The following is a 222602-nucleotide window of genomic DNA, read 5'->3' on the forward strand; positions in this document are numbered from 1 at the left end:
GCCAGACGCCGTAGGGACGCAGGAACTTGAGCAGGATCATTGCCCCGACCACGATCGTCCCGGCGATCAGATGCGCCTGCAGGCTGATCGGCAGCGTGATCAGGGCGACGACCACGGCGGTCGCGATAGCCCAGAAGATGACGTAGCTCGCGGTTCGCATCGGCTCGTGGGACGCTTCGTTACCTCAGGGCGCGGGTGGAGGCGGAACGGTGGGGTATCCTTCCAGCGGTCTGTCCGAGACCGGCTGTGTGTCACGGGGATCGTCGGCTTCGGCCTGCGGAGCGCGCACCGGCCGCGGCCGCGTGGCCCGTCGGGGCGCTGGCGCCTCCTGGGTCGAAACCTGCGGCAGCGGATAGATCGGCGCGCCGGCCTTGCCGAGCCCGGCTTCCGGCGCGGGCGCCTCTCCGATCGGATTCCAGCCGCTGCGCCGCAAGGAGGCGTTCAGCGAGTATTCGTAGGCCAGGCGCAGCAGCGAGGCCTCGGTTGCCTTGGGGTCGCAGATGCGCATGCGGACCGATACCGCCCCCGATCTCGGCCGGAAGATGCTGTCGCCATCGGCGATACGCTGCCAGGCATAGAGGCAGGCCTCGCCACCGGCGCCATGGCCGAAGGCGTAGCCGAACGGGCCGTATTTGTTCTGGACGAAGACGGCCGACAGCGCCATCGTGGTGCCCGGCAGGCGTTCTTCCAGGTCCCGCGTGACGGCGAAGTCGTCGATCCCCGGTAGTTTGAGCAGATTGCCCTCGACACCGGCACTGTCGGGCAGATCGGCCGAAGTGAAGAAGGCGACCTGGATCGTGTTCTCACCGGGCGTCCGGCCCCGCGTCGCCAATGAGATCGTCTGTGCGACGGCGTTTTCATAGCTGCGCTGGGTGACGCCGATCACGGGCGGGCCACCAGGCGGGAGCACGACGAGCGCCCGGCTGGGGTCCACAGAGAGCGACCGCGTCGCCGTCACCAGCTCGGCCTCGGCAAGTCTCTGTTCGCCGCAACCGGCGATGGCAAGGCTCAAGCAAAAAGCCACGACAGTTATCGCCGTCCGCCCAGCCGCCGTGCGACGCACCGTGAAACGTATGACCGGACACCGGCCCGGGGCGTTCATTGGCGCGCCGGTCGGTATTTGATCGGCATCGTCATGGCTCAACCATCGATTAACAGAGGTTAACGAGGGCTTATCCTCATCAACGCAATCACAACGCGATCAACGCGTCGGGGGACCATGTCCAATACAGATGATTCGCGCCCTCATTCCAAGAGCGGCGGTCGTTGATCGAGCCTCTGCGCCGCCACCGGGAAGCGTTTCAAACGGGCTCCGGTAGCCCGATCCGTTGGTCGCGGCCGGGTCTCTGGATTGTTCGAGGAACTGGAAAAGTCTTGGGGAAATCGGCGTTCGGGATCGACGGATTCGCGAAAGCCGAGGTCGGCCGGGAGGTGCTATGCGAGCTCAGCCAGGCCGCCCGGCCTTCTCGATCAGGCTCCGGTAGTGGCCGCCGCCAGTTGCGCCGAAACGACCCGCCGCTGGCGCAGCTCGGGATGCTCGTCGAAGGGCTGGAGCGGCGTCATCCAGCGCCGGAGCGTCCCGGCTGCGTCGATGCGGGCGGTGAAAGGGTCCTGGCCGTGCACCGTCCAGCCGATCGTGTCGCCGAGCTCGAGCAAAGCGAAGGCGCCGGCCGGTCCGGGCATGGTGGTGAAGCTCTCGGTCAGCGACTGCAGCGTCAGATGCGGGATGGCGTCGACGGTGGTCAGCGTGTTCCAGTGGACATGGCCGGCGATGCAGAGCATCGGCACCTTGGCCCGTGCCAGCACGGCACGGACGCGCTCGGCACCGGGATAGGTCGAGGACGCCGGGTTGCGCTCGAAATAGTAGTTGCCGACCTGGCCATGGCCGGAGACGGGGACGTGACTCATCACCACGAGCGGCCGGTCGGCCGCCTCGATCGTTGCGGCGAGCCAGATCAGGTCGGCCTCGCGCAGCACGAAGCCGCCCGGACGGTGGATGCGCGAGTCGGCGGCCCAGAGCACGAGGCGCCAATCGCCGAGATCGACGGTGCGATGGCCGAGGCCCTGGCCGAGGATCTCCTCGTTCTCGGCGACACTGAGATGGTCACGGTCATGGTTGCCGCAGAGATGGAAGCGCGGTGTCTCGATCGGCGCGAAGGCCTCCGCGACCTCCCGCTCCAGCCGGATATCGGTAGCGTGATCGACATCGGAGATGCGGTCGCCGAGGTCGATCACTGCGTCCGGCCTGGCGTCGGCGACGAAGCGGCGGAACTCGCCCATCAGCGGCAGTGCTGCGGTGCCGACCTTGGTGAAGCTGTTCTCACCATGGTGGATGTCGGCGACGAAGGCGAGGCGAAGGGAGCGGGTCATGGCGAGGCTCGTCGGGCAGGATCGGGAAAAGGGAGCGGGAGCCGGTGCTGCCGGCTCCCGCAATCGCATCAGCGCGCGGCGAGGGTCACGCGACCGGCGCGGAAATCGAGCACATAGGGGATGTGCCCCTGCAGCGGCCTCCAGGCGAGCGAGCGCTTCATGCCGTAGGACTCATAGGGCTGGTAGAGCGGCAGCACCGGCGGGTCGTTCTTGATCGCCTGCATCAGCGAAGCATAGGCCTGCTTGCGCTCGGCAAGATCGGTCGAGAAGCGGAACTTATCCCAGAGAGCGATATAGGCGTCGTCGGCCTTGAAGCGGCCTTCCGAGGCGGAGTTGCCGGTCGGTGCCCACATGATGCCGAAGGCGCCGGCGGGATCGGGGAAGTACATCGGGTTCGACCAGCCGCGGGCCATCATGGTTGGGTCGGAGCCGGTCCATTGCTCGGTGACGTTGAGCTGCATCTTGACACCGACGGCACCCCACATCTCCTGGATCGCCTGCGCGGCGAGCAGGCCGTTGGTGTAATAGGCCGCCTGGATGTCGTAGCGGATCGGCGAGCCGTCATAGCCGGCTTCCTTGAGCAGGGCCTTGGCCTTGACCGGGTCGTATTCGAAGGTGGTGAGCTCCGGCATGTAGAGCGGGCCGAACTGCGCGAAGCTGTGCGAGGTCGGGACCTTCGCCTTGCCGAACCAGAGCGCCTCGTTCAGCGTCTTGCGGTCGATCGCGTAGGACAGGGCCTGGCGCAGCTTGGGATTGGCCATCTTCGGGTTCTGGGTGTTGAAGATGACGACGTGGAAGAGCGGCGTCTGCATGCCCTCGACCTTGAGCTTCGCATCGGCGGCGATCGGCTCGAGCTGGTCCGGCGGGACGTTGGTGATGAGGTCGACCTCGGCGTTCTTCAACGCCGTCAGGCGGCCGGAGAGCTCGGGAATGCGCGTCACCGTCACCTTCTGGAACGGCGCCTTCTCGCCCCAGAAGCCGTCGAAGCGCTCATAGACCAGGCGCTGGTTCGGCACGAATTCGCTGATCTTGTAAGGGCCGGTGCCGACCGGCTTCAGCGCGAAGGCCTCGAAGTCGGACGCTTCGGCGACGTTCGGATCGCCGGTCAGAGCCATCACGTATTTCTTCGGGACGATCATGCCCTGCTGCACGTTGAGCAGCGTCTCGAACAGCGGTTCCGGCCGGGTCGCGGTGATGCGGATGGTCTCGGCATCCACGGCCTCGACCTTGGCCATGTTCGGCAGCGTGTCGCGCTTGCGCACGGTGTAGGGCGCGAAGGTCGAATTGATGATGCGGTCGAAGGAAAAGACGACGTCCTCGACCGTCATCGGGTCGCCATTGTGAAAGGTCACGCCCTGGCGGATCTTCAACTCGATCACGGTCGGCGAGATTTGCGTCCAGCTCGTGGCGATGCCCGGTTGCCAGACGCTCTCGGCGCGGGTGGCATCCTTGCCGATCAGCGGGTCGAAGGCGTTGAAGTAGAACTGCGAGCCGACATTGGAGAAGTCGCGGCCGGGATCGAGCCAAGGCGCCATGTTCTGGACGCCGACCTTCAGTTCCTGCGCCTGGACGAGGTTGATGAATGCGGTGGCCGAGAGCGCCGCGAGTGCCAGGGTCTTCAGGGTCTTGCGCATGAGGGTCTGTCCCTTGTTCGGGTGAACGGCATGAATGGTGGGCAGGCGGTTAGCGTCCGCGCAGGCGCGGATCGAGGCGGTCGCGCAGTGCATCCCCGAGCAGCATGGCGACGAGACTGACGAGCACGATGACGAGGGCCGGGACGGCGACGATCCAGGGCGCTGAGGCCATGTAGTCGCGCCCCTGTCCCACCATCGAGCCGAGCGTCGCCGTCGGCGGCTGGACGCCGAGGCCGAGGAAGGAGAGCGCCGATTCCAGCAGGATCAGGTTCGAGAAGTTGAGGCTCGCCATGACCACGACCGGCGAGATCAGGTTCGGGATCATGTGGACGGTGGCGATGCGCCAGGGGCCGGCGCCGGCGGCGCGGGCGGCCTCGACGAAGGGCATCTCGCGCAGGCTGAGCACTTGCGCCCGGATCAGCCGGGCGAAATGGGCCCAATAGGCGATGCCGAGGACGCAGATCAGTACCGCGACGTCGGTTCCGGCGAGTGCCACGACGAAGAGCGCGACCAGGGTGAAGGGCAGCGACATCATGATGTCGACGAGGCCCATGATCAACGCATCGGCCCAGCCGCGCAGCAGCCCGGCGGCCAGGCCGAGCGCCGCGCCCAGCGCAAGGCCGAGCAAGGTGCCGAACAGCGCGAGCGCGAGCGTCAGGCGCAGGCCATGGAGACAGCGCGAGAGCAGGTCACGCCCGAGCTGGTCGGTGCCGAGCCAGTGGAGAGGGTTGGCGGTTGCGAAGCGAATCGGAGGCTTCAGGCGCGCCAGCAGCCGCTGCTGATCGGGCTCGAAGGGCGAGACCAGCGGGGCGAGGATGGCGAGCGCGAGCAGCACCAGGCCGAGCAGCGCGGCAGCCGTGACCAGCAGGTTGGCTCCGCCCAGCGCGGGGAGCTTCAGCCGCGGCAGCCGGCGCGGCGGCAGCATCAACTTGGCGTCTGCGATCTCGGTCATGGCGTTCAGGCTCCGACCAGGCGCACGCGGGGATCCGACGCCGCATAGGCGAGGTCGATCGCGAAATTGACGAGGATCACGGCGCCGGCGACGACGAGGACGCCGAACTGCAGCACGGGATAGTCACGGCGGAGCGTCGCGCCGACGAGGAGGTCGCCGACCCCGTTCCAGGCGAAGACGGTCTCGACCACGACGGCGCCGGAGACGAGCGTGGTGATCTGCAGGCCGAGCACGGTGATGACCGGGATCAGCGCGTTGCGCAGGCCGTGCCGGAGGATGACGGCGCCTTCGGAGAGGCCCTTGGCGCGGGCGGTGCGCATATAGTCCTCGGAGAGGACGTCGAGCATGGCGTTGCGGGTGTAGCGGGTGAGTGCTGCGACGAAATAGGCGGCGAGCGCCACGGTCGGCATCGCATAGTGCAGCAGGGTCGCGGAGCCGGCGCTCGGCAGCCAGTGCAGCGTGTAGGAGAAGATCAGCAGCAGCAGGATGGCGAGAACGAAGTTCGGCACGGCGTAGCCGAGGAAGGCGACGAAGAGCACGCCCTGCCCGCGTGCCTGCCCGCGCCAGAGCGCGGCGAGGATGCCGAGGGGCACGCCGACGGCGACGGTCAGCGTCAGCGTCGCGAGGAGGAGCGAGGCGCTCTGCCAGAGCCGCTCGCCAAAGATGACGGCGACGGGCCGGCGTTCCATCAGGCCGAGGCCGAAATCGCCGGAGAGCAGCGACTTCCAGAACAGCAGGTATTGCTCGGCGACGGGGCGGTCGAGGCCCCAATAGGCGATCATCTCGGCGCGCGAGGCGGCATCGAGCCCCTCAGGCATCAGGAAGTCGATCGGATTGCCGGTCAGCCGCGTCGCCAGGAAGACGGCGGTGACGATCGCCCAGAGGGTGATCGTCATACGCAGGAGACGGCTGCCTAGGAATGCGAGCATGGCGTCCTCGGGGACGGGCTGCGGGTGGCGCTGCACGGCCGCATCAGCAGGCCGGGACGTGAGCCTTCTGGCAGTCTTCCATGACAGGTTTATGAATTTAACTCAGAATATATGGTATTTGACACTGAGATAATCTCAGTTCATGCAGATCGCGTTTCAATGCGGAGTTTGCAGTGCACGCAGCGGACGATATTCGTGGCTGGCTGATCGATCTCGACGGCACATTGGTGTGCGGCGGCCGGGCGATGCCAGGCGCGCATGCCTTTCTGGAAGCCTGCGCGGGCCGTTTCGTCGTGGTCTCCAACGACGCCGAGCACACCCCGGCCGAACTGGCAGGCGAGTTGCGGCAATTGGGTCTCGATGTTCCGGCGAGCCGCATCGTGCTGGCCGGCGCGGTCGCGCTCGACGAGATCGCAGCGCGGCAGCCGGGTGCGCGCGTGCTCGTGCTGGCGAGTGACAGCTTGGCGCGCCATGCCCGCGAGCGGGGCCTCGTGCCGGTCCGGACGCGGCCCGATATCGTCTTCCTCGGCCGCGACCGGCGTTTCAGCCACAAGCGGCTGGCGCTCGCCGCCAATGCCGTGCGGGCGGGCGCCGAGCTCGTCGTCGCCAACCCTGACCTCGTCCATCCCGGGCCGGACGGCGCGATCGTGCCGGAAACCGGTGCGCTGCTGGCAGCGCTGCTCGCCTGCACCGGGCCGGTCAATTATCGGCTCATCGGCAAGCCCGAACCCGCTCTGTTCGCCGCGGGTTTGGCCCTGCTCGGCCTGCCCAAGCGGTCAGTCGCGATGCTCGGCGACAATCCAAGGACCGATGGCGACGGCGCCCGTCGCTTCGGCCTGCGCTATGTCGAGATCGCCGGCGGGATTTTCCCGCAAGCGCATGGCGAGACGGCTTGCCCGCGGGAAGAAGCCGTGATGGCCTTGCCGGCATGACCAGGCCAGATAGCGACGCGATGCCCGAGAGCCTCGACCGGCCGCGCGCCGGTGCCCATGACGGCTTCGATGGCGTGATCGAACGATTGACGGCGCTGCGCCCGACGCTGCCGCCGACGGCCGCGCGCATCGCCGACGTCTTCCTCGCCCATGCGGCCGAGGTCGTGCACATGTCGGTGACGGAGGTGGCCGAACGGGCGGAGGCGAGCGAAGGCAGCGTGATCTCGCTCTGCCGCCAGCTCGGCGCGCGCGGCTTCCAGCAGGTCAAGATCGCGCTGGCGCGCGACCTGGTGCAGCCGGTGCAGTTCATCCACGAGGACCTCGCCCGCACCGACGATACCGGGACCGTGATCGAGAAGATCTTCCGCAGCGATCTGCAGGCGCTGCACGACACCATGAAGGTGCTCGACAAGAGCGCGATGGAGGGCGCGGTCGCCGCCATCCGTCGGGCGCGCCGGGTTGAGCTCTACGGTATCGGCAGCGCCGCCCCGATCGCGGAGGACGCCAATTACCGGCTGCTGCGCATCGGCGTCGAATCCAAGGTCGTGGTCGATTCGCACGTCCAGGCGATCAGCGCCTCATTGACCGGCCCCGACGTCGTCGCGATCACGATCTCGCATTCGGGCTCGACCCATGAGACCGTCACGGCGACGAGGCTGGCGCGCGAGGCGGGCGCGACCACGATCTGCATCACCAATTTCGGCAAGTCGCCGCTGCTCGCCTATGCCGATATCGTGCTCAACACCATGGCGCGCGAGACCCAGTTCCGCACAGAGGCGATGACGAGCCGCATCGCCCAGCTCGCCGTGATCGACGCGCTGATCGCCTGCCTGTCGCTGGCCGATTACGACAAGGCTGTGGCGACGATCGGCCGGACCTTCGACGTGCTCTCGACCAAGCGGTTCTAGCGGACTGCCGCGATCGGGCTGTGGCTGCTGCTCCTTCGCGCGACATGGCTTCGGGTAGAAAATTGTGGAATCCGGAATCGGCGCGCGACAGATTCCGCTTGGCCGGGATCGGCAGATATGTGACGCCGCAGCACGAGCGCCAGGAACAGGACGATGCGCCACGTGACCAGCCTGATCGATCGCATGCGGCATGAGGCGCCCGAGATGAACCGGGCCGAGCGTAGCGTCGCCGAGATCATCCTGGCCGATATCGACGGCGCGACCCGGATCAGCACCAAGGACCTCTCCACGCAGGCACAGGTCAGCGAGCCGACCGTGGTGCGTTTCGCCCGCCGGATGGGCTGCGACGGTTTCACTGATTTCAAGATTCGCCTGGCGCAGGAATATGCGATCGGCCGGATGTATATCGCCGCCGAACGCCAGCAGCCGGCTGACACCGGCAACGAGGTCGCCGAGCACGTCTACAACGCCACCATCCAGGCGCTGGCGATGGCTTTCAGTCAGCATGATCCGAAAGCGATCGAAGCGGCCGTCGACCGGCTCGACAAGGCGCGTCGCGTTTTCTGCTTCGGCGTGGGCGGCAGCTCGGCCAATGTCGCGACCGAGGCGGAGAACCGGCTCTTTCGCCTCGATGTCGCGGCCTCTTCGACGGCCGATCCCTATCAGCAGCGCGTCATGGCCGCGACCTGCGGCCCCGAGGATGTGCTGCTGATCTTCTCGGTCACCGGCAAGCCGCGCTCGCTGCTCGACAGCGCAGAGATCGCCCGCAGCCAGGGTGCCGGGGTCATCGCCGTCACCCATCCGCCGAGCCCGCTCGCCGAGCTCGCCAGCGTGCTGGTGCCGCTGCAGGCCTTCGACGAGGAAAAGTTCTTCTACATGCCCAATCGCGGCCGCTATGGGCAGCTCTTCCTGCTCGATTGCATGGCGACGCTGCTGGGGGCCCGCCGCATGAAGATCGTCTCGAAGAAGCTCTGGCGGGCGCGGGCGACGCTGATCGCCCTGCATGGCAGCACCGAAGGTCAGCCGATCGGCGACTGAGTCTACGATTTGGTAATTTTGCTACATTCTGGATTTCAACAGGCGCAGCGCCACGTCGGGCGCGGCCGATCGTCGCGATGGATTGCTGTAATTATCAATAATTTCAATGCGATGAATTGATTTTCATGATGGCGTGAGAACGCTTTTGTTCGCGACTCAATAGCTGCATCTTCAAGAGATCGGGTGAACGCGCCATGCGGATCACGTTAGCTCGATTGACAGTAAATGTAATCTAGCTACATTCCCGGCCCGTCGCGCCTTGCGCAATAACAAAAGACGAGCCGAGCCATGCAGCCAGCCGACGGGACGATCGTTTCCTTCCAGTTCGACGAGGTCGTCGTACCCGCCCATCCCGGCGTGATCAATTCGGACAGCCTGGCCAAGCCGCTGCACATGCTGCCGGTCGGCGGCAAGGCGAGCTGGAGCGTGCAGTTCGACGAATTGCCCAAACTCATTGTCCGGATGACGCTCAAGAACGGCGTCGTCGGCATCGGCGAGTTCTATCGCGACCATGAATGGCCGCGCATCGAGGCGATCTGCGCCAACCTGCTCGGCCAGTCGGTATTCGACCTCCCGCTCCAGAACCTGCCGCTGCCGCTTTGCCGCGAATATGACGGCTTCGAATGCGTGATCTGGGACGCCTACGCCAAGACGCTCGGCGTGCCGATGCACCGCCTACTCGGCGGCGCCATCCGCGACCACGTCAATGTCAGCGCCTGGTCGAGCCATCGCACCCAGGACGAGGTCGGCCCTTGGGTGAAGCGCTATTTCGAGCAGGGTTACAAGGTCATCAAGTTCAAATGCGACCTTGAGGACGACGTCGCCGGCTGGTGCGCGCGCATCAAGGAATACGCGCCCGGCATGAAGGTGATCTTCGATCCCAACCAACGCTGGGAGAATTCCGGCAATGCCCGCCCGATCATCCGGGAGCTGGAGAAGGTCGGCAACGTCCTGCTGCTGGAAGACCCGCTGCCGCGCTGGATGCTGCAGGACTTCGCGGAACTCCGCCGCTTCTCCTCGATCCCGATCGTGCTGCACGTCTCCCTGCCTTACGTCTATCAGGGCCAGCGTCCGCATGACGCGATCAACGCCATCGGCCATGGCGCGGTCGACGGCTTCAACTTCAATTGCGGCCTCGCCAAGTTCCAGACGCTCGACCACATCGCCTCGACCGCCGGCGTCTATTGCTGGCATGGCTCCGAGGTCGATCTCGGCATCCTCGAAGCGATGTATGTGCATCAGGCCGCGGCGGCGAAGAGCTGCGTCTGGCCGAGCGACATCTTCGGCCGGATGATCCGCAGCCACGATCTGCTCACCAAGCCGCTGACTTTCGAGCCGCCGCATGTGCGCATCCCCGATGAAGGGCCGGGCCTCGGCATCACCCTCGACGAGGCCGCGATCGCCCGCTTCCGCGTCGGCGGCCGCACGATCTCCTGAACAGCGAGTTCACACCATGCGTTGGGAAACCCTGACGACCAATGAGGTCGCCGCGCTCGATCGCGACATTCCGGTCGTGCTGAACGTCGCCGCGATCGAGCAGCACGGCCCGCATCTGCCGCTCGAGACCGACGCGGTCATCGGCGATCACTTCCTGCAGGCGCTGGAGCAGAAGCTTGGCGAGCGGGTGCTGATCCTGCCGCAGGTCAAGGTCTGCTGCTCCGAGCACCATATGGATTTCGCCGGTACGCTCAGCGTCCGCCACGAGACCTTCCTGGCCTATGTCGGTGACATTCTGGAGAGCGTCGCCCGCCACGGCTTCCGCAACATCGTCCTGTTCAACAGCCATGGCGGCAACCAGGCGATCGGCCAGGTCCTGCTTGAGACCTTCGGCACGAAGCACCGCGACTGCCGCGTCGCCTTCCTGACCTGGTGGCGCCTCGCCGCCAAGGAGCTTGGCGCGATCCGTCAGAGCGCCTTCGCCGGCGTCAACCATGCCTGCGAGTTCGAGACCTCGCTGATGTTGCTCGGTGCGCCGGCGAGCGTCCGCACCGCGCTGGTTTCCGGCATGAGCTATGTCGAGACCCATGACTGGGCCAATGCCGACATGATCCTGCCGGCCCGCGGCGCCCTCTTCCGCTCGATGCACGAGATGTCCGGCGGGACCGGGGTCGTCGGCGACCCGTCTCTGGCCACCCGCGAGAAGGGCCAGGCCATCACCGCCGCCGTGGTCGAGCAGCTGGCCCATGTGGTGGAGACGATCAGCCGACGCTGACAGACCACGCGCAATTTTCCGAAGACCAACAGCCAAGAAAACTGGGAGGACTTGAGATGTTGCAGAAATTGGCCCGAATTGGTGCAGCGGCGCTCGCCGTCGCCGGAGCACCGGCTCTCGCCCAGCAGAAGGGCGGCGCGATCAACGTCGCCACCATCGGCGAGCCCAACACGCTCGACCCGATGGTCGCCGCCGGCGACCTCTTGGGCATGATCACCCAGCACTTCTACGAGACGCTCTACACCTTCGACAAGAACTGGGCGCTGACGCCGCTGCTGGCCGAGACGCTTCCGCAGATCAGCGACAGCGGCAAGGTCTACACCATCCCGCTGCGCCAGGGCGTCACCTTCCACAACGGCAAGGCGATGACCGCGCAGGACGTCGTCGCCTCGCTGAAGCGCTGGACCGAGCTCGCCTCGCGCGGCAAGCTCGTCGCCGACAACATCGCTTCGATCGAGGCCTCGGACGAGAAGACGGTCAAGATCACGCTGAAGGCCCCGTTCGCGCCGCTGACCGCGCTGCTCGCCTTCAACAACTCGGCCGCGGTGATCATGCCGGCCGACAAGATGGAGAACCCGATCAAGGAGGTGATCGGCACCGGGCCCTACCAGCTCAAGGAGCGCAAGCCCGACCAGTACATTCAGCTCACCCGCTTCGACGGCTACAAGCAGCGCCAGGGCGAGCCCGACGGCTTCGGCGGCGCGCGCAAGCAATATCTCGACGAGATCCGCTTCGTGCCGGTGCCTGACGCCAACACCCGCGTCGAGGGGGCCCTCGCCGGCCAGTTCGACTTCGCCGACCTGATCCCGGTCGAGGCCTATGATCGGCTGAAGGGCCAGGCCAAGACTGAGCCGGTGCTGATGCAGGGCTTCGGCTGGCCGATGTTCATCATGAACAACAAGCAGGGCATGATGACGTCGAAGGACATGCGCAAGGCTGTCCAGACGGCGCTCAATGCCGAGGACATGCTGGTTGCGGCCTTCGGCAAGCCCGAATTCTACAAGCTCGACGGCGCCATGTACCCGGAGGGCTATGCCTGGCGCAGCGACGCCGGCATCAAGGCCTACAACCAGGGCGACGCCGACAAGGCCAAGGCCCTGGCCAAGACCGCCAAGTATGACGGCGCGCCGATCCGCATCCTGACCAGCCGGCAATACGAGTTCCACTACAAGATGGCGCAGGTTGCGGCCGAGTACTTGAAGGCCGCCGGCCTCAAGGTCGACCTGCAGGTCGTCGACTGGGCGACCCTGGTGCAGCGCCGGGCCGAGCCTGCGCTCTGGGATATCTTCATCACCCACAGCCCGTTCCTGGCCGAGCCGGCCCTGATCGCGCCGCTGCCGGACAGCTATCCCGGCTGGTGGGCGAGCGAGGCCAAGAACAAGCTGCTCTCGGCCCTCAACGCCGAGTCGGACGAGAAGAAGCGCGTCGCGATCTTCGCCGACCTACAGAAGTTGATCTTCGAGGAAGCGCCCTTCTACAAGGTCGGCGACTTCGCCGCCCTCAGCGCCAAGGCCCCGCGCCTGGCCGGCTACACGGCCTCGCCCTGGCCGTATTTCTGGAACGCCTCGCTCAAGCCGTGAGCGGCCGAAGGCGGCCTTCGGTCACCTCTGAGACGCCCGTGACCGCGCCTATCGTGCGGTCACGGGCCCGCGTCCATGACCGGGGCGAAACGCCCCGATGAAGCAAGGGAGCCGGCTCGCGATGACGCGATATGTGATGCAGCGCATCCTCGGCATGCTGGCGGTGATGTTCACCGTCGTGACGATCGTCTTCATCATCGTCCGCGTCGCGCCTGGCGATCCGGCCGCGGTGATGCTCGGCCCCGACGCGACTGCTGCCGACATCGCCGGCCTGCGTGCCCGGCTCGGGCTCGACCAGTCGCTGCCGACGCAATATGTGCTGTTCCTCGGCCAGCTTCTGCGCGGCGATCTCGGCCAGTCGATCTTCCTCAACATGCCCGTGCTCAGCGCCCTCGCCGAGCGGGCCGAGCCGACCTTCTTCCTGACCCTGTTCTCGATCCTGATCGCCAGCGCGATCGCGCTGCCGGTCGGCATCCTCTCGGCCTATAAGCGCGGCACCCTGTTCGACCAGGTCGCCACCACCTTCGCCATGTTCGCCGCGAGCATTCCGAGCTTCTGGCTCGGGCTGATCCTGATCCAGGTCTTCGCCGTCCGCTATGGCTGGATGCCGGCCTCCGGCTATGGCGGCCCGGACGCCTCCTTCCTCGAGCGGCTGCGCCATCTCGTCCTGCCGGCGCTGGCGCTCGGCATCGTCTCCTCAGCGCTGATCACCCGCTTCACCCGCGCCTCGATGCTCGACGTGCTGAACGACGACTATGTCCGCACCGCCCGCTCGAAGGGCATGGGCGAGTGGGGCGTGGTGATGAAGCACGCCTTCAAGAACGCGCTGATCCCGGTGCTGACCGTGGTCGGCCTGACTGCGGCGCTGCTGATCTCGGGCGCGGTGGTGACGGAGACCGTGTTCAGCCTGCCGGGCATCGGCAATCTCGTCGTCTCGGCGGTGCTGCGCCGCGACTACCCGGTGATCCAGGGTGCGCTCCTCGTCATCGCCGCCCTCTACGTGCTGATCAACTTCCTGATCGACATGCTCTATCTCGCGATCGATCCGAGGGTGCGTTACTGATGGCCGCCTCGTCCGCTCCCGCCGGCCGCCCGCGGCTCGCCAGCCTGATCCTGCAACGCAAGACGCTGCTGATCGGCCTCATCGTCCTCACCGTCATCGCGCTGCTGGCGATCCTGGCGCCGCTGATCGCGCCCTACTCACCGAGCCGGCTTTCGGTGGTCAATCGCCTGAAGCCGCCGAGCGAGCGCTGGTTCTTCGGCACAGACGAGTTCGGCCGCGACATCTTCAGCCGCACCATCTATGCCGGCCAGCTCTCGCTGCTGGTCGGCGCAGCGGCAACTGTGCTCGCCGCCGTGCTCGGCATCACGCTCGGCCTGGTCGCCGGCTTCTTCCGCAAGCTCGACGGCGTCATCGCCCGCATCATCGACGCGATGATGGCCTTCCCCGATATCCTGCTGGCGATCTCGCTGGTGGCGGCGCTCGGCCCCTCGCTCGCGACCGTGATCGTCGCGCTCGGCATCGTCTATGCGCCGCGCCTTGCCCGCATCGTGCGCGCCTCGACGCTGATCATCCGCGAATTGCCCTATGTCGAGGCAGCGCGGGCACTCGGCGTGCCGACCTGGCGGATCATGACCCGCCATGTCCTGCGCAACCTGGTCTCGCCGATCCTGGTCCAGGCCACGTTCATCTTCGCCTATGCCATGCTGGCCGAGGCGAGCCTGTCCTTTCTCGGCGTCGGCGTCAGCCCGGAGATCCCGACCTGGGGCACGATGATCGCCGGCGGGCGTCAGTATATCGGCCAGGCCGACTGGATGATGCTGTTTCCGGGCGCCGCGATCGTGCTGACCGTGCTGTCGCTGCAGTTGGTCGGTGACGGCCTGCGCGACCTGCTCGATCCGCGCCTGCGAAAGGATCTGTGACGATGGCGACCATGGAACCGGCCGTCGCCACCACGCTGCGTGCCGACGACGACATCCTGCTCAAGGTCGAGGACCTGCAGACCCACTTCCTGATCGGTTCGAGCGCGATCAAGTCGGTCGACGGCGTCAGCTTCTCGCTGCGCCGCGGCCAGACGCTCGCCGTGGTCGGCGAATCCGGCTCCGGCAAGTCGGTGACCAGCCTCACCATCATGCGGCTGCTCGCCCATCCCGGCCGCATCGTCGGCGGGCGCATCCTCTACCGTCTGCGCAGCGGCGAGACCGTCGACCTCGCTCAGTTGCCGGAGAAGCGCATGCGCGCCATCCGCGGCAGCGAGATCGCGATGATCTTCCAGGAGCCGATGACGAGCCTCAACCCGCTCTTCACTGTCGGCGACCAGATCATGGAGATGATCCTGCTGCACGAGAATATGTCGCGCAGCCAGGCGCGGGCGCGGGCCAGGCAGATGCTCGAATTGGTCGAGATCCCTGCCGCCGAGCGGCGCCTTGCGCAGTATCCGCACGAGATGTCGGGCGGCATGCGCCAGCGCGTGATGATCGCGCTCGCTCTGTCCTGCAATCCCTCGCTGCTGATCGCCGACGAGCCGACCACGGCGCTCGACGTCACCATCCAGGCGCAGATCCTCGACCTGTTGCGCCGGCTCCAGGCCGAGATCGGCATGAGCATCCTGTTCATCACCCATAATCTCGGCGTCGTCGCCGAGATCGCCCATGAGGTGGCGGTGATGTATGCGGGCCGCGTCGTCGAGCAGGGGCCGGTCGGTGGCCTGTTCGCTAGGCAGCGCCATCCCTATACGCGCGGCCTGCTCGCCTGCATCCCCGATGCCCGGCGCGATCGTATTCCCGGCCAGGGCCGGGCCCTGCTCAACGCCATTCCCGGCAATGTCCCGAGCCCGCTCGCGCTGCCGCCCGGATGCAGCTATGCGCCGCGCTGCCCGCTGGTCGAGGAGCGCTGCACTAAGGACGCACCACCGCTGATCGACGTCGCGGCCGCCCATCTCACCCGCTGCTGGAGGCATGACGCGCTGTGACCGCTGCAAGCAATGTCCCAACGGAAGCGCCGCTGCTCTCCGTCCGCAATCTCCAGAAGGTGTTCTCGACGCGCGGCGGCGAGGTCCGGGCCGTCTCGGACGTCTCCTTTGAGGTGCGCCGCGGCAGCATCGTCGGCATCGTCGGCGAATCCGGCTCGGGCAAGACCACGGTCGGGCGCTGCATATTGCGCCTGGTCGAGCCGTCAGGCGGCGAGGCGGTCTTCGACGGCACCGACCTGTTCGGCCTGCCGGAGAAGGCGCTGCGCGGCTATCGCCGCCGCCTGCAGATCATCTTCCAGGACCCCTATTCCAGCCTCAACCCGCGCATGCGCGTCGGCGAGATCATCGGCGAGGCGATCGACACGCATGGGCTAGCCAAGGGCAAGGCCCGCGAGGCGCGCATCGCCGAGCTGCTCGGCCGGGTCGGGCTCAACCCCGACCATGCCAGGCGCTACCCGCACGAGTTCTCCGGCGGCCAGCGCCAGCGCATCGGCATCGCCCGGGCGCTCGCGGTCGAGCCGGAACTGATCATCGCCGACGAGCCGGTCTCGGCGCTCGACGTTTCCGTGCAGGCGCAGGTGCTCAACCTGATCCAGGAGCTCCAGCGCGAACTCGGCCTGACCATGGTCTTCATCAGCCATGACCTGTCGGTGGTCGAATATCTCTGCGACGATATCGTCGTGCTCTATCTCGGCCGGATCATGGAGAAGGGGCCGGCGCAGGAGGTCTACGCCAATCCGCGCCATCCCTACACCAAGGTGCTGCTCTCGGCGGCGCCGGTGCCCGATCCGAGCGTCAAGCGTGAGCGCGTCATCCTCAAGGGCGACATTCCGAGCCCGCTGAACCCACCCTCGGGCTGCGTCTTCCGCACGCGTTGCCCGCATGTGATCGACGCCTGCGCCAGCGCGGTGCCTGACATCGAGGAGGTCGGCCCCGGCCACAGCGTCGCCTGCATCCGGCAGAAAGAACTCGCCGGCGCGGCTGGCTAGCGAGAATCGGCGCTCCTGAGCAGTGGCCGACTCAACGCTCGGAAGCGGGCGTGCCTGGCTGAGCTCGGGGCAAGACTCCCGTGTCACGAGCAATGGCAGCATGTGCTTTCGCGCGTTTTGCGAAGGCGATCTTGATTGCGACGAGGATTGGCGCTGCGACGACGAAGAGTAGGGCGACGGCGTTGAAGGCGGTGTCGAAGGCGATGACGGCGGATTGATTGGCGACGGCGCGGCCAAGGAGGCTGGCAGCGGCGCGGCCTGCGGCGACGGCGTCCATGCCCTTGGCGGTCAGAATCGTCGTCAGGGCAGAGAGGCGCTCGATGACGGCAGGCTTGCTGGCCGCGACATTGGCGCCGAGGACGGCGAGATTGTGGACGGTGTGGTGGTCGATCAGGGTCTGCAGCGCCGCAATCCCCATCAGGCCGCCGAGCTGGCGGCCGCTGTTGAACAGGCCGATGCCGCTGGCGAGCCGGCGCGCGTCGATCTGGCCGAAGGCGATCAGCGTGATCGACAGGAACAGGAAGCCGAGGCCGAGGCCACGCAGCAGCACGCCCGCCATCATGTCGTCGGCCCCGCTCTCGCTGGTCGAGCCGGAGAGCAGCCACATTCCGCTCATCAGGATCAGGATGCCGAAGGGCACGGTGGCGAAGGGCGGCAGGCGGCGGAACTGCACGAGCAGGGCGACGAGGAGAAGCGTGCCGATGAAAGGCGCGCCGCTCGGCAAAAGGAGCTCGCCGGCCTCGCTCGGGGTGAAGGCGAGGACGGAGGTGGCGAAGGCCGGGATCACGAAGGCGCTGCCGGACAAAGCCGCGCCGGCGACGAAGCTGACGATGAAGGCGAAGGTGAAGTCGTTCACGCCGAATAGGCTGAAGTCGATGAGCCCACGGCCCCTGGCCATCGCCTGCTGGGCGAGGAAGGCCACCAGCGCGGCGGCGCCGATCAGCGTCAGCCAGAGGATGCGCGGTTCCTCGAACCAGTCCCAGCGGCTGCCCTGCGTCAATACATAGGTGAGACAGAAGACGGTCAGCGAGAGCAGTGCAACGCCGAGCCAGTCGAACGGGCGGCGGGGGCTCTTTTCAGGCATCGGCCCATCGGCCAGCAGCAGGAGCCCGGCGGCAGCGAGCGCGAGCGGCACGAGACAAAAGAAGATCCAGGTCCAGGCCTGCGCGTCGAGCAGCCAGCCCTGAAGTGCCGGGGCGAGCGTTCCGGGCGCAACGACGGCGCCCATCGCGAAGAGCGCCTGAAGCAAAGGCTGCTGCGCGGGCGGGAAGCGCAGGAAGATCAGCGCCTGGCCGGCGACGAGCAGGGCGCCGCCGGAAAAACCCTGTGCGAGGCGTAAAAGCACCAGCACATCGAGCCGGGCGGTCATGGCGGCGATGCCCGAGGCCAGCCCCATGGCGAGGGTCGCGGCGACAAGCAGGCTGCGCGGATCGAAGCGGCTGATCAGCCAGGGCGCGGTCATGAAGCCGATCAGCTTCAGCGTGATGTAGCCGATATCGAGCCAGGCGAACTCGTCGGGCGTCGCTGCGGTGTCGCCGATGATGTCGCTGCGTCCGAGCGAGAGGACGGTGCCGGCGATCGCCTCGGTCAGCGCGGCAAGGACGATGCCGGAGAGAAGAAGGGTGCTGGCCGCAGTGCTGCTGCGGTCCGGCACGGCGGCTGCGACCAAGGTCATGAGCTGCCGCCCATCGCGATCTCGACGCGCGCCGACAGGCCGGGCACGAGACGGCCGGGCAAGGGATTGCCGGTGAAGCGGATCTTCACCGGGACGCGCTGGACGACGCGCACGAAATTGCCGGTCGCATTGTCGGCCGGGAGCAGGCTGAAGGCCGAGCCACTGCCGGGGGCGAAGCTGTCGACCACGCCCTGGAGCGCCTCGTTCGGATAGCCGTCGACGCTGATGCGGACGTGCTGGCCGGTCCGGATCTGCGCGAGCTGGGTCTCCTTGACGTTGGCGACGACCCAGACATCGTCGACCGGGACGATATCGAGCAGGGAGACGCCCGGCGCGACCAGCCGGCCGACCCGGACCTGGCGGTTGCCGACGACGCCGCCGACCGGTGCGCGCACAACGGTGCTGTCGAGATCGATCTGGGACAGATCACGCGCGGCCTGCGCCTGCGCCATCGCGGCGAGCGCCGCCTCGCGCTGCGTGGTCAGGACGGCGATGCGCTGCTGCTGAGCCTCGATCGTCGCCGAGGCCGCCGACAGGTTCGCTTCGGCGCGCGAGCGCGCGGCGTCGCTTTCATCGAGCAGGGCCTGGCTCACCGCATTGCTGCGGATCAGCTCGCGGCGCCGACCCTGCGAGCGCGTCGCCAAGGTGAGCTCGGCGCTGGCGGCCTGCTTCTGGGCTTCGGCCTGCTTGACCAACGCATGCTGGAGCTTGGTCTCAGCATCGACATTGGTGACGCGCGCCTGCGCCGCCTCGACGTTCGCCACGGCCTGCGCAAGCCTGGCGCGATAGTCGGCATCGTCGATCCGGAACAGAATGTCGCCGGCCTTGACCGCCTGGTTGTCTTCGACCTCGACGGCGGTGACGTAGCCGGCGATCTTCGGCGCCAACGCGGTCAGGTCGCCGCGGAGATAGGCGTTGTCGGTCGCCTCGCCGCCCGAACGGGCCTTGGCCCAGCCGGCGGCGCCCGCCGCGACCGCGCCGAGGCAGAGCGGCAGGCCGATGACCTTCTTCTTACCCGGCCGCGCGGCGGGGCCGGCGCTCGCAGCGCCCGCGCCGGTGAGGACGGCGCTCTTCTCATCGAGGGGATCCATGGTCCTGTTCCCGTTGAATACCGAAGGCTGCGACTGGCTCACTTCTTGACGAACCGGGTCAGCTCGGTCTCGGCGGTGTCGACGACGAAGACGGCCAGGATGCGTGCCGGCTGCGTATCGCTGGCGTTGGCGCTCATGCCGTGGAAGGCACCGGGCTCCTCGACCCAGTTCTCGCCGGCCTTGTAGACCTTCTCCGGCGAGCCGTTGACGCTACTGCGGACCGCGCCTTCGAGGACGGTCGCATAGATGAAGGCGGACTTCGCATGGGTGTGGGCGGGCGACCCGGCGCCTGGCCCGTATTCGACCAGCACGCCCCTCAAGCTCTTGCCGGGGACATGCGGAAGTGGGCGATCGAACACTGTCATTATCTTGCCGGCGGGTCGTTCCTGGGCCGGAACCGCGGTGGCCGCGAGCACGGTCAGGGCGAGGGCCGAGACAAATCGTGTGAACATGATGGCTCTCCTTGATGATCGGGATGTCGTTCGCCACAGGGGATAGGAGGCGGGCCTTCACTCAGCGGGTCGCCGCCTGCGCCCTCGGCTGGGCGAGCCAGTCCTCGAAGCGGATCGCGCCGATGCGCGCGTTTTCGCCTGGCGTCAGCGAACGGTCGGAGAGGATGCCGCCGTAGTAGCGGGCATGGATATCCGGCACGACCTTGCGCGGATCCTGCGTTGCCTTCAGGAAGCGCCGGGCCAATTCGTCGAGCGGCATCGCTTCCGGGCCGGCGACCTCGATCGTGCCGTTGACTGGCGCAGTGACAGCGACATCGGCGAGTGCTGCCGCGACATCGGTCGAGGCCATCGGCTGGATCAGAGCCGGAGACAGGTGAATCTCCTCTCCGACGACGCCCGACTGAACGATGGCGCCGACGAATTCGAAGAACTGTGTGGCGCGCAGGATGGTGTAGGGGATGCCGGACGCCTTGATCAGGTTTTCCTGAGCGACTTTGGCCCGGAAGTAACCGTTTTCGGGCAGCCGCTCGCTGCCGACGATCGAGAGAGCGACATGGTGGCGCACGCCGGCGGCCGCTTCCGCGGCGAGCAGGTTGCGGCCCGAGGTCTCGAAGAAATCGAGGACGGCCTGATCCTCCCAGACGGGCGCATTCGCCACGTCGACGACGACGTCGGCGCCGTCGAGCGCTTCGGCCAGCCCCTCGCGGGTGATGGTGTTCACGCCGGTGTTGGGGGCGGCTGCGAGCGCGTCATGGCCGCGCGCTTTGAGATTCTGCACGAGCTTCGACCCGATGAGGCCGGTGCCGCCGATGACGACGATCTTCATGGGCTTTCTCCGTTTCACTCGACAGCAACCATCGCCGTCGACATGGCCGGAGAGTGCCCGCACGGTTGCGGGAAGTCCTTGCGGCGGGCTTGAATTGCCCTTCAACGACGCTTGGTTTCTTGTCCAAGACGGCGCCTTGCGGCAGAGATGCGGGCGAGGGGGCTTTTGCTGTCGGGTTGTGCTCGAGCAGCTGCCCTGATCAAGGAGCCGAAGGCGTTCGGCCAAGGGACGATCGGCGTGACATTCGCGTTTGGCGATTACCTGCTCGACCCCGAGCGCCGGGAGCTCACCTTTCGCGCGCAGGTCGTGGCCATCGGGCCTCAGGTCTTCGACCTGCTGCTGCATCTCATCCGGAATCGCGACCGGGTCGTCAGCAAGGACGAATTGCTGCAGGCGGTGTGGAGTGGCCGGACCGTCTCGGAATCGACGATCACCAGCCATATCAACGCGGTCAGGAAGGCCGTCGGTGATAGCGGCGAGGATCAGCGCCTGGTCCGGACGATCGCCCGCAAGGGGTTCCGCTTCGTCGGCGAGATCGAGCGGGCCGGGCAAGCGAGCCAGCCGATCGGATCAGGCGTGACCGAACGGGTCATGAGTCAGACGGCGGAACTGCCATCAACGCCCCTGCCGCCGGACAAGCCCTCCATTACCGTCCTGCCTTTCCAGAACCTGAGCGGCGATCCCGAACAGGACTATTTCGCCGATGGTGTGGTGGAGGACATCATCGCCGCGCTGTCCCGCATCCGCTGGCTGTTCGTCATCGCCCGCAATTCGAGCTTCGCCTTCAAGGGCCGGGCAGTGGATGTGAAGGAGATCGGGCAGCAGCTCGGCGTGCGCTATGTCCTGGAAGGCAGCGTCCGCAAATCCGGGAACAAGGTGCGCATCACCGGACAGCTCATCGACGCGACGACGAGCGCGCATCTCTGGGCCGAGCGTTTCGAAGGTACGCTGGACGATATCTTTGAGCTGCAGGACCGGATCGCCGAAAGCGTCGTCGGTGCCGTCGCGCCACAGCTTGAACGGGCCGAGATCGAGCGCGCCAAGCGCAAGCCGACCGAGAGTCTGGACGCCTACGACTATTATTTGCGCGGCACGGCGAGGCTGCACACTGGAACCAGGGAGGCCATCGAGGCGGCGCTGCCGCTCTTCTACAAGGCTGTCGAACTCGATCCGGAGTTCGCATCGGCCTATGGCATGGCGGCCTGGTGCCATTTGTGGCGCAAGGTGAATGGCTGGATGGTCGATCGCCCGCGGGAGATCGCCGAGGGGCTGCGGCTGGCGCGGCTGGCGGTCGAGCTCGGCCGGGACGACGCGGTCGCGCTGACCCGGGCCGGCCATGCGCTCGGTCATTTTACCGGCGATCTCGATGGCGGCATCGCGCTGATCGACCGGGCGATGCTCCTCAATCCCAATCTCGCTTCCGCCTGGTTCCTCGGTGGCTTCCTGCGCGCCCTCAACGGTGAACCCGCTTCCGCTCTCGAGCATTTCGAGCACGCCGTTCGCCTGAGCCCGCTGGATCCCGAAATCTTCAGGATGCAGGTCGGCATGGCGCTGGCGCACTTCTTCGCAGGGCACTTCGACGCCGCCGTAGCCTGGGCCGAGAAGGCGGCGGGAAACCTACCCAGCCTGCTCGTTGCGGCCGCCGTGATGGCGGCGAGCAGCGCGCTCGCCGGACACAACCAGGATGCGCGGCAGGCCATGGAACGTCTGCATGCGCTCGATCCTTCCATGCGTATCGCCAAGCTCCGGGACTGGCTTCCGATCCATCGCCCTGAAGATCTCGCGCGGTTCGCGGAGGGATTGCGGCTGGCGGGGCTGCCCGAATAACGCGACAGGGTGCTGCCCGGCAGCCTTATCGTTTGGAGTGCCGATCCGGCCAGGTCAGTTCCGATGGGAACGTCGTGATCAATCCGAGGCTCCTGCCGGCGGCGTGCCGTGGGTGTGAAAGCTCTCGATCGTCTTCAGCCCCCAAGCCTGGCCCTTCTTCCGCTCCTCTTCGGTCCAGATCACCGTCTGCCAGTCGGGATCGAGGATCAGGCGCGCGCCGGCATTGGCGATCTCGACGCGGTTTCCGGCGGGTTCGTAGACATAGAGGAAGAAGGTCTGCTGCACCGCGTGCTTGTGCGGCCCGGTCTCTATGAAGACGCCGTTCTCGAGGAAGAGATCGGCCGCCTCCAATATGTGCTCGCGCTGGTCGACGGCATAGGTGACATGGTGGAAGCGCCCACGTGCCGGGGTGTGGTCGCGGGTATAGGCGATGTCGTAGCTCTTGTTGTTGACGGTGAACCAGCAGCCGCCGACCTCGCCGGAATCGAGCACGATCTGCTCGGTGACGCGGCTGCCCAGCGCCTTCGGCATGAAATCGCGGATCGCCGCGACGTCCTGCGCCAGCAGGTTGAGATGGTCGAGCCGGCGCACGGCGCAGCCGCGGCCATGGTTGCGCTGCGCCTGGTTCTTCAGGGCAGGCCGCTCCCTCTCGGGAGCGACGTATTTGTTGGTCTCGAAATAGATCTCGAAGACATGCTCGTCAGGATCGCGGAAGCGATAGGCGCGGCCATGGCCGAGATCGCCCTCGCTCCAGCCAATGCCGCAGCCCATCGCCTCGATCGCCGCGACGCGGCGCATGAGCGCCGCCTCGCTTGAGGCACGGTAGCCGATATGGCCGACGCCGGTCGTCTTGGCCGCGGTGAGCTTCAGCGTGTGGAACTCGTAATCGTCCCAGGCACGCAGATAGACGCTATCGCCCTCGCGTCCGCTCTCCGTCAGCCCGAAGATATCGACGAAGAAGTCGAGGCTCTCCTGCGGCTTGTTGGTGAAGAGCTCGACATGGCCGAGATGGGCGATGTCGAAGCAGGGCTCGGTGCTCATCCCCAGACTTCCTTGGCGACTTCGAGGATGCGCGAGAGCTTGGCCCATTGCTCGTCCTCGGCGAGGACATTGCCTTCCTCGGTCGAGGCGAAGCCACATTGCGGCGACAGGCAGAGCTGCTCCAGCGGCGCGTACTTGGACGCTTCCTCGATCCGGCGCTTGAGATTGTCCTTGCTCTCGATCTCGCCGAATTTCGAGGTCACCAGCCCGAGCACGACCTGCTTGTCGCCCTTGGGCAGGAAGCGCAGCGGCTCGAAGCCGCCGGAGCGGTCGTCGTCCCATTCCATGAAATAGCCGTCGACATTGATCTCGTTAAAGACCATCTCGGCGACCGGCTCGTAGCCGCCCGAGGCGATGAAGGTCGACTTGAAATTGCCGCGGCAGGTATGGGTGGTGATCTGCATGTCGGCGGGCTTCGCCTTCAGCGCCGCGTTGAGCACGTCGCGATAGATGAAGACCAGCTGCTCGGGATCGTCGCCGCGCTCGGCCAGCATCTTGCGCTGCTCGGGATCGCAGAAATAGGACAGGCTGGTGTCGTCGAGCTGCAGATAGCGGCAGCCGGCATCGTAGAAGGCCTTGATCGCCTTGGCGTAGACCTTGCCGAGATCCTCGTAGTAGTCCTCGATCCTGAGATAGGCGCTCGGATCGATCGCTTTGCGGCCGCCGCGGTAATGCAGCATGGACGGGCTCGGAATCGTCATCTTCGGCGCGCGGCTGGTTGTCGAGGCCAGGAACTTGAAATGCGCGAGATGCGGGTGGTCGTCCGGGAAGTCGAGCTTGCCGGTGACGCGGACCGCATGGCCCTTGGTGGTGACGCCCTTGAACTGGATGCCTGAATCGGTCTCGAAGCTGGTGACACCGGAGAGGCCGTCGAGGAAGTCGAAATGCCAGAAGGCGCGGCGGAACTCGCCATCGGTCACCGCCTGCAGGCCGACCTCTTCCTGCTTGCGGACGAGCTTCCTGATCTCCTCGTCCTCGATCGCCGTCAGCTCGGCCTGACCGATCTCACCGGCCGTGTGCTTGGCGCGGGCGTCCTTCACCGGCGCACTGCGCAGCAGGCTGCCGACCATGTCGCCCCGGAACGGCGGCTTCTGTCTCTGGCTCATGGCGTTTCCTTTCCTCGGTTCTGTCGTTGGCTCAGGCGGCGGCGAGGCCGAGATGGCGCTCCAGCCGCGATGGGTCGGCTAGGAGATCGGCGCTCCCCGCGGCGAGGACGACGCGGCCGCGCTCGAGCACGATCGCCTCGTCGGTGAGTTCCAGTATCTTGCGAGCGTGCTGCTCGATCACGATCGCCGACAGCCCCTCCTCGCGGACGAGGCGCTTCAGGGCGCGCAGCAACTCCTCGACGATGATCGGCGCGAGGCCCTCGGTCGGTTCATCCAGGAGCAGCAGCTTCGGATTGAGCATCAGCGCCCGGCCGATCGCCAGCATCTGCTGCTCGCCGCCGGAAAGCTGGTTGCCGAGATTGGCCTTGCGCTCGGCGAGGCGCGGGAACATCGAAAAGACGCGCTCGGTCGTCCACGCGCCCGGCGTCGCCACCGCGGTCAGGTTCTCCAGCACAGTCAGCGACTTGAAGATGTTGCGCTCCTGCGGCACCCAACCGATGCCGGCATGGGCGCGCTGCTCGGGCGAAGCCGTGGTGAGGTCGCGCCCGGCAAGCACGATCCGACCGCCGCGGCGGCGGGTGACGCCGATGATGCTGTTGACCAATGTCGTCTTGCCGACGCCGTTGCGGCCGAGCAGCGCGAGCGAACGGCCTTCGGCGAGCGAGAAATCGATGTCGAACAGCACCTGGGCTTCGCCATAACCGGCGCTGAGGCGTTCGATTGTGAGGAGCTCAGCCATGGCCATGCTTCCCGAGATAGGCGGCGCGAACGGCCGGATCATTGGCGATCTCGGCCGGCGTCCCGTCGGCGAGCAGCCGGCCATTGACCAGCACGGTGATCCGCGTCGCGAAGCGGAAGACGAGGTCCATGTCGTGCTCGATCAGCAGGACCGAGACATCCTCCGGCAGTTCGGCGACCGTCGCCATCAAATCGCGCCGCTCGGCCTCCGGCACGCCCGCCGCCGGCTCGTCGAGCAGAAGCACGCTCGGCTTGGCGGCGAAGGCGGCGGCGATCTCGATCTGCCGCTGCTTGCCATAGGGCAAGGTCGCGATGCGCTCGTCCATGATGTCGTCGAGCTTGAAGCGGGCGAGGATCTCGGCCGTCTCGGCGACGAGTTCGGCATCGCGGTCGAGCGCACGCAAGGGCTGCCGGCCGCGACCGAGGCGTTCGGAGGTCACCAGCGCGATCATCTCGACCGGCGTCATCGTCGCGAAGAGCTGGTTGATCTGGAAGGTCCGCGCCAGCCCGCGCCCGACACGCGTCTCGCGCGGCAGAGCAGTGATATCCTCGCCCATCAGCTCGACCCGGCCGGAGCTCGGGCGCAGCACGCCGGTCAATTGGTTGACGAAGGTGGTCTTGCCGGCGCCGTTCGGGCCGATCAGCGCGTGCCGTGCGCCTCTCGCCAGCGTGAAGTCGACATGGTCGGTCGCGGTGATACCGCCGAAGCTCTTGCACAGGTCGAAGGTCTGGAGCGCGGCGTTCATGTCGGCGCCCTCCGGGCAAGGCGCGCGAAACGGCTAACCACCGCCTTGATACCGCCATGGATCAGTTCGCGGCCGCCGAGTACGAACAGGACGAGGAACAGCCCGATCCAGAACATCCAGTACTGCGGCGTGAAGCTCGCGATCACGTCCTGCAGCAGCTTGAAGGCGACAGCACCGATCAGGCCGCCATAGAGATAGCCAGCGCCGCCGATGATCAGCACCAGCATCAGATCGGCCGAGCGATGGAAGGCGAGCACGTCGAGCGAGACGAACTGCGTGGTCTGGGCGAGCAGCGCCCCCGCCGCCCCTGCATAGGCCGCCGCCAATGTATAGACCGCGACCAGCCGCCAGTGCAGCGGCACGCCGGAGGCCGAGGCACGTAATGGGTTGTCGCGTATCGCCCGCAGCGACAGGCCGAAGGGCGAGCCGGTGATGCGCCGCGCCAGCACGAACAGCACGAACAGCACGGCGAGCGAATAGAGATAGGCGACCTTGCCGAAGATATCGAACTCGAACAACCCCAGCACAGACCCCATCACGATGCCCTGCAGGCCATCGGCGCCGCCGGTGAGCCAGCCGAGCGAGTTTGCCAGCTCCCCCAGGATCAGCGCGACGCCGAGCGTCACCATCAGGCGCGTCAGGTCGCTGCCGCGCAGGATCAGCGGGCTGGTCAGCAGGCCGAGCAACCCGGCAGCGCCCATGCCGACAGCCAGTCCCGCCAGCGGATCGGCGCTGGCATGCTTGGCGAAGAGCCCGGCGGCATAGGCGCCGAAACCGAAGAAGGCGGCATGCCCGAGCGAGACGATGCCGGCATAGCCGAGGATCAGGTCGAGCGAGAGGGCGAACAGCCCGAGGATCGCGATCTCGTTGAGGATCAACAGCTGGCGCGGCAGCAGGAAGAAGGCCGCCAGCGCCAGGACCCAGAACACGATCTCGGCCGGGTGCCAGCGGCGTGCGCCATAAAGCGAGCGCCGGACGCGCGCCTCGATGCCCTCCGCGCTCATGCCCGCCCCCTGGCGAAGAGGCCATGCGGCCTTGTGATCAGCAGGACGACCATCAGCGCGTAGATGATGAAGGCGCCGAGCTGCGGCACCAGGTACTTGCCGGCGACATCGGCGACCCCGAGCAGCATCGCCGCGAAGAACGGGCCGGAGATGGTCGAGGTGCCGCCGACCGTCACGACGATCAGGAAGTAGATCATGAACTTCAGCGGGAAGGTCGGATCGAGCCCCATCAATTCGATGCCGAGCGCGCCACCGAGGCCGGCAAGGCCCGAGCCGAAGGCGAAGGTCAGCGCGAACAGCCGGTTGACGGGGATGCCGAGCCCGCGCGCCACCCTGGCATCGTCGACCGAGGCACGCAGCCGGCTGCCGAAGCGCGTGCGGGTGAAGCCCCATTGCATCGCAAAGGCCAGGGCACCGCAGAGCAGGATGATGAAGAGCCGGTAGCGGCCGACGCCGATCCCCGCGACATCGAAGCGCCCGCTCAGCCAGGCCGGCAACTGCACGAATTGCTGGGTCGAGCCCATCAGGTAGTCGGCGCCGGCGACGGCCATGAACACCAGCCCGATCGAGAACATCACCTGGTCGAGATGGCTCTTGGCGTACATCGGCCGGTAGACCAGCCGCTCCAGCACCAGCCCGGCGAGCGCGGCCGCAAGGAAGGCCACCGGCAGCGCCCACAGGAACGGCAAGCCGAGCCGCTGCATCGCCAGCACGGTGACATAGCCGCCGAACATGGCGAAGGCGCCGTGGGCGAGGTTGATGAAGTTCATCAACCCCATGGTCACGGACAGCCCGCAGGCCAGCACGAACAGGATCATGCCGTAGGCGACGCCGTCGAACAGGATGGTGAGCACGTCGGGTCCGCCCTGGCCGGCTTACTTCTTGGCCTTGGTCGGGTCCTTGACGTTCGGGATCGTCTCGAACTCCTGATTCCAGAGCTCGCCGTTCACCCGCTCGACCTTGCGGATATAGACGTTCTGGATGATGTCGCGCGTCTCGGGATCGATCGAGATCGGCCCGCGCGGGCTGGTCCAGCTCATTCCCTTCATCGCGGTGACCAGCGCCTCGCCGCCCTCCCCCTTGGTCTTCTTCAGGCCCTCATAGAGCGCGTGCATGCCGTCATAGCCACCGACCGCCATGAAGTTGGGGCGCAGGCCGGGATTGGCCTTCTTGAAGCCCTCGACGAAGGCCTTGTTCTCCGGGCTGTCATGCGAGGCCGAATAGTGCTGGGCGGTGATGACGCCGAGCGCGATGTCGCCCATGCCGTTGAGGATGTCGTCATCGGTCAGGTCGCCGGTGCCGATCAGCTTGATGCCGCTCTTGTCGAGGCCGCGCTCGACGAACTGCTTCATGAACTGGGCGCCGACGCCGGACGGCACGAACACCAGCAGCGCCTCCGGCTTGGCATCGGCGACGCGCTGCAGGAAGGGCGAGAAGTCGGGGTTCTGCAGGGGCACGCGGATGTTCTCGACCTGGCCGCCGCCGGCCTTGAACGCCTCGGAGAACGAGCTTTCGACGTCATGGCCCGGGCCGTAATCCGAGACGATGGTGATGACGCGCTTGGTACCCTGCTTGGCGATCCAGGTTCCGAACGGCGCGCCGATCTGCGGCACGACCTGGCTGGTGCGCACGATGAAGGGCGAGCGCTCGGTGATGATCCCGGTCGCGGCCGCCATCACCACCATCGGCGTCTTGGCTTGCGTCGCCAGCGGGGCGGTGGCGAGCGCCAGCGGCGTCAGGCCGAAGCCGGCGATGGCAGTGACCTTGTCGTTGACGATCAGTTCCTGCGCGATGCGGCGGGTGACGTCGGCGGTACCGGTGTCGTCCTTGACGATCAACTCGACCTTCTTGCCGGCGACGGTCGCGCCCTTCTCCTGGATATAGAGATTGGCGGCCGCGGCGATCTGCCGACCGGTCGAGGCGAAGGGGCCGGTCATCGGCAGGATCAGGCCGATCTTGACCGCATCCTGCGCCAGAGCCGCACCGCTGACCGAGGCGGTCAGAGCGAGGCCGAGCATTCCTTTGAGAACCGTCCTGCGAATGATCATGTCGTTCCTCCCGAGTGTTTGGCCGAGCCCCTTTCCGGGGCTTTCGTTGGATTATTCGTCTTCGTCATCGCGATAGACGAGGCCCGCTTTGGCGAGGCCGTCGCGCATAGCGTACATGTCCAGCCCGAGTTCGCCAGCAGCCAGACGTCTACGCTTTTCGTCTTCATTGGCTTCGCGCTTGCGGCCGGCGGCAGCGACCGCCTTGGCATCGCGCCGCGGCACCACCACCACCCCGTCATCGTCGGCGACGATCACATCGCCGGGATGGATGAGCGCCCCGGCGCAGACCACCGGCACGTTGACCGAGCCGAGCGTGGCCTTGACCGTGCCCTTGGCCGAGATCGCCCGCGACCAGACCGGAAAGCCCATTTCGGTCAGCGTGCGGACATCACGGACGCCGGCATCGATGACGAGGCCGATGCCGCCGCGCGCCTTGAGCGAGGTCGCCAGCAGATCGCCGAACATGCCGTCGGTGTTGTCGGTCGTGCAGGCGACGACGAGCACGTCGCCCGGCTGCACCTGCTCGATCGCGACATGGATCATCCAGTTGTCGCCGGGCTGGGCCAGCACCGTCACCGCCCCGCCGGCAATCTGCGCGCCGGCATAGATCGGCCGCATGTAGGGCTTCAGCAGGCCGCTCCGCCCCATCGCCTCATGTGTGGTGGAGACGCCCAATTCGGCGAGATCGGCCATCGTGGCGGCCGGGGCACGCTTCCTGGTGCGAATGACGACGGGATTCATGCCAGCGTCTCGAGCGCTTCCGGGAAGAGGCGCTGATAGGCCTCGCCATAGGTCATCGCCTTGCCGGAGTTGCGGCCGCCCTGCATGCCGCGATTGAGCGCGACGCGGGTGTAGTATTCCCAGAGATGCTTCTGCGCCGCGAGGATCTCGAACGCCCGACGCTTCTGCTCCCAGACCTCGTCGATGTTGAGGATCACATTCGGCTTGAAATTGCATTGCTCCGGCTGGTGCGGCTCGAACAGGAAGACCGGCGGGGCGGCATAGGCGCGGCTGGGATCGGGCTTGTGGCCGGCCGCCTGCGCGATGATGCGGGCCTCCTGCGCGAAGCGCGTCGCCTCGGGATGGTCGACATTATAGGGATCTTCGAGCGCATGGGTCAGCACGAAGCTCGGGTTGAGCTCGTGGAAGATGTCGATGGCGCGCTCCAGCATCGGCTCGGTGGTACGCAGCGGATAGTCGCCGGCATCCATGAACTCGATCTCGGCTCCGAGCGCCGCTGCAGCCGCTTCCGCCTCCTCGCGGCGCTGCGCCTTGACCTCCGCCATCTGCACACCCGCCTTCTTCCAGGCGAATTGGCTCTCGCCGCGCTCGCCATAGGACAGGCAGAGGATCTTGACGCGCATGCCGCGCCTGGCGTGCAGCGCAATCGCGCCGCCGGCGCGCCAGACGAAATCGCCGGGATGGGCGGTGATCACCAGGCCTGTCTTCTGGGCGCTCATCGCGTGCGCTCCTCTCTCATAATCTTCCAGCCGGCACGAAGGCCTGCCCTGCCATCAGGATACGGGCGGTGCGCAGCAGGCCGGCCCGCTCGACCACCGGCTGCTCCGCGGTGCCGCCGATTGTCAGCGTCACCGTGAACTCGCCGGTCGGGTGCTCCACCGAAAGCGTCCGCTCGCGTCCCTCCGGCATCACAACCACGGAGGCTGCAGGCGAGCCCGGCAAGACCGCAGCGGTCGCGACCGTCACCGCTGCGAAGACGCCGATCGAGGCGTGGCATTCATGCGGGATGAAGCTGCGCGTGCAGATCGCCCCGCCGGCCTGCGGCGGTGCGACCAATGCGATCTTCGGCACGACCTTGTTCGCGACATCGCCGAGATTCATCAGCGGCCCCGCCGCGAGACGGATGGTCTCGATCCGCGCCTTGAGCTCAGCATCCTCGTTGAGTTCATCGCGCGGCTCGTAGCCGGTCCGCCCGACATCGGCGGCGCGCAGCACGATCACCGGCATGCCGTTGTCGATCAGCGTGCAGGGCACGCCTTCGATCACATCGACGACATTGCCGGTCGGCAATAGCGATCCGCAGACCGAGCCTTCGGCATCGAGGAAACCGACATCGATCGGCGCCGACGTCCCCGGCACGCCGTCGATGCGCGCAATCCCCTCGGCGCTCGCCTCTCCGTCCGGCGTATCCATGGTGAGATCGGCGATCGTGCCGGTGTTGATCGTGCGGACCCGTACCGTGGTGCGCGGCCCTCTCGCCCTCACCAGCCCACGCGAGAGCGCGAACGGCCCGATCCCGGCAAGGATGTTGCCGCAGTTCGGGGTGGTATCGACCGAAGCCGTCTCGATCCCGACCTGCGCGAACAGGAAGTCGATATCGCAGCCGGGTTCGCTGGAGGCCGAGACGATCGCGACCTTGCTGGTGAGAGGATGGGCGCCGCCGAGCCCATCGACCTGGCGCTTGTCGGGCGAGCCCATCACCGCAAGCAGGAAGGCATCGCGCGCGGCCGTGTCCGCCGGCAGGTCGTCGCGCAGGAAATAGGCGCCCTTGGAGGTGCCGCCGCGGATCAGCATGCAGGGGATGGCGAGCTGGCCCATTACTTCACTCCGCCGCCTTGATGCCGGCACGGGTGATGACGTCGCGCCAGAGCACGAGTTCCGAGCCGATCAGCTTGCCGAAGCCCTCGGGCGTTTCCGGCCGGGCGATGGCGCCGTCCTTCGCCAAGGCCGACGCGAAATCGGGCTGGCTGAGCAGCACATTGATCTCGCGGTTGAGCCGCTCGACGATTCGTGGCGGCGTACGCGCCGGCGCGACCATCCCGTACCACTGCACCGCCTCGAAATCCGGCAGGCCGCTCTCGGACAGCGTCGGCAAATCGGGCGCAAAGCCGACGCGCTCGCGCGCGGCGACGCCGAGCACTCGGAGTTGCCCGCCTTCCGCCAAGGGCAGCACGGCCGGCCCGCCCGTCAGCGTGAACTGGATATTGCCGGCGACGAGATCGTTCACCGACGGCGCCGTGCCGCGATAGGGCACATGCGTCGCCTCGATGCCGGCGCGATGGCAGAAATAGGCGGTGGCGATATGGGCGGCGCTGCCCTGCCCGCCCGACGAGTAGTTCAGCTTGCCCGGGTTCGCCTTGGCATAGGCGATGAACTCGCCGAGGGTCTTGGCCGGCAGCTTCGGATTGATCGCCAGGATGTTCGGCAGCATGGCGACGAGCGCGACCGGCTGGAAATCCTTGACCGGGTCATAGGGCACGTTCGGATAGAGCGAGGGCGCGAAGGCGAGCGTGCCGATATGGCCCATCATCAGCGTGTGCCCGTCGGGCTCGGACTTGGCGACCTGCCCCGAGGCCGTCATGCCGCCGGCACCCGGGCGGTTCTCGATGACGAAACCCTTGCCGGGAATGCTCCGTTCGAGCTTGCTGGCGATCAACCGCGCCAGCACGTCGGTGCTGCCGCCGGGCGTGAACGGCACAACGATCCGGATCAACTGGCTCGGCCAGTCCGGCTGGGCCCGCGCCGGCGCAAGCCCGGCGAAACCGGCGAGCCCGAGGCCGGCGAGGACGGAGCGGCGATCCAGCATCACCGGGCTCCTTCCTTGCGGCGCGCCCCGCGCAACTGGGCGTCGGCGATCGCCTGGGCGAGGCCTGGGTGAAGATTGGCGACGCCAAGCATCTCGGCTGCCTCGCGCATCTCGGCCGACCGGCGCACGCCATGGGTCGCGACGCGCTCGCGCATATCGGCGGCGAGCGCGTGGAAGTCGATCGACGGGAAGGTCGCATGCAGGCTGGCGAAGACCGGATCCTTGACGTCCCACGCCTCGCAAGCGGCGGCGCAATCGACCATCAGAGCCTCCAGCCCCTTGATCACGATCGAGCGGCAGAGCTTCATCGCCGAGGCCCGGCCATAGACCTCGGAGACCGGTGTCAGATTCATCCCGAGCCCGTTGAGCACCTCGGATGCGGCTTGCGCCTTCGGGCCCCCGCTGAGAATCGCGACCTTGAGGCCGGGCTTCAGCACCGGCGCCATCACCGCGGCCTCGACATAGTCGGCACCGCCTGCGGTCACCGCCTCAGCCGCCCGCTGCTTGGTCGAGGGTGCGGCCGAGTTGACATCGACGAAGACCTGTCCCGGCTTCAGCCAGGAGGCTGCTTCGGTAGCTACCGCCTCGGCGTGATCGGCGGTAACCGCCGAGAAGACGAAGGCCGCGCCCGCGCAGGCTTCCTGCGCGGAGGTTGCACGAGCGACGCCGAGCTCCTCCGCAGCGGCTTCCAGACGGCCGCCGGCCGCGCTGCCGAACAGCAGATCATAGGCGCGGATGGCGACGCCCTCATTGGCCAAGAGGCCGCGCGAAAAGGTCTGGCCGACCTCGCCGAAGCCGATAAAGGCGATCGCTGCCGTGTTGGCGCCTGCCATTGCCGGCTTCTCCCCGCGCGTTTCGTCCCGCCGCGAGGTTCGGCCAAAGCCATTCTGCCAGCAAATGATAAGAATGCAGCGATTGATTACTTTTCTTCATCTCGCCGTGGCGCAACGCTGCGCTTCAGCGCCTGGCTCAGCAGCGCCATCAGATCGCGCGTCACCGGCCGGACCGGCACCGACTTGCGGGTGATGATGCCGAGCGTGCGGGTCACCGCCGGCGAGCGCAATGGCACGGCAACCAGTTCGCCGGCATCGACGACGTCGAGCGCGAGTTGCGGCACCACGGCATAGCCGATACGCGAGCGCACCAGGCTGACCGCGGTGACGACGCGCTGGACCTCGTAGCGCCAGGTCAGGCTCTCGCGCCGCGCGCCAAGCGCGTCGTCGATCAGGATGCGGTTGCCGGTCTCGGCGCTGATCCGCACCAGCGGCTCGTCCTGCAATTGCGCCCAGGTCAGCGAGCTCGCCCGTGCCAGCGGCATCGAGCGATGGCTGACCAGTACGAAGGGCTCCTTGACGACCGGCTTCAGCTCGAGGTCCCAGCGATTGGCGGCGACGATGGTGACGCCGAACTCGGCCTCGCCCGACTGGACCTTGTCGGCGATCTCGGAGGCGGAGTTGTCATGGATCCTGACGCCGACACCGGGATGGCGCACGGCAAAGGCGGCGATCACTGCCGGCATGCAATGCGCCGCCACCGTCGGCAGGCAGCCGAGCGAGACCTGTTCGTCGCCCTCGTGCAGGTCGACCCGGACCTCATTGATGGCGAAGCCCAGGTCCTCGAAGATGCGCCGCGCCCGCGGCAACAAAGTCGTGCCGGCCGCGGTCAGTGAGACCTGCCGCGTCGTGCGCAGGAAGAGCGGCGTTCCCAGCGACTCCTCGAGCTTGCGGATGCGGTGGCTGAGCGCCGTCTGCGACAGGTTGAGATGCGAAGCGGCGGCGCGGAAGCTGCCACGCTCGGCGATGCTGACGAAGGCCTGAAGTCCGAGAACATCGACGCGCATGCAGCTAGTTAATGCCCGCTCGTGCAGAAGGCGAGCCGCTGGGCGGCGAGGTCACCCGATTTCAAGATCCGGGCGAGTGGTCATTCAGATCCGTTTGTTACCCTGGTGCATCCGCATCCGGACCGTTTGGTCCCGCTGATGGGGCGCGAGCTCGTCAACCCGGCTTGATGCCGGCCTCCTCGACCACGCGGTTGGCGCGCTGGATTTCGGCCTCGATGAACTTGGCAAAGCTCGCCGGATCCTCCGTCACGGCCTCCGCCCCGAGCGCAGTCAGCTTCTCGACGATCTCGCGGTCCTTCGAGGCTGCCTGCACTGTCGCATTGACCCGCTGCACCGTCTCGGCCGGCAGGCCCTTCGGCCCCCAGAGGCCGTACCAGAGGGTGAAGTTGAGGTCCGCCAGCCCCTGCTCGCCAGCGGTCGGCACGCTCGGCAGGAGCCCACTGCGCTGCGCGCCCATGATCGCGAAGGCGCGGACCTTGCCGTCGGTGATGAACGATAGCGCCGAGCCGAGCGGAGCGACCATCAGCGGCACCTGACCGGCGACGACATCAGTGATCGCCGGGGCGGTACCGCGGTAATTGACCAGTTCAGCGGTCGTGCCAGTCCGGCGCTTGAAGCTCTCGGTGGCGAGGTGGCCCATGCTGCCCAGCGCCGAGTTGGCGAAGGTGTACTCGCCGGACTTGGCCTTCATGTCGGCGATCAGCGCCGGCATGGTCGCGGGCGTCTTCATCGAGCCGATCAGCACCATCGGCGAGGTCGCGAAACGCGAGATCGGCGTGAAATCCGCCAGCGGGTCGTAGGACACGCTGCGCATCACGTGCTTGGCCATGATGTGGATGTCGGCATTGGTCAGATAGGTCGTGCCGTCGGGCGTCGCCCGTGCGACCTCGGCCGCGCCGAGCGTGTTGCTGGCGCCAGCCTTGTTCTCGACCACCCAGGATTCGTCGAGCGCAGGTGCGATGCGCTGGGCGTAGAGGCGGCCGATGACGTCGATGGCGCCGCCCGCTGCTGCGGGCACGATGAGTCGTACGATCTTGCGTTGGGCCAGAGCAGCATGGGGCGCAAGCGCGGTGCCAGCGAGCCCGATCAGGGCCGCACGTCGTGAGATGATCACCAGATTTTCCTCCAGATGCGGCCGCGTGATCGCGGTTCTCGTTCGCTGCGAAAGGGCCGTCTGTGGTCTGGATCTCGACTTGGCGGGGCCGGCGCGATGACGCTCGCCGGTTCAGGTCGCGAGATAAGACCGCATACTTATTATCAGTATGCACCGTATCTTTGACCTGTCAAACGGCCGACCCGCACGAGCTCCGACGCATCGGAGCCTGTGAAGCTGCTTCGATCGCAATCTCGAATTCGGGGAAGGTGCGCCCTCAGGCAGCCTCGGACGAGCGCCCCGCGGCAAGTCGCAGCGGCACGCGCGAGGCCTCGTTGTTGAGCTCGACGAGCTGCCCGAGCATGCGCATGAAGATCTCGCGATCCTCCGGCGCCAACGGCGCGAGGATGCGCTCCTGGGCTCGCTGCGCCAACGGCCCGGCTTCCTGGAGGATGCGCTCGCCCTTGGGAGAGAGATGCAGAACCTTGACGCGCTTATCGTCCTTGCTGCCCGAGCGCTGGATCAATTCCTTCGCTTCCATCCGCTCAAGGACATTGCCGAGCGTCGAGCGGTCGAAGGCGACGAGGGCCGACAGGCGCGTCGCATCGATGCCGGGATTGTCGCGCACCGTGACCAGCGCCGCGAACTGGACAGGGGTGAGGTCGACCGGCGCACATTCTTCGAGAAAGAGCGAGACGGCGATCTGTTGCGCACGCCGAATGAGATGGCCGGGCATATGGTAGATATCGTCCATCGACATCATCGCTTTGCCTTGATGTTATGGCGCGCTGGCCTCGCCACTTGAGCAGAGGTGCAGCCCATTCTTCATCCGCCGGCAGGGCTGAATACTACCAGCCCAGCGCAGTCGCTCTTCTACTATGGATCGTATACTTTCATTCTGTGGACTGTCAAATTACTCCAGTCCCTGCCTGGCGTTGCCGAGGCCTTTGCCAAGATTGCTTGCGGCGTCGTCCATCGTCACTCTGGGCCGGGTAGCAACTGGCTCCGCCTCTTCCAATCTCCCCGCTTCCGTTCTGGCGAAGCATCGCCACGGCCAAGCATTTCGCCGTCGGGTTGACAGCCCAAAATCTGCGGGTATCCTGTTAATCAGTATACGGACGATCTATCAGAGATCGCCGGATGGGAGGTTGGCCTCAGCGGTTTCCAGCTGCGAGGAGCCGGGCCCTGCTCGGGTGGTCGCAAGCGGGCCCTCACGCACTCATCTGCCACTCTGATCCACTGCACGGTTCGGCGGCCCGGCCGCTCTACCGGCAGGGCTTGGCCTGCAAAATTTCGATCAAGGCGATTTGGAGAGACCGACCAATGTGCACGTCTGACCATGGCAATCACCCGATCGCCGTCGACCTGGCCGACACGGCCGCGGCCTCGGTGGCGCCCTCGCCGGAGATCGTCGAGGAGCTCGTCGCCGCCAACCACATCCTGTTCGACCAAGGCGTCGTCGACGCGTTCGGGCATATCAGCGTACGCCATGACAAACGGCCCGACCGCTTCCTGCTGGCCCGCAACATGGCGCCCAGCCGGGTCGCGGCCGAGGACATCGTGGAGTTCACACTCGACGGCGAGGCGGTGAACGCCAATGGCCGCAAGGTCTATCTCGAGCGCTTCATCCACGCCGAGATCTTCCGCAGGCGTCCCGACGTGATGGCCGTCATTCACAGCCACTCGCACTCGATCGTGCCGCTCAGCGTGGTCAAGGGCACGCGGCTCAGGGCGATGTTCCATATGGCTGGTTTCGTCGGCCAGGGCGCACCGGTCTTCGAAATCCGCGAGGCCGGAGGCGATGCGACCGACCTCCTGATCAGCAACAACCATCTTGGCCGCGCCCTTGCCGAGCATTTCGACGGGCACGACATCGTGCTGATGCGCGGCCATGGCTCGACCGTGGTCGGCTATTCGATCAAGCAGGCGGTCTATCGCGCCGTCTATGCCGAGCTCAACGCGCGCTACCAGCTCCAGGCGATGCAGCTCGGCGAGGTCACCTATCTCACCGAGGGCGAGAGCCGCGCCTGCGTCGCCAGCATCGAGGCGCAGGTCCATCGTCCCTGGGAGATGTGGCTCGAACAGGCTCGCGTCCGCCGGCGCTGAGACGCTGCGCGCAGCCAGATCACCTCAATCCGTCCTGCCTCGCAGAAGGTGGCCTCATGCAATTCCATCTCAACGGTTTTCGGACCGGCGATCCCGGCGTTTCCGAGCCTGCCACTGATCTCGCCGCTTCCTCGACCGGCGCCTCCCTGCCGCAAAACGTCGATGTCCTCATCGTCGGCTGCGGCCCGGCCGGCCTGACGCTGGCGGCGCAATTGGCCGCCTTTCCCGAGATCACGACGCGGATCGTCGAGCAGAAGCCAGGACCTCTGGAGCTCGGGCAGGCTGACGGCATCGCCTGCCGCACCATCGAGATGTTCGACGCCTTCGGCTTCTCCGAGCGGGTGCTCAAGGAGAGCTACTGGGTCAACGAGACGGTGTTCTGGAAGCCCGACGCGGCACGGCCGGAGGCGATCACCCGCAGCGGCCGGATCCAGGATGTCGAGGACGGGCTCTCCGAATTCCCGCATGTGATTCTCAATCAGGCACGGATCCACGACTTCTTCCTTGACGTCATGCGGCGCTCGCCGAGCCGGCTGGAGCCGGACTATTCCCGGCGCCTCATCGATCTCCAGATCGACAACGGGTCATCGCATCCGGTTACCGTGCAGCTGGAGCGGCTCGATCCCGCGCATGAGGGAAAGATCGAGACCGTCAAAGCGCGCTATGTCGTCGGCTGTGACGGCGCCCGCAGCGTCGTGCGCAAATCGATCGGGCGCACTTTGCAGGGCGATTCCGCCAACCAGGCCTGGGGTGTCATGGATGTCCTGGCCGTCACTGACTTCCCGGACGTCCGGCTGAAGGCGCTGATCCAGTCCGCCGGCGAAGGCACGATCATCATCATCCCGCGCGAAGGCGGCTATCTGATCCGCATCTATGTCGAGCTCGACAAGCTCGCCACGAACGAGCGGGTCGCGAGCCGCAATATCGGCGTGGAGCATCTCATCGCTGCGGCGCAGCGCATCCTGCGCCCCTATACCTTCGAGGTGAAGGAGGTCGCCTGGTGGTCGGTCTACGAGATCGGCCAGCGCCTTTGCGACAAGTTCGACGACGTGCCTGCGGATAAGGCCGGGCGGCGCCTGCCGTCGGTCTTCATCGCCGGCGATGCCTGTCATACCCACAGCCCGAAGGCCGGCCAGGGCATGAACGTCTCGATGCAGGACGCCTTCAATCTCGGCTGGAAGCTGGCCGCGGTCCTGCGCGGGCACTGCCCGCCGGAGCTCCTGCACAGCTACTCCGCTGAACGTCAGGCGATCGCCAAGGAGTTGATCGATTTCGATCGCGAATGGGCGAAGATGCTCAGTGCCCCCCTGAAGACTACCGAGACCGGCGACGGCGTCGATCCCAAGGAGGTCGAGGCCTATTTCGTCAGGCATGGCCGCTACACCGCGGGAACCGCGACCCGCTACGCACCCTCGACCCTGACGGGCGAGCCAACCCATGCCGGCCTCGCGACAGGATTGCCGATCGGCGCGCGCTTCCAGTCTGCGCCGGTGATCCGACTCGGCGACGCCAAGCCGGTCGAGCTCGGCCATGTCGCGCAGGCCGATGGCCGCTGGCGTCTCTACGCTTTCGCCGACCGCACCGATCCCTCTTCGGGCACGTCGCGCCTGCGTGCCCTGTGCGACTTCCTCGCGGATTCGCCCTTGTCACCCCTGCGGCGACACACGCGGCCCGGTGACGATGTCGATGCGGTCATCGACCTGCGCGCGATCCTTCAGCAGGCCCATCGCGACGTCGCCGTCGATGCCTTGCCGAGCTTGCTCCTGCCCCACAAGGGCCGGCTCGGCCTGATCGACTATGAGAAGGTCTTCTGTCCTGCCCTGCACGGCCGCCAGGACATCTTCGACCTGCGCGGCATCGACCGCGAGCGTGGCTGCCTGGTGGTCGTGCGCCCTGATCAGTATGTCGCCAATGTATTACCGCTCGATGATCACGCGGCTCTTGCAACGTACTTCGGAGCGTTCATGGCAGCGCAAAACCCCATCGGCTGATGGGCAAAGATCATCGCGGTGGACGCGTGCAGTCGGCGCTGAAAGGCTGATCGCCCGCCCTTGATCCTAGCGGGCCGAGCCTGAAGCGGGCGTTCGAATCCGCCCGGCGCCGGGAGCGGAACCTCATCAAGCTGGGAACCCGTGCGCGATTGTGTTGCGCGGTTTCTGTCAGTGAAAGGAGGCCGGGATCAGCGGCTTAGAAGGCCCGCTGGCGGAGATGCGCGGCGGATGATGCTCAGATCATTTGCCGGCAGTTTTCTCGTCTGGTCGAGAAGAATGGCGCGCCCGAAAGGATTCGAACCTCTGACCCTCAGATTCGTAGTCTGATGCTCTATCCAGCTGAGCTACGGGCGCATGTCAGCGAAGCGGTTTTGAAGGCCGCCTGCGGCTGACGAAAGCCGACTTAAAGGCTCGCGCCGCGCTTGGCAAGCCCCGTCTGCCGACTTCCTTCGCTTTCTTGTCGGCCCCTGAACAGGGCGGCTACGAGGAGGCCGTCAGCCATGCTTGCCGTGCAGCAGGAGCGGCTGCAAGGCGTCCTGCCGCGAGCTGTCCTCGGCCGTCCGGCTGTCCGATGCGGCCGTGCGCTGGCCGCGCTGCCTGGATTTCGGCAGCTTTTCGGCGATGCCGTAGAGCTCCTCGCGCCGGTCCATCTCACGCCAGATCTCTCCGGGCGTGATGCCGAGCTCGCTCCACAGCACGACGAGGTTGTAGATGAGATCGGCGCTTTCGCGGACCACCGCCGGGCGGTTGTTCTGCACCGCCTCGATGCCGACCTCGACCGCCTCCTCGCCGAGCTTCTTGGCCATTTTCGGAGCGCCTTCGCGGATCAGCTTGGCGGTTCGTGACAGGGCGGGATCGCGGCTGCGAGCCGAGAGGACGGCGGCGTAGAGTCTCTGCACCGAATCGGTCATCGGCACAGAATCGGGGCGCCATGTAAGGGTTTCGTGACGGTCCCGCCGCCGGCGCCGGGTGCTCATCGTGCGGTTACTCCTGCGAACAGGCGCGCGACCTCGCGATAGACATCGCGCTTGAACGGGATGATCAGCTCCGGCGTCTCCGCCAGCGGAACCCAGCGCCAGGCGTCGAACTCCGGCTTGTGGCCACCGGCAGGGTTGAGAATATTGATCTCGCTCTCATCGCCGTCGAAGCGGAAGGCGAACCATTTCTGCGACTGGCCGCGATAGCGGCCGCGCCAGGCCTCCTTGCCGATCTCGTGCGGCAGGTCGTAGCTCAGCCAGTCCGGCGCCTCGGCAAGCAGCGAAACCGAAGCGACATTGGTCTCCTCGCGCAGTTCGCGATAGGCGGCCTCGATCGGCTGCTCGCCGGCATCGATGCCGCCCTGAGGCATCTGCCATTCATGGCCCGGCGCGACATGCTCGCGCTGGCTGCGATTGGCGCGGCGGCCGATGAAGACGAGGCCCTGGGGGTTGAACAGGGCAAGGCCGACGCAGGGACGGTAGCCAGCGGGAGGTTTCGTCATCGCAGCGAGCCGGTGGTGGAGGGATTGCGGAAGCCGCGGGCGGCGCTGACCGGAACGATCACGAGGTTCTTCGCCTCGAGCGTGCGAGCCCAGCGCGTGATGCGCTCGACAGTGACGGGCAGGGCGCTGGCAATGGCGACGGCGGCGCCCTGATCGCGGGCGAGGGTCTCGAGGCGCTGCAGTTCCTTGTCGATTGTCTCGGCGCGCGGGACGGTATCGAGGGCAAGATCGGCCTTGAGCGCCGGAATCTGGGCCCTGGATGCTGCCGAGGCGAGCAGGCTGCGCGGCGAGGACCCGTCGTCGACCACCATCAATCCGCGCCCGGCGAGCTCGCGCAGCAGCGGGGTCAGGGCCATGTCGTCCGAGGTCAGCCGGCCGCCGAGGAAGTTGACGACGCCGACATAGCCGGAGAAGCGGCCGAGCACCCATTGCAGCCGGTCGAGATTGTCGGTGCCCTTCGGCCCGGTGAGCAGGGTGTGCGGGCCGGGATCGTTGTCGGGATAGTCGAACGGCTCCATCGGCACCTGCAGGAAGACCTCATGGCCTTCGCTGCGGGCGCGCTGCACGGTCTTCTCGAGCTCGGCGCCATAGGGGGCGAAGGCGAGCGAGACCGGCCCCGGCAGGCGCGCGATCGCCTCGCTGGTCGAGCTCTGGCTGATGCCGAGGCCGCCGACGAGGATGGCGATCCGGCCGGCCGGCTTGGTGGCAGGAGCAGGCCCGAGCGGGCGGGCATAGACCTGTGCCGGCGTCGCGCCGTCAGGGCCGATCTTCGGCAGTAGACCATGCCGGGTGCGCTCGACCAGGCGCTTGTCGGGCGCTGGCGCCAGTTTGATCGTGCCGTCATCGGGGACGGTGATGATGATCGCGCCGGGGGCCTCGGAGCCCGGTCGGACCACGGTGACGCCGGATTCGGTCTCGAGCTGGCTGGCGCTGGCAGGGCCGCGCCTGTCGTCGCGTGTGGCGGGTTCAGGCGGAGCCTTGGCGATATCGGGAGCAGGAGTGCGCTCGCGGATCACGGCGATCGCGATCGGCTCGCCACCATTGGGGTCGCGTCGGAGCGCCGCATAGAGCGCAAGCCCCGCAAAGATGACGAGCAGTGCGCTGGTCAGGCCGCGCCACAGCCAGCGCCCATAAGGCTTTTGCGCGCGCGCGCGCTTCGCCTGCCCGAGCGGCTGGTCGAGTTCGCTGAGCGGCAATCCGGCCAAGAAGCGCCGTCCTCTTCGACGTCATCACAGATGCGAATCAGTTCGCAGTGCTAGAGTCGGATGATTCGGGCCGGAATCAATCGTCAATCGGCCGCAGGGAAAACAATCTCCTGCGGCCGTTGCACAAGTGCCGAGCTGTTGGGCAGAAAAGCCCCTGGCTCAGTTGGACTTCCCGGCTTCCGGAGCGGGTGCCGGGGCAGGCGCCGGAGTGGCAGGCAAGGCCACGTCCTTCTTGCCGCGCAGCAGGTTGAGCGCCGCGGTGAGCTGGGTGTCCTTGGTCGGATCAATGGGGACATAGGACGGCGAGCCGGCCTGTTCCTCCTTGCCGTCGCCATTGCGCAGATGGCCCTTGAGCGAAGCCTCGCCCTTGTTCTCGACCTTGTCCTTCAGCTCGGCCGGCACGTCCTGGATGATCTCGATATCGGGCGTGATGCCCTTGGCCTGGATCGAGTTGCCGGACGGGGTGTAGTAGCGCGCCGTGGTCAAACGCAGGCCGCCATTATCACCGAGGCGGATGACGGTCTGGACCGAACCCTTGCCGAAGGAGCGCGAGCCCATGACGGTGGCGCGCTTATGGTCCTGCAGGGCGCCGGCGACGATCTCGGCGGCGGAGGCCGAGGAACCGTTGATCAGCACGACGACGGGCTTGCCCTTGGTCAGGTCGCCCGACTTGGCGTTGAAGACCTGGGTCTCCTCGGCATTGCGGCCGCGGGTCGAGACGATCTTGCCGCGCTCGAGGAAGGCGTCCGAGACCAGCACGGACTGGTCGAGGCGCCCGCCGCGGTTGTTGCGCAGGTCGATGATGTAGCCCTTGACCTTGTCGAAACCGATCTCGGCATTGATCTTGTCGAGCGCCTTGCGCAGGCCCTCATAGGTCTGCTCGCTGAAGGTGCCGATGCGGATATAGCCGACATCGCCCTCGACGCGTTCCTCCACCGCCGGAACGACGATGTTGGACCGGGTCAGGGTGAACTCCAGCGGCTCGGTCTTGCCGGCGCGCTCGATCTTGAGCCTCACCTGCGTGTTGATGATGCCGCGCATCTTCTCGACGGCCTGGTTGAGGCTGAGGCCCTTGACCTCGTCGCCGTCGATCTGGCGGATGATGTCGCCGGCCAGGATGCCGGCCTTGGACGCTGGCGTGTCGCGGATCGGCTTGGCGACCTTGAGGACACCGTCCTCCATCGTCACCTCGATGCCGAGCCCGCCGAACTGGCCGCGCATGTCGATGTCCATGTCGCGGAAGCTCTTGGCGTCGAGATAGGCCGAGTGCGGATCGAGCGACGAGACCATGCCGTTGATCGCGGCCTCGATCAGCTTCTGCTCGTCGGGCTTCTCGACATAGTCGGTGCGGATCTTCTCGAAGATGTCGCCGAAGAGATTGAGGCTGCGATAAACCTCGGCCGAAGCCGCGACCGCGCTGGTCGAGGAGAGCAGCTTGGTCTGGGTCACCACACCGGTGAGCCCCGCGCCGGCGATGGCGCCGACCAGAACGAGAGAAACCTTGCGCATCATCCGCGAACCTTTTCGCCTTGCGATTTCGTCCACCACGGCGTCGGATCGATCGAGACGCCGTCTTTCCTGAACTCGACATAGAGGACCGGCTCGCCGGTCCCCGCTCCCACATTCGTCGCGGCCGCTTCCGCGGTCTCGCCCATCACCGCAACCGGCTCTCCGGCCAGCACAAACTGGTTCAACGACACATCGATGCGCTGCATGCCCGCCAGAAGAACATAGTAACCATTGCCGGCATTGAGGATCAAGAGTTGGCCAAAGGAGCGGAACGGCCCCGCATAGACCACCCAGCCATCGGAAGGTGACGAAACCACGGCGCCGGGGCGGGTGGAAAGCGAAATTCCACGGGTTGCGGCGCCAACTTCGTCAGCCGCGCCAAATCCACGCAATTGTGAACCGGCGACCGGCAGAGGCAGCATGCCGCGCAGTTCCTGGAAGGCCGCCTTGGGCGCGAGCCGGGCCGGATCGCGGAAGGCGAGCTGGGCCATGCGCTGGCGCTGCTCCTGTGTTTCGGCTTCAAGCGCGCGACGGGCAGCCTCGGCGGCACGGGTGGTGGCGGAGATGTCCTTCTCGATGCGCTCGACGAGGTCGCGCAGGGACTTGGCCTGCGCGGCGAGCTCGCTGCCGGCGGCGCGCTGCGTCTCGATGTCCTGGGCGGCGCTGGTCTCGCGGCTGCGCCTGGCCTCGATCAGCGAGGCGAGGCGCTGGCGTTCGCCGGCCAGCCCTTCCATTTCGCCGGCGATGGCCTTCCGCTCATCGGCGATGCGCTCGCGCAGGCGCACGAGTTCGGCAAGATCGGTGCCGAGGATGGCGATCTCCTGACGCAGGTCGGGCACGACCGCGCCGAGCAGCATCGAGGCGCGCACGGCCTCGAGGATGTCCTCCGGCCGGACCAGCACTGCCGGCGGAGGCCGGCGGCCGATGCGCTGCAGCGCGGCCAGCACCTCGCCGATCAGGCCGCGCCGGCTCTCCAGCGAGCGCCGGATCGCGGTCTCGCTCGTCTGCAGCAGGGAAAGCCGCTGCTCGATCCCGGCGACGCGGCCTTCGGCGGCTTGCGTGCGAGCGGTCGTATCGAGCAGGGCCTGGTTGAGCTTGGTCCGATCGGCGCGGATGCCGGCGATCTCGGCTTCGAGCTTCACGCGGGCATCGGCATTGCCGGCGAGCCGCTCCTCGATCGCCTTGAGCTCGGCCTCGCGGGCGCGCTTTTCCTCACGCTTCTGCTCGGTGTCGCGGGTGGCTTGCTCCGATTCGGGGGAAGGAGCGTTCTGGGCGACAGTTAGGCTGGCCGGCAGGCAGGCGCAGAGCAGCGCCAGCCAGAGCCGGAGTGGAGGAGCGTGTCGAATCAGCCGGGAGCGGCGGGTCATGCGCGATGATAGGGATGTCCGGCCATGATCGTCATCGCTCGATAGAGCTGTTCGAGCACGAGCGCACGCACGATCTGATGCGGCATCGTCAGGGCGCCGAAGGACAGCACCAGCGCGGCGCGCTCGCGCAGTTCGGCGTCGAGCCCGTCGGCGCCGCCGATCAGCAGCGTCGCGGCGGGCGTTCCAGCATCGCGTGCGGCGGCGAGGCGGTTCGCGAAGGCGTCGCTGTCGAGGCTTTTGCCACGCTCGTCCAGGGCGATGAGGAGGCCGGAGGGCGGCAGGCGCTCGCCGATCAGCTTCGCTTCCTCGCGGCGGCGCTCCTCGGTGCGGCGGCCACGGCCTTCGGCAAGCTCGATGACCTCAGGACCGCTCAGGCCGAGCCCGCGGGCAAGCCCTTGCGCCCGCTCCTGATAGCGGGCGCAAAGATCGCGCTCCGGCCCGTCCTTGAGGCGGCCGACCGCGATGACCGACAAACGCATGAGGGGCGGATCTTAGCCGACGAGGCGCTCGCGCGGCCGGTCGGCGCCCCACATCTTCTCGAGATTGTAGAATTGGCGCACTTCCGGCCGGAAAATGTGGATGATCAGGTCGCCGGTGTCGATCAGCACCCAGTCGCAGGCGGGAAAGCCCTCGACCTTGGGGGTCTCATGGCCGGCCTTCTTGAAGGCTTCGACCAGGCTGTCGGCGATCGAGGCGACGTGACGGTTGACCCGGCCGGAGGCGATGATCATGGCGTCTGCCAGTGAGGTCTTGCCGACGAGGTCGATCACGGTGGCGTCCTCGGCCTTCATGTCGTCCAGGACCTTGAGGGCGAGCGCGATGCTGTTCGCGGCGGGGTTCTCGGTCATGGCGGCCGGGGGAAGCGGCTCGGTGCCGGCTTCGCCGATGGATTGACGGTTCAGAGCCGTATCCTCACGTGACGACGCGCTCAGGACGCGACATGCCCAATTTAAGCGCCGGAGGGGTCGAATTCAATTGGTTTCGGCAAGTTCGCGCAGATAGGTCGAGGACAAGTCGGAACGCCGGCCGTGCAGGAAGATCCAGGCCGGCGGGGTTCGCACCGGCAGAGCCGCGCTCTGATTCTCCGACAATCGCCAGCGCGCCATCCAGTTGGCGGCGGGGGACGCAATCGAACGATGCGTCGAGCCGGGGCGATCGATCACGGCGATCGGCATCATCCGGGCGATCGTGCGCCATTCGTTCCAGCGGTGGAAATTCGCCAGATTGTCCGAGCCCATGATCCAGACGAAGCGCACACCTGGGCAGCGGCGCATCAGCTGGCGCAGCGTGTCGGCGGTGTAGCGGGTGCGTAAGGTCGCCTCGATGCCGGTGACATTGATGTGGCCGTGATCGGCGAGGGCGCGGGCCTGGGCGATGCGCTGCGCCAGCGGTGGCAAGGCGTGATTGTCCTTCAGTGGGTTGCCCGGCGTGACCAGCCACCAGACACGGTCGAGCTGGAGCCGGCGCAGCGCCGTCAGGCTCGCCATGCGATGGCCATCATGGGCCGGGTTGAAGGTGCCGCCGAACAGTCCGATGCGCAGACCGGGGGCGTGCGGCGGCAGGCGCAGCTCTTCGGCGCTCACGGGCGTACCTGACCCTGGCCGTGAACCCGGTACTTGAAGGAGCAGAGCTGCTCGACGCCGACAGGGCCGCGCGCATGCATGCGGCCGGTGGCGATACCGATTTCCGCACCGAAGCCGAATTCGCCGCCATCGGCGAACTGGGTCGAGGCGTTGTGCAGGACGATCGCTGAATCGACCTCGGCGAGGAAGCGGACGGCGGCGGTCTCGTCCGCCGTCACGATCGCATCGGTATGGTGCGAGCCATAGGTCTCGATATGGGCGATGGCGGCATCGAGACCGGGCACGAGCTTCACCGCGATGATGCGGTCGAGATACTCGGTGCGCCAGTCCTCCTCGCTTGCCGGCGTGATGCGCTGATCGAGGGGGAGCGTCGCCTCGTCGCCGCGCACGGCGCAGCCTTCGTCGAGCAAGGCGGTAACCAGCGGCCGCAGATGTGTCGCGGCGCAGGCCTCGTCGACCAGCAGCGTCTCGGCGGCGCCGCAGACGCCGGTGCGGCGCAATTTGGCGTTGAGCAGGATCGCGCGGGCCATGGCGAGATCGGCTTGCCCGTGGACGTAGACATGGTTGTTGCCGTCGAGATGGGCGAAGACCGGCACGCGCGCCTCTTGCTGCACGCGTGCGACCAGGCTTTTGCCGCCACGCGGCACGACCACGTCAACAGTGCCGCCAAGCCCCTTGAGGATCTCGCCGACAGCGGCGCGGTCGCGGCTCGGCACCAGCTGGATCGCCTCGCGCGGCAGGCCGGCCGCGGCGAGTCCATCCTGCATGGCGGCGGCGATCTCGCTGGAGCTGCGGAAGCTGTCAGAGCCGGCACGCAGGATCGCGACATTGCCGCTCTTCAGGCAGAGCGCGCCGGCGTCCGCCGTGACGTTGGGGCGGCTCTCGAAGATCACGGCGACGACGCCGAGCGGGGTGGCGATGCGCTCGAAGAGCAAGCCGTTGGGCTGCGTCCAGCTCGCCAGTACGCGGCCGACCGGATCGGGCAGGCCGGCGATGCCGGCGACGGCCTCGGCGACCGCTTCGAGGCGGGCCTCGTCGAGAGTGAGGCGATCGATGAAGGAGGCGATGAGGCCAGCGGAGCGGGCGTCGGCCAGGTCCTGGCGGTTGGCGGCAAGGATCGCCGGCGCGCGTTCGCGCAGTGCCACCGCCATCGCCGCGAGCGCGTGGTTGCGCTGCTGCGTCGGTGCGGTTCCGACTCGGCGCGCCGCGGAGCGAGCGGCCCGGCCGAGTCCGCGCATCAGCGCGGCGACGTCGCCGTTCTCATTGTCGGGCGCGGGGACGCGCCTTGCGTTCTCTTGGGTCATCGCCGCCCTGAACTTTGCTTACGCATCGGGATCGTAGCCGAGGCGCAGCGCCATGTCGTCCCGGTGAATCATCTCGGCGCGGCCGGGGTAGCCGAGCACCGCCTCGATCTCGCGCGAGGCCTTGCCGAGCACGCGCGCCGCCTCGTCCGCGTCATAGGCGACGAGGCCGCGACCGAGCTCGCTGCCGTCACCGGCGCGGATCATCACCGCGTCGCCGCGGCTGAAGGCGCCCTCGACCCGGGTGACGCCGACCGGCAGCAGGCTCGCCCCGCCGCGCAGTGCCCGGGCGGCGCCGTCGTCGACATGGAGCGTGCCGCGCGGTTCGAGCGAGCCGGCGATCCAGGTCTTGCGCGCCGTGGCGGGTGTCGAGGCGCTGAGGAACCAGGAACAGCGCGCACCCTCACTGACGGCGCGCAGCGGGTTCTTGGCGCGGCCATCGGCGATCAGCATATGGGCGCCGCCGGCGGTCGCGATCTTGCCGGCCTCGATCTTGGTACGCATGCCGCCGCGCGAGAGTTCGGAGGCGGCGCCGCCGGCCATCGCCTCGATCGCGGGCGAAATCGCCGGTATGACCGGGATATGCTGCGCGTCCGGGCTGGACAAAGGCGGGGCGGTGTAGAGGCCGTCGATGTCGGAGAACAGCACCAGGAGATCGGCGCCGGCCATGGTGGCGACCCGGGCGGCCAGCCGGTCATTGTCGCCATAGCGGATCTCGGAGGTGGCGACGGTGTCGTTCTCGTTGATGACGGGGACGGCACGCAGGTCGAGCAGCCGGCCGAGCGTTGCGCGGGCGTTGAGGTAGCGCCGGCGCTCTTCGGTATCGGCGAGCGTCAGCAGGATCTGGCCGGCGTTGAGGCCGTGATGGCCGAGCGCTTCCGACCAGTTGCGCGCGAGCGCGATCTGGCCGACCGCGGCGGAGGCCTGACTTTCCTCGAGCCTGAGCGGGCCGGCCGGCAGTTTCAGCACGGTGCGGCCGAGCGCGATCGCACCGGAGGAGACGACGAGCACATCGGCGCCGCGGCCATGCAATTCGGCGAGGTCCTCGGCGAGCGCGGCGAGCCAGGCATGACGCAGGCGACCCTGCGCCCGGTCGACGAGCAGGGAGGAGCCGACCTTGACGACGATGCGGCGGAACTGATCGAGGACAGGCAGGTTCACGAGCGGGACCGGGCTTCAAGGCGGCACGACGACGCCCGGCGCCGTTCCTTGGCCAAATCGCCGGCGTTGTAAAGCAGCACAGGTGCAATCCTGCTGCGCCTGCGGCTGCATGGGCTGGTTTAAACCGGTGCGTTGAGCACGCGGACGATCCAGTAGGCCTGGTAGGCAATGTGCAGCAGCGCCGTCCCGAGCTGCAGGCGCTTGTTCGCCCAGAGCGAGGCGGCCAGGCAGAGGCCGAGGCCGAGTGGGACCTGGACGAGGTAGTCGGCGCTGTAATGGCTCCAGCGTGCCGGGCCCTTCAGGGCGGTGTCGACGACATCGAGAACGAAGGTCAGCGCGAACAATCCGAAGAACCAGCGCCGACGATTGAGGAAGTAGTCCTCGTAATCGGCATACTCGTCGAGATCGTCCGGGAACAGCAGCGCGCAGAGCAGGAAGAGCGTCAGCGCATAGCCGATCAGGAAGAGGAAGGTGCCGAAGGTCAGGCTCGGCAGTCGGGACAGCGCAAACTCCCACCACCAGAACAGGGCGAGCTCGACCAGCAGGGAAAAAACCCAGAGCAGGTGGATCGCCGACAGGCGGTAGCGCTTGGGATGCTGGATCAGCCGGGCAACGCCGGTGAGCAGCCGGGTGATACCCAGACCGACCACCATGCCGATGACGATGCGGATATGGGGGAAGAGTTCGTTGGCGGCTTGCGGATCCATGGCGTCCGATGCGATCGAAGGCGGCTCAAGGGTGCATGGCGGAGTGCCCCCTGCCAAGGAGCGCAAGGCGATGCGGGTTCGCCATGCGCGTGGTGGGACGCGATAGGGGGTGGCGCTGGCCGCCGATTTCTGTTACCGGGGGCGCGAATTCATCAAGGGTCGGGCTCAGCCTGGCCCTTTTTCCTTCCCAACGATTCGATCTGGAGCATCGGATGCAGGTTCTCGTGCGCGACAACAATGTCGATCAGGCCATTCGCGTTCTGAAGAAGAAATTGCAGCGCGAAGGCGTGTTTCGTGAGATGAAGCGTCGCGCTTCCTACGAGAAGCCGTCCGAGCAGCGCGCCCGCGAGAAGGCCGAGGCCGTGCGCCGCGCCCGCAAGCTCGCCCGCAAGCAGGCCCAGCGCGAAGGCCTGATCGCTGCGCCGAAGCCGAAGGTGCTGAAGCCCCGCGCTGCCGGCGCAGCGGCCCCGCGCTGATTTCACTACAAAACTCCCGCGCACTGCCCTATTTGCAGCGCGCGGGCGGCATTCTCGCCCGAGCAACTCCTGAAGGCCAACCTTGAAGAATCCGAACGACCGCCATTTCACCGACCGCCAGGCCAACTCCGCCAATGCGAAGAAGGCCCTGCTCGAGCGCTTCAAGAAGCGCCCCGGGCCGGATGATCCGGTGATGGTGCAGCGTCGGGCCGAGCGCGAGGCGATCGCCGCCGCGCGGGCCGAGCGCGATGCCAAGAAGGAAGCGGAGCGCCTGGAAGCCGAGCGTATCGCCGCCATCGAGCGCGCCGCGCGTGAGGAAGCTGAGCGTCAGGCCGAGATCGAACGCGAGGTGCAGCGCAAGGCCGAGCAGGCCAAGCGCGATGCCGAGCGGCCGCGCCGCGTCCTGCTCGAAGCCGTGCAGTACATGGAGATGCGGGTCGCCGGTAAGCGCCGCTGACCACGAATTCGCGATCGAAATTGGTCGATCGATGACGGCGTCGCACCTCGTGCGGCGCCGTTTTCTTTGGTGCAGTGGCGCACGGCGCCCGTTGTTTCCGCAAGGGAATAGCACTCGTTCCATATGGGAACAGCACGCGCTTCGCGTGCAACTAAAGTGCTACAACCTTCCGACTTGCCATCTCCCCGCGTCGCCGAAACGTTGAAGGCTGGCGGCCGATAGAGCCGCAAACAATGCTCGCCGGCCTCAACGGCGCCATTTCTCTGGGGAGAGAACCATGACGTCCGAAGCGACGAAGACGCGCGCCAACAGGCGCAATTTCCTGAAAGTGGCCGGACTTGCAGGCGCCGCCGCCATTGCGATGCCGCAGGTCAGCCGGGCGCAGACCGTGACCTGGAAGTTTCAGTCGACCTGGCCGACCAAAGACATCTTCCATGAGTTCGCCGGCGATTTCGCCAAACGCATCAACGACATGTCCGGCGGACGGTTGAAGATCGACGTGCTCGCTGCCGGCGCGGTGGTGCCGGCCTTCCAGATGCAGGACGCGGTCGCGGCCGGCATCCTCGACGGCGGCCACGGCGTCTCGGCCTATTGGTACGGCAAGAACAAGGCGTTCTCGCTGTTCGGCACGCCGCCGGCCCTGGGCTGGGACGCCACCAACTTCCTCGGCTGGATGAACCATGGCGGCGGCTACGATCTCTACAACGACCTCGTCCAGAACCAGCTCAAGCTCAATCTGGTCGGCTTCTTTTCCGGGCCGATGCCGTGCCAGCCGCTCGGCTGGTTCAAGAAGGAGCTGAAGACCGCCGATGACTTCAAGGGCCTGAAATACCGCACTGTCGGCCTCGCCGCCGATCTGATGCGCGAGATGGGCGCGGCGGTCACCATCCTCGCCGGCGGCGAAATCGTGCCGGCGCTGGAGCGCGGCGTCATCGACGGCGCCGAGTTCAACAATCCGTCCTCGGATTCGATCCTCGGCTTCCAGGACGTTGCCAAGGTCTACATGCTGCAGAGCTACCACCAGGCGGCGGAGAGCTTCGAATTGCTCTTCAACAAGACCAAGTTCGACGCGCTCTCGCCCGAGCAGAAGGCGATCGTGAAGTACGCAGCCGAGTCCGCCTCCTCCGACATGATCTGGAAGGCGCTCGATCGCTATTCCAAGGATCTCGAGATGCTGCGGGGCAAGGGCGTCAATGTGGTCGCGACGCCCGAAGCGATCCTGAAGGCGCAGCTCGCCGCCTGGGACAAGGTGCTGGAGAAGCTCGGCGCCGAGAACGCCTTCTTCAAGAAGGTGGTCGACAGCCAGAAGGACTGGGTCAAGCGCACCGTGTCCTATCAGCGCGTCAACGAGCCTTCGCGCGATCTCGCCTTCAACCACTTCTTCAAGACCTAAGGACCGCCGCCTTTGTGGAGTCGCGCCCGCCATCCCCCGGGATGGCGGGCGTTCCTTGCCAATCTCGGAACAGCAGGCAGCGGACGCGGATGAAACTGATCCTCGCGATCGACAAGCTCAACACCGCCATCGGCAAGCTCGCCGGCTGGACGATCCTGATCCTGACGCTGGCGATCAGCTACGAGGTCTTCTCGCGCTATGCGCTGCGGGCGCCGACCGAATGGGCCTTCGACGTCAGCTATATCCTCTACGGCACGCTGTTCATGCTGGCCGGGCCTTACGCGCTCGCCCGCAATGCGCATGTGCGCGGCGATTTCCTCTACCGTGAATGGAGCCCGCGCACGCAAGCCAAGCTCGATCTTGCGCTCTACTTCCTGTTCTTCTTCCCCGGCATCATTGCGCTCGCCTGGGCTGGCTACAAATTCGCGGCCTTCTCCTGGATGATCAAGGAGCACTCCTCGAACTCGCCGAGCGGCCCGCCGCTCTACCATTTCAAGACGCTGATTCCGATCGCCGGCGTGCTGATGACGGTGCAGGGACTGGCCGAGGTAGCGCGCTGCGCCGTCTGCCTACGCACCGGCGAATGGCCGCCGCGGCTGCACGATGTCGAGGAAACCGAGAAGCTCATTCTCGAACAGGCTGCCGCCCAAGGCGCGCCGGATGCGGGGAAGACGGTCTGATGCTGGGCATGGGCAATCCGGAACTGGGCGTGGTGATGCTCGTCCTGTTCATCTTCTTCATTATGCTCGGCTTCCCGATCGCCTTCACGCTGATGGCGCTGGGCGTCGGCTTCGGCTACTGGGCGATGGGCGACACCGTGTTCAGCCTCGTGGTCCAGCGCACCTATTCGGTGATGGCCAACGACGTCCTGGTCTCGATCCCGCTCTTCATCTTCATGGGCTACATCATCGAGCGGGCGAACATCCTCGACAGGCTGTTCCACTCGATCCAGCTCGCGCTCGGTAACGTTCCAGGCTCTCTCGCCATTGCCACATTGGCGACCTGCGCGATCTTCGCGACGGCGACCGGAATCGTCGGGGCGGTGGTAACGCTGATGGGGCTGCTCGCCTTCCCGGCGATGCTGCGGGCCGGCTACGACGTCAAGCTCTCGGCCGGCGTGGTCTGTGCCGGTGGCTGCCTCGGCATCCTGATTCCGCCTTCGGTGATGCTGATCCTCTACGGCGCGACCGCCGGCGTCTCGGTGCCGAAGCTCTATGCCGGCGCGCTCTTCCCCGGCCTGCTGCTGGCGGGGCTTTACATGCTCTATGTGCTGATCCGCTGCTGGCTCAACCCGGCATTGGCGCCGAAGCTGCCGAAGGAGCAGACCGACGTTCCGTGGACGAGCGTGCTCTGGGCGCTCGTCACCAGCTTCTTCCCGCTCACCATCCTGATCATGTCGGTGCTGGGCTGCATCTTCTTCGGCCTGGCGACACCGACCGAGGCGGCCGCCGTCGGCTCGCTCGGCAGCCTGATCCTCGCCGCCGCCTATCGCTCGCTCTCCTTCGGCAAGGTCAAGGAATCGGTGATCCTGACGGCGCGGACCTCGGCCATGGTGTGCTGGCTCTTCGTCGGCTCGTTCATCTTCTCGTCGATCTTCGCCATCCTTGGCGGTCACGAGCCGATCAAGAACCTGGTCACGGCGCTCAACCTGTCGCCGACCATGTTCCTGATCGTGGCGCAGCTGATCATCTTCGTGCTCGGCTGGCCGCTGGAATGGACCGAGATCATCGTGATCTTCGTGCCGATCTTCCTGCCGCTGCTCGAGTTCTTCAAGATCGATCCGCTGTTCTTCGGCATTCTGATTGCCCTGAACATCCAGACCTCGTTCCTGTCGCCGCCGGTGGCGATGGCGCCGTTCTACCTGAAGGGCATCGCGCCGCCGCATGTCACCATCAACCAGATCTTCTCGGGCGTGATGCCGTTCCTCTGGATCGTGCTGGTGGCGATGGTCGTGGTCTACGTTTTCCCCGGCATCGCGCTCTGGCTGCCCAAATATCTCTACGGTTGAGGCCTCAATCCTCGGTGCGGGCGTCCTGGCCGCAACGGAAGCCCGCTGCCTTCTCGTCGGCGAGGCGACGGGCCGTCGCATTGGCGTCCGGCTTGCGGGCGTCGACACTGCCGATGATGCAGGAGGCAGCATCGGGCGCGAGCCGGTAGACGACGAGCCGGCTGCCGTCCAGCTTGCCGACGCTTGCGCCAGTAGCGTAGCGCACGATCGCCGCCTGCGGTCGCGCAGCTTTCGGTCCGCGCCATTCGATCGTCCTGCCAACCTCGAAGAAGGCGGCCTTGTCCGAGATCGTCTCCTGCAGCGCCTTGGCACCGAACTCGACCGCGGATGAATCGTCACCAGCAGTCCAGATCACCGTGAAGCCCGGCTTGCCCGGGCAGCGATGGATCGCGACCGGATCGCCATTGCCCTTGTCCTTGCGGCATTTGGCGTAGTCATGAGTCGTATAGCTGCTCGTCCACTGCTCGGCGTGCAGGGGCGCTGCGAGCAGGGTCGCAAAGCCGGTGGCCAGGGCTAGCCGTGCGATCGTCATGACGGGCCTTCTCCGTTGAGACAGGGTTGATCCGACGACATCCGGCACCTGCCGACAAGAGCTGCGAGCCAGCGCGGACACGGAACCTGACGGCATTTCGGGAATTTTTTATGCGAACCGCGCGATTCCGGCCCTGCGGCCGACAAGCCTGGTGCATGGCGAACCGTTCGCCACCCGGCTATCCAATCGGAGAACGAACATGACCCGTACCAAGAAGAGCTTCGCCGCCGCCCTTGCCGCCCTTGCGATCGGCGCTTCCGTTTTCGCCGCCTCTGATGCCGAGGCGCGCCCGCGCTATTATCGTGGCGCTGCGATCGGCGCCGGCGTCGTCGGTGCGCTTGCCCTCGGCGCCCTTGCCGCCGGCGCTGCCAGCGGTCCCGCCTACGGCTATTACGACGATGGCTACGCACCGGCCTATGCTCCGGTTCGCCGCTGCCACTTCGTCGATCGCGTCAACTATTACGGCGAGGTCATCGGCACCCGCCGCGTCTGCCGCACTTACGACTGAGCTTCTCCCAGGGCCTTCCTCCCCGGCCCGACATCCTGGCCCGCCGGTTCGCCCGGCGGGCTTTTTTGACGTCCGAGGGCTCCTCAGCCGCCGGTCGACATGGTCAGCGGGGGCTTCACCTCGGCGGGAACCGGCGAGGTATAGCCGCCATCGGCCGCGACGCGCTTCTGGAAATCGGCCTTGGCAGCGGCCATCAGCGCCGGGTCGGTCAGCACGGCAGCGCCGGTCGCCGCCATCGCCTTGGCGACCTGGACCATCGCCTTGTGCGCCGCCGGCATCTTGCCCTGTGCCACCACCTGCCAGGTGTGGAAGGGCGTGCCGATCGCGACGGTCGGCGCATGCGCCTGCACGGTCGGGACGACCCAGCTGACGTCGCCGACATCGGTCGAGCCGATCGCCGGGTTGCGCGGGGAGTCGAGCGGCACGGTGAAATCGGCGAGCTCGGCATCGGTCTTCTGCACGCCGATCGCGCGCCAGACAGCGGCGATGTCCTTCTGCGACAGGGTTGCGCGGATCTGGCGGGCGAATTCCTTGTCGGCGTCGTCGAAATGCGGCGGGCCGAGATCTTCCATGATGCCCTGCAGCGCCTGCTCCAGCGGGCCGTTGCCGACGACGTTGGAGACGGCGGAGACGATCTTCATCTCCATCGTGGTCTCGGTCATCAGCGCGGCGCCTTCGGCGATCTTCTTGACGCGGCCGACCAGCTCCAGCATCCCCGGCAGGTCGCGGGCGCGGATCGAATAGCGCACGCGGGCATGGGCCTGGACGACGTTGGGGGCGATGCCGCCGGTGTCGAGCAAGGCGTAATGGACGCGGGCGTCGCTCGGCATGTGCTCGCGCATATAGTTGACGCCGACGCTCATCAATTCGACGGCGTCGAGGGCGCTGCGGCCGAGCTCGGGCGAGGCGGCAGCATGTGAGGCGCGGCCGGTGAAGATGAAATCGGCGCGAGTATTGGCCAGCGAAAGCGGCGGGGTGACCTCCCAGAAGCTGCTCGGGTGCCAGGAGATGGCGATGTCGGCATCCTTGAAGGCGCCGGCGCGGACCATGAAGGCCTTGGCGGCGCCGCCTTCCTCGGCCGGGCAGCCATAATAGCGGACGCGGCCGGGCAGCTTGTTCTCGGCGAGCCAGTTCTTCATCGCGGTCGCAGCCAGCAGAGCGGCCGAGCCGAGCAGGTTGTGGCCGCAGCCATGGCCGTGGCCGCCGGTCTCGATCTCGCTGTGCTTGGCGACACCGGATTCCTGGCTGAGGCCGGGCAGGGCGTCATATTCGCCGAGGAAGGCGATGACCGGGCCGCCTTCGCCGGCCTCGCCGATCACCGCTGTCGGGATATCGGCGACGTTTTCGGTGATCCGGAAGCCCTGGTGCTGGAGCTCGGCGACATGCTCGGCGACCGAGCGCTTCTCGGTGTAGCAGACCTCGGGAATGGCCCAGACCCGGTCGCTGAGTTCGATGAAGCGCTCTTTGCTGGCGTCGACGTGACGCCAGAGGTCATTGCGATTGTCCATGTCTTGTCTCGCTGGAGAGGGAAGCCTCGCCTCCTTTTCGCAAGCGCATGGTCATGCGTCCAGCAACCGCAGGGCATGGCGGCCCTGCCTCATGGCTTTCTTATGCGCTTGCTTTTCGACGCGGCATCGGCCTGATGCGCGCCATGGCCCGCCATAAGCTGTTGTTCGTCGCCACCGAGGACTGGTTCTTCGCCTCGCATTTCCTGCCGATGGCGCGCGCCGCGGCGGAGATGGGGCTCGACGTCGCCGTGATTGCCAGGGAGCGCAATCATCGCAAGGCAATCGAGGCGACAGGCGCAAGGCTGATCGCGCTCGAGGCGGAGCGGCGCTCGCTCTCTCCGGTGGCGCTGGTCAAGCAGATCATCGCCCTGAAGCGCCTGATCGAGCGAGAGAAGCCCGACATCCTGCATTGCATCGCGCTGAAGCCGATCGCGCTCGCCGGTCTCGCCGGGCGCCTCGCCGGGGTCGAGCGGCGGGTTTATGCCCTGACCGGGCTCGGCTTCCTCGGCGCGCGCGAGGGCGCAGCTGCCGATGCGGTGCGGCTGGCGACGAAGCTTTGGCTGCGTGAAGCGATCGACGGGCCAAATGTCCGCTTCCTGTTCGAAAACCCCGACGATCCGCTGACGCTCGGGCTCGATCCTGCCGATGCCGGCAAGGTCGCGATCGTCGGCGGCGCCGGGGTCGATCCGCTGATCCTGATGCCCGAGCCGATGCTGCTGCAGCCGCCGCTCAAGGTCGCGCTCGTCGCCCGCATGCTCTGGTCGAAAGGCGTCGACCTTGCCGTCGAGGCGGTGACGCTGGCGCGCAAGCAGGGCGCGCGCGTCGAGCTCACCCTGCACGGTGCGCCGGACCCGTCCAACCCCAAGGCGGTGCCGGAGGCGACCTTGCGGGAATGGTCGGCGCGACCGGGTATCAACTGGGCCGGGCCGACGCGCGACATCGAGGATGTCTGGCGCAAGCACCATGTCTGCTGCCTGCCCTCGCGCGGTGGCGAGGGTCTGCCGCGGACCTTGCTGGAAGGCGCCGCCTGCGGGCGGGCGCTGCTGACCACCGACGTGCCAGGTTGCCGCTCCTTCGTCCGCACCGGCCAGGACGGATTCGTCGTGCCCGCCAACGACATCGCCGCGCTGGCGCAGGCACTGGTGACGCTGGCAGCCTCGCCCGGGCAGGTCGAGCGCATGGGGACGAGCGCCCGCGAGCGCCTGCTCGCGGGCTACACCGAGCGTGACGTGATGGACGGCGTCAAGGCGCTCTACCGCGCCCTGCTCGGCCAGCGGCAGGCGGATCTGGTCGCGTGAACGAGGCGGATGCGACGCTGGATCGGCTCGCCTTCATCCGGGCCCATACGCGGCTGTTGCCGGTGCCGCATGCGCCTGAGATTGCGCTCCATGTCGCTGAGGAGGCGACCGAGCTCTGGCAGAAGACCGAGGACGAGCTGGCGACGATCGGCCTGCCGCCGCCGTTCTGGGCCTTCGCCTGGGCCGGCGGGCAGGCGCTGGCGCGCTATATCCTCGACCATCCGGAGGTCGTGCGCGGTCGGCGTGTGCTCGATTTCGCCAGCGGCTCCGGCCTCGTCGCAATTGCCGCGGCCAAGGCAGGCGCGGCAGAGGTGATCGCAGCCGATATCGACGCCTTCGCCGCGGCCGCGATCGGGCTCAATGCGCAGGCGAATGGCGTCTCGATTGAAGCCTGGCTCGACGATCTGCTCGGCCTCGACCAGGGCTGGGACGTCATTCTCGCCGGCGACATCTGCTATGAGCGCGAATTGGCGGCGCAGGTGATCGGCTGGCTCTCAAGCCTGTCGCAGCGTGGCGCGACCGTGCTGATCGGCGATCCCGGCCGCAGCTATCTGCCGAAGGACCGGCTCGTCGAGGTGGTGACCTATCAGGTGCCGGTGACGCGCGCGCTGGAGGATGCCGAGATCAAGAAGAGCTCGGTCTGGAGATTGGCAGGCTAGGGGCGGTAGGCGGCGAAAGCTCCCGCTCAGGCGGCCCGGCTTGGCGCTGTCTCCGGGGGCATGCCGTCTTTGATGACGCTCCTGAGCATATCCCGCAATTCGGGCGTATCCTGATGCCCGTGAACCTTGACGGCATGCTGGACGGCCGCTTCCAGCAGTTCGCCCTCGGTATCGGCGCCGATCGCGATCGAGCAGTTCATCTCGCTCGGGAATTCACGGCAGTCGATGAATTTGCGTCCCATGGCATCCTCCCGATTGGAAGATCAGGTGCCCCTCACATCGAAGGGCTGCATGGCTTACAATACGCCCAGGCGCGGTTGCCGCAAAAGCGCTATGCAGCCGACAATGGCGGTGAGCGTGACTATTCGGTCTACTGGCGCCGTGATGTGGCGCGGGGAGGATGCCGGGATCAAGAAGAGATCGGTGTGGCGGCTGGCGAAAAGGGCGGCCGGCGGACAGCTTCTTTTATACGATGGATCGCAATGGGTCGGAAGCTGACTTTCTGAGTGATGGAGAAGACCTTGGTCAGCTTCTGGATGTAGCAGCCATTTCTCGACATTCTTGGAGAAACGCGATCATATCGTCCAATTTCTCTGACGGTAAAATGATCGGTGTGCCGTCCAAATTACCACCGCTGGAGTCGGAGGGCGAAGGCATCATAAAGACGACTTTCAATTCTCCCTTCAAGTGGACCATCAGAACCTGTAACCCCTGAGACACGCCAGGGCTGTGAAAGTATCGCTTGGCAATTGTTTCTGCGCTGTGGAGCGGGTTTAGAAGTTCCAATAAACGGCTGAACATTGTTTGGCTCCGCAACATGTGAGCCAGATTGTCACAATGTGCGGTGTTGTAAAACATGCCGCGTCGGCATCGGTAATAGGTCGGAAGCAGTCTCGTTTTTGTCCCCCTACGAAATCGCCTCCTTCAGATCCAACGTCCCCTGAGTCCCGATCGCATCGTAATTCCGCTTCAGCCAGCGCTTCGCCGCCGTGCGGCCGAGGTCGCGCAGGCTGAGCAGGAAATTCCATTCGGAGTTGAGGCGCGACGAGGAGGTCAGCTGCGCCAATGGCAGGCCGCCATCGATCCGGTGCATCAGCACGCGCTTGTAGTCGCCGGTCGAGAGCTTGCCGTCGTCGAGCAGGCGGTTGACGAAGTCGATGGCGCGCAGTTCGCGCAGGAGCGAGGCGTTGAAGGTGATCTCGTTGAGCCGGTCCTGGATGGCGCGGGCATTGGTCGGCAATTCGCGGCGTTCGAGCGGATTGATCTGGACCAAAAGAATGTCGTCGCCGGCCGCTTCGTAGAACAGCGGGAAGAGCGGTGGATTGCCCATATAGCCGCCGTCCCAATAGGGCTCGCCGCCGATCTCGACTGCCTGGAACAGCATCGGCAGGCAGGCGGACGCCATCAGATGGTCGGCGGTCAGCTCCTGGCGGGTGAAGATCTTGATCTTGCCGGTGCGGACATTAGTCGCCGAGATGAAGAGATTGACGTCGGCGCAGCCCTGGACCTTGTCGAAGTCGATCAGGTCGGCAATGACCCCGCGCAGCGGATTGATGTTGAGCGGGTTGACGTCATAGGGGCTCGCCACCTTCGAGAGCAGCTCGAACCAGATCAGCCCCGGCGGGCGCCCATCCGTCCAGGCGCCGAGCATGGTGTCGAGCAGCGAGCGCTCCGAGCCGCCATATTTGCCGTCGACGCTGATCCGGCGCCAGAAATTCTCCAGCGCGGTGCGGGCGCCGTCGATGCCGCCGTCGAGCCAGCCCTCGGTCAGCACCACCGCGTTCATCGCGCCGGCGCTGGCACCGGTGATCGCCTCGATGGCGATGCGGCCATCGGCCAGGATGGCGTCGAGCACGCCCCAGGTGAAAGCGCCATGCGCGCCGCCGCCCTGGAGCGCGAGGTTGACCGATTTCTCGGCCTTCGGCCCCGCCAGGCCCTTGACCTGCGGGACGCGGCTGCGCTTGCGGCCGGTCACGCGGCGGTCCAGCCGCCATCCATCGGCAGGGTCGTGCCGGTGATCGATTTCGCCGCATCGGTGCAGAGGAAGACCGCGAGCGCCGCGACCTGCTCGACGGTGACGAACTCCTTGGTCGGCTGGGCCAGCAGCAGCACGTCGTTGATGACCTGCTCCTTGGTCAGGCCGCGCGCCTTCATCGTGTCTGGGATCTGCTTTTCGACCAGCGGCGTCCAGACATAGCCCGGCGCGATCGCGTTGACGGTGATGCCGTTGGTCGCGACCTCCAGTGCCACCGTCTTGGTGAAGCCGGCGATGCCGTGCTTGGCCGAGACATAGGCCGACTTGAATGGCGAGGCGACGAAGGCGTGGGCGGATGCGGTGTTGATGATCCGACCCCAGCCCTTCGCCTTCATTTTCGGCAGGGCGGCGCGGGTGGTGTGGAAGGCCGAAGACAGGTTGATCGCGATGATCTGGTCCCATTTCTCGATCGGGAACTCGTCGACCGGCGCGACATGCTGGATGCCGGCATTGTTGACGAGGATGTCGATGGCGCCGAATTCCTTCTCGGCTTCGGCGACCATGGCGGCGATCTCGTCGGGCTTCATCATGTTGGCGGCGGAGTAGCGCGCCTTGACCTTGAAGTCCTTTTCGATGCCGGCGCGCTCCTTCTCGATCGCGTCTGCTTCGCCGAAGCCGTTGATCACGACATTGGCACCTTCGGCAGCGAGGGCGCGGGCGTAGGCGAGGCCGATGCCGGAGGTGGAGCCGGTGATAAGGGCGGTACGATCTTTGAGGAACATGCTGGCTCCTGACATTTGGCCTGAGAACGCTTAGCTTACCGGCGGAGGCTGGCATCGCGCCAGCGAGGGAGCGTCGGTCACCAGGACGGTGCCCGATGTGCTATTGCAACGCAACATGACGAAAATGCAGCCTGAAGGTCACGATCACGCTGATGGTCACGAGCATGGTCTCTGCCAGCATGCCCACGATCATTCGCGCCATGCCGCCGCCGGCCTCGCCCGTGCCGAGGCGGTCTGCCGCGAGCGCGGCCTGCGCCTGACGCCGATCCGGCGCAAGGCGCTGGAGGCACTCTACGCCGACCACAAGCCCGTCGGCGCCTATGATCTGGCCGACCGGATCTCGCCGCCGGGCGGGCGCCGGCTCGCGCCGATCTCGATCTACCGCGCGCTCGACTTCCTGGTCGAGCAGGGCTTCGTGCACCGCCTCAGCTCGCGCAACGCCTTCATCGCCTGCCCGCATGGCCATGGCGCCAACGAGGCGGTCGCCTTCCTGATCTGCGAAATCTGCGGCGGCGTCGACGAGGATGCCTCGCCAGCGATGCGGGCCGCGATCAAGGGCATGGCCGAGGGACTCCGCTTCCAGACCTCCTATCAGGTGGTCGAGATCGTCGGCCGCTGCGAGCATTGCCGCGGCGCCGGGACAGCTTGACGACCACCGGGCAACGGCGCAGTGCAGCCATGACGAGCCGTTGCCGGCGAAGGATCCGGATCATTCCATGAGCGAACAGCCGCTGACCTGCCTGCCCGAAGGGCCTGAAGCTGCGCCGGCACCGCGCAAGCGCACCGTGCCGGTGATGGTCGGCCATGTGCAGGTCGGAGGCGGCGCGCCGATCGTGGTGCAGTCGATGACCAATACCGACACCGCCGACATTCCGGCGACGGTCGGGCAGGTCGCTGCGCTGGCGCGGGCCGGTTCGGAGCTGGTGCGCATCACCGTCGACCGCGACGAGGCCGCCGCCGCCGTGCCGCATATCCGCGAGCGGCTCGACATCCTCGGCATCGACGTGCCGTTGATCGGCGATTTCCATTATATCGGCCACAAGCTGCTGAGCGACCATCCGGCTTGTGCGCAGGCGCTGGCGAAATACCGGATCAATCCCGGCAATGTCGGCTTCAAGGACAAGAAGGACAGACAGTTCGGCCAGATCGTCGAGCTTGCGATCAGGCACGGCAAGAGCGTGCGGATCGGCGCCAACTGGGGCTCGCTCGACCAGGAATTGCTGACCTCGCTGATGGACATCAACGCCGCTGCCCCGAAGCCGCTCGATGCGCGCGCGGTGATGCGCGAGGCGATGGTGCAGTCGGCCCTGCTCTCGGCCGAGCGCGCCGAGGAGATCGGCCTCGCCAAGGACAAGATCATCCTCTCGGCCAAGGTCTCCGGCGTGCAGGACCTGATTGCGGTCTACCGCATGCTCGCCGAGCGCGGCGACTATGCCATCCACCTCGGCCTGACCGAGGCCGGCATGGGCTCGAAGGGGCTCGTGGCGTCCTCGGCGGCGCTCGGCGTGCTGCTGCAGGACGGGATCGGTGACACCATCCGCTTCTCGCTGACGCCGGAGCCGGGCGGCGACCGCACGCTCGAGGTGAAAGCCTCGCAGGAATTGCTGCAGACCATGGGCTTCAGGGCCTTCGTGCCGCTGGTCGCGGCCTGCCCGGGCTGCGGACGGACGACCTCGACGGTGTTCCAGGAGCTGGCAATGGACATCCAGAGCTGGATCTCCACCTCCATGCCGGAGTGGAAGACGCGCTATCCCGGCATCGAGGCGCTCAACGTCGCGGTGATGGGCTGCATCGTCAACGGACCCGGCGAGTCCAAGCATGCCGATATCGGCATCTCGCTGCCGGGAACGGGCGAGGCGCCGACCGCGCCGGTCTTCGTCGACGGCAAGAAGGTGGCGACCCTGCGCGGGCCATCGATCGCGGCCGAGTTCAAGACGATGGTCGAGACTTACGTCGAGCGACGCTACGGCGCCCACGCTGCCGCTGCAGAATAGGCATGGGCGATTCAATCGTTTGAAGCGATTCACGGCACGCGTGGCGCGAAAGTGGCTGCCGCCAGCGTGGAACTGCTCTAGCGTCTTTGCCTGGACAGACATGCCGTGCTAGAGGCCCCGGCCTTTCGCTGCATTGCAGCACCCGCGGAGCGCCCTGATGGGTCATGACCAGCAGCACCCGCCGGCCTCCAAGCCGGATGGGGATCGCTTCGGGCTCGAAGAGCCGGCCGGCAACGGCCACTCCACGCAGAGTTACGCAGCATTGGCGCTTGGGGCGCTCGGCGTCGTCTATGGCGATATCGGCACCAGCCCGCTCTATGCGCTGCGCGAGACGATCCTGGCCGCGACCGGCGCGGCCGCTGGCGGGCATGGCGGCGGCGCCGAAGTCGTTCTGGCCGGCCCGCTGCCGCGCGCGGCGGTGATCGGTGTGCTCTCGCTGATCCTGTGGTCGCTCGTCTTCGTGGTGACGCTGAAATATGTCGTGCTGCTGCTGCGGGCCGACAACAATGGCGAGGGCGGCACGCTGACCCTGGTGGCGCTGGCGCAGCGGGCGCTCGGGCGCACCCGCGGCGGGATCGTACTCTTTCTCGGCATGGCCGGCGCAGCGCTGTTCTATGGCGACGCGGTGATCACGCCGGCGATCTCGGTGCTCTCCGCGGTCGAGGGACTGAAGCTGGTGACGCCGGTGTTCGACGACTACGTCATCACCATCGCCTCGGCGATCCTGATCGCGCTGTTCCTGGTGCAGAGCCGCGGCACCGGCAAGGTCGCCAATTTCTTCGGCCCGATCATGACGATCTGGTTCCTGACGCTGGCGGCCCTCGGCATCTACCATATCGCCGACGATCTCGGCGTCTTCGCCTCGATCAACCCCTATTACGGCGTCCGCTTCTTCATCGACCATCCTGGCCTTTCGCTGGCGGTGCTGGGCAGCGTTTGTCTCGCCGTGACCGGCGCCGAGGCCCTTTACGCCGATATGGGCCATTTCGGCCGTGGGCCGATCCGCAGCGCCTGGATCTTCCTGGTCTTCCCGGCGCTCTGGCTGAACTATCTCGGACAGGGTGCTCTGATCCTGTCCGATCCGACCACGATCGACAATCCGTTCTACAAGCTGGCGCCGCCGGCGCTGATCCTGCCGCTGGTGATCATGGCGACGCTCGCCACGATCATCGCCAGCCAGGCGGTGATCACCGGGGCCTATTCGCTGACCCGGCAGGCGATCCAGCTCGGCCTGCTGCCGCGCCTGGAAATCCGTCACACCTCCGAGCACACCTCAGGGCAGATCTACATCCCGCGCATCAACGTGCTGCTGCTGTTCACGGTGCTGCTGCTGGTCTGGACCTTCAAGACCTCGTCCAACCTGTCGCACGCCTATGGCATCTCGGTGTTCGGCGCGATGCTGGTCGATTCCTTGCTCGCCTTCATCGTGATCTGGAAAGGCTGGCGCTGGGGGGCGGTGGCCGCGGCGGCCGTGATTCTGCCCTTCCTGATCATCGACGTCGCCTTCTTCTCGGCGAACATGCTGAAGCTGCTCAGTGGCGGCTATGTGCCGGTGCTGTTCGCCTTCGCGCTGATCGTGCTGATGTGGACCTGGGTGCGCGGCACCAAGATTCTGTTCGACAAGACCCGCAAGACCGACGTGCCGTTGCTCGAGCTGGTCGGCATGCTGACCAAGAGCCCGCCTTATCGCGTCAAGGGCATGGCGGTGTTCCTGACCAGCGATCCGGAGACGGCGCCGGCCTCGCTGCTGCACAACCTCAAGCACAACAAGGTGCTGCACGAGCGCAATGTGATCCTGACCGTGCGTTCGGCCGATACGCCGCGCGTCGCCGAGAGCGAGCGCGTCCGGCTCTCGCGCATCACCGACGATTTCTGGCGTGTCGAGATGGTCTATGGCTACATGGAGAGCCCGAACGTGCCGAAGGGGCTGGCCATTCTGCGCAAGCAGGGCTTCAAGTTCGACATCATGTCGACCTCGTTCTTCCTGTCGCGCCGCTCGATCAAGGCCTCGCCGCAATCGGGCATGCCGATCTGGCAGGACAACCTCTATATCGGCCTGACCAAGAGCGCGACCGACGCCACCAACTTCTTCCAGATCCCGACCGGCCGCGTCGTCGAGGTTGGCACGCAGGTCACGGTCTGACGCGTCAACTCTTGCGCTGGGCGGTGAACTCGGCCGCCGCGCGCAGCATCGCCGCTTCCGGCCCCAAACCGACGAGCGCCGCGATCGCCTCGCCGCTAAGCCGATCGCGCTCGTGCTTGGCCGCGTCGAGCCCGAGCGTCGCGACGAGCGTCGCCTTGCCCTTGGCATCGTCCTTCGCCGTCGCCTTGCCCATCTGCTCGGGGCTCGCCTCGATGTCGAGGATATCGTCGGCGACCTGGAAGGCGGCGCCCAGCGCCTTGCCGTAGCGCTCCAGCGCGGCCATCCGCGTGGCATCCGCCTGGCCGAGGCGGCCGCCGATCAGGACGCTGCCGACGAGCAGCGCGCCGGTCTTCATCGCCTGCATCCGCCGGATCTGCACCTCGCTGAGCCTGCTGGGGGCGCCGTCGCCAGCGAAGCGCCCTTCGGCGGCAAGATCGAGCATCTGGCCGCCGACCATGCCGCCGAGCCCGAGCGCGCGGGCGAACAGCAGGATGATCGCGGCCCGCGTCTCGCCATCCGGATGCGTCCTTGGATCGGCGATCACGTCGAAGGCGAGCGTCAGCAGGCCGTCGCCGGCCAGGATCGCGGTGGCCTCGTCGAAGGCCCTGTGCACGGTCGGGCGGCCGCGGCGGGTGTCGTCGTCGTCCATGGCCGGCAGGTCGTCATGGACAAGGGAATAGCAATGCGCGAGCTCGACGGCGGCGCCGGCGCGCAATGCTTGCTTCACGGGGACGCCGAAGAGTTTCGCTGTCTCGACGACGAGGAAAGGGCGAAGGCGCTTGCCGCCACCGAGCGCGCCATGGCGCATCGCTGCGAGCAGGCGGTCGGGGCGATGGATTTCGCCGGCCTCGGATTTGTCCTGCAGCAGCGCCTCCAGCAGCGCCTCGATCGCCGCCGCCGTCTCGGACAGGGTGCTGGCCAGAGCCGCGGCGGGGGCAGTCCGTTCCACGGAACTCATCATCATTTCTCGCGTTGGCTGGCCGAAGTTTGGCGCGCGGGGCTTGCCGGAGGCGGCTGCGATCGTCAAGCGTGGGGGAATGACGCGCATGGCTGACAATCCGGCTCCGCGACGCGGAAGTCTCGCGGGACGGATCGTTCGTGCCCTGATCCGGTTGACGCTGGCGCTGATGCTCGTCTTCCTGGCCCTGCTGTTGCTCTATCGTTTCGTGCCGGCGCCTTCGACGTTGATGCTGGGGCGCTGGCTGACCTTTCGTACGGTCGAGCGCGACTGGGTGCCGCTGGCGCAGATCTCGCCGCACCTGATCCGCGCCGTGATCGCCTCGGAGGACCAGCGCTTCTGCTCGCATGCCGGCGTCGACTGGGGCGAGCTCAACGCCGTGCTGCAGGACGAGGACGGGCCGAGCCGCGGCGCTTCGACGCTGACCATGCAGACGGCCAAGAACCTCTTCCTCTGGCCGGGCCGCTCCTATCTGCGCAAGGGAATGGAGCTGCCGATGGCGCTGGCGATCGATCTCGCCTGGCCGAAGCGTCGCGTGATCGAGGTCTATCTCAACATCGCCGAATGGGGCGACGGCATATTCGGCGCGGAAGCCGCAGCCCAGCGCCATTTCGGCAAGCCGGCCTCGCGCTTGACGCCGGCGGAAGCCGCGCGCCTCGCCGGAGCGCTGCCGAACCCGATCCTGCGCAATCCGTCGCGGCCGAGCCGGGCCCTGCAAGCCGCCGCCGGGCGAGTTCAGCGGCGGATGAACCAGCTTGGGCCGCTTGGAAACTGTGCGCTTCCGACCGGTGCGAGCGCGCAGGCGCCATTTTTTCCGCAGCATGGTCTAGCCAGAGCGCGCATGAGCGTGTAAAGGCCAGCCCTCATCACGAATGTGACGTCGTCGCGACAGTGGTGCGGGTGAAATGCCCCGCCTCGCGCGAAGGCATGATGGAGAGTACCGATGGCCGTTCCGAAGAGAAAGACTTCGCCGTCGAAGCGCGGCATGCGCCGCTCGGCCGACGCGCTGAAGCAGCCGACCTATATCGAAGACAAGAACTCGGGCGAGCTGCGCCGTCCGCACCATATCGACCTGAAGTCCGGCATGTACCGCGGCCGTCAGGTGCTGAAGGCCAAGACCGAGGCCTGATGCTACGGGGCCCGTTCGGGCCTTCAAGTCTTCAAGACCGAAGAGCGCCGGCCGCAAGGCCGGCCTTTTTCGTTTGTGGGTCAGGCCGAACGCAGGAGTCTTCGGGGCAGGCCGCGGCTCGCGAGCCCTTCATAATAGCGGCGGGCACCGATGAATGGCGTTTCGCGGTCGCGGCGAGCGAAGGGGCCGATGCCGGCATGGCTGGCGGCGAGCTGGACAAGGAAGGCGGCGGAGACGCAGGTGCTGCGGTCCTCCTGGCGATCGAAGGCTGCCTCGGGCCGTTCTGGGTCGACCATCGTGCTGCTCCGGAACATCTGGGGGTTCGGGAGCCAATTCCTGCAATCCGGGCGCCGGCTTTAACCGGCCATTAATGCAAGTTCATGCATCGTTTCGGGACAATTTCCTGTGATCCCGCAACCAGAACGGGGCGGTTTGTCCACCCGTCGCCCGAGGCAGTCGCAAAATGCCTGCGCCGTCCCTGTTCGGTTCCCGCGACGAGAGGATCGTCGAGCCGCGCAGCCTGCTCTCCTCGATCGGTGAAGTCGCTTACAGCTGGGATATCGGCAGCGATACGCTGAGCTGGGGCCCGAATGCGGCCGAGGTGCTGGGACCGGTGCCGGTGGGAGTGCTGGAACGGGGCCTGTCCTTTGCCGGACTGGTCGAGCCCGGCAGCGGTCGCAGCCGCTATGATGCGATCTTCTCCTCGGGTGGCCACGATCTCGGTGACGGGGCGATCTATCGCACGCGCTACGCTGCTGATCTCGCGGGCCGCAAGATGTGGATCGAGGACGCCGGGCGCTGGTTCGCCGGCATCGATGGCCGCCCGGCGCGGGCGCGTGGCGTGCTCAGGCTCGAGCGCGCGGTGCGGCCTGACGAGCTCGCTTCGGCCGATACCGATCTCTGCGACCGCGATGTCCTGGTCGAGCGCGTCGACGAGGCTCTGGCTGAGCATCTGCCGGCGGAACGCCCCGTGGCCGTGCTGGTCGCGGCGATCGGCGAGCTTTCGCGCCTCAACGCCGATTTCGGTCACGAAGGCACTGAAGAAATCATCGAAGAGGTGCGGCAGCGCCTGCATTCGGTGATGCGCCGCCGTGACCAGTTGATGCACTATGCCGGCAATCGTTTCGCCATCCTGCTCGGCGGCTGCCCGGCGAACCAGATCGAGGCCGCGGCGCAACGCTTCATCAAGGCGGTAGCGCGCTCGGCGGTCGAGACCTCGCGCGGGATCGCGCTGACGCGCTTGCGCGTCGGCGCCGCCATCGCCCCGGATCTGTCCCGCCACGGCTCGGTGCTGGTCAAAGCCGCTGAGAACGCGCTCGCCGGAGCCGAGGCGAGAGCGCTCGACACGGCGGTGATCGCGCGCCGGCCAGCCGTCGCTGAAGCCGGCGGAGCTGTGCAGCGGCTCGATCTCGAAGCGGTTGCCGCGCTCAACGAGCGCAAGGTGAGGCTGGCCTTCCAGCCGGTGGTGACGGCGAAGGGCCGCGCGCTCGCCTTCAATGAGGCGCTGCTGCGGGTCGAGCGTCCGCAAGGCGGCTTCCTGGCGGCTGCAGAGCTGGTGCCCCTGCTCGAAAGACGAGGCCTGGTGAGCCTGTTCGATCATCGCGTGCTGGAGCTCGCGATGACGTATCTGGCGGACCAGCCGGAGGCCGTGCTCTCGATCAACGTATCGCCTCGCACATTGGCGGAGGCGGACTGGATCGACGGTTTCGAAGCCAGCGCCGGGGCACAGCCTGCCGCCGCGAAGCGCCTGATCGTTGAAGTCACCGAGACCGCGACGATCGAGGACCCGGCCCGAATGGCAAAACTGCTGACGCGGATCAAACAGCGGGGCGCTCGGGTCGCGATCGACGATTTCGGAGCGGGGCACACCTCGCTCAGGCACTTGCGCGCCTTCCCGATCGACATCCTCAAACTGGATGGCGCGTTCACGCAGAATCTGCGGCGCTCGACCGACGACCGCTTCTTCGTGCGCACCTTGCTGGAACTGGCCCATCATCTCGGGGTCGAGACAGTCGCCGAATGGGTTGACGACGAGCTGCAGGCCTCCATGCTCTGTGACTGGGGCGTCACCTATCTGCAGGGGCATCTGGTCGGCAAGGCCGAGCTATGGCTCACAGATGCCGCGGCACCTCTGCAGGCAACAGGCTGACGTCTTCTCGTCAGCCTGCCGCACCGCTGGCTGGTCGGCGCGGGCTGCGCCGCGTCACTTGTCCTTGGCCAGCCTGTCGAGCCGCTCGCGCATCTCGTTGAGCTCACGCTTGAGGTTGCTGAGCTCGCCGCTCTCGCCCTGAGCTGGAGCCGAAGCTTCGCCGCGGGCTTTCGTCGCGGCTGCCGCCGCGAACGGATTGAACAGCCGGAACGCCTCGGTGAACATCGCCATATTGGCGCGTGTCTGAGCCTGGAGTGCGTCGATGGCGCCGGTACCGAAGGCCTTGCTCATCTGCTCGCGGATCTTGTTCTGGTCCTGCGTCAGATTATCCATTGAGAATTCGAGGTAGCGCGGCACCAGGGCCTGCATGCTGTCGCCGTAGAAGCGGATCAGCTGGCGCAGGAAGGTGATCGGCAGGAGGTTCTGCCCGTCCTTGCTCTCTTCCTCGAAGATGATCTGGGCCAGCACCGAGCGGGTGATGTCCTCGCCGCTCTTGGCGTCGTAGACGACGAAATCCTCGCCCTTGCGTACCAGGCCGGCCAGATCCTCCAGCGTGACGTAGGAGCTCGTACCCGTGTGGTATAGCCGGCGGTTGGCGTACTTCTTGATGACAGTCGGTTCTTTGTCGCTGGCCATCGACACCCACGCGGCTTGTTGCGGCCATAACCCAGGGATCGGGCAAGGCCGGAGAACGGTCCCGAAAGGAACGATAACTCTTCGGCGGCCCGCTGCAAGTTTTTTGAGCGCAAGACGGGACTGCGCCGAGTTTGCCTCGAAGATGAGCTTGGTCGCTTAGCCGTCTTGACGGCGTCGTTTTGCGCTTCGAAGGTGGGCTGGACAAGCCGCCCGGCCGTGTGGCCGGCGGGAATGAACCGGAGGACGAGCCCCATGGCTGAGAATGACATCGTGATCGTCGGCGCCGCGCGCACGGCGGTCGGCGCCTTCAACGGGGCCTTCGCCAACACGCCGGCTCACGATCTCGGCGCGGCCGTGATCAAGGACGTCCTGAAGCGCGCCAAGGTCGAGGCCGGCGAGGTCGACGAGGTCATCCTCGGCCAGGTGCTGACCGCGGCGCAGGGCCAGAACCCGGCCCGCAAGGCCGCGGTCGACGCCGGCGTGCCGCAGGGCGCGACCGCCTGGGGCCTCAATCAGGTCTGCGGTTCCGGCCTGCGCGCGGTCGCGATCGGCATGCAGCAGATCGCCAATGGCGATGCCAACATCATCGTCGCTGGCGGCCAGGAATCGATGTCGCTCTCGGCCCATGCCGCCCATATGCGCGCGGGTACCAAGATGGGCGACGTCAAGTTCATCGACACGATGATCAAGGACGGTCTCTGGGACATCTTCCACGGCTACCATATGGGCACCACGGCCGAGAACGTCGCGACCAAATGGCAGATCAGCCGCGAAGAGCAGGACCGCTTCGCCGTCGGCTCGCAGAACAAGGCCGAGGCGGCCAGGAAGGCCGGCCGCTTCAAGGACGAGATCGCGCCGATCACGATCTCGACGCGCAAGGGCGACATCGTCGTCGACACCGACGAATACATCCGCGACGGCGCGACGCTGGAGGCGATGGCCAAGCTCAGGCCCGCCTTCTCGAAGGACGGCACCGTGACCGCCGGCAACGCCTCGGGCATCAATGATGGCGCCGCCGCGCTCGTGCTGATGACGGCAAAGGAAGCCAGCAAGCGCGGCCTGACCCCGCTCGCCCGCATCGCCTCCTGGGCGACGGCCGGCGTCGATCCGGCGATCATGGGCTCGGGCCCGATCCCGGCGACGCGCAAGGCGCTGGAGAAGGCCGGCTGGAAGGTCGGTGATCTCCAGCTCGTCGAGGCCAACGAGGCCTTCGCGGCGCAGGCGCTGGCGGTGAACAAGGATCTCGGCTGGGATCCCGAGATCGTCAACGTCAATGGCGGCGCGATCGCAATCGGCCATCCGATCGGGGCGTCCGGTGCGCGCGTGCTGGTGACATTGCTGCACGAAATGGCCAAGCGCGACGCCAAGAAGGGTCTCGCGACGCTCTGCATCGGCGGCGGCATGGGTATCGCTCTCGCCGTGGAACGCTGAGCCGCTTTCCGCCATGCCGAAACAGACCACGCTCTACCGCTATCTCACCGGCCCCGATGACGCCTCGTTCTGTCATCGGGTCTCGGAAGCGTTGAGCCGGGGCTGGATCCTCTATGGCCACCCAACGCTGACCTATGACGAGAAGGCCGGTCGCGTGATCTGTGGGCAGGCGATTATCAAGGATGTCGACCGGGCTTACGAGCCCGGTCTCGATCTCAGCAAAGAATAACGCGGCCTTCATAGCCGCGTCTAAGAGGGAGAAGACGACGATGGCTAAGGTTGCATTGGTGACGGGTGGTTCCCGCGGCATTGGGGAGGCGATCTCGAAAGGGTTGAAGGCCGCCGGCTACAACGTCGCGGCGAGCTATGCCGGCAATGACGAGGCTGCGGCCAAGTTCACCCAGGAGACCGGCATCAAGACCTATAAATGGGACGTCTCGAACTATGAGGCTTGCGTCGCCGGCATCGCCAAGGTCGAGGCCGAGCTCGGGCCGGTCGATGTGCTCGTCAACAATGCCGGCATCACCCGCGACGGCATGTTCCACAAGATGACCAAGGAACAGTGGGACGCCGTCATCAACACCAACCTCAACTCGCTCTTCAACATGACCCGTCCGGTCTGGGAAGGCATGCGTTCGCGTAAGTTCGGCCGCGTCATCTGCATCTCGTCGATCAATGGCCAGAAGGGCCAGATGGGCCAGGTCAACTACTCCGCCGCCAAGGCCGGCGACATCGGTTTCGTCAAGGCGCTCGCGCAGGAAGGCGCGCGGGCCGGCATCACGGTGAACGCGATCTGCCCCGGCTACATCGCGACCGAGATGGTCAAGGCGATCGACCCGGCGGTGATCGAGAAGTCGATCCTGCCGCACATTCCGGTCGGGCGCCTCGGTGAGCCCGAGGAGATCGCGCGGGCGGTGGTGTTCCTGGCCAGCGACGATGCCGGCTTTATCACCGGCTCGACGCTTTCCGCCAATGGCGGGCAGTTCATGGCCTGAAGCTATCAAGGCCGCCACGCCGCATGCGGCGTGGCGGCCAGCGCAATCTGGCTGTGCTTTTCCGGCTTCATATTTCAAATGCGTGCAATCCGGCTATGTGCCGGGCGCAATTCGAGTTAGGCCGAGCCAGGATTGAGGCAGGCTTAAAAATTTAAATATTCCAGAGTCTTCCCCGTATTGTGGGATCTCGTGCGGCCTGAGTCCGTTAATTCTCCTTTAATCATCTCGTCGAAACTTCGCTGGACCAAGAGTTGGGAATCGCTTCGACTATCGAGAAGCGATTGTCGATCGCCTTTCGTTTTATGCACGCGAGGTCCAGCAGGCTGCTCAACGCATGCGGCCAAGAAAAAGGGGGAAGCCATTGACGCCTGCAAGCGCGCGCTGTCTCGCATTGCTGTCGACCTCTTCACTGGTCGTCTTCGCATTCCACACAGATCTCGCCTTGGCCGGCTGCGGCGCGACCAGCGCCGGCAACGACGTTGTCGTCTGCGATGCCGGTACCGCGCCTGATCCGACCGTGGCCCCCGTCGATCTCCAGGCCGGCGACGATACGCTCACCGTCAACAGCGGTACCTACAGCGGCGGCATCACCGGCGGGGCCGGCACCAAGACGGTGACGCTCGGCGGCGGAACGATCGCGAACTACACTAACACGGTCGGCACCAGCCTGATCACATTGCCGGGTGGCAGCACTGTCACGGTAACCGGTGGCGTTACCACCGGAGCGGGCGCCGACCTCTTCGAGATCAATGCCGGAACGGTCACTGGTGCCGTCAGTCAGGGTTCTGGCATCGACAGCTTCATCATGAATGGTGGCACGATCGGGTCGCTGGCTCAGGGCGACCAGCGCGACACGTTCCTGATGACCGGGGGTACCATCGTCGGCGCCTTCGAGGATGGCGACGTCGCGACGATGACCGGCGGCACGATCGGCCGTGTCGACATGAAGCTGGACAACAACATCTTCAACATGTCGGGCGGCCGGATCATCGGCAATCTGGTGACCGCCTTCGGCAACGACACGATCACGGTCTCGGGAGGGTCGATCGGCGGCAATATCAGCGTCAGCGGCGGCACCGACAGCGTTACCGTGACCGGCGGCTCGATTGGCGGCGAGATCCGCATGAGCACCGGCAACGATACCTTCCTCTGGCAGGGCGGCGGCGCGATCAGCGGTTTGATCGACATGGGCGATGGCGACGATACGGCGACGCTGCGCAATCTCGGCGACGCCCACGTCTCGGCGACGCAGACGATCACTGGTGGCGGCGGCGCCGACCTCCTGGTGCTGGCCGGGAGCGGGCCGTCGGCGATGAACGCCAGCCTTGTCACCGGCTTCGAGCGGCTGAACAAGATCGAGCCTGGCACCTGGACACTGAGCGGTTCGCTGACCGACTTCCAGACAGTCAATGTCCAGCAGGGCACGCTGCGTCTGACCGGCGACAATTCCGCTTTTGCGGGACAGACGATCGTCGATCCAGCCGGCATTCTCGAGGGGCCGGCTCCGGGCATTACGCCCGCCGTCACCAATAACGGCCTGGTCCGCTTCACCCAGCCGGATGTCGGCACCTATGCCGGCACCATCAGCGGCACTGGCGCGGTCGAGAAGACCGGAGCGGGCACCACGATCCTCACGGGCACCAATACCTATACGGGCGGCACCACCATCACTCAGGGCAGGTTGCAGCTCGGTGCTGGCGGCACCAGCGGCAGCATCGTCGGCAATGTCGTGGACAACGGCACGCTCGCCTTCAACCGCTCTGATCTGGTGACCTTCGCCGGCACGATCTCCGGGGCTGGTGCAGTCACGCAGGACGGTTCCGGCACGACGGTGCTGACCAGCGTCAATACCTATACCGGCGCAACGAGCGTCACCGCGGGCACGCTAGCCATCGGCGATACGGCCAATCGCGGTGCGGCGCTGGCGGGTGGCGGCCCAGTCGCGGTCGCTGCCGGTGCGACCTTTGGCGGCTATGGCCGCGTCGCCGGCTCGGTGACGAACAATGGCACCATCGCGGTGGCTGACGCGGTCGCGGCCTTTGCGGGCGCTGGCAAGGGCAACTTCACGATCGCGGGCACTCTGACCAATGCCGGCCTTGCGAAGGTTGGCGGTGCCGGCATCGGCAATAGGCTGACCGTCTCCAGCTATGTCGGTCAGGGCGGTACCGTCGCGCTCAACACCTATCTTGGGGGCGACGGCTCGCCTTCGGATCTGCTGGTCATCAATGGCGGTACGGCGAGCGGAACCTCACGGCTCGCGATCAGCAATGTCGGCGGCCCCGGCGGCGCGACCATCGGTGACGGCATTCTGGTGGTCGAAGCGACCAATGGCGGGACGACAAGCGCGACCGCCTTCTCACTGGCAGGACCGGTCGCGGCCGGCGCCTACGAGTACGTCCTGTTCCATGGCAGCACGACCGGCGGATCGAGCGAGAACTGGTATCTGCGCAACACAGTGGTTGCCGAGACGGGAGGCTCGGACACGGAAGCGGCGCCCGGCTCGCCGGCCTTGCCCGATGTGCCCGCGGGCTCGGACCCCATTCCACTGTATCGGCCGGAGGTCGCCGCCTATGCCGCCGTTCCGGCGATGGCACGGCGCCTCGGCGTCGCGACGCTCGGCACCTTTCATCAGCGGCGCGGCGAGCAGGGCTTGCTGAACGCGCAAGGCAGTTTCGCTGCGGGTTGGGGGCGTGTCTTCGGTGAGCGGATGGAACAGCGCTGGTCTGGGGCGGTCGACCCGGAATTCGACGGTCGCATCTGGGGGCTCCAGACCGGCCTCGATATCTACGGGATCGATCGTCCGAGCGGTCATCGCGACCGGTTCGGCCTGTTCTTCGGCTATGGCCGCGCCGAGGGCGACATTCGCGGCTTTGCCATCGGCCAACAGCGCAGCCCGACCGGCAAGCTCAACCTCGATGCGAAGAGCCTCGGCGCCTACTGGACGCATCTGGGCCCGACGGGCTGGTATGTCGACGCCGTGGTGATGCACAGCTGGCATGATGGTGATGCGCGCTCCAGCCGCGGTGTGCGCGGCGATATCGGGGGCACGTCGGTGACGGCCTCGCTGGAAGGGGGCTACCCGATCGCGCTCGGAGCAGGGTTCACCCTCGAACCGCAGGCGCAACTGATCTGGCAGCATTTGTCGCTCGATCGGACGCAGGATCGCTTCTCGGCGGTCTCGTTCGACAATGGCGACAGCCTGACCGGCCGGGTCGGCGCTCGCCTGCAGACGAACGTCCTATGGGGTTCCGCCGAGCTCCAGCCGTATCTGACGGCGAACCTCTGGCACAATTTCAGCCGCACCGACAAAATCCTGTTCGATGCGACCGACGTGATCCCGACGCGGTTCAAGGGAAGCTCGCTGGAAGTCGGCGGCGGCGTGGTCGCCAAGCTCTCCGCCAATGTCAGCCTCTATGCGACGGGCGGCTATGTGACCGCACTCGGCGACGACAAGGGCCACAGCGTGCGCGGCAATCTCGGACTGCGCGTCACCTGGTGAGGTGCGCTGCACGTGATGCCGCGGCGTGGACCTGTCAGCTGCGCGCGCCTTTCGGCAGCAGGAAGGTGAGCAGGCCGAAGGCCGGCAGCCAGGCGCAGAGCGCGAAGACCTGGACGATGCCGATCTTGTCGGCCAGCGCACCAAGTGCAGCGGCCGCCAGGCCGCCGAGGCCGAAGGCGAGGCCGTAGAACAGCCCGCCGACCAGGCCGACGCGGTGCGGTACCAGGTCGATCGCGTAGATCAGGATCGCCGAGAAGGCGCTCGCCATGATGAAGCTGATGACGACGCTGAGGACCACGGTCCAGACGAGATCGGCATAGGGCAAAGCGAGCGCGAAGGGCAGGCAGCCCAGGATCGACAGCCAGATCACGCGGTGGCGCCCGATGCGGTCGCCGATCATGCCGCCGATGATCACGCCGACCGCACCGACGACGAGGTAAAGGAAGAGCAGGATCTGCGAGAGCTGCAGCGGCACCTGGAAGCGCTCGATCAGGTAGAAGGTGTAATAGGAGGTGAAAGAGGCCGTATAGGCGTTCTTCGAGAACAGGATGACGATCAGCACCGCCATGGCGAGCAGCACGCGGCCGCGCGGCATGCCATGCGAGGCGACGTCGTCTGCATGGGCTTTCGAAGCGACCTGCTCGCGGCGGAAAGCGGTGTAGCGCGAGCCGATCCAGGCCATCAGCAGCATGGCGACGAGCACGATGCCGGAGAACCAGGACAGGCTCTGCTGGCCGTTGGGCACGACGACGGCAGCGGCGAGCAGCGGGCCGGTCGCATAGCCGACATGGCCGCCGACCTGGAACACGCCCTGCGCCAGTCCCTGCCGTCCGGCAGCGGCATGGCGGGCCATGCGGGTCGCCTCGGGATGGAAGACGGCCGAGCCGGTGCCGACCAGCGCCGCGGCGATCAGCACCATGCCGTAGCTGTGGGCGAAGGCGAGCGAGAGCAGCCCGGCCAGCGTCGCGCCCATGCCGGCGACCATCGCATAGGGCCAGGGCTTCTTGTCGGTGACATAGCCGAGGAGCGGCTGCAGCAGCGAAGACGTGACCTGGAAGGCCAGGGTGATCAGGCCGATCTGCACGAAGTCGAGCTGATAGGTCTCCTTGATCAGCGGATAGACCGCCGGGATCATCGACTGGATCAGGTCATTGAGCAGATGGGCGACGCTGAGCGCCGCCAGGACCGGCATCAGCGGGCGGGCGGCGGTCGGCAAGGGGAGCGTGGTCATGGCGCACGCTTGCGCCTGCACGCGGGCGCGGTCAATCGCCGCACGACGCACAGGTTGCATGGCCGCTATCACACGCACGCGCGCCGAAGGTGCGTCAGGGCGATGCCAGCAGCTTCGCCGCCAGCGCTTCGCCGGCTGCGAGGATATGGGCTTCGAGCGCCTGGGCAGCGGGGTCGATCCGCCCTGCCGTCAGTTCGGCGAGGATGTGCCTGTGCTCGGCTTCCGAGCGTGGCTGCCAGTCGAGGCCCTGCCAGGTCGCGAACAGGAAGCGTGCGCTCGTCCGTTGCAGGTCCTCGATCGTCGCCAGCAGGCGCGGCAGGCCGCAAGGCGCGGTGATGGCGTGATGGAAGCGCCGATTGGCCGCCTCCCAGATCAGGGCCGCATCGCTGGCCTCTGCTTCGGCGATGGCCGCTGCGGCCGCCCCCAGATCGGCTGCGGCGAGCTTCGGGAAGCCGCGGCGTAGCGCGAGAGCCTCGAGTGCGGCGCGCATCGCCGTCACCTCGAGCACCAGCTCAGGCTCCAGCGGAGCGACACGCACGCCGCGCCGCGGTTCGCTGACGAGCAGGCCCTGTGCCTCCAGCGTGCGGAAGGCCTCGCGCACCGGCACATGGCTGGCGCCGAATTCGGCTGCGACATGGTCCTGTCGCACGGCAACTCCCGGCGCCAGCGCCCCGGTGAGAATGCGCTGCGCCAGGCTTCTGGCGATGCGGCTGGTCAGTGAGGCGCCTGCCTCGCTTTCGTCTTGAAAGCTCATGGCTCACATGCTTTCATAGATAATATATGAAATGAGATTTCACGATGACACGCTCTCGTCCAGCCCGCCTGCGCCATATCGCCGGAATCGGCGTCGACCGCATGGGATCAATCGCCGACGCCTCGGGCAAGGATTTCCTGCGGCTGGAGAATCTCGACACCGACATCCTTCCCGATCCCGCGGCGATCGCGCGCACGGTCAGGGCCGCCAGCGAGGATGCCGACAATAGTTATCTGCCCTTCGTCGGCCAGGCGCGTCTGCGCGAGGTTGCCGCGAACCATGTCTCGACCATCTCTGGGGTAAGCTACAGCGGTGAGCGCAACTGCGTGATTTCCGCCGGCGGCCTGTCCGGAATCCTCAACGTGCTGCTGGCGACGATCGAGGTCGGCGACGAGGTGATCGTCACCGATCCGACCTATGCCGGGCTGATCAACCGCATCAGGCTTGCTGGCGGCGTGCCGCGCTTCACGCCCTTTGTCTTTGAGCCGGGCGGCGAATGGCGTCTCGACCGCGAGGCGCTGCGTGCCAGCATCGGGCCGAAGACCACGGCGATGCTGCTGATGTCGCCCTCGATGCCCTCAGGCGGCTGCCTGGATGCCGGCGACTGGGCGCTCGTCGCCGAGCTCTGCATCGCGCACGACCTGCTGCTGATCGTCGACACCGCGATGGAACGGCTGGTCTTCGACGACCGGCCGGTGCTGCATCCCGCCGGGTTGCCGGGCATGGCGGAACGGACGATCACGGTCGGCTCATCGGCCAAGGAGTTGCGGATGATCGGCTGGCGCGTCGGCTGGGTCGTCGCTCCGGACGCCTTCATGCCCGATCTCGTTGCCGTGTCGCTCGCCAATGTTGTCGTGCCGGTCGGCATCGGGCAGGACGCGGTCGCGACTGCGCTCGAGACTTCCGCGACGACGCTCGCGGGTTATGTCGGCGAGTTGCAGGCACGGCGCGATTGTGTGCTCGAGGAGCTGCGTGGCCTGCCGGTTGGCGTCCCCGGCGGCGGCTGGTCGCTGCTGCTGAGGGTATCGGAGTTCGGGCTCGACGGCGCGGCGATGTCGGAGCGGCTGCTGGAGCAGGGCGTCTGCGCCACCGCCATGGCCGGCTGGGGCGAGACGCATGGCGCGCAATATATCCGCTTCGTCTATGCCAACGAACCGGTCGAACGCCTGCGCGGTCTTGGTGATCGCGTTCGCGCGACGCTCGGCCTGTAGCAGCTCGCTCTATCGGCGAGGTCGGCTGCCTGTTCAGGCGACGGCGACGCCGAAGCGGCGGCGGTAGTCGGCCGGGGCGAGCCCGGTGATGCGCTGGAACAGCTTGCGGAAGGCCGAGGCGTCCTCGTAGCCGACATCCCAGGCGATCTGCGCGACAGGGCGGCGGCTCAGTTCCAGCGCTTCGCGCGCCTTGGCGATGCGGATCTGCTGGGCGTATTCGGTCGGGCGCAGGCCGGTCGCCTTGCGAAAGCGGCGCAGGAAGGTGCGATCCTCCAGCCCAGCCCGCTTCGCCAGCGCCGGCACGTCGTGATCCCTGGCCCCGCTCGCCTGCAGCCAGTGCTGTACTTTGAGGATCGCCGCATCGCCATGGTCGAGCCGCGGCACGAAATGGCCATAGGGCTGCTGGCTGCGCCCGGGCGGGTCGATCAGCAGGAAGCGGGCCGTCTCCAGCATCGTACTCGGGCCGAGCAGACGCTCGACCAGCGTCAGGCCGAGATCGGTCCAGGCCAGGATGCCGCCGGCGGTGATGATGTCGCCATCGTCGATCACCATGCGGTCAGTATCGACCCGCGCGGCCGGAAAGCGCGCCGCCAGTTCCTTGGCGAAGGCCCAATGCGTCGTTGCCTCGCGGCCCTCGAGCAGCCCGGCCTCGCCGAGCAGGAAGGCGCCGGCGCAGACCGAGCACAGCGTCGTGCCCTCGCCATGGCGCTCGGCCAGCCAGGTGGAGAAACCGCTCATCGGCTGCATCTTCGCCGGCATGATCAGGCTCGGCGGCGCAATCAGATGGCTCGGATCGTGCGCAGGGCCGGGATGGCTGTCGAAGACGCATTCCACGCCGGCGCTGTCTGCGGCTTGGCGCCAATGGCTGACGCGGATCGCGGGCGCCTGCGGGCCGCCGCGCTCCCGGCTCATCTCGCCGGCGATCCGGAACAGATCGGTCAGGCCGTAGACGGCCGCGAGCTGCACATCCGGATAGAGCAGGAGCCCGATCTCTGCGACAATCTGCTTTCCTGTCGTCATGCTGTCAGTTTTGACCCGCTGATTGTCGGTTCCGCCAAGCGGCACCATGCAACGCTCCGCCTATAACCGTCCACATCGAAGGGCGACGATCCTGCCGCCCGGAAGCCGAAGGAAGCGACAGATGAGCACGATCACCACCAAGGACGGCACCGAGATCTTCTACAAGGACTGGGGGTCGAAGGACGCGCAGCCGATCGTCTTCCACCATGGCTGGCCGCTCAGCGCCGACGATTGGGACAACCAGATGCTGTTCTTCCTGCATCAGGGTTTCCGGGTGATTGCGCATGATCGCCGTGGCCATGGTCGCTCGAGCCAGACCGCGACCGGCAACGAGATGGACACCTACGCCGCTGATGTCGCCGAGCTCGTCGCCCATCTGAACCTGCGCAACGCCGTCCATATCGGCCATTCCACCGGCGGCGGCGAGGTCGCCCACTACGTCGCCCGCGCCGAACCCGGCCGCGTCGCCAAGGCAGTGCTGATCGGCGCGGTGCCGCCGATCATGGTCAAGTCCGACAAGAATCCGGGTGGCCTGCCGATCGAGGTCTTCGACGGCTTCCGTGCTGCGCTCGTTGCCAACCGCGCCCAGTTCTACATCGATGTCCCCGCCGGCCCGTTCTACGGCTTCAACCGCGAGGGCGCCAAGGTCTCGCAGGGCATCATCGACAATTGGTGGCGGCAGGGCATGATGGGCGGCACCAAAGCGCACTACGACTGCATCAAGGCCTTCTCGGAGACCGACTTCACCGAAGATCTCAAGGCGATCGAGGTGCCGGTGCTGGTGATGCATGGCGACGACGACCAGATCGTCCCCTATGCCGACTCCGCCCCGCTCGCGGTCAAGCTGCTCAAGAACGGCACGCTGAAGACCTATGCCGGCCTGCCGCACGGCATGTGCACCACCCATCCCGACGTGATCAACGCCGACCTGCTCGCTTTCATCAAGGGCTGAGGCGAGGTGGAGGCCGAGCCATTGGCCTCCACGCGTTCAGATAAGATTGCCGGCAGGGCCGCTACATTGGCCCTGCCGGCATTTTTTTGCGGGCTGCACCGGCCTCTCGCGGCGAATGGGCTGGCGACGGGGCGACGCAGCGCTTAACGGGTTTCCGGTCGTCACGCTGAAACTCGTTCCCATGACCTCCCGCACTGCCACCGCAACCGGCGCTATCGCGATCCTGCTCTGGTCGACGCTGGCGCTGTTCACCGCCATGTCCGGGCGGGTGCCGCCCTTCCAGCTCGTCGGCATGACCTTCGTCATCGGCGGCGTGCTGGTGCTGGCGATCGCGGCGATGCGGGGGCGGCTGCATCTGGCGCGGCCGACGCCGGCCTCCTTCCTGCTCGGGCTCTACGGGCCGTTCGGCGACACTGCGCTCTATTATGCCGCGGTGAAGACGGCGCCGGCGGCCGAGGCCAACCTGATCCATTATCTCTGGCCGCTGCTGATCGTGCTGTTCGCGGCGCTGCTGCCGGGCGGAGGGCTCAAAGCTCGCCATCTGGCCGGAGCACTGATCGGCCTCGTTGCGACGGCGATGCTGATCTCCGGCAGCCTCGGCTCGGGCGGCGCGGGCATCCAGCTTGGCCATGTGCTGGCGGCGCTCGGCGCCTTCGTCTGGGCGAGCTATTCGGTGCTGTCGCGGCGCTTCGCCGGGGTGCCGTCGGAGAGCCTCGCCATCACCATGCTGGGCTGCGCCATCCCGGCCTTCGCCTGCCATTTCGCCTTCGAGACGACCTTGTGGGCACCTAGCGCTGTCGAATGGGGCGGCGTGCTCGGCCTCGGCCTCGGCTCGATCGGGCTCGCCTTCATCTGCTGGGACATCGGCATGAAAAAGGGCGACGTCGCCTTTCTCGGCGTCGCATCCTATGCCGCGCCGGTGCTCTCGACCGTGATCCTGGTCATCGCTGGCTATGCGCCGGCGAGCTGGCTGCTCGCCGTGTCTTGCGTGCTGATCGTCGTCGGCGCGCTGGTCGCGAGCTTCGGTCCGGCAGGACGGAGCGCTGCGCCGAAGGCGGCCGGCAGCTAGGATCAGATGTCGAGAATTCGCGTCTCGTAGGCGTAAGCCGTGCGGAAGCCGAGCCGCTTGTACATCTCGAAGGCGAGGCCGTTGCTCTGGTCGACCTGGAGATAGGCGAGGCTGCAGCCCTGCGCCGCGGCCCAGCCCATCAGGCCGAGCATCAGCTGCTTGCCGAGGCCTTTGCCGCGCAAGGATTCGTCGACGATTACTGCGCCGATCTCGGCCATGCCGCGCTCGGCGACGCTCATCGCATAGGCCGCCGGGCGTCCCTCATGCAGCAGCGTCGCGAAAGCGGCGGGCAGGCGCACGCCGGTGACGATCGCCGCGAGATGATCGCGGTTGCGCTTGGTGCCGGTCTGGTGGCTGCAGACGCCGTCGATCCAGGCGTCGTCCGCCTGCGCGGTGGTGATCATGCCGGGGACGGGCGGATGCAAATCTGGATCGAGCTCGGCGACCATGCCGAAGGAGGCGGTCTCGACCCGGTACCCGCGCGCGGCGAAGCGCTTGCGGGCGCCCTCGGCGACCAGCGGGGTGAAGCGGATGCGCGGCGGCAGGCCAGCCTGGCGATAGAGGCCCTCGACGAAGGCCAGCGTCGCCTCGTCCATGTCGCCACCCTCGCGCAGGGACGAGGCCGAGTTGGCGCGGCCGGAATAGCCATTGGCGAAGCGGACCACCCATTGGTCGACGATGAGGGTGGTCGGCGCCGGCCAGGCGTTGACGATGCGGGTCTCACAAGCGCCGACCAGCGCCAAGTCAATCGCAAGGATGTCGGTGACGGGCTTGTCCATGCTCAGCCTCCGGCCGAACGCGGCGTCGGCCGCCAGTCGGGCGGGGCCATCTCGAAGCCGGAAAAGGCGAAGCCCGGCGCGACCGTGCAGCCGACCAGAGTCCAGGCGCCGAGCGAGGTCGCGCTCTGCCAGTGCCCGGCCGGCACGACGATCTGCGGGCGCTGGCCGGCGGAAAGGTCCTTGCCGAGATGGTGGGCCGAGGCGTCATGGCCGTTCGGCGAGAGCGTGATCACCAGCGGCGCGCCGGCGTAGTGGTGCCAGATCTCGGCGGCATCGACGCGATGCCATTCCGAGGTCTCGCCGACATCGAGCAGATAGTAGATCGCGGTCGAGAAGCCGCGCCCCTCCGGACCGGCGGGATCGCGGAAAGTCTCGCGATAATGCCCGCCCTCGGGATGGGGCTTCAGCTCCAGCAGGCGGATGACCTCGGCGGCGCTGAGGCCGCTCGGCGTGTTCATCGCGATTCAGAACCTGTTCTTGGCCTCGCGCAGCGCGGCGAAGACCTCGCCGGCCGGCTTGCCGACGATGCCGAGCGTCGCGGCGAGCGCGGGCTCCTCGGAGCGGAAAAAGGGGTTGGTCGCCTTCTCCTCGCCGACCGTGGTCACCGCCCAGAAGCGACCTTCAGCCTTGCCCGCCTCGGCTTCGCCGAGGCGGGCGGCGACGGCGGCGTTGCTCGGGTCCATGGCCGCGGCGAAGCGAGCGTTCGAGAGCGTGTAGTCGTGGCCAGTGATCAGCGTGGTCGCGTCCGGCAGCGCCATGATGCGCGACAGCGATGTCCACATCGCCTCCATCCGGCCGGGCATGACGCGGCCGCAGCCCATGACGAAGACGACGTCGCCGACCAGCGCGAGTTTCGCTTCTCGGCCGATGAGGCTGACATGGCCCTCGGCATGGCCGGGCGTCGCCCAGGTCTCGAAGTCGTAGCCGCCGACCGAGACGTGGTCGCCTTCAGCGAGGACGACGTCGACCGGGGCGCCGGCGCGTGCGGCCTCCGGCGCGAACACCTTGGCGCCGGTCGCCTGCTTCAGCGCGGCGATGCCCTGGACATGGTCGGCATGCTCATGCGTCACCAGCACCTGGCTGATCGTCCAGCCCTTGGCCTTGGCTGCGGCGAGGACCTCGTTCGCATCGGGAACGTCGACGGTGGCGCAGGCGCCGGTGGCGGGGTCGCGCAGCAGCGCGCCGGCATTGTCGCTGAGCGTGCGGAAGACATGGATGTCGAGCGGCATGACGAAACTCCGGCAGTCGGCAGTCGAGACGCCTGCTTGAAGCAAGCCGGCGTCGGTAGCAAGACACCTGGCTTCGCCTTGCGGCTTGCCCTTGCGCTCGCGCCGGCGCTGCGCCATCTCCGTCAGCATGGCCTTGGACGTCGTCGACCTGCGCAGCTTCTATGCCAGCCCGCTCGGGCATGTGGCGCGCCGGGTCGTCGGTAAGGTGATGTTGAAGTTCTGGCCTGATTGCCGGCGCCAGCGCCTGCTGGGCCTAGGCTTCGCGACGCCTTATCTGCCGCTGATCGGCGGCGAGGCGGAACGCGTCATCGCCTTCATGCCGGCAGCACAGGGCGTGGTGAACTGGCCCTTGCCGGGTCTCTCGGCTTCCGCTCTGGTCGAGCCGACCCTGCTGCCATTGCCGACAGCCTCGATCGACCGCGTGCTGATGGTGCACGCGCTGGAAGAGGCCGAAAGTCCGGAAGACCTGCTCGAGGAGATCTCGCGGGTGCTGAGCCCCGGCGGGCGCCTGATCGTCGTGGTGCCGAACCGGCGTGGCCTGTGGGCGCGGATGGATACGACGCCCTTCGGCCATGGCAGGCCGTTCAGCCGCTCGCAGATCGAGGCGCTGATGCGCCGGGCCATGTTCTCGCCCGAGCATTGGGCCGAGGCGCTCTATGTGCCGCCATTGCGCCGGCGCCTGTTCATGCGCTCTGCCATGGCCTGGGAGAAGGTCGGCGCCGGGTTGTCGCTGCCCTTCGCCGGCGTCTACGTCATCGACGCAACCAAGCAGTTCTACCGGCGCGCGCCCCTGCGGGCGACACGGCGCAGCTTCGCCTTCCGGCCGGTCCTGCTGCCGCAGGGCCACCCTTCAAGCCGATTACCGCGGCAGGACGAAGCGAAGATGCCGGCGGGTTGACAATTTCACCGGGGCGCGGCCAAGGTCCGCCGCCTTTTTTGACCGTTCCGTCACCGCGGCCTCGGGCCGGCGTGTTTTTCCCCTGGGAAGCGGGACCTGATCTGGATGTCGATGCGAAGCTATCTCGATTTCGAAAAGCCGGTTGCCGAATTGGAGGCGAAGGCGGATGAACTGCGCGCGCTCGACGGCAAGGGCGACGGCTACTCGCTCGCCGAGGAGATCGGCAAGCTCGAGGCCAAGGCCTCGCAGGCGCTGAAGGATCTCTACGGCGCCCTTACGCCCTGGCAGAAGACGCTGGTGGCACGTCATCCGCAGCGCCCGCATTTCCTCGATTATTGCTCGGCCCTGATCGACGAGTTCACTCCGCTCGCGGGTGATCGCGCCTTCGGCGAGGACGAGGCGATCGTCGGCGGCTTCGGCCGTTTCCGCGGCGAGCCGGTCTGCGTGATGGGCCAGGAGAAGGGTAACTCGACCGAGACCCGCATCCGGCACAATTTCGGCATGCCGAAGCCGGAGGGCTATCGCAAGGCGGTGCGCCTGATGGAACTGGCCGATCGCTTCGGTCTGCCGGTGCTGAGCTTCATCGACACCGCCGGCGCTTATCCCGGCATCGAGGCCGAGGAGCGCGGCCAGGCCGAGGCGATCGCGCGCTCGACCGAGACCTGCCTCGCCCTGCGCACGCCGAGCGTCGCGCTGGTGATTGGTGAGGGCGGTTCCGGCGGGGCCATCGCGATCGCCGCCGCCAGCAAGGTGCTGATGCTGGAGCACGCGATCTATTCGGTGATCTCGCCGGAAGGCGCGGCCTCGATCCTCTGGCGCGACACGACCCGGGCCCAGGATGCCGCGACCGGCATGAAGATCACTGCGCAGGATCTGCTGCGCTTCGGCGTGATCGACAGGATCGTCACCGAGCCGACCGGCGGCGCCCATCGCGATCCCCAGGCCGCGATCGAACGGGCCGGTGCGGCGATCGAGGCGGCGCTCTTGGACCTTGCCGGCCTCAGCGGCGACGAGATCATCGACCGGCGGGCGCAGAAGTATCTGGCGATCGGCCGGACGCTGTAGCCGGGTTCAAGTGTACGAAGCCGCGCAGATGGCTTGGCAGGGGCTTTACCGCAGCTTCACCATATGGCCATCTGCGGAGCCCCTGTGGTAAGGAACGGTCAAGGCTAACGGTCCTACAACCGGGCAACGGGCATAATTTGGCCTTGTTGCGTGGTGAATTGTCGGCTTGACGCGTCCGCGCGAGATGGGATTGACGACGTGGCTGTGAGACATTTCGCGCTGGCGGCGCTCCTTGGCCTCACTTTGGCAGCCTGCGAAGAGGAACGCTATCGCGGCTCCGCGCGCCATAACATCCCGATTCCGTCCGCGACCTACACGCTGATGTCCGAAAAGGGCATGAGCAAGAGCCAGCCCATCCTGATTCGCTCCTACAAGAAGGAGTCGGAGCTCGAAATCTGGAAGAAGCGCGCTGACGGCAAGTACGCCCTGCTCAAGACCTTCCCGATGTGCCGCTGGTCGGGCCAGCTCGGGCCGAAGGTGCGTGAGGGCGACCGCATGGCGCCGGAAGGCTTCTACGCCATCACCCCGGCGCAGATGAACCCGAACTCGTCCTATTACGTCTCGTTCAACATGGGCTATCCCAACGCCTATGATCGCTCGCATGGCCGCACCGGAGCGCATCTGATGGTGCACGGCGCCTGCTCCTCGGCCGGCTGCTACTCGATGACCGACGACCAGATCGGCGAACTCTATGCCCTGGTGCGCGAAGCCCAGAATGGTGGGCAGAAGGCCGTGCAGATGCAGGCTTTCCCCTTCCGGATGACGCCGGAGAATCTCGCCAAGCACCGGCTCGACCCGAACATCGCCTTCTGGAAGAACCTGAAGGAAGGCTCTGATTTCTTCGAGGTGGCCAAGGACGAGCCGTCGGTCTCCGTGGCCGGTGGGCGCTACGCCTTCAATCGCGATGGCGGCCAGGTCGACGCGTCGGTGACGCAGGCCGTGGCCGAGAAGCGCCAGCAGGACGATATCCAGGTTGCGGCGCTGGTCTCGAAGGGCACGCCGGCGATCAAGCTGATCTATGATGACGGCGACCAGCATTCCTCGTTCAAGCGCCTGCTGGCCCAGTCCGGCGCCGATTCGATGAACAGATCGGTGGCCTGGGGCTCGCGCGATGTCGGCATCAGCCGCGCCGATGCGCTGATCGGCCCGCGTGTCGTCGTGCTCGACGACAAGGGCCGCACCAAGGCGACCGTCAGGGCGGAATCGGCCGAGAACGAAGCCGTGCTCGCCGCGGTCAGCAGCGCGCAGGCGGAGGAGGCCAAGCCCGTGGTCGCCGCCGCACCGGCGAAGCCTGCCGCTGCCCAGCCTGCCGCCAAGCCGGCGGGCGATGCGGCGACGCAGGTCGCCAAGGCGACGGCTGGCGCCGCGACGCCCGCGCCGATCCAGACGGCCGCGGCCGAGCCGGCACAGCCTTCCTTCTACCAGAGGGCGCTGAGCTTCGTGCCGCTGCTCGGTGGTTCATCCGAGCCGAAGGAGCAGGCGCCGATCGCTTCGACCGTGCCGGAGAGCCCGCAGACGGTGACCGCGCCGCTGCCGCCGCGCCGTTCCTCGACCTTGCGGACCTCGCAGCTCCAGCAGCCCGACGCGGCCTATGCGAGTCAGCCGACGACCCGTTGAGCCGCTCGCCGATCCTCTGATGTAAAAAAGTCACGCCCGCGGCCAGCAATGGCCGCGGGCGCTTTTCTAGGCGCAAAGCCGGGCGAAACCGGCGTCTTTGCCTATTCGCGCAGCAAGCTGCAAAAAAGCTCGCCTTGCCGATATTGCGCCCGCGAACGCTTAATCATGGCGAATGCATGACGAGAATCGTGCAGGAACCTCGATGGAGTTCGCGATGGCCTTCAAGACCTCTGGCTTGCTGACGGGCTTTGCGCTTTCGATGGCGCTCACTGCTTCCGGCGCGGCGCTCGCCTCGGATTTGCCGAGCCGCAAAGGCGCGCCGCCTGTTCCCGCGCCGCCCAGCATCACTTGGTTCGACATCGCCGTCAGCGTGAAGGGCATGACGGACTATAATTTCCGCGGCATCTCGCAGACAGACCGCAAGCCGGCGATCCAGGGCGGCGCCGAGCTGCAGTTCTACGACAACCTGGTCTATGCCGGCGTCTACGCTTCGAATGTCGACCTGGCGACCAGCCCGCCGGCCGAGATCGATTTCTACGCCGGTATCCGGCCAAAGTTCGGCCCTGTCACCGTCGATGTCGGCGTCTGGCAGTATTATTATCCGAGCGAGAAGCAGTATATCGATCCGGCCGGCACCTACTGGACGCCGCGCAACACCGATTTCACCGAGGTCTACGGCAAGCTCAGCTATAATTTCGAGGACAAGCTGATCCTCGGCGCCAACCTCTTCTACGCCTGGGACTGGCTCGGCACCGGCGCCTCTGGCACCTATGCCTCGGTGACGGCGAAGTACAATCTGCCGTTCCTGGAAGGCCTCTCGGTCTCAGGCGAGTTCGGCCATTACTGGCTCGGCACCACCAATCTCGCGATCTGGTCGACCGTGCCGCCGACCAATCTGCCCGACTATGCCTATTGGAACGCCGGCATTTCCTACACCTGGAAGAATCTGACAGCGGATGTGCGCTATCACGACACCAACCTGTCGAAGAGCGATTGCTTCCTGCTGACGGCCGATCCGCGCGGCATCACCTCGGGCTCGGGCCGCTCGAAATGGTGCAATCCGACCGTGGTGGCGACGCTGTCCTTCGACATCACCGCCAGCAGCGTCGGCATCTTCGCGCCGAAGTAAGCGCTCCTGTTACAGCTGATCTGGAAAGGGCCGCTCGCGAGGGCGGCCCTTTCCTGTTGTCGCAATCGAGCTGCGGACATTACCGCGCCAGCGACGCCCTCATGTAGTTGCGCGGTGCGGTGCCCAGCCGGCGCCTGAACATGGTCGTGAACGCCGCGACATTGTCATAGCCCGCCAGCATGGCGACCTGGGTGACGGGCATGCCCTCGGCCAGGCGTGGAAGGCAGGCGAACAGGCTGGCCTGCTGGCGCCAGGCGACGAAGCTCAGCCCCGTCTCGCGCTGAAAAAACCGCGTGAAGGTCCGCCGGCTCATCGCCAGCTTCGCGGCCCAGTCGTCGAGGCGCTCGGTGACCGAGGGTGCGGCCATATAGGCGCGGCAGAGGGCGGCAAGGCGCCTGTCGGCAGGGAAGGGCAGGCCGAGCGGCCGGATCGGCAGCGCTGCGATCTCGGCCGTCAGCAATTCCAGGACGAGCTCGAGCTTGCGGGTGCCGGGCGGGGCGTCACTCAGGCCGATCGCCGCGGTGATCAGCGCATGTGCGAGATCGGTGACGCCGAGCACCTGCAGCATGCGCTGCGCCAGGTCGTCATCGCCGATGAGGAGGTAGACCGACTTGATGCTGACATCGCTCAGCATCTCGACCGAGTGCTGCAGCCGGGCGGGGATGAGGAGGGCATGCCCCGGCGGGATCATCCAGCAGCCGCGTTCGGTCTCGATCAGCACGACGCCGGAGAAGGCGCAGAGCAGCTGGATATGGCGATGGCTGTGCGGCGGGATCCTGTACCCGGCCGGATTGTCCGAGATGCGGACCAGAATATCGCCATCCGAGTCAGCAACCCGGCCGTGAAGGCGGTGATGGTCGGCATGGAGGGCATCGACCTGTTGCTGTCGCAGCTTTTTCATCGAATGGCCCAAACGCGAAATAAATCGACCGAAACACGAAAGAAGGTCACGAACAAGCCCTGTAGAAGGAGCGCCGCTACAGGTTTCGCCAAAGGACACCGCCATGGTTGCAACGATCGAGGGGAGCCGCCCCCGCTTCGAGAAGACGACGATCTCCGTCCTGCTGGCGGTCAGCTTCTGCCACCTGCTGAACGATGTCATGCAGTCGCTGCTGGCTTCGCTCTATCCGCTGTTCAAGGCCAACTACGCCCTGGATTTCGTCCAGATCGGCCTCTTGACCATGGCCTTCCAGGTCACGGCCTCACTGCTGCAGCCGGTCGTCGGCATGGTGACCGATCGCTGGCCGATGCCCTATTCGGCGCCCGCCGGCATGGCCTCGACCTTCGGCGGCCTGATCCTGCTGGGCAATGCCCATAATTTCGCGGTGCTGATCGTGGCCGCCTGCCTGATCGGCCTGGGCTCGGCGATCTTCCACCCGGAGGCGTCGCGGGTGGCGCGGCTCGCCTCGGGCGGACGGCACGGCCTGGCGCAGTCGCTGTTCCAGGTCGGCGGCAATCTCGGCTCGGCGCTGGGGCCGTTGCTGGCGGCCTTCATCGTCCTGCCCTTCGGCCAGGGCAGTGTCGCCTGGCTCTCGGTGATCGCGATGGCTGGCGTCGTCGTCCTGACGCGGGTCGGGTCCTGGTATGCTGCCCATCGCCGGGCGCAGGCCGGTCGTCCGCCGGCGAGCCGGACCCTGCCGCTGCCGGGCGGGCGCGTTGCCTTCGCGCTGTTCGTGCTGGTGCTGCTGACCGCGACCAAGAACGTCTACATGGCGAGCATCTCCAGCTACTTCACCTTCTACGTCATCGAGCAGTTCCAGCTCGGCTTCCGCGATGCGCAATTGATGCTGTTCCTGTTCCTTGGCGCGGCCGCGGTCGGCACCTTCGCCGGCGGGCCGATCGGCGACCGTTTCGGCGCGCGCTTCGTGATCTGGTTCTCGATCCTCGGCGTCATCCCGTTCGCGCTGCTCTTGCCCTATGCCAACCTGTTCTGGACTGGGGTCCTCAGCGTGATGATCGGGCTGATCTTCGCCTCGGCCTTCTCGGCGATCGTGGTGTTCGCGCAGGAGCTGGTGCCGGGCCGCGTCGGCCTGATCGCCGGCATGTTCTTCGGCTTCGCCTTCGGCGCGGGCGGGCTCGGCGCCGCCTTCCTCGGCGGCTTCGCCGACGCCTACGGCATCACCTTCGTCTACAAGGTCTGTTCCTACCTGCCGCTGCTGGGGCTGCTGACCATTCTGCTGCCAAGGCTGCCGCGGCGCAGCGCGGGCTGAGCCGCGTCCTTCAGGAAGGGGTGGAGAGGACGGCCGCCTCTCTAGCCTTGCCGACCAAGGCGACGAGCCGCGCCTGCTGCTCCGGTGTCAGCAGACGCAATGGCAGGCTGATCGGCGCTCCGGCCAGCGGCCATAGCGAGAGCAGGCCGTTGCCGAGCGTCGCGGAGCGGATGGCCGAGAACGGCATGAAGCCGCGCATGTTGCGGCTGCGCGTCCAGAGGCCGGTTTCCGTGACCAGGATACGGCAGCTCTGCCACTCGGCCATGAAATCGTCGAAGGCTGCCTGCTCGTGGCGCGCAGCGGAAGCGCGGGCGGTGAGGGAGGGCGCCCAGAGGCCAAGCCAGAAGGCGGCGAAGGCGAGTGCCGCGATCGTCCCGCCGGCGCGCAGCTCCGTAGCGCCGCCGGTGACCGCGAGGCTTGCGGCGAGCAGCGCCACAGCACAGCCGCAGGCGATCAGAACGCCCCAACCCTCCCAGAACGAGGGTTTCACCAGAGCCTGCCGTCTGCCGGCCTCGAGGGCCTGGTACTGCGCGAACTCCTCGGCGGTGTAATCGAGCCGTATCTCGAAAGCGGCCTGGCTCACGGACGGCTCCACGTCCTGTTACGTCTTACGTCGTCAGAATGCAGGCGCGCACGTCGGCGGCAAGAAAAAAGCTCCGGCGGTCTGCCGGAGCTTTTCGATCTGGTCAGAGGGTGCTGCAAGCCGGGTCAGACGAACTGGCCGTGGCAGTGCTTGAATTTCTTGCCGGAGCCGCAGGGGCAGAGCTCGTTGCGGCCGACCTTGCCCCAGGTCGCGGGATCGGTCGGGTTGCGCTCGGCGACGGCGAGATCGCCATCGGTCGCCGCGAATTGCGGCTGGCTGGCGAAGAAGCCGGCCGGCGGCGGTGGCAGGGCGTCGCCGCCGTTCTGGTCGATCAGCTGGCCCTCTTCCGACGGCTGCTCGAAGCGGACCTCGACGCGCATCAGATTGCCGGTGACCTGCTCGCGCAGACGCCCGATCAAACTGTCGAAGAGCTCGAAGGCCTCCTGCTTGTACTCGTTGAGCGGGTCACGCTGGGCATAGCCGCGCCAGCCGATGACCTGACGCAGATGATCCAGGGTGACGAGGTGTTCGCGCCAGAGATGGTCGAGCGTCTGCAGCAGCACCTGCTTCTCGATATAGGTCATCACCTCTTCGGTGTTGCGCTCGATGCGCGCCGCATAGTCGTCATCGGCGGTCTTGCGGATGCGCTCGCGCAGCTCGGCGTCGGCGATGCCTTCTTCCTTGGCCCAGTCCTCGATCGGCAGTTCGAGGTTGAGATAGGTCGCGACGTCCTCGCGCAAGCCCGCGGCATCCCACTGCTCGGGATAGGCGTCCTCCGGGATGCGCCGCGAGACGGTGTCCTCGACGACGCCGTGCCGCATGTCGTCGATGGTCTCGCGCACGCTCTCGGTGCGCATGAACTCGCGGCGCTGCTCGAACACGACTTTGCGCTGGTCGTTCATGACGTCGTCGTATTTCAGGATGTTCTTGCGGATGTCGAAGTTGCGCGCCTCGACCTTGCCCTGCGCCTTCTCGACCGCCTTGTTGATCCAGGGATGGACGATCGCCTCGTCCTCCTGCAGGCCGAGCTTCTGCAGCATGCCGTCCATCCGGTCGGAGCCGAAGATGCGCATCAGATCGTCCTGCAGCGACAGGAAGAACTTGGAGCGGCCGGGGTCGCCCTGGCGGCCGCCGCGGCCACGCAGCTGGTTGTCGATGCGCCGGCTCTCATGGCGCTCGGTGCCGATGATGTAGAGACCGCCGGGGCGAGTCATGGTCTTGGCCGGGCGCGAGCCCTTGGCGGGCTCGAGCTCAATGGTCTCGGAGGCGTTGAGGACGATCTCCTTGAAGCGCGCGACCTCGGCCTCGATCTCCTTGATCTTGGCGTCCTTCTCCGGCCCGTCTTCCATGCCCGCGGTCTCGATCGAGACACGCATCTCGACATTGCCGCCGAGTTTGATGTCGGTGCCGCGGCCGGCCATGTTGGTGGCGATGGTGATCGCGCCCGGCACGCCGGCCTCGGCGACGATGAAGGCTTCCTGCTCGTGGAAGCGGGCGTTCAGCACGGCGAACTGCTTGGTGCTCTTGCCGGTACGGGCAGCGGCATAGAGGCTGTCGAGCGCATTCGGCTGGCTGAAGTCGATCTGCTTGAAGCCGGCGGCGACCAGCATCTCGGCGATCTGCTCGGATTTCTCGATCGAGGCGGTGCCGACCAGGACCGGCTGCAGGCGCTCGCTGGCGCGCTCCAGTTCCTTGATGATCGCCTTCACCTTCTCCGGGAAGCTGCGATAGACCTCGTCGTCGTCGTCGATACGGGCGACCGGGACATTGGTCGGGATCTCGACCACTTCGAGCTTGTAGATCTGCTCGAACTCGTCGGCCTCGGTACCGGCCGTGCCGGTCATGCCGGCGAGCTTCTTGTAGAGGCGGAAATAGTTCTGGAAGGTGATCGAGGCGAGCGTCGCGTTCTCGGGCTGGACGGTGACATGCTCCTTGGCCTCGAGTGCCTGGTGCAGGCCTTCCGAATAGCGCCGGCCCGGCATCATGCGGCCGGTGAACTCGTCGATGATCACGACCTCGTCGTTGCGGACGATGTAGTCCTTGTCGCGCGTGAACAGCGAGTGGGCGCGCAGCGCCTGATTGACGTGGTGGACCAGGGTGACGTTGGCGGCGTCGTAGAGATCGCCCTCCTTGAGCAGGTCGGCCTCGCGCAGCAGCTCTTCGATATGCTCGTTGCCGGCCTCGGTCAGGGCGACAGTGCGCTGCTTCTCGTCGACGTCGTAATCGCTCTTGATCAGCTTGGGCAGGACCTTGTCGATCGCGACATAGAGGTCCGACTTGTCGTCGAGCGGGCCGGAGATGATCAGCGGCGTGCGGGCTTCGTCGATCAGGATCGAGTCGACCTCGTCGACGATCGCGAAATGGTGGCCGCGCTGGCTCATCTGCGCGACCTCGTACTTCATGTTGTCGCGCAGATAGTCGAAGCCGAACTCGTTATTGGTGCCATAGGTGATGTCGCTGGCGTAGGCGCGCTGGCGCTCCTCATCGTCGAGGCCATGGACGATGATGCCGAAGCTGAGCCCGAGAAAATTGTAGATCTTGCCCATCCACTCGGCGTCGCGGCGGGCGAGGTAGTCGTTGACGGTGACGACGTGGACGCCCTTGCCGGCGAGCGCGTTGAGATAGACCGGCAGGGTCGCGACCAGCGTCTTGCCTTCGCCGGTCTTCATCTCGGCGATCGAACCCTCGTGCAGCACCATGCCGCCGATCAGCTGGACGTCGAAATGGCGCTGGCCGAGCGTGCGCTTGGCCGCCTCGCGCACGGTAGCGAAGGCCGGGACGAGCAGGTCGTCGAGCTTGGCACCGTCGGCGAGCTGCTGCTTGAAGGTTTCGGTACGGGCGCGAAGAGCCTCGTCGGAGAGCTGGGACACCTCGGCTTCGAGCGCGTTGATCGCAGCGACGCGGGGTTGGTAGCCCTTCACCCGCCGATCATTCGACGAGCCGAAGAGTTTCTTTGCAAGCGCGCCAAGCATGTCTGGCCTTTCAATGGCGAATCCGGCCGGCATCGAGGGCGCGGCCGAAGCGATAACCTTCAGAATTTCACGCGCGTGTTTAGACGGGCGCAGGCGCGTGGTCCAGCACGCGCTCATCCGCGCGCATGTAAGGTCCGGCCAGGCCGGTTCCAAGAGGCTCGGACGGCGGCGAGGCCGGCTGTGGCGGATTGAACCGCGGCGACCGGCTCGCGTTGATGTGCGAGGCCCAGCCTTGCCAAGGCCGCGTTCTGCTGGCACTCAGCCGGCGAGATCGATTTTCGCGCCGTCCACTCGAAAGGCCGCACCGATGTTGTCCTCCCGTCTCGCCATGCTGTCGCTTGGCTTCGCGCTGGCCGCCGCGCCGGCACTTGCGCAGCAGGACAAGCCCGTCGCCAAGGTCGACGGCATCACCATCACCGAGGGCGACCTCAAGCTGGCCGAGGAAGACCTTGGCGAACGCACCGCGCAGATGCCGGAGGAGCGCAAGCGCGAGGAGGTGATCAACTATCTGGTCGACCTCAAGCTCGGCGCCAAGGCCGCAGCTGCCGCCAAGGTCGGCGACGGGCCGGAATTCGCCAAGCGCCTCGCCTATAACCGGGACAAGCTGCTGCTCGACGAGTACCTGACGGTCGAGGCCAAGAAGGCGGCGACGCCGGAGGCGGCGAAGAAGCTGTTCGACGACACCGTCAAGGCGATGAAGCCCGAGGAAGAGGTCCACGCCCGCCATATCCTGGTGCCGGAGGAGGCGCAGGCCAAGGCGGCGCTGGAGCGGGTGAAGAAGGGCGAGGATTTCGCCAAGGTCGCGGCTGAGCTCTCCAAGGATCCGGGTTCGGGCAAGGAGGGCGGCGATCTCGGCTGGTTCGCCAAGGACCGGATGGTGCCTGAGTTCGCCGAGGCGGCCTTCAAGCTGGACAAGGGTCAGCTCTCCGAGCCGGTGAAGAGCCAGTTCGGCTGGCACGTCATCAAGGTCGAGGACAAGCGCAGCAAGCCGCTGCCGAGCTTCGACGAGGTCAAGCCGCAGATCGACCAGTATCTCGTCCGCAAGGCGCAGCAGGACATCATCGTGGCGCTGCGCGACAAGGCCAAGGTCGAGCGCCTCGACAAGCCGGCCGCCCCGGCGACCCCGGCTCCGGCCGAGCCGAAGAAGCCCTGATCGGGCTGCTCCTTTCACAGGATCGTCGTGATGCGCCCGGGCCATGCCCGGGCGTTTGCTTTTGGAGGGGTTCGGACCCTTGTCTTCGTCCCGTCGCTGCGGCACATCGGGCCAACGTTACGAGGAGACGCATGATGGCCGGCAAGGATGTTCCCGTTTCTCCGCTCGCGCCGAAGCGCCAGCCCAAGGTGCCGGCCGTGCCGGGCGTGCGTTTCGCCACCGCCGAGGCTGGCATCCGCTACAAGGGCCGTACCGACGTGCTGCTCGTCCTGCTCGACGAGGGCTCGCAGGCCGCCGGCGTCTTCACCCGTTCGAAGTGCCCCTCGGCTCCGGTCGACTGGTGCCGGGAGAACCTGGCGCAGGGCAAGGCCCGCGCCATCGTCGTCAATTCCGGCAACGCCAATGCCTTCACCGGCCTCAAGGGCCGCGACTCGGTCGCGCTGACCGCGACGATCGCGGCCAAGGCGGCAGGCTGCAAGGCAGAAGAAGTCTTCATCGCCTCGACCGGTGTGATCGGCGAGCCGCTCGACGCGACCAAGTTCGAGGGCGTGCTGGCCGATTGCGCCAAGCGCGCCGCCGACGGCCCCTGGCTCGACGCCGCCAAGGCGATCATGACCACCGACACCTTCCCCAAGGCGGTCTCGCGCAAGGCCAAGATCGACGGGCATGAAGTCGCCATCGCCGGCATCGCCAAGGGCGCCGGCATGATCGCGCCTGACATGGCGACGATGCTCTCTTTCGTCTTCACCGATGCGCCGATCGCAGCCCCTGTCCTGCAGGCCCTGCTGTCGAAGGGCGTCAAGGGCTCGTTCAACGCGATCACGGTCGACAGCGACACCTCGACTTCCGACACGCTGATGCTGTTCTCGACCGGCAAGGCGAAGGCTCGCGGCGTGCCGGAGATCACCGATCCGGGTGATGCCCGGCTCTCCGGCTTCAAGCGGGCGCTGAACGCGCTGCTGCTCGAGCTCTCGCATCTGGTCTGCAAGGATGGCGAGGGCGCCCGCAAATTCGTCGAGGTCCGCGTCGTCGGGGCGCAGTCGGCGCGCTCGGCCAAGAAGGTCGCGCTCTCGATCGCCAATTCGCCGCTGGTCAAGACGGCGGTTGCCGGCGAGGACGCCAATTGGGGCCGCATCGTCATGGCGGTCGGCAAGGCCGGCGAGCCGGCCGATCGCGACAGGCTCGACATTTCCTTCGGCGCAATCAAGGTCGCGGAAGCGGGCGCGCGTGCCGGCTCCTATGATGAAACCGCCGTCTCCGACTACATGAAGGGCGAGCATATCGTCGTCACCGCCGATCTCGGCCTCGGCCGCGGCAAGTCCACCGTCTGGACCTGCGACCTGACCAAGGCCTATGTCGAGATCAACGGCGACTACCGCTCCTGAGCCGGCCGGCCCGGTAGGCCCCAGCAAGGCGTTCATCGTCGGCAACCTCGCCGCCTGCTCGTTCCTGTGGGGCTCGAGCTACCTGTTCATCAAGCTGATGGCCGGCGAGGTCACCCCCTGGGCGATCGCCGCCTGCCGCGGCCTGCTCGGCGCGGCGACGCTCGCGCTCTTCGTTATGGCACGCGGCCAGAGCCCGTTGCCGCGCCGCCACGAACTCCGTCATTGGCTCGTGCTCGGCACGTGCAATGGCTGGCTGCCGAACGTGCTCGTCGCCTATGCGCTGATCCAGCTCGCCAGCGGCCCGGCGGCGATGATCCAGGCGGCGGGGCCGCTGGTCACGGCGCTGTTCGCGCATTTCCTGTTCTCGGAAGAGCATCTGAGCCGGCGCCGCCTTGCCGGTATCCTGGTCGGCATGGCCGGCGTCGCCATCCTGATCGGGCCGCGCCTGGCCGAAGGCGGCGGCACGGTGCTCAGCCTGCTCGCCATGGTCGGTGCGACGCTGTCCTATGCCTGCGCCAATCTCTATACGCGCGCCGTGCCGCCGCGGGCGGGCGACCCGATCCGGCTCGCGCTCGGCCAGCAGATGGTCTCCGGTTCGAGCGCGCTGCTGCTGACGCTGGTCTTCTCGGGCGGAGCGGCGCTCGCGGCGCTGGTGCCGCATTGGCAGGCCGCGCTGGCGCTCGGTGTGCTCGCGACGGCGCTGCCGGTGACGTTCTTCATGCGGTTGATCCGCGCTGCCGGGCCGACGCGGGCGGCGATGACCGGTTATCTCGTTCCGGCGGTCGCTGCCGTCATGGGTGTGCTCGTCCTCGGCGAAACGCTGGAGTTGCGGCAGATTATCGGAGGTTGCATCATCCTCGCAGGCGTCTTCCTGGTATCGACGGCGCCTGCGGGGGGACGAGCCAGATGACGAGGATCGCATGCGTGCTGGGCCTTGCGGCCCTATTGGGTGCCTGTGTGCAGGGACCGGTGACGACGTCATCCTTCTCGGCAGAGGAAGCGGCCTTCATCCGAAAAGACGGAACCGGCATCATCGTCGGCCACGCCTTCCGGACGCGCTCGAAGGGGCAGGTCGTGAACGCCGCCGGCGAGGTCGTGAAGCTGATCCCCGCGACAGCCTATGCCCGCGAACGCTTCAATCGCGTCTTCGGCAAGACCAAGTTCCTGCCGCATTGGCGCTATCCGAACGACCAGGTCGATCCGCGCTATGCCGAGCTCACTCGCACGGCCAAGACCGCGGCCAATGGCCGCTTCAGCTTCGAGAAGGTCGCGCCCGGCACCTACTTCGTCTCGACGCAGGTGATCTGGGGCGAGGAGGACGCGGTTTTCCGCGAGGGCGGCACGGTCTATGACGAGGTCACGCTGACCGGCAAGGAAACCGAGCCGGTCGAGGTCATCCTCTCGGGACATTAGCCTCTATCGTGAAACTGCTGCTCGTCGTCGCCTGCGCGCTGGTCGATTCCGACAATCGCGTCCTCGTCACCCAACGTCCCGAAGGCAAGGCCCTGGCGGGCTTGTGGGAATTTCCCGGCGGCAAGCTGGAGGCCGGGGAGCGGCCGGAGCCAGCGCTGATCCGCGAACTTTCCGAGGAGCTCGGTATCGAGGTCAAGGAAGCCTGCCTGGCGCCGCTGACCTTTGCCAGCTACGCCTATCCGGATTTCCACCTGCTGATGCCGCTCTATATCTGCCGGCGCTGGGAGGGGACCGTGATGTCGCGCGAGGGGCAGGCGCTGAAATGGGTGCGCCCCGGCAAGCTGCGCGAGCTCGCCATGCCGCCGGCCGACGAGCCGCTGATCCCGCCGCTGGTCGATCTGCTCGGGGCGTGAGCCTCGGCGGCCATTGCCGTATGCGTCATGGTCGGGCTTGTCCCGACCATCCACGTCTTCCTTCAGGCAAGAGGTCCTCAAGACGTGGATGCTCGCCACAAGGGCGAGCATGACGTCGAGGTTCTCGTGAGGCCCGAAACTCCTGCCGCTCAGCGCGGCAGGATGGTCTCGCCCATCAGGTGCTTGTCGATCGAGTGCGCCATCTGGCGGCCCTCGCGGATCGCCCAGACCACCAGCGACTGGCCGCGGCGCATGTCGCCGGCGGCGAAGACCTTCTCGACCGAGGTCTTGTAGGCCGCCATGTTCGCCTCGACATTGCCGCGCCCGTCGATCTTGACGCCGAGCTTCTGCAGGAGCCCGTCATGCACCGGCGAGACGAAGCCCATGGCGAGCAGGACGAGATCGGCCTTCAGCTGGAACTCGCTGCCCTCGATCGGCTTGAAGCTGGCGTCGACCTTGGCGCAGTGCAGGGTCTTCACCTTGCCGTTCTCGCCGGTGAACTTGACGGTACCTACGGCGAAGTCGCGCTCGGCGCCTTCCTCGTGGCTGGAGGACGTCCGCAGCTTCAACGGCCAGTTCGGCCAGGTCAGCGCCTTGTTCTCCTTCTCCGGCGGCTGCGGCATGATCTCGAGCTGGGTGACCGAGAGCGCGCCCTGGCGCACCGACGTGCCGATGCAGTCCGAGCCGGTGTCGCCGCCGCCAATGACGACGACATGCTTGCCGCCGGCGAGGATCGGGCGGGCATTGCCCGTCGTATCTGGCTCGCCGCCATTGCGGCGGTTCTGCTGCGGCAGGAAGTCCATGGCGAACTGGACGCCGTCGAGATCGCGGCCCTCGATCGGCAGGTCGCGTGGCTTCTCGGCGCCGCCGGTCAGGCCGATGGCGTCGTACTGGGCGAGCAGCTCCTGCGGGTCGATGTCGATGCCGACATTGACGCCGTAGTGGAAGACGACGCCTTCGGCCTCCATCTGGGCGATGCGCCGATCGACATGCGACTTCTCCATCTTGAAGTCGGGAATGCCGTAGCGCAGCAGGCCTCCGGCGCGGCCCTGGCGCTCATAGACATGGACCTCGTGGCCGACGCGGGCGAGCTGCTGCGCGGCAGCGAGGCCAGCCGGGCCCGAGCCGATGATCGCGATCTTCTTGCCCGTCTTCGTGGAGGCCGGCTCGGGAACGATCCAGCCTTCTTCCCAGCCCTTGTCGACGATCGCGCATTCGATCGACTTGATGGTGACCGGGGTGTCCTCGAGGTTCAGCGTGCAGGATGCCTCGCACGGGGCAGGGCAGACGCGGCCGGTGAACTCCGGGAAATTGTTGGTCGAGTGCAGGTTGCCGAGCGCTTCCTGCCACTTGTCGTTGTAGACGAGATCGTTCCAGTCCGGGATCTGGTTGTTGACCGGGCAGCCATTGTGACAATACGGGATGCCGCAATTCATGCAGCGCGCCGCCTGGTCCCGGGTCGCCTCGGGACCGAGCGGGATGATGAATTCCTTGTAGTTGCGAATGCGATCCGAGGCCGGACGATACTTCCGGTCGCGGCGGTCGATCTCGAGGAAGCCGGTTACCTTGCCCATCGTCTCACTCCGCCGCGACCGAGACGCCGGCCTGTGCCCGCTCGATTTCCAGTAGTGCGCGCCGGTACTCGACCGGCATCACCTTGACGAATTTGGGCAGGTAGTCCGCCCAGTTCTCCAAAATGGCCTGCGCCCGCGCCGACCCGGTGTATTTCAGGTGGTTGGCGATGAGCTGATGCAGGCGCTCGGCGTCGTAGCCGGACATGTTGGCCATGACGTCGATGCGGCCCTTGAACTCAAGGTCGCCGCCATGGTGGTAGAGGCGCTGGGTCAGCTCCTCCTCCTCCGGCACCGGCTCGAGATCGACCATTGAGAGGTTGCAGCGCTTGGCGAAGCTCTTGTCCTCGTCGAGGACATAGGCGATGCCGCCCGACATGCCGGCCGCGAAATTGCGACCGGTCTGGCCGAGCACGACGACGACGCCGCCGGTCATGTATTCGCAGCCATGGTCGCCGGTGCCCTCGACCACCGCGACCGCACCGGAATTGCGCACGGCGAAGCGCTCGCCGGCGACGCCGCGGAAGTAGCATTCGCCGGAGATCGCGCCGTAGAGCACGGTGTTGCCGACGATGATCGCCTCCTCCGCGACGGCGCGCGACTTGGCATCGGGCCGGATGATCAGCTTGCCGCCCGACAGGCCTTTGCCGACATAGTCGTTGGCCTGGCCGGTGAGGTCGAGCGTCAGGCCGCCGGCGACCCAGGCGCCGAAGCTCTGGCCGGCGGTGCCGGTGAGCTTCACCGTGATGGTGTCCTCGGGCAGGCCGATCGAGCCGTGGCGCTTGGCGATCTCGCCCGAGATCATCGCGCCGGTCGAGCGGTCGACATTGCGGATCGCACTCTCGATCACCACCGGAGCAGCCGTATCGAGCGAGGCGCCGGCCTTGGCGATCAACGTGCGGTCGAGCACCGATTCGATCGGGTGAACCTGACGTTCGACATTGCGGATGGCGACGCCCTTGCCTGGCTCCGGCTTGTGGAAGATGCGGGCGAAGTCGAGCCCCTTGGCCTTCCAGTGGTCGATCGCCTCCTTCTTGTCGAGCCAGTCGGAGCGGCCGACGAGCTCGTCGAAGCTCTTCACGCCCATCTCGGCCATGATCTCGCGCACGTCCTCGGCGAGGAAGAAGAAGAAGTTGATGACGTGCTCGGGCGTGCCCTTGAAGCGCTTGCGCAGCACCGGGTCCTGGGTGGCGACGCCGACCGGGCAGGTGTTGAGATGGCACTTGCGCATCATGATGCAGCCGGCGGCGATCAGCGGCGCCGTTGCGAAGCCGAACTCGTCGGCGCCGAGCAGCGCGCCGACGATGATGTCGCGGCCGGTACGCAGGCCACCGTCAACCTGGAGCGCGATGCGGCCGCGCAGCTTGTTCATCACCAGGATCTGGTGGGTCTCGGCGAGGCCGATCTCCCAGGGCGAGCCGGCATGCTTGATCGAGGTCAGCGGCGAAGCGCCGGTGCCGCCCTCATAGCCGGCAATGGTGATGTGGTCGGCGCGCGCCTTGGCGACGCCGGCGGCGACGGTGCCGACGCCGAGCTCGGAGACGAGCTTGACCGAGACGTCCGCCGCCGGGTTGACGTTCTTCAGGTCGAAGATCAGCTGGGCGAGATCCTCGATCGAATAGATGTCGTGATGCGGCGGCGGCGAGATCAGGCCGACGCCCGGAGTCGAATGCCGGACCTTGGCGATGCGGGCATCGACCTTGTGGCCGGGCAGCTGGCCGCCCTCGCCGGGCTTGGCGCCCTGCGAGACCTTGATCTGCATCATCTGCGAGTTGACGAGATATTCGGTGGTGACGCCGAAGCGGCCCGACGCGACCTGCTTGATCGCCGAGCGCATCGAGCGGCCATCCGGCAGCGGCTTGAAGCGCTCGGGCTCCTCGCCGCCCTCGCCGGTGTTCGACTTGCCGCCGATCGCGTTCATGGCCAGCGCCAGCGTCGAATGGGCCTCATGGCTGATCGAGCCGAAGGACATGGCGCCGGTGGAGAAGCGCTTGACGATCGAGACCGCGCTCTCGACCTCGTCGAGCGGCACGGCCTTGCGGCCGAGCTCATCGGCCATCTTGACGTGGAACAGGCCGCGAATGGTCGAGAGCTTCTCGCTCTGGTCGTTGACCAGCTCGGAATAGGCCTTGAACTTGTCGCGGGCGTTGCCGCGCACGGCGTGCTGCAGCAGCGCGATGTTCTCCGGCGTCCAGGCATGCGCCTCGCCGCGCAGGCGGAAGGCATATTCGCCGCCGATGTCGAGCGTGTCGCGATAGACCGGGGAGTCGCCGAAGGCGTCGCGATGGCGGCGCACGCTCTCCTCGGCGATCTCGGCGAGGCCGACGCCCTCGATCGAGGAGATGGTGCCGGTGAAGTACTTGTCGATGAACTGCGTGCGCAGGCCGACGGCGTCGAAGATCTGGGCGCCGCAATAGGACTGGTAGGTCGAGATGCCCATCTTGGACATGACCTTGAGCAGGCCCTTGCCGACCGACTTGATGAAGCGCTTGACCACTTCGTAGCGGTCGACCTCCGGCGGGAACTCGCCGGCCTCGTACAGCGCCTCCAGCGTCTCGAAGGCGAGATAGGGGTTGATCGCCTCGGCGCCGAAGCCGGCGAGCAAAGCGAAATGGTGGATCTCGCGCGGCTCGCCCGATTCCAGCACGAGGCCGACCGAGGTGCGCAAGCCCTTGCGGATCAGGTGATGGTGGACGGCCGCCGTCGCCAGCAGCGCCGGGATCGGGATGCGGTCCGGCCCGACCTGCCGGTCAGAGAGGATGATGATGTTGTAGCCGCCATGGACGGCCGCTTCGGCGCGCTCGCACAGGCGCTCGATCGCGCCTTCCATGCCGGCCGCGCCCTCGCGCGTCGGATAGGTGATGTCGAGCGTCTTGGTGTCGAAGCGATCCTCGTAGTGACCGATACAGCGGATCTTCTCGAGATCGTCATTGGTCAGGATCGGCTGGCGCACTTCCAGGCGCTTGCGGCGCGAGGTGCCCTCGAGGTCGAGGATGTTCGGCCGCGGCCCGATGAAGGAGAGGAGGCTCATCACGAGCTCCTCGCGGATCGGGTCGATCGCCGGGTTGGTGACCTGGGCGAAGTTCTGCTTGAAATAGGTGTAGAGCAGCTTCGACTTCGAGGAGAGCGCCGAGATCGGCGTATCCGTGCCCATCGAGCCGACGGCTTCCTGGCCGGTCACCGCCATCGGCGCCATCAGGATCTTGGTGTCTTCCTGGCTGTAGCCGAAGGATTGCTGGCGATCGAGCAGGGCGACGTCGGTGCGCGAGGCGCGCGCTTCGACCGGCGGCAGCTCCTCGAGCACGATCTGGGTGCGCTTCAGCCAGTCCTTGTAGGGATTGGCGAGACAGAGGGTGCTCTTGATCTCGTCGTCGCCAATGATGCGGCCCTCTTCGAGGTCGATCAGCAGCATCTTGCCGGGCTGGAGCCGCCACTTCTGGACGATCTTCTCCTCCGGGATCGGCAGCACGCCGAATTCCGAGGCGAGCACGACCAGCCCGTCATCGGTGACGAGATAGCGCGCGGGGCGCAGGCCGTTGCGGTCGAGCGTCGCGCCGATCTGGCGGCCGTCGGTGAAGGCGATCGCGGCCGGGCCGTCCCAGGGCTCCATCAGCGCCGCGTGGTACTCGTAGAAGGCGCGCCGGCTCTCATCCATCAGCGGGTTGCCGGCCCAGGCCTCCGGCACCAGCATCATCATGGCGTGGGCGAGCGAATAGCCGCCCTGGACCAGGAATTCGAGAGCGTTGTCGAAGCAGGCGGTGTCGGACTGGCCCTCATAGGAGATCGGCCAGAGCTTGGAGATGTCGGCGCCGAAGAGCTCGGAATCGACCGAGGCCTGGCGGGCCGCCATCCAGTTGACGTTGCCGCGCAGCGTGTTGATCTCGCCGTTATGGGCGACCATCCGGTAGGGATGGGCGAGGCGCCAGGACGGGAAGGTGTTGGTGGCGAAGCGCTGGTGGACGAGGGCGAGCGCGCTCTCGAAGCGCTCGTCGGTCAGGTCCTTGAAATAGGCGCCGAGCTGGGTGACCAGCACCATGCCCTTGTAGACGATGGTCCGGCAGGAGAAGGAGACCGGGTAATAGGTCGCGGTCGCCCGGTCATGGCGCTTGTAGACCTTGTTCGAGACCGACTTTCTGAGGACATAGACCCGGCGCTCGAACTCGTCCTCGCTGACGAGCCCGGCGGGGCGGCCGACGAAGATCTGGCGATGGCAGGGCTCGGTCTCCTTGACGGCCTCGCCGAGGTCGCTGTTGTCGACCGGCACGTCGCGCCAGCCGAGGAAGATCAGGCCTTCCTCTTCGACCGTCTGGGCGACTATCTCCTCGCAGACGGCGCGGTTGTCGGCCTCCTGCGGCATGAAGAACTGGCCGATGGCGTAATGGCCGGGCTCGGGCAATTCGATGCCGATCGCCGCGCACTCTTCCTTGAAGAAGCGATGCGGGATCTGGGTGAGGATGCCGCAGCCGTCGCCGAGCTTGGGATCGGCGCCGACCGCGCCGCGATGGTCGATATTGTGCAGGATCTGCAGGCCCTGCGCGACGATCGCATGGCTCTTGCGGTTCTTCATGTCGGCGATGAAGCCGACGCCGCAGGAATCCTTCTCATAGGACGGATCGTAGAGGCCCTGGCGGGCCGGCATGGCCGGATCGCGCACCTCGGGGAAACGCTCGAAAGCGGTCGTCGTCGTGGTGGCAGCTTTAGCAGTAGTCTCGGCCATCGCGCTCGCCTTCCTGCTCTCGCTCATCGTCACCTCCGCCCGCATCGGCCCCGCAGCATCGGCTCGGGAGCCAGCCAAAGTCCACCGCCGCTCCGGCGTCCACCTTGTCGAGCAAGGATCGGGCCGGTTCGGCTTTATTCTCGGTTTGCGAAGGTTGCTTGCGCTGGTCTGGTCTTGCGCCCGCGTCCTCCGCAGGCGCCTCGGGCTTTGGTCAGCCCTGCCGCGCCTGGTTACGCCGCCGTTTTGCGGGCGGCGCGCGTCGTACGGTTGGCTTTGGCTTTGTTCGCCGTACCTCCCGTCATCGTCCGCTCCATCCGCCTGCGCCGGGGCCTCGGCGAGGCCCTCTGAAATGGGACAGCATCGCTGTCCTATTGCCTTGACCTTGCCAGAATTCCAATCTGGGCACAAGCGTCGATTTTGCACTGCGGCGACATTTTATTGCGATCTCTATCTTTGTCCGGACATTTTCACATCACGCCGGCCGGTGAGCCAAGCCGGAAGTTGTCGATCGACGGAATCGGGGCTGCCCTGCGTCGGCGCGGATTGCGCTGCGGCAGGAGGCTGCTTATCGGTCAGGACCCTCTCAGCGCTCGCCGGATGCCAGCTTCATGAATTTCGTCAGCGACAATCTGGCCGGGGCGAGCGCGCCGGTGATGCGGGCGATGGCGGCCGCCAATGACGGTTTTTCCGCCGCCTATGGCAACGATGCCTGGACGAAGCGGGTCGAGGCCCTGTTCGCGGAGCTGTTCGAGCGCGAGGTCGCGGTCTTCCTGGTCAGCACCGGCACGGCGGCGAATTCATTGGCGCTGGCGAGCCTGGTCCAGCCCTGGGGGGCGGTGCTCTGCCATCACGAGGCGCACATCGCCTCGGATGAATGCGGCGCGCCCGAATTCTTCACCGGCGGGGCGAAGATCGTCGGCCTGCCCGGTGACGGCTGCAAGCTCGCACCGGAGGTCGTCACCGACCAGCTCGCGCGCATGCGTGCGGGAGCCGTGCACCAGGTCCAGCCGCAGATGCTGTCGATCACGCAGGCGACCGAGTGCGGGTTGGTCTACACGCCAGCCGAGATCGCGGCGCTCAAGCAGGCGGTCGCGCCGCGCGGGCTGAAGCTGCATATGGACGGCGCCCGCTTCGCCAATGCGCTCGTTGCGCTCGATTGCACGCCTGCCGAGATTACCTGGAAGGCAGGCGTCGATGTGCTCTCCTTCGGCGGCACCAAGAACGGCGCCTTCGCCGCTGAAGCCGTGATCGTCTTCGATCCGGCCGATGCCGGCGAGATGCCATGGCGCCGCAAGCGTGCGGGGCACACTCTGTCCAAGGGCCGGTTGATCGGGGCGCAGTTCGAGGGGCTGCTTGCTGACGGGCATTGGCTCGATCTCGCGCGTCACGCCAATGCGATGGCCAAGCGTCTCGCGCGAGCTGTCGAGACCGGAGGCAAGCTCCGGCTGGCCTGGGCCTGCGAGGCGAACGAGGTCTTCCTGGTGCTGTCGCCGCAGGCGCAGGCGGTTCTGGCGGCGCAGGGCGTGCAATACATCGCCTGGTCCGATGCGGCGCTGCCGGGTGGGGCGGAGCTCCTGACCGGAGAGGTGGTCGGGCGCTTCGTCTGCTCCTTCGCGACCCAGGCCGAGGAGGTCGACCGACTCGCGGCCGTGCTGGCTGCTGTCTAGACGCTGGAAAGAGCCTGTTTCCCAGCCGATTCACGCCGCAAGCGCGCCGCAATCCTTATCAAGAACTGAAGACTGCAAATTTCGTCTGACAGAGGACAGACCATGGCAGTCCTGGTTTCGCCCGCCGCCAAGCCGCGCTCCTTGCGCCCTCGGCTGGCCGGCCTTGCTATCCTGGCCGCGATGGCCGGTGCGAGCGGCCCCGCTTTGGCGCAGCTCGACGATTACGGCGGCGGCTACGCCCGTTACGGCTATAGCTACGGCTATGACTACGACGATGATTACGGGCCGCGCTATGGCTATGCGCCGCGCCGGGCAACGCCGATCCCGCCGCGGTCTCTCGAGCGCGGCGCAGCTCAGGAATTCGGCCTGCGCGAGGTGCAGCGGACGGTGCGGACCCGCTCGGCCCTCATCGTCGACGGCCTGGCGGCGAACGGGTCGCGGGTGCGGCTGGTCATCGATCGCTTCAGCGGTGATCTGATCGATCGCATCGTGCTGCAGCCGCCGCGGACCGTCAGGCTCGATCCGCGCGAGGAAGAACGACCGGCGCCGAAGAAGCTGACGCCACGCCCGCCGGAGCGGCCCGCCGCGTTGAAGCCGACGCAGCCACCGGCCGAGGCGAGCGCGCCTGCGACCGTCATGCCACCCTCGCCGGCAGCTCCGAAGCCGGATGCTGCTCCGGCGAAGCCCGTCGCGGTGCCGTCGGTCGCGCCCGGCGAGATCGGCAAGCCGAAGCTGGTCAACCCGCAGGATGTCCGCGGCGCCGACGAGCCCGACCGCGCCCCGCCGCTGGCACGCGCGCATCCGAGCGGTATTCCGACGCCCGATACGACGCTGCCGCCGGTGCAGATCGAGGAGATGAAGACGGCACAGCCCAAGCCGGAAACGCCGATCACGCCGGTCAACCCGCCGAACTGAGTTCGCGCTCTCGGGGCGTGGAAGGGCTGGGACGGCTCTGCGGAGCGATCGGGCCTCCGCATCGTGAAGCATATCGAAAACCTGTCACCGCGGTGCAATCGGTCACCGGTAGCCACCGGTAACTTGGGGCATGGAAGGCACCCGCGCTTTTGCGGATTGAAAAGCTCGGGTGCGACAGGGGCGTCATGCGCGACTATCGGCACAGAACCTATCCGCCGGCTTCCGATGCCGAGGTCGCAGCTTTCGAGCAAAGGCTCGGCGTCGACTTCTGCGCTGACTACAAGGCGTTTCTGCGGACCGATAACGGCCTTGAGGTCGATGAGCGCTTCGCGCTGCGGGACCTCGATGACTGGATCTACCATGTTCACCGGCTTTTCGGCGGCAGCGCAGAGCAGAGCCATGGCGTCGACGGCGAGCTCGACGGGTTCTTCGATCGCCGCTACCTGCCGATCTGCTACCCGATCGGAATCGATCACGGCGGCAATCTCTTGCTGCAGATCGCGGCCGGCGCGCGGCGCGGCCAGCTGGCGATGCTCGACCATGAGGTCTGGCATGGCGGGATGAGGGAGCTCCTCGATGTCGCCGACGGCCTCTATCCCGATGACGACGAAGAGAGAGATCCGCTTCCCTTCCAGACCTTCGCCGACGCGACGCCCGACCAGGTTCTGGACGAATGTTTCAAGGTCGGTTTCCTGGCCCATTACCCCGTTGGCCTCGCCGAGCATCTGGAGAATCTCGACCGCCTGCTCAACAGGCTCGCGGAAGAGAACCGCAACCGCCCGAAGACGCCGGTGCCGGCGAAGGCCGAACTGAAGTCTGCCTTTCTCCATCTGGTGATCAATGGCGCCTGGCAGGCGGTCGAAGAACTCTCGACATTTCAGGGCCAAGAGTTCGTCGTTGGGCCCGCCGAGGCGCTGGCCTGGCATGTCCGGATCGTGATGGAGGAAACGCGCGCGATCCGCACGAGCGTGGTCTTCACCGCTCCGGGTGGCGGGACCTTGCGCAGCTACGAGCTGATGCTCGAGACCAACGGGACGTTTCGCCTGAAGGCTGCGCTGACACAGAACGGCGTCGAGCCGACATCCGGTAGCTATGGCATCGCGGTGTCGTTTCCAGATGATCCGGTATTGCCGGTCTTGACCGATACACGCGAAATTCTGATCGGCCGGCGGCCGCGCGGCTTCACGAGCGCGCAATTCAAGCCAGCCAGCGAGACCGAGATCGACGCTTTCGAGGCGGGCTTGCCCTACCGATTCTGTGACGACTTCCGCGCCTGGCTGATGGAGGCCAACGGCATTCAGTTCCAGTGGCCGTATATCAAACTGTGGGATGGGCTGGCCGACGATGTGCATGCGACGTTCAAAGCCGAGGTGGCGGCCCAGGCAAAAACTCATTGGGAACTCGCGGTCCACGATCTCAACGGCCTTCAGAAGTCATGGCCGATCAGGATCGACGATCAAGCGGGGCCGCGCTGGGTCGAATCGGCGCGTGGTCTCGAGAAGGATTTCGCCAACCGCCTGAACGAGCCCCGATTACAGTTGCTTTACCCGGTTGCCGGGACGATCGCCTCCGATAGCCACGGCTATTGCCAGATCGCAGCCGGTGCGCGCCGTGGCCAGATCGTCGAGCTCAAGGCACACAAGTTCGGGCTCGATCGACTGGCTGACGTGCAGGATGGCCAGCGTGTGACGGGCCGCGGCAAGAAGGCAAAGACGCTTCGCGATCCGTTCAGGTCGTTCGCCGAGGCGATGCCCGACCAGGTCATCGACGCCTGGCTCGATGAAGGCATGATCGCGATGATGGGCCTGGACTTCGCGGCCTTCGCCGCACGTGTGATCGAGGTCCACGAGCAGGAATTCGCGCGTCTGTTCACCCGTTATGTCACAGGCCCGGAAGCAGGCTGACGCATAGAAAAACCTCCCTGGTTTCCCGGGGAGGTTCTGGCAGATCGCGCCAATAGCGAGGGGTTACGCGGCCTTCTTGGCCTCGATCACCTTGGCACCCTGCGCGCCGATCGGAATCAGGCGCGGCTTCTTGGCCTCGGGGATCTCGCGGACGAGGTCGATATGGAGCAGCCCGTTCTCAAGGCTGGCGCCGGTGACCTGGACATAGTCGGCGAGCTGGAAGCGACGCTCGAAGGCGCGGGCGGCGATGCCCTGATGCAGGACCTCGCGCTTCTCGGCATCCTCGGCGACTTTCTTGTCGCCACGGACGGTCAGCGCGTTCTCCTTGCTCTCGATCGAGAGGTCGGATTCACCGAAGCCGGCAACCGCGATCGAGATGCGATAGGCGTTCTCGGCGGTGCGCTCGATGTTGTAGGGCGGATAGCTCGGCGCGTTGTCGACGCTGGTGGCCTGGTCGAGCAGCGAGAACAGGCGGTCGAAGCCGACGGTCGAGCGATAAAGCGGGGAAAGATCGTAGGAACGCATGATTGTCCTCCAGAGGAAGCGACATTCGTGTCAGCCCGCCTCCTCGTGAGCGCGGGCCAGGTTTGGGGTGCGCAGCCGCTTGACGGCCTGTGCCACCATGATCTGGGTGGCGTTTCCGGCTTTTCAAGGCCGGGTGCCGAGGGGCATAACGAGGTGGCGAATCCGCCGGAGCGCCGATGACCGAGGCCGAATTCTTCCACCAGCCGGACTATCCGGTGCCCGGCCATGGCAAGGTCTGGTTTGCTGCGACCAGCGATGGCGCGCGCCTGCGGCTGGCGAGCTGGCGCCCCACCGTGCGGCGGGAGAAGGGCACGGTCCTGATCGCGCAGGGGCGGGCCGAGTTCATCGAGCGCTACAGCGAGACGATCGCAGAGCTGCGCCGGCGCGGCTTTCATGTCCTGACCTTCGATTGGCGCGGGCAGGGCGGCTCGCAGCGCTTCATCGGCCGGCAGCGCAAGGGGCATGTCGGCCGGCTCGTGCATTATGAGCGCGACCTTGCCCTGGTCATGACGCAGATGCAGGAACGCTTTCCCGCGCCCTATTTTGCGCTGGCGCATTCGATGGGCGCGGCAATCTGCCTCGATGCCGCCAGGCGCGAGGCGCTGCCGGTGGCGCGGCTGGTCGCGATCGCGCCGATGCTCGGCATCAGCATGATCGAGAATCCGCGCGGGGCGCGCTGGCTGGCGCGGGTGCTGTACTGGCTCGGTTTCGGCAAGGCTTTCGTGCCCGGTGGCGGCGATACCGCGATCGGCACCAAGCCGTTCGAGGGCAACCGGCTGAGCTCGGACCCGGCCCGCTATGCCCGCAATGCCGCGCTGTCGGCGGCGGCGCGCGAGCTCGCCATCGGCGACCCCAGTGTCGGCTGGATCCATGCCGCCTTTCAGTTGATGGACCGGCTGGCGCAGCCGCGCGCGCCGCTTGAAGTCAGAGTGCCGACCCTGATCGTCGCCGCCGGGCAGGATCCCGTCGTGTCGACACCGGCGATCGAGCGCTTCGCGGCGCGGCTGAAGACTGGCTCGGCCCTGGTGCTGCCGACGGCGCGCCACGAGATCCTGATGGAGAGCGACGCGATCCGGGCGCAGTTCTGGGCCGCCTTCGACGCCTTCATTCCTGGCGAGGAGCTGACCGCGTCCGTCTCAGCCGTTGAGCAGAGCGAGAGCGGCCTGGTGCATGGTCTTGTTGCCGGCGGCGAGGATGGTGCCGCCCTGGGCGGCGCTGCCGCCATCCCATGAGGTGACGATGCCGCCGGCGCCCTCGATGATCGGGATCAACGCGACGATGTCGTAGGGCTTCAGCCCGCTCTCGATGACGAGATCGATATGGCCGGCAGCGAGCATGCAATAGGCATAGCAATCGCAGCCATAGCGGGCCATGCGCACGGCGCTCTCGACGCGCTGGTATGCTGCCTTTTGCCCCTCCGCGAAGAGATGCGGGCTGGTGGTCATCAGCGTCGCCTCGGCGAGATCAGTCACCTGGCGCGTGTGCAGCGTGCGCGGTCCGTTCGGTCCTTCGTAGCGCGCCATGCGACCGTCGCCCGAATAGCGCTCGCCGGTGAAGGGCTGGTTCATCATGCCGTAGACCGGCACGCCCTTGCGGGTCAGCCCGATCAGCGTGCCCCAGACCGGAATGCCGGAGATGAAGGCACGGGTGCCGTCGATCGGGTCGAGCACCCAGACATAATCGGCGTCGGCATTCTCGGAGCCGAACTCCTCGCCAAGGATGCCATGGGCCGGGAAGGTGCGCTTGATCAGGTTGCGCATCACGTCCTCGCCGGCGCGATCGCCCTCCGTGACGGGATCGAAGACGCCGCCGCCGGATTTGTCCTCGGTCGTGTGCCGGGCGCGGAAGAAGGGCAGGATCGCCTGGCCCGACAGGGTTGCCAGCCGGGCGACGAATTCCGTGAAATCGACCGCGCTCATCCAGGGTTCCTTCGGCGTTCGTCCGGGTGCCGCCTTCATGCTGTGCAGCGGCAGGGAAGACAAGCGCTCTCGGTACGCGCGCTCGGGGCAGCCAATTCGGAGCTGCGAAATCGGCCTGCGTGATTCAGATATGCGATCCTGACATGCGTATGACGCATAACAAATTGATCGCGACAGCTTGCTTTTTTGCGGCGCAACGAGTTATTGTGCACTGCGAAGGGGAGATCGCTTCAAACCTTCGTTGCCCTCCTTGGGCGTTTCCTCCCTAGACTTCGGGCCGCCACGAAAGTGCGCGGCCCTTTTTCTTTTGGGAGTACAGGGCAGCGCCGGCGTTTGAAGGCCTTACTCCGCCGCCTGGCGCCAATCGTCGCTCCAGCCGCTCCAGCGTGCGAAGCACTCGGCCATGGCCGCGCTGATCACTCGCTGAAGGGCGGCAAAGCCACTGCTCGGCTCGAGCGTCGCCTCGTTCATGTAGAGGCCGCGGCTGACTTCGATCTGCAGCGCATGCACGCCTGAGCCGGGCGCGCCGTAATGCTCGGTGATGAAGCCGCCGGCATAGGGACGGTTGCGGGTTACGGTGAGTCCCGCCCGCGTGAACGCCTCCTCCGCGGCATCGACGACGAAGCTCGCGGCGCTGGTGCCGAAGCGATCGCCGAGGATGATGTCGGCCTTGGCGATGCCGTCGCGGTCGAGCCCGGTCGAGGGCATGGAATGGGCATCGACCAGGATGCAGCTGCCGAAACTGGCCTGCGTCCGGTTCACCAGATGGCGCAGGCCGGCGTGATAGGGCCGGTAGAGCTCTTCGATCCGGTTCAGCGCGTGCTCGACCGGGATGCGGCCCGAATAGATCTCATAGGCCTCGCCGACGATGCGCGGGATCGTGCCGAGCCCGCCGGCGACGCGCAGCGAGCGGGTATTGGCAAAGCCGGGCAGCCGGCCGTCGAACATGCGCGGGTCGAGCTCGTAAGGCTCGCGGTTGGCGTCGAGAAAAGCACGCGGGAACTCGGCGACGAGCAGAGGCGCGCCGAGCGCCACCGCCTGCGAGAAGAGCAGATCGACATAGGCATCCTCGGACCGGCGCAGCGCCCGGAGCGGCAGGCGCGAGCCCTCGACGAAGGCGCGCGGATAGCGCCGACCGGCGTGGGGCACGTCGACGATGACGGGGACGACCTGCAGCGCGGGCTGGTAGAGCGTGAACGGCCGTTCGATCTCGGCGATCACGTCGTCCGGACGGGGAAAAGAGAATCCAGCTGGCAGCGTCATGTCCGTGAACTCAAGCACAAAGCGACGGCCGGTTGAAGGGGATGACCTATCGTCAGAGAAGCGATGCGCCTTCACTGGTTGTTTACCGTAATGTCGCCAAATAGAACTGGCTGATCCATCTGGGTGTGTGCGAGCGCTGAGTTCGCCTGCGCCGCGCTGGACCGGCGACACCCGGAATGGCAGGGACGGCCACCCGGTACGAGGGACGACGAGGCGAGCTGATCGGCTTCCAGCCTGACGGGGCGGGGTGGCGTGGGCTCGGCGCAACATCACGGACGAAGCAAGGCGCCATGACGAAGATTCTCCTGGCCGAAGACGACAACGACATGCGCCGCTTCCTGGTGAAGGCGCTGCAGAATGCAGGCTATGACGTCGCCTCGTTCGACAACGGGCTATCCGCCTACAACCGGTTGCGCGAGGAGCCGTTCGAGCTGCTCCTGACCGACATCGTCATGCCGGAGATGGACGGCATCGAGCTGGCGCGCCGCGCCACCGAGCTCGATCCCGACATCAAGGTGATGTTCATCACCGGTTTTGCGGCGGTGGCACTCAATCCGGATTCGCAGACGCCGAAGGATGCCAAGGTGCTGTCGAAGCCCTTCCATCTGCGCGAGCTGGTCAACGAGGTCGAGAAGCTGCTGGCGGCGTGACGGTTTCCTGCAAGGAAGCCGATTAAGCGCCTTGCAAGGCGCGCACGCCTCCGCTATAGCCCCTCCACCTCGCAGCGATGCCGCCCCCGGGCCGGTGTCGTTCCGGACGCCCTCGGGCGAAACGGGCGCGTAGCTCAGCGGGAGAGCACTACGTTGACATCGTAGGGGTCACAGGTTCGATCCCTGTCGCGCCCACCATTTCCTTCGTAAACGAAGATTGAAAGACCCGCTTCGGCGGGTCTTTCTTTTTAGCGCTGCATTCCGGCCGCCTGCCTTCCGGGGCTATTTGGCGTTGTCCAGCTCGGCCTGGAGGAAGGCCATGAAGGCGGGATCGTCGGCATAGGCGACGTTCACCCGCATGCCGGCCGCTCTGTCATCACTTTCAGGCTGATGTCGTTCGGGCATGAAGACCGTGCCGGGCGCGATGAAGATGCCCTGCTCCGAGGCGCGGCGCGCCAGCGCGAGGTCGTCGAGGCCCGGCGGCAACCCGACCCAGAGATAATAGCCGCCGCCCTGGCGCGAGAAGATCGGCAGGCCGAGGCGCTCCAGCCCGCCGAAGGCGCTGCGCGTCGCCTTGCCGATTCGCTCCCTCAGACGCTTGAGATGATGACGATACTGGCCGCTGGCGATCAGGTCGCTGACGAGCCGCTCCAGATAGCCAGAGGAGTTGACCACGGTCAGCATCTTCATGTCGCCGAGCGAGCGGGCGAGCGCCGGGCTCGCGGCGACATAGCCGATGCGCAGGCTGGCCGAGAGCGTCTTCGAGAAGGTGCCGAGATAAATCACCCGCTCGAGCTGGTCGAGCGCCGCGAGGCGCGGCGCGCTCGCCGGCATCACGTCGGCGAAGGGATCGTCCTCGACGATGATGAGATCGTGCTGGGCGGCGATCTGCAGCAGGCGATGCGCGATCGGCAGGGCGATCGAGCCGCCGGTCGGGTTGTGCGCCAGCGACTGGGTGAAGAACACCTTTGGCCGGTGCCGCGCGATCTGTGCGGCAAGGTCGTCGAGGTCGGGCCCATCCGGGAGCCGCCTGACGCCGGCCATCTCGATGCGGGCGAGCTTCAATTTGCCGAAGAGCGGGTAGTAGCCGGGGCTGTCGACCAGGACGGTATCGCCGGGCTGCAGCAGCTGCCGGATGATCAGGTCGAGCGCGTGGTTGGCGCCGAAAGTCAGCAGGATCTGCGCTGGCGAGACCTGGATCGAGCGCTCGGCCAGCATCAGCCCGATCTGCGCACGCAAGGGCGCATAGCCGACCGGATCGCCATAGCCGTGCTCGATCGGCAGGTCGCTCTTGCCGCTGCGGACGCGCAGATGCCGTCCGAGCTCGGAATCCTCCATCCACGACCGCGGCGGGCGGCCGTCGCCGACGCGGACCGGATGGACCTGGCAGAGCTGCTCGCGCAGCAGCGAGACGATGTCGATCGCCTCGCTCATATGCGGCGGCGGCGCCTCGCTCGGCCGCTGCCCGGGCGCGCGGACATAGAAGCCGGCCCCGCGGCGGGCTTCGAGCCGACCGCTGGCGACGAGCCGGTCGTAGACCTCGACCATGGTATTCTTGGAGACGCCGTATTCGCCGGCGGCCAGCCGCAGCGAGGCCATGCGCCGGCCAGGCTGGAGCAGCCCCTCGTCGATCATCCGGCTGATCCGGGCGACGATCGCGCCGGTGCGGTTGCTGTCGGCCTGCTCGTCCATCGGGCCTCGCATCTGTACCAGCCAATTCGCTGGTACAGAGAATGGGACATTGTAGAAATTGTGCCTTGCCGCTCTCCGGCGATTGTCCGAGCTTGTCAACCGAAGAAGCGCCGATGCCGCTCGCGCGGTGCATCAAAAAACCCCGGCTGGGGAGGACATGACATGGTGACGGCCGAGGCGCGCAGCGCCGCCGGACGCGAGGTGAACTCGCGCATCGAGAACTTCCGCAATCTGAGCTGCGCCGAGCGGCTGGAGCAGGCCGTTGCGGCGGCCGGGCTGGCCGATGCCGACCGCGCCTTGCTGGCTCAGCCTGGCGGGCTCCCGCTCACTCTCGCCAACGGCATGATCGAGAACGTCGTCGGCACCTTCGAACTGCCGCTCGGCATCGCCACGAACTTCACCGTCAACGGCAAGGATTACCTGATCCCGATGGCGGTGGAGGAGCCCTCCGTCGTCGCCGCCGCCTCCTATATGGCCCGGATCGCCCGCGGCTCCGGCGGCTTCCGCACTTCGAGCGACCGGCCGATCATGCGGGCGCAGGTCCAGCTCCTCGGCATCGGCGATCCCGAGGGCGCGCGCCACAAGCTGCTGGCGGCGCAGGCCGAGATCGTCGCGGCCGCCAATGCCAAGGACAAGGTGCTGGTCTCGCTCGGCGGTGGCTGCCAGGGCATCGAGGTGCATGTCTTCCCGCAGACGCCGCGCGGGCCGATCGTGGTGATGCACCTGCTCGTCGACGTCCGCGACGCGATGGGCGCCAACACCGTCAACACCATGGCCGAGACGGTGGCGCCGATCGTCGAGCGCATCACCGGCGGCACGGTGCGCCTGCGCATCCTCTCCAACCTCGCCGACCTCCGGCTGGCGCGCGCCAGCGTCACCATCCCCGAGGCGGCGCTGGCGACCAAGGAATTCTCCGGGCGGCGCATGATCGACGGCATGCTCGACGCCTACACCTTCGCCGCGATCGACCCCTACCGCGCCACGACCCATAACAAGGGCATCATGAACGGCATCGACCCCGTGGTGGTCGCGACCGGCAATGACTGGCGCGCGATCGAGGCCGGCGCCCATGCCTATGCCGCGCGCAGCGGCCGCTACACCTCGCTGACGACCTGGGAGGAGGACAAGGACGGCAACCTCGTCGGCTCGATCGAGCTGCCGATGGCGCTCGGCCTGGTCGGCGGCGCGACCAAGACCCATCCACTGGCGCAATGGGCACTGCGCCTGCTCGGCGTCACCAGTGCCCAGGAGTTGGCCGAGGTCACCGTCGCGGTCGGGCTCGCCCAGAACATGGCGGCGCTCAGGGCGCTGGCGACCGAAGGCATCCAGCGCGGCCATATGGCGCTGCACGCCCGCAACATCGCCATCGTCGCCGGGGCCGAGGGGGCCGAGATCGAGGCGATCGCCGCCGAGCTCGCGCGTACGCACGACGTCCGCGTCGACCGGGCACGCGAGCTGCTGGCGGAACGGCGCAAGGGCTGACCTTTTTTTGGAATCACCACAGAACCGCAGCAAGCGGACGACAACCGGAGGAACGTTCATGGACAATCGCATTACCCGCCGCACCCTCAGTGCCCTGCTGGTCTCGGCCGGCATGGCGCTGTCGCTGCCGGCCTACGCACAGAACGAGATCAAGATCGGCTACAATGCCGACCAGTCGGCCTCAGGCGCGGCCGAGCTCGGCCTCTCCGGCCTCTATGGCTTTCAGGCGGCGATCGACGATCTCAACGCCCAGGGCGGCGTCCTCGGCCGCAAGGTCGTCGGCGTCGTCCGTGACGATGCCGGCGCGCCACCGAAGTCGATCCAGAACATGAACGAGCTGATCGACAACGAGAAGGTCGCGGCCGTGGTCGGCCCGACCAATTCAGGCAATGCGCTCGCCTGGCTGCACATCCCGCAGCAGAAGAAGGTGCCGGTGATCTCGCATGTCGCGACCGCGACCGACATCACCGCCCGCTATGCCAAGGAGCCGCAGAACTACATCTTCCGGGTCTCGATGGTCGATCGCGAGCAGCTCGCTTTGCTCGCCGCCTATGCGGTCAAGGCCTCGAAGAGCAAGAACATCGCGATCATCGCCGACACCACCGGCTATGGCCAGGCGGCGACCAAGGACCTGCAGGAGATCCTGACCCTGCACGGCATCAAGCCGGTCGGCATCGAGAAATTCGGGCCGAAGGACACCGACATGACCTCGCAGCTCGCCAAGCTGAAGGCGGCCGGCGCCGACATGATCATCACCGGCTCGCTGGCGGATGCTACGGCGCAGGTGCTGAAGAGCATGGAGAAGATGGATTATTACCCCGGCCTGCTCTCGACCTGGGGCTCGATCAACACGCCGCTGGTCAACATCGCCGGCCCCAAGCTCGCCGAGAAGACGATCTTCGCCGCCTCGACCACCGAGGACGCCAGCGACCGGTCGGCCGCGCTGCACAAGCGCCTTGTCGCCAAGCACCCGAACATGCCGGCCTTCGTCTCGGCGGCGCAGGGCTATGACGCGGTGATGCTGATCGCCGCCGCGATCAAGCAGGCCGACGGCACGGACGGCCCGAAGTTGCAGGCTGCGCTGGAGAATCTCGGCGCGGTGCAGGGCATCATTAAGAAATACGAGAAGCCCTTCAGCAAGGAGCAGCACGAGGCCCTCGGCGTCGCCGACTTCCACCTCGCGCAATGGAAAGACGGCCGCGTGGTCAAGCTCGACGACGCCGTGGTCAAGGGGCTGACGGCGGCTGATCTGAAGCGCTGACGTCTCCATCGGGCTTCCGCCCGTCATGGTCGGCCTTGTGCCGACCATCCACGTCTTCGCTTGATCGATCGAACGCGGTGTTCAAGACGTGGATGCTCGCCACAAGGCGAGCATGACGAGGCCGGAGCGGCTTTGGCTGGTCATGGCGGAGAGACGATGACGGCATTCCTTCAGGCTCTGGCCAGCGGTCTGGCGCTGGGCGCGATCTACGGTTTGATCGCGCTCGGCTTCAACATCACCTACGCCACGACCAAGACCTTCAATTTCGGCCAGGGCGCCTTCCTCGTGCCGGGCAGCCTGGTCGGCGTCTCGCTCTTGCTGCTGGCGGCCGGCAAGCCGCATTTCGGCAACCTGACCCAGGCCGAGATGACGATGATGGCCTATGTGCTGGCGACGATCGCCAGCGTCGTCGTGGTCGGCGCGATCGGCATCGCGCTCTACTACTGCGCGATCAAGCCTTTCGTCGGGGCCGGCGGCCTCAACTGGGTGCTGAGCACGATCGGCTTCGGCATCATCATGCAGAACACCGCGCTGGCGATCTGGGGCCCGGCTTCGATCGCGGTGCCGTCGCCGCTCGGCAGCGATGTCTGGCGCATCGCCGGCGCCGGCATCCGACCGCAGGAGGTGCTGATCGCGGTCGTCGCGGTCGCCGTCATGGTCGGGCTCGACATCGTCCTGCGCAAGACCCGCTTCGGCAAGGCGCTGCGCGCCGTCGCCTTCAACCCGCAGGCCGCGGCGATCGTCGGCATCAATGTCGAGATGATTGTCATCGCGGCTTTCGTGATCTCCTCGGCGCTGGCCGGGCTCGCCGGCATCCTGATCGCGCCGATCACCACGGCATCCGTCTTCATCGGCCTCGGCATCGCGCTGAAGGCCTTCTCGGCCGCGATCGTCGGCGGCCTGACCAGCCCGCGCGGCTGCATGCTCGGCGGCTTCCTGCTCGGGATCGTCGAGGCGCTGGTCGGGCTCTGGCGCGCCGAGATGCGCGAGATCACCATCTTTCTGCTGATCATCATCGTGCTGGTCGTTCGGCCCAGCGGGCTGATGGGCGCGCGCAGCGTGGAGAAGATCTGATGCCGGCGCTCGCCCATGCCCTCGGGGTGGCGGCACTGGCGGCAGCGCTCGCGCTCGTGCCCCTGTTCGGCCTCAACGATTTCTACCTGCAGATCCTGTTCACGATCGGAGTGAACTATCTCGCCGCGGCGGGCCTCAACGTCCTCGTCGGCTATGCCGGCCAGAAATCGCTGGGCCATGCCGGGCTCTTCGCCGTCGGCGCCTATACGGCGGCGATCGCCAATATCGAATGGGGGCTCTCCCCCTGGCTGTCGCTGCTTCTTGCCTGCGGCTTCGGCGCGATCTTCGGCCTCGTCATCGCCATGCCCTCGGTGCGCGTCTCGGGACCGAGCCTGGCCATGGTGACGATCGGCTTCGGCATCGTCGTCGAGAAGATCGTCACGGAGTGGACCGACATCTTCAAGGGCCAGGCCGGCTTCTACGGCATCAGTGCGCCATCCATAGCCGGCGTCAGCTTCACCAATCTGCACTGGGTCTGGTTCGTCGGCGCGCTCTGCATCGCCACCCATCTGACGCTGCGCTCGCTGCTCGCCGGCCGTTATGGCCGCGCCTTCCTTGGCGTGCAGATGGCCGAGCCGGCGGCGCAGTCGGTGGGCATCTCGGTGGTGCGCGCCAAGACGCTCGCCTTCGTGATCTCGGCGGTGACCTGCGCGCTCGCGGGCGCCGTGGTCGCGCAGCAGAACCAGTATTTCAACTCCGACTTCATCACCTTCAACCTCTCGATCTTCCTGCTGGTCGTGGTGATCTTCGGTGGCTCCGGCTCGCTCTACGGGCCGCTCTTCGGCGCGGTGATCCTGACCCTGCTCGACGCCTGGCTGGCGCGCTGGCCGGCATTGCAGCACTTCACCTATGGCGCGCTGCTGCTGTTCTCGCTCTATCTGATGCCGAATGGCATCGCCGGGGCGGTTTCCGGCCTCGCTGCGAGGTGGCGACAAGGCAAGGCGGCTCCGCTTGCGGTCCCCGGCCACAGCGCTCTGGCGGCAACATCCGCAACGGCGGCCAGCGGCGAAATCCTCGTCGTCAAGGATCTCTACAAGGCCTATGGCGGCATCGTCCCGGTGCGCAACGTCTCCTTCACGATCAGCGCCGGCAAGGTCCATGCGCTGATCGGCCCGAACGGCGCCGGCAAGACAACGCTGCTCAATCTGCTCTCCGGCCATGTCGCGCCGGGCAGTGGCTCGATCCGCTTCGAGGGTCAGGAGATCGTCGGCTGGCCGGCGCATCGCGTCGCCGCGCTCGGCATCGCCCGCACCTTCCAGAACCTCAAACTGTTCGGCGAGCTCTCGGCGCTCGACAATGTCCTGCTCGGCGCGCATCGCCATATCGAGACCGGCTTTGTCGCCTCGCTGCTCGGGCTGCCGCCGAGCCGCCGGGCGGAGGCGACGGTCCGCGCCGACGCGCTGGCGCTGCTTGCCGATTTCGGCCTCGGCGAGCGCGCCTATGAGCCGGCGAAGAGTCTGCCTTACGGCCTGCAGCGGCGGCTCGAGATCGCCCGTGCGCTCGCCTCGAGGCCCAAACTGCTGCTGCTCGACGAGCCAGCTGCAGGCCTCAACCCGCAGGAGACTCATGAGCTCGGCGAAGTCATCCGCCGCATCCAGCAGGCCGGCGTCACCGTGCTCCTGATCGAGCACCACATGGATCTGGTCATGGGCATCTCGCAGCACGTGCTGGTGCTCGACTATGGCGCGCTGATCGCCGAGGGACGGCCCGAAGCGATCCGCCGGGACCCCAAGGTCATCGCCGCCTATCTCGGTGCCGATGACGATGCCGCCCTGACCGGAGACGCCGCATGACCATGCTCGCGATCGAAGGGCTCAAGGTCCGCTATGGCGCGGTCGAGGCGCTGAAGGGCATCTCGCTGCAGGTCGGGCAGGGCGAGGTCGTCACGCTGATCGGCGGCAATGGCGCCGGCAAGTCGACGCTGATGCGGGCGATCGGCGGGCTGGTGAAAGTCGCCAGCGGCACGATCCGCTTCGAAGGCCGCGACATCACCGGCATTCGGGGGCATGACTGCGTCCGCCTCGGCATCGGCCATTCGCCGGAAGGGCGCCTGGTCTTCGGTGACCAGAGCGTCCGCGACAATCTCGTGCTCGGCGCCTATGCGCGTCGCGACGAAGATGGCATCGCCAGCGATATCGAGCGCTATTTCGCCGTCTTCCCGCGCCTCGCCGAGCGGCAGGACCAGCTCGCCGGCACGCTCTCGGGCGGCGAGCAGCAGATGCTGGCGATCGCCCGTGCCCTGATGGCGCGGCCGAAGCTCCTCCTGCTCGACGAGCCCTCGCTCGGCCTCGCGCCGCTGATCGTCCGCGAGGTCTTCGCTGTGATCCGCCGCCTGCGCGAGGAGGGTATGACGATCCTGCTGGTCGAGCAGATGGCCAATCAGGCGCTCGCCATCGCCGACCGCGCTTATGTCATCGAGACCGGCTCGATCACGCTCGAAGGCACCGGCGCAGAGCTTTTACGCGACGAGCGGGTGCGCTCGGCCTATCTCGGGGCGTGAGGATGTCCGGTGAGAGTGTCACCATCGTCGAAGTCGGCCCGCGCGACGGGCTGCAGAACGAGAAGGCCGAGATCGCGACCGCGGACAAGCTCGCGCTGATCGGCAAGCTCGCCGATGCCGGTCTTTCCCGCATCGAGGCGGCGGCCTTCGTCTCGCCTCGGTGGGTGCCGCAAATGGCCGATCATGAGCTGGTGATGCGCGGTGTGCCTCATCGGCCCGGCGTCGTCTTCTCGGCGCTCGTCCCGAACGAAAAGGGAGCGGAGCTCGCACTGGCCGCCGGCGCACAGGCGCTCGCCGTGTTCACCGCTGCGTCAGAGAGCTTCTGCCGGAAGAACACCAACTGCTCGATCGCGGAGAGCATCGAACGCTTCCGGCCGGTGATGGCGTTGGCGCAGCGCGCCGGCGTGCCGGTGCGCGGCTATGTCTCCTGCGCGCTCGACTGCCCCTATGAAGGGGGGATCGCGCCCGAGGCGGTCGCGACGGTCACGGCCGAACTGCTCGCGCTTGGCTGCAACGAGATCGCCTTGTCCGATACGCTCGGCCGCGGCACGGCGGAGCGGACGGCGGCGATGGTCGAGGCGGCGTTGCGGCGAGCGCCGGCCAGGATGCTGGCCGGGCATTTCCACGACACATCGGGTCGCGCCATCGCCAATGTCGCGGCGGCTTGGGAGCTGGGCCTGCGCGTCTTCGACGGCTCGGTCGGCGGGCTCGGCGGCTGTCCCTATGCGCCCGGCGCGGCCGGCAATCTCGCGACGGAGCGGCTTGTCGCGCATTTCGAGGCCAAAGGCATCGCGACCGGGATCGATCTCGCTAGCCTGCGCGAGGCTGCGGAAGGAATCGCCAGGCGCATTGATCGAGTGTGAACGCTGTTCCCGGCCCAGTCAGCTCGCGCCGGGCACGATCGACATACGGCTCTCCTCAACAGTCCAGTCGCGGAAGGCCAGCATGGCCGGCGTCAGCGAGCGTGATTGCAGCCAGGTCAGCCAATAGCTACCGAGGGAGACCTCGACCGGGAAAGGCCGAACCAACCGGCCGGCGTCGAAATAGCGCGTGAACAACAGCGCGGGCACGAGCGCGATGCCTTCACCAGCTGCCGCAACCTCGGCAAGGGCGATCGAGCTGTCGAAGACCGGCCCGCGCGCCTGTAGGGGCTCGATCCCGGCCGCCTCGCTCCATAGCGTCCACTCGTCGGCGCGATAGGAACGCAGGAGGACCTGCCCTGTGAGATCGGCAGGGTGGCTCAGTTCTGTCATGCGCGATGGTGCGCAAACCGGCGTCATAGGCGCCTCGAACAGGCGCAGCGCCGCCGTGCCGTGCCAGGCGCCGCCGCCGAAGCGCAAGGCGTAGTCGAGCCCCTCGGCAGCGAGATCGACGCGGTTGTTGTTGGTGGTAAGGCGTAGATCGATCTCCGGATGGGCCTGACGGAAGCCGGCCAGGCGCGGCAGCAGCCAGCCGAGCGCGAAGGTGCCGACTGCGCCGACGTTCAGGACCTCGACCGGGCGCCCGGTCTCGAAGCGCTCAAGCAGACCGGCGATGCGGTCGAAGCTCTCGCGCAGCGTCGGCAGTAGGCCGCGGCCTTCATCCGTCAACGCAAGGCCGCGTGGCAGGCGACGGAAGAGCTCGACGCCGATGCGTTCCTCTAGCCCCTTCACCTGATGGCTGATCGCTGCCTGGGTGACGCAGAGCTCGATCGCGGCACGAGTAAAGCTGAGATGGCGGGCCGAGGCCTCGAAGGCGCGCAGCGCGTTCAGTGGCAGATGCGGGCGGAGCATGGCCGAGCCTTAGGAAATCTAATGGCTCCGTAGAGATATCATCGTTTGCGATTGGGCAAGCCTGAGGCGAGAACGGTGCCGGGCGACAGGCTCGGCCTGTCATGCTGTCGCAGGTCGCGACGTCTTCACCAAAACCGTTTCCGACATCCCGCGCGACGTGCCGTTGGCGCGATGGTTTCCACATGGAGAAAACCGATGATCCGACGCCGTGAGCTGCTGATCGGCTCCCTGATGACCGCGCCGATGCTGGGTGCCGCGCCTGCTTTCGCCCAAGGGCGCGAGGAAGAGGTGCGCGAGGCGCTGTTCGCACTGGACCGCAGGCATGGCGGGCGGCTCGGCGTCGCGATCCTCGACAGCGGCAGTGGTCGCATCGTCGCTCATCGCGGCGAGGAGCGCTTCGCCATGTGCAGCACGTTCAAATTCGTCGCCGCTGCCTTCGCGCTGGCGCGGGTCGACCGCGGCGAGGAGGAGCTCGAACGGCGCGTCAGCTACAGCAAGGCCGATCTCATCACCTATTCGCCGGTCACTGAAAAGCATGTCGAGAAAGGACTGACGATCGCGGAGATTTGCGATGCGGCGGTCACGCTGAGCGACAACACGGCTGGCAACCTGCTGCTCGATTCCTTCGGGGGGCCGAAGGGGCTGACGGACTATATGCGCTCGCTCGGCGACGAGGCTTCGCGGCTCGACCGGCGCGAGCCGGAGCTCAACGAGGCGAGGCCCGGCGATCCGCGTGACACGACGACACCGATCGCCATGGCCGGCGTGCTGCGCCAGACCGTGCTCGGCGGGGCGCTGACGCCGGCCTCGCGCCAGCAATTGACGGCCTGGCTCGTCGCCAACAAGACCGGTGACAAGCGCTTGCGGGCAGGGGTGCCGAAGGGCTGGCGCATCGGCGAGAAGACCGGAACCGGCAACAACAATGCGACTAACGATGTCGGCGTGATCTGGCCGCCTGGCCGCGCGCCGCTGATCGTCACCGCCTATTATACGGAGTCACGGGGGGCCTTCCCGGAGCGCGAAGCCGTGCTGGCGGAAGTCGGACGGCTGGCGATCTCGCTCTGAACTGCCGAAAAATCCTCCGAAACGGCAGGTGTTCGTCAGCCGGCTCTGAAAGGTGACGCCAAAACGCAGCTTTCATGGCATGATCCCCGCGAATCCCGCACGGCCTGGAGGATCTGACGATGCGTGCGACATGGTTCATCGCATTGGGGCTGGCAGCCGTGCTCGGTGGCTGCATGACGGCGGCCGAGCAGCGCAGCGCCGATGAAGCACGCTGCCGCTCCTACGGGTTTAAGCCGGGAGCGGAAGGCTTCGCCAACTGCCTGATGGAGGTTGATCTCGACCGCTCGGCCTCGCGGCGTGCGCGGCTGGAGACGTCCGGGTTCTACGGGCCGTATTGGGGGCCGTGGCCGTATCGGCGCTGGTGAGACGCCTTATTCGGCGTCGGCCTGGCGGTCGGGCGTCGCATCGCGGAAGGCGGCGAGCTCCATCGCGGCCGCCTCCGCCCGCAGCAGGCGTGGGAACTGGGCGACGTCGACCTTGAAGCGCCTGGCATTGCCGAGCTGCGGCACGAGGCAGATATCAGCGAGGCCGGGCTGCGAGCCGAAGCAGAACGGGCCGGGATTGTTGGCCGCGAGCTGCTCGCAAGCGGAGAGCCCGTCGATATTGACGTTGGCAGCCCAGGCCAGCGCGGTATCGCCATCGTGTCCGAGTTCGCGCAGCCGGTTCAGCACCTTGAGGTTCTGCACGGGGTGGGTGTCGCAGGCGATCGCCTGGGCGAAGGCGCGAACCTTGGCGCGCGCGGTCGAGTCCTTTGGCAGCAATGCCGGTTCGGGACGCGTTTCCTCGAGCCATTCGATGATGGCGAGCGACTGGGTCAGCGCCGTGCCGTCATCGAGCTCCAGTGTCGGCACCAGCCCCTGCGGGTTGAGCACGAGATAGGCGGGATCGCGCTGCTCGCCATGGCGCAAATGATGCGAGACGTGCTCGACGTCGAGGCCCTTGAGATTGAGCGCGATGCGCACGCGCCAGGCGGCCGAACTGCGGAAATAGCCATGCAGCTTCATCGTGCCGCCTCCCATGGAGCCGGCTCCGATCGGCCGGCCTAGAAAGTATAGCCGAGGCGGGCGCCGAAATTCGAGGGACCGCGCGGATTGCCGGCGTTGGCGAGCGGGTTGTCGGAGCAGCCGGCGGTGCTGAAATGCTCAAGTGTCGCGATCAGGCTCCAGCGGTCGCTCAGGCGAAAGCCGAGGGCGGCCGCGCCGCGCGCACCGGTGTTGCAGCCGACATTCAGGCGGTTCTCGGGGATGACGGTACCGGTCTTGCCATTATTGAGGGCGGCGCCGAGGCTCGCTTCGACGAAGACGGATTGCGAGACGTCGAAGGTCCAGGTCGCGCCGGCATAGGCGTATTGCGTGCCGTTGACGTTCAAGCTGGAGCCGAGGTGGAAGCGCGGCATGAAGGCGTTGGCGAGGCGGTCGTTCAGCGTGGCGACACGCGGCGTCAGGATCTCGCCGCCGAGGTTCAGAAGCCCGCTCTCGCGACCGCCAGGATTGGCGGCGCCGAGGCCGAAGCGCGCCTCCCAGGCAGGAGCCGGTGCTTCCGTCGCCGGCGCATAGCCGAGCGCGCGATTGCCGCCGCGGTCGCTCTGCGCCAAAGCGGGCGCGGAGAGGACCGAGAGAGCTACGAACAGCGACGCGACGCGAACCATGGTGGACGGGTGGGTTTCGACGGAGGTTTTAAAGGTTGAAAAAGCGCAGAGAGTGGTGGCCGCAATGTGACGATGCCGCCCTTGCGCACCGGAGAATGATCAGCCGGCGCGCCACCAGAGCACGCCGAGGATCACGAGAATCGCAATGAACTGCAGCACCACGCGCAGCCGCATCAGCCTCTGCGAGGTGTTGGCATTGCCACCGCGCAGCATGTTGACCAGGCCGAGCAACAGCACGACGGCGACGGCGCCGACGGCGATCGGAACCAGAGCGGTGGAGACGTTCATCGCCGTGCTTTAATCCTCGTGATGGCGCTTGGCCAGCACGGACGCGGCGGCGAAGCGCCACAGCCGTGGAGAAGGTTCTAGCCTAGCGATAGCGCCGCTGCACGATCAGATTGGCGGCGATGGTGAGCAGCAGCGTCGCCGTCATCAGGATGAAGGAGATGGCGCCGCCAAAGGGCCAGTTGTTCTGCTGGGCGAATTGGCCGTAGACCAGCGGGCCCATGGTCTGGAATTTCGGACCGCCGAGCAGGACCGGCGTGGCATAGGCATTCATCGCCAGGATGAAGGTCAGGATCGTGCCGGCGAGGATGCCGGGCATGGCGAGCGGCCAGAGCACGCGGGCGAACATTGCTGCCGGGCCGGCGCCGAGGCTGAAGGCGGCTTCCTCGACATTGCGGTTGATGCCCTCGATCACGCTCTGCAGCGTCAGCACCATGAAGGGCAGGTTGACCGCGATGATGCCGATGATCACGGCGGTCTCGGTGAACATGATCTCGAGCGGCTGCTCGATCAGGCCAAGACCCATCAGCGAAGCGTTGAGCGCGCCCTTGCTGCCGAAGGCGGTCATCCAGCCGGCGGCGCGCACGGCATTGCCGACGAAGAGCGGCAGCACCACCAGCATGATCAAGAGGTTCTTGAAGCGGCTCTCGGTGCGCGCCAGCACATAGGCGAGCGGGAAGCCCATGATCAGGCAGACGATCGTACAGACCACCGCGACGCGGACCGTGCGCCAGAGCACGTTGAGATAGAACGAGTCGGTGAAGAACTTGACGTAGTTCTCGATCGTCAGCCCGTCGACCATGAACTGGCCGGGGATGAACTGATTGAGCGAATAGCGGAACAGGATCGCGATCGGACCGATGAGCCCGATCGCGACGAAGATCGTTGCCGGGACGACGAGCATCCCGGCGAGGCTGGTGCGGGCACCCGCGACTGGTTCGGGGGCGATGCTCACCCCTTGAACACCTTGTCCCACCACTCCTTCATCGCCGAATCGTTCTTGGCGAGGAAGGCGTAGTCGAGATCCTTGATGCGCTTCTCCTCATCGGGGGTGAAGCCGATGCGCTTTTGCAGGTCGGGCGCGACGGAGAGGCCGGAGACCGTGCCGTTATAGCCCATGTCGACGGCAAAGGCCTCCTGCGGCTCCTTGGCGAGCATGGCGTTCATATAGGCGTAGGCGTTGTCCTTGTTGGGCGCGTTCTTGGCGATGACGAAGCCCGAGACGTAAGCCGGGATGCCCTCGACCGGGGAGACCGCCTCGCAGGGAATGCCGGCGTTCTGCCATTGCACCACGCGCGCCTTCCAGATCGCGCTGATGCCGACTTCCTCGTTCTTCATCGCCTGGGCGAAGGCCTCGTTGGTCGGGTAGACGCGCGCGCCGGCCTTCTTGACCGCGAGCAGGACCTCCTTGGCCTTGTCCATGTCATTCATGCTCGCGCCGCCGGTGGCGGCCATCGAGGCGGCGATCATGATCGCCTGGTACTGGATGTCGATGAAGCCGATCTTGTTGCCCCATTGCGGGTTGAGCCAGTCCTTGAAGCCGAACGGAGCCGGGCTGATCAGCTTGGGATTGTAGATGACGACGTTGCCGGAATAGATGTGCCCGATGCCGTACGGGTACTTCATCGTCGGCAGCAGGTTCTTGGCGTTCGGGATCTTGGAGTAGTCGAGCGTCTCCGTGACGCCGGCCTCGTTCATCTCGAACATGTTGGCGGCCGAGAAGCCCTGGATGTCGACCGTGCCGCGCGGCAGGCGGCGCTCGGCGACCATCTTGGCGCGGCGTGGCGCGTCGCCGGCCTGATCCTGCACCACTTCGAGCCCCTTGGGCTTGAGCAGCGGGTCCTCGATGTTCTTGGTGAGCAGGCGAGCATAGTCGCCGCCCCAGGTGCCGACCACGACCCTACCGCCGGATTGAGCGTGTGCGCTGCCGCCGAGCGCCGGCATGGCGACCGCGGCGCCTGCACCAACGGCCAGGCCTTTCAGGACATCGCGTCTATCGATCTTTTTCATGTTCGTTCCCCTGTTGGACGCCCGTCGAGCGGTTTCAAGGCTCGCGCGGATAGACGAGCCCGGCGTCTTCGGCCCAGCCTATCGTGATCATGTCGCCCGGCTTCGGCTCGGCCGCGCCGGGGCGGTTGGGCACCTGCAGCAGAATGCGGTCCTGCTCGGTCAGCCTGACGTCGATGTCGAGCAGCGCGCCGAGATAGGAGACGTGCTCGACCCTCGCCGGGAAACGGTTGGCGCAGCTTTCCGCCTCCGCGCCGATGGCGAGGCGTTCGGGCCGCAGCGCCAGCGTCGCCGGCCCTGCTGCGGCCGCCTTGCAGGTGATGTCGAGGCCGCCGCCGCTGCGGAAACGCCCACCTGCCGCCTCACCGTCGAGGAAGGCGCTGCGGCCGATGAAGCCGGCGACGAAGCGGTCGGCCGGCTTCTCGTAGAGCTCGCGCTGCGTGCCGATCTGGCGGACCTTGCCCTTCTCCATCACCACCAGCCGGTCGGCCATGGTGAGGGCCTCCTCCTGGTCGTGCGTGACCATGATCGTGGTCAGGCCGAGCTTGCGCTGGAGGTCGCGGATCTCGACGCGGACTTCCTGGCGCAATTTGGCATCGAGATTGGAGAGCGGCTCGTCGAGCAGCAGCACGTCCGGCTCGGTGGCGAGCGCGCGCGCCAGCGCGACACGCTGCTGCTGGCCACCGGAAAGCTGGCGCGGATAGCGCTCGTCGAGACCGGTTAGGCGCACGAGCCGCAAGGCTTCGGTAACGCGCGGTGCACGATCTGCCGGCGCGATCTTGCGCATCTCCAGGCCGAAGGCGACGTTCTCGGCGACCGTCATATGCGGGAAGAGTGCATAGGACTGGAAGACCAGGCCGCAATTGCGCTTCCAGGGCGGCAGGTTGGTGACGTCGCGCTCGCCGATGGTGATCTTGCCTGCCGTCGGCTGGATGAAGCCGGCGACCATGCGCAAGGTCGTGGTCTTGCCGCAGCCGGAGGGGCCGAGCAGGACGAGGAACTCGCCCTCGGCGATGTCGATGCTGCAATCGTCGACGGCGGTGAACTCGCCATAGACCTTGCGCAGATGCTCGATCGAAAGCTTCGCCATATCAGACCACCCGGCTCAGCTTGACGTAACGGTCGGTGATGATCATCGCCGCTCCGATCAGGACGATCTGGATGACCGAGGCGGCAGCCACCGTCGGGTCGATCTTCCATTCGAGGTATTGCAGGATCGCGATCGGCAATGTCGTGCGGCCGGGTCCGACCAGGAACAAGCTCATCTCGAGATTGCCGAAGGAGGTGACGAAGCCGAAGAGCGAGCCGGCGACGAGGCCCGGCCGGATGCTCGGCAAGGTCACGCGGCGAAAGGTCGTCCAGGGGCCGGCGCCGAGATTCTGCGCGGCTTCCTCGATGGTGCGGTCGAAGCCCGCGAGGCTGGCGGTCACCAGCTTCACCACCCACGGGATGACGACGAGGCTATGGGCGGCGACGAGGCCGCCGAGCGAGCCCAGTACCGGCAGGCCCGTGTTGATCTCGGTCTCGATCTGGAAGACGTAGAGCGAGGTGCCGAGCACGATGCCGGGCATCACCAGCGGCAGCAGCAGGAGCGTGTTGATCGCCGGGCCGAGCGCGATGCGATGGCGCATCAGGGCAAGGCTGGCAGGCACACCGAGCACGAGCCCGATCAGGGTCGCGAGCACGCCGACCTGCAGGCTGAGGATGAAGCCGTCGACGAAGGGCTTGTTGTTCGCTGCCGCCTGGAACCATTTCAGCGAATAGCCTTCCGGCGGGAAGGAGGGGATCTCCTGGCGGAAGAAGGCGAGCCAGACCACGAAGAAGAGTGGCATCAGGATGAAGCCGAGCGAGAGCGTGGCCGCGCCGCTCAGCGCGATGCGTCCCAAGCTCAGCCGCGCGGCGCTCAAATCGCTGTCCTCTTCATCGCCTCGTGCCTGTCCTCAATGCAGCGTGTTCTTGTGGAACGCGCCACCCTTCATAATCACCGGCAGCTTCGCGCCCTGATCCTGGAACAGCTCCAGGCTCTTCAGCGGATCGCCATCGACCAGGATGATATCCGCATAAGCCCCTGCACGCAGCGTGCCGAGCTTGCCTTCCATGCGCAGTAGCTGTGCACCGACCGTGGTGGCCGAGCGGATGATCTCGATCGGCGAGAGCACCTCGCGGCGCAGCAGGAATTCGCGCGACTGGTCCGCCTGGAGCTGGCCGAGCAGATCGGAGCCATAGGCGACGGGCACGCCAGCGCGCTTGCAGATCTCCAGGGATTTCAGGCCGCCATCGATGACGAGATCGTTCTTGGCCAACATCTCGGCATTCATGCCGAACTCGGCGGCGCGCTCCTTCATCGCATAATAGGCGACGAGGTTGGCGGTCAGGAACATGTTGTTCTCAGCCATCAGCCTGGCCGAGGCCTCGTCGATCAGGTTGCCGTGCTCGATGGCGCGCACGCCGCATTGCGCCGCCCGGGTGATCGCTTCGGGCGTATAGGCATGGGCGCAGACATAGCGGCCGAAGGCCTTGGCCTCGGTGACGGCGGCCGTGACCTCCTCGACCGTGAACTGCATGGAGTCGAGCGGGTCGTAAGGGCTGGCGACGCCGCCGGACATCATGATCTTGATGTGATCGGCGCCGAGGCGCATCTGCTCGCGCGTCGACTTGATGACGGACGAGACGCCGTCGGAGATGTTCATCGTGAAGGCCATGGCGTTGCAGCAATGGCAGCGGGCGCCGAAATCGGTGCGCCGGCGCGGGTCGCTATGGCCGCCGGTCGGGCCGATCGCGGCGCCGGCGATGAACAGGCGCGGCCCGGCGATATCGCCCTTCTCGACCGCCTCCTTGATGCCCCAGTCGGCACCGCCGGTGTCGCGCACCGAGGTGAAGCCGCGGTCGATCATGCCCTTCATCAGGCGCGCGGCGCGGGCAGTGGCCAGCGTCAGCGGCACGCTCTCGAGCAGGCGGATATAGACCTCGGAGAGCATGACATGGACGTGGCTGTCGATCAGGCCGGGCATCAGCGTGCGTCCGCCGCAATCGATCACAGCAGCCTTGTCGGCCTTGATCGGCTTGTCGGAGACCTCGCGGATCAGCTCGCCTTCGACGAGCAGCTCGTGCCCTTTTCGCAGCTCACCATGATCGGGCTCCAGCATCGCGAAATTGCGGAACAGGACCTGCGTCATGGCGGCGTCTCCCAGCGCTATTCCTGATATATTACGAGCTCTCCAGATGATGTCTATCGCGCCATGCGCGCAACGGATCGCGAAAATCGCCTTTCGCGATCAGCCGGCGGCGGCGTTCTGCGCCAGCGCCCGGCCGCGGACCGGCAGTGACAGGTCCTCGGCGAGTGCGCGGTTGATCGCCGGGAGGCCGTCGAGCAGGTCCGGCAGGAAGGCCTGCGAGGGCGGCAGGCGCTTGGGCAAGGCATGCAGCGCCTTGGCCATCTGCAGCGGATCGCGCGCATTCGCGCCGGTCTGTGTCGGGTCGAACAGCACGTCGATCAGGCGCAGGCTGTCGGCGCGCTCGGCCCGGATCGCCTGCTCCAGGCGCGGACGGACGCGCGGCACGATCAACGCCGGTTTGTCGAAGGAGAGGATCTCGCAAAAGGTGTTGTAGCCGCCCATGGCGACGACGCAGTGGGCGCGGTTCATCAGCAGTTCGAGACGCGGCTCGAAGCCGATGCTCTCGAGCTTGGGCAGCTTGGCGATGCGGTCGGTGAATTCCTTGCGCTTCTCGCGCGACATGAACGGACCGAAGACGATCAGCGCCGGCAACTCGATGGTCGGATCGGCCTCATAGGCCGAGATCACCCAGTCGATCACGCCAGCGCCGTCGCCACCGCCTCCGGGCGTCACCAGGATGAACGGGCCCTTGGTAATGCGCGGATGCCGGTTCGGCGGCATCGGCGAGGGCACGGCCCGCTTGAGATAGCCGGTATAGCTGATCTTGTTCGCAAAGAGATGCTGGTTAGGCAGGCCGTCGAGCGGCCGGTAAACGCTCTCCAGCCCATAGACGAAGATGTCATCGTAGATATTGGCGAGCGCGTCGAGCGCGCCGCTCTGGCGCCATTCCTCATGCAGTTTGGTCGGTTCGTCGAGCACGTCGCGGACGCCGAGCACGATGCGGGCGCCGCGCCGGCGCAGGATCTCGAGCGAGGGGATGAGCTCGCCGCGCAGGCCGATCGGCTCCTTGTCGACGATGACGATGTCCGGGTCGAAGGACAGCACCGTTTGCTTGATCAGATCGGTGCGCAGGCGGATCGTGTCGGCGAGCTCGAGATTGAGATGGTGCGGCAGATAGCGGCCGTCGCTCTGCTTCTCGATGCCGGGGATGCGGACATAGTCGACGCCGTCGCCGAACTGGAAGCTCGAGATCATCGACGAGCCGGAGACGATGATCACTGATATATGAGGATAGCTCGCCACCAGCGAATTGGCGATCGCCCGGCAGCGGCGGATATGGCCGAGACCGAAGGTGTCGTGGCTATAGATCAGGACACGCGGTGCATGCGGACTGCACGGCGGGCGGCGCACCCCGCTATCGTCGATCAGACTGAGCCCCATGCGTCCGTCGCGTCCTCTGCTTGAAGGTCAGATGGCCTCCGGGGGACGCAAGAACGCACCCGAACTGGCCAAAACCATAGCGCTGCCGGCGCGTCAATCCAAGCCCATTGCCAAGTAGGTTGCCGCGCCGAAGAGCGCATCGGGACCGGAGAATGCGACGGCTGCATGACCGGATAGCCGCGCCAGCAGATTCGTGAGGAAGCTCCAGGTGGTGCTGTCATGATCGTGATGGTGCAGCAGCAGGCCGAAAGGCTGGCCTGGTTCGGGCTTCGTCCGGCGATCGGCGAGCAATCCAGCCATCTCGGCCAGCAGGTCGGCGGGCTGCCTGCCGACGCGACCGCCCTGCCAGTCGATCAGGTCGAGATCGGTGTTGACGAGGCGGGGGCCGCCGGCGGGGCCGGGCGCAAAATTGCGGAAGCAGGACAGGCCGACGAAACCGAGGCCGGGCAGCTCGGCTGCGATGTCCGGGTGGATGCGGTTCCATGGCGGCACGAAGGCTGGAAGGAAAGCGGCGCCGAACAGCTCCCGAAGGCGCTGCCGGCCAGCGGCGATCTCGGCGAGGATGTCCGGAAGCGGTCGATGCAGGCCGAATTCGCTCTTCTTCTCGCCGGGCGGGGCGTGATTGCGATGCCGGACGCCATGCTGGCAAGGGCGCAGCAATGGCGCGGTCTCGATCCGTCTTGCCAGAGCCTCCTGCGCCAGCATTGGAATCGAGGCCAGCAGCACCGGGGCCGCGAAGCGCTCGGCGAGGGCGGCGAGCCGGTCGAGCTGGTCGCTGGGCACGGTCGCGTCATCGTCGCGCAGCCAGAGCTCGACACGCTTGCCAGCGGCGTCCCAGCGGTCGAGCTCGGCAAGCAGCGTGGACCAGGCGGCATCCTCGGTCATCGTGCGGTCCCGGATATCTTGTGCTCATGCCGGGCGATTGCGGCATCCAGCGCCGCAGCGAGGATCACGCGAGCGCCTTCGCCGTTGCGTTCCACCCGGGCGAGGCGCCGGGCAGCCGCGCCCATGCGAGCGCGCAGCTTGGAATCGCCGATCAATCGCGCGATCGTCGCGGCCAGCGCAGCTTCGTCGCCGTGGGGAGAGAGCAAAGCGGAGCGGTCGCGTGCGACAACGGCGGGCACGCCGCCACTGTCCAACGCCGCAACGGCAAGCCCGGCGGCCTGCGCTTCGAGATAGACCACGCCATAGGCCTCGTTCAGGCCGGGCCAGACGAAGAGATCGTGCGTGGTGAGCTCGGCGAGGATCGTGGCGCGGTCACAGCGCCCAAGGAAATGGACGCGGCCAGTCGGGAAGTCGGCGAAAGCTGCCTCGATGGAAGGACGTTCAGGCCCATCGCCGATCAAGGTCAGGGTCCACGGCAGGTCGATGATGCGCGCGAGCGTGCGGGCCAGGAAGAGGTAGCAGGCGGCCTTGTTGCCCTGGCGCATCATCGCGACCACGATCAGGCGAACCGGCTCGTTTCTCTCGCTAGGCGCGGCGGAGTGCTCGGGGATCTCCCCGACCCCGAGCAGGAAGGGTGGCAGGTCGATCAGGCGCTCCGGTTCCGTGATGAGCCGGCTCAAGCCCTCGCGGTCGCGGGCCGTCATGCACAGGTGCAGGTCAGCCCGCAGGATGGCGGCGCGGGCGAGAGCCGCCGCCTCTGCCCAGGGACCAGCGAAGCGCTTCTGCGCATCGCTGGCCTCGGCAAGGAGATAGGGCAGGGCGAAGTGCCCGGCCAAGGCAGGACCGATCAGGTCCGGGGCGCGATAATGGCAGTGATAGGTGAAAAACAGATCGGGCCGGGCCCCCGGCGCTCGCCAGCGCTCGCTCAGCGAGGCGATCACGCCCTGTGCCGCATCCTTGTGGGCAGCCAGCAGAGCCGGATCGGGCTCGCGCAGGAAGCTGCGTTCGGCCGGGACGATCTCGATGGCGTGGCCGAGCTCTTCCAGCAGCGTCACCAGCTGGCGTGCCATCAGCCGGTCGCCGGAGGGCGCGCCGTCGCCATAGCGGTTCAGCGGCGTATGGAAAGCGATCTTCACGGCGGGTCTTGAATGGCGCGGGCAGATTTCAGCGGTAGGGGTCGGCTGCGTCACGCAAGCCGTCGCCGAGGAAGTTGAAGGCGAGGATGATGACGATCACCGGGATGCAGGGGTAGAGCAGCCAGGGATAGAGCGCGACGACATTGATGTTCTGCGCCTCGTTCAGCATCACGCCCCAGCTGGTGATCGGGGGCCGCAGGCCGAGACCGAGGAAGGAGAGAGCGGTCTCGCCCAGGATGGTCTTCGGGATGGTGATCGTCGCCGCGGCGATGAGATGGCTCATGAAGCCGGGCACGAGATGCAGGCCGATGATGCGGGCCGGCTTGGCGCCCATCAACTGGGCAGCGACGACATAATCCTCCTCGCGCAACGCCAGGAGCTTCGAGCGCACGGCGCGCGCCAGCCCGGTCCAGTCCATCAGCCCGAGGATCACGGTGATGCCGAAATAGACCAGCAGCGGACTCCAGGAGGGGGGCATGATCGCGCCCAGCGCCAGCCAGAGCGGGATATGCGGCAGCGATTGCACGATCTCGATGATGCGCTGGATGACGAGGTCGACCTTGCCGCCGTAATAACCGGCGATGCCGCCGATGATGATGCCGAGCACGAAGGAGACGCCAACGCCGAGCAGGCCGATGGTCAGCGAGATCCGCCCGCCATAGAGGATGCGCGAAAGCATGTCGCGGCCGAGCCGGTCGGTGCCGAGCAGATAGAGCGTGCCGCCCTCGGGCGGGCAGATCAGGTGCAGATTGCCGGGAACGAAGCCCCAGAACTCGTAGGAGTCGGCACGGCAGAAGAATCGGAGCTTTTGCGGTCGGCTGGTGTCGACATCGTATTCGCGCTTCAGGTTCTCCATGTTGAGGCGCTGCACATACGGATAGACGAAGGGGCCAACGAGCCTGCCCTCGTGGAAGAGATGCAGCTCCTGGCTCGGCGCCCTGATGAAGTCGGTATTGCGGGTCGTGTAGTGGTAGGGCGCCAGGAACTCGCAGAAGGCGGCCGAAGCGTACATCAGCAGGATCACGACGCCGGAGATCACCGCGAGCCTGTGCTTGCGGAACTTCCACCACATCAGCTTCCATTGCGGGGCGAGATAGACCCGCTCCTGCTCGGGCGACATCTTCTCGACCGCGTAAGGCTCGAATGGCGCAGTCGACCAGCGATGCGGCAGCGGCTCCGAAGCGGGGAGGGCGGGAGGCGTCGTCACTTGGTCGCCGTCCCCTGCAGGCGGATGCGCGGATCGAGCAGGGCGAGCGCGATGTCGGAGATCAGCACGCCGATCACGGTCAGGAAGGACAGGAACATCAGGAAGGAGCCGGCGAGATACATGTCCTGGCTTTGCAGCGCCCGGATCAGCAGCGGTCCGGTGGTCTGCAGCGAGAGCACGATCGCGACGATCTCGGCGCCTGAAACGATCGAGGGCAGGATGTCGCCGATATCCGAGATGAAGAAGTTGAGCGCCATGCGTAAGGGATATTTGCGCAGCGCCTTGCCCGGCGGCAGGCCCTTGGCGCGGGCGGTGACGTAATACTGCTTCTGCAGCTCGTCGAGCAGGTTGGCGCGCAGTTTGCGGATCATGCCGGCGGTGCCGCCGGCGCCGATGATGATCACCGGAATCCAGAGGTGCTCCAGCACCGACTTGAACTTGGCCCAGCTCATCGGCTGGTTGAGGTATTGCGGGTCGACCAGGCCGCCGATCGAGGTGCCGAACCAGACATTGGCGAAGTAGAGGAAGATCAGCGCCAGCAGGAAATGCGGCACGGCGAGGCCGAGCAGGCCGATGAAGGTGAGGCCGTAATCACCCCAGCTGTACTGGTGCGTCGCCGAGTAGATGCCGATCGGGAAGGCGACGATCCAGGTGAAGATGATGGTGAAGAAGGAGACCACCATGGTCAGCAGCAGGCGGTCTCCGACGATGTCGCGCACCGGCAGCTGGTACTCGAAGGAGTAGCCCATATCGCCGCGCAGCAGGCCGGTGACCCACCAGAAATAACGCTCCGCCGGCGGCTTGTCGAAACCGTACTCCTTCTTCAGGAACTCGACGCGGCTCATGTCCGCCTTCTCGCCCTGCGCCTGCATCTCGGCGACCATCGTCTCGAAATAATCGCCCTCGGGGAGGTTGATCACGGTGAAGATCAGGATGCTGGTGACCAGCAGCGTCGGGATCATCACCAGGATGCGCTTGAAGATGTAGGTCAGCAGCACGACTATCGCCCCTCGAACCAGAACGTGTCGGGCATATAGCGGCCGAAGAAGGCGCCCGGCTCGAAACTGTAGAGACCATGTTCCGGCAGGTTGCGCAGCGCCTTGGCGACCACGATCGGCTGCAGCGTGGCATTGACCACGCCGATCGTGAACAGTTGCTCGGCATTGACCCTCAGCATGGTCTGCCAGATCTCCCGACGCTCCTGATGGGTCGTCGAATGCCGCCAGGCCTTGTAGAGCGCCACGAGCTCCTTCGCCTCGGGCAGGTCAGGCGCCTCGCCCTCGCGGCCACCGCTCTCGAAATACTGGCCCCAGCGCGGCCAGTTGAACTGGGCCGGCGAGGTCGGGGCGAGCGAATCGGGCTCCATTTCGGCCGCGACCAGTGCGTTGTCCATGCCGGTCCAGCCGGACATGATCGTCTGGCCGGCGAGGATGCGGCGGCGGAAGACGTCGAGCTGGCTCGAGCGCGGGTGGATCTTGATGCCGATCGCGACGAAGTCCTGCTTGATCAGGTCGAGGATGTCGGTCTCCTCGGTCGAGGCGCCGGCGGTCTCGACGGTGAATTCCAGGCGCCGTCCGTCCGGGAACAAGCGGATGCCTTCGCCATCGCGCTTGGACAAGCCGATCCCATCGAGCAGGCGATTGGCCTCGGCGAGGTCCGGCGTCATGTACATCTGCGCCAGCGTCTCGTCATAGAGCGGGCTTTCAGGCAGAGCGGTGTTGCCGCTCTCCTTGGCGAGGCCGAAGAAGATGACGCGGTTGATGTCGCGGCGGTTGATCGCAAGCGAGAGTGCGCGCCGATAGCGCACATCGCGGTTGAGATCGCGCCAGATCGGGTCGATCGCATTGAGGTTGGGCATCAACGCGAACCAGGCCCCCTCTGCCCGCTTCCACAGCCTGACCTCGAAGTTCATCCGCTTCGCGGCGTCCTTGAGGAAGGTGTAGTTGTCGAACCGCAGATAGCGGGCCTGCAGGTCGGCGTCGCCGGCGGCCGTCTTGGCCGGGATCAGAGCCGAGCTGCCGATAGTCAGCGTGACCTCATCGACGTAGGGCAGTTGCCGACCATTCTCGTCGATCCGGTGAAAATAGGGATTGCGGACGAAGGTGAACCGTTCGGCCGGGATCGGTGTGGTGTTGCGCCAGGGATCGAGCGTCGGCAGGTCGGGGTTCTCAGGCCGGTACTGGCGCGAGAAGCGCTCGTGCAGCGAGCCCCAATCCTTGACGCGGGTGCTCTTGACCTTCTGCTCCAGCTCCTCCTTGCCGGCATAGCGCTGGTGGAACTGCTTCAGGTAATGCGCCGGCATGGTGAGATAGAGCGGCTGGGCACTGGCGAGGGCGGGCAGGAAGACCGGGTTCGGCTCCGCCCAGCTGTAGCGCAGCGTCAGCTCGTCGAGGACTTCGAACCGGCAGGGCTGGCCGGAGATCAGCATCGCCTGCGGCGGGCCGCCCGGCGAAAGCCGCTTGTTGTTGGCGACGTCCTCCCACCAGTAGCGGAAGTCCTCGGCGGTGAAGGGATGCCCGTCGGACCAGCGATGGCCTGCCCGCAGCCGCAGCGTGAAGATGCGGCCGCGTTCGACCTCGTAGCTCTCCAGCAGGTCGGGCGCGAGCTCGAGCTTCTCATCATAGACGACGAGGCGCGTGTAGCCGTAGATCGTCATCATGCGGATGTCGCGCTGGTCGCCCATCAGCATCCGCATGGTGCCGCCATGCCGACCGGGGGCGCGGCCCATCGCCGCCACATGGATCAAGCGCGGCGATTTCGGCAGGCGCTCGGCGAGAACAGGCAATTTGCCGGCAGCGACCTTGTCGGCCAGCGCCGGGCTGTCGATCAGGGGCTCGACGCCGGCAAGCCCCAGCCGCGGCGCGGCAAGGGTGGCGCCCGCTCCAATGAGGAAGCTCCTGCGCGCGATCCGCATCAGGCGAGCTCCCTGACATCGGCGCCGGGCTTGGCCAGGACGAGATGGCCGGCACCGAGATCAAGATGGGCGAGCGGCTCGCCTTCGGCGTCAGGCTTGAAGGAAGCCGGCCAGTGGCGCGTGTCGGAGGCGCCACCGGGAGCTGCCAGCTTGAAGTCGAGCTTGCGGTCGAGATCGGCGAAGGGCACCGATTTCAGCAGCGCCTTGGTGTAGGGATGGACCGGTGCGGTGAAGAGGGTGTGGCGCGGCGCGAGCTCGACGATGCGGCCATTCGCCATCACCGCGATGCGGTCGGCCATGTAGTTCACCACTGCCAGATTGTGCGAGATGAACAGGAAGGTCAGGCCGCGCTCGGCCTGCAGGTCCTTGAGCAGATTGAGGATCTGCGCCTGGACGGAGACGTCGAGCGCCGAGACCGGTTCGTCGCAGATGATCAGTTCCGGATCGAGCGCGAGCGCCCGGGCGATGCCGATGCGCTGGCGCTGGCCGCCGGAGAAGGAATGCGGATAGCGCGAGAGGAAGCGCTGATCGAGCCCGACATCGTCCATCAGCGCCTTGACCCGCGCCTTCTGCTCGCCACCGTCGCCACGCTCATGGACGACGAGCGGCTCGCGCAGGATGTTCATCACCGTCATGCGCGGCGATAGCGACGAGACCGGGTCCTGAAAGATCATCTGCAGCTTCGGCCGGAAGCGGCGCAGATCCTCGCCCTGCAGCGACAGCAGGTCGACGCAGTCCTTGCCGTCGTCGAAGCGGATCTCACCGGAGTCGGGCGTCACCGCCCGCATGATCACCTTGCTGAGAGTGGTCTTGCCGCAGCCGCTCTCGCCGACCAACCCGAGGCATTCGCCGCGCTCGATGTCGAAGCTGACATCGTTGACGGCGGTGACGGTCGAGGTCGTGCCCTTGCCGAAGAAGCGGCTCGAATGGGTCGTGTAGGTCTTGTGGACATGCCGGACCGAGAGCAGCGGCGCCCGCTGATCGCGGCTTTGCGGGGCCGGCGCCGGTTTTGGCGCCGCCGGCGCGCGTGGGCGCGCCTCGCGCAGAGCGACCAGCCGCTCGCCCTCCTGCATGTCGAAATGCGGCGAGGCCCTCAGCAGGGCCTTGAGATAGGGGTGCTGCGGGCGGCGGAAGATGTCCTCGACGGGACCGCTCTCCATGATCTCGCCGTGATAGATCACCACGACCTCGTCGGCCATGTTGGCGACGACACCGAGATCATGGGTGATCAACAGGATCGCCATGCCCATCTCGGCCTGGAGATCGCGCATCAGGTCGAGGACCTGGGCCTGGATGGTGACGTCGAGCGCCGTGGTCGGCTCATCGGCGATCAACAGCGCCGGCTGGCAGATCAGCGCCATGGCGAGCATGGCGCGCTGGCGCAGGCCGCCCGAGAGCTCGAAAGCGTAGAAGCCATAGGCGCGGGTCGGGTCCCTGAAACCGACGCGCTTCAGCATCGCCTCGATCAACTCACGTGCCTGCGGCTTCGGCATCGGGCGATGCAACTGCAGCGCTTCCTCGATCTGGTTGCCGATCGTGTGGACCGGCGAGAGCGAGGACATCGGTTCCTGGAAGATCATGCCGATCCGCCCGCCGCGCAGGTCACGGATCTCCTTGCCCTCGGCGGGCAAGGTGGCGATGTCGATGACACTGTCCTTCGCCTGCGGATCGCGGAACAGGATGCTTCCACCGGTGATGGCGCCGGCGCGCGGCAATAGCCCCATGATCGCCTGCGAGATCACCGATTTGCCCGAGCCGGACTCGCCGACGAGCGCCACGGTCTTGCCGGCCGGAATCCGGAAGTCGACGCCCTTCACGACATCGCGAGCGAAGCCGTGAACGGTGAAGCCGATCCGCAGGTCGTTGATCTCGAGAATATTCATCTGCGGCTGACGCCGTCGTCCCCTGGTGTCCATCTTGCCGGATGCATGGCCCGCACCACCTCCGGATTGGTTTGCCGTTGCCGCAGGATCCCTTTCGGCTGCGGCATCGTCTTTCGCCCTTGCCGTCCTTGTCCTGTCTCGATGACGATCCTGCAACGCGGCTGAGCTCCCGACCGCGACCGCCTGTCGCGACCGAACTTGAAATCGCCGGACTTGTCGAGTCCCGCAGCATGTTGCGCCGCGTCGTGAACTGACCACATATGGGGGCAAGCCGGCAGGGTTCCCACTCTTCCGGGCACGGGATGGGAAAGCCCCTTGGAGAGAAGCCTCTTCCGTTACGTCTGGCAGAAGAGCCGCCGGGAGCAGATCATCGTTCTGCTCGTGATCCTCGTCTCGATCCCGTTCAACTGGGCCTCCTTTGAAGTCCCCAAGCGCATCGTCAACGATGCGATCCAGGGCGGCGCCTTCAAGGATGGCAAGACGACGGCGACGGTGTTCGACTGGGCGCTGCACTGGCCGGAGTTCCTCGGCGGCGGCAGCGTCCAGCTCTTCGAGGGCGTCAAGGTCAATCAGCTCGGGCTCCTGCTGACGCTGAGCTTCTATTTCCTTGCGCTCGTGCTGATCAACGGCGCCTTCAAATACGTCGTCAACGTGCAGAAAGGCGTACTTGGCGAGCGCATGCTCAGGCGCATGCGCTACGACCTGTTCAGCCAGCTGATGCGCTTCCGGCCGGAGGAGATCCGCTCGGTCAAGCCGGCTGAGGTCGCGAGCATGATCAAGGACGAGGTCGAGCCGATCGGTGGTTTCGTCGGCGACGCCTTCATCCAGCCGGCCTTCCTGCTCAGCCAGGCGCTGACCGCGCTCGCCTTCATCATGATGCAGAGCGTCTGGCTCGGCTCGATCGCGCTGATCATCGTGCTGATCCAGGCGGTGATCATCCCGATCCTGCGCAAGGAACAGCTCAGGCTCGGCCGCGAGCGCCAGATCGCCTCGCGCCAGCTCGCCGGACGGATCGGCGAGATCGTCGATGCCGGGCCGACCATCCAGGGGCACGGCGCGACATCCTACATCCAGTCCGACATCGCCGGGCGCCTGGGGACGCTGTTCGACATTCGCTATGCGCTCTACAAGCGCAAGTTCGCAGTCAAGTTCCTGAACAATCTGCTGGCGCAGATCACGCCGTTCTTCTTCTACGCGATCGGCGGCTTCTTCGCGCTGCAGGGCCGGCTCGACATCGGCCAGCTGGTGGCCGTGATCGCCGCCTATCGCGACCTGCCGCCACCGATCAAGGAGCTGATCGACTGGGACCAGCAGCGCAACGACGTCACCATCAAATATGAGCAGGTGATCCAGCAGTTCAGCCCGAGCGAGGCGCTTCGGCTGGAGGAAGAGAACGAGATCGCGCCGCTGCCGCAGGCGGGCGAGATCCGGGTCGACAAGGTCGAGATGATCGACAATCGCGGCCAGCCGCTGCTGACGCCACTGACCTTGACCTTGCGGCGGCCAGGCGAAATCGCGCTGATCGGGCCGGCAGGCGGCGGGCGCGACACGCTCGGCCGCATCCTTGGGCGGCAGACGATGAGCTATGCCGGCCGCGTGCTGATCGACGGTGAACCGCTGGACGCGATCAGCGTCGAGCGCGCTAGCTACCTCATCGGCTATGCCGGCCCGGAGATCGAGATCATCAACGGCAGCCTGCGCGACAACATCCTGCTCCCGTTGAAGCGCAAGCGCCCGGTGATCAAGCCGGACGAGGTCGTCGATCAGGAGGAGCATCGCCGCTTCATCGAGGCATTGCGGGCGGGCAATACGCCACTGCCCTTCACGGCGGACTGGCACGACTACAAGGGCGCGGGCCTCGAGGACGAGGAGGCGCTCGAGCAGCGGGTGCTGACGGTGCTCGAGACACTCGGCTGCGCCGACGAGGTCTATGAGCTCGGCCTCGACGCCAAGGTGATCGCGCCTCTGCCGGAAGGTGCGGCGGGACGCATCATCGAGGCGCGCGAGGTGGTCGCCGCCGAGCTCGCCAAGAGCAAGCTCGGCGGGCTGATCGAGGTCTTCGATCTCGATCGCTACAACGCCAATGCGACGATCGCGGAGAACCTCGTCTTCGGCGCGATGCGCAATGGTCGCCAGCCCGCCGACTTCCTGCTCGAGGATCCTTATGCCCGCTCGGTGTTGCAGGCGGAGGCGCTGGAGGAGCCGCTGGCCGAGATCGGCGGACGCATCGCGGCGACACTGGTCGAGATCTTCGCCGGCCTGCCGCAGGGCCATACGCTGTTCGAGCGCTATGCTTTCGGCGGCGAGGTCGATCTGGAGAAGCTCGGGGAACTCGCCGAGGCGCTGCGGCGGCACGACCGGCGCAGCCCGCTCGATCCGACCGTGCAGCGCGAGCTGATCGTGCTTGCGCTCGGCTATATCGAGCCCAAGCACCGGCTCAACCTGCTCGACATCGCCTTGCGGCGGCGCGTGCTCCGCGCACGCCACAGCTTCAAGACCTATCTGCCGGGCGAGAAGGCCGACGAGATCGAATTCTACGATCCGGCCGACGTCATCCACGGCGCGAGCGTGCGCGATAATCTGCTGTTCGGACGCATCGGTTTCGGCATTCCGGACGCCGGACGCAAGGTGGCGGAAATCGCCCGGGCGGCGCTGTCCCGCGCTGGACTCGACTCGGCCGCCTATCGTCTCGGGCTGAATACCGATGTCGGATTGCGTGGCCGGCTTCTGCCGCTGCGGCTGCGCCTGATGGTGCCGCTGGCGCAGACCCTGATCAAGCGGCCCGACATTCTGGTGCTCGATCTCGACGCTTTCGTCGTCACCTGCCCCGATCCCGGCGGCTTGATCCGCCGTATCGGCAACTATTGTCGGGACCGGACGTTGTTCCTGCTCTTGACCGATCAGGGGCTGGCTGCCGATATCCCACAGAAGATCGTTTTCAATGGAGCCGTGGCCAGGATGAACGGCGCGGGTGGCGCGATCGACGAGGCGGATGAGGAGCAGGACGAGGCGCCGCCTTTCACTGGCGCGATGCCGATCGAGGCAAGGACATGACGCTCGAGAACGATATCAGCTGCCTGAAGTCGGTCCCTCTGTTCCGCGGATTGCCGGGGCCGCGGCTGAAGCTGCTCGCCCTGATGGGCGAACGGCTCTATTTCCCGGCCGGGACGATCATCACCGAAGAGGGGGACAAGCCGGAAGAGGTCTATTGCGTGCTGGAAGGCGAGGTCGAGCTTTCGCATGAGTTCTCCGACGGCAGGCAGAAAACCTTCCGGCTCGCGACCGGCAGCCTGATCGGCGACGTGCCACTGCTCTGCAACCAGACCTATGCTGCCCGCTCCAGTGCCAAGACCGATGTCGTGGCGCTCAGATTGCCGCGGGCGCTGTTCTTCGAGCTGCTCGACAATATCCCGGAATTCTCCGTCGCGCTGTCGCGGGATCTGGCCGGGCGGCTTTACCGGCTGGCCGACTCCGTCCTGCATGGCGAGAAGACACATTGAAGCGCCGGATGCGCCGATGACAGCAGTTCCGAGCACGCCAGCCGGGGGCAGACCCGTCGCTTCCGGCTTCGACCAGATGTCGTCCTGGAGCCGCGATGTCCGTTTCGCGTCCGGCTGCATCCTGATGATCTTCGCGACCACGCATTTCCTCAATCATGCGCTCGGCATTTTCGGCGTGGCGGCGATGGAGGCGGTGCAAGACTGGCGCTACTGGTTCTGGCACAGCTGGATCGGCACGGTCGCGCTCTACGGGTCGTTGATCGTGCACCCTGTCTTTGCCTTGCTGCGCGTGGCGCAGCGGCGCACCTTCCGCATGCCCGGCCGTGAGGTGATCCAGATCATCCTCGGGGTCGCGATTCCGCTCCTGCTGATCGACCATATCGTCAGCACCCGGGTGCAGGGCGTGCTGTTCGGCCAGGACGAGAGCTATCACGCCGTACTGCGCCGGCTCTGGCCCAATCTTGCCCTGTCGCAGAGCCTGCTGCTGCTGCTGGTCTGGACGCATGGCGTGATCGGCCTGCATTTCACCTTCCGGGCGCGCGATGCCTATGCGCGCTGGCGCGACCCGTTCCTGCTGGCCGCGATCCTGATCCCGCTGCTCGCGCTGATCGGCTTCTCGGTGGCGGGGCGCGAGGCGCAGATGATGGCGCTGCCGCCCGAGCTCTATACGGCGCTGCAGATCGACACCTTCAATCACTACGTGACCTGGGCCAAGCGCGCCTTTTTCGGCCTGATCGGCGGCTTCGCCGGCTTCGTGGTTCTGCGCGAGCTCAGGGCGCGGGCGCTCGGCGCGATCGCCGTGCGCTTCGTCGGCCACGGCGTGCGTCGCGTCATCCCCGGTCCGACCCTGCTCGAGATCTTCCGCCGCTTCGGCATCCCCCATGCCGCGCTCTGCGGCGGACGGGCGCGCTGTGCCACCTGCCGGGTGCTGGTCCTCGACGGTGCCGACGACCTGCCGCCGCCCGGCCCGAACGAGGCGCGGCTGCTGCGCCGGATCTCGGCTGGCGACCATGTCCGGCTGGCTTGCCAGATCCGGCCGAAGCGCGACCTCCAGGTCCAGATCCTGCTCGCCGCCAAGCAGCGGGGAGCTGGTCCGAGCGGGGCCCTCGATCCCGATGACCGGATCGGCAAGAAGGGGCTGACGGTGATGGTCGCTGACCTCAGAGCCTTCACCGCGCTTTCCGAGCGGCAATTGCCGCACGAGCTGATGAACCTGCTCAACCGCTTCTACGACGAGATGTCCCAGGCGATCGCGGCGCATGGCGGGCGGATCGAGGCAATCTATGGCGATGGGCTGATGGCGGTGTTCGGGCTGGAGACGACGCCGGCACGGGCAGGCGTGGCGGCGATCGCGGCGGCTGGCGACATGGTGCGGGCGGTCGAAGCCCTCAACCGGGAGTACTCGAATTCATTGCCACTGCCGCTGCGCATCGGCATCGGCATCCATGGCGGCCAGGCGATCGTCGGCGCGGTGGAGAACGAGAGCATGGGGCGGCGCGAGATCACCGTCGGCGAGACGGTGATGATCGCGAGCCAGCTCGAAGCGGCGACGCGGCGCCTTTTGTCCGACATCGTCGTCTCCGCCGAGACGGTGAGCGCGACGGGCCGAAGCTATCGCGACACGGTCCCGCACAAGATTGCGGTCAAGGGCCGCGACAAGCCGATGCAGGTCTACGGCTTCGGCAGCACGCCGGCCGGCGATCCGCGGGCTGACGAGTTGCGTGACGATAGTCGCGGTGCGCCGACGGTCGCAGTCGATGAAAAACCGGTCTGAGCGTCAGAACGCACCGAAGGCGAGGAAGCGCCGGCGCTCATAGCCAGCCTGCACCAGCGCAGCATCGTTGATGGTCAGGTCAAGGTCGATCGCCGGCTTATCCCGGCGCGCCGCAAGCAGTGCCGGCACCTGGCCGCGCACCCGCTCGAGGCTGTGGGCATGTTCCAGGATCAGGACGTCTGCGGCCTGCACGAGCGCCAGCAGCCTTGCGTCGATCGCCTCGTCATTGCCGAACGGCTTGAGTGACAGGCCGAGCAGCACCAGGCCGAACGGCGATTGCGGTGCTTCGAGGTTGAGCTGTTGCAGCTTGGCCTGGAGATGGCGCACCTGGCATGGCGCGCCGTTCAAGCTCTCGCCGACGAAGGGGGCAATCTTTGGATCCACGACGGTGACGGAGACAGGCCGATGCGTGATGTAACCGGTGATCGGTAGCCCGGCACCGCCGATCTCGATGATGTGATTGCAGCGCAGCAGGAGATGAGCGGCCAAGACCTGGCGCAGCGCCGCAGCCGGGGAGGCCAGATGCGGCAGCGGAACGTTGGGTTCGGCTGCACTGGCCTTTGCCGATGACAGTGCATATGGTCCGCCGCGTTCCGCCTGATCCTGGGTTTTCATCTTTCAGCCTTCGTCCGCATGTCCAGCGCGCTGCCCGCCGACGCTCTCTACGATATCCTGCGCGGGGTCGCAGCCCTGACCGGGAACGCGATCGTCACCGATCTCGCCCGGCTCGTCGGCAAGGGTGCGCCGGCCGATCTGTCGATTTCCTTCAATCCCAAGCAGATCGCCTCCAAGCGCTGGCTGGTCGAGACTCTCGCCGAGGTATTGCCGAAGCCGGACGGACCGGTCTGGGTGCTCGGCGCCTGGCACGGCGTGCTCGGTGCGATGCTGCTCGCTGACGAGCGTCTCACGATCCCGGGCGTGGTGAGCCTCGACATCGATCCGGACTGCGCGCCCGTCGCCGAGATCCTCAATCACCGCCATGTCGCGTCCGGGCGCTTCCGGGCGGTGACGGCCGACATGATGGGGCTCGATTTCGAGCGGACCGAAGGCGGGCGGCCGGGGCTGGTGATCAACACCAGCTGCGAGCATCTCGACGACGTGCCGGGCTGGATCGCTGGGCTGCCTGCAGGGCTGCCGCTGCTGCTGCAGTCGAACGACTATTTCCGCGAGCCGGATCATCGCAGCTGCGTGCCTTCGCTCGACGCCTTCAAGGCCCAGGTCGGGCTGTCGGAATTGTGGTTTGCCGGCGCGCTGCCGACCAGGAATTACACCCGCTTCATGCTGATCGGCCGCAGATGAGCACGGGTGAGCCCGCCAGGCCGGCGGTCGCGATCGCGATGAAGGGCTATCCGCGCCTGTCGGAGACCTTCATCGCCCAGGAACTGCTCGGCCTGCAGAAACTCGGCCTGTCCTTCGCGATCTGGTCGCTGCGCCATCCGACCGACGGCGCGCGGCATCTGATGCATCGCGAGATCACGGCGCCGCTGCACTATCTGCCGGAATATCTGCACGATGACTGGCCGCGTGTGCTGCGCGGCATTGCCCTGGCCTTGGCGCGGCTGAGCATCCTGCGTCTGCTCGCCCTCTTCCTGCGCGATCTTTCCCGCGACCGCACGCGCAACCGCCTGCGCCGCTTCGGCCAGGCCTGCGTGATGGCGCGTGAACTGCCGGCCGGGACCCGCCATCTTCATGTCCACTACCTGCACACGCCGGCCTCGGTGATCCGCTATGCGGCGCTAAGCAGGGGCCTCTCCTGGTCGTTCTCGGCCCATGCCAAGGACATCTGGACGACGCCGGACTGGGAGAAGCGCGAGAAGATAGCCGAGGCGCGCTGGGGCGTGACCTGTACCCGCGACGGCCATGCCGAGCTTATGCGTCTCGCCGACCGGCCGGACAAGGTTGCGCTGCTCTATCACGGGCTCGATCTGGCGCGCTTTCCGGCACCGCCCGAGGCACGCATGCCGCGCGACGGCTCCGATCCGGCCGAGCCGGTGTGCTTCATCACCATCGGACGGGCGGTGGCGAAGAAGGGTTTCGACGATCTGCTCGCCGCACTGGCGATCCTGCCGGCGGAGCTGAACTGGCGGCTCATCCATATCGGCGGTGGCGAGCTGCTCCCCATATTGAAGGTGCAGGCTGAAAAGCTCGGGCTCGCAGCCCGGATCGACTGGCGCGGCGCGCAGGCGCAGGACATGGTGATCGCGGCGCTGCGCGAGGCCGATCTCTTCGTCCTGCCCTCAAAGCAGGCCGAGAATGGCGATCGCGACGGCCTGCCCAACGTGGTGATGGAGGCGGCGAGCCAGGCCCTGCCGATCGTCGCGACCGATTTTGCCGGCATCCCGGAATTCGTGCAGCACGGTCAAGAGGGGCTGTTGCTGCGGCCGGGGGACGTCACGGCGCTGGCCAAGGCGCTGGATGGGCTCACTCGCGATCCACAGTTGCGCGCAAAGCTGGGCGCAGCCGCCTTTGACAGGTTGAGGACCGAATTCTCGGCGCAGGCCGGGCTGGAGCGGGTTCACCGGGCGCTGCTGGCGGCGGTCGCCGGCGAGGATAGCGGCGCGCCATGAGTGCGCGCATCCTGATCGCGGTCACGCATCTGCTGGGGATTGGCCATCTGGTGCGGGCGCGGCAACTGGCGCGGGCGCTGGCCGCAGCGGGGCACCAGGTCACGCTCGCCAGCGGTGGCATGCCGGACGGCAAGGCGGCGGATTATCGCTTCGTGCAGTTGCCGCCGGTGCGCACCGAAGGAACCGATTTCCGCAATCTGCTCGACGAACACGGAAAGGCCGCGACGCCGGAGCGACTGGCCGCGCGCCGCGAGCAACTGGTGGCGCTCGCATGCGAGCTTTCGCCCGATATCGTCATCACCGAGCATTTCCCGTTCGGCCGGCGCCAGCTCGCTGGGGAGTTCCTGGCGCTGATCGCAGCTGCGAAAGCGGCCAAGCCTGACGCACTCGTACTCGCCTCGATCCGCGACGTACTGGTCGCGCCGCAGCGGCCGGAGCGGCTCGCCGAGACTGCCGAGCGGGTCATGACGCTGTTCGATGCAGTACTGGTGCATGGCGACCCCGGCGTCCTGCCGCTCGCAGCCTCCTGGCCAGTGACGGCGCAGATCGCGCGGAAGCTGATCTATACGGGCTATCTGGCGGAGCCGCCCGCTTTGCCGGGGTCCCCGGCAGGCTTGCAGGACATGATCCTCGTCTCTGGTGGCGGCTCGGCTGCAGCATTGCCGCTGTTCGAGACCGCGCTCGCCGCGGCACAGCTGCTACCCCGGCGGTCCTTTCATCTCCTGATCGGCCGTGGGGTGGCCGAGGCCGATTTCGACAGGCTGCGACAATCGGCTCCGACCAATGCCAGGGTGGAGCGGGCGCGGCCGGATTTTCCGGCACTGCTCGCCGGCTGCGCGCTGTCGATCAGCCAGGCCGGCTACAACACCGTGCTCGACCTGTTGCAGGCCGGGCGGCCGACGCTGCTTGCTCCCTTCGACGCCGGCAACGAGACCGAGCAGGCCTTGCGCGCCGCGGCGCTGGAACGGGCCGGGCTGGCGCGCGTTGTCCAACTTTCCGTAGGGCCGCAGGCTCTGGCGGCTGCGATCGAAGCGGCGTTGATGCAAGGCGCTCCGCCGGCTGCAAAGGTCGACCTCGGCGGTGCGGCCGGAGCTGCTGCAGCGGTTGCAAGGCTGCTCGCGAACCGCGCCTAAGCCGTGCGCGAATGCATGCCGGCGAAGGGTCGGCATGCCTCTTGCGAATTGCCGCTCCGCCGCTTTCGATCTAAGGAAGTTCCACACGCCTCCCTTTCGGTCGGCTCCAGGACACCGGATCTTCTGCCGGCCCCTGTCCTGCGCCCGGAGAAGAACGATGACAACGACGACTGCCTCCGCCCCCGGAATGCCGGACATGAAGTTGTCCGTGCGTCAGGTCTTCGGCATCGAGTCCGACATGGAGGTGCCGGCCTATTCCAAGCCCGAGGCGCATGTTCCCGACTTCGACGCCGACTACCGTTTCGACCGCGACACCACGATCGCGATCCTCGCCGGCTTTGCCCATAACCGCCGCGTGATGATCTCGGGCTATCACGGCACCGGCAAGTCGACCCATATCGAGCAGGTCGCAGCCCGGCTGAACTGGCCCTGCGTCCGCGTCAACCTCGACAGCCACGTCTCGCGCCTCGACCTCGTCGGCAAGGACGCGATCGTGCTGAAGGAAGGCAAGCAGATCACCGAGTTCCAGGACGGCATCCTGCCCTGGGCGCTGCAGAACAACATCGCGCTGGTCTTCGACGAGTACGATGCCGGCCGCCCGGACGTGATGTTCGTGATCCAGCGCATTCTCGAGCAGTCGGGCAAGCTGACGCTGCTCGACCAGAAGCGCGTTATCCGCCCGCACGGTGCGTTCCGGCTGTTCGCGACCGCCAACACGGTCGGCCTCGGCGACACCTCGGGCCTCTATCACGGCACGCAGCAGATCAACCAGGGCCAGATGGACCGCTGGTCGATCGTCACCACGCTGAACTACCTGCCGCATGACAACGAGGTCGCGATCGTGCTCGCCAAGTCGAAGCACTATCAGGCCTCGGCCGAGGGCAAGGACATCGTCAACAAGATGGTCCGCGTCGCCGATCTCACCCGCAACGCCTTCATGAACGGCGATCTCTCGACCGTGATGAGCCCGCGTACCGTCATCACCTGGGCCGAGAATGCCGCGATCTTCGGCGGCGATATCGGCTTCGCCTTCCGCGTCACCTTCCTCAACAAGTGCGACGAGATGGAGCGTACGCTGGTGGCGGAGTTCTTCCAGCGCTCCTTCGGCAAGGAGTTGCCGGAGAGCGCGGTCAACGTCGTTCTGAGCTGAAGCATGGTCCGCAGAGGCGGGCCCCGCTTTTGCGATCGGAGCGTGCTCAACTAGCAGGAGGCCGGCCATGGCCCGGTACGAAGGTTCCTGTCACTGCGGGCGGGTCGCCTACGAGGTCGAGGCCGACCTCTCGCGGACGATCACCTGCAACTGCTCCTACTGCCAGCGCCGCGGCTCGGTGCTGGCCTTCAGCCCGGCGACCAGCTTCACCCTGACCAGGGGCGAGGACGCGCTGACCGAGTACCGCTTCAATTCACAGAAGATCCAGCATCTCTTCTGCGAGACCTGCGGCATGGAATCCTTCGCCCGCGCCAATGCCCCGGACGGCACGCCGACCGTCGCGATCAACGTCCGCTGTCTCGCTGGCGTCGAGCCGACCGAGCTGAGCCCGACGATGTATGACGGGCGGGCGCGCTGAGGAGCACGCCGTGAGCGCCGCCGACAGCAAGCAGGCCACGATCCAGCGCGAGGCGGATTTCTCCGCGACGCGCGAGGCCGTGCTGCGCGGGCTCGCCGCGCATAACGAGGCCAGGGTCGGGCCGCGCAATGCCGAGCCGCTGGCGCTCAGCTTGCGCGACGAGAGCGGCGCCATGGTCGGCGGCCTCGTCGGCGAGCTGAAATGGGAATGGCTCTATGTCGACCTGTTCTGGATCGACGAGGCCCATCGCGGTGCCGGCCATGGCGAGGCGCTGCTGGCGATGGCCGAGCAGGCGGCGCGCGATTATGGCGCACGCGGCGTCTATCTCGGCACGATGAGCATCCAGGCGCCAGGCTTCTATCCGCGCATGGGCTATCGCGAATGCGGCCGTATGGAGGACTATCCGGTCGCCGGGCAGACCTTCCACCACTTCATGAAGGCGCTATGAGCATCTCCAACCGCAAGCCCGGAACCCCGAAGGAAGCGCCGGCCGAGCCGCTGAAGCGGGCGGTCTCGGGCGCGATGAAGGCGATCGCGCGCAAGCCGGAGATGGAGATCGTCTTCGCCGCCGACAAACCTTCGCTGGTCGGCGAGCGTGCCCGCCTGCCGGAGCCGCCGCGCAAGCTCACCGCCAACGATGTCGCAATCCTGCGCGGCCATGCCGATTCGATGGCGCTGCGCCTCGCCTGCCACGATGCCGCGGTCCATCGCCGCGCCGCGCCCGAGGGCGATGCGGCGCGAGCGGTCTTCGACGCTGTCGAGCAGTCGCGGGTCGAATGCGTCGGATCGCGCCGGATGAGCGGCGTTTCCGGCAATATCTCGGCGATGCTGGAGGACCGCTATCATCGCGGCGGTCGCTATGAGGAGATCACCGACCGGGCCGATGCGCCGCTGGAGGATGCGCTCGCTCTGATGGTGCGCGAGCGCCTGACCGGCCTGAAGCCGCCCAAGGCGGCCGAGAAGCTGGTCGATCTCTGGCGCGAACAGATCGAGGCCAAGGCCGGCGACGATCTCGACCGGCTGGCGAAGTCGATCGAGGATCAGCGTGCCTTCGCCCGCACCGTGCGCGATCTCCTCGTCTCGCTCGACATGGCCGAGCAGTCGAGCCAGGGCGACGATGCCGAGGAGGACGAGGACGATCAGGACCAGTCCTCCGACGAGCAGCAGCAGGAAGAGGGCGAGGCCGAGCAGCAGAGCCAGGGCGAGCGCTCGGAGACCGAGACCAGCGAGGACGCCGCCGAGGAATTGCAGGAGGGCGCCTCCGAGGCAGCCGACGCGCCGGCCGGCGACTGGGACGAGGAGGACGAGAACTCCGAAGCCGAGGAGGCGGGCGAGGCGCCGCGTCCGCGCGACAGCCGCGCCAATGATCGGCCGCAGACCGACTACAAGGCCTATACCCAGAAGTTCGACGAGATCGTCACCGCCGAGGAACTTTGCGACGCCGAGGAGCTGACCCGCCTGCGCGCCTATCTCGACAAGCAATTGGCGCATCTGCAGGGCGTCGTCGCGCGTCTGGCGAACCGCCTGCAGCGGCGCCTGATGGCGCAGCAGAACCGCTCCTGGCAGTTCGACCTGGAGGAGGGCGCGCTCGACCCCTCGCGCCTGCCGCGCATCATCATCGACCCGTTCCAGCCGCTCTCCTTCCGGCAGGAATCGGACACGAATTTCCGCGACACGGTGGTGACGCTGCTGATCGACAATTCCGGCTCGATGCGCGGCCGGCCGATCACGGTCGCGGCGACCTGTGCCGACATTCTGGCGCGCACGCTGGAGCGCTGCGGCGTCAAGGTCGAATTGCTCGGCTTCACCACCCGGGCCTGGAAGGGCGGGCTGTCGCGCGAGGCCTGGCTACAATCGGGCAAGCCGGCCAATCCCGGCCGCCTCAACGACCTGCGCCATATCATTTACAAGTCCGCCGACGCACCCTGGCGGCGGGCGCGTAAGAATCTCGGGCTGATGATGCGCGAGGGCCTGCTCAAGGAGAACATCGACGGCGAGGCGCTCGACTGGGCCCATAAGCGCCTGCTCGGCCGGCCGGAGCAGCGCAAGATCCTGATGGTGATCTCGGACGGCGCGCCGGTCGACGACTCCACGCTCTCGGTCAATGCCGGTAGCTATCTCGAACGGCATCTGCGCCACGTCATCGCCGAGATCGAGACGCGCTCGCCGGTCGAGCTGATCGCGATCGGCATCGGCCACGACGTCACCCGTTATTACCGCAGGGCCGTCACCATCGTCGACGCCGAGGAGCTCGGTGGCGTGATGACCGAGAAGCTGGCGGAGCTGTTCGAGGAGGACGCCGGCGGGACAAGCTCTCGGGGCTCGCGCCGCCTGCAATGAGCCCAAGCCGCCGCAGCGTCCTCGCCGGCCTCGGCGCGGCGGCTCTCAGCCTGCCTGCCCGCGCGCAGAGCCTCGAGCCCGGCCGAATTCCCGTCAGTATCTCGGCCCGGCCGATCGCGAGCTTCGAGCCCGGCAATCCGACGAAGACCCGCTTCGGCCAATTGATCTTCCGCGGCGGGCTGCAGCTCACCGGTAGCCACCCCCGCTTCGGCGGTTTTTCGGGGCTGTGGCGCTCGCCCGACCGCGCGCGGATCGTGGCGATCACCGACAACGGCTTCTGGCTGACAGGCAAGCTCACGCGCAGCAATCAGGGCAAGCTCGCCGGGCTGGAGGAGGCCGAGCTTGCGCCGATCCTCGGGGCCTCCGGCAAGCCGCTGCACCGCTCGCGTTACTACGACACCGAATCGCTCGCCATGCAGGGCGGCACCGCCTTCATCGGCGTCGAGCGCACCCATGACATCCTGCGCTTCGACTGGGCGCGCCATGGCGTCGAGGCACGGGCGCAGCTCGTGCCGGTGCCCCCGGCCGCCAAGCGCCTGCCGAGCAATCGCGGCTTCGAGGCGCTTGGCGTGCTGCCGGCCGGCCATGCACTCGCCGGGGCGCTGATCGCGATTTCAGAGCGCTCCGGCCGCGAGGAAGAGCCGACAACCGGCTTCATCGTCGGCGGGCGCCAGCCGGGCACGCTGCAGGTGGTCCGCCGCGACGGCTACGACATCACCGACCTCGCCTTCCTGCCGGGCGGCGACATGCTGCTGCTGGAGCGCTGGTACAAGCCGCTGCGCGGTGTCGGTATGCGTATCCGTCGCATCGCTGGGGGCACGATTCGTCCCGGGGCGAAGCTGGACGGGCCGATCCAGATCGAAGCTGATCTCGGCCAGGAGATCGATAACATGGAGGGGATGGCGGTCCACCTGGAAGGCGGGCGAACCATCATCTCCCTGATCTCGGACGATAATTTCTCGACCTTCCTGCAGCGCACGGTGCTGCTGGAGTTCGAGCTGGCGCAGTAGGCTCGTCATGCTCGCCCTTGTGGCGAGCATCCACGTCTTGAACACCGCATGCGATCAGTGACGGAAAGGCATGGATGGTCGGGACGAGCCCGACCATGGCGGATGCACAAACGAAAAAAGCGGCCTTGCGGCCGCTTCATTCAGTCCCGAGAACAACCCGCGCTCAGTTGGCGGCGAGCTTCTTCTCGATGTCGCGCTTCAGCGTCAGCGCGCCGGTCGACAGGTCGCCCGCCGGAGCCTTGATCAGGAAGGCGTCAAGGCCGCCGCGGTGGTCGACGGTGCGCAGCGCATTCGCCGAGACGCGCAGGCGGACCGAACGGCCGAGCGCATCCGACTGAAGCGTGACGTTGACGAGGTTCGGCCGGAAGACCGTCTTGGTCTTGCGGTTCGAGTGGCTGACGAGGTGGCCGGTCTGGGTGGCTTTCCCGGTCAGTTCGCAACGGCGGGCCATGATCGTGTTCCCAAAATCTCCGAGTACTCAACGCAAAATGCCGACACGCGACGTGCCGGCAGGCGAGCACCGGAAGTCAAATTGAAGTGGGCGGTCTATAACGGTCCGGTGACAGCCCGTCAAGGCAGGTCCCGCGCAAACAGCCCGGAAACATCTCGGTAACCATTATCCCGCCAAGCTGAGGATAACCAGTCACGATTCGGACCGAATCTCAGTGCATGCGACGATGTGAGGTCGCGCCCCGGAGCCTTCCGCAATGAAGCTCGCTTTGTCGTCTGCCAGCAGCGCCTGCCTCGCAGCGCTGATGCTCGCTTTGTCGGCGCCGGGCGCGCAGGCGGCCTCGCTCGACGCGACCTATGACGTCTCGCTGCTCGGCCTCTCGCTCGGCAAGGCCAATCTCGCCGGCGGCATCGACGGCGGCAGCTACAAGCTCGACGCCAACGCCAAGCTGACCGGGCTCGTCGGCAGCTTCACCGGTGGGCGCGGTTCGGGCACCGCCACCGGCAACCTCAACGGCGCGAGGCTTTCGCCGGCGACCTTCGCTGTGTCCTCGGCCAATTCCAGCGAAAGCCGCACGGTGCGCATGGCGCTCGGCGGCAATGCCGTGCAGGCGCTGGCGATCGAGCCGCCGATCGACCCCAAGCCCGATCGCGTGCCGCTCAAGGACGAGCACCAGCGCAACATCATGGACCCGCTCAGCGCTTTCCTGATGCCGGTCGAGGCCTCCGGCCGCAATGCGGGCGCGGCTGCCTGCAACCGCACGCTGGCGATCTTCGACGGTGCGGCGCGCTACGACATCAAGCTGAGCTATTCCGGCACGCGCGAGATCAAGATCGACGGCTATAGCGGCCCGGTCTCGGTTTGCCAGGCGCGCTATGTGCCGATCGCCGGCCACCGGAGCTTGCGGCCATCGACCAAGTTCATGGCCGAGAACAAGGAAATCTCGACCTGGCTCGCCCCCGTCGCCGGCACCAACATGATGCTGCCGGTGCGCATCTCGGTGAAGACGATGATCGGCACCGCAGTGATCGAGGCCTCGAGCTTCAAGGTCGATCCCGGCGTGACGGCGACCGCGACGCGGAACTGAGCTCAGGCGCTGGCCACGAGTTCGAGCGGGAAGGGCGTGGGTTCGTAGATCGCTTCCAGGCCGAAGCGGTGGACGCGATCCTCTTCCCAGCGATGAAGAAGATGGATGACACCCTCGCGGTCATCCGCCCGCATCAACGGCACGAGCTCGTCGGCAACATGCTCGAATTCGGGCCGCCGCCAGGACATGCGGGACCGATCCCAGTGTTTGATGCGCTCGAAACGGCGCAGCGCACGGTCGAAGCGGCCGTAGGCCGCGGCGAAGTGGATTCTGTTGATGACCCATTCCATGGCCGCATTGAACTCGGTCGAACCTTGACTGAAGCGAAGCATTTCCTCGATCGTGTTGATACTGCGCAGCTTCGGCAGGATTTGCGTCTCGCAGGCCTCGAAAAAGACAGCCGGCATGCCGGGCTCCGACCAGCGATGCGGCGCGCCGTGCGGCAAGAAGATGCGATCGAGAGTGATACCCTGACGATGCGCCGTAGGACTGAAGAAATGACCTATGGAACACAGGAACTGCGGGCTGTCGGCTTCGATGCCGCGGTCGATCGAGATTGACCGCATCACATGGCGGAGCGGCTTGATGATGACGAAGCGTTCGGATTGAGCAAGATTAGGATTGCGATGCACCAACTCGCTTAAGAGTCGATTGATCTGCTTTTTCGTCGTCATTTTCGAGGCCTGATTTCAATCATGATGACGCGATCAACCTTGCTCATACCGAGATAGGCTGCAGTCGCAAGGATATCGGAGCGGCGAACCGAAAGCCCGCGTCGGCCGGTCTTGAGATCGTAGACGCAGAGCGTTCTGTCCTCTGGCTTGTATTCATAGGCATCAACGCGCACAGAGCGCGAGTAACCTGCTGCAGTTTCGTCTTTGCTTGTTGGCTCGGCAGCTTCTTTCAAGAACGATCGTTCAGCCCGGAAATTCTCGTTGTGAAGGTCATTGACGAAATTCTTGAAGCGGACATGCACGTCGGTGCCATAGGTCGCCATGGATGAAAACTGCCGCGAATCCCCTGCTGCTTCTGCAGCTTCGTTCGTCAATTTCTGAACCGTGCCGAGCATGCCGCAAGCATTCTTTGCTTCCTCTGCTGTCAGGTTCCCAACGAACGCCAGATCCATCTGCCCAGGCTTGCCGGGCTGATAGTCGCGCGGCACGAAGCCCATGACGGTTCGCTGACCGTCGGTGTCGTCGCTGGGCGATAGCCAGCCGAACAGGATAGTGCCCGCAGCGCTGACGGCTCTGCGAACTCCTTCCTGAGCAAACGCCTGCTGCACCGTTGCGTCACGCTCCGGCCCGCGTTCGGTCCAGGTCGAGCGCGAGACGACTTCGCCGTCCGGGCCGCCGTCGCGGATCGTCTGGGTGCGGTCGGCGGTCTCGAAGGTGGTCTTGTGGCCCTCGGGCGCGGTGACGGTGTGGCGCTCGTCCCAGTCGCTTCTGCGGTCGGGCTCGGCGAACTCGGAATGGATCGTCGAGCCGTCGCGGTTAACGACGGCGCGCTCGGCCAGCGAGCCGTCTGGGCGCGTCGCCTCCTGATAGAAGGCCCAGCTCTCCTCGCCGCTTGTATCCGGGACGACATCGCCGAAGGTCAGGGCAGCTGAGAAGGCGCTACCGAGATCGCCGATCCAGTCGGTTCCGGTCAGCGCCGGCCCGCCGCCGCCTCCGCCGCTGGTCCATTGCCCGCCATCGGCATTGCCGGCTGGCACGCGCGGCTGGTCGGGATTGTATTTGTGGGCGAGCTCATGCCGGAGCAGGCGTGTCTGCGCCTTCAGCGAGACGAGCCGGCGGCGCAGAAGGATGATCTCGCGCCAGCGCGCGCTGGCATGGGCTGAATGCTGCGGCAGGTCCGGCATGGGGTGCTCCTTGCTGTGGAGCGCGCCATTCTGAGGCCGCCGGAAGCGCCGGGGATAAGATCGCTATCTATCCCCGCCGGCGTCCGATTCTCCCCTCACCCCGCAACGCATGAAGGCTTTGCCATTTGACGAATTGCCGGACTCTGGTGCGAGGCGTTAGCCTCACCGGCGATTCGCTTTCGGAGCTGTCATGTCCAGCGATTTCGCCTTGCCGCCCGGCCTCAGGCATCGCCAGGTCGTCGTACGCGACACCATGCTTCATGTCGCCGAGGTCGGCGACGGGCCGGCGGTCCTGCTGCTGCATGGCTGGCCGGAATTCTGGATGAGCTGGCTGCCGGTGATGAACCGGCTGCACGGCGAGTTCCGATTGATCGCGCCCGATCTGCGCGGCTTCGGCGATAGCGGGAAATCATCGGCGCCACGCAGCGATGTCGGCGCCAACGCCCATGCCGACGACATCGCGGCGCTGCTGGAGGCGCTCGGCCTCGGCCGGGTCGGCGTCGTCGGCCATGATGTCGGCGCCTATGTCGCGCAGGGGCTGGCGCGGCGCCATCCGCAGCGCGTCGAGAAGCTGCTGTTCTTCAACTGCCCGACTCCGAGCGTCGGCTCGGCCTGGGTCCGCGACGGCCATGTCAACGAGATCTGGTACCAGTCTTTCCAGCAATTGCCGCTGGCCGAGCAGTTGATCGGGTCGAGCCGCGAGGCCTGCGCGCTCTATCTCGGGCATTTCCTGACGCATTGGTGTCACCGCAAGGATGCCTTCGCGCCGGTCTTCGACAGTTTCGTCGAGAATTTCATGAAGCCGGGCAATCTGCGCGGCGGCTTCGACTGGTATCGCAGCCAGAACGCGGCGCGGCTTGCCGCCATCGATGGGCACCCGTCGCCCTCCGTGCCGATCCATCAGCGCACGCGGGTGCATTGGGGCCGACACGACCCGATCCTGAAATCGGAATGGTCGACCTTCCTGTCGCATTATTTCGACGACGTCGAAGTGACCTTCTGCGAGGACGCCGGCCACTTCGTCCATGTCGAGGCGCCCGACGAGGCGGCGCAGGTTCTCGCCGACGTCTTCGCGGATTGATCAGAAGGCGGCGGCCGGCTGGACTCGCGCATTCGGCGACGATGCGAGACCGATCTCGATGAGCCAGTTGCGGACCGCATCGCCGATCGCGATCGGATGGTCCTCCTGCAGGTAATGCGCGCCTCCGCCGAGCTCGGCGACGCGGCAGTTCGACAGTCCGGCGGCGAAATCCCGCGCCTGCTGCGGCGAAATCAGCGCGCCGGGATCGCCTGAGAACAGCAGCTTCGGATAGGTCGAGGCACGCAAGGCAGCGTGGTCGGCGGTGCTGATGGCATGGACATCGGCCGGCTCGCCGGCGATCGGCAATTCGCGCGGCAGGCTCAGGATCGGCCGGCGCGAGGCCGGCGTCGGGAAGGGCCGGCGATAGGCCTCCATCTCCTCCGGCGTCATCTGGCGCAGCACAGAGCCCGGCAGGATGCGCTCGATGAAAATGTTGTCGTCGAGGATCAGCTTTTCGCCCTGACCGGGCGTGCGGAAGGCCTTGAACAGCTCGCGCGCCTGCGGGCGTTGGTGGAAGCTGTCCCAGTCGGCGAAGGGCCGGATGAATTCCATGAAGGCGAGGCCGAGCATGCTTTGCGGCCGGCGGGAAGCATGGTGGAAGGCAAGCGCCGTGCCCCAGTCCTGCGCGAGGATGACGAGGCGATCGAGCCCGAGCGCCGCGAGGAAGGCGTCGAGATAGCGGACCTGGTCGGCGAAGCGATAGGCGATCTCGGGCTTGCCGGACTGGCCGTAGCCGATCAGGTCGGGCGCGATGCAGCGCGCGACCGGCGCGATCCGCGGGATGATGTCGCGCCAGATATGGGACGAGGTCGGGTTGCCGTGCAGCAGCAGCACGGTCGGCCCCTGCGTGCCCGCCTCGACATAGGACATGGTCGAGTCGAGGACCGGGATCTTGCGGCGGGTCGCGATGATCGGCGCTTGAGTATCGTTGGTCATCACGAGGCTTTTCCGAACAGGAGGGGGAAGATGATGGTCTTGAAGCGGTCGAGCGGGGCGGGATCGCGCTCGACCTTCATGCGCAGCATTGCGCCCTGCCAGGAGGCGAGCAGGACATCGGCGAGGTCGTCGGCACTGAAGGCGCTTGAGATCTCGCCGCTCGCTTGCCCCTGCGCGATGCAGGCGGCGAAGGGTTGACGCCAGCGCGCGAAGATGTCGGCGAGTTTTTCACGCAGCGGCTCGCTGGTCGGTGCGGTCTCAAGGCTGAAATTGCCGACCATGCAGCCGCGGGCCCAATCGGCCTCCTCGAGCTTGCCGGTGATCAGGTCGAGATAGCCCCGTAGGCGGGCGGTGGATGGCAGGCCGTCATCGGCGAGTGCCTCGTCGACCAGACCGCAGACATAGGCGAAATAGCGCTCCAGCACCTCGCCGGCGAAGTCCTCCTTCGAGGCGAAGTGGTTGGTGAAGGAGCCGGGACTGGCGCCGGCGGCGGCGACGATCTCGCGGACGCCGGTGGCGGCGTAGCCGTTCTGCCAGAACAGGTCATGGCCGGCGGTGATCAGGTTGGGGCGAAGGGATGGCTTGCTCATGGCGATATCAATACGTACGTACGTATTATTGTCAAGTGACCGGAGAGCGGCGCCGTCGAGTCTCTTTCCGTGCGTCGCCCCTCGTTCTGTCGCCATGACGACCTACATGAGCGAAAGCGGCCCTCGCGCGCGCAAGTCGGCGAAGGATGGACAATGAAGGCGATTCAAAATCTTGTGGTTTTTGAATCGCTTGCCGCAATATCTCGCCGTGAACGAAACCTGATTCTGCGGGAGTCAGCGATTCGGCCTCGCTTCGTTCCGGACTCGTTCTGTTCACGGATCGGGTTGCCTTCGGGCGGCTCATCCCGGTAGGGCTGGCCCGGCGTTTCGCCGCGCAGGCTGCAGGAAAGCTCCAGCGTCTTGATCCAACCCCGCTCCCTTCCGCCTTCGCTCCGCGCCCGCGGCGTCACGGCGGTGCTCGGACCGACCAATACCGGCAAGACCCATCTCGCCATCGAGCGGATGGTCGCGCATCCCACGGGTATGATCGGCCTGCCGCTGCGCCTGCTGGCGCGAGAGGTTTATCAGCGCGTCGTCGACAAGGTCGGGCCGCAGGCGGTCGCGCTCATCACCGGCGAGGAGAAGATCAAGCCGGAGCGGCCTAGCTTCTGGGTCTGCACTGTCGAGGCGATGCCGCGCGACCTTGCGGTCGATTTCGTCGCGATCGACGAGATCCAGCTCGCCGCCGATCTCGATCGCGGCCATGTCTTCGCCGACCGTTTGCTCAATCATCGCGGCCGTGAGGAGACGATGCTGATCGGCGCCGGCACGATGAAGCCGCTGGTCGAGCAGCTCATCCCCGGCGTCAACGTCGTCTCGCGGCCGCGCCTGTCGAACCTCTCCTTCGCCGGTGACCGCAAGATCACCCGCCTGCCGCGACGCTCGGCGATCGTCGCCTTCTCGGCCGAGGAGGTCTACGCCATTGCTGAGCTGATTCGGCGGCAAAAGGGCGGAGCGGCGGTGGTGCTCGGTGCGCTGTCGCCACGCACGCGCAATTCCCAGGTCGAGATCTACCAGTCGGGCGATGTCGATTATCTCGTCGCCACCGACGCGATCGGCATGGGGCTCAATCTCGATGTCGACCACATCGCCTTCGCCGGCGACAGCAAGTTCGACGGTCATCATTATCGCAAGCTCAACCCGGCCGAATTCGGCCAGATCGCCGGCCGGGCTGGGCGGCATCTGCGCGACGGCACCTTCGGCACGACCGGCCGCGCCCCGCCCTTCGAGCAGGAGCTGGTCGAGGCGATCGAGGATCATCGCTTCGAATCGGTCAGGCAGGTGCAGTGGCGCAACTCCGATCTCGACCTGCGCTCGATCCCCGGCCTGCTCGACAGCCTCAACGTCCAGCCGCAGGAACAGGGGCTGACCCGCGCCCTGATCGCCGAGGACATGACGACGCTGGAGATCCTGGCCCGCGATCAGGATGTGGTGCGGCTGGCGCAGGGCAAGCCGGCGGTGTCGCGGCTCTGGGAGGTCTGCGGCCTGCCGGACTACCGCAAGATCGCGCCGATGCAGCATGCCGAATTGGCAACGATGCTCTATCTTCGATTGATGCGCCATGGCCGGCTCGATCCGGACTGGTATGCCGCCCAACTCGCTGCGCTTGACCGGGTCGACGGCGAGATCGATACCCTCTCGGCGCGCATTGCCCAGGTCCGGACCTGGACCTATGTCGCGAACCGTCCGGACTGGCTGCCTGATCCTGAGCATTGGCAGGGGGTGGCTCGTCTTGTAGAGGACAGGCTGTCGGACGCTTTGCACGAACGGCTCGCCAGCCGTTTTGTCGATCGGCGCACGAGCGTGTTGATGCGTCGCCTGCGGGAGAATGCGATGTTGGAGGCCGAAGTCACCGCGACCGGCGATGTCCTGGTCGAGGGTCAGCATGTCGGATTGCTGCAAGGCTTCCGTTTCACGGCTGACCCGAAGGCGGGTGGTCCGGAAGCGAAGGCACTGAACGCGGCGGCGCTGAAAGCGCTGGCCGGCGAGCTGGAGGCGCGCGCCTCGCGCGTCGTGCTGGCAGGCGACGAGGCCTTCGTGCTGTCGCATGACGGGCTGGTCCGCTGGATCGGCGAGCCCGTCGCGCGCCTGACCGCCGGCGAGAAGGTGCTGGAGCCGCGCCTGCGCCTGATGGTCGACGATCATCTGCCGGCTCCGGCCCGCGAGCAGATCGAGACGAGGCTTGCCGCTTGGCTGAAACATCACGTCACCAAACTGCTCGGCCCGCTCCAGATCCTGGAGAATGCCGAGAGCGTCACTGGCATCGCCCGCGGCATCGCCTACCAGGCGGCCGAGGCGCTCGGCGTGCTCGAGCGCAGCAAGGTTGCCGAGGAGATGAAGACGCTCGACCAGGAGGGACGGGCGGGCCTGCGCCAGCTCGGCATCCGCTTCGGCGCCTTCCATCTCTATGTGCCTGCGCTGCTGAAGCCGGCGCCGCGCGCGCTCGCCGCCCAGCTCTGGGCGCTGAAGCACGGCAATCCGGAAGCGGCCGGGCTCGACGACATCTCGCATCTCGCCTCCTCTGGCCGGACCTCGTTCCCGGCCAATAAGGAGATCCCGAAGGGGCTCTATCGCGCCGCCGGCTATCGCGTCTGCGGCGAGCGGGCGGTGCGCGTGGACATCCTGGAACGCCTTGCCGACCTGATCCGGCCGGCGATCGCCTATCGCCCGGGTGTCACGCTCGGCCAGCCGCCGGTGGGTACTGCCGATCAGGACGGCTTCGTCGCCACCGGGGCGATGACCTCCCTCGTCGGCTGCGCCGGCGAGGACTTCGCCTCGATCCTGCGCTCGCTCGGCTATGTCTCGCAGAAGCGGCCGGGCCCGGCGATCACCGTGGCGCTTGCCGCTGCGCCCGAGCCTGCCGCGACCACGCCGGCGGTTCCGGCGGAAGCCGTCGCCGAAGCGGCTGATGCGCTCAATGAAGCGCCGCCCGCCGAGGTTGAGGCTGCCGCTGACGGCGCGGACAGCGCCGCCCCGACGGGCGAAACCCCGGATGCTCCGATCCTGACCGATGCGGAGATCGCTGCCGCTCCGGCCGAGGAGGACGTCGCCAGCGCGGCTGAGCCCGTGCCGGCGGATGCGATGTCGACCCTGGCGCTGCCAAGCGACGAGCCGGCGGCGGATGTGGCGCCTCAGGCCGAAACCGAGACGACCGAGCCTGCTGTCGCCGTCGAGGCGGCGCCGGCAGCCGAGCCGGAGCTGATCGAGATCTGGCGGCCGCATCGCCATCAGGGCGGCCGGCGTCCCGAGCAGGGACAGCGCGGCCGGCGGCCCGACCGGCGTGGTGGCGCTGAGGCTGCCGCTCCTGCGGAAGGCGGCGAGGGCAAGCCGGGCGGGCAGCGCCCGCCGAACCGCAATCGCTGGCGCGAGGGTGGCTGGAACGGCCCGCGCCCGGCCGGTGGCGAGGCCGGCAGGCCTGCGGCGCAGGAAGGGGCTGGTCGCAATGCGCAAGGGCGCGACGGACGTCCCGAGCGCGGCCCGCGGCCCGAGTTCAAGCGCGATGGCGGCCGTCCCGGCGGTCCGCGTCGCGACGAACGCGGCGGCAAGGAGCAGCGTTTCCAGCAGCCGGCGCGGCCGCGTCCGGCCGAGCGTCAGCCCGATCCGGATTCGCCCTTCGCCAAGCTGCTCGCCCTGAAGGCCCAGCTCGAGGGCAATGACGGGCGCAAGAGCTAGGTCCTAGCACTCCGGGGTATCGCTTGCGGGACGACCGGCAACGCCTCGACAAATGGCTCTGGTTCGCACGCTTCGCGCGGACCCGCCCCGCCGCTGTGCGATTGGTGGAGGAGGGGCATGTCCGTGTTGCAAGCAAGCGCGTCGAGAATCCGGCGCTCGGGGTGAAGTCGGGCGATGTGCTGACGCTGGCTCTGCCGCACGCGACGCTGGTCGTGCGCGTCACCGCCTTCGCCGAGCGCCGAGGCTCCTATGAGCAGGCGCAGACGCTGTATGAGGTCCTGAACGGCGGCGAACGCGGCGATCAGTCGCTTGCGCCGGAGGGGCCGAAGGGATAACGCGGAAGCTGCGAGGGACGCGTCAGCGTGTCTGCGAAAAATCTTCTCGAAACACTTGTTTCGATGGAAGTTTGATCTCGTTTCCGGTCGTGACAGGGCCTTGAAACATTCTCTCGACCGGCTCTAAAGAAGCGCCGGCCGATTGGAAGGACAGCGCCATGACCTATGTGGTCACCGAGAACTGCATCAAGTGCAAGTACATGGACTGCGTCGAAGTCTGTCCGGTCGACTGTTTCTATGAAGGCGAGAACTTTCTCGTCATTCATCCCGACGAGTGCATCGACTGCGGCGTCTGCGAGCCGGAATGCCCGGCCGAGGCGATCAAGCCCGACACCGAGCCCGGTCTCGACAGCTGGCTGCAGCTCAATGCGAAGTTCGCCGCGAGCTGGCCGAACATCACGCAGAAGAAGGACTCGCCGGCCGACGCCAAGGAGTTCGACGGCGTGCCGAACAAGCTCGAGCTCCTGTCGCCGAACCCCGGCGAAGGTGACTGAAGCTTACCCTTCGTCAGGAAGCCATTGCAGTTAACCATGGCCGGCCGCAACGCGGCCCGGCGCCGTTTGCATTCCGTTTACCTTTGATTCGGCGCGATTTTTGTGGTATCCACAAGCCACAGTCGAGTTCGTTCCGCCTGCCCCTGCGAGGTCACACAAACGGGGCACCCCCTGAGACGACAGCAATGCACCACCGGCCAGAATGTCCGGCGTGTCGTTATCTTCGTGTCTGGCGGGTCGCAAGAAACAATCGACTGAGGGAGCGTGTTGCGCCGGGGAAAGAAGACCAGAAGGTCGTTCCCGTCGTGTCAGGCAGAGCGCCGCCGGCCATCCTGGTCAGCGGCTGAAAGTCGCATCTTCGCCCCCAGCGGAGAGATCAGGAGTCGAAACGGCATGTCCACTGCGAAGAAGACTGTTGTGCGCCAGGGCTTCAAGACGGGCGAGTTCGTCGTCTACCCGTCCCATGGCGTCGGTCAGATCACGGCGATCGAGGAGCAGGAAGTCGCGGGCTTCAAGCTCGAACTCTTCGTCGTCAGCTTCGCCAAGGACAAGATGACGCTGCGCGTGCCCACCGCCAAGGCGGCGAGCGTCGGTCTGCGCAAGCTCGCCGATGCCGAGATCGTCGGTAAGGCGCTCTCGACCCTGACCGGCCGCGCCCGCGTCAAGCGCACCATGTGGTCGCGCCGCGCCCAGGAATACGAAGCCAAGATCAATTCGGGCGATCTCGTCGCCATCGCCGAGGTGGTGCGCGATCTCTATCGTTCCGAGGCGCAGCCCGAGCAGTCCTATTCCGAGCGCCAGCTCTATGAAGCGGCGATCGACCGGATGACCCGCGAGATTTCGGCGGTCGAGGAGATCACCGAGACCGAGGCGCTGAAGAAGATCGAGGGCCAGCTCGCCAAGTCGCCGCGCCGCGCCGGCAAGGCGGATGCCGCCGAGGCGGCCGAGGCCGAGGATGGCGACGACGACCTGCAGGAGGAAGCTGCCTGAGGCAGCTTCCATTATTGGATAGAAAAAGCCCGGCGGATCGCTCCGCCGGGCTTTTTCGTGTCAGGCGGCGCCGGTCTCCGCCGCGAGGAAGGCGACCGTCCGCTCCCAGGCGAGCTTGGCCGCGGCGGCGTTGTAGCGCTCGGCGCTGGTGTCGTTGTGGAAAGCGTGATCGACGTCCGGGTAGACGATCGCCTGGTAATTGACGCCGGCTGCCTTCAGCGCCGCCTCATAGGCCGGCAGGCCCTCGACCAGGCGGGTATCGCGGGCCGCCTGCTGGATCAGCAGCCGGGCCTTGATCTGCGGCACCTTGGAAAGATCGGGCGAGCGGCCGTAGAAGACGACGCCGGCATTGAGCTCCGGTGCGCTGACGGCGAGATCGTTGACCGCGCCGCCGCCCCAGCAGAAGCCGACCGCGCCGACCTTGCCGGTCGTGTCCGGCCGCGCCTTCAGGAAGGCGAGGGCGGCGCGCCCTTGCGCGACGACATCCTCGGGCTTGAGTTGCGGAAACAAGGCGCGGGCGGCGTCGGCATCGGCCGGGGTGCCGCCGAGCGGGGTCAGGAAATCGACCCCGAGTGCGCTGAAGCCGGCCAGAGCGGCACGGCGGGTGACGTCCTCGATATGCGGGTTGAGGCCGCGGTTTTCGTGGATGACGACGACGCCGCCGCGCCTGGCCTGCGTCTTCGGCGTGACGAGATAGCCCCTGAGCTTCACGCCGCCGATCGTCTCGTCGATGCGCCTGCTCTCGATGCGCGCATCGTCGGTCGGGACCTGCTGGGCCTGCGCATAGTTCGGCTCCAGCAAAGCGAGCGCCGCTTCGGCGGCCGCGGCCGAGCCGGCGATTGTGATCAGCCGGTTCATGAAACTGCGCCGGTCGAGCGGCTTGTGGGTGTATTCGTCGTAGAGTTCGACGATGCGGCGATCGAGCGCCATGGCTGCCTCCCTGTCCTGACGAGGCAAGGAAACTAGCACAGAGCGAGAGGAAAGCGGCAGGCGAGCGGCGCCTACTCGCTCACGATCTTGTAACGCTGGCCGGGCGTCAGCTTCGTGCTGCGTTCAAGCCCGTTCAGGATCAGGAACTGTTCCATCGACCGGTCGACCGAAGCCATGCGCTCGGCAAGGCTGGCGGGAGTGTCGCTGGCGCCGGCGGCGACGAGCCGGATCCGCAGCGGATTGACCGATTGCGCGTCGTTGGCGCTGAGATTGCGGAAGCTGTCGAGCAAGGCGCGCATGGCGCGTTCGGGGTCGTTCTGCCCCTTGGCTGCGAGGATGAAGCGGTAGACGCGCGGTCCGGCCTGAACCGCGGCGAGGCGGAAAGTCCAGTCGGCGCCCTTGCCCGAAGTCACTGCCGCTGGCAGGCCGCCAACGGTCAGCGATTGCACCTCTGCGGTGGCGACGCCGTCGATCCAGCCCGAGGCGACATAGGATTCGAGCGTCTGTCCGGCCTTCAGCGCAACCGAATCGAAACGCAGCGCCTGCGAGCCGTCATTGCTGACGCCGACCACCATCTCGCGCGCAGCCTCGAGCTCGAAACCATCGGGCGCGGTGAAGGCAATGCGCAGCGCGCTGTTGAGATAGCGGCGGCCGCGGACGACACCGTCGGCGGGATCGTCGCCGAAGGCGATGCCGTCGATGGCGGCGAGCCAGCGCGAGGCGTCGCGCTCACCGAGGCCGGGCGCGCCGATCTGGCGGGCGCCGTTGGTGACGGCGGCGACGCGCTCCGGCGTCGAGGGATGGCTCGAGAGAATGTCGAGCTTCTTGTCACCACTGCTCTGCCGGCCGGCACGGAAGCTGGTGTTGCGGCCGAGCGAGACCAGAAAGCGGCCGGCGCCATAGGGGTCGTAGCCGGCGCGGGCGATGTTGCGCACGCTGATCTGGTCGGCGGTCAGTTCCTGCTGGCGCGAGAAGCGGGCGAGCGAGAGCTTCGAGCTCTGCTGCACCGCTGCACCCGTCGTCGGGTCGTTCAGCACCTGCGCCACGACCTGGCTGACCAGCGCCGATTCCGCCTCCATTTCGGCGCGCTCGACGGCGTGGCGCGCGGTGACATGGGCGATCTCGTGCGCCATCACCGAAGCGATCTCGGAGGAGTCGTTCGCGAGGGCAAGCAGGCCGCGGGTGACGTAGAGCCGCCCGGTCGGCAAGGCGAAGGCGTTGACGATCGGCGAATTGAGGATCGTCACCTCATAGGCGCCGATCTGGCCTTCGCCGGCCTTGGCGAGGCGCGCGATGATCGCTTCCAGTTCGGCCTTGATCTGCGGAGCGCGGTATTCGCCGCCGAAGGCCGAGAGCAGGCGCTGGTGCTCGCGATCGGCGTTGCGCTGCAGGCTGGCGACGCGTGGCGCCGGCTCGCCGCCGGGCTGATTGAGCGGCGCGAGGACCGAGTTCTGGTCGCCGAAGCAGGCCGCCAGCAACAGGGCCGGCAGCACCGCGGCGGCGAGGCGCCCCCGGACCGACTGACGATGTCGCTGAACTCTCCGCATCGGCCCCTAGTCGATCAGTTCCAGTGCACTACGCGTCTGCGCCTCGATCAGGAGGCCGTCGCGCCCCTCGACCACACCGCTTACGCGCACGCGTTTACCCGTCAGCGCCGATGCGGTCCAGCCGGCACGCTGCAAGTCACGCCACAACGCGCGCGACAGAACGATGCTGCCGCCGGCGCCGCGCCGCCGTTCGAAATTGAGATAGGTTCGCTGCGCCCGCTCTCCGACGGCAGCGATACGCCCCTCGACCACGACGATCCGGCCCGCCTGCGCTCTCATCGCGGCAGCATCATGACCGTCGATGACCGGGGGCGCCACTGCGGCAAAACTCCGCTGGGCTGCGGCCGGCGCGGGGCCAGTGGCCTTGCCGGCCATCGCCTGCCAAGGCTCGGCCCTGCGCCAGATTTCGTTGCAGGCGGCAAGACCTGGCTCGGGCAGACGCAGTGCAGCGCCCTCGGCAAGGAGAGCTGCGCTCAAATCGGGCTGGCCGGCGAGGGCGGTGGCGTCATCGGTGGCGAGCAGGCGGGCCGGGAGGCGCCCCCAGCGATCAGTAGCTCCAAGCGGCGCCAGGCGGAACTCGTGACCTTGCCAGCGCACCAATTGCGTGGCGAAGCGCTCGCGCTCGGCGTCGTTCTGCCGCGGCGCCAACCCGGCGAGCCGGATGGTCCGGCCGTCGGCGAGCTGCAGGTCACCGTGCCGGTCGAGGCCGGCGAGGCGAACCAGCTCGACCCCTTCGGCTGTCGCGCAAGCGTCATCCGCCGCACGCGCGACGGTGGCCGAGGCCGCCATGCCCAGGATGAGCGGTACAATCGCTGCAAAGGAAGGCTTCACCCGCATCGGCTTTATGCTAAACGCAGAGACGTGCGTCCCGGTAGCTCAGCAGGATAGAGCAACGGTTTCCTAAACCGTAGGTCAGGGGTTCGAATCCCTTCCGGGACGCCAGTTTCCTTTTTCGCTGCAAAGGCCGGCCGCCGATCGATCAGCAGGGCCGCTTCCAGTGCTGTCGAGGTCGAGCTTGCTTTCCACCGTGCCGCCGACAATTCGGACCGAACGCCTGATCCTGCGGGCGCCGGTTGCAGGCGACTTCCCTGATTATGCCGGTTTCCTGGCCTCGGAACGGGCACAGCATATGGGCGGCCCCTATGACCGGCGCGGCGCCTGGGGCCTGTTCTGCCATGATGTCGCGCAGTGGGCATTGTTCGGTCACGGCGCGCTGATGATCGACCTGCCGGGCGGGGGCTGCATTGGGCAGGTCGGCATCAACCACGGCCCGCTCTTTCCCGAGAAGGAACTCGGCTGGCTTATCTATGCCGGGCATGAAGGGCAGGGCTATGCGAGCGAAGCCGCTGCCGCCCTGCGCGACTGGGCCTTCGGTCAGCCCGGCCTCGAGACACTGGTCAGCTATGTCGATCCGCGCAACCGGCGCTCGATCGCGGTGGCCGAGCGGCTCGGGGCATCGGTGGACGCCATCGCCGTACGGGCGGACCCCGCAGATCTGGTCTACCGGCACGAGCGGCCGGCGAGGTAGGCCGGCGCTCCGGATCAGTGCTTCGTCACATGCTCCGGCTTGCCCTTGCGCTTGGTCGAGGCCAATTCGTCGAGCTCTTTCTCGGTCATCGACTTGGCCATCGATTTCGAGGCTCCCTTGAGCTCGCTCTTGGGGATATCGCCACGCTTGGCGGCGAGTGCGGCTCCGGCGGCCTTCTGCTGCGCTTTCGATTTGGCTGGCATCGTCCATCCTCCAATCCGAGAGACGTTCGTACCTGCAACACAAGCGGCGCGTGCTGGTTCCGGACGATCATCACGATGGCTTGCAAGGCCGCTCCCCTCGCGAGGCGATCATGCGGGGAATGCGGGTCGCAAACCCTTGCCGCAGAAGGGCCGGCGCGGCAAAGCTCAGTGAGTGCGGCCTTGGGGCGAAGGCCGCCGGGGCTGGCCAATCCTCGCCTGTCGGAATCATCTTGCGCATTCTCGTCCTCAATCCGAACACCAGTCCCGAGATGACCGCGCTGGTCCTGCGCGTGCTGGCGCCGCTGACGCCGGCCGATGTCGAGCTCGTGCCGGCCACAGGCCGGTTCGGGGCGCGCTACATTTCGAGCCGCAGCGCCGGCGCGATTGCCGGCCATGCGGCGCTGGACGCCTTTGCCGAGCACGGCGCCGATTGCGCTGCGGTCTATCTCGCCTGCTTCGGCGATCCCGGGCTGATGGCGCTGAAAGAAATCGCTGGCGTGCCGGTGGTCGGCATGGCCGAAGCCGCCTGCCGACAGGCGGCTGCGCAGGGTGGGTGCTTCTCGATCGTGACCGGGGGCGAGCGCTGGGGGCCGATCCTCACCGAATTCACTGCTGCGCTCGGGCTGGATGGCAGGCTGGCTGCCGTGGAGACGGTGGCACCGACCGGAGGCGATATCGCAGCCGACCCAGACGGTTCGATCGCGCTGCTGGTTGAGGCCTGCCGACGGACGGTCGCGCGCGACGGGGCGCAAGCGGTGATCCTCGGTGGCGCTGGGCTCGCCGGCCTCGCGGCGCGGGTCGAGCCCCATGTCAGGGTACCGGTGATCTGCTCCACGCAGGCTGGTTTCGCTGCCGTGCTCGACGCGGCGTGCAATCCGCCTCCCAAGCCGGGCCAAGGCGATCTCGCTTTGCCGGCGGCCGTGCCCAATGTTGGGCTCTCGGCCGGTTTGGCGCGACTATTGGGCGAGCGCTAGTGCCGCCGCTTCGACGGTTGCTGCGCGGGCCGCGTGGCTGAAGCAGACCCTGCCGTGTCGGCCAGCCAGATCATGTGCTTCGCACCGCCGCTTCCGGCACGAGCGCGGACCATCTTCTCCTCGACGGTAAATCCGGCCTGGCGCAGGCGCTGGGTGAAGCTGCGGTCCGGCCCTGCCGACCAGACGGCGAGTACGCCGCCCAGGCGCAAAGATGCTTTCGCATAGGACAGGCCGGCGTGGTCATAGAGCCGGTCATTGGCCTCGACCATCAGCCCATCCGGCCCGTTGTCGACGTCGAGCAGGATGGCGTCGTAGTGGCCTCGTCCCTCCCGAATGGCTGTGGCGACGTCGGCCTTCCGCACGGTGACACGGGGATCGTCGAGACAGCCGGCGAAGATCGGAGCGAGCGGCCCATGCGCCCAGGCGATCACCGCCGGGATCAATTCGGCGACGACGATCTCGGCTTCGGCCGGAAGAGCAGCGAGCGCGGCCCGGAGCGTGAAGCCCATGCCGAGCCCGCCGATCAGGAGGCGTGGTTTCGGGCGCTGCCCGATCCGCTCGATGGCCAGGTTCGCCAGCGCCTCTTCCGATCCCTTGAGGCGCGAGTTCATCAACTCGTTGTGGCCGAGCGTGATCGAGAACTCGTCTTCGCCGCGGCGCATGAGTTTGAGCGTGCCGCCGCCGGGGATCGGCGCGGCGTCCAATTGCGTCCAGGGCTTCATCGCTCGTTGTTCAGGGTGCGTATCGCCAGGGGAAGGAGAGACCTTGATATGGGTCTATCCGGTGGCGTCGCCGCCGTCGACCGAGCTTCAACCGCGCAGGGACGCTTCAACGACCTGTTGATCGTAGTTGATGTCGGCCCGGCTCAACCCGCCCAGGCGCAAGGTTCGCATGAAGTTCTCCGAGAGCGCGCGCAGATTGGCGTTGGTCTCCGGGAAGAACTCGAGCATCAGGAACGGTCGTGGACGCTTGCCGGCGGTTGCCTCGTCCAGGGAGATATCGGCGACGAGCCCGACCAGACCGTCAAGCAGCATGGCGCGACCACCGCTAGACATCTCGACGAAGCCATGTTCGCCCATGGCCTGATTGCTGATGCCGATCTCACGCACGGCCGCTCCCGGATAGAAGCGCTTGATGGTGCGCGCGACGAAGATCATCGTCTGTGTGCAGTTGAGCACGTCGTCCTTGGCGATCTGTTCGGGGTCGCTGGAAAAACTCGGGCCGTAGCTGCCGAGCCGCGAGCTCAGCAAGGTCACAAAGACTGCGAACCTCTCGGCCTCGGAGAACGACAGGCGATAGCGGTCGAAGAACGAGGCCAATGGCGCTGAGCAGGCCAAATAGGCATCGTGAATCGAGTCGTAGCGTACCTTCACCCCCGCGACCTGCTTGGCGACGCATTGCTCGATCTGGGTGAGTGCGATTGCGTCGCGTCCGCTCCGGAACAGCAGCGGGGAGGTGGCCTGCACATTCTCCAGCCCATTGATGCGCTGGGCGTTGCCATAGGCGGCGATCTGGATGCCTTTCAGCTGAGCGCGAAGCGGATGGATCCAGTAGCGCTCAAGGACGACCGCACCGCCGGCAACGATCAGGAGCGTCCAGCAGACCAGGCCGATCACGGCGTGCCGGGACTGGATCGAACCTCGGGCTGCGGATTGTGCGCCGCCCGAGGTTTCGGTGCGGCGCATCCGTCCGAGGAATGCTCCCAGTTTCATCGCCAGCCGTCTCCGATCAGACACGTGACAAACTGTTCGTCCAAAGGACAGACACCGTCATAACCTTGACGATCTGGTCTTTCGAGCTGCTTTAATGAGCATTACAGTTTTTTAATGTTCTGTTGCCGTAGGAACACCATGGCAGCGGAGCGAGATTAGGTCGTTCTCGCGCCGGGTCAGTCCAGCCGGGCGCGCTTGACGAAGGCGCCGGCCTTCATGATGACAGGCATATGCCGGCCCTGGCGGGTCAGCAGCGAGAGGTCCTGCAGCGGGTCGCCGTCGACGACGATCAGGTCAGCATAGGCGCCGGGCGCGACCGTGCCGATCTTGCCCTCGAGCTTCAAGAGCTTGGCCGCGACATGGGTGGCGGCGCCGATCACCTCATGCGCCGGCAGGGCCCGGCCGCGGATGACGAACTCCTCCGACTGGTGCCGGTGCATCTCGCCGAGCAGGTCGCTGCCATAGGCCATGGCGAGCCCGGCCTTCTTCATGATCGCGAGCGACTCCATGCCGGCGGCGCGGACATATTCGACCTTGGCGACGGAATCGGGCGGGAAGCCGAGCTTGCCGCCCTCGCTGGCGAGCTTGTCATAGGTCACGAGCGTCGGCACGGCGACGGCGCCGTTCTTGGCCGCGAGCTTGGCGGTCTCGGCCTTGATCAGATTGCAATGCTCCAGTGAATGGACGCCGGCCTCGACGCAGCGGCGGATCGCTTCGTCGGTATAGACATGGGCGGAGACATAGGTGCCGGCCATGCGGGCCTCCTCGACCACCGCTTCGAGCTCGCCGACGGAGAAGCCGAGGAAATGGATCGGGTCGGTCGGCGAGGCGCAGCCGCCATTGGCCATGATCTTGATGAAGTCGGCGCCGCCCTTGAGCTCCTCGCGGGCGGCGCGACGAACTTCCGCCTCGCCGTCACAGATGCGGCCGAGCGCGCCGAGGCGATGGCGCGTCGTCGGCGCGAGCCGGTCGTCATAGCGGCCGCGGAAATCGGCATGGCCGCCGGTCTGGCTCAGCGCCTTGCCGGAGATGACAAGGCGCGGCGTCGGGAAGTCGTGCTCCTCGGTTGCCTGTTTCAGGCCGAAATCGGCGCCACCGACATCGCGCACCGTGGTGAAGCCGCGCAGGAGCATCTCGCGCATGATCACGAGCGAGCGCACGGTGACGAGCGAATCCGGCAAGGCGGCGTTGCGGCCGAGATCGGCGAGGCCGGCGATGACGTGGACATGGGCGTCGATCAGGCCCGGCATCAGTGTGCGGCCCTTGAGATCGATCACCTTCGCCTTGTCGGAGCGGATGGTCTTGTCGACCTCACGGATCAGCCCACCCTCGACCAGGACGGAGACCGGCGCTACGCGCTCGGGTGCGGTGCCGTCGACGATGCGGGCGTTCTGGAACAGGGTCGCGGCCATGTGCTCAGTCCTTATGTTCGAAATCTTGATTGGTGCGGCTCAGCGCATCAGCAGCGCGGCGAGCCAGAGGCCCAGGCCGAAGACGACGTGGTTGATCAGGCCGATCAGTCGGATCTGGTTGGCATTGGGCCGCTTGCTGGCGGCGAGGCCGAAGCCCATGCCCGGCTGCAGGATGAACCAGCCGCAGCCGACGGTGACGACGCCGACGATCAGGGCCGGCAGCAATGTCGGATTGCGGGCCCAGTCCAGCCCCCAGAACAGCGGCACGATCGCGGCGAAGAGGGCGCCGATCAGATAGTGCATGATCCAGCCGATCGCGAGTTCGTTCGAGACCGGCGGCGTGTCGGCGATGGTGTCGTGCGTGAAGCGGCCGCGCGGCAGATAGGCGAACCAACGCCCGACAGCCGCCCAGTTCGCGAGCGGTATGCCGAAGGCGCGGTTGAGGAACAGCGCCCAGAGGTCGAGGAGCGCGGTTGCGACGATGCCGATCGCGAGCGAGCGGCCGATCAGTTCGAGCATGTGTTTCCCCCGGCCGCGAACCGACCGCCGGCTATGGAGGCGAAGTGGCGCGGTGCGGTCAATCGCCAACGGGTTGAATGTCCCTGCCTGCCACGCAGATGGGCCATGCGGCGGCGCGGCGCAGGAACCGCCGGGGGGCGTCGCTCGTTCTCCCAGCGTGCTTTCAAGGCGGGGGTGAACAATGGCAGTGGCGACGGCGAGCAAGGCGAGCGCGAACGGGCCGCATGGGGCGCAGGAGCTGCCCTCGGTCTTCGTCACCAGCTACAATCTCGAGATCCGCGACGGCGACGGCTTCCTCGGTGACAAGGCGAGCCGAGGCGCCTTCATGGACCATCTCGCCGAACTGCGCCGGCACCTGGCCGAGGCCGGCGAGGATCCGCTGGCGGAGGCCGGCAAGACCGTCAGCAAGTCGGAGCTCGACAAGCTGATCACGGAAGGTGAGGCGCGCGAGGCGGCGCTGGTGCTCTCGGCGGTCGAGCGCTTCGCGCAGTCGCTCGCCTTCGTTATCCGCCGCTTCCTGCGGCAGAAGGCCTGGAGCCCGGTCCAGCGCATCGTCGTCGGCGGCGGCTTTCGCCAGAGCCGCATCGGCGAACTCGCAATCGCGCGGGCCGGGATCATCCTGCAGACCGAAGGCTATAAGATCGAGCTGGTGCCGGTGCGCCATCACTCGGACGAGGCCGGGCTGGTCGGCAGCGCCCATCTTGCGCCGAAATGGATCTTCGAAGCCTATGACAGCCTGGTCGCGGTCGATATCGGCGGCTCCAATATCCGCGCCGGCATCGTCGAACTGCGCCAGGACAAGGCGGCGGACCTGAGCAAGGCCCGCGTCTGGGAAACCGAGCTCTGGCGCCATGCCGACGAGGAGACGAGCCGCGAAGAGGCGGTGAAGCGGCTCGGCAAGATGCTGCGCGAGCAGATCGGGCACGCCGGCAAGGAAGGCCTGCGGGTCGCACCCTTCATCGGCGTCGGCTGCCCCGGCCTGATCGAGCCGGATGGTGCGATCGACCGTGGTGCCCAGAACCTGCCGGGCAACTGGTCGAGCAGCCGCTTCAACCTGGTCGATAGCATCCGCGAGATGGCGCCGGAGATCGGCGAGCACGACACCGTCGTCACCATGCACAATGACGCCGTCGTCCAGGGGTTGAGCGAACTGCCGTTCATGCAGGATGTCGAGCACTGGGCGGTGCTGACGATCGGGACTGGCCTCGGCAATGCCAGCTTCCAGAACCGGGTGAAGCCGAAGGGCCGGGACAAGGACAAGCCGAAGAACGGCAAGGACAAGAAGGACTGAAGGCTCTAGTCCCGCTTCGCAGGCAGAGCCCAGAGCAGCCCGCGCGTAACGATCGCCGGGAAGACGGTGAGGTGGTCCTCGCCGGGAATGACCTCGCTCGAAAGCTTCAGACCAGGATAGTTGCGCGAGCGCAGCGCCTGCTCGAACTCCCTGAGATCAGCGATCATGTCGGTCTTGCCGTTGTAGCGCGGATCGCCCGAGGCTTTGTCGATCGTCTCGTAGGAGGCAATCGCCATCAGCACGTTCGCCTTCAGCTCCTTGTTGGCCTCAGCATAGGCCCGCTCGCGCTGGAACAGCACCTTCTGGTCGAACCAGAGCGAGGGGCTGCCGATGATGTAGTGCTGGAACAGCTTGGGTTCGGTCAGCAGGACATGGAGGCCGAACAGCCCGCCATAGGAGTGGCCGGCATAGATGCTGCGGGTGGTGTCGGTGCGATAGGTCGCGGCGACGAAAGGCATCAGCTCCTCGGAGAGGAAGCGGCGATAGCCCTCCGCCTCGCCGAAGACCGGCGGTTTGCCGGATGGGTCTCGCGTCTTCTCGCCGTTCGGCGTCGGCGTGTAGTCGCGCCGGCGGCTGTATTCGGGGGTGTCGCCGACCGAATAGGACAGGCCGACCAGGATGAACTCCTCCAGACCCTTGGCCCGGTTGCCGACCCGGCGCGCGATGGAGCGCACCAGCGGGAAGGCGTAGTCGGCGTCGGTGACGAACAGCACCGGGAAGCGCCGCCGCGGCTGGCTCTGATAGGACTCCGGCAGGCTGACGAAGATCTCATAGTCGCGCTGCAGCGCCTTGGCGCGGATCGTCCTGACCTCGGTGCCCTTGAGCACGAACGGCGGCGGCGGGGCGGTCACGCCGGCTGCCGAGGCCGGCGGCTCGGCATCGGGCTCGGCGATGGCGGCGGTGGCAATCAGTATGAAGGCGAGGAGGGCAGGCAGGCGAAGCATCCATGACGTCTCCGACAGGACTGTGCCGGGATCGTGACGGCTCGCACGGCCGCCAACAAGGCCTATCGCCTCAGACCAGGTGCCTCCAGCGCGAGCCCCTTGGCCCGCACCGCGAGATAGAGCTCAAGGGAGAGGTATTCGTCGGAGCCGTAGTCGAACTGCGTCGCCCTGACGCCGAGCGAGCAGGCGCGCAGCCTCCGGTGCAGCGAACCGAGCCCGTTCCATTCAAGCCGGTAGGCCGGATAGCCGGTTCCGATGCCGTAGCTGATCGTGTCGCCGCGCAGCTTCTGGCCGACGAGGCCGTCATGGCATTGCGTGCAGGCGAGATTGAGCTGGCCCTGCCGGCGCTCATAGAAGGCCTTGCCGGCTTCGTAGAAGGGCTTGGCCGCGCCCTCGGCCGAGACCGACAGCGGCACGCCCTTCGAGAGCGAGGCGACATAGGCGGTAAGACCGAGCAGTTCCTGGCTCTCATAGCCGAAGGCGGGCTGCTTCTGCCGATCGACCCGGCACTGCTCGATGCGGCCCTCCAGATTGATCAGCTTGCCGCTGGTGGCGTCGACCTGCGGGTAGCGGGCGGCGGCCCCGCGCAGGCTCTGCTTGGGGTTGGCATGGCAGGAGAGGCAGTTCGGCGCTGCGCCGTCACGGCGGCTGAACAGTTCCTCGCCCTGCTCGACCCAGAGCCAGCCGGGGTTGCGGGCCTCGTCCTCCTGCTGGCGCTGCATCTGCGGTGATAGGAAGGCGCTGCCCGGCCTGATCTCCTGGGCCAATGCTGTGCCGGCCAGCGCAAGCAGCGCTATCGCAAGGACGCGGCTGTTGGCGCTCATGTCACGACGAGACGGGCGGTGCGGGTGAAGGTCGCTCCGCCATCCTCGCGCCATTCGAAGGTGAGGTCGCCGGTCTCGAGGGCGCGGGTGGTGAAGCTGACGAAGGGGTTGGCGGAGACGCCGGTATGCATGTCGTATCGGAACACCGGCTCGCCGGCATAGGTCACCGTCAGCCGGTTCAGGATCTTGCGCGGCACGACCCGGCCCTCGGAATCGACCTGGCCGCCGCGATCCATCGGGTGGCGGACGAGGACGCGGATCTCCACGATCTCGCCGGCCTTGGCCTCGGCCGGCATGGTGATGCGGGCGTTGAACGATGCCATCGGGTCAGCCTCCGTCGATGCAGGCGCTCAGCGTCACGACGATGTCGGCATCGGCCATGACGTAGCCGCCGCCGCTCAACGAGGCGATGACAGCGACCTTCTGCGAGGTGGCGAGGCGCAAGGTGGCGCGGATATCGGCCCGGCCGCTGCGCGGGGTGAGGTGGAAGCGGGCGACGTCGGGAAATGGGTTCTTCTCGGCGATGACATGGATCCAGCGGACATGGTCGGCCTCGGTCATGGGAGACTCGACCTGGATTGCGACATCGACCGAATTGCCGTTTTCGACCAGCTGCGGGATGTCGAAGGTGATTCTGGCGCGCTCCGGCACCGCGCCTTCGGTCACGCGCGCGATCAGCTCGGCGAGTGCCGGCGGCGTGGCCGCTCGAGCGGAGGCGGGCAAGGCGGCAAGCGCGAAGCCGGCAGCGCCGGCCGCCATGACCTCGCGGCGCGAGAGCGCCGGTTCAGGGCGTGCGCAGGCTGGCGAGATAGGTGACGACATCCTCGATCTCCTGGGCGGTCAGCGCCGGCCGATCGCGAAAGGCCGGGGCAACGTCTCGCAATCCTTCGGTGCGAAAATAGGGCGGCATCACCGTCTGCGGGTTGAGCAGGCTGGCATCGACGAGCCGCAGGCGCAGCTGGCCCGCATCGAGCCGAGTGGCGACGCCGGCGAGATCGGGGCCGATCGTGCCCTGGAAGGGCTCGTTCGGCTCCGGTACCTGATGGCAGATCAGGCAGTTGCCCTGCGTGCGGTCGAGCACGAGTTCCCGTCCGCGCTTGAGATCGCCGATCTTGCCGCCGAGCGGCGCCGGAATCGCGTCGCCGACGACGGTGTAGGTTTCGAGTGCGCCGACCGGCGCGCTCGCGAGTGCCAGCACGATCAGCGCAATCCGGATCGCGGCAAGCCTCACGCCTTGCGCAGATCCGTGTTCTTCAGCGGCAGGTTGCGCACGCGCTTGCCGGTGGCGGCGAAGATCGCGTTCAGCACCGCCGGTGCCGCGACCGCGATGGTCGGTTCGCCGACGCCGCCCCAGAAGCCGCCGGAGGGTACGATCACCGTCTCGACCGCCGGCATGTCCTCCATGCGCACCACCGGATAGGTGTCGAAATTCTCCTCGACCATACGCCCATCCTTGACCGTGCATTCGCCGAAGAGCGCGGCGGAAAGCCCGTAGACGAAGGAACCCTCGACCTGGCGCTCGATCTGGGCCGGGTTGACGGCATGGCCGGGGTCGGTCGCGGCGGTGATCTTGTGGATCTTGAGCTTGCCCTGCGCATCGACCGAGACCTCGGCGACGGCCGCGACATAGGAGCCGAAGCCCATGGTCTGGCAGATGCCGCGATGGATCCCTTCAGGCGGCTTGGTCCCCCAGCCGGCCTTCTCGGCCACGGCGTTCAGCACGGCGAGATGCTTGGGATGGTTCTTCATCAGCGCCCGGCGGAATTCGAGCGGGTCCTTGCCGGCGGCATGGGCGAGCTCGTCGATGAAGCATTCGAGATAGATCGTGTTCTGGTTGAGATTGACCCCGCGCCAGAAGCCCGGTGGCACATGCGGGTTGCGCATCGCGTGATCGATCAGGAGGTTCGGCACGGTGTAGCCGATCGAGGCCTCCGGCCCCGGTGGGTTGAGGCCCTGGAAGACGGCGGGGTCGCGGCCGTTCTGGATGTTCTGCGGGAAGATGCCGGCGACGATCGACTGGCCGGAGATGCGCAGGTGCAGGCCGGTCAGGTTGCCGTCCTTGTCGAGCGCGCCGGTGAGCTTGCACTGCGTCACCGGGTGGAAGCGGCCGTGCAGCATGTCCTCTTCGCGCGACCAGATCAGCTTCACCGGCGTGCCGGGGATCTGCTTGGCGATGGTCACGACCTGGCGCACCCAATCGTGCACCGCGCCGCGCCGGCCGAAGCCGCCGCCGAGGTCGATCTTGTAGGCCTCGCATTTGGCCAGCGGCAGGCCGGAGGCCTCTGCGGTCGCGGCCAGCGCCGCCTCGCCGTTCTGTGTGGGAGTCCAGACCTCGCAGCGCTCGGAAGTGTAGAGCGCCGTCGCGTTCATCACCTCCATGCAGGCATGGTTCTGGAATGGATAGGAATAGACCTGCTCGATGACGCGGGCGGCATTGGCGATGGCGCCCTTGACGTCGCCATTCTGGTTGCCGACGGCGGCCTGCGGTGCGTCGAGCCCTTCCTTCAGCCAAGCGGCGATGCTCTCGCTGGAGACCTTGGCGTGCTCGCCTTCGTCCCAGGTGATCGGCAGCGCGTCGAGCGCGGTCTTGGCGCGCCACCAGCTGTCGGCGACCACGGCGACGGCGCTGTCGCCGACCGGCAGGACGTGCTTGACGCCCGGCATGTCCTTGATCTTGGCAGCGTCGAAGCTCTTCACCTTGCCGCCGAAGACCGGACAGTCCTTGATCGCGGCGTTGAGCATCCCCGGCAGCTTGAAGTCCATGCCGTAGATCTTCTTGCCGGTGGTCTTGTCGGCAGTGTCGAGCCGCTTCAACGGCTTGCCAGCGATGGTCCAGTCCTTCGGGTCCTTGAGCGGGACGTTGGCCGGAGCCGGGGGCTGGAGCTTGGTGGCAGCCGCGGCGACCTCGCCATAGCGGCTCGAGCGGCCTGAGCCCTTATGGGTGATCACGCCCTTGACGACGCTGCATTCACCCACCGGTACTTTCCAGCCATCGGCGGCGGCCTGGACCAGCATCATTCGGGCGGCCGCTCCGCCCTTGCGGACATATTCATGGGATTCGCGGATGCCGCGGCTGCCACCGGTCGAGAAATTGCCCCAGACGCGGTTGCGGGCGAGGTTCTGGCCTGGTGTCGGATATTCGGTCGTGACCTTGGTCCAGTCGCAGTCGAGTTCCTCGGCGACGAGCTGGGCGAGGCCGGTCAGCGTGCCCTGGCCCATCTCCGAGCGGGCGATGCGGATCACCACCTTGTCGTCGGGATGGATCACGACCCAGGCGTTGATCTCCGGCACAGCGCCTTGCGCTTGTGCCTCACTGGAGACGGGGATGGCAAAGCCGAAGCTGAAAGCGCCGGCAGCTGCGGCAGAGCCTTTCAGGATGCTGCGGCGGGAGAGCTTGGTGTCGGTCACAGAGGCTAGACTCATGGCGTCCTCCTGATTGCGGATGGCGCTGCGGCGAGGCTGTGGCGCTCGAGCCGTGCGCAGGGAATGGGTGATATGAGATCAGCCGCGGTTCATCTGGCCGCCGGCGGCGACGTCCTTGATGGCGGCCTTGACGCGGTTATAGGTGCCGCAACGGCAGATATTGGTGATCTCGGAGGCGATGTCGGCATCGCTCGGCTTGGGATTGGATTGCAGCAGAGCCGCCGCGGCCATGATCATGCCGCTCTGGCAAAAGCCGCATTGCGGCACGTCGTGCTCGATCCAGGCCTTCTGGATCGGGTGATTGCCGTCCGGCGAGAGGCCTTCGATGGTGACGATCTTCTGTTCGGCGGTGAGGGCGCTCACCGGCATGGTGCAGGAGCGGGTGGCGACGCCGTCAATGTGAACCGTGCAGGCACCGCATTGGGCGACGCCGCAGCCATATTTCGTCCCGGTCAGGCCGATCTGCTCGCGGATGACCCAGAGCAGGGGCGTGTCGTCTTCGACCGCAACGTCAATCGTCTTGCCATTGATACTGAGCTTAGCCACCGCAAACCTCCCGGTTTCGATTCCAAGATCGACGAGAGAGCCAGCGCGCCTCGCCGTTTACCCGAGCCGGCCGTCAGCGCCGGATGTGTTCTTTGGAGGAATTCAAACCCAGAAGCGCGATTACCGCCAGAGGTTGTACGCTCACCGGCGATCACGGTCCCGTTGGGCTGTTTCTCGGCATAGGCTCTTTGATCCGGACGGCTTTTGCCGGCGTCGCCATGATGCTGTCCGGATTTCTGCCGAAGACAGGGGTGTCAGTTGCACCGGTGTCGGTGCGCTCTCACAGGAATGTGATGCCTTTGCTCGAGTCTCATCCTCCGGTGCGGCGCAGCCGCGAATCCGGCAATGCCGACGTCGATTTCGACATGCTTGCTTTCGGCGCGCGGCAATGGCGAGGCTGCGCGACGATGCGAATCAGCATGGCAGGGCAACGATGCCGATGACCTCCCGCTTGCGGCGAGCCTTCCGCCAGTCCGGCAGCGCCGTGCTACTCGCCCTGGCGCTGCTGCTCCTGCCGCTGGCGGCGCTGGCGCAGCCGGTCGCCGATCCGGCCAGCGCCCGGGCCCGCCTCGATTCCGTTCGCGGCGAGCTCACGCAGATCGAAGCTTCGCTCGCCAACCCGAATGTCTCGGACGCCGAGCTGCAGCGTCAGCGACTGCGCCTGCAGCCTCTGCTCGACCAGCTGCGCATCCTCACCGATGAGCAGGGACCACGCACCGAGCAGGCCAAGCTGAGGCTCGATCAGCTCGGCGCGAAGCCGGATGCGAACGCGCCGCCCGAGACGCCGGACGTGGCGCGCGAGCGCGAGACCCGGACCAAGACCTTCGCAGAAGCGGATGAGACCCTGAAGATTGGTCGTGCGACGCTGCTGCAGGCCGAGCAGTTGCAGGGCTCGATCAGCGATCTCAGGCGCGACCGCTTCGCCAAGGCGCTGTTCGCAGCCGGGCCGTCGGTTCTCAACCCCGAGGTCTGGTCGACGACGCTGACGGCCTTCCCGTCCGATCTGCGCGCCTCGCAGTTCATCTTCGGCGACTGGCTCTCTGTCTTCACCTCGGCCCTGTTCAGTCCGCGCGGCACACTGGTGGCGCTGGCCTTCCTCGGTGCGATCGCGCTTTATGCGGCCCGCGCCCGCTATATGCCGCGGCTGACGGCGCGATTGGCGGCGAGCGTCGACTCGAGCGATCGCCATATCCTCTATGCGGCACTCATCCGTATCGTCGCGCGGACAGCGCCGCCGGCCCTGGCGAGCTGGCTGATCTATGCCGGGTTGAACACAGCCGGCCTGCTGCCGCCACGGATCCAGCCCGTCATCCTCGCCATCGTCTTCGGATTGGCCCTGATCGCCTTCGTCCAGGCGCTGGCCGATGCGCTGTTCGCGCCGGGAGAGCCACAGCGGCGCCTCGCCAGCGTGATGGAATCGACGGCGCGCACCGTGATCTGGATGGCCAGCTCGCTGGTCATCGTGATGGCGATCGGCAAGGTGTTCGAGGCCTGGCTGCAGGCAATCGCCGCCGGCCTCACTTTGTCGATCATCGTGCGTGGTGCCTTCGCCACCATCTTCGCGATCATCCTGATCGCCGGGCTCTACCGCCTGCGCGACAACCAGGAGATCGAGCAGGAGGCATGCCTGGGCCCCTATGTGCCGGTCGATGGCGCCAGCCTCGGTCCGGTGCGCATCCTCGGCTGGATCGTCGGCGTCGCCGTCATCCTGGCGCTGCTGCTCGGCTATGTCGTGCTGGCAACCTTCCTGACCGAGCAGGTGATCTGGCTCGGCATCCTCGCCGCCGTCTTCGTGCTGCTGATGCAGCTGATCGAGCTCGGCATCGCCAGCCAGCTCACCGGCGAGGGCCGTTTCGCGTTGACGCTGCGGGCCGGCATCGGCCTGCGCGCAGCGACGCTGCAGAAGATCGCGGTCGTGCTCTCCGGTGCGCTCAAGATCGTGCTGATCGTCGTCACGGTCATGCTGGCATTGGCGCCCTGGGGATTGGAATCGACGGATTTCCTGACTTCGCTGCGCGCCGCCTTCTTCGGTTTCCAGGTCGGCGGGGTCACGGTCTCGCTGTCCTCGATCGTCGTGGCGATCCTGCTGTTCGCGCTGGGTCTCGCTGCGACGCGCTCGCTGCAACGCTGGCTCGACGGCAAGTTCCTGCCGACGACGGCGCTCGACACCGGCCTGCGCAACTCGATCACCACGGCCGCCGGCTATGTCGGCTACGCCGTGGCAGCTGCGGTCGCGTTCTCGTCGCTGGGCCTGAGTCTCGAACGGCTCACCCTCGTCGCCTCGGCGCTCTCGGTCGGTATCGGTTTCGGCCTGCAGTCGGTGGTGTCGAACTTCGTCTCCGGCCTGATCCTGCTGTGGGAACGGCCGATCCGGGTCGGTGACCAGGTGCTGGTCGGCGACGCCGAAGGCATCGTCAAGCGCATCAATGTCCGCTCGACCGAGATCGAGACCTTCGACCGCTCCTCGGTGATCGTGCCGAACTCGAACCTCGTCTCTGGCGTGGTGCGCAATCGCGTCCGCTCCGATCGTACGGGCCGGGTGCTGATTTCGATCAGCGTGCCGCGCCGGCTCAACCCGACCGAGGTCCGCGCCATGCTGCTCGACGGGGCCGAAGCGCATGGCGACGTGCTGAAGAAGCCGCCGCCGAACGTGCTGTTCAAGAAGCTCGGCACGACGACGATGGATTTCGATCTGATCTGCGTCGTCGGCGAGGTCGATATCGTCGGGCGGGTCACCAGCGACCTCAACTACGTCATCCACAGGCGCCTGACCGAGATGGAGACGCCAGTCCCGACCGAGCTCACGGTCAAGGGGCTGGAGGGCGTCGAGCATTCGCTCGGCGAGATCGCGGCGGCGGTGTCGAAGGAGATCGGCCGCCGCGCCAAGCCGGCGAGCGGGCGCGTCACCATCAAGCGCTCGGGCCCGGAGCCAGAGGCCGAGGCAGAATCTGAGGAAACGCAGGCTCCGCCGCCCGCCAAACCGGAACCGGCCGCGAGCGGCGGCAAGGACGAGACCAAGGACTGATGCGATGCGCCTTCCCTTCGCTTCCACCGCGCGCCAGCGGCTGCGGTCGATGAGCTGCCCCGCCGCACTTGCGGCAGCTTTGTCGCTGCTGAACCTCGCCGGCTGCACCGAGCCAGTGCGGACACAACCGGCCTTCTATCGCGATCTCGGCTCGCCCTCGGCCAGGGTCGATGCCGAGGCGGCACGCGCGACCATCTCGGCCTATCGGCTGAATGCCGGCCTCGGCGCTCTGAAGCTCGATCCGGAGCTGATGCAGGCGGCCGAGCAGGAGGCCGCTGCAATGGCTGCCGCCGACAAGCCGGCCCAGGCCGAGGCGGTGAAGGCGAAGCTCGCACGAGCGGGGCAGGCCGGCGCTGAAGCCAATCTCTCGGCCGGCTACCGGCGCCTCGCCGAAGCCTTCTCCGGCTGGCGCGACTCGCCGCAGCATGATCGGGTGATGAAGGCGCCGAATGCGACGCGCATGGGCATCGCCTCCGCCTATGCGGCCGGCTCGAAATATCAGGTCTACTGGGCGCTGGTGGTCGCGCCCTGAGCAGGCGTTGCCAGCGCTGTTACTCGATCGCGAAGTCGAAGGACGTCTTCGGAAGAGGCTCCTTCGCTAGCGTGAAGTGCCACCATTCCTTGCCGTAGCCGCGGAAGCCTTCGGCCGCCATCGCTGCGGCGAGGGTTTCGCGGTTTCGGCGAGCCTCGGCCGTGATCCCGGGATGGCCGAGAGCGCTCTGCTCCGCGAAGCAGTCGAAGCTCGTGCCGAGATCGAGTCCGGACTCGCGCGGGCGGGTGGCGAGTGGGCCGTCGCACGAGCCGGCATCGGTGGGCGTCGGCAAGGCGGCCTCGCCGGTGCGGATCAGGCCGACATCGACGGTGGAGCCGCGCGAATGGCTTGAATTGCTGGCGATGTAGCCTCTGGCGACGAGTTCACCGCGGCCGATGCCGGGATGGAAGATGCGGCCGAGTTCGGGCGCGCCGGGCCGCTTCACCCAGTCGTTGAAGGCAGCGACCGCGCGCGCCGGGCGATAGCAGTCGAACAGCTTCAGCCCGTAGCCTTGTCGTGCGAGCCGCTTTTCGGCGCGGATCAAGGCGTCGGCAGCCGCACGCGTCAGGACGCATTCAGCCCGGCCGTAGCCGGAAACGGCCACGCCGGTGAAGTTGAATGGCGTCGCATAGCGGATGTCCTGCGCGATTGCCGGTGCAAGCTCGCGCAGCCGCACGAAACCGGACGGCAGCGGCTCGGTCTTGGCTGGGTTCACGCCGGATATGAGCAGGTTGGTGGCCAGAGCGAGGCTGCCGGCCGTCCGGTGCAGCATGCCGCGGCTCAGGGCTTGGCGCCGACCGGCAGCGGCGGCGCATCTGCCTTGAGCACGATGCCGACGCGGCGGTTGAAGGCGAGATAGGGGTTGTCCTTGACCAGGGGCTCGGTGTCGGCCTTGCCGGTGACCGAGCTGAAGCGCTCATCGGGCACGCCGGCATTGCCGAGGAGCTCGCGCACCGCCGCGGCGCGGCCGACCGAGAGCGCCCAGGGGTTGCCGGGCGCGATCGCGCCGGGCCGCTGCGAAGCCGTGTGGCCGGTAATCGCGATCTTGTTGGGCAGGCGCCGCAGCGTCGGCGCGATCGCGGCAAGCAGCCTGCGCATGCGCTCGTTCGGCTGGACCGAGCCTTCGTCGAACATGGCGCGGCCGTCCTGGTCGACTAGCTGGATGTCGATGCCCTGCTCGGAAACCTCGACCAGGATGTTGCGCGAGATTTCGCTGATCTCCGGCATCTCGCGCAGCGCCTGGCGCAGCGAGGCGGCCGCGAGCGCAAAGCCCCGGTCATGGGTGGCCGCGACCAGCCCGTCTTCCTTCTGCTGGTTGTGGTTCGGCGCGGTGTTGTCGGAGGCGTCCTCGATCGGGCGGACATAGGCATTCTTGATATGTGTCTTGGTCGGGATGCCGTCGACCTCGACGATGCCGGCAAGCTTGAAGTCGCGCTGCGTGCCGAAGGCCTCGCGCATCGAGCCGGCGACGATCTGGAGCTTCTGCTTGTCCTGGCTGGAATAGGCGGCGACCATGACGAAGAAGGCCATGAGCAGAGCCATGAGGTCGGCGAAGGTCACGAACCAGCCATGACCGCCATGCCCGCCTCGTTTCTTCTTGGCCATAGGCTAAGGTCCGCTCAGGTCGCTTCGGCCATCTCGGCCCTGTGATGATCGGGCAGATAGGCGAGGAGCATTTCACGCACCAAAGTCGGGCTCTTGGCGTCGCGCATCTGCAGCACGCCGTCGATGATCAGCGTGCGCGAGATCTCCTCTTCCTCCAGCTTGATGTGCAGCTTGTCGGCGATCGGCAGCGTGATCATGTTGGCGATCACGGCGCCGTAGAGCGTCGCCAGCAGCGCTGTCGCCATGGCCGGGCCGAGCTTGGAGGGGTCGGACATGTTGGCGAACATCGTCACCATGCCGAGAATCGTGCCGATCATGCCCCAGGCCGGGGCGCAGTCGCCGATGGCGCGGTAGACCTTCGAGCCTTCATCGAGCCGCTGCAGGAAGTTGTCGCGATCGCGCTCCATCGTGTCGCGGATGAAGTCCTTGTCGTAGCCATCGGCGATGTAGCGCAGGCCCTGGGCCAGGAAGGTGTCGGAAACCTCGACATTCTCGAGCGCGACCGGGCCGCTCTTGCGGTTGATCTCGGCGACGCGGGTGATCTCGTCGATCAGCTCGCGCGGATGGATCGAGCGCATGGTGAAAGCGAAGCGCAGCCCCATCGGCAGGCCGTGGGCGATCACCGAGAAGGGGAAGCGGATCATCGTCGCGGCCGCGGCGCCGCCGAAGATGATGATGACGGCGTGCTTGTCGTAGAAGGCGGCGAAATTGCCTCCGTCGATGATGATGATCGCGCAGATGGTGGCGATGCCGCCAAGAATGCCGACGCCGGTCGCGATATCCATGGATGCCATCCCAAGCCGGCCAGCCCCGGCATTCGGCCGGACCCCAGCTTTCGCTGTCGCGGAAACCATAAGGAGCGGCAATTGAAGGAAGCGTTAAGGTTCAGGGCTTGCTCGCGCCGCAGCCTCGGCTAAAGCTTTTCGGCAATGTCTTTGCTTGCGATCTATGCCCGCGTCCTCGGCGAGCTCGGCCCGGAACGGCGCCTCGGGCTCATTCTCGCGCTCGCCAATATCGCGCTGGCGGCCGCCGCCTTCGCCGAGCCGATGCTGTTCGGCGCGCTGATCGACAAACTGACCAGCCTGCAGACTGCCGGCACCCGGCCGGCCTGGAGCGATATCAGCGTATTGCTCGCCGCCTGGGTCGGCTTCGGCCTGTTCAATATCGGCGCCGGCGTCTTCGTCGCGCTCTTCGCCGACCGGCTGGCGCATCGCCGCCGGCTGGCAGTGATGGCCAATTATTTCGAGCATGCGCTGACACTGCCGCTCGCCTACCACACGCAGACCCATTCCGGGCGCGTGCTGAAGGTGATGCTGGAAGGCACCAGCGGCATGTGGGCGCTGTGGCTCTCGTTCTTCCGCGAGCATTGCGCCAGCTTCGTCGCGCTCTTCATCCTGCTGCCCTTCACGCTGTGGAAGAACTGGCAGCTCGGCCTGCTGCTGATCTTCCTCGTCGTGCTGTTCGGCACGCTGACCGCCTTCGTGCTGCGCAAGACCGACAAATTGCAGAGCAATGTCGAGGCCTATCATTCGAGCCTGGCCGAACGGGCCTCGGACGCGCTCGGCAATGTGCCGGTGATCCAGAGCTTCACCCGGATCGAGGCCGAGGTGCGCGGCCTGCGCAACACCATCACCAGCCTGCTCGAAGCGCAGATCCCGGTGCTGACCTGGTGGGCGGTCGCAACCGTCGCAACCCGCGCCTCGGCGACGCTGACCGTGCTCTCGATCTTCGTCGTCGGCACCTGGCTCTTGATGCAGGGGCAGACGACGGTCGGCGAAATCGTCACCTTCATGGGCTTCGCCACCATGCTGGTCGGCCGGCTCGAGCAGATCGTCGCCTTCGTGAACTTCATTTTCATGCAGGCGCCGAAGATGCGCGAGTTCTTCGAGGTGATCGATACGTTGCCGGCAGTGCGCGACCAGCCCGGTTCGCCCGATGCCGGGCGGCTCGCAGGCGCCATCACCTTCGACGACGTCTCGTTCTCCTATGACGGCAAGCGCGCCGCGGTTGCCGACGTCTCCTTCGCGGTGAAGCCCGGCGAGACCATCGCTATCGTCGGTTCGACCGGCTCGGGCAAGTCGACCACGCTCGGCCTGCTGCATCGCGCCTTCGATCCGCAATCGGGCCGCATTCTGGCGGATGGACGCGATATCCGCGAGATCTCGCTGCTCTCGCTCCGGCGCAATATCGGTGTCGTCTTCCAGGAGCCGATGCTGTTTGCCCGCTCGATCCGCGAGAACCTGACTGTGGGCAAGCCGGACGCGACCGATGCCGAGATGCTGGAAGCGCTCGACCGGGCCCAGGCGACCGAAGTCATGGCGCGCCAGACCGACGGGCTCGACACCATTGTCGGCGAGCGCGGCCGTACCCTCTCCGGCGGCGAGCGCCAGCGCCTGTCGATCGCCCGCGCACTGCTCAAGAATCCGCCGATCCTGATCCTCGACGAGGCGACTTCGGCGCTCGACGCGGCGACCGAGGTCAAGCTGCAGAAGGCGCTCGACGAGGTGATGAAGGGCCGCACAACCTTCGTCATCGCCCACCGCCTCGCCACCATCCGCAATGCCGACCGCATCCTGGTGTTCGAGCAGGGCAAGGTGATCGAGATGGGCTCCTTCGAGGAGCTCGTCGCCAAGGGCGGGCGCTTCGCGGCGCTGGCACGGGCACAGTATCTGGTGACCGACAAGCCGGCCGCGACCGAGCCTTCCTCGCTGGCGAGCAAAGGCATCGTCGACGGCTGATCGCTGCGTCATCGCTACCTCTCAGGTAATCGACTGGCTGCCATCCTCGACGCATGGTCCCGGCCATCGCGGGTTCAGGCCCGCTTGCAAGGGGAACCGCACCATGACCGCCTACGCCATCGCCCATCTGCGCGACGTCGACCTGAACGCCGAGATCGTCGACTACATCAAGCTGATCGACGAGACCCTCGTACCCTTCGGCGGCCGCTTCCTGATCCATGGCGTGACGCCGCAGGTCATGGAAGGTCCTTGGGAGGGCGACCTCGTCGTCATCGCCTTTCCGGATCGCGACGCCGCCCATGCCTGGTACGCTTCGCCGGGCTATCAGGCGATCCTGCCGCTCAGGACGCGCAGTTCGCGCAGCGCAGCGCTCATCCTCGACGGCGTCCCGGATGGTTACCGGGCGACCGATTTCCTGGCGAAGCTGGGCTGACCGTCAGGGCTCCGGCTCGCCCGGCAGGAAATGCAGGCATGGGTCGAGCTTGACATGATCCGGTCCAACCTGCTCCCAGCTGCCGCTGACCACGATGGGCTCGCCGGCTTTCCGACCATTGCTGTCATAGGTGATGCAGAGCACTTGCGGGTCGGGCGCCTGGCACAGGCCGAGATAGGTCAGGCCGGCGCCCGTCTTGACCATGGTCAGAGGCCCCTCGACCTGGATCGTGATGAGCTCGCCTTCCTTGCCGGCCAGTGACTTCAGTGCGGTGCGCAATTCGCTGCAGCTCGTACGAAAGGTCGGCTCCGGTTGGGCGCGCGTAACCAGCGTGCTTGCGAGCAAGGCAGCCCCGGTGAAGAGGGCGAGATGGGCAAGGCGAAGATCGAGCGCGCTCATTGCGCTGGTCTCGACCGCCTTTGTGGCGCCTTTGCGAATGGGAGACGCGTGCGAGGCAACAATCGCGTGTCACGGGCTTGCCGTTGTGAGATCATTTTTGGCACGTGCTCGCCTCTCTCCTTTTCCCAACGACGGACCTATTGCCTGACATGATGATCGCCCGCCTCGCTTGCGCCTGGGCCTCGGTCGCAGCCTTCCAGATCTTTGGCGGCACGCTGCTCGCACAGCTTGGTGCGCCCTTGCCGTCATTGCTGATCTTTGCCTGGCTGCTCGGTGTCATCGTCTGGTCGGCCTTCGGCGTGGTGCACGAGGCCGAGGAGATCGCGCATCGGCTCGGTGAGCCCTATGGCACGCTGATCCTGACGCTTTCGATCGTCATCATCGAGGTGGCGCTGATCTCGGCAGTGATGCTGGGCGCCAAGGGCGCGCCGACGCTCGGGCGCGACACCATGTTCGCAGTGCTGATGATCGTGCTCAACGGTGTCGTCGGCATCGGCCTCTTCATCGGTGGCCTCCGGCACTTCTCGCAGAGCTACAATCTCAAGGGCGCCTCGGCCTATCTCGCGGTGATCATTCCGCTGACGCTGATCCCGCTTGTCCTGCCGAATTTCACCACCTCGACCTCGGACGGTACGCTGACCACCTTCCAGTCGATCGCGTTCTCGCTCTTCACTTTGCTGCTCTACGGCGCCTTCCTGGTCCTGCAGACCGGCAGGCACAGCGTCTTCTTCAAGGAACCCGCCGGCGAATCGAACATGCCCTATGGCGCGGCCTATGCCCGGGCCAGGGTGCAGCCCGGTCCCGATCTGGCGCCAGCGCCGGAGCCCGATGCGGAGCTGGCCGAGGAGCCGCCGCATCCGCCCTCGGAAGGCTCGACGCGGTCCCATGTTATCCTGCTGCTCGCCAACATCCTGCCGATCGTGATCCTGGCGAAAAGCCTTGCCGTCGTGCTTGATTTCGGCATCGCGCGCCTTGGCGCGCCGGTCGCGCTCGGCGGTATCCTGATCGCGATGGTGGTGTTCACGCCCGAATGCATCGCGGCGCTACGCGCGATCACCACCAACCAGTTGCAGCGGGCGATCAATCTCTGCCTGGGCGCTGCAGCCTCGACGCTCGGGCTGACGGTGCCGGCGGTACTGGTCATCGGGCTCATCACCGGACAGGAGGTCGTGCTCGGCCTCTCCGGCACCAACATGGTGATCCTGTCGATGACGCTGCTCTTGAGCACCCTGACCTTCACCGGCACTCGCACCACCATGCTTGAAGGCGCCGTGCATCTCTCGGTGTTCTTCGTCTTCCTGGTGCTGGTGTTCAGCCCCTGAGCAGGAGGCTCGGCAGTCGGCGTTGACGCGGCAGGATCTATTCTGTACCAATCGGTTCAGTCTTTACCGATTGGTACAGGAGATTTGCCGTGAGCGAAGCAAGGCCGCCTTTTCCGCCCTTCAGCGAGGAGACCGCGATCCTCAAGGTCAGAGCCGCCGAGGACGGCTGGAACGGGCGCAATCCGGCGCGGGTCGCGCTGGCCTATACCGAGGATTCGCGCTGGCGGAATCGGGCCGAGATCTTCCAGGGTCGGGCTATGATCGAAGCGTTCCTCACCCGTAAATGGCAGCGCGAGCTCGACTATCGGCTGATCAAGGAACTCTGGGCCTTCACCGGCAACCGCATCGCCGTGCGCTTCGCCTATGAATGGCGCGACGATTCCGGGCAGTGGTATCGTTCCTATGGCAACGAGAACTGGGAGTTCGCGCAGAACGGCCTGATGGCCCGCCGCCATGCCAGCATTAACGACCTGCCGATCGCGGAAGCGGCGCGGAAGTTCCATTGGGATGCCTCCGGTCCGCGGCCGGCCGATCATCCCGGCTTGAGCGATCTCGGCCTATAAGGGCTGATGGCAAGACGAATCAGCGAGCGGGCCGACCTGCTGCCGGTGCTCGGCGAGATCTTTCGCGACCACGGCTTCGAGGCGGCGAGCCTGTCGGTAATCGGCGCGCGCACGGGGCTCGGCAAGGGCAGCCTCTATCACTTCTTCCCCGGCGGGAAGGAGGAGATGGCCAAAGCCGTGCTCGACGAGATCGATAGCTGGTTCGAGAACGAGGTGTTCCAGCCTCTCCGGGAGGGCGGCGATGCCGCGGCGATCGAGGCGATGCTCGTCGCGGTCGACGGCTATTTCCGTTCGGGCCGCCGCATCTGCCTGGTCGGGGCGCTGGCCCTGGCCGATTCCCGCGAGCGCTTCGCCGCGCAGATCGCCGGCTATTTCACGGCCTGGCAAGATGCGCTCGCCGGAGCGCTCGCCCGCAGTGGCCATGCCGATCCGGACGGCCTCGCGGAAGAAATCCTGGCCCTGATCCAGGGAGGCCTCGTCCTGGCGCGGGCTCGCGACGAGGCCGGCGTTTTCACAAGGCTGCTCGCAAGGCTGCGCCTCAAGCTGCAGCCTGCAGGCTGAGCGATCCCGCTGCAATCAGGCGGCGGTCGCGGGCTCCTGCTCATGCGTGCCGTTGCCGGCGGGCGCCACCCGGAGCGCGGTCAGCCGGTTGCGGCTCTTGCGCATCACCTCGAAGCGGAAGCCGTGGAAGGTGAAGGCCTGTCCGGCATCGGGGATGGCGCGGGCCTCGTGGATGACGAGGCCGGCGATGGTCGTGGCCTCCGCATCTGGCAATTGCCAGTCCATCGCCCGGTTGAGGTCGCGGATCGGCACGCCGCCATCGACGATCACCGCGCCGTCCGGCTGCTGGCGCAAGCCGGGCACGGCGATGTCGTGCTCGTCGCGGATGTCGCCGACGATCTCCTCGAGGATGTCCTCGAGCGTCACCAGCCCCATCACCTCGCCATATTCGTCGACGGCGAGGGCAAAATGCGTCTTGCGGGCGAGGAAGCCCTTGAGCTGCTCGGGCAACGGCGTGTTCACCGGCACGAACCAGGGCTCCAGCGCGATCGCGGCGACATCGAGCTTGCAGGCATCGCCGCCGGCGGCGTCGAGCGCGCGCAGCAGGTCCTTGGCGTGCAGGATGCCGACGATGTTCTCCGGCTTGTCGCGCCAGAGCGGCATGCGGGTATAGGGCGAGGCCAGCACCTCGCGCACGATCGCCTCAGGCCCGAGATCGAGATTGATCGTGCGCATCTTGGTGCGGTGGATCATCACGTCGGCGACTTCGAGCTGCTTCAGGTCGAGCAGGCCGCTGACCATGTCGCCATCGGCCTTTTCGACCGTGCCCTCCTGGCGCATCAGTTCGACCTGGTCGCGCAAGATCTCGTCGATCGCCAGCACCGGGCGCTGCGAATCGATCCGCAGGCCGAACAGGCCGAGCGAGCGGCGCGCGAACCATTGCATCAGCCGGACTGGCGGACCGAATACGGCAAGCAGGTGCGCCACGGGCCGTACCAGCTTGAGCGCCATCCGCTCGGGCTCGGCGACGGCCGCCATGCGCGGGGCGAGTTCGCCGAGCACGACGACGATCAGTGCGACCGCAATCGCAAGGCCGGCCGCGCCGCTGACGCCGAAGGAGGCGAGCGCTGCATAGGCGGCGAAGCTCGCCGTCGCGGTCTTCACCAGCGTTCGCGCCAGCAGGAAGACGCCGCTCAGGCGCTCGCGGTCACCGAGCACGCGCAGGACGATCGCGGCACGGCGGCTGCCGGCCTTCTCCTGCTGGACGAGCCTGGCGCGCGAGATCGCATGAAGCGCCGCATCGGCGGCGGCAAGGAAGCCGGTCAGCAGCACGCCGAGCGCGACGACGGCGATAGCGAGCCAGGGATCGAGATGGGGAATGGCTACCATGGAGGAAGCGGTCAGGCCCCTGCGAGTTCACTTTCGATGAAGTCGTGCGCCGCCTCGGTAGCGACGCCGGGCGCGATGAAGCTCCTGCCGATGCCATGCGCCAGGATGAAGGTCAGCGCGCCGCGCTTGACCTTCTTGTCCTGGGTCATCGCCTCGACGATCTCGGCGGCCGTTCCAGTGCCGCCGGGCACGTCCTGCAGCCGGGTCGGCAGGCCGACGGCGGCAAGATGGGCGGCGACACGGCCGGCGTCCTGCCCGGAGCAGAGGCCGAGCCGCTGCGAGAAGCGGAAGGCGAGACTAAGCCCGATCGCGACGGCTTCACCATGGACGAGGCGGGCGGAGTCGTAACGGGTCAGCCGCTCCAGCGCGTGGGCGAAGGTATGGCCGAGATTGAGCAGGGCCCGGTCGCCGTCCTCGCGCTCGTCCCGTGCCACGACTGCGGCCTTGGCCCGGCAGGCGGTCGCGACGGCATGGTCACGTTCGGGCCCGCCCTCCATGACGCGGCGCCAGTTGACCTCGCACCAGTCGAAGAAGGCGGCATCGTCGATCAGCCCGTATTTCACCACCTCGGCATAGCCGGCCTTGAACTCGCGCTCGCTGAGCGTATCGAGCAGCGCGGTGTCGCAGACCACCAGCGCCGGCTGGTGGAAGGCGCCGATCAGGTTCTTGCCGTGGCTGGAATTGATGCCGGTCTTGCCGCCGACGGAGGAATCGACCTGGGCGAGCAGGCTGGTCGGGATCTGCACCAGCCGCACGCCGCGGCGCAGCACCGAGGCGGCAAAGCCCGAGAGATCGCCGACGACGCCGCCACCGAGCGCGATGACGAGGTCGTTGCGCTCGATCTTGGCGGCGAGCAGCCCGTCGCAGAGCTCGATGAAGCGGGCATAGGATTTGGACGCCTCGCCCGGCGGCACGGTCAGGCGCGTCGCTGTGACGCCGGCCCGGTGCAGGCAGGATTCGAGCGCCGGTGCGTGCAACGTGGCGAGGTTCTCGTCGGTGACGATGGCGGCGCGGGCGCCGGGAAAGCGGCGCGCGATCACCTCGGCTGCTTCGCAGAGCTGGTGGCGGCCGATCAGGATGTCATAGGAACGCTCGGCCAATGCGACCGGCACGACGATGCGCTCTGCTGCGGCGGCAGCGGGGACCGCGGCGTTCATCATGTATTCTCCCGACGCAGCCGCTGATCCAGCGCCGCCATGGCGTCCTCGACCACGACCTCATGCGGATCGTCGCGCGAGAGCAGCGTGATGTCGGCCAGCGCATAGACCGGCTCGCGCTCGGCCAGCATCCGGCGCATGGTCGCTTCCGGGTCGATTGTCTGGAGCAAAGGGCGGTTGCTGCGCTTGCGGACGCGGCGCATCAGCACGTCGAACTCGGCCTTCAGCCAGATCGAGACACCGAGCTCGGCGATGCGGGCGCGGGTATCGGCGTTCATGAAGGCGCCGCCGCCGGTCGCCAGCACGAGGGGCGCGCGGGTGGTCAGGATGCGGGCGATGACGCGGCGCTCACCGTCGCGGAACTCGCTCTCGCCACGCTGGGCGAATATCTCCGGGATCGTCATGCCGGCGGCGGTTTCGATCTCGGTATCGGCATCGACGAAGGGCAGGCCGAGACGGGCGCCGAGGCGCTTGCCGACCGAGCTCTTGCCTGAGCCCATCATGCCCACCAGCACCACCGCCCGTGCGCCGAGTGCGGCGCGCAAGGCGATGCGGTCCACCTGTTCGATCGTGTCCGCCATCGTCATCGAATGAATTCCTTGAGCCCGCTCTAGCATGAGGATCGCGGTACCGCCATGTGCGATGCGCTGCGGCTTGACCGAGCCTTTCGAGTCGGGCTCGTAGCGCCGCGACGAGGATGGTGGGGGCGCATGGTGCCGGTGGCCGGAGAGGATTGCGGGATCGCTGCGCTGCGGCCGCCCTTCGTGCTGCTGGAGGATCGCAGCGGAGCGGGGACGGCGCTGCTCTTTGCCGAGCCGGTCGAGATCGTAGCAGCCAGCGAGCCCTCCGAGATCGCCCGCGCTTTCGCCGCCATCGAGGCTGGCTTGTTGCGCGGGCTGCACGCCGCGGGCTTCCTCTCCTATGAGCTCGGCTATGCCTTCGAGCCACGACTCGCCGGGCTTTTGCCGAGCGAGCGAGCCCTGCCGCTGCTCTGGCTCGGCCTATTCGAGCCACCGCGCAGGGTTGCCTCGGCAGAGCTCGACCAGCGCTTCGCGGCACTGTGCCCACCGCCGCTCGAAGATCTGGCGTTCGGGTTGGACGAGGCCGGACACGCGGTGGCGGTGCAGCGCGTGCTCGACTATCTCCACGCCGGCGACGCCTATCAGGTCAACCTGACTTTCCCAATCCGCTTCCGTTATCGCGGCGATCCGCTCGCACTCTACGGCGCCCTCAGGGCGAGCCAGCCGGTCGCCCATGGCGGCATGGTCGCGACGGGCGAGGCGAACATTCTCTCGGTCTCGCCGGAGCTGTTCATTGAGGCCGCTGGCGGGCGCGCCATCACCCGGCCGATGAAGGGGACATCGGCACGCGCCGTCGATGCGCAGGCCGACGAGGCGGCGAAGGCGGCCTTGCGGGCCGATCCGAAGCAGCGGGCCGAGAACCTGATGATCGTCGATCTCCTGCGCAATGATCTCAGTCGGATCAGCGAGCAAGGTTCGGTCGAGGTACCCGCGCTCTTCAGCGTCGAGACCTATCCGAGCTTCCACACGCTGACCTCGACCGTGAGGGGCCAATTGCGGCCGGGCCTGTCGCTGCTCGAGCAGATGCAGGCGCTGTTCCCCTGCGGCTCGGTCACCGGCGCGCCGAAGCTGCGGGCGATAGAGATCATCCGCGAGCTCGAAAGCGCGCCGCGCGGGGTCTACACCGGCTCACTCGGGATGATCGCGCCCAATGGCGACCTCAGCTTCAACGTCGCGATCCGGACCGCGACGCTGCTGCCGGATGGCGAGGGCGTCTACGGCGTCGGCGGCGGCATCGTCGTCGATTCCAGGCCAGCAGAGGAATATGCCGAGTGCCGGCTGAAGGCGCGGGTGCTGACCGATCTGGCCGAGGATTATGGGCTGATCGAGACCTTGCGCTGGTCGGGCGGCTATGTCCGGCTGGCTCTGCATCTCGAGCGCCTCGCCGCGTCGGCGGCGGCGCTGGGTTTCAGCTTCGATCGAGAGCAGGCGCTCGGGCAGCTCGCCGAGGCTGAAGCGCCATTTCCCGCTGGGGGCGAGCGTCGCGTGCGCTGCGAGCTGCGCCGCGACGGCACGCTTCAGGTCACCGCGGCGTCGATGCCGCCTGCGCCGAACGGCTTGATTCAGATCGCCGTTTCGAGGCAGCCGGTCGATGCCGGCGATCCCTTCCTGCGCCACAAGACGACGCGGCGGGCGGTGTATGAACGGGCTTTCGCCGAGGCCGCGTTGCAAGGCTGCGACGATGCTCTGTTGCTGAATCGGCAGGGCTTCGTCACCGAGACCAGTCGCAGCAACATCTTCGTCGAGCGCGATGGCGTGCTGCAGACGCCGCCGCTGGAGCATGGGCTGCTGCCCGGTGTGCTGCGCCGCGAACTGATCGAAACCGGCGCCGCCCGGGAGGTGCCTTTGCGACTTGAGGATGTCCGCCAGGCCGAGCGCTGGTTCGTCGGCAACAGCTTGCGCGGCCTCCAGATCGCGCAGCTCGCAGGTTCAGTGCTTGCATCCGGCCCGCTCGATCAGAAATAACGGGTTGGGGTGTATGGGGAATCGCCGGCCGTGCCGACGCTGTTCAAGTTCCTGACGTTTCTGGCCGTGATCGCCGGGCTGGTCTATGGCGGCATGATCGCGCTGGTCACCTTCGTGAAGCCGGAGCCGCGCGAGATGGTCGAGATCGTGCCGCCCTCGAAGCTGCAGAAATGAGCAAGCAGGCGCGCTCCTGGCTGAACGGCTTCCTCGACATGCTGGCGGCCGAGCGCGGCGCAGCCAAGAATACGCTCGAGGCCTATGAGCGCGACCTCGAAGATTATCTCGGCTTCGCCGCGAGCCAGGGTGGCCCGGCGGCGGCCACGGCGGATGACATCCGCGCTTATCTGGTCGAGTTGTCGGAGCGCGGGCTGAAGGCCTCCTCGGCGGCGCGGCGTCTCTCAGCCGTCAGGCAGTTTCATCGCTTTCTCTACACCGAAGGCCTCGCGGGTACCGATCCAACCGCTGCGATCGAGGGGCCACGGCTTGGCCGGCCATTGCCGAAGGTGCTCAGCGTCGCAGAGGTCGACGGGTTGATCCGCACGGCCCAGCAGATGGCTGAGCAGGAGGGACTGTCGCCAGCGGCGCGGGCGCGCAATGTCAGGATGCGCTGCCTGATCGAGATGCTCTACGCCACCGGCCTGCGCGTTTCCGAGTTGATCGCGCTGCCGCTCTCGGCCGCGACGACGCGCGAGCGCTTCCTCGTGGTGCGCGGCAAGGGCGATAAGGACCGGCTGGTGCCGCTGAACGAGGCGGCACGCGTGGCCGCCTCGGCGCATCTCGCCCTGTTGCGCGAACAGGGCGCGGCCGAGGGACGCTGGCTCTTTCCGTCCGACGGTGAGAGCGGGCATCTGACCCGCCAGGCCTTCGGGCGCGACCTCAAATCGCTGGCGGCAGCCGCCGGCCTGTCGCCGGCCAAGGTCTCGCCGCACGTCCTGCGCCATGCCTTTGCCAGCCATCTCCTGCAGAACGGCGCGGACTTACGCGTCGTGCAGGAGTTGCTGGGTCATGCCGACATCGCGACGACGCAGATCTACACCCATGTCCTCGACGAGCGGCTGAAGAGCATGGTCCGCGACCTGCACCCGCTGATGGACGGCGAGAGCTAACTCACGCGGCGCTCGGCGTGCTCGGCGCCGGCTCCTCGCCCTTCCTGCCGCAGAGAGCCAGCATGGCGCGGGCGATCTCGGCCTCGCCCATGATGGTGCGGCTGGCGCCGCACTCCCTGAGATGCTCGACCTCGGCGAGGGAATGGGCGCGGGCGATGATCGGCAGGCCCGGATTCGCTTTTCGTGCCTGCTCGCAGACCTGGCCGGCTTCGAAGCTGCCGGGGATGGCGACGAAGAGGCGCTTTGCGCGCGGCAGCCTGGCGGCGGCGAGCACTTCCGGATCGGCGGCATTGCCGACCAGCACTTCGGCGCCGTCGCGGCGAGCGGCGATGACGCCGTCATCCTGATCCTCGATCACCAGCAGCTTCTCGCCCATCGCCGCGAGCCCCGCGCCGAGCAGCGAGCCGACGCGGCCATAGCCGACGACGACGATATGGTCGGAGAGCGCGGTCGGGGCGATGTCGCGCTCGGGAGCAGGGGCTGGCTCTGGCTCCGGCGTGGCAGCGGGCGCTTCCGGTTGAGGAGCAGGTGCGGCTTCGGCCGGTTTCGGCTTGGCCGGTGCCGGGTCAGGCGGCGCAAACCGATCGACCAGCTTGAACAGCACCGGGTTGAGCACGATCGAGAAGATCGCGCCGGCGAGGATGAGGTCGCGGCCCTGCTCCGGCAGCAGCTTCAGGGAGACGCCGAGCCCGGCGAGGATGAACGAGAACTCGCCGATCTGCGCCAGGCTGGCCGAGATCGTCAGCGCGACCTGATCGGGCTTGCCGAAGGCGCGCACGATCAGCCAGGCCGCCAGCGACTTGCCGAACAGGATGATGGCGATGGTCGCGATCAGCGGCAGCGGCGCCCGCAAGACGATGCCGGGGTCGAACAGCATGCCCACGGAGACGAAGAACAGCACGGCGAATGCGTCGCGCAGCGGCAGCGATTCCTCGGCGGCGCGGTGGCTGAGCGGCGATTCGCTGAGGATCATGCCGGCGAAGAAGGCGCCGAGCGCGAAGGAGACGCCGAACAGGCTGGCGGCGAGATAGGCGACACCGAGCGCGATCGCGAGCACGGCGAGGCGGAAGAGCTCGCGCGAGCCGGTATGGGCGACCCAGTGCAGGATCCAGGGGATCAGCCGGCGGCCGACGATCAGCATGAAGGCGACGAAGGCGGCAACCTTGGCGAGGGTCAGGCCGAGCACGCCCCAGAGGCCTAGATCGAAGCGCGTCGCCAGCGGGCCGCCGCCGGAAGCGGCGCCGGAGCCGCCGTTCAGTACATCGGCGACAGCCGGGATCATCACCAGCGCCAGGACCATGGCAAGGTCTTCGACGATCAGCCAGCCGACGGCGATCTTGCCCTTTTCGGTCTGAACGATGCGGCGCTCCTGCAGGGCGCGCAGCAGTACGACGGTACTGGCGACCGAGAGCGCCAGGCCGAAGACGAGGCCGGCGATCACGGTCCAGCCGAGCAGCAAAGCGAGGCCGAGGCCAAGCAAGGTCGCCGCCGCGATCTGCACCAGCGCACCCGGCACGGCAATGGCTTTGACCGAGAGCAGGTCCTTCAACGAGAAATGCAGGCCGACGCCGAACATCAGCAGGATGACGCCGATTTCGGCGAGGTCGTTGGCGAGGTTCTGGTCGGCGACGAAGCCGGGGGTGAACGGGCCAACCGCGACGCCGGCGAGGAGATAGCCGACGAGCGGGGAAACCCTGAACTTCTGTGCCAGCGCCCCGAATACGAAGGCGAGGCCGAGGCCCATGACGATGATGGCGATCAATGGGCCGTGATGCATGGGTCTCCGGTGGGCAGGCGGGAAAGGGGAGCGCTTGCGATCTTGCGGATCGCGGCGGGAGAATTCAACCTTCGATGGCAGACAAAAGTCTCAAGAAGCCTGCGACACGGTGTGCAGGGTGCTGAACATTTCCGCGTTTCTCCGAATCGCGAACTGCTCGGCAACTTTCCCTATCGCGTTTTCTTCTCGCGAGCCGGGGTCCATTTCGCTTGAAAATGCTTTGCAGTCAGGCCTTGGTCGGCTTGTGCTCGAGCAGGATCTGGCCCTGCTTCTCGACGCCGAGTTTCAGCTTCTCGGCGAAGATCGCGAGCATCAGGGGCAGCATCACCTCGACGCGTACCAGCGCATCCTCGACCTCGATCCTGCCGCTGACGGTCTGGCCGAGGGCAGCGACGCCGAACTGCAGCGTGTCGCCCTGCCAGCTCTCCTCGACGAGCTGCATGCCGAAGCCGCCGAGCTTGTCGCGGACCTTGCCGACGCCGCCCTGCAGCCGCTGGCGGGCCGTTTCGCGGCCGAGCGAATGCGAGATGGTGATGGTGACGGGGCGTTTCATGCGTCAGGTCCCGGAAGCGTGAACGAACTGGCGTGACGCTGAGATGGGCTGCGCGGCGGGTGCTTGCAACCGCCCAAGGACTCGACCTTGAACGAGAACGTCCCGGGTAGGGACACCCGGGACGACGCATGTGACGTGAAACTGGGTTTGAGGGTTAGTGGCTGCGGGCTTCGAGCGCCTGCTGGCCTTCCGGCGTGACCTTCCAGACCTCGTCGCCGGGCTCGGCCAGGCCGCGGCCCTGAAGCAGGCGCAGCATCGCCTCGCCGAAGATGAAGCGGCGTGTCTCTTCGCTGATGCTCTCGAGCGCGATCCACTCCGGATCGGTCATCACGATGCTCTCAGGGTTCGTCGCGGTCTCGGCCATATCGTCCTCCTCCGTGGCGGTTGCGTCGGTCAGAGGCAAAATCGCCAGCAATTTGGGAGAGTATATGGCCGGTCTTGGGTGGCGCTGCGGCAATTGCGCGGGTTTTCCGGGTTAGACGGCGGTTTTTCCGGATGAGTCCTAGCCGTAAGGCAGGCGTAGCCCTGCCTCGGCGGCGCAGGCCTTGAGCGCGAGCAGGATCGCGTTCTCGTCGGTCTCGACGCCGTGGCGCTGCAGACAGGGCACCAGGATCGCCGCCTCGGCATGGCCAGCCGGGCCGATCACAGGGCAGGCGATGTCGGTGACGGCGAGGATGTCGCGGCTCGGCGCGATACGATGGCCCAGCGCCCGGATCTCGCTGAGCGACGCATGCGTTGCCGGCTCATCGAGGCGTTGCCGGACCTCGGGCGGGGCCTCGCGCATCAGCCCGCGCCGGCGCGCCTCCGACTGGAAGGCGAGGATCAGCAGGCCGGAGTTGGCGTCGAGCGCCGGGCGGCCATAGCCGGGGCGGACGATGACGCTGGCGTCGAGATGGCCGGCGGTGGTCGCGAGCACCACGGTCTGCGCCCGGCTGAGCACGACGAGATGGGCGGCCTGGCCGCTCTCCTCGCTGAAACGCTCCATCAAGGGCAGGACGACCGAGGTGAGCTGCTTGCCGCCCGGCGTCCTGATGCCGAGGTCGAACAGGCGGCGCGACAGGCCGAGCCGGTCGGTTCCCGGCTCGCGCTCGAGATAGCCGCGCTGCTGCAGCACGAAGACCATGCGGAAGATCTCGCTCTTCGAGCGCTGCAGCCGCTCGGCAATGACGCGGGTCGAGAGCGGCTCGCCGGTTTCCGCGAGCAGTTCGAGGATGTCGAGGCCCTTTTCCAGGGCCGGGGCGGCATAGGCCGCCTTCTCGTCGGTATCGGCTTCTGGGAGAACGCTCATGTCGCGCCTGTTTCATATATGAAGCTTGACATCAAATAAGAAGCCAAACTAGCCTCCGGGTAAAGAGGGAGAGACATGAGCGCATCGCCGCGAGATCCGTCCAGCGTATCCGGACGACGGGCCGACGGCCCGCAGGCCCAGCAGGGCTGACGGCGATGAAGTACGGGCTCCAGTTTCGCGACGTCTTTGCGGCCTGGGAGTCCATTCTCGACGGCGTCTGGATCACGCTGCTGCTCTCAGGCGTGGCGATGGTTGGCGGCCTCCTGATCGGCGTGATCTGCGCGGCCGGGCGGACCTATGGCCCGGCCTGGCTGCGCCGCATCATCGGCGCCTATGTCGAGATCATCCGCAACACGCCGCTGCTGGTGCAGCTCTTCCTGATCTTTTTCGGCCTGCCGAGCTTCGGCGTCAGGCTCGATGGGCTCACCGCCGCGATGATCGCGCTGGTCATCAATCTCGGCGCCTACACCACCGAGATCGTCCGTGCGGGCCTGGAGGCGGTGCCGAAGGCGCAGGTCGAGGCCGGCCATTCGCTCGGGCTCTCCGGCCTGCAGGTCTTCCGCTACATCGTCGTCTTCCCGGCGCTGAAGGCGATGTTCCCGGCACTCGCCAGCCAGTTCGTGCTGCTGATGCTGGCGACCAGCGTCGCCTCACAGATTTCGGTGCAGGACCTGTTCCACGCCGCCTCGATCGTGCAGTCGCGTACCTTCCGCGATTTCGAGGTCTACACCGTGATCGGGGTGCTCTATCTCGCGCTCGCCATCGGCTTCCGCGGCCTCTTCGCCCTGATCTACCGTGTGGTGTTCGTGCGATGATCCGGGAATTCGGCCTCATCGATGTGATGTACCTGATCGCGGCGGCGCGCTGGACGATCGCGCTGACCGCGGTTGCCTTCGCCGGCTCGGCGGTGCTCGGGCTTGCGCTTGCAATCCTGCGCATCCTGCCGGTCGCGCCACTGCGCTGGTTCTCGGCGACCTATATCCAGCTCGTCCAGGGCACGCCGTTGCTGGTCTGGCTGTTCCTGATCTTCTTCGGCCTGCCGCTCGCCGGCATCTCGGTCAACCCCTGGATCGCGGCGGCCGTCGCCTTCTCGGTCTACGGCTCGGCCTTCCTCGGCGAGATCTGGCGGGGCGCGCTGGTCTCGATCGCGAAAACGCAATGGGAGGCGGGGGCCTCGCTCGGACTCTCGCTGGCCGAGCAGCTCCGCTATGTGATCATCCCGCAATCGATCCGGATCGCGATCCCGCCGACGGTCGGTTTCCTGGTGCAGTTGATCAAGAACACTTCACTCGCGGCGGTGATCGGCTTCGTCGAGCTCACCCGTGAGGGCCAGCTCACTGCGGCTGGCACCTACAAGCCCTTCGCCGTCTACATCACCGTCGCCTGCATCTATTTCGCGATGTGCTTCCCTCTCACGCAATGGAGCCGCTCACTCGAGCGGAAGCTCGATGTCGCTCGTTGAAATCCATGACGTCAGCAAGAGCTATGGCGCCAACCAGGTGCTGAAGGGCGTGTCGCTCGACATCGAGAAGGGCGAGGTCGTCGCCGTGATCGGCCGCTCGGGCTCCGGCAAGAGCACACTGCTGCGCTGCGTCAACGGGCTGGAGCCGGTGCAGGCCGGCACGATTCGCATCGACGGCGTCCAGGTGAACGATCCCGCCACCGATCTGCGCAAGCTCAGGCAGGAGGTCGGCATCGTCTTCCAGCAGTTCAACCTGTTCCCGCATCTCTCGGTCAGCGACAACATCACGCTCGCCCCGCGCGTCGTGAAGAAGCAGCGGCCGGAAGAGGCGCGCGAGGTCGCTCGCGAGGTGCTGGCTCGCGTCGGGCTGGAGGACAAGCTCGACGCCTATCCCTCGCAGCTCTCCGGCGGCCAGCAGCAGCGCGTCGCAATCGCGCGCTCGCTCGCGATGCGGCCGAAGCTGATGCTGTTCGACGAGGTCACCTCGGCGCTCGATCCGGAGCTCACCGGCGAGGTGCTGAAAGTGCTCGAATCCGTGGCGCAGCAGGGCATGACCATGATGCTCGTCACCCACGAAATGGGCTTTGCCCGCAGGTTCGGCTCCCGTGTCGTCTTCATGCACGAGGGCCGCATCCACGAAGAAGGCCAGGCCGCGGCGGTGCTCGCCGAGCCGAAAACGCCCGAGCTCATGACCTTCCTCAGCGCGGTGCTGCACTGAGGTAGAGACGATCGGTTCCAGTAGCGGTCAACGAGGGGAGAGAAAGATGCGTAAACTGTTCGCAGGTTTGGCGGCGATGGCGATCGCCGCGTTCGGAGCGGTCGAGGCCAGGGCCGACAAGCTCCAGGACATTCTGTCCAAGGGCGTGGTGCGCATCGGCGTGCCGCTCGATGCCCCGCCCTTCGGCTCGCAGGATGCCAATCGCAACCCGGTCGGATTCGACATCGAGTTCGCCGAGATGGTCGCCAAGGGGCTCGGCGTGAAGCTGGAGATGCAGCAGATCACCGGCGCCAACCGCATCCCGTTCCTGCTCACCGACAAGGTCGACATCGTCATCTCGGTGATGGGGCTGACCCCGGAGCGCGCCCGGCAGATCCAGTTCACCGCGCCCTATGCCAACACCTTCCTTGCGGTCTACGGCGCGAAATCGGCCAATGTGACCAGCCCGGAGACGATCGGCTCGAACCGCGTCGCCGCCGCCAAGGGCACGACGCAGGAGCTGGCGATCACCGCGACGGCGCCGAAGGCCAGCATCATGCGCACCGAGGACGACGCGACAGCTGCAGCTGCCTACATCACCGGCCAGGCCGATCTGCTCGCGACCAACTCGATCGTCGCCCAGGCGCTCGCCAAGCAGAACCCGAGCAAGGAGTTCGAGCGCAAATTCGTCATCCGCCGCAGCCCGGCGCATATGGGCGTGCAGATGGACCAGCATAACCTGGTGCGCTGGCTCGACGGCTTCATCTTCTTCAACTCGATGAACGGCGAGCTCGACCGGCTGCACAAGAAGTATCTGGACATGCCGATGGATCCGCTGCCGACGCTGTAACAGGCGATCGCCAACCGAAGCAGGCGCGGGGAACCCTCTCCTGGAAGGAGAGGGCAGGGTGAGGTGTAGGCCGCTGGGCCAGTGCCGCGAGCGCTCACCGCGCGGTTAGGTTCAGGCCAACGTTTTCAGTCCGAACACCTCACCCCTGCCCCTCTCTTTCCAGGAGAGGGGTTCCTCGCGGCCGTCCCTAAAACGTCGAGCAATCCTCAGAGCCCCCGCCATGACCAGCTCCCGCCAGAAGCCGACGCCACGCCCGTCCAGCGCCTTCCTGACCGTCGATCCGGAGAAGGACGGCAAGCAGGTCGGCTTCCTGATGATCCCGCACTCCCCGCATGATGATGCCTGGGGCGCGACGCGGATTCCGATCGCGATCATCAAGAACGGCTCGGGGCCGACCGCCATCCTCGAAGGCGGCAATCATGGCGACGAATACGAGGGGCCGATCACGATCTGCGACCTGATCCGCGATCTCGACCCCGGCCGGGTGCAGGGCCGGCTCATCCTGATGCCGGCCAACAATGTCCATGCTGTCATCGCCGGCCAGCGCACCTCGAGCGTCGATGGGTTGAATTTCAACCGCACCTTCCCGGGCGATCCGCGCGGGACCATCACCCAGCAGATCTCCGCCTTCGTCAGCGACCATATCCTGCCGCTCGGCGACGCCTTCCTCGACCTCCATTCCGGCGGTTCCTCGCTCGACATCATCCCGAGCGCGATCGTCGAGCCGACCGACGATCCCGATTTGCATAAGCGCAATGTCGCGGCCGTCCAGGCCTTCGATGCGCCGATGACGGTGGTGATCTCCAATCTCGGCGAGCCGCGCACCGCGACAGCGACCGCCTGCCGGCAAGGGCTGGTGACGGTCGGGACGGAGATGGCGGGCGCCGGCACGGTCTCGCTCGACGCCCTGAAGCTCTGCCGGCGCGGTGTTGCCAATGTCCTCGACCATCTCGGCATCGTCGCCCGCGACAAGCCGGAGCCGCGCCGCGGCGACGGGCAGGTGCTCGAATTGCCGGGCACCGCTGCCTATGTCTACGCCACCGCGGACGGCGTCTTCGAACCCTTCCATGCGAATGGCGAAAAGGTCAGCGCCGGCCAGCCGGCGGGCAGGATCCACTGCACCTGGGATCCGACGCGTCCGCCCGAAACGCTGCATTACGCTGCCGACGGCATCCTGTATGGAAGGCGCCAGCCCGGCCGCGTCCGGCCGGGCAATTGCTGCCTGATCGTTGCGGCGCCCTATCGTGGGGTGCTGTCGTGATCGGCCTCGACGACATCCGCGCGGCGCGCTGGCGGATCGCGCCGCATATCCGCAAGACGCCGATCCTGCCCTATGGCCAGCTCAGCTCGCGCGAGGATTTCGGCGGCACCGTCACGCTGAAGCTCGAATTGCTGCAGGCGGCCGGCTCGTTCAAGGCGCGCGGCGCGATGAACCGGCTGCTGACGCTCTCGGGTGAAGAGCTCGCTCGCGGCGTCGTCACGGCCTCGGGCGGCAACCACGGGCTCGCCATCGCCCGCTCGGCCCATGTGCTCGGCGTTAAAGCCAAGATTTTCCTGCCGTCCAATGTGGTCGCCGATAAAGTCGCCAAGCTGAAGAGATGGGGCGCCGAGGTCGAGATCGTCGGCGCGATCTGGGACGATGCCAATGCCGCCGCGCTCGCCTACGCGAAGGAGACCGGCGCGACCTACGCCCATCCGTTCAGCGATCCCGTCGTGGTCGCCGGCCAGGGTACGCTCGGCCTCGACATCCTCGACGAGATCCCGGATGTCGACGTCATCCTCGTCGCGATCGGTGGCGGTGGCCTGATCACCGGTCTCTCCACCGCGGTGAAGGCGCTGCGGCCGCAGACGCGCATCATCGGCATCGAGCCCCACGGCTCGCCGACGCTGCGTGCCTGCCTCGAAGCCGGCAGGCTGGTCACGCTCGACAGACTGGAGACGCGGGTTGCGACGATGTCGTGCCGGCGTACCGACCAGGCGATCTACGAGGCCGTCGCAGGGAATGTCGACGAGATCGTTCTGGTCAGCGACGACGAGATGGAGCAGGCAGCGCAATCGCTTTGGTTCGAATTCGGGATCGCCGCCGATCTCTCGGGCGCGGCCGCGGTGGCGGCCTTGCAGGCGAAGCGCTTCGTGCCGGCGCCGGGCAGCAAGGTCTGCGCGCTGGTCTGTGGCGCCGGGACGGATGGGACGGCGAGCTAAAGGCTACGGCGCGACGCTCAGCCCCTGCACGCCGTGCCTTGCGATCAGCGCAGCGACGAAGCCCGATTCCTTGGCCGCGGCGACGAACTTCGCTAGGTAATCCGCCGCCTCGGCCTTGGCCTTGGGCACGCCGATCGCCTGCTGCACGGTCATGAAGTGGCCGTCGAGGATGCGCGTGCCGGGGATCGCCACGACATCCTTGAGCAGGCGCGGGCGCAGGCCCGCCAGCGCATCGAGCTCCTTTGAAACGAAGTCGGCAGCGGAGTCGTCGAGCGTGCCGGAGCGGACGAGTTCGGCCCTGCGGATGTTGCGGTCGAGCCAGAGGCCATAGGCGGCGCGGCCGCTGACGGCGATGCGGATACCCTCAGCATCGACGTTGACGATCTCGCGCAGCGGCGAGGCCTCGCGGACCAGATAGGTCGCTTCGATCTCGGCATAAGCCGGCGTGAAGCTGATCGCCTCGGCGCGCTGCGGCTCGGCGCCGATCAGGCCGACATCCCATTCGTCGCAAGGGGCGGCATCGGCGAGCAGGCCGGGATTCTCGTAGGTCACATAGCGCAGGCCGGTGCCGAGATTATCGGCGAGCGCGCGGGCCATGTCCGGCGAGACGCCAGCCGGTCCGCCATCGGGCGTGCGGCCGGATACCAGCAGGAAGTTCGAGAGGTTGATCCCGGCGCGCAGCAGATTGGCGGGGGCCAGGTGCTCGCGCACGGTCGGCGAGAGCTGGCCGATATCGGGGCGGAATTCCATGATCTCTCCCAACCGTTCGAGCGCTCGCCCTTATGCGCCGCATGGCGACAAGGAGACAACCCGCCGGCGGTTTTCCGGCGAAGTCGGGGCATCCTCATGACCATGCATTTTCTGCGGAACCATGCAGGAAATGAGCGGTTTGCCCTGAAAGGTTCTCTCATCGGAAGGAGGAATTCAGATGATGAAGAAACTGGTCCTCGCGACGGCCATCGTCGCGTTCTCCACCGCTGCCATGGCGCAGCAGAATCCCCGGGGTGCCCAGGGCGGCGCGGCCGGTGGTGCCGCAGCCGGGGCAGTCGGCGGCGCGATCGTCGGCGGGCCGCCCGGTGCGGTGGTCGGTGGTGTCGGCGGCGCGGTCGCCGGCGCGATCATCGGCGACAACACCGAGCCGCGCTTCCGCCAGTATGTGGTCGAGCATCGCGTGCCGTCCTACGCCTATGAGGAACCACTCGAGGTCGGCACGGTCTTGCCGACGCGCGGCGTCACCTATCGCGAGGTGCCGCGCGAGTATGGGGCGCGGGCGGGCTACCGCTACACGATGGTGAACGACCGCACCGTGATCGTCGAGCCGAAGACGCGCAGGATCGTCCAGATCATCGACTGATCACCACCGACGCGAAATCCTAAAAGCGCGGCCTTCGGGCCGCGCTTTCGTTTGCCCGGCGTCAGAGTTCCAGCCAGCGCGCGCCCTTGGCCGAGGAGCGGATGGCGGCCTCGATGAAGCGGACGCCGCGGACGCCATCGGCCACGGTCGGGACCTGCGTCGAAAAGGGGGCGGGCTCGCGCCGCTCGATCCGCGCCGTGATCTGCTCGGCGATATCGGCGTAGAGCTGGGCGAAGCCTTCGAGATAGCCTTCTGGGTGGCCGGCCGGCACGCGCGAGGCGGCATTGGCGACCGGATAGGCGCCGGCGCCATTGCGACGGATCAGACGCGGCGGCTCGCCGAGCGGCGAATGGACCAGCAGGTTCGGGTTCTCCTGCTGCCATTCGAGTCCGCCCTTCTCGCCATAGAGGCGAATGCGCAGGCCGTTCTCCTGGCCGGCCGCGACCTGGCTGCACCAGAGCATGCCGCGGGCCCCGCCCTTGAAGCGCAGCAGCATATGGGCGTTGTCGTCGAGCCGGCGGCCCTCGACGAAGACATGCGCCTCGGCGCAGAGCGCCTCGATCTCGTCGCCGGCGATGAACTCGGCGAGATTGAAGGCATGGCTGCCGATGTCGCCGATCGCGCCGGCCGGGCCGGATTTGGCCGGATCAGTGCGCCATGCCGCCTGCTTCTGGCCGCTGTCCTCAAGCTTGGTCGCGAGCCAGTCCTGCGCGTATTCGACCTGGACGACGCGCAACTTTCCAATCGCGCCCTCGGCGACCATGGCGCGGGCCTGCCGCACCAGCGGGTAGCCGGTATAGTTGTGGGTGACCGCGAAGATCAGGCCGCTATCCCCTGCCAGCTTGGCGAGCGCCTCGGCCTCGCGCAGGTTGGTGGTCAGCGGTTTGTCGCAAATCACATGGATGCCGGCCTTGAGGAAGGCCTTGGCTGCCGCGGCATGGCCGTGGTTCGGCGTGACGATCGCGACCGCGTCGATGCCGTCCTTGCGGCGCTTCTCGCGCTTGGCCATCTCGTCGGCGTCGGCATAGAGGCGGGCGGGATCGAGCAGCAGGTCCTCACCCGAGAGCCGTCCGCGTTCGGGGTCGGAAGAGAGTGCGCCGGCGGTGAGCTGCCAGCGATCGTCGAGCCTTGCGGCAATGCGATGTACCGCGCCGATGAAGGCACCACGTCCGCCGCCGACCATGCCGAGGCGCAGGCGGCGGTTGAGTTTTTGCGTTGTCGAACCCTCGATCGCCATCGGCGCCTCCTTCAGCGGGCAAGCCCCAGCATGCGCCGGTTGGCCGCTTCGTCGGTGCCGCCTGCGGCGAAGTCGTCGAAGGCCTTCTCGGTGACGCGGATGATATGGGCGGCGATGAACTCCGCCCCCTCGCGCGCGCCGTCCTCGGGGTGTTTCAGGGCGCATTCCCATTCGAGCACGGCCCAGGACTCGTAGTCGTATTGCGCCAGCTTGGAGAAGATGCCGCCGAAATCGACCTGGCCGTCGCCGAGCGAGCGGAAGCGACCGGCCCGGTCGATCCAGGGCTCGAAGCCGCCATAGACGCCGACACGGCCGTTCGGGTTGAACTCCGCGTCCTTCACATGGAAGGCCTTGATGCGCTCGTGGTAGAGGTCGATGAAGGCGAGATAGTCGAGCTGCTGCAGCAGGAAATGGCTGGGGTCGTAGTTGATGCAGGCTCTGCGGTGGCCGCCGACCGCATCGAGGAAGCGCTCGAAGGTCGCACCGTCATGGACATCCTCGCCGGGATGGATCTCGTAGCAGAGGTCGACGCCGGCCTCGTCATAGGCGTCGAGGATCGGGCGCCAGCGCTTGCCGAGCTCTTCGAAAGCCGTCTCGACCAGCCTGGCCGGGCGCTGCGGCCAGGGGTAGACGAAAGGCCAGGCGAGCGCGCCGGTGAAGCTGACATTGGCCGACAGCCCGAGTCGGCGCGAGGCTCTCGCGCCGAGCTTCATCTGCGCGACCGCCCATTCCTGCCGCGCCTTCGGATTGCCACGCACGGCGGGGACGGCGAAGCCGTCGAAGGCCTCGTCGAAGGCTGGATGGACGGCGACGAGCTGGCCCTGGAGATGGGTTGAGAGTTCGGTGATCGAGAGACCGTGCTGGCCGAGCGTGCCCTTGACCTCGTCGCAATAGGCGTCGGATTCGGCGGCCCTGGCGAGATCGAACAGGCGAGCGTCCCAGCTCGGGATCTGCACGCCCTTGTAGCCGAGCGAGGCGGCCCAGCGGCCGATCGCATCCAGGGAGTTGAACGGCGCCGCATCGCCGACGAACTGGGCGAGAAAGAGCCCCGGGCCCTTCATGGTCTTCATCGCGACCCTCCCGACAACACGGCCCCTTGGCGAAGCTCGCAATCGATCGCCTCAATGGCGATGTAATCGATTGCAGAACTGTAGCCGGACGGCCTCGCCTGTCAAATCTCGAACGGCCGCGATGCGTGATCGCAGGGGCCAGCAAGGCAGCGGTTCACCGCGAAGTCGGAGAGCTCAGGCCGGGCTGCCGAACTGGCTGTTGATCTCCAGGAAGACCGGAGCGATCTCCAGGAAGGTGTCGACCAGCACTGGATCGAAATGGCGGCCGCGCTCGGCTTCGATCACTTTCACCGCCTCGGCGTGCGGGATCGCGGCCTTGTAGACACGGTCCCAGACCAGGGCATCGTAGACATCGGCGATCGCCATGATCCGCCCGCAGAGCGGTATGGCCTCGCCGGCAAGGCCTTCCGGATAGCCTTTGCCGTCCCAGCGCTCGTGATGGGAATAGGCCATCTCTTTGGCGATCGTCAGGAAGCTCGTGGTGCCGCCGAAATAGCGTTCGGCATTGGCGATGGCATCGTGCCCTAGCTTCGCGTGGGTGCGCATGATCGCGAACTCCTCGGCGTCGAGCTTGCCGGGTTTGCGCAGGATGGCGTCGGAGATGCCGACCTTGCCGATATCGTGCAGCGGCGCTGATTTGTAGAGCAGCTCGATCAGTTCGGCGTCGAGCTCGGGTTGATAGAGGCCATGTCGACGCGCCGCCTCGGCCAAAGCGCGGACATAATGCTGGGTGCGGCGGATATGGTCGCCGGTCTCGTTGTCACGGGTGTCGGCGAGCGCCGCCATGGCGAGGATCAGCGCATCCTTAGCCCGCACCGCCTCCTCGCGCGCGGCGTGGAGCGATGAGAACAGCGCGACATTGGTCATCGCCAGTGCGGCGCTGTTGGCGATGCGCTTGAGCATCTCGACGCTCTCATCGGAGGGCTTGTGCGGGCGCGCCCAATAGGCGCCGATCGCCGCGACCGGATCGTCGGCATGGACCGGCACCATGACCAGGCTCTGCACGAAGGTCGCCCTGTAGGCGGCGTGCGGGATGCGATCGTCCAAGTAGACGTCCTCGATGACGACGGCTTCGCCATGCAGCATCGCCCAGCCGGAGATGCAGCGCTCGAGCGGGAAGCGCTGGCCTTTCCAGAGCGGGCCGATCGCGTCCTCGTCGGCATAGAAGCATTTGTCGTCTTCGCGCAGGACGAAGCTGATGCCGTCGGCGCCGACGAGCCTGCGGGCACCGCCGCGGACGACCCGCAGGATCTCCTCGACTCCGCGCGCTTGGGCGAGGCGCGTCGTCAGCTCTTCGAGGCCGGCCCTGGCCGGGGTCTCGATCTGCTCATCCTCGCCCAAGGCTGGCGAGGCCAGCGCGGCCGACTGCGTCATCCCACCACCATGTCGCTTCGCTTCAGGGCAGGCAGGGCCGCACCGGAATCGCTGCGATCATGGAACGCAAACCTTAAAATGCAAGGAATGCGTGCGATTTCGAAGTATCAAATGTGATGAGACCCGCCGCCGGGGGGCTTCCCTTGCGGCGGGCCGCTTTGAATTGGGCGCTGCTCAGCGTTCGATCATCTTGTTCCAGCGGCTGTTCCATTCTGGCCGCTTGGCGTTGATCTGATCCCAGTCGAGGGTGACCGCCGTCTTCATATTGGCGTGGAAGGCCTCGAGCTTTGTCTCGGCCTCGGGCGTCGTGGCCTTGGCCTTGGTGTTCGAGGGCACGATGTTGCCGGCGGCGAGCGCCTTGGACTGGGCTTCGGGCGAGAGCAGATAGGCGGCGAGCTTTTGTGCCAGCGCCGGCTCGGAATTGTTGGCGATGACGCACTGGGCGACCATCAGCACGACCGAACCTTCCTTGGGCTGGGCGTATTCGACGCCGATGCCCTTCTCCTTCAGCGTCGAGATCGCCGTCGGCGTCAGCGGGAAGATCGCGGCCTCGCCGGTCTGCGCCATCTCGGCGATCTTGGCCGAGCTCGGGATGAATTCGAGCACGTTCTTGCCGATCGTGTCGCGGAACTTGGTGAAGCCCGGCTCGACATTGGCCTCGGTGCCGCCCTGGATGCGGTTGAACATCAGGAAGGCGTGCAGGCCGAAGGAGGAGGCCGAGGCCGACTGGAACACGACCTTGCCCTTGTACTTGGGATCGGCGAGGTCCATCCACGAGGTCGGCGCCGGCCAGCCCTTCTCGTCGAACATCTTCTTATTATAGCCGAGCCCGGTCATGCCGAGATCGATGCCGACGGCCATGTCGTCCTTCATGCGGGTGCCGGGAGCGAGATCGGCCATTTCGGGACCGTTCTTCAGCTTCTCGCAGAGGCCGGCACCGATGGCGCGGACCATGACGCCGTCATCGAGGAACATCACATGCATCTGCGGCTTGTCCTTGGCCGCGGTCGCCTTGGCGAGGATGTCCGAGGAGGTGCCGGGCACGACCACGAGCTTGACGTCGTTGGCCTTCTCGAAATCCGGGAAGACGGCCTGGGTGAAGGTCTTCTCGAAATTGCCGCCGTTCATGCCGACATAGAGCGTCTTCGACTGGGCGAAAGCGCTGCCGGCGGCGGAAAGCGCGACGGCGGCAACGCCGGCTGCCAGGATGGTGCGATAGCTGGTCATGGTCTCAACTCCCCTGCGTTGTGCGGCTCTTGGTTTTGCCCCGCACCCGAGCCAGCGTCGGTGCGGGCGGAATCTTCTTTGAAGCGGCCGATCGAGAAGGCCGCGATCGGGGTCTGCGTCTCGCCGTCCCGGACGAGCTCGGCGAGCACCTCGCCGACGCCCGGGGCAATCTGGAAGCCGGCGCCGGTGAAGCCGAAAGCGTGGATCAGGCCGGGCGTCGTCCCGCTCGGGCCGATCACCGGGTTCCTGTCTGGCATGGCACCTTCGGTACCGCTCCAGAAGCGGATCGCCTGGGCATGGCGCAGGCCGGGGAACAGTGCAGCGGCGTTGTTCATGATCGCGATGGCACCGTCGCCGCGCGGCCGCGAGAAGTCGGGATCGGCCAGCGCTAGAGCGCGCTCGCCGCCGACCACGACATTGCCGCGCTCGACCTGACGGGCATAGATGCCGCCCCCTTCCATGCCGATATTGACCGACATCACCTGCTCCATCGGCTCGGTGACGACCATGGAGGGGTAGATGCGCGAGAGCGGCACCGGTTCGCCAAAACTCTCGGCAAAGGGGCCGGCCCAGGCGCCGGCGCTGTTGACGACGAAGCGGGCGCGCAGGGTGAGATTGCCGGCTTCCAGCACGAAGCCTTCGCCGTCGCGGGTGACGCCCTCGACGGCGGTGTTCTCCAGCACCTCCACCCCGGCCCAGCGCGCCGCGGCGGCAAAACCGGTCGAGACCAGGCGCGGATTGGCGTGGCCGTCGCCAGCACAGAAGGAGGCGCCGACGACGCCGTCGCCGATCCAGCCGAAGCGCTCGCGCAGGCCGTTATGGCCGATCAGTTCGAGGTCGAGGCCCTGCTCGGCGACAGCGTCCGCATAGGCTTCGAGCGAGACCATGTCGGCATCGTTGCGGGCGAGCTTGAGATGGCCGGACCGCAGGAACTCACCGTCGATCCCGATCAGCGCCTTGAGCCGCGGCCAGATCGCATGCGCCCGCTGCGACAGCGGCAATTGCTCGACCGGTCGGCCCTGGCGGCGCACGCCGCCATAGTTCACGCCCGAGGCCTGCGCACCGCAAAAGCCCTTGTCGAGCAGCGCGACGGAAAAGCCCATGCCGCGCAGCGCCAGGGCGGCCGAAGAGCCGACGAGGCCGCCACCGATGACCGCGACGTCGACGGAAAGGCGCCGGCTCATTCCGCCGCCTCCTGCTGCGCCGCGAGCGCGAGCGTCAGCGGCACCGGCTTGACCGGAGCCTGGCTGCGCAGGCGGCCGACGGCCTCGATGCCGCGGTTCGTCTCATGCGTCAGCAGTTCGGCTGCCGCGGCCCCGCAGATGCGGCCCTGGCAGCGGCCCATGCCGACGCGGCTCACCGCCTTCAGCCGGTTCAATTCGTGCACGCCGAACTGGCCGATGGCCGCACGGACCTCGCCGGCGCTGATCTCCTCGCAGCGGCAGAGCGTGGTGCTGTCGGCGATGTCGCGCATCCAATGTGCCGGGAAGGGGAAGGCGGCTTCCAGCACCTCGCGGAAACGGCCGATGCGGGCGAGCTCCGCCTCCAGCGTGGTGGCGCGGGCGGTATCATGCGGCAGGCCGCGGTCCTGCAGCAGAGCGAGCGCGGCGCGCTCGCCGGCCCGCTCGGCCGCGTCCGCTCCGGCGATGCCAGCGCCGTCGCCGGCGAGATAGACGCCGGGAACACTGCTGCGGCCGGCAGTGTCGCGCTCGGGCAAGAGGGCACGGTCGCGCGTGTTGAAGGCGAAGCGGCAGCCGGCGAGATCGGCGAGCTGGGTTTCGGAGCGCAGGGCAAGGCCATAGCCGATGCCGTCGCAGGCGAGCCGGTGCTCCATCCCGTCCTGGCGCCAGGCGATCGCCTCGACTTTATTTGCGCCCTCAATGCGGACATCGGCGACGCCGTAGTGCAGTGCGACACCGCCAAGTTTCAGTTCCGCGGTCATCCGCATGCCGCGCAGCACGATTGCCGGGAAGAGCGGCAGGCCGCGCAGCAGGTTGAATTTGGCGGCGAAGGGCGCGGTGTCGAGAATGGCTGCGACCCTGGCGCCGGCCTTCATGTACTGCCAGGCGACGAGATAGAGCAGCGGCCCGGAGCCAAGGAAGACGATCTCTGAGCCGATCGCGCAGCCCTGGCTCTTCAGCGCGATCTGGGCGCCACCCAGGGTGAAGACGCCGGGCAGGGTCCAGCCGGGGATCGGCAGGATGCGGTCGGTGGCACCGGTCGCGAGCAGGAGCCCGTCATACGCGACCTGGCGGCTGGTGCCGGCGACCATGATGTCGGCGCGGCCGTCGCTGATGTTCCAGAGCAGCGCCTGCGGCCAGTAGTCGAGCTTGCCGTCGAGCGCGGCGAAGTCGCGGTGCAGCGCTTCGGCCTTGGATGCTTCCGAGCCGTAAAGGTCATGGCTGGCGCGCCCGTCCGGGACGAGACGCTGGCGGTAGATCTGGCCGCCGCAGGCCGGCGCCTCGTCGACCACGAGTGGGCGCAGGCCGGCCGCGACCAGCGCCTCAGCGGCGCGGATGCCGGCCGGGCCGGCGCCGACGATCAGCGGCTGCGGGCGCTCGCTCACGCTGTCCTCGCACGGCGGGTAAGGATGCTCATGCCGGCCGTCAGCGCCGTCGAGCAGGCGCGCAGGCGCTCGCCGCTTTCGAGCACGACCCAGCAATCCTGGCAGGCGCCCATCTGGCAGAAACCGGCGCGCGGCGAGGCCGTGAACTCGGAAAGGCGCAGGCGCTCGGCCTGGGTCAGGATCGCGGTCAGCACGGTGTCGCCGGCGCGACCCTCGCAAGCGACGCCGTCGAGGGTGAAGGGGATGGCCGGGTGGTCGGCACGGACGAGGCGGTGCAGGAGCGGCATGTCACTTCTGCCCGACCAGGATCTTATCGAGGCCGAAGGCGCGGTCGAGCACCAGCATGGCGGCGGCGGTGAGCGCGATCATCAGCGCCGAGACCGCGGCCATCATCGGATCGATGGATTCGGTCGCGTACATGTACATCCGCACCGGCAGGGTCACCGTCTGCGGCGAGGTTACGAAGATCGACATGGTGAGTTCGTCGAAGCTGTTGATGAAGGCGAGCAGCCAGCCGCCGGTGATGCCGGGCAGGATCATTGGTGCAGTGACGCGGCGGAACACCGTCCAGTGCGAGGCGCCGAGCGTCATCGCCGCCTGTTCGGCCGAGCGGTCGAGCCCGGTGAAGGCGGCCATCACCAGGCGCAGCACATAGGGCGTGATCACGACGACATGGCACGCCACCAGCCAGCCGAAGCTGCCGGTCGCGCCGATCAGCGCGAAGAGCCGCAGGAAGGCGACGCCAAGCACGAGGTGCGGGATGATCAATGGCGAGAGGAAAAGGGCGTTCAGCGCGTTGCGGCCGGGAAAATCGTAGCGGTCGATGGCGAGCGCTGCCGGCACTGAGATCGCGACCGAGAGCGTCGCGGCGAGCGTTGCCAGCCAGAGGCTGTTGACGAAGGAGGCGACGAAGTCTGGGTGCTCGAAGATCGCCTTGAACCAGCGCAGCGAGAAGCTGGTGGTCGGGATCGAGAGCGTGTTTTCCGGCGTGAAGGCGACGAGGCAGATCACCACGAGCGGCGCCAGCACGAAGGAGACGATAAGGGTGTGGAAGAGGAGCGCGAGCGGGCCGTTCTTCTGCATGGCGCTCACCCCAGGGCCTTGCGGGCTCGCGTCTCGATGACGCGGTTATAGGCCAGCATGATCACGAGATTGGCGGCGAGGACGATGATCGCGATGGTGGCGCCAAGCGGCCAGTTCAGCTCGTGCATGTATTCGTCGTAGACCAGCGTCGCCGCCATCTTGAGCCGGCGCCCGCCGAGCAGGCCGGGGATGGCGAAGGCGCTGGCCGAGAGGCCGAAGACGATCAGGCTGCCGGACAGCATGCCGAGCGAGACCTGCGGCAGCACGACCCGGCGCAAGGCGGTGAAGCGCGAGGCGCCGAGGCTCCAGGCGGCGGCCTCGACCATCGGATCGAGCTTCTGCAACGCAGTCCAGACCGGGATCACCATGAAGGGCAGCATGACGTGGACGAGCGCGATGACGATCGCGGTCTCGGTGTAGAGCAGGCGGACGCTGTCGAAACCCAGCATCTGAAGCGCCTGGTTCACCAGCCCGGTCGAGCCCAGCAGCATGCTCCAGCCGAAGGCGCGGACGACGACCGAGACCAGCAGCGGCCCGATGATCACCAGGAGGAAGACCGAGCGCCAGGGATCGCGCATCCGCGACAGGATATAGGCTTCGGGCGCGCCAATGACGGCGCAGATCAGTGTGGTGAGGGCCGCGAGCCGCAGCGTGCGCCAGAAGACGCCGAGATAGTAGTCGTCCGAGAACACCGCCGCGTAATGGGCGAGGGTGAACTCGTTCTTGATGCCGCTGGTGTGGTCATAGACGTGGAAGGACAGGACCACCGTCAGCACGAGCGGCAGGACGATCAGCCCGAGGAAGAGCAGCGCGCCCGGCCCGGCGAGCCAGAACGGTGTCGCCGCGGAGCGCCCGACGCTCATGCCGCCACTCCCTGAGCCAGCGGCTCGACGCGCTGGCTCGTGAGGGGCCAGTCAAGTGCGATCTTGGCGCCCTCGCGGGCCGGCTCCTCGCCGTCGTTCGGTGCCGAGACCAGGATGGCGCCCGCCGCGGTCTCGACCGTGAACAGCCAGGAGCCGCCGAGGAAGAAGCGATTGGCGATGGTGCCGTCGAGCCGGCCCTGGCCTGCCGGCTTCAGCGCGATCTTCTCCGGCCGGATCGAGAGCGCGATCGCCTGTCCTTCTCGAAGGCCGCTGGCTTCGGCCGGCAAGGCGAGACCGGCGACCTCCGCGGCGCTCTTGCGCCAGACGCCTTCCAGCCGGTTCATCTTGCCGACGAAGGTGGAGATGAACGGCGTCGCCGGGTTCTCGTAGAGCTTGTAGGGCGCGTCGACCTGCGTCATCCGGCCCTGTTCCATCACCACGACGCGGTCGCTGATCGAGAGCGCCTCGGCCTGGTCATGCGTCACCATGATCGTGGTGGTGCCGACGCGCTGCTGGATGCGGCGGAGCTCGAACTGCATCTCCTCGCGCAGTTTGGCGTCGAGATTGGAGAGCGGCTCGTCGAGCAGCAGCACAGGCGGCTGGATGACGAGGGCGCGGGCGATAGCGACGCGCTGGCGCTGGCCGCCGGAGAGCTGCCGCGGATAGCGCTCGGAAAAGCCGCCGAGATGGACGAGCCCGAGCATGGTTGCGACGCGCTCCTCCCGCTCCGCCTTGGCGACCTTGCGCATCTCCAGGCCGAAGGCGACGTTCTCGGCTACCGTCATGTGCGGGAAGAGCGCGTAGCTCTGGAAGACGATGCCGAGGCCGCGCTTGTTTGGGGTCTCGCGGGTGATGTCGCGACCATCCAGCGTGATCGTGCCTGTGGTCGGTTCAACGAGGCCCGCGATCATCTGCAGCGTCGTGGTCTTGCCGCAGCCGGAAGGGCCGAGCAGCGAGACGAACTCGCCTTTGGCGACGCTGAGGTCGATGTCGCGCGCCGCGGCGAAATCGCCGTAGATCTTGCTCAGGTTTTCCAGCGTCAGGAAGCCCATGACCTCTCCCGCTTGGCTCGCCCCGCCCGCTCATCGGGGTCTTTTGCCCTCGTGCGTTTCAGAAGCCGGAGTGGTGGAACTTCGTCAACGAAGAATTCCATATAAAAGAATTTTAATACAAAGAATTCCGTTATATGAAATTTATTGTGTTGGCATGTTGAGATGATTAGCGTGAGCGGATGATCGATTCTGTCGAGCCACAGTCCAGTCTGCGCCGCGCGCTCGGCCTGCTGCGCTTCGTCGGGGCGGCCGATGCCAGTGGAATCCGCCTCAAGGACCTCGCCGAGCAGGCTGGTTGCAGCCAGCCGACGGCGCATCGTGCCCTGCAGGACCTCGCCGCCGAAGGCTTCGTCGAGCAGGTCGGCAAACGCTACCGGCTGGCGCTCGACTTCTTCGTGCTTGCGGCGCGCGCCGGCCATGCCGATGGCCTGCGCGATCTCGCCAAGCCGGTGCTGCTGCGCCTCTCGGCGACGCTGACCGACACGATCTTCCTGCTGGTCCGCAACGGCTATGACGCGGTCTGCCTCGACCGGATCGAGGGACCATTCCCGATCCGCTCCTTCACCGGCGACATCGGCGGCAAGGTGCCACTCGGCCTGGGGCAGGGGAGTCTGGCCATCCTCGCCCATCTGCCCGAGGCCGAGCGCGAGGCGGTGATCCGCTTCAACGTGCCGCGCCTGCTCGATCGCGGCTTCCTCGACGAGGCGGCACTGCGGGTCGAGCTGGAAAAGGCGCGGACGCAAGGCTGGGTCAATCTCAACACCGGGCTGATCCCCGGCATGGCGGGCCTGGGCGTGCCCGTCTTCGATGCTCAGGGTCGCGCCGTTGCGGCCCTCAGCGTCGGCACGCTGGCGGATCGCTTGCGGCCGGAGCGTCTGCCCGGCGTCGTCGCCATCCTCAGGACGGAGGCCGCGGCGCTTGGCGCGATGCTCAATCCGTTCGACACAGCACTACGCCATCCCTCGCGCAGCTTGAGCTCGGTGTCATGATCCTGGTCTGCGGCGAGGCGCTGGTCGACCTCTTCCTCGATCCGCCCGAGGGCGCGCAGATGACTGGGCGCGCCGTCGCCGGCGGCTCGCCCTTCAATGTCGCGATCGGCCTGGCGCGGCTCGGCGTGTCCGCCGGCTACCTCGGGGCGATCTCGCTGGATGGCATCGGCGCGATGCTGGCGGAGCGACTGAAGCAGGAAGGCGTCGATCCCCGCTTCATCGTCCGCAGCGGCCGGCTCTCGACCATCTCGGCCGTCGCGACCGGAGCGGACGGGCAGCCGAGCTACGGTTTCCATGGCGAAGGCGCGGCCGATCGCTTCCTGATGCCGACC

General features: G+C 66.8%; 216 protein-coding genes and 3 tRNA genes (2 of these 219 running past the window's edge). 99 read left to right on the forward strand and 120 right to left on the reverse strand.

From position 1 onward, the window contains the following. The 6 genes from bcsA to ACWIGM_RS23195 form a co-directional block, all read right to left on the reverse strand. On the reverse strand, nucleotides 1-160 hold the beginning of the coding sequence (gene bcsA, locus ACWIGM_RS23170; RefSeq protein ID WP_454028325.1) for a UDP-forming cellulose synthase catalytic subunit. Its footprint begins 2024 nt before the window's first position; 160 of the gene's 2184 nt are visible here — the first part of the coding sequence; its start codon is at nucleotides 158-160; its stop codon lies off the left edge, out of view. Between the two features lie 24 nt (nucleotides 161-184). After that, nucleotides 185-1012 carry a cellulose biosynthesis protein BcsN gene (gene bcsN, locus ACWIGM_RS23175; protein ID WP_454028326.1) on the reverse strand — a complete coding sequence of 276 codons (828 nt, stop codon included), beginning with the start codon at nucleotides 1010-1012 and terminating at the stop codon, nucleotides 185-187. A 458-nt stretch (nucleotides 1013-1470) separates the two neighbouring features. Continuing rightward, nucleotides 1471-2370, reverse strand: a complete 900-nt coding sequence (locus ACWIGM_RS23180; RefSeq protein ID WP_454028327.1) for a metallophosphoesterase family protein — start codon at nucleotides 2368-2370, stop codon at nucleotides 1471-1473. Nucleotides 2371-2438: 68 nt separating this feature from the next. After that, nucleotides 2439-4004, reverse strand: a complete 1566-nt coding sequence (locus ACWIGM_RS23185) for an ABC transporter substrate-binding protein (RefSeq protein ID WP_454028328.1) — start codon at nucleotides 4002-4004, stop codon at nucleotides 2439-2441. A 49-nt stretch (nucleotides 4005-4053) separates the two neighbouring features. After that, nucleotides 4054-4956, reverse strand: a complete 903-nt coding sequence (locus ACWIGM_RS23190) for an ABC transporter permease (RefSeq protein WP_454028329.1) — start codon at nucleotides 4954-4956, stop codon at nucleotides 4054-4056. Between the two features lie 5 nt (nucleotides 4957-4961). Further along, complete coding sequence (locus ACWIGM_RS23195) at nucleotides 4962-5885, reverse strand: ABC transporter permease (protein ID WP_454028330.1); 924 nt, start codon at nucleotides 5883-5885, stop codon at nucleotides 4962-4964. A 173-nt stretch (nucleotides 5886-6058) separates the two neighbouring features. Between ACWIGM_RS23195 and ACWIGM_RS23200 the strand changes: the two genes are divergently transcribed. The 10 genes from ACWIGM_RS23200 to ACWIGM_RS23245 all read left to right on the forward strand — a co-directional run bounded on the left by ACWIGM_RS23200 (nucleotide 6059) and on the right by ACWIGM_RS23245 (nucleotide 16516). Continuing rightward, nucleotides 6059-6817, forward strand: a complete 759-nt coding sequence (locus ACWIGM_RS23200) for an HAD-IIA family hydrolase (RefSeq protein ID WP_454028331.1) — start codon at nucleotides 6059-6061, stop codon at nucleotides 6815-6817. Beyond that, nucleotides 6814-7725: a MurR/RpiR family transcriptional regulator gene (locus tag ACWIGM_RS23205; RefSeq protein ID WP_454028332.1), complete on the forward strand. Its 912-nt coding sequence runs from the start codon at nucleotides 6814-6816 to the stop codon at nucleotides 7723-7725. Before ACWIGM_RS23200 ends, ACWIGM_RS23205 begins: the two co-directional genes overlap by 4 nt. A 153-nt stretch (nucleotides 7726-7878) precedes the next feature. After that, a complete protein-coding gene (locus ACWIGM_RS23210) occupies nucleotides 7879-8763 on the forward strand; it encodes a MurR/RpiR family transcriptional regulator (protein ID WP_454028333.1) in 885 nt (294 codons plus the stop codon). A 288-nt stretch (nucleotides 8764-9051) separates the two neighbouring features. Next, a complete protein-coding gene (locus ACWIGM_RS23215; RefSeq protein WP_454028334.1) occupies nucleotides 9052-10200 on the forward strand; it encodes a mandelate racemase/muconate lactonizing enzyme family protein in 1149 nt (382 codons plus the stop codon). Nucleotides 10201-10216: 16 nt separating this feature from the next. After that, complete coding sequence (locus ACWIGM_RS23220; RefSeq protein WP_454028335.1) at nucleotides 10217-10975, forward strand: creatininase family protein; 759 nt, start codon at nucleotides 10217-10219, stop codon at nucleotides 10973-10975. 56 nt (nucleotides 10976-11031) lie between these two features. Beyond that, nucleotides 11032-12555: an ABC transporter substrate-binding protein gene (locus ACWIGM_RS23225; RefSeq protein WP_454028336.1), complete on the forward strand. Its 1524-nt coding sequence runs from the start codon at nucleotides 11032-11034 to the stop codon at nucleotides 12553-12555. Nucleotides 12556-12676: 121 nt separating this feature from the next. Continuing rightward, nucleotides 12677-13618: an ABC transporter permease gene (locus ACWIGM_RS23230; protein ID WP_454028337.1), complete on the forward strand. Its 942-nt coding sequence runs from the start codon at nucleotides 12677-12679 to the stop codon at nucleotides 13616-13618. Continuing rightward, a complete protein-coding gene (locus ACWIGM_RS23235) occupies nucleotides 13618-14478 on the forward strand; it encodes an ABC transporter permease (protein ID WP_454028338.1) in 861 nt (286 codons plus the stop codon). The genes ACWIGM_RS23230 and ACWIGM_RS23235 overlap by 1 nt, the downstream gene beginning before the upstream one ends. Nucleotides 14479-14480: 2 nt before the next feature. After that, a complete protein-coding gene (locus ACWIGM_RS23240) occupies nucleotides 14481-15527 on the forward strand; it encodes an ABC transporter ATP-binding protein (RefSeq protein ID WP_454028339.1) in 1047 nt (348 codons plus the stop codon). Next, nucleotides 15524-16516 (forward strand): ABC transporter ATP-binding protein, encoded by a 993-nt coding sequence (locus ACWIGM_RS23245; RefSeq protein ID WP_454028340.1) that lies wholly within the window; start codon nucleotides 15524-15526, stop codon nucleotides 16514-16516. Before ACWIGM_RS23240 ends, ACWIGM_RS23245 begins: the two co-directional genes overlap by 4 nt. 31 nt (nucleotides 16517-16547) lie before the next feature. Here ACWIGM_RS23245 and ACWIGM_RS23250 read toward each other — a convergent pair whose 3' ends face one another. The 4 genes from ACWIGM_RS23250 to ACWIGM_RS23265 form a co-directional block, all read right to left on the reverse strand. Beyond that, nucleotides 16548-18191: a DHA2 family efflux MFS transporter permease subunit gene (locus ACWIGM_RS23250; protein ID WP_454028341.1), complete on the reverse strand. Its 1644-nt coding sequence runs from the start codon at nucleotides 18189-18191 to the stop codon at nucleotides 16548-16550. Beyond that, the gene (locus tag ACWIGM_RS23255; RefSeq protein ID WP_454028342.1) at nucleotides 18188-19282 is read right to left on the reverse strand and encodes an HlyD family secretion protein; all 1095 of its coding nucleotides are present in this window, start codon (nucleotides 19280-19282) and stop codon (nucleotides 18188-18190) included. The genes ACWIGM_RS23250 and ACWIGM_RS23255 overlap by 4 nt, the downstream gene beginning before the upstream one ends. A 38-nt stretch (nucleotides 19283-19320) precedes the next feature. After that, the gene (locus tag ACWIGM_RS23260) at nucleotides 19321-19734 is read right to left on the reverse strand and encodes a cupin domain-containing protein (RefSeq protein ID WP_454028343.1); all 414 of its coding nucleotides are present in this window, start codon (nucleotides 19732-19734) and stop codon (nucleotides 19321-19323) included. 61 nt (nucleotides 19735-19795) lie between these two features. Continuing rightward, nucleotides 19796-20560, reverse strand: a complete 765-nt coding sequence (locus ACWIGM_RS23265) for an SDR family oxidoreductase (protein WP_454028344.1) — start codon at nucleotides 20558-20560, stop codon at nucleotides 19796-19798. A 237-nt stretch (nucleotides 20561-20797) separates the two neighbouring features. On the opposite strand from ACWIGM_RS23265, the gene ACWIGM_RS23270 reads away from it, so the two are divergent. Beyond that, on the forward strand, nucleotides 20798-22387 hold the full coding sequence (locus ACWIGM_RS23270) for a winged helix-turn-helix domain-containing tetratricopeptide repeat protein (RefSeq protein WP_454028345.1): 1590 nt from the start codon (nucleotides 20798-20800) through the stop codon (nucleotides 22385-22387). Between the two features lie 78 nt (nucleotides 22388-22465). On the opposite strand, the gene ACWIGM_RS23275 is transcribed toward ACWIGM_RS23270, so the two are convergent. The 15 genes from ACWIGM_RS23275 to ACWIGM_RS23345 all read right to left on the reverse strand — a co-directional run bounded on the left by ACWIGM_RS23275 (nucleotide 22466) and on the right by ACWIGM_RS23345 (nucleotide 36310). Next, nucleotides 22466-23428, reverse strand: coding sequence for a catechol 2,3-dioxygenase (locus tag ACWIGM_RS23275; RefSeq protein ID WP_454028346.1), 963 nt, complete (start codon nucleotides 23426-23428; stop codon nucleotides 22466-22468). Next, on the reverse strand, nucleotides 23425-24534 hold the full coding sequence (locus tag ACWIGM_RS23280; RefSeq protein ID WP_454028347.1) for a 5-methyltetrahydropteroyltriglutamate--homocysteine S-methyltransferase: 1110 nt from the start codon (nucleotides 24532-24534) through the stop codon (nucleotides 23425-23427). The genes ACWIGM_RS23275 and ACWIGM_RS23280 overlap by 4 nt, the downstream gene beginning before the upstream one ends. Before the next feature lie 31 nt (nucleotides 24535-24565). After that, nucleotides 24566-25273, reverse strand: a complete 708-nt coding sequence (locus ACWIGM_RS23285; protein WP_454028348.1) for an ABC transporter ATP-binding protein — start codon at nucleotides 25271-25273, stop codon at nucleotides 24566-24568. Next, a complete protein-coding gene (locus ACWIGM_RS23290; RefSeq protein WP_454028349.1) occupies nucleotides 25266-26018 on the reverse strand; it encodes an ABC transporter ATP-binding protein in 753 nt (250 codons plus the stop codon). Before ACWIGM_RS23290 ends, ACWIGM_RS23285 begins: the two co-directional genes overlap by 8 nt. Next, nucleotides 26015-27022 (reverse strand): branched-chain amino acid ABC transporter permease, encoded by a 1008-nt coding sequence (locus ACWIGM_RS23295; RefSeq protein ID WP_454028350.1) that lies wholly within the window; start codon nucleotides 27020-27022, stop codon nucleotides 26015-26017. The genes ACWIGM_RS23290 and ACWIGM_RS23295 overlap by 4 nt, the downstream gene beginning before the upstream one ends. After that, on the reverse strand, nucleotides 27019-27876 hold the full coding sequence (locus ACWIGM_RS23300; RefSeq protein ID WP_454028351.1) for a branched-chain amino acid ABC transporter permease: 858 nt from the start codon (nucleotides 27874-27876) through the stop codon (nucleotides 27019-27021). Before ACWIGM_RS23300 ends, ACWIGM_RS23295 begins: the two co-directional genes overlap by 4 nt. Nucleotides 27877-27897: 21 nt before the next feature. Beyond that, the gene (locus ACWIGM_RS23305) at nucleotides 27898-29070 is read right to left on the reverse strand and encodes an ABC transporter substrate-binding protein (RefSeq protein ID WP_454028352.1); all 1173 of its coding nucleotides are present in this window, start codon (nucleotides 29068-29070) and stop codon (nucleotides 27898-27900) included. Between the two features lie 51 nt (nucleotides 29071-29121). After that, the gene (locus ACWIGM_RS23310) at nucleotides 29122-29811 is read right to left on the reverse strand and encodes a 4-carboxy-4-hydroxy-2-oxoadipate aldolase/oxaloacetate decarboxylase (RefSeq protein ID WP_454028353.1); all 690 of its coding nucleotides are present in this window, start codon (nucleotides 29809-29811) and stop codon (nucleotides 29122-29124) included. After that, nucleotides 29808-30530: a PIG-L deacetylase family protein gene (locus ACWIGM_RS23315; RefSeq protein WP_454028354.1), complete on the reverse strand. Its 723-nt coding sequence runs from the start codon at nucleotides 30528-30530 to the stop codon at nucleotides 29808-29810. Before ACWIGM_RS23315 ends, ACWIGM_RS23310 begins: the two co-directional genes overlap by 4 nt. Before the next feature lie 16 nt (nucleotides 30531-30546). Further along, nucleotides 30547-31629, reverse strand: a complete 1083-nt coding sequence (locus ACWIGM_RS23320; protein WP_454028355.1) for a 4-oxalomesaconate tautomerase — start codon at nucleotides 31627-31629, stop codon at nucleotides 30547-30549. Between the two features lie 4 nt (nucleotides 31630-31633). Continuing rightward, nucleotides 31634-32617, reverse strand: coding sequence for a Bug family tripartite tricarboxylate transporter substrate binding protein (locus ACWIGM_RS23325; RefSeq protein ID WP_454028356.1), 984 nt, complete (start codon nucleotides 32615-32617; stop codon nucleotides 31634-31636). After that, entirely contained in the window at nucleotides 32617-33450 is an 834-nt protein-coding gene (locus tag ACWIGM_RS23330) for an NAD(P)-dependent oxidoreductase (protein ID WP_454028357.1), read from the reverse strand. Before ACWIGM_RS23330 ends, ACWIGM_RS23325 begins: the two co-directional genes overlap by 1 nt. Nucleotides 33451-33536: 86 nt before the next feature. Further along, nucleotides 33537-34457: a LysR family transcriptional regulator gene (locus ACWIGM_RS23335; protein ID WP_454028358.1), complete on the reverse strand. Its 921-nt coding sequence runs from the start codon at nucleotides 34455-34457 to the stop codon at nucleotides 33537-33539. A gap of 154 nt (nucleotides 34458-34611) precedes the next feature. Further along, complete coding sequence (locus ACWIGM_RS23340; RefSeq protein ID WP_454028359.1) at nucleotides 34612-35571, reverse strand: Bug family tripartite tricarboxylate transporter substrate binding protein; 960 nt, start codon at nucleotides 35569-35571, stop codon at nucleotides 34612-34614. A 256-nt stretch (nucleotides 35572-35827) separates the two neighbouring features. Further along, nucleotides 35828-36310 carry a MarR family winged helix-turn-helix transcriptional regulator gene (locus tag ACWIGM_RS23345; RefSeq protein ID WP_454028360.1) on the reverse strand — a complete coding sequence of 161 codons (483 nt, stop codon included), beginning with the start codon at nucleotides 36308-36310 and terminating at the stop codon, nucleotides 35828-35830. Between the two features lie 563 nt (nucleotides 36311-36873). Here ACWIGM_RS23345 and ACWIGM_RS23350 point away from each other — a divergent pair. Together ACWIGM_RS23350 and ACWIGM_RS23355 are read left to right on the forward strand one after the other, a co-directional pair. Further along, nucleotides 36874-37656, forward strand: coding sequence for a class II aldolase/adducin family protein (locus ACWIGM_RS23350; protein ID WP_454028361.1), 783 nt, complete (start codon nucleotides 36874-36876; stop codon nucleotides 37654-37656). Nucleotides 37657-37712: 56 nt separating this feature from the next. Beyond that, nucleotides 37713-39647: an FAD-binding monooxygenase gene (locus tag ACWIGM_RS23355; RefSeq protein WP_454028362.1), complete on the forward strand. Its 1935-nt coding sequence runs from the start codon at nucleotides 37713-37715 to the stop codon at nucleotides 39645-39647. Nucleotides 39648-39924: 277 nt separating this feature from the next. Here ACWIGM_RS23355 and ACWIGM_RS23360 read toward each other — a convergent pair. From ACWIGM_RS23360 to ACWIGM_RS23415, 12 genes are all read right to left on the reverse strand, one after another. Next, nucleotides 39925-40001: transfer RNA gene (locus ACWIGM_RS23360), tRNA-Arg, on the reverse strand. Between the two features lie 140 nt (nucleotides 40002-40141). Next, nucleotides 40142-40558, reverse strand: a complete 417-nt coding sequence (gene hisE, locus ACWIGM_RS23365) for a phosphoribosyl-ATP diphosphatase (protein WP_454028363.1) — start codon at nucleotides 40556-40558, stop codon at nucleotides 40142-40144. 62 nt (nucleotides 40559-40620) lie between these two features. Further along, nucleotides 40621-41127, reverse strand: a complete 507-nt coding sequence (locus ACWIGM_RS23370; protein WP_454028364.1) for an RNA pyrophosphohydrolase — start codon at nucleotides 41125-41127, stop codon at nucleotides 40621-40623. Continuing rightward, on the reverse strand, nucleotides 41124-42332 hold the full coding sequence (locus ACWIGM_RS23375; RefSeq protein ID WP_454028365.1) for a divergent polysaccharide deacetylase family protein: 1209 nt from the start codon (nucleotides 42330-42332) through the stop codon (nucleotides 41124-41126). The genes ACWIGM_RS23370 and ACWIGM_RS23375 overlap by 4 nt, the downstream gene beginning before the upstream one ends. Before the next feature lie 159 nt (nucleotides 42333-42491). Then, nucleotides 42492-43841 carry a S41 family peptidase gene (locus ACWIGM_RS23380; protein ID WP_454028366.1) on the reverse strand — a complete coding sequence of 450 codons (1350 nt, stop codon included), beginning with the start codon at nucleotides 43839-43841 and terminating at the stop codon, nucleotides 42492-42494. Beyond that, complete coding sequence (locus ACWIGM_RS23385; RefSeq protein WP_454028367.1) at nucleotides 43841-45208, reverse strand: murein hydrolase activator EnvC family protein; 1368 nt, start codon at nucleotides 45206-45208, stop codon at nucleotides 43841-43843. The genes ACWIGM_RS23380 and ACWIGM_RS23385 overlap by 1 nt, the downstream gene beginning before the upstream one ends. Further along, nucleotides 45205-45687, reverse strand: coding sequence for a 23S rRNA (pseudouridine(1915)-N(3))-methyltransferase RlmH (gene rlmH, locus ACWIGM_RS23390; protein ID WP_454028368.1), 483 nt, complete (start codon nucleotides 45685-45687; stop codon nucleotides 45205-45207). Before rlmH ends, ACWIGM_RS23385 begins: the two co-directional genes overlap by 4 nt. A 12-nt stretch (nucleotides 45688-45699) precedes the next feature. Then, on the reverse strand, nucleotides 45700-46056 hold the full coding sequence (rsfS, locus tag ACWIGM_RS23395; RefSeq protein WP_454028369.1) for a ribosome silencing factor: 357 nt from the start codon (nucleotides 46054-46056) through the stop codon (nucleotides 45700-45702). A 123-nt stretch (nucleotides 46057-46179) separates the two neighbouring features. Next, on the reverse strand, nucleotides 46180-46791 hold the full coding sequence (locus ACWIGM_RS23400; protein ID WP_454028370.1) for a nicotinate-nucleotide adenylyltransferase: 612 nt from the start codon (nucleotides 46789-46791) through the stop codon (nucleotides 46180-46182). Then, nucleotides 46788-48095: a glutamate-5-semialdehyde dehydrogenase gene (locus ACWIGM_RS23405; RefSeq protein ID WP_454028371.1), complete on the reverse strand. Its 1308-nt coding sequence runs from the start codon at nucleotides 48093-48095 to the stop codon at nucleotides 46788-46790. The genes ACWIGM_RS23400 and ACWIGM_RS23405 overlap by 4 nt, the downstream gene beginning before the upstream one ends. A gap of 18 nt (nucleotides 48096-48113) precedes the next feature. Further along, the gene (proB, locus tag ACWIGM_RS23410; RefSeq protein ID WP_454028372.1) at nucleotides 48114-49253 is read right to left on the reverse strand and encodes a glutamate 5-kinase; all 1140 of its coding nucleotides are present in this window, start codon (nucleotides 49251-49253) and stop codon (nucleotides 48114-48116) included. Nucleotides 49254-49372: 119 nt separating this feature from the next. Further along, nucleotides 49373-49960, reverse strand: coding sequence for a hypothetical protein (locus ACWIGM_RS23415; RefSeq protein ID WP_454028373.1), 588 nt, complete (start codon nucleotides 49958-49960; stop codon nucleotides 49373-49375). A 212-nt stretch (nucleotides 49961-50172) separates the two neighbouring features. Here ACWIGM_RS23415 and rpsU point away from each other — a divergent pair, with 212 nt between their 5' ends. From rpsU to ACWIGM_RS23440, 5 genes are all read left to right on the forward strand, one after another. Next, nucleotides 50173-50436 carry a 30S ribosomal protein S21 gene (gene rpsU / locus ACWIGM_RS23420; protein ID WP_110489825.1) on the forward strand — a complete coding sequence of 88 codons (264 nt, stop codon included), beginning with the start codon at nucleotides 50173-50175 and terminating at the stop codon, nucleotides 50434-50436. An 82-nt stretch (nucleotides 50437-50518) separates the two neighbouring features. Further along, nucleotides 50519-50893: a DUF6481 family protein gene (locus tag ACWIGM_RS23425; protein ID WP_454028374.1), complete on the forward strand. Its 375-nt coding sequence runs from the start codon at nucleotides 50519-50521 to the stop codon at nucleotides 50891-50893. Nucleotides 50894-51170: 277 nt separating this feature from the next. Further along, on the forward strand, nucleotides 51171-52286 hold the full coding sequence (locus ACWIGM_RS23430) for a TRAP transporter substrate-binding protein (RefSeq protein WP_454028375.1): 1116 nt from the start codon (nucleotides 51171-51173) through the stop codon (nucleotides 52284-52286). Nucleotides 52287-52375: 89 nt separating this feature from the next. After that, entirely contained in the window at nucleotides 52376-52966 is a 591-nt protein-coding gene (locus ACWIGM_RS23435) for a TRAP transporter small permease subunit (RefSeq protein ID WP_454028376.1), read from the forward strand. Nucleotides 52967-52974: 8 nt separating this feature from the next. Further along, nucleotides 52975-54294, forward strand: coding sequence for a TRAP transporter large permease (locus ACWIGM_RS23440; RefSeq protein ID WP_454028753.1), 1320 nt, complete (start codon nucleotides 52975-52977; stop codon nucleotides 54292-54294). Nucleotides 54295-54298: 4 nt separating this feature from the next. On the opposite strand, the gene ACWIGM_RS23445 is transcribed toward ACWIGM_RS23440, so the two are convergent. Beyond that, complete coding sequence (locus ACWIGM_RS23445; protein ID WP_454028377.1) at nucleotides 54299-54826, reverse strand: hypothetical protein; 528 nt, start codon at nucleotides 54824-54826, stop codon at nucleotides 54299-54301. Nucleotides 54827-55025: 199 nt separating this feature from the next. Between ACWIGM_RS23445 and ACWIGM_RS23450 the strand changes: the two genes are divergently transcribed. Further along, nucleotides 55026-55334, forward strand: a complete 309-nt coding sequence (locus ACWIGM_RS23450) for a hypothetical protein (protein ID WP_454028378.1) — start codon at nucleotides 55026-55028, stop codon at nucleotides 55332-55334. 83 nt (nucleotides 55335-55417) lie between these two features. On the opposite strand, the gene ACWIGM_RS23455 is transcribed toward ACWIGM_RS23450, so the two are convergent. Further along, nucleotides 55418-56842 (reverse strand): M20 family metallopeptidase, encoded by a 1425-nt coding sequence (locus ACWIGM_RS23455; RefSeq protein ID WP_454028379.1) that lies wholly within the window; start codon nucleotides 56840-56842, stop codon nucleotides 55418-55420. A gap of 143 nt (nucleotides 56843-56985) precedes the next feature. On the opposite strand from ACWIGM_RS23455, the gene ACWIGM_RS23460 reads away from it, so the two are divergent. Continuing rightward, on the forward strand, nucleotides 56986-58140 hold the full coding sequence (locus ACWIGM_RS23460; protein ID WP_454028380.1) for a glycosyltransferase family 4 protein: 1155 nt from the start codon (nucleotides 56986-56988) through the stop codon (nucleotides 58138-58140). Beyond that, a complete protein-coding gene (locus tag ACWIGM_RS23465; protein ID WP_454028381.1) occupies nucleotides 58137-58799 on the forward strand; it encodes a class I SAM-dependent methyltransferase in 663 nt (220 codons plus the stop codon). The genes ACWIGM_RS23460 and ACWIGM_RS23465 overlap by 4 nt, the downstream gene beginning before the upstream one ends. A gap of 26 nt (nucleotides 58800-58825) precedes the next feature. On the opposite strand, the gene ACWIGM_RS23470 is transcribed toward ACWIGM_RS23465, so the two are convergent. The 4 genes from ACWIGM_RS23470 to ACWIGM_RS23485 all read right to left on the reverse strand — a co-directional run bounded on the left by ACWIGM_RS23470 (nucleotide 58826) and on the right by ACWIGM_RS23485 (nucleotide 61556). Beyond that, nucleotides 58826-59041 (reverse strand): DUF1059 domain-containing protein, encoded by a 216-nt coding sequence (locus ACWIGM_RS23470; protein WP_454028382.1) that lies wholly within the window; start codon nucleotides 59039-59041, stop codon nucleotides 58826-58828. Between the two features lie 283 nt (nucleotides 59042-59324). Then, nucleotides 59325-59600, reverse strand: a complete 276-nt coding sequence (locus tag ACWIGM_RS23475) for a hypothetical protein (RefSeq protein ID WP_454028383.1) — start codon at nucleotides 59598-59600, stop codon at nucleotides 59325-59327. A 106-nt stretch (nucleotides 59601-59706) separates the two neighbouring features. Further along, the gene (locus ACWIGM_RS23480) at nucleotides 59707-60774 is read right to left on the reverse strand and encodes a patatin-like phospholipase family protein (protein ID WP_454028384.1); all 1068 of its coding nucleotides are present in this window, start codon (nucleotides 60772-60774) and stop codon (nucleotides 59707-59709) included. Further along, nucleotides 60771-61556: a 3-hydroxybutyrate dehydrogenase gene (locus ACWIGM_RS23485; RefSeq protein WP_454028385.1), complete on the reverse strand. Its 786-nt coding sequence runs from the start codon at nucleotides 61554-61556 to the stop codon at nucleotides 60771-60773. Before ACWIGM_RS23485 ends, ACWIGM_RS23480 begins: the two co-directional genes overlap by 4 nt. A 115-nt stretch (nucleotides 61557-61671) precedes the next feature. Here ACWIGM_RS23485 and ACWIGM_RS23490 point away from each other — a divergent pair, with 115 nt between their 5' ends. The 3 genes from ACWIGM_RS23490 (at nucleotide 61672) to ACWIGM_RS23500 (ending at nucleotide 65693) form a co-directional block, all read left to right on the forward strand. Continuing rightward, on the forward strand, nucleotides 61672-62205 hold the full coding sequence (locus tag ACWIGM_RS23490; RefSeq protein WP_454028386.1) for a transcriptional repressor: 534 nt from the start codon (nucleotides 61672-61674) through the stop codon (nucleotides 62203-62205). A gap of 67 nt (nucleotides 62206-62272) precedes the next feature. After that, entirely contained in the window at nucleotides 62273-63550 is a 1278-nt protein-coding gene (gene ispG, locus ACWIGM_RS23495; protein WP_454028387.1) for a flavodoxin-dependent (E)-4-hydroxy-3-methylbut-2-enyl-diphosphate synthase, read from the forward strand. Between the two features lie 157 nt (nucleotides 63551-63707). Next, the gene (locus tag ACWIGM_RS23500) at nucleotides 63708-65693 is read left to right on the forward strand and encodes a potassium transporter Kup (protein ID WP_454028388.1); all 1986 of its coding nucleotides are present in this window, start codon (nucleotides 63708-63710) and stop codon (nucleotides 65691-65693) included. Nucleotides 65694-65697: 4 nt separating this feature from the next. Here the strand turns inward: ACWIGM_RS23500 and ACWIGM_RS23505 are convergent, their stop codons facing one another. Beyond that, nucleotides 65698-66651: a polyprenyl synthetase family protein gene (locus ACWIGM_RS23505; RefSeq protein ID WP_454028389.1), complete on the reverse strand. Its 954-nt coding sequence runs from the start codon at nucleotides 66649-66651 to the stop codon at nucleotides 65698-65700. Nucleotides 66652-66739: 88 nt separating this feature from the next. Here ACWIGM_RS23505 and mtgA point away from each other — a divergent pair, with 88 nt between their 5' ends. Both mtgA and rpmF read left to right on the forward strand, forming a co-directional pair. Beyond that, on the forward strand, nucleotides 66740-67504 hold the full coding sequence (mtgA, locus tag ACWIGM_RS23510) for a monofunctional biosynthetic peptidoglycan transglycosylase (RefSeq protein ID WP_454028390.1): 765 nt from the start codon (nucleotides 66740-66742) through the stop codon (nucleotides 67502-67504). 90 nt (nucleotides 67505-67594) lie between these two features. Further along, entirely contained in the window at nucleotides 67595-67780 is a 186-nt protein-coding gene (gene rpmF / locus ACWIGM_RS23515; protein ID WP_057189713.1) for a 50S ribosomal protein L32, read from the forward strand. An 80-nt stretch (nucleotides 67781-67860) separates the two neighbouring features. Here rpmF and ACWIGM_RS23520 read toward each other — a convergent pair whose 3' ends face one another. Continuing rightward, entirely contained in the window at nucleotides 67861-68076 is a 216-nt protein-coding gene (locus ACWIGM_RS23520; protein WP_454028391.1) for a hypothetical protein, read from the reverse strand. Between the two features lie 167 nt (nucleotides 68077-68243). Between ACWIGM_RS23520 and ACWIGM_RS23525 the strand changes: the two genes are divergently transcribed. Continuing rightward, complete coding sequence (locus ACWIGM_RS23525; protein ID WP_454028392.1) at nucleotides 68244-69929, forward strand: EAL domain-containing protein; 1686 nt, start codon at nucleotides 68244-68246, stop codon at nucleotides 69927-69929. Between the two features lie 54 nt (nucleotides 69930-69983). Here ACWIGM_RS23525 and phaR read toward each other — a convergent pair whose 3' ends face one another. Beyond that, entirely contained in the window at nucleotides 69984-70565 is a 582-nt protein-coding gene (gene phaR, locus ACWIGM_RS23530) for a polyhydroxyalkanoate synthesis repressor PhaR (RefSeq protein WP_454028393.1), read from the reverse strand. 252 nt (nucleotides 70566-70817) lie between these two features. On the opposite strand from phaR, the gene ACWIGM_RS23535 reads away from it, so the two are divergent. From ACWIGM_RS23535 to ACWIGM_RS23550, 4 genes are all read left to right on the forward strand, one after another. Then, nucleotides 70818-71996: an acetyl-CoA C-acetyltransferase gene (locus ACWIGM_RS23535; RefSeq protein WP_454028394.1), complete on the forward strand. Its 1179-nt coding sequence runs from the start codon at nucleotides 70818-70820 to the stop codon at nucleotides 71994-71996. Between the two features lie 13 nt (nucleotides 71997-72009). Then, the gene (locus tag ACWIGM_RS23540; protein WP_454028395.1) at nucleotides 72010-72225 is read left to right on the forward strand and encodes a DUF1737 domain-containing protein; all 216 of its coding nucleotides are present in this window, start codon (nucleotides 72010-72012) and stop codon (nucleotides 72223-72225) included. Nucleotides 72226-72265: 40 nt separating this feature from the next. Beyond that, nucleotides 72266-72991 carry an acetoacetyl-CoA reductase gene (gene phbB / locus ACWIGM_RS23545; RefSeq protein WP_454028396.1) on the forward strand — a complete coding sequence of 242 codons (726 nt, stop codon included), beginning with the start codon at nucleotides 72266-72268 and terminating at the stop codon, nucleotides 72989-72991. 361 nt (nucleotides 72992-73352) lie between these two features. Continuing rightward, nucleotides 73353-76490, forward strand: a complete 3138-nt coding sequence (locus ACWIGM_RS23550) for an autotransporter family protein (protein ID WP_454028397.1) — start codon at nucleotides 73353-73355, stop codon at nucleotides 76488-76490. A 34-nt stretch (nucleotides 76491-76524) separates the two neighbouring features. Here the strand turns inward: ACWIGM_RS23550 and ACWIGM_RS23555 are convergent, their stop codons facing one another. Both ACWIGM_RS23555 and ACWIGM_RS23560 read right to left on the reverse strand, forming a co-directional pair. Beyond that, nucleotides 76525-77721 carry an MFS transporter gene (locus ACWIGM_RS23555; RefSeq protein ID WP_454028398.1) on the reverse strand — a complete coding sequence of 399 codons (1197 nt, stop codon included), beginning with the start codon at nucleotides 77719-77721 and terminating at the stop codon, nucleotides 76525-76527. 94 nt (nucleotides 77722-77815) lie between these two features. Further along, complete coding sequence (locus ACWIGM_RS23560) at nucleotides 77816-78475, reverse strand: GntR family transcriptional regulator (protein WP_454028399.1); 660 nt, start codon at nucleotides 78473-78475, stop codon at nucleotides 77816-77818. A gap of 44 nt (nucleotides 78476-78519) precedes the next feature. Between ACWIGM_RS23560 and ACWIGM_RS23565 the strand changes: the two genes are divergently transcribed. After that, complete coding sequence (locus ACWIGM_RS23565; RefSeq protein ID WP_454028400.1) at nucleotides 78520-79686, forward strand: pyridoxal phosphate-dependent aminotransferase; 1167 nt, start codon at nucleotides 78520-78522, stop codon at nucleotides 79684-79686. Nucleotides 79687-79719: 33 nt separating this feature from the next. Here ACWIGM_RS23565 and ACWIGM_RS23570 read toward each other — a convergent pair whose 3' ends face one another. Continuing rightward, nucleotides 79720-80706 carry a GlxA family transcriptional regulator gene (locus tag ACWIGM_RS23570; RefSeq protein ID WP_454028401.1) on the reverse strand — a complete coding sequence of 329 codons (987 nt, stop codon included), beginning with the start codon at nucleotides 80704-80706 and terminating at the stop codon, nucleotides 79720-79722. Between the two features lie 121 nt (nucleotides 80707-80827). On the opposite strand from ACWIGM_RS23570, the gene ACWIGM_RS23575 reads away from it, so the two are divergent. Both ACWIGM_RS23575 and yddG read left to right on the forward strand, forming a co-directional pair. Continuing rightward, entirely contained in the window at nucleotides 80828-81658 is an 831-nt protein-coding gene (locus tag ACWIGM_RS23575) for an alpha/beta fold hydrolase (RefSeq protein WP_454028402.1), read from the forward strand. A gap of 181 nt (nucleotides 81659-81839) precedes the next feature. Continuing rightward, nucleotides 81840-82727: an aromatic amino acid exporter YddG gene (gene yddG, locus ACWIGM_RS23580; protein WP_454028403.1), complete on the forward strand. Its 888-nt coding sequence runs from the start codon at nucleotides 81840-81842 to the stop codon at nucleotides 82725-82727. A 2-nt stretch (nucleotides 82728-82729) separates the two neighbouring features. Here yddG and ACWIGM_RS23585 read toward each other — a convergent pair whose 3' ends face one another. From ACWIGM_RS23585 to gloB, 3 genes are read right to left on the reverse strand one after another with little or no spacing between them, the layout of a single operon-like run. Beyond that, entirely contained in the window at nucleotides 82730-83506 is a 777-nt protein-coding gene (locus tag ACWIGM_RS23585; protein ID WP_454028404.1) for a GNAT family N-acetyltransferase, read from the reverse strand. A 2-nt stretch (nucleotides 83507-83508) separates the two neighbouring features. Next, a complete protein-coding gene (locus tag ACWIGM_RS23590; protein WP_454028405.1) occupies nucleotides 83509-83964 on the reverse strand; it encodes a cupin domain-containing protein in 456 nt (151 codons plus the stop codon). Nucleotides 83965-83970: 6 nt separating this feature from the next. Further along, nucleotides 83971-84735 (reverse strand): hydroxyacylglutathione hydrolase, encoded by a 765-nt coding sequence (gene gloB / locus ACWIGM_RS23595; protein WP_454028754.1) that lies wholly within the window; start codon nucleotides 84733-84735, stop codon nucleotides 83971-83973. 127 nt (nucleotides 84736-84862) lie between these two features. On the opposite strand from gloB, the gene ACWIGM_RS23600 reads away from it, so the two are divergent. The 4 genes from ACWIGM_RS23600 to ACWIGM_RS23615 all read left to right on the forward strand — a co-directional run bounded on the left by ACWIGM_RS23600 (nucleotide 84863) and on the right by ACWIGM_RS23615 (nucleotide 89444). Then, nucleotides 84863-85633, forward strand: coding sequence for a class I SAM-dependent methyltransferase (locus ACWIGM_RS23600; RefSeq protein ID WP_454028406.1), 771 nt, complete (start codon nucleotides 84863-84865; stop codon nucleotides 85631-85633). 111 nt (nucleotides 85634-85744) lie between these two features. Continuing rightward, nucleotides 85745-86698, forward strand: coding sequence for an acetyl-CoA carboxylase carboxyltransferase subunit alpha (locus ACWIGM_RS23605; RefSeq protein WP_454028755.1), 954 nt, complete (start codon nucleotides 85745-85747; stop codon nucleotides 86696-86698). Nucleotides 86699-86896: 198 nt separating this feature from the next. Beyond that, the gene (locus ACWIGM_RS23610) at nucleotides 86897-88315 is read left to right on the forward strand and encodes a L,D-transpeptidase family protein (protein ID WP_454028407.1); all 1419 of its coding nucleotides are present in this window, start codon (nucleotides 86897-86899) and stop codon (nucleotides 88313-88315) included. Between the two features lie 214 nt (nucleotides 88316-88529). Next, nucleotides 88530-89444 (forward strand): TorF family putative porin, encoded by a 915-nt coding sequence (locus ACWIGM_RS23615; protein WP_454028408.1) that lies wholly within the window; start codon nucleotides 88530-88532, stop codon nucleotides 89442-89444. A 79-nt stretch (nucleotides 89445-89523) separates the two neighbouring features. Here the strand turns inward: ACWIGM_RS23615 and ACWIGM_RS23620 are convergent, their stop codons facing one another. Continuing rightward, nucleotides 89524-90345 carry an AraC family transcriptional regulator gene (locus ACWIGM_RS23620; protein WP_454028409.1) on the reverse strand — a complete coding sequence of 274 codons (822 nt, stop codon included), beginning with the start codon at nucleotides 90343-90345 and terminating at the stop codon, nucleotides 89524-89526. A 103-nt stretch (nucleotides 90346-90448) separates the two neighbouring features. Between ACWIGM_RS23620 and ACWIGM_RS23625 the strand changes: the two genes are divergently transcribed. Then, complete coding sequence (locus ACWIGM_RS23625; protein ID WP_454028410.1) at nucleotides 90449-91654, forward strand: MFS transporter; 1206 nt, start codon at nucleotides 90449-90451, stop codon at nucleotides 91652-91654. 10 nt (nucleotides 91655-91664) lie between these two features. On the opposite strand, the gene ACWIGM_RS23630 is transcribed toward ACWIGM_RS23625, so the two are convergent. Both ACWIGM_RS23630 and secA read right to left on the reverse strand, forming a co-directional pair. Beyond that, on the reverse strand, nucleotides 91665-92237 hold the full coding sequence (locus ACWIGM_RS23630; RefSeq protein WP_454028411.1) for a hypothetical protein: 573 nt from the start codon (nucleotides 92235-92237) through the stop codon (nucleotides 91665-91667). A 125-nt stretch (nucleotides 92238-92362) separates the two neighbouring features. Then, nucleotides 92363-95209 carry a preprotein translocase subunit SecA gene (gene secA / locus ACWIGM_RS23635; protein WP_454028412.1) on the reverse strand — a complete coding sequence of 949 codons (2847 nt, stop codon included), beginning with the start codon at nucleotides 95207-95209 and terminating at the stop codon, nucleotides 92363-92365. 307 nt (nucleotides 95210-95516) lie between these two features. Here secA and ACWIGM_RS23640 point away from each other — a divergent pair, with 307 nt between their 5' ends. The 5 genes from ACWIGM_RS23640 (at nucleotide 95517) to mutT (ending at nucleotide 99573) form a co-directional block, all read left to right on the forward strand. Continuing rightward, nucleotides 95517-96362, forward strand: a complete 846-nt coding sequence (locus ACWIGM_RS23640) for a peptidylprolyl isomerase (RefSeq protein ID WP_454028413.1) — start codon at nucleotides 95517-95519, stop codon at nucleotides 96360-96362. 131 nt (nucleotides 96363-96493) lie between these two features. Beyond that, entirely contained in the window at nucleotides 96494-97747 is a 1254-nt protein-coding gene (gene argJ / locus ACWIGM_RS23645; protein WP_454028414.1) for a bifunctional glutamate N-acetyltransferase/amino-acid acetyltransferase ArgJ, read from the forward strand. Further along, complete coding sequence (locus tag ACWIGM_RS23650; RefSeq protein WP_454028415.1) at nucleotides 97716-98657, forward strand: DMT family transporter; 942 nt, start codon at nucleotides 97716-97718, stop codon at nucleotides 98655-98657. The genes argJ and ACWIGM_RS23650 overlap by 32 nt, the downstream gene beginning before the upstream one ends. Continuing rightward, entirely contained in the window at nucleotides 98654-99160 is a 507-nt protein-coding gene (locus ACWIGM_RS23655) for a carboxypeptidase regulatory-like domain-containing protein (RefSeq protein ID WP_454028416.1), read from the forward strand. The genes ACWIGM_RS23650 and ACWIGM_RS23655 overlap by 4 nt, the downstream gene beginning before the upstream one ends. 8 nt (nucleotides 99161-99168) lie before the next feature. Further along, complete coding sequence (gene mutT / locus ACWIGM_RS23660) at nucleotides 99169-99573, forward strand: 8-oxo-dGTP diphosphatase MutT (protein WP_454028417.1); 405 nt, start codon at nucleotides 99169-99171, stop codon at nucleotides 99571-99573. 149 nt (nucleotides 99574-99722) lie between these two features. Here mutT and ACWIGM_RS23665 read toward each other — a convergent pair whose 3' ends face one another. Beyond that, nucleotides 99723-101147: a glutamate synthase subunit beta gene (locus tag ACWIGM_RS23665; RefSeq protein WP_454028418.1), complete on the reverse strand. Its 1425-nt coding sequence runs from the start codon at nucleotides 101145-101147 to the stop codon at nucleotides 99723-99725. Nucleotides 101148-101151: 4 nt separating this feature from the next. Further along, nucleotides 101152-105906 (reverse strand): glutamate synthase large subunit, encoded by a 4755-nt coding sequence (gltB, locus tag ACWIGM_RS23670; protein ID WP_454028756.1) that lies wholly within the window; start codon nucleotides 105904-105906, stop codon nucleotides 101152-101154. A gap of 563 nt (nucleotides 105907-106469) precedes the next feature. On the opposite strand from gltB, the gene ACWIGM_RS23675 reads away from it, so the two are divergent. From ACWIGM_RS23675 to ACWIGM_RS23685, 3 genes are all read left to right on the forward strand, one after another. Beyond that, nucleotides 106470-107528 (forward strand): threonine aldolase family protein, encoded by a 1059-nt coding sequence (locus ACWIGM_RS23675; RefSeq protein WP_454028419.1) that lies wholly within the window; start codon nucleotides 106470-106472, stop codon nucleotides 107526-107528. Nucleotides 107529-107630: 102 nt separating this feature from the next. Then, the gene (locus ACWIGM_RS23680) at nucleotides 107631-108443 is read left to right on the forward strand and encodes a hypothetical protein (RefSeq protein WP_454028420.1); all 813 of its coding nucleotides are present in this window, start codon (nucleotides 107631-107633) and stop codon (nucleotides 108441-108443) included. A gap of 185 nt (nucleotides 108444-108628) precedes the next feature. Continuing rightward, nucleotides 108629-110347, forward strand: coding sequence for an SMI1/KNR4 family protein (locus tag ACWIGM_RS23685; RefSeq protein ID WP_454028421.1), 1719 nt, complete (start codon nucleotides 108629-108631; stop codon nucleotides 110345-110347). A 63-nt stretch (nucleotides 110348-110410) separates the two neighbouring features. Here ACWIGM_RS23685 and ACWIGM_RS23690 read toward each other — a convergent pair whose 3' ends face one another. Further along, nucleotides 110411-110872, reverse strand: coding sequence for an Hsp20 family protein (locus ACWIGM_RS23690; protein WP_454028422.1), 462 nt, complete (start codon nucleotides 110870-110872; stop codon nucleotides 110411-110413). 176 nt (nucleotides 110873-111048) lie between these two features. On the opposite strand from ACWIGM_RS23690, the gene ACWIGM_RS23695 reads away from it, so the two are divergent. Next, a complete protein-coding gene (locus ACWIGM_RS23695) occupies nucleotides 111049-112104 on the forward strand; it encodes an alpha/beta fold hydrolase (RefSeq protein ID WP_454028423.1) in 1056 nt (351 codons plus the stop codon). Here ACWIGM_RS23695 and hisN read toward each other — a convergent pair. Together hisN and ACWIGM_RS23705 are read right to left on the reverse strand one after the other, a co-directional pair. Then, nucleotides 112009-112791 carry a histidinol-phosphatase gene (gene hisN / locus ACWIGM_RS23700; RefSeq protein WP_454028424.1) on the reverse strand — a complete coding sequence of 261 codons (783 nt, stop codon included), beginning with the start codon at nucleotides 112789-112791 and terminating at the stop codon, nucleotides 112009-112011. The two genes, ACWIGM_RS23695 and hisN, sit on opposite strands and share 96 nt — an antisense overlap. A 342-nt stretch (nucleotides 112792-113133) precedes the next feature. Further along, on the reverse strand, nucleotides 113134-114054 hold the full coding sequence (locus tag ACWIGM_RS23705) for an N-formylglutamate amidohydrolase (RefSeq protein ID WP_454028425.1): 921 nt from the start codon (nucleotides 114052-114054) through the stop codon (nucleotides 113134-113136). Between the two features lie 290 nt (nucleotides 114055-114344). Here ACWIGM_RS23705 and cpdR point away from each other — a divergent pair, with 290 nt between their 5' ends. Next, nucleotides 114345-114704, forward strand: a complete 360-nt coding sequence (cpdR, locus tag ACWIGM_RS23710) for a cell cycle two-component system response regulator CpdR (RefSeq protein WP_038363805.1) — start codon at nucleotides 114345-114347, stop codon at nucleotides 114702-114704. A 123-nt stretch (nucleotides 114705-114827) separates the two neighbouring features. Further along, nucleotides 114828-114902: transfer RNA gene (locus ACWIGM_RS23715), tRNA-Val, on the forward strand. Nucleotides 114903-114986: 84 nt separating this feature from the next. Here the strand turns inward: ACWIGM_RS23715 and ACWIGM_RS23720 are convergent. Further along, nucleotides 114987-116396 (reverse strand): aminotransferase-like domain-containing protein, encoded by a 1410-nt coding sequence (locus tag ACWIGM_RS23720; RefSeq protein WP_454028426.1) that lies wholly within the window; start codon nucleotides 116394-116396, stop codon nucleotides 114987-114989. Nucleotides 116397-116558: 162 nt separating this feature from the next. Here ACWIGM_RS23720 and ACWIGM_RS23725 point away from each other — a divergent pair, with 162 nt between their 5' ends. The 6 genes from ACWIGM_RS23725 to ACWIGM_RS23750 all read left to right on the forward strand — a co-directional run bounded on the left by ACWIGM_RS23725 (nucleotide 116559) and on the right by ACWIGM_RS23750 (nucleotide 123576). Then, nucleotides 116559-117878 carry a hydroxymethylglutaryl-CoA reductase, degradative gene (locus tag ACWIGM_RS23725; RefSeq protein ID WP_454028427.1) on the forward strand — a complete coding sequence of 440 codons (1320 nt, stop codon included), beginning with the start codon at nucleotides 116559-116561 and terminating at the stop codon, nucleotides 117876-117878. 58 nt (nucleotides 117879-117936) lie between these two features. Further along, nucleotides 117937-119139, forward strand: coding sequence for an ABC transporter substrate-binding protein (locus ACWIGM_RS23730; RefSeq protein WP_454028428.1), 1203 nt, complete (start codon nucleotides 117937-117939; stop codon nucleotides 119137-119139). Nucleotides 119140-119295: 156 nt separating this feature from the next. Next, nucleotides 119296-120213, forward strand: a complete 918-nt coding sequence (locus ACWIGM_RS23735; protein WP_454028429.1) for a branched-chain amino acid ABC transporter permease — start codon at nucleotides 119296-119298, stop codon at nucleotides 120211-120213. Next, a complete protein-coding gene (locus tag ACWIGM_RS23740; protein ID WP_454028430.1) occupies nucleotides 120213-122006 on the forward strand; it encodes a branched-chain amino acid ABC transporter ATP-binding protein/permease in 1794 nt (597 codons plus the stop codon). The genes ACWIGM_RS23735 and ACWIGM_RS23740 overlap by 1 nt, the downstream gene beginning before the upstream one ends. 2 nt (nucleotides 122007-122008) lie before the next feature. After that, a complete protein-coding gene (locus ACWIGM_RS23745) occupies nucleotides 122009-122713 on the forward strand; it encodes an ABC transporter ATP-binding protein (protein ID WP_454028757.1) in 705 nt (234 codons plus the stop codon). Between the two features lie 2 nt (nucleotides 122714-122715). Further along, on the forward strand, nucleotides 122716-123576 hold the full coding sequence (locus tag ACWIGM_RS23750) for a hydroxymethylglutaryl-CoA lyase (protein ID WP_454028431.1): 861 nt from the start codon (nucleotides 122716-122718) through the stop codon (nucleotides 123574-123576). Between the two features lie 18 nt (nucleotides 123577-123594). Here the strand turns inward: ACWIGM_RS23750 and ACWIGM_RS23755 are convergent, their stop codons facing one another. After that, a complete protein-coding gene (locus ACWIGM_RS23755) occupies nucleotides 123595-124485 on the reverse strand; it encodes a LysR substrate-binding domain-containing protein (protein ID WP_454028432.1) in 891 nt (296 codons plus the stop codon). Nucleotides 124486-124680: 195 nt separating this feature from the next. Here ACWIGM_RS23755 and bla point away from each other — a divergent pair, with 195 nt between their 5' ends. Continuing rightward, complete coding sequence (gene bla, locus ACWIGM_RS23760) at nucleotides 124681-125550, forward strand: class A beta-lactamase (RefSeq protein WP_454028433.1); 870 nt, start codon at nucleotides 124681-124683, stop codon at nucleotides 125548-125550. A gap of 113 nt (nucleotides 125551-125663) precedes the next feature. Next, nucleotides 125664-125915, forward strand: coding sequence for a hypothetical protein (locus ACWIGM_RS23765; RefSeq protein ID WP_454028758.1), 252 nt, complete (start codon nucleotides 125664-125666; stop codon nucleotides 125913-125915). A 6-nt stretch (nucleotides 125916-125921) separates the two neighbouring features. On the opposite strand, the gene maiA is transcribed toward ACWIGM_RS23765, so the two are convergent. The 15 genes from maiA to ACWIGM_RS23840 all read right to left on the reverse strand — a co-directional run bounded on the left by maiA (nucleotide 125922) and on the right by ACWIGM_RS23840 (nucleotide 142071). Then, nucleotides 125922-126554 carry a maleylacetoacetate isomerase gene (gene maiA, locus ACWIGM_RS23770; protein ID WP_454028434.1) on the reverse strand — a complete coding sequence of 211 codons (633 nt, stop codon included), beginning with the start codon at nucleotides 126552-126554 and terminating at the stop codon, nucleotides 125922-125924. Nucleotides 126555-126592: 38 nt separating this feature from the next. Beyond that, the gene (locus ACWIGM_RS23775; RefSeq protein ID WP_454028435.1) at nucleotides 126593-127198 is read right to left on the reverse strand and encodes an acyloxyacyl hydrolase; all 606 of its coding nucleotides are present in this window, start codon (nucleotides 127196-127198) and stop codon (nucleotides 126593-126595) included. Between the two features lie 99 nt (nucleotides 127199-127297). Continuing rightward, on the reverse strand, nucleotides 127298-127486 hold the full coding sequence (locus tag ACWIGM_RS23780) for a twin transmembrane helix small protein (protein WP_454028436.1): 189 nt from the start codon (nucleotides 127484-127486) through the stop codon (nucleotides 127298-127300). An 82-nt stretch (nucleotides 127487-127568) separates the two neighbouring features. Beyond that, the gene (locus ACWIGM_RS23785) at nucleotides 127569-128438 is read right to left on the reverse strand and encodes an ABC transporter permease (protein WP_454028437.1); all 870 of its coding nucleotides are present in this window, start codon (nucleotides 128436-128438) and stop codon (nucleotides 127569-127571) included. Next, nucleotides 128435-129493, reverse strand: coding sequence for an ABC transporter substrate-binding protein (locus ACWIGM_RS23790; RefSeq protein ID WP_454028438.1), 1059 nt, complete (start codon nucleotides 129491-129493; stop codon nucleotides 128435-128437). The genes ACWIGM_RS23785 and ACWIGM_RS23790 overlap by 4 nt, the downstream gene beginning before the upstream one ends. Nucleotides 129494-129527: 34 nt before the next feature. Continuing rightward, the gene (locus ACWIGM_RS23795; protein WP_454028439.1) at nucleotides 129528-130580 is read right to left on the reverse strand and encodes an ABC transporter ATP-binding protein; all 1053 of its coding nucleotides are present in this window, start codon (nucleotides 130578-130580) and stop codon (nucleotides 129528-129530) included. Between the two features lies 1 nt (nucleotide 130581). Beyond that, complete coding sequence (locus ACWIGM_RS23800; RefSeq protein ID WP_454028440.1) at nucleotides 130582-131397, reverse strand: ABC transporter permease; 816 nt, start codon at nucleotides 131395-131397, stop codon at nucleotides 130582-130584. A gap of 33 nt (nucleotides 131398-131430) precedes the next feature. Next, nucleotides 131431-132666, reverse strand: coding sequence for a metal-dependent hydrolase family protein (locus ACWIGM_RS23805; RefSeq protein WP_454028441.1), 1236 nt, complete (start codon nucleotides 132664-132666; stop codon nucleotides 131431-131433). A gap of 99 nt (nucleotides 132667-132765) precedes the next feature. Then, a complete protein-coding gene (locus ACWIGM_RS23810) occupies nucleotides 132766-134046 on the reverse strand; it encodes a glycosyltransferase family protein (RefSeq protein ID WP_454028442.1) in 1281 nt (426 codons plus the stop codon). Nucleotides 134047-134139: 93 nt separating this feature from the next. After that, nucleotides 134140-134931, reverse strand: coding sequence for a polysaccharide deacetylase family protein (locus tag ACWIGM_RS23815; RefSeq protein ID WP_454028443.1), 792 nt, complete (start codon nucleotides 134929-134931; stop codon nucleotides 134140-134142). After that, nucleotides 134928-136067, reverse strand: a complete 1140-nt coding sequence (locus ACWIGM_RS23820) for a glycosyltransferase family 4 protein (RefSeq protein ID WP_454028444.1) — start codon at nucleotides 136065-136067, stop codon at nucleotides 134928-134930. The genes ACWIGM_RS23815 and ACWIGM_RS23820 overlap by 4 nt, the downstream gene beginning before the upstream one ends. A gap of 28 nt (nucleotides 136068-136095) precedes the next feature. After that, a complete protein-coding gene (locus ACWIGM_RS23825; RefSeq protein ID WP_454028445.1) occupies nucleotides 136096-137274 on the reverse strand; it encodes an ABC transporter permease in 1179 nt (392 codons plus the stop codon). Beyond that, on the reverse strand, nucleotides 137271-138269 hold the full coding sequence (locus ACWIGM_RS23830; protein ID WP_454028759.1) for an ABC transporter permease: 999 nt from the start codon (nucleotides 138267-138269) through the stop codon (nucleotides 137271-137273). The genes ACWIGM_RS23825 and ACWIGM_RS23830 overlap by 4 nt, the downstream gene beginning before the upstream one ends. A gap of 5 nt (nucleotides 138270-138274) precedes the next feature. Further along, nucleotides 138275-140188, reverse strand: coding sequence for an ABC transporter substrate-binding protein (locus ACWIGM_RS23835; protein ID WP_454028446.1), 1914 nt, complete (start codon nucleotides 140186-140188; stop codon nucleotides 138275-138277). Beyond that, nucleotides 140188-142071, reverse strand: coding sequence for an ABC transporter ATP-binding protein (locus tag ACWIGM_RS23840; protein WP_454028447.1), 1884 nt, complete (start codon nucleotides 142069-142071; stop codon nucleotides 140188-140190). Before ACWIGM_RS23840 ends, ACWIGM_RS23835 begins: the two co-directional genes overlap by 1 nt. A gap of 315 nt (nucleotides 142072-142386) precedes the next feature. Here ACWIGM_RS23840 and ACWIGM_RS23845 point away from each other — a divergent pair, with 315 nt between their 5' ends. The 3 genes from ACWIGM_RS23845 to ACWIGM_RS23855 are packed head-to-tail and all read left to right on the forward strand — an operon-like array spanning nucleotide 142387 to nucleotide 147345. Beyond that, nucleotides 142387-145125, forward strand: a complete 2739-nt coding sequence (locus ACWIGM_RS23845; RefSeq protein WP_454028448.1) for an ABC transporter transmembrane domain-containing protein — start codon at nucleotides 142387-142389, stop codon at nucleotides 145123-145125. Next, nucleotides 145122-145571, forward strand: a complete 450-nt coding sequence (locus tag ACWIGM_RS23850) for a cyclic nucleotide-binding domain-containing protein (protein WP_454028449.1) — start codon at nucleotides 145122-145124, stop codon at nucleotides 145569-145571. The genes ACWIGM_RS23845 and ACWIGM_RS23850 overlap by 4 nt, the downstream gene beginning before the upstream one ends. 16 nt (nucleotides 145572-145587) lie before the next feature. Then, on the forward strand, nucleotides 145588-147345 hold the full coding sequence (locus ACWIGM_RS23855; RefSeq protein WP_454028450.1) for an adenylate/guanylate cyclase domain-containing protein: 1758 nt from the start codon (nucleotides 145588-145590) through the stop codon (nucleotides 147343-147345). A gap of 3 nt (nucleotides 147346-147348) precedes the next feature. On the opposite strand, the gene ACWIGM_RS23860 is transcribed toward ACWIGM_RS23855, so the two are convergent. Next, nucleotides 147349-147960: a hypothetical protein gene (locus ACWIGM_RS23860; RefSeq protein WP_454028451.1), complete on the reverse strand. Its 612-nt coding sequence runs from the start codon at nucleotides 147958-147960 to the stop codon at nucleotides 147349-147351. A gap of 18 nt (nucleotides 147961-147978) precedes the next feature. Here ACWIGM_RS23860 and ACWIGM_RS23865 point away from each other — a divergent pair, with 18 nt between their 5' ends. The 8 genes from ACWIGM_RS23865 (at nucleotide 147979) to ACWIGM_RS23900 (ending at nucleotide 155963) form a co-directional block, all read left to right on the forward strand. Continuing rightward, a complete protein-coding gene (locus ACWIGM_RS23865; RefSeq protein ID WP_454028452.1) occupies nucleotides 147979-148644 on the forward strand; it encodes a class I SAM-dependent methyltransferase in 666 nt (221 codons plus the stop codon). Continuing rightward, a complete protein-coding gene (locus tag ACWIGM_RS23870; protein WP_454028453.1) occupies nucleotides 148641-149912 on the forward strand; it encodes a glycosyltransferase in 1272 nt (423 codons plus the stop codon). Before ACWIGM_RS23865 ends, ACWIGM_RS23870 begins: the two co-directional genes overlap by 4 nt. Continuing rightward, nucleotides 149909-151045, forward strand: a complete 1137-nt coding sequence (locus ACWIGM_RS23875; RefSeq protein ID WP_454028454.1) for a glycosyltransferase family protein — start codon at nucleotides 149909-149911, stop codon at nucleotides 151043-151045. Before ACWIGM_RS23870 ends, ACWIGM_RS23875 begins: the two co-directional genes overlap by 4 nt. 157 nt (nucleotides 151046-151202) lie before the next feature. Then, nucleotides 151203-152195 carry a cobaltochelatase subunit CobS gene (cobS, locus tag ACWIGM_RS23880; protein ID WP_454028455.1) on the forward strand — a complete coding sequence of 331 codons (993 nt, stop codon included), beginning with the start codon at nucleotides 151203-151205 and terminating at the stop codon, nucleotides 152193-152195. Nucleotides 152196-152262: 67 nt separating this feature from the next. After that, nucleotides 152263-152613, forward strand: coding sequence for a GFA family protein (locus ACWIGM_RS23885; RefSeq protein WP_326874569.1), 351 nt, complete (start codon nucleotides 152263-152265; stop codon nucleotides 152611-152613). 10 nt (nucleotides 152614-152623) lie between these two features. Next, nucleotides 152624-153061: a GNAT family N-acetyltransferase gene (locus ACWIGM_RS23890; protein ID WP_454028456.1), complete on the forward strand. Its 438-nt coding sequence runs from the start codon at nucleotides 152624-152626 to the stop codon at nucleotides 153059-153061. Continuing rightward, nucleotides 153058-154953 carry a cobaltochelatase subunit CobT gene (gene cobT / locus ACWIGM_RS23895; RefSeq protein WP_454028457.1) on the forward strand — a complete coding sequence of 632 codons (1896 nt, stop codon included), beginning with the start codon at nucleotides 153058-153060 and terminating at the stop codon, nucleotides 154951-154953. The genes ACWIGM_RS23890 and cobT overlap by 4 nt, the downstream gene beginning before the upstream one ends. Beyond that, a complete protein-coding gene (locus tag ACWIGM_RS23900; protein WP_454028458.1) occupies nucleotides 154950-155963 on the forward strand; it encodes an esterase-like activity of phytase family protein in 1014 nt (337 codons plus the stop codon). The genes cobT and ACWIGM_RS23900 overlap by 4 nt, the downstream gene beginning before the upstream one ends. 163 nt (nucleotides 155964-156126) lie before the next feature. On the opposite strand, the gene rpmB is transcribed toward ACWIGM_RS23900, so the two are convergent. Next, the gene (gene rpmB, locus ACWIGM_RS23905) at nucleotides 156127-156414 is read right to left on the reverse strand and encodes a 50S ribosomal protein L28 (RefSeq protein WP_454028459.1); all 288 of its coding nucleotides are present in this window, start codon (nucleotides 156412-156414) and stop codon (nucleotides 156127-156129) included. A 256-nt stretch (nucleotides 156415-156670) separates the two neighbouring features. Here rpmB and ACWIGM_RS23910 point away from each other — a divergent pair, with 256 nt between their 5' ends. After that, complete coding sequence (locus tag ACWIGM_RS23910; protein WP_454028460.1) at nucleotides 156671-157501, forward strand: DUF3108 domain-containing protein; 831 nt, start codon at nucleotides 156671-156673, stop codon at nucleotides 157499-157501. A 2-nt stretch (nucleotides 157502-157503) separates the two neighbouring features. Here ACWIGM_RS23910 and ACWIGM_RS23915 read toward each other — a convergent pair whose 3' ends face one another. Together ACWIGM_RS23915 and ACWIGM_RS23920 are read right to left on the reverse strand one after the other, a co-directional pair. Beyond that, nucleotides 157504-158175, reverse strand: coding sequence for a hypothetical protein (locus ACWIGM_RS23915; RefSeq protein ID WP_454028461.1), 672 nt, complete (start codon nucleotides 158173-158175; stop codon nucleotides 157504-157506). Beyond that, nucleotides 158172-159359, reverse strand: a complete 1188-nt coding sequence (locus ACWIGM_RS23920) for a hypothetical protein (protein WP_454028462.1) — start codon at nucleotides 159357-159359, stop codon at nucleotides 158172-158174. The genes ACWIGM_RS23915 and ACWIGM_RS23920 overlap by 4 nt, the downstream gene beginning before the upstream one ends. Nucleotides 159360-159549: 190 nt before the next feature. On the opposite strand from ACWIGM_RS23920, the gene ACWIGM_RS23925 reads away from it, so the two are divergent. After that, complete coding sequence (locus ACWIGM_RS23925; protein ID WP_454028463.1) at nucleotides 159550-160440, forward strand: alpha/beta fold hydrolase; 891 nt, start codon at nucleotides 159550-159552, stop codon at nucleotides 160438-160440. Here ACWIGM_RS23925 and ACWIGM_RS23930 read toward each other — a convergent pair whose 3' ends face one another. Both ACWIGM_RS23930 and ACWIGM_RS23935 read right to left on the reverse strand, forming a co-directional pair. Continuing rightward, nucleotides 160441-161376, reverse strand: coding sequence for a haloalkane dehalogenase (locus ACWIGM_RS23930; RefSeq protein ID WP_454028464.1), 936 nt, complete (start codon nucleotides 161374-161376; stop codon nucleotides 160441-160443). Continuing rightward, on the reverse strand, nucleotides 161376-161966 hold the full coding sequence (locus ACWIGM_RS23935; RefSeq protein ID WP_454028465.1) for a TetR/AcrR family transcriptional regulator: 591 nt from the start codon (nucleotides 161964-161966) through the stop codon (nucleotides 161376-161378). Before ACWIGM_RS23935 ends, ACWIGM_RS23930 begins: the two co-directional genes overlap by 1 nt. A gap of 363 nt (nucleotides 161967-162329) precedes the next feature. Between ACWIGM_RS23935 and ACWIGM_RS23940 the strand changes: the two genes are divergently transcribed. The 4 genes from ACWIGM_RS23940 (at nucleotide 162330) to ACWIGM_RS23955 (ending at nucleotide 167457) form a co-directional block, all read left to right on the forward strand. Then, on the forward strand, nucleotides 162330-165638 hold the full coding sequence (locus tag ACWIGM_RS23940; RefSeq protein WP_454028760.1) for a helicase-related protein: 3309 nt from the start codon (nucleotides 162330-162332) through the stop codon (nucleotides 165636-165638). A 23-nt stretch (nucleotides 165639-165661) separates the two neighbouring features. Next, nucleotides 165662-165973: an RNA-binding S4 domain-containing protein gene (locus tag ACWIGM_RS23945; protein WP_454028466.1), complete on the forward strand. Its 312-nt coding sequence runs from the start codon at nucleotides 165662-165664 to the stop codon at nucleotides 165971-165973. A gap of 158 nt (nucleotides 165974-166131) precedes the next feature. Beyond that, nucleotides 166132-166467: a ferredoxin FdxA gene (fdxA, locus tag ACWIGM_RS23950; protein ID WP_092157697.1), complete on the forward strand. Its 336-nt coding sequence runs from the start codon at nucleotides 166132-166134 to the stop codon at nucleotides 166465-166467. Between the two features lie 393 nt (nucleotides 166468-166860). Further along, nucleotides 166861-167457, forward strand: coding sequence for a CarD family transcriptional regulator (locus ACWIGM_RS23955; RefSeq protein WP_454028467.1), 597 nt, complete (start codon nucleotides 166861-166863; stop codon nucleotides 167455-167457). A gap of 60 nt (nucleotides 167458-167517) precedes the next feature. Here the strand turns inward: ACWIGM_RS23955 and ACWIGM_RS23960 are convergent, their stop codons facing one another. The 3 genes from ACWIGM_RS23960 to ACWIGM_RS23970 form a co-directional block, all read right to left on the reverse strand. Further along, nucleotides 167518-168387, reverse strand: a complete 870-nt coding sequence (locus ACWIGM_RS23960; RefSeq protein ID WP_454028468.1) for a dienelactone hydrolase family protein — start codon at nucleotides 168385-168387, stop codon at nucleotides 167518-167520. Nucleotides 168388-168458: 71 nt separating this feature from the next. Continuing rightward, nucleotides 168459-169934 (reverse strand): M48 family metalloprotease, encoded by a 1476-nt coding sequence (locus ACWIGM_RS23965; RefSeq protein WP_454028469.1) that lies wholly within the window; start codon nucleotides 169932-169934, stop codon nucleotides 168459-168461. A 6-nt stretch (nucleotides 169935-169940) separates the two neighbouring features. Continuing rightward, nucleotides 169941-170771: a hypothetical protein gene (locus tag ACWIGM_RS23970; RefSeq protein ID WP_454028470.1), complete on the reverse strand. Its 831-nt coding sequence runs from the start codon at nucleotides 170769-170771 to the stop codon at nucleotides 169941-169943. Between the two features lie 28 nt (nucleotides 170772-170799). Here ACWIGM_RS23970 and ACWIGM_RS23975 point away from each other — a divergent pair. Together ACWIGM_RS23975 and ACWIGM_RS23980 are read left to right on the forward strand one after the other, a co-directional pair. After that, nucleotides 170800-170876: transfer RNA gene (locus tag ACWIGM_RS23975), tRNA-Arg, on the forward strand. Nucleotides 170877-170949: 73 nt separating this feature from the next. Next, nucleotides 170950-171462 (forward strand): GNAT family N-acetyltransferase, encoded by a 513-nt coding sequence (locus tag ACWIGM_RS23980; protein WP_454028471.1) that lies wholly within the window; start codon nucleotides 170950-170952, stop codon nucleotides 171460-171462. A gap of 14 nt (nucleotides 171463-171476) precedes the next feature. Here the strand turns inward: ACWIGM_RS23980 and ACWIGM_RS23985 are convergent, their stop codons facing one another. Continuing rightward, entirely contained in the window at nucleotides 171477-171665 is a 189-nt protein-coding gene (locus ACWIGM_RS23985) for a DUF3008 family protein (protein ID WP_454028472.1), read from the reverse strand. 230 nt (nucleotides 171666-171895) lie between these two features. Between ACWIGM_RS23985 and ACWIGM_RS23990 the strand changes: the two genes are divergently transcribed. Next, on the forward strand, nucleotides 171896-172639 hold the full coding sequence (locus tag ACWIGM_RS23990; RefSeq protein WP_454028473.1) for an aspartate/glutamate racemase family protein: 744 nt from the start codon (nucleotides 171896-171898) through the stop codon (nucleotides 172637-172639). Here the strand turns inward: ACWIGM_RS23990 and ACWIGM_RS23995 are convergent. From ACWIGM_RS23995 to ACWIGM_RS24010, 4 genes are all read right to left on the reverse strand, one after another. Then, nucleotides 172636-173361 (reverse strand): spermidine synthase family protein, encoded by a 726-nt coding sequence (locus tag ACWIGM_RS23995; protein ID WP_454028474.1) that lies wholly within the window; start codon nucleotides 173359-173361, stop codon nucleotides 172636-172638. The genes ACWIGM_RS23990 and ACWIGM_RS23995 overlap by 4 nt on opposite strands. An 87-nt stretch (nucleotides 173362-173448) precedes the next feature. Further along, nucleotides 173449-174351, reverse strand: a complete 903-nt coding sequence (locus tag ACWIGM_RS24000; protein WP_454028475.1) for a hypothetical protein — start codon at nucleotides 174349-174351, stop codon at nucleotides 173449-173451. Nucleotides 174352-174527: 176 nt separating this feature from the next. Continuing rightward, entirely contained in the window at nucleotides 174528-175763 is a 1236-nt protein-coding gene (locus ACWIGM_RS24005; RefSeq protein ID WP_454028476.1) for a metal-dependent hydrolase family protein, read from the reverse strand. A gap of 39 nt (nucleotides 175764-175802) precedes the next feature. Beyond that, entirely contained in the window at nucleotides 175803-176282 is a 480-nt protein-coding gene (locus ACWIGM_RS24010) for a DUF2938 domain-containing protein (RefSeq protein ID WP_454028477.1), read from the reverse strand. Nucleotides 176283-176463: 181 nt separating this feature from the next. On the opposite strand from ACWIGM_RS24010, the gene ACWIGM_RS24015 reads away from it, so the two are divergent. Beyond that, nucleotides 176464-177573, forward strand: a complete 1110-nt coding sequence (locus ACWIGM_RS24015) for an ROK family protein (protein ID WP_454028478.1) — start codon at nucleotides 176464-176466, stop codon at nucleotides 177571-177573. Between the two features lie 5 nt (nucleotides 177574-177578). Here ACWIGM_RS24015 and ACWIGM_RS24020 read toward each other — a convergent pair whose 3' ends face one another. From ACWIGM_RS24020 to ACWIGM_RS24050, 7 genes are all read right to left on the reverse strand, one after another. Further along, nucleotides 177579-178517, reverse strand: a complete 939-nt coding sequence (locus tag ACWIGM_RS24020; RefSeq protein WP_454028479.1) for an alpha/beta hydrolase — start codon at nucleotides 178515-178517, stop codon at nucleotides 177579-177581. A 62-nt stretch (nucleotides 178518-178579) separates the two neighbouring features. Beyond that, nucleotides 178580-179341, reverse strand: a complete 762-nt coding sequence (gene soxA / locus ACWIGM_RS24025) for a sulfur oxidation c-type cytochrome SoxA (protein ID WP_454028480.1) — start codon at nucleotides 179339-179341, stop codon at nucleotides 178580-178582. After that, a complete protein-coding gene (gene soxZ / locus ACWIGM_RS24030) occupies nucleotides 179338-179664 on the reverse strand; it encodes a thiosulfate oxidation carrier complex protein SoxZ (protein WP_454028481.1) in 327 nt (108 codons plus the stop codon). The genes soxA and soxZ overlap by 4 nt, the downstream gene beginning before the upstream one ends. 4 nt (nucleotides 179665-179668) lie before the next feature. Beyond that, nucleotides 179669-180163, reverse strand: a complete 495-nt coding sequence (locus ACWIGM_RS24035) for a thiosulfate oxidation carrier protein SoxY (RefSeq protein ID WP_454028482.1) — start codon at nucleotides 180161-180163, stop codon at nucleotides 179669-179671. After that, the gene (gene soxX / locus ACWIGM_RS24040; RefSeq protein WP_454028483.1) at nucleotides 180126-180572 is read right to left on the reverse strand and encodes a sulfur oxidation c-type cytochrome SoxX; all 447 of its coding nucleotides are present in this window, start codon (nucleotides 180570-180572) and stop codon (nucleotides 180126-180128) included. Before soxX ends, ACWIGM_RS24035 begins: the two co-directional genes overlap by 38 nt. Then, entirely contained in the window at nucleotides 180569-182764 is a 2196-nt protein-coding gene (locus ACWIGM_RS24045; protein ID WP_454028484.1) for a xanthine dehydrogenase family protein molybdopterin-binding subunit, read from the reverse strand. The genes soxX and ACWIGM_RS24045 overlap by 4 nt, the downstream gene beginning before the upstream one ends. Before the next feature lie 78 nt (nucleotides 182765-182842). Continuing rightward, on the reverse strand, nucleotides 182843-183310 hold the full coding sequence (locus ACWIGM_RS24050) for a (2Fe-2S)-binding protein (RefSeq protein WP_454028485.1): 468 nt from the start codon (nucleotides 183308-183310) through the stop codon (nucleotides 182843-182845). A gap of 92 nt (nucleotides 183311-183402) precedes the next feature. Between ACWIGM_RS24050 and ACWIGM_RS24055 the strand changes: the two genes are divergently transcribed. Genes ACWIGM_RS24055 through ACWIGM_RS24065 form a run of 3 tightly spaced genes read left to right on the forward strand, consistent with a single transcriptional unit; the run spans nucleotide 183403 to nucleotide 186867 of the window. Next, complete coding sequence (locus tag ACWIGM_RS24055; RefSeq protein WP_454028486.1) at nucleotides 183403-183753, forward strand: hypothetical protein; 351 nt, start codon at nucleotides 183403-183405, stop codon at nucleotides 183751-183753. Then, nucleotides 183744-186335 carry a DUF3772 domain-containing protein gene (locus ACWIGM_RS24060; RefSeq protein ID WP_454028487.1) on the forward strand — a complete coding sequence of 864 codons (2592 nt, stop codon included), beginning with the start codon at nucleotides 183744-183746 and terminating at the stop codon, nucleotides 186333-186335. The genes ACWIGM_RS24055 and ACWIGM_RS24060 overlap by 10 nt, the downstream gene beginning before the upstream one ends. 4 nt (nucleotides 186336-186339) lie before the next feature. Continuing rightward, nucleotides 186340-186867, forward strand: coding sequence for a CAP domain-containing protein (locus ACWIGM_RS24065; protein WP_454028488.1), 528 nt, complete (start codon nucleotides 186340-186342; stop codon nucleotides 186865-186867). 19 nt (nucleotides 186868-186886) lie between these two features. On the opposite strand, the gene ACWIGM_RS24070 is transcribed toward ACWIGM_RS24065, so the two are convergent. From ACWIGM_RS24070 to ACWIGM_RS24080, 3 genes are read right to left on the reverse strand one after another with little or no spacing between them, the layout of a single operon-like run. After that, nucleotides 186887-187639, reverse strand: a complete 753-nt coding sequence (locus ACWIGM_RS24070) for a M15 family metallopeptidase (protein WP_454028489.1) — start codon at nucleotides 187637-187639, stop codon at nucleotides 186887-186889. A gap of 8 nt (nucleotides 187640-187647) precedes the next feature. Further along, complete coding sequence (locus ACWIGM_RS24075) at nucleotides 187648-188472, reverse strand: OmpA/MotB family protein (protein WP_454028490.1); 825 nt, start codon at nucleotides 188470-188472, stop codon at nucleotides 187648-187650. Between the two features lie 14 nt (nucleotides 188473-188486). After that, entirely contained in the window at nucleotides 188487-189257 is a 771-nt protein-coding gene (locus tag ACWIGM_RS24080) for a motility protein A (RefSeq protein WP_454028491.1), read from the reverse strand. A 144-nt stretch (nucleotides 189258-189401) separates the two neighbouring features. On the opposite strand from ACWIGM_RS24080, the gene ACWIGM_RS24085 reads away from it, so the two are divergent. After that, complete coding sequence (locus tag ACWIGM_RS24085; RefSeq protein ID WP_454028492.1) at nucleotides 189402-191210, forward strand: glucan ABC transporter ATP-binding protein/ permease; 1809 nt, start codon at nucleotides 189402-189404, stop codon at nucleotides 191208-191210. Nucleotides 191211-191313: 103 nt separating this feature from the next. After that, complete coding sequence (locus tag ACWIGM_RS24090) at nucleotides 191314-191643, forward strand: DUF1330 domain-containing protein (protein WP_454028493.1); 330 nt, start codon at nucleotides 191314-191316, stop codon at nucleotides 191641-191643. 3 nt (nucleotides 191644-191646) lie between these two features. Here the strand turns inward: ACWIGM_RS24090 and ACWIGM_RS24095 are convergent, their stop codons facing one another. Further along, complete coding sequence (locus ACWIGM_RS24095) at nucleotides 191647-192042, reverse strand: hypothetical protein (protein ID WP_454028494.1); 396 nt, start codon at nucleotides 192040-192042, stop codon at nucleotides 191647-191649. A gap of 149 nt (nucleotides 192043-192191) precedes the next feature. Here ACWIGM_RS24095 and ACWIGM_RS24100 point away from each other — a divergent pair, with 149 nt between their 5' ends. From ACWIGM_RS24100 to ACWIGM_RS24110, 3 genes are all read left to right on the forward strand, one after another. Further along, nucleotides 192192-193364 (forward strand): calcium:cation antiporter, encoded by a 1173-nt coding sequence (locus ACWIGM_RS24100; RefSeq protein ID WP_454028495.1) that lies wholly within the window; start codon nucleotides 192192-192194, stop codon nucleotides 193362-193364. Nucleotides 193365-193453: 89 nt separating this feature from the next. Then, the gene (locus ACWIGM_RS24105) at nucleotides 193454-193927 is read left to right on the forward strand and encodes a nuclear transport factor 2 family protein (protein ID WP_454028496.1); all 474 of its coding nucleotides are present in this window, start codon (nucleotides 193454-193456) and stop codon (nucleotides 193925-193927) included. Between the two features lie 6 nt (nucleotides 193928-193933). Continuing rightward, nucleotides 193934-194488, forward strand: coding sequence for a TetR/AcrR family transcriptional regulator (locus ACWIGM_RS24110; RefSeq protein WP_454028497.1), 555 nt, complete (start codon nucleotides 193934-193936; stop codon nucleotides 194486-194488). Nucleotides 194489-194503: 15 nt separating this feature from the next. Here ACWIGM_RS24110 and ACWIGM_RS24115 read toward each other — a convergent pair whose 3' ends face one another. Genes ACWIGM_RS24115 through ACWIGM_RS24125 form a run of 3 tightly spaced genes read right to left on the reverse strand, consistent with a single transcriptional unit; the run spans nucleotide 194504 to nucleotide 197561 of the window. Next, the gene (locus tag ACWIGM_RS24115; protein WP_454028498.1) at nucleotides 194504-195817 is read right to left on the reverse strand and encodes an HlyC/CorC family transporter; all 1314 of its coding nucleotides are present in this window, start codon (nucleotides 195815-195817) and stop codon (nucleotides 194504-194506) included. Nucleotides 195818-195828: 11 nt separating this feature from the next. Further along, nucleotides 195829-196974, reverse strand: coding sequence for a 3-dehydroquinate synthase (gene aroB, locus ACWIGM_RS24120; RefSeq protein ID WP_454028499.1), 1146 nt, complete (start codon nucleotides 196972-196974; stop codon nucleotides 195829-195831). Then, nucleotides 196974-197561: a shikimate kinase gene (locus tag ACWIGM_RS24125; protein WP_454028500.1), complete on the reverse strand. Its 588-nt coding sequence runs from the start codon at nucleotides 197559-197561 to the stop codon at nucleotides 196974-196976. Before ACWIGM_RS24125 ends, aroB begins: the two co-directional genes overlap by 1 nt. Nucleotides 197562-197684: 123 nt before the next feature. On the opposite strand from ACWIGM_RS24125, the gene ACWIGM_RS24130 reads away from it, so the two are divergent. The 3 genes from ACWIGM_RS24130 to ACWIGM_RS24140 are packed head-to-tail and all read left to right on the forward strand — an operon-like array spanning nucleotide 197685 to nucleotide 200626. Further along, on the forward strand, nucleotides 197685-199520 hold the full coding sequence (locus tag ACWIGM_RS24130; RefSeq protein WP_454028501.1) for an aminodeoxychorismate synthase component I: 1836 nt from the start codon (nucleotides 197685-197687) through the stop codon (nucleotides 199518-199520). Nucleotides 199521-199550: 30 nt separating this feature from the next. Next, nucleotides 199551-199694 (forward strand): histidine kinase, encoded by a 144-nt coding sequence (locus tag ACWIGM_RS24135; RefSeq protein ID WP_291679216.1) that lies wholly within the window; start codon nucleotides 199551-199553, stop codon nucleotides 199692-199694. Continuing rightward, nucleotides 199691-200626, forward strand: coding sequence for a site-specific tyrosine recombinase XerD (locus tag ACWIGM_RS24140; protein ID WP_454028502.1), 936 nt, complete (start codon nucleotides 199691-199693; stop codon nucleotides 200624-200626). The genes ACWIGM_RS24135 and ACWIGM_RS24140 overlap by 4 nt, the downstream gene beginning before the upstream one ends. Before the next feature lies 1 nt (nucleotide 200627). Here the strand turns inward: ACWIGM_RS24140 and ACWIGM_RS24145 are convergent, their stop codons facing one another. The 4 genes from ACWIGM_RS24145 to ACWIGM_RS24160 all read right to left on the reverse strand — a co-directional run bounded on the left by ACWIGM_RS24145 (nucleotide 200628) and on the right by ACWIGM_RS24160 (nucleotide 204244). After that, nucleotides 200628-202403, reverse strand: coding sequence for a cation:proton antiporter domain-containing protein (locus tag ACWIGM_RS24145; protein WP_454028503.1), 1776 nt, complete (start codon nucleotides 202401-202403; stop codon nucleotides 200628-200630). Nucleotides 202404-202629: 226 nt separating this feature from the next. Then, on the reverse strand, nucleotides 202630-202956 hold the full coding sequence (locus ACWIGM_RS24150; protein ID WP_454028504.1) for a polyhydroxyalkanoic acid system family protein: 327 nt from the start codon (nucleotides 202954-202956) through the stop codon (nucleotides 202630-202632). Nucleotides 202957-203110: 154 nt separating this feature from the next. Continuing rightward, the gene (locus tag ACWIGM_RS24155; protein WP_454028505.1) at nucleotides 203111-203320 is read right to left on the reverse strand and encodes a hypothetical protein; all 210 of its coding nucleotides are present in this window, start codon (nucleotides 203318-203320) and stop codon (nucleotides 203111-203113) included. A 138-nt stretch (nucleotides 203321-203458) separates the two neighbouring features. Then, nucleotides 203459-204244, reverse strand: coding sequence for an IclR family transcriptional regulator (locus ACWIGM_RS24160; RefSeq protein WP_454028506.1), 786 nt, complete (start codon nucleotides 204242-204244; stop codon nucleotides 203459-203461). 155 nt (nucleotides 204245-204399) lie between these two features. Here ACWIGM_RS24160 and ACWIGM_RS24165 point away from each other — a divergent pair, with 155 nt between their 5' ends. The 6 genes from ACWIGM_RS24165 to ACWIGM_RS24190 all read left to right on the forward strand — a co-directional run bounded on the left by ACWIGM_RS24165 (nucleotide 204400) and on the right by ACWIGM_RS24190 (nucleotide 209455). Beyond that, nucleotides 204400-205059, forward strand: coding sequence for an amino acid ABC transporter permease (locus ACWIGM_RS24165; RefSeq protein WP_454028507.1), 660 nt, complete (start codon nucleotides 204400-204402; stop codon nucleotides 205057-205059). Continuing rightward, the gene (locus tag ACWIGM_RS24170; protein ID WP_454028508.1) at nucleotides 205056-205706 is read left to right on the forward strand and encodes an amino acid ABC transporter permease; all 651 of its coding nucleotides are present in this window, start codon (nucleotides 205056-205058) and stop codon (nucleotides 205704-205706) included. The genes ACWIGM_RS24165 and ACWIGM_RS24170 overlap by 4 nt, the downstream gene beginning before the upstream one ends. After that, a complete protein-coding gene (locus tag ACWIGM_RS24175; RefSeq protein WP_454028509.1) occupies nucleotides 205693-206424 on the forward strand; it encodes an amino acid ABC transporter ATP-binding protein in 732 nt (243 codons plus the stop codon). The genes ACWIGM_RS24170 and ACWIGM_RS24175 overlap by 14 nt, the downstream gene beginning before the upstream one ends. A 46-nt stretch (nucleotides 206425-206470) precedes the next feature. Further along, nucleotides 206471-207253, forward strand: a complete 783-nt coding sequence (locus ACWIGM_RS24180; protein ID WP_454028510.1) for a transporter substrate-binding domain-containing protein — start codon at nucleotides 206471-206473, stop codon at nucleotides 207251-207253. A 220-nt stretch (nucleotides 207254-207473) separates the two neighbouring features. Continuing rightward, on the forward strand, nucleotides 207474-208514 hold the full coding sequence (locus tag ACWIGM_RS24185) for a succinylglutamate desuccinylase/aspartoacylase family protein (RefSeq protein ID WP_454028511.1): 1041 nt from the start codon (nucleotides 207474-207476) through the stop codon (nucleotides 208512-208514). Then, nucleotides 208511-209455 carry a threonine ammonia-lyase gene (locus tag ACWIGM_RS24190; protein WP_454028512.1) on the forward strand — a complete coding sequence of 315 codons (945 nt, stop codon included), beginning with the start codon at nucleotides 208511-208513 and terminating at the stop codon, nucleotides 209453-209455. Before ACWIGM_RS24185 ends, ACWIGM_RS24190 begins: the two co-directional genes overlap by 4 nt. A gap of 3 nt (nucleotides 209456-209458) precedes the next feature. Here ACWIGM_RS24190 and ACWIGM_RS24195 read toward each other — a convergent pair whose 3' ends face one another. Beyond that, nucleotides 209459-210205 carry a transporter substrate-binding domain-containing protein gene (locus tag ACWIGM_RS24195; RefSeq protein ID WP_454028513.1) on the reverse strand — a complete coding sequence of 249 codons (747 nt, stop codon included), beginning with the start codon at nucleotides 210203-210205 and terminating at the stop codon, nucleotides 209459-209461. A gap of 178 nt (nucleotides 210206-210383) precedes the next feature. On the opposite strand from ACWIGM_RS24195, the gene ACWIGM_RS24200 reads away from it, so the two are divergent. Next, the gene (locus ACWIGM_RS24200) at nucleotides 210384-210809 is read left to right on the forward strand and encodes a DUF1236 domain-containing protein (RefSeq protein WP_454028514.1); all 426 of its coding nucleotides are present in this window, start codon (nucleotides 210384-210386) and stop codon (nucleotides 210807-210809) included. Between the two features lie 61 nt (nucleotides 210810-210870). Here the strand turns inward: ACWIGM_RS24200 and ACWIGM_RS24205 are convergent, their stop codons facing one another. The 10 genes from ACWIGM_RS24205 to ACWIGM_RS24250 form a co-directional block, all read right to left on the reverse strand. Beyond that, nucleotides 210871-212046, reverse strand: a complete 1176-nt coding sequence (locus ACWIGM_RS24205; protein WP_454028515.1) for a Gfo/Idh/MocA family protein — start codon at nucleotides 212044-212046, stop codon at nucleotides 210871-210873. A gap of 11 nt (nucleotides 212047-212057) precedes the next feature. Then, nucleotides 212058-213116, reverse strand: a complete 1059-nt coding sequence (locus ACWIGM_RS24210) for a sugar phosphate isomerase/epimerase family protein (RefSeq protein ID WP_454028516.1) — start codon at nucleotides 213114-213116, stop codon at nucleotides 212058-212060. A 174-nt stretch (nucleotides 213117-213290) separates the two neighbouring features. After that, nucleotides 213291-214490 carry an HD-GYP domain-containing protein gene (locus ACWIGM_RS24215; RefSeq protein WP_454028517.1) on the reverse strand — a complete coding sequence of 400 codons (1200 nt, stop codon included), beginning with the start codon at nucleotides 214488-214490 and terminating at the stop codon, nucleotides 213291-213293. A 174-nt stretch (nucleotides 214491-214664) separates the two neighbouring features. Next, a complete protein-coding gene (locus tag ACWIGM_RS24220) occupies nucleotides 214665-215717 on the reverse strand; it encodes an ABC transporter substrate-binding protein (protein ID WP_454028518.1) in 1053 nt (350 codons plus the stop codon). Continuing rightward, on the reverse strand, nucleotides 215714-216901 hold the full coding sequence (locus ACWIGM_RS24225) for an NAD(P)/FAD-dependent oxidoreductase (protein WP_454028519.1): 1188 nt from the start codon (nucleotides 216899-216901) through the stop codon (nucleotides 215714-215716). Before ACWIGM_RS24225 ends, ACWIGM_RS24220 begins: the two co-directional genes overlap by 4 nt. Next, entirely contained in the window at nucleotides 216898-218283 is a 1386-nt protein-coding gene (locus tag ACWIGM_RS24230) for an FAD/NAD(P)-dependent oxidoreductase (RefSeq protein ID WP_454028520.1), read from the reverse strand. Before ACWIGM_RS24230 ends, ACWIGM_RS24225 begins: the two co-directional genes overlap by 4 nt. Beyond that, entirely contained in the window at nucleotides 218280-218570 is a 291-nt protein-coding gene (locus ACWIGM_RS24235; RefSeq protein ID WP_454028521.1) for a (2Fe-2S)-binding protein, read from the reverse strand. Before ACWIGM_RS24235 ends, ACWIGM_RS24230 begins: the two co-directional genes overlap by 4 nt. A gap of 1 nt (nucleotide 218571) precedes the next feature. Further along, nucleotides 218572-219366, reverse strand: a complete 795-nt coding sequence (locus tag ACWIGM_RS24240) for an ABC transporter permease (RefSeq protein ID WP_454028522.1) — start codon at nucleotides 219364-219366, stop codon at nucleotides 218572-218574. 5 nt (nucleotides 219367-219371) lie between these two features. Then, the gene (locus ACWIGM_RS24245) at nucleotides 219372-220229 is read right to left on the reverse strand and encodes an ABC transporter permease (RefSeq protein ID WP_454028523.1); all 858 of its coding nucleotides are present in this window, start codon (nucleotides 220227-220229) and stop codon (nucleotides 219372-219374) included. After that, the gene (locus ACWIGM_RS24250) at nucleotides 220226-221281 is read right to left on the reverse strand and encodes an ABC transporter ATP-binding protein (RefSeq protein WP_454028524.1); all 1056 of its coding nucleotides are present in this window, start codon (nucleotides 221279-221281) and stop codon (nucleotides 220226-220228) included. The genes ACWIGM_RS24245 and ACWIGM_RS24250 overlap by 4 nt, the downstream gene beginning before the upstream one ends. Nucleotides 221282-221460: 179 nt before the next feature. Between ACWIGM_RS24250 and ACWIGM_RS24255 the strand changes: the two genes are divergently transcribed. Next, entirely contained in the window at nucleotides 221461-222270 is an 810-nt protein-coding gene (locus ACWIGM_RS24255; protein WP_454028525.1) for an IclR family transcriptional regulator, read from the forward strand. Next, nucleotides 222267-222602 carry the beginning of a carbohydrate kinase family protein gene (locus ACWIGM_RS24260; protein WP_454028526.1) on the forward strand. It continues 618 nt past the right edge of the window, so only the first 336 of its 954 coding nucleotides appear in the window; the start codon lies at nucleotides 222267-222269; its stop codon lies off the right edge, out of view. The genes ACWIGM_RS24255 and ACWIGM_RS24260 overlap by 4 nt, the downstream gene beginning before the upstream one ends.

The sequence above is a fragment of the Allobosea sp. NPDC055332 genome (genome assembly GCF_053645455.1).

Bases quoted from the DNA above. Each gene is read 5' to 3' on its own strand.
- hisE (WP_454028363.1), bottom strand. From the start codon at position 40,558: ATGACCGATTCGGTGCAGAGACTCTACGCCGCCGTCCTCTCGGCTCGC.
- ACWIGM_RS23305 (WP_454028352.1), bottom strand. From the start codon at position 29,070: ATGATCATTCGCAGGACGGTTCTCAAAGGAATGCTCGGCCTCGCTCTG.
- ACWIGM_RS23180 (WP_454028327.1), bottom strand. From the start codon at position 2,370: ATGACCCGCTCCCTTCGCCTCGCCTTCGTCGCCGACATCCACCATGGT.
- ACWIGM_RS24165 (WP_454028507.1), top strand. From the start codon at position 204,400: ATGAAGTACGGGCTCCAGTTTCGCGACGTCTTTGCGGCCTGGGAGTCC.
- ACWIGM_RS24065 (WP_454028488.1), top strand. From the start codon at position 186,340: ATGCGCCTTCCCTTCGCTTCCACCGCGCGCCAGCGGCTGCGGTCGATG.
- ACWIGM_RS23280 (WP_454028347.1), bottom strand. From the start codon at position 24,534: ATGAGCCAGAGACAGAAGCCGCCGTTCCGGGGCGACATGGTCGGCAGC.
- ACWIGM_RS23885 (WP_326874569.1), top strand. From the start codon at position 152,263: ATGGCCCGGTACGAAGGTTCCTGTCACTGCGGGCGGGTCGCCTACGAG.
- ACWIGM_RS24155 (WP_454028505.1), bottom strand. From the start codon at position 203,320: ATGGCCGAGACCGCGACGAACCCTGAGAGCATCGTGATGACCGATCCG.
- ACWIGM_RS23275 (WP_454028346.1), bottom strand. From the start codon at position 23,428: ATGAGCACCGAGCCCTGCTTCGACATCGCCCATCTCGGCCATGTCGAG.
- soxZ (WP_454028481.1), bottom strand. From the start codon at position 179,664: ATGGCATCGTTCAACGCCCGCATCACCATGCCGGCCGAGGCCAAGGCC.
- ACWIGM_RS23430 (WP_454028375.1), top strand. From the start codon at position 51,171: ATGACGTCCGAAGCGACGAAGACGCGCGCCAACAGGCGCAATTTCCTG.
- gltB (WP_454028756.1), bottom strand. From the start codon at position 105,906: ATGCGGGCGGAGGTGACGATGAGCGAGAGCAGGAAGGCGAGCGCGATG.
- rlmH (WP_454028368.1), bottom strand. From the start codon at position 45,687: ATGCGTTTGTCGGTCATCGCGGTCGGCCGCCTCAAGGACGGGCCGGAG.
- ACWIGM_RS24240 (WP_454028522.1), bottom strand. From the start codon at position 219,366: ATGCAGAAGAACGGCCCGCTCGCGCTCCTCTTCCACACCCTTATCGTC.
- ACWIGM_RS23750 (WP_454028431.1), top strand. From the start codon at position 122,716: ATGTCCGGTGAGAGTGTCACCATCGTCGAAGTCGGCCCGCGCGACGGG.
- ACWIGM_RS23810 (WP_454028442.1), bottom strand. From the start codon at position 134,046: ATGGGGCTCAGTCTGATCGACGATAGCGGGGTGCGCCGCCCGCCGTGC.
- ACWIGM_RS23590 (WP_454028405.1), bottom strand. From the start codon at position 83,964: ATGAACACGCCGAGCGGCCTCAGCGCCGCCGAGGTCATCCGCCTGCTG.
- ACWIGM_RS23775 (WP_454028435.1), bottom strand. From the start codon at position 127,198: ATGGTTCGCGTCGCGTCGCTGTTCGTAGCTCTCTCGGTCCTCTCCGCG.
- cobT (WP_454028457.1), top strand. From the start codon at position 153,058: ATGAGCATCTCCAACCGCAAGCCCGGAACCCCGAAGGAAGCGCCGGCC.
- phaR (WP_454028393.1), bottom strand. From the start codon at position 70,565: ATGGCCAGCGACAAAGAACCGACTGTCATCAAGAAGTACGCCAACCGC.
- ACWIGM_RS23265 (WP_454028344.1), bottom strand. From the start codon at position 20,560: ATGAAGATCGTCGTCATCGGCGGCACCGGCCTCATCGGGTCGAAGCTC.
- ACWIGM_RS23355 (WP_454028362.1), top strand. From the start codon at position 37,713: ATGCAATTCCATCTCAACGGTTTTCGGACCGGCGATCCCGGCGTTTCC.
- ACWIGM_RS23955 (WP_454028467.1), top strand. From the start codon at position 166,861: ATGTCCACTGCGAAGAAGACTGTTGTGCGCCAGGGCTTCAAGACGGGC.
- ACWIGM_RS24075 (WP_454028490.1), bottom strand. From the start codon at position 188,472: ATGGCCAAGAAGAAACGAGGCGGGCATGGCGGTCATGGCTGGTTCGTG.
- ACWIGM_RS24085 (WP_454028492.1), top strand. From the start codon at position 189,402: ATGTCTTTGCTTGCGATCTATGCCCGCGTCCTCGGCGAGCTCGGCCCG.
- ACWIGM_RS23655 (WP_454028416.1), top strand. From the start codon at position 98,654: ATGACGAGGATCGCATGCGTGCTGGGCCTTGCGGCCCTATTGGGTGCC.
- ACWIGM_RS23745 (WP_454028757.1), top strand. From the start codon at position 122,009: ATGCTCGCGATCGAAGGGCTCAAGGTCCGCTATGGCGCGGTCGAGGCG.
- cpdR (WP_038363805.1), top strand. From the start codon at position 114,345: ATGACGAAGATTCTCCTGGCCGAAGACGACAACGACATGCGCCGCTTC.
- ACWIGM_RS24175 (WP_454028509.1), top strand. From the start codon at position 205,693: ATGTCGCTCGTTGAAATCCATGACGTCAGCAAGAGCTATGGCGCCAAC.
- ACWIGM_RS23935 (WP_454028465.1), bottom strand. From the start codon at position 161,966: ATGAGCAAGCCATCCCTTCGCCCCAACCTGATCACCGCCGGCCATGAC.
- ACWIGM_RS24235 (WP_454028521.1), bottom strand. From the start codon at position 218,570: ATGCCGCTCCTGCACCGCCTCGTCCGTGCCGACCACCCGGCCATCCCC.
- ACWIGM_RS23290 (WP_454028349.1), bottom strand. From the start codon at position 26,018: ATGAACGCCGCGCTCCAGACCTTCGACCTGTGCAAGAGCTTCGGCGGT.
- ACWIGM_RS23870 (WP_454028453.1), top strand. From the start codon at position 148,641: ATGAGCACGGGTGAGCCCGCCAGGCCGGCGGTCGCGATCGCGATGAAG.
- rsfS (WP_454028369.1), bottom strand. From the start codon at position 46,056: ATGACCGAGAACCCCGCCGCGAACAGCATCGCGCTCGCCCTCAAGGTC.
- ACWIGM_RS24015 (WP_454028478.1), top strand. From the start codon at position 176,464: ATGGCAGTGGCGACGGCGAGCAAGGCGAGCGCGAACGGGCCGCATGGG.
- ACWIGM_RS24125 (WP_454028500.1), bottom strand. From the start codon at position 197,561: ATGACGATGGCGGACACGATCGAACAGGTGGACCGCATCGCCTTGCGC.
- cobS (WP_454028455.1), top strand. From the start codon at position 151,203: ATGACAACGACGACTGCCTCCGCCCCCGGAATGCCGGACATGAAGTTG.
- ACWIGM_RS24170 (WP_454028508.1), top strand. From the start codon at position 205,056: ATGATCCGGGAATTCGGCCTCATCGATGTGATGTACCTGATCGCGGCG.
- ACWIGM_RS24195 (WP_454028513.1), bottom strand. From the start codon at position 210,205: ATGGAATTCCGCCCCGATATCGGCCAGCTCTCGCCGACCGTGCGCGAG.
- ACWIGM_RS24045 (WP_454028484.1), bottom strand. From the start codon at position 182,764: ATGAGTCTAGCCTCTGTGACCGACACCAAGCTCTCCCGCCGCAGCATC.
- ACWIGM_RS23620 (WP_454028409.1), bottom strand. From the start codon at position 90,345: ATGAAAAAGCTGCGACAGCAACAGGTCGATGCCCTCCATGCCGACCAT.
- ACWIGM_RS23960 (WP_454028468.1), bottom strand. From the start codon at position 168,387: ATGGCGCTCGATCGCCGCATCGTCGAACTCTACGACGAATACACCCAC.
- ACWIGM_RS23705 (WP_454028425.1), bottom strand. From the start codon at position 114,054: ATGACGCTGCCAGCTGGATTCTCTTTTCCCCGTCCGGACGACGTGATC.
- ACWIGM_RS23520 (WP_454028391.1), bottom strand. From the start codon at position 68,076: ATGGTCGACCCAGAACGGCCCGAGGCAGCCTTCGATCGCCAGGAGGAC.
- ACWIGM_RS23755 (WP_454028432.1), bottom strand. From the start codon at position 124,485: ATGCTCCGCCCGCATCTGCCACTGAACGCGCTGCGCGCCTTCGAGGCC.
- ACWIGM_RS24185 (WP_454028511.1), top strand. From the start codon at position 207,474: ATGACCAGCTCCCGCCAGAAGCCGACGCCACGCCCGTCCAGCGCCTTC.
- rpmB (WP_454028459.1), bottom strand. From the start codon at position 156,414: ATGGCCCGCCGTTGCGAACTGACCGGGAAAGCCACCCAGACCGGCCAC.
- ACWIGM_RS24180 (WP_454028510.1), top strand. From the start codon at position 206,471: ATGCGTAAACTGTTCGCAGGTTTGGCGGCGATGGCGATCGCCGCGTTC.
- ACWIGM_RS23505 (WP_454028389.1), bottom strand. From the start codon at position 66,651: ATGAGTTCCGTGGAACGGACTGCCCCCGCCGCGGCTCTGGCCAGCACC.
- ACWIGM_RS23680 (WP_454028420.1), top strand. From the start codon at position 107,631: ATGGCAGTCCTGGTTTCGCCCGCCGCCAAGCCGCGCTCCTTGCGCCCT.
- ACWIGM_RS23250 (WP_454028341.1), bottom strand. From the start codon at position 18,191: ATGACCTTGGTCGCAGCCGCCGTGCCGGACCGCAGCAGCACTGCGGCC.
- ACWIGM_RS24110 (WP_454028497.1), top strand. From the start codon at position 193,934: ATGGCAAGACGAATCAGCGAGCGGGCCGACCTGCTGCCGGTGCTCGGC.
- ACWIGM_RS23540 (WP_454028395.1), top strand. From the start codon at position 72,010: ATGCCGAAACAGACCACGCTCTACCGCTATCTCACCGGCCCCGATGAC.
- ACWIGM_RS23335 (WP_454028358.1), bottom strand. From the start codon at position 34,457: ATGCGCGTCGATGTTCTCGGACTTCAGGCCTTCGTCAGCATCGCCGAG.
- ACWIGM_RS24090 (WP_454028493.1), top strand. From the start codon at position 191,314: ATGACCGCCTACGCCATCGCCCATCTGCGCGACGTCGACCTGAACGCC.
- ACWIGM_RS23795 (WP_454028439.1), bottom strand. From the start codon at position 130,580: ATGGCGAAGCTTTCGATCGAGCATCTGCGCAAGGTCTATGGCGAGTTC.
- ACWIGM_RS24215 (WP_454028517.1), bottom strand. From the start codon at position 214,490: ATGACGCAGTCGGCCGCGCTGGCCTCGCCAGCCTTGGGCGAGGATGAG.
- secA (WP_454028412.1), bottom strand. From the start codon at position 95,209: ATGCTTGGCGCGCTTGCAAAGAAACTCTTCGGCTCGTCGAATGATCGG.
- ACWIGM_RS23380 (WP_454028366.1), bottom strand. From the start codon at position 43,841: ATGCGCAAGGTTTCTCTCGTTCTGGTCGGCGCCATCGCCGGCGCGGGG.
- ACWIGM_RS23225 (WP_454028336.1), top strand. From the start codon at position 11,032: ATGTTGCAGAAATTGGCCCGAATTGGTGCAGCGGCGCTCGCCGTCGCC.
- ACWIGM_RS24245 (WP_454028523.1), bottom strand. From the start codon at position 220,229: ATGAGCGTCGGGCGCTCCGCGGCGACACCGTTCTGGCTCGCCGGGCCG.
- ACWIGM_RS23350 (WP_454028361.1), top strand. From the start codon at position 36,874: ATGTGCACGTCTGACCATGGCAATCACCCGATCGCCGTCGACCTGGCC.
- ACWIGM_RS23910 (WP_454028460.1), top strand. From the start codon at position 156,671: ATGAAGCTCGCTTTGTCGTCTGCCAGCAGCGCCTGCCTCGCAGCGCTG.
- ACWIGM_RS24080 (WP_454028491.1), bottom strand. From the start codon at position 189,257: ATGGATATCGCGACCGGCGTCGGCATTCTTGGCGGCATCGCCACCATC.
- ACWIGM_RS24150 (WP_454028504.1), bottom strand. From the start codon at position 202,956: ATGAAACGCCCCGTCACCATCACCATCTCGCATTCGCTCGGCCGCGAA.
- ACWIGM_RS23865 (WP_454028452.1), top strand. From the start codon at position 147,979: ATGTCCAGCGCGCTGCCCGCCGACGCTCTCTACGATATCCTGCGCGGG.
- ACWIGM_RS23850 (WP_454028449.1), top strand. From the start codon at position 145,122: ATGACGCTCGAGAACGATATCAGCTGCCTGAAGTCGGTCCCTCTGTTC.
- ACWIGM_RS23920 (WP_454028462.1), bottom strand. From the start codon at position 159,359: ATGCCGGACCTGCCGCAGCATTCAGCCCATGCCAGCGCGCGCTGGCGC.
- ACWIGM_RS23675 (WP_454028419.1), top strand. From the start codon at position 106,470: ATGAATTTCGTCAGCGACAATCTGGCCGGGGCGAGCGCGCCGGTGATG.
- ACWIGM_RS23835 (WP_454028446.1), bottom strand. From the start codon at position 140,188: ATGCGGATCGCGCGCAGGAGCTTCCTCATTGGAGCGGGCGCCACCCTT.
- ACWIGM_RS23325 (WP_454028356.1), bottom strand. From the start codon at position 32,617: ATGCTGGATCGCCGCTCCGTCCTCGCCGGCCTCGGGCTCGCCGGTTTC.
- ACWIGM_RS24020 (WP_454028479.1), bottom strand. From the start codon at position 178,517: ATGCTTCGCCTGCCTGCCCTCCTCGCCTTCATACTGATTGCCACCGCC.
- ACWIGM_RS23450 (WP_454028378.1), top strand. From the start codon at position 55,026: ATGACCCGTACCAAGAAGAGCTTCGCCGCCGCCCTTGCCGCCCTTGCG.
- ACWIGM_RS23370 (WP_454028364.1), bottom strand. From the start codon at position 41,127: ATGACGAAACCTCCCGCTGGCTACCGTCCCTGCGTCGGCCTTGCCCTG.
- maiA (WP_454028434.1), bottom strand. From the start codon at position 126,554: ATGAAGCTGCATGGCTATTTCCGCAGTTCGGCCGCCTGGCGCGTGCGC.
- ACWIGM_RS23440 (WP_454028753.1), top strand. From the start codon at position 52,975: ATGGGCAATCCGGAACTGGGCGTGGTGATGCTCGTCCTGTTCATCTTC.
- ACWIGM_RS24100 (WP_454028495.1), top strand. From the start codon at position 192,192: ATGATGATCGCCCGCCTCGCTTGCGCCTGGGCCTCGGTCGCAGCCTTC.
- ACWIGM_RS23260 (WP_454028343.1), bottom strand. From the start codon at position 19,734: ATGTTCACACGATTTGTCTCGGCCCTCGCCCTGACCGTGCTCGCGGCC.
- ACWIGM_RS24130 (WP_454028501.1), top strand. From the start codon at position 197,685: ATGGTGCCGGTGGCCGGAGAGGATTGCGGGATCGCTGCGCTGCGGCCG.
- hisN (WP_454028424.1), bottom strand. From the start codon at position 112,791: ATGAGCGCGGTCGATTTCACGGAATTCGTCGCCCGGCTGGCAACCCTG.
- ACWIGM_RS24070 (WP_454028489.1), bottom strand. From the start codon at position 187,639: ATGCTGCACCGGACGGCCGGCAGCCTCGCTCTGGCCACCAACCTGCTC.
- ACWIGM_RS23190 (WP_454028329.1), bottom strand. From the start codon at position 4,956: ATGACCGAGATCGCAGACGCCAAGTTGATGCTGCCGCCGCGCCGGCTG.
- yddG (WP_454028403.1), top strand. From the start codon at position 81,840: ATGACCTCCCGCACTGCCACCGCAACCGGCGCTATCGCGATCCTGCTC.
- ACWIGM_RS23345 (WP_454028360.1), bottom strand. From the start codon at position 36,310: ATGTCGATGGACGATATCTACCATATGCCCGGCCATCTCATTCGGCGT.
- ACWIGM_RS23965 (WP_454028469.1), bottom strand. From the start codon at position 169,934: ATGCGGAGAGTTCAGCGACATCGTCAGTCGGTCCGGGGGCGCCTCGCC.
- ACWIGM_RS23665 (WP_454028418.1), bottom strand. From the start codon at position 101,147: ATGGGCAAGGTAACCGGCTTCCTCGAGATCGACCGCCGCGACCGGAAG.
- fdxA (WP_092157697.1), top strand. From the start codon at position 166,132: ATGACCTATGTGGTCACCGAGAACTGCATCAAGTGCAAGTACATGGAC.
- ACWIGM_RS23555 (WP_454028398.1), bottom strand. From the start codon at position 77,721: ATGACCACGCTCCCCTTGCCGACCGCCGCCCGCCCGCTGATGCCGGTC.
- ACWIGM_RS23900 (WP_454028458.1), top strand. From the start codon at position 154,950: ATGAGCCCAAGCCGCCGCAGCGTCCTCGCCGGCCTCGGCGCGGCGGCT.
- ACWIGM_RS24140 (WP_454028502.1), top strand. From the start codon at position 199,691: ATGAGCAAGCAGGCGCGCTCCTGGCTGAACGGCTTCCTCGACATGCTG.
- ACWIGM_RS24225 (WP_454028519.1), bottom strand. From the start codon at position 216,901: ATGAGCCGGCGCCTTTCCGTCGACGTCGCGGTCATCGGTGGCGGCCTC.
- ACWIGM_RS23875 (WP_454028454.1), top strand. From the start codon at position 149,909: ATGAGTGCGCGCATCCTGATCGCGGTCACGCATCTGCTGGGGATTGGC.
- ACWIGM_RS23405 (WP_454028371.1), bottom strand. From the start codon at position 48,095: ATGACCCAAGAGAACGCAAGGCGCGTCCCCGCGCCCGACAATGAGAAC.
- ACWIGM_RS23735 (WP_454028429.1), top strand. From the start codon at position 119,296: ATGACGGCATTCCTTCAGGCTCTGGCCAGCGGTCTGGCGCTGGGCGCG.
- ACWIGM_RS24205 (WP_454028515.1), bottom strand. From the start codon at position 212,046: ATGGCGATCGAGGGTTCGACAACGCAAAAACTCAACCGCCGCCTGCGC.
- ACWIGM_RS23725 (WP_454028427.1), top strand. From the start codon at position 116,559: ATGGTGACGGCCGAGGCGCGCAGCGCCGCCGGACGCGAGGTGAACTCG.
- phbB (WP_454028396.1), top strand. From the start codon at position 72,266: ATGGCTAAGGTTGCATTGGTGACGGGTGGTTCCCGCGGCATTGGGGAG.
- ACWIGM_RS23525 (WP_454028392.1), top strand. From the start codon at position 68,244: ATGCCTGCGCCGTCCCTGTTCGGTTCCCGCGACGAGAGGATCGTCGAG.
- ACWIGM_RS24220 (WP_454028518.1), bottom strand. From the start codon at position 215,717: ATGACCAGCTATCGCACCATCCTGGCAGCCGGCGTTGCCGCCGTCGCG.
- ACWIGM_RS23805 (WP_454028441.1), bottom strand. From the start codon at position 132,666: ATGACGCAGGTCCTGTTCCGCAATTTCGCGATGCTGGAGCCCGATCAT.
- ACWIGM_RS23925 (WP_454028463.1), top strand. From the start codon at position 159,550: ATGTCCAGCGATTTCGCCTTGCCGCCCGGCCTCAGGCATCGCCAGGTC.
- ACWIGM_RS23230 (WP_454028337.1), top strand. From the start codon at position 12,677: ATGACGCGATATGTGATGCAGCGCATCCTCGGCATGCTGGCGGTGATG.
- ACWIGM_RS23500 (WP_454028388.1), top strand. From the start codon at position 63,708: ATGGGTCATGACCAGCAGCACCCGCCGGCCTCCAAGCCGGATGGGGAT.
- ACWIGM_RS23435 (WP_454028376.1), top strand. From the start codon at position 52,376: ATGAAACTGATCCTCGCGATCGACAAGCTCAACACCGCCATCGGCAAG.
- ACWIGM_RS23855 (WP_454028450.1), top strand. From the start codon at position 145,588: ATGACAGCAGTTCCGAGCACGCCAGCCGGGGGCAGACCCGTCGCTTCC.
- ACWIGM_RS23485 (WP_454028385.1), bottom strand. From the start codon at position 61,556: ATGTTCCTCAAAGATCGTACCGCCCTTATCACCGGCTCCACCTCCGGC.
- ACWIGM_RS23840 (WP_454028447.1), bottom strand. From the start codon at position 142,071: ATGAATATTCTCGAGATCAACGACCTGCGGATCGGCTTCACCGTTCAC.
- ACWIGM_RS23575 (WP_454028402.1), top strand. From the start codon at position 80,828: ATGAGCACGATCACCACCAAGGACGGCACCGAGATCTTCTACAAGGAC.
- ACWIGM_RS23740 (WP_454028430.1), top strand. From the start codon at position 120,213: ATGCCGGCGCTCGCCCATGCCCTCGGGGTGGCGGCACTGGCGGCAGCG.
- ACWIGM_RS23220 (WP_454028335.1), top strand. From the start codon at position 10,217: ATGCGTTGGGAAACCCTGACGACCAATGAGGTCGCCGCGCTCGATCGC.
- ACWIGM_RS23995 (WP_454028474.1), bottom strand. From the start codon at position 173,361: ATGAAGCCCTGGACGCAATTGGACGCCGCGCCGATCCCCGGCGGCGGC.
- ACWIGM_RS23650 (WP_454028415.1), top strand. From the start codon at position 97,716: ATGTCGAGATCAACGGCGACTACCGCTCCTGAGCCGGCCGGCCCGGTA.
- ACWIGM_RS24095 (WP_454028494.1), bottom strand. From the start codon at position 192,042: ATGAGCGCGCTCGATCTTCGCCTTGCCCATCTCGCCCTCTTCACCGGG.
- ACWIGM_RS23535 (WP_454028394.1), top strand. From the start codon at position 70,818: ATGGCTGAGAATGACATCGTGATCGTCGGCGCCGCGCGCACGGCGGTC.
- ACWIGM_RS23195 (WP_454028330.1), bottom strand. From the start codon at position 5,885: ATGCTCGCATTCCTAGGCAGCCGTCTCCTGCGTATGACGATCACCCTC.
- bla (WP_454028433.1), top strand. From the start codon at position 124,681: ATGATCCGACGCCGTGAGCTGCTGATCGGCTCCCTGATGACCGCGCCG.
- ACWIGM_RS23445 (WP_454028377.1), bottom strand. From the start codon at position 54,826: ATGACGATCGCACGGCTAGCCCTGGCCACCGGCTTTGCGACCCTGCTC.
- ACWIGM_RS23685 (WP_454028421.1), top strand. From the start codon at position 108,629: ATGCGCGACTATCGGCACAGAACCTATCCGCCGGCTTCCGATGCCGAG.
- ACWIGM_RS23490 (WP_454028386.1), top strand. From the start codon at position 61,672: ATGACGAAAATGCAGCCTGAAGGTCACGATCACGCTGATGGTCACGAG.
- ACWIGM_RS23415 (WP_454028373.1), bottom strand. From the start codon at position 49,960: ATGGATCCGCAAGCCGCCAACGAACTCTTCCCCCATATCCGCATCGTC.
- argJ (WP_454028414.1), top strand. From the start codon at position 96,494: ATGATGGCCGGCAAGGATGTTCCCGTTTCTCCGCTCGCGCCGAAGCGC.
- ACWIGM_RS23585 (WP_454028404.1), bottom strand. From the start codon at position 83,506: ATGGACAAGCCCGTCACCGACATCCTTGCGATTGACTTGGCGCTGGTC.
- ACWIGM_RS24035 (WP_454028482.1), bottom strand. From the start codon at position 180,163: ATGTCGTCACCTATCTCGCCAGCCTGCGCACGCCCTGAACCGGCGCTC.
- ACWIGM_RS23790 (WP_454028438.1), bottom strand. From the start codon at position 129,493: ATGAAAAAGATCGATAGACGCGATGTCCTGAAAGGCCTGGCCGTTGGT.
- ACWIGM_RS24250 (WP_454028524.1), bottom strand. From the start codon at position 221,281: ATGGGCTTCCTGACGCTGGAAAACCTGAGCAAGATCTACGGCGATTTC.
- ACWIGM_RS23930 (WP_454028464.1), bottom strand. From the start codon at position 161,376: ATGACCAACGATACTCAAGCGCCGATCATCGCGACCCGCCGCAAGATC.
- ACWIGM_RS24115 (WP_454028498.1), bottom strand. From the start codon at position 195,817: ATGGTAGCCATTCCCCATCTCGATCCCTGGCTCGCTATCGCCGTCGTC.
- ACWIGM_RS23475 (WP_454028383.1), bottom strand. From the start codon at position 59,600: ATGTTCAGCCGTTTATTGGAACTTCTAAACCCGCTCCACAGCGCAGAA.
- ACWIGM_RS23720 (WP_454028426.1), bottom strand. From the start codon at position 116,396: ATGGACGAGCAGGCCGACAGCAACCGCACCGGCGCGATCGTCGCCCGG.
- ACWIGM_RS24060 (WP_454028487.1), top strand. From the start codon at position 183,744: ATGCCGATGACCTCCCGCTTGCGGCGAGCCTTCCGCCAGTCCGGCAGC.
- ACWIGM_RS23460 (WP_454028380.1), top strand. From the start codon at position 56,986: ATGGCCCGCCATAAGCTGTTGTTCGTCGCCACCGAGGACTGGTTCTTC.
- ACWIGM_RS23570 (WP_454028401.1), bottom strand. From the start codon at position 80,706: ATGACGACAGGAAAGCAGATTGTCGCAGAGATCGGGCTCCTGCTCTAT.
- ACWIGM_RS23285 (WP_454028348.1), bottom strand. From the start codon at position 25,273: ATGGCTGAGCTCCTCACAATCGAACGCCTCAGCGCCGGTTATGGCGAA.
- ACWIGM_RS23730 (WP_454028428.1), top strand. From the start codon at position 117,937: ATGGACAATCGCATTACCCGCCGCACCCTCAGTGCCCTGCTGGTCTCG.
- ACWIGM_RS23615 (WP_454028408.1), top strand. From the start codon at position 88,530: ATGGCCTTCAAGACCTCTGGCTTGCTGACGGGCTTTGCGCTTTCGATG.
- ACWIGM_RS23240 (WP_454028339.1), top strand. From the start codon at position 14,481: ATGGCGACCATGGAACCGGCCGTCGCCACCACGCTGCGTGCCGACGAC.
- ACWIGM_RS23315 (WP_454028354.1), bottom strand. From the start codon at position 30,530: ATGAGCGCCCAGAAGACAGGCCTGGTGATCACCGCCCATCCCGGCGAT.
- ACWIGM_RS23600 (WP_454028406.1), top strand. From the start codon at position 84,863: ATGGCCTTGGACGTCGTCGACCTGCGCAGCTTCTATGCCAGCCCGCTC.
- rpsU (WP_110489825.1), top strand. From the start codon at position 50,173: ATGCAGGTTCTCGTGCGCGACAACAATGTCGATCAGGCCATTCGCGTT.
- ACWIGM_RS23330 (WP_454028357.1), bottom strand. From the start codon at position 33,450: ATGGCAGGCGCCAACACGGCAGCGATCGCCTTTATCGGCTTCGGCGAG.
- ACWIGM_RS24210 (WP_454028516.1), bottom strand. From the start codon at position 213,116: ATGAAGACCATGAAGGGCCCGGGGCTCTTTCTCGCCCAGTTCGTCGGC.
- ACWIGM_RS23235 (WP_454028338.1), top strand. From the start codon at position 13,618: ATGGCCGCCTCGTCCGCTCCCGCCGGCCGCCCGCGGCTCGCCAGCCTG.
- ACWIGM_RS23560 (WP_454028399.1), bottom strand. From the start codon at position 78,475: ATGAGCTTTCAAGACGAAAGCGAGGCAGGCGCCTCACTGACCAGCCGC.
- aroB (WP_454028499.1), bottom strand. From the start codon at position 196,974: ATGAACGCCGCGGTCCCCGCTGCCGCCGCAGCAGAGCGCATCGTCGTG.
- ACWIGM_RS23565 (WP_454028400.1), top strand. From the start codon at position 78,520: ATGACACGCTCTCGTCCAGCCCGCCTGCGCCATATCGCCGGAATCGGC.
- soxA (WP_454028480.1), bottom strand. From the start codon at position 179,341: ATGAGCGCCAACAGCCGCGTCCTTGCGATAGCGCTGCTTGCGCTGGCC.
- gloB (WP_454028754.1), bottom strand. From the start codon at position 84,735: ATGCCGCTCGACATCCATGTCTTCCGCACGCTCAGCGACAATGCCGGC.
- ACWIGM_RS23625 (WP_454028410.1), top strand. From the start codon at position 90,449: ATGGTTGCAACGATCGAGGGGAGCCGCCCCCGCTTCGAGAAGACGACG.
- ACWIGM_RS24200 (WP_454028514.1), top strand. From the start codon at position 210,384: ATGATGAAGAAACTGGTCCTCGCGACGGCCATCGTCGCGTTCTCCACC.
- mtgA (WP_454028390.1), top strand. From the start codon at position 66,740: ATGGCTGACAATCCGGCTCCGCGACGCGGAAGTCTCGCGGGACGGATC.
- ACWIGM_RS24000 (WP_454028475.1), bottom strand. From the start codon at position 174,351: ATGAAACTGGGAGCATTCCTCGGACGGATGCGCCGCACCGAAACCTCG.
- ACWIGM_RS23695 (WP_454028423.1), top strand. From the start codon at position 111,049: ATGACCGAGGCCGAATTCTTCCACCAGCCGGACTATCCGGTGCCCGGC.
- ACWIGM_RS24145 (WP_454028503.1), bottom strand. From the start codon at position 202,403: ATGCATCACGGCCCATTGATCGCCATCATCGTCATGGGCCTCGGCCTC.
- ACWIGM_RS23185 (WP_454028328.1), bottom strand. From the start codon at position 4,004: ATGCGCAAGACCCTGAAGACCCTGGCACTCGCGGCGCTCTCGGCCACC.
- ACWIGM_RS23385 (WP_454028367.1), bottom strand. From the start codon at position 45,208: ATGACCCGCCGCTCCCGGCTGATTCGACACGCTCCTCCACTCCGGCTC.
- ACWIGM_RS23780 (WP_454028436.1), bottom strand. From the start codon at position 127,486: ATGAACGTCTCCACCGCTCTGGTTCCGATCGCCGTCGGCGCCGTCGCC.
- ACWIGM_RS23970 (WP_454028470.1), bottom strand. From the start codon at position 170,771: ATGCGGGTGAAGCCTTCCTTTGCAGCGATTGTACCGCTCATCCTGGGC.
- ACWIGM_RS23690 (WP_454028422.1), bottom strand. From the start codon at position 110,872: ATGCGTTCCTACGATCTTTCCCCGCTTTATCGCTCGACCGTCGGCTTC.
- ACWIGM_RS23210 (WP_454028333.1), top strand. From the start codon at position 7,879: ATGCGCCACGTGACCAGCCTGATCGATCGCATGCGGCATGAGGCGCCC.
- ACWIGM_RS24010 (WP_454028477.1), bottom strand. From the start codon at position 176,282: ATGCTCGAACTGATCGGCCGCTCGCTCGCGATCGGCATCGTCGCAACC.
- ACWIGM_RS23815 (WP_454028443.1), bottom strand. From the start codon at position 134,931: ATGACCGAGGATGCCGCCTGGTCCACGCTGCTTGCCGAGCTCGACCGC.
- ACWIGM_RS24160 (WP_454028506.1), bottom strand. From the start codon at position 204,244: ATGAGCGTTCTCCCAGAAGCCGATACCGACGAGAAGGCGGCCTATGCC.
- ACWIGM_RS23470 (WP_454028382.1), bottom strand. From the start codon at position 59,041: ATGGGACGCAAATTCATCGACTGCCGTGAATTCCCGAGCGAGATGAAC.
- ispG (WP_454028387.1), top strand. From the start codon at position 62,273: ATGAGCGAACAGCCGCTGACCTGCCTGCCCGAAGGGCCTGAAGCTGCG.
- ACWIGM_RS23860 (WP_454028451.1), bottom strand. From the start codon at position 147,960: ATGAAAACCCAGGATCAGGCGGAACGCGGCGGACCATATGCACTGTCA.
- ACWIGM_RS23320 (WP_454028355.1), bottom strand. From the start codon at position 31,629: ATGGGCCAGCTCGCCATCCCCTGCATGCTGATCCGCGGCGGCACCTCC.
- ACWIGM_RS23295 (WP_454028350.1), bottom strand. From the start codon at position 27,022: ATGAGCGCGGAGGGCATCGAGGCGCGCGTCCGGCGCTCGCTTTATGGC.
- ACWIGM_RS23985 (WP_454028472.1), bottom strand. From the start codon at position 171,665: ATGCCAGCCAAATCGAAAGCGCAGCAGAAGGCCGCCGGAGCCGCACTC.
- ACWIGM_RS24255 (WP_454028525.1), top strand. From the start codon at position 221,461: ATGATCGATTCTGTCGAGCCACAGTCCAGTCTGCGCCGCGCGCTCGGC.
- ACWIGM_RS23455 (WP_454028379.1), bottom strand. From the start codon at position 56,842: ATGGACAATCGCAATGACCTCTGGCGTCACGTCGACGCCAGCAAAGAG.
- ACWIGM_RS23605 (WP_454028755.1), top strand. From the start codon at position 85,745: ATGCGAAGCTATCTCGATTTCGAAAAGCCGGTTGCCGAATTGGAGGCG.
- ACWIGM_RS24005 (WP_454028476.1), bottom strand. From the start codon at position 175,763: ATGGCCGCGACCCTGTTCCAGAACGCCCGCATCGTCGACGGCACCGCA.
- ACWIGM_RS23915 (WP_454028461.1), bottom strand. From the start codon at position 158,175: ATGACGACGAAAAAGCAGATCAATCGACTCTTAAGCGAGTTGGTGCAT.
- ACWIGM_RS23215 (WP_454028334.1), top strand. From the start codon at position 9,052: ATGCAGCCAGCCGACGGGACGATCGTTTCCTTCCAGTTCGACGAGGTC.
- ACWIGM_RS23205 (WP_454028332.1), top strand. From the start codon at position 6,814: ATGACCAGGCCAGATAGCGACGCGATGCCCGAGAGCCTCGACCGGCCG.
- rpmF (WP_057189713.1), top strand. From the start codon at position 67,595: ATGGCCGTTCCGAAGAGAAAGACTTCGCCGTCGAAGCGCGGCATGCGC.
- ACWIGM_RS23310 (WP_454028353.1), bottom strand. From the start codon at position 29,811: ATGAATCCCGTCGTCATTCGCACCAGGAAGCGTGCCCCGGCCGCCACG.
- ACWIGM_RS23255 (WP_454028342.1), bottom strand. From the start codon at position 19,282: ATGGATCCCCTCGATGAGAAGAGCGCCGTCCTCACCGGCGCGGGCGCT.
- ACWIGM_RS23640 (WP_454028413.1), top strand. From the start codon at position 95,517: ATGTTGTCCTCCCGTCTCGCCATGCTGTCGCTTGGCTTCGCGCTGGCC.